Below are 214,036 nucleotides of genomic sequence, written 5' to 3' on the forward strand. Positions count from 1 at the left end.
CTACCAGGGGTTTCGCCATGTCATCAGACGAATGTCGACCTTGCGATCATGTTGTGATCAGCAGTCACCGCACGGGGATGAAAACGGCTCAGTATGAGGCAAGGAGACTCGCCCGCGAAGAAGGGCTGCGTGAACAGCACACGCGTCTGGTAGCAGAACGAAGCGGTGACCCCGGTTCGTCCAGCGCAGACAAACCGAGGACGGCCGAACCGAAACCTCGTGGAAACACCGAAACGGAATCAGGTCAGACAGGGCAAGATCGAAGTCGCCTTTCTCAAGTTGCCCACCAGCGCGCGACCGGTGGGCGTCAACGCCCGCGAACTCGCCCGGGACCGACTGATCGCTGTCGTCGCCCCTGACCACCCGCTGGCGGGCGAATCGGCCGTCGACCTCGCCCGGCTCTCGACCGAGACCTTCATCGACCTACCGCCACACTCGGCCGCGCGGGCGCAGTCGGACGAGGCGTTCGCGCCGCGGGTCTGAGCCGTGAGGTCGCCTTCGAGGTCACCACGGCAGACTTCATGATGGCCCGGCTCGTGCGGAAGGGGGTGGCGATCGCCTTGCTGCCCTCGGCCTACGTCCCGCACTTGACCGGTCTGGCCCCCATCTAAATCACCGACGCACCCATGCGTGTCGAGTACCTCATCTGGAGCGGCATCGGACGCACCCCGGCGGCGACCGCGTTCCTCGACCTGCTGAACCTGCCGGACCGCTGACCACCGGAGGATTCTGATGAGCTTGTCTGGGCGATCCCGCGCTGTTGGCCAAACGCTGCTGGTCGCAGTGGATATCGAACGTGGAGCCCGCCACGAAATTCGAAGTCCGGCTCAGGTATGACTTCTTCATAGGACGAGTGGCTGTGATGCAGATCACATCGGATGGGCGTTCGGCCAACAACGACAGTAAATAGTTGGTTGACCAGCGTGCATGAGAAAAGTCAGCCGCTTTGGCCGACGATGCGTATCGGGCAGGTGACGTTCTTGGCGGTTGACCGTTTCTGGATCTTCACGGACAGTCCGATTGATCGTCTTATTCCGGCTTTACGTGCGCATGACCTCGTTGTCCCGAGGTCTGCGTCAGCGTGCCTTGGCGGAGGTTCGGATGCGGGTTCAGCGGACTCAGGTGTGGCTGGCGGCGTTAATCGCCGGTCTGATCGGGATGCTGGTGATCTCGGGGATCGGTGTCCCGGAGATCCTGATGCAGGAGGCGGCCGCGTCTGGCCCAGACCCGGAGAAATCGGTGGATGCGCGCCCCGTGGAGGTGAAGAAGGCCGCCAAGGGGGCGGAGGTGTCGGCGCGGTGGGTTGCCCCGAAGAAGCCGGTGTGGCCGAAGGCGGGACGCGCCGAGGTGGCACTACCGTCCGGGAATGAGCTGGTCGGAGTTGGCGGGTTGCCGGTCAAGGTCGGTCACGTCGACGCTGGCCGGGACAAGGGCGGGAGCCCGGGCAAGGTTGTGGTGGAGACGCTGGCTGCGGATGCGGTGGCGTCGCTGGGCGGAGTGGGCGTCGGTGCGCGGATAGTACGAGCCGATGGCGAGTCAGCCGCCGGGAAGGTTCGGGCGGAGTTTTCCTACGCCGCCTTCCGGGACGCCTTTGGCGGAGATTTCGCCAGCCGGTTGCAGGTGGTGCGGCTACCGGTGTGCGTGTTGCAGGTGCCGCGTGCGCGCTGGTGTCTCGCCGCGCCGCAGGAGGTCGCCGCGGTCAACGATGTGAAGGCGGGCACGCTGGCGGCTGAGGTGGAGGTCGCCCCGGCGAACTCCGCTACCGCCGATTCCGCTGCTGCTGCCGCGCGGGGGAAGGACGCGGCGGCGGCGCAGTTCGCGGCTGGATCGGTGTATGTCCTGGCGGCGGGGCTGACGGGGCCGAACGGGAACTGGGGCGCCACGGATCTGAAGCCGTCGGGCACCTGGCAGGCGGGCACGTCGGGTGGCGGGTTCGACTATGACGTGCCGTTGCCGGAGCCGCCGTCGGCCGCTGGTGGCGGGCCGGATCTGTCCCTGCAGTACGACGCCTCGTCGGTGGATGGTCAGGGGCACTGGACCAACAACCAGTCCGGAATGGTGGGGGTGGGCTGGGATCTGAGCGCCGGGTTCATCGAGCGCCGGTATCGGCGCTGTTCGGTGGACTTCTACTATGACCCGAACACCGCCGAGTTGGTGTGGACGGCGAGTGAGTCGGCCACCAGCGTGTCGGGGCGGGCGTTGTGCTGGGAGTCGCCTGATGACAACGACGGCGATGGGTCGACCAGTGACAAGTCGCAGTCGGAGCTGGTGCTGAGCGCGGGTGGTCGGTCGGCGCAGATCGTCAAGGATCGTACGTCGGGCGCGTTCAAGACGGTGCCGGATTTCGGGTGGCGGATCGAGCAGGTCGCCGGCGGGGCGGACGGCCAACCCTATTGGAAGATCACTACGCAGGACGGGCAGGTGTGGCGCTTCGGCTACACCCGCGAGGCGCAGTGGCAAGTGCCCTTTGTCGGCAGCGAGACGGGGGAGCCGTGTAACAACCGGTTCACCACCGGCGCGATTCCGCCCACGTGTACCGGGGTGTGGCGGTGGAACCTCGATCAGGAGGCCGACTCCAACGAGAACGTGATCGACTACACCTATACAAGGGAGATCAACTACTTCTGCATGCCCTCGTGTACGGCCGAGACGTACAAGGTGCTGGAGTATGACCGCGGCGGGTTCCTGGACAAGGTGGCCTGGGGGCACAACAGTCAGGTCGCGGGTAGTGTGCCGACGGCGCGCACCAGCTTCGTCACCGCGACGCGGGGTGGCGATGACGTGCCGACGGATCTGCTGTGCACGCAGGTGGTGGGGTGTACGAACGCGGCGGTCGCGTTCTATTCCACGCGCAAGCTGGCCTCGATCCAGACCGAATCGCTGAACCCGACCTCGGGCGTGTGGGATCCGGTGGATCGGCTGGATTTGACGCACGCGTGGATGTACCAGCGCACCGATCAAGGCCCGGCCTCCGATTCGGTGATGTGGCTGGACACCGTGCAGCAGACCGGGTTGGCGGCCGACCCGCAGGTGACGTTGCCGCCGCTGGACTTCGACGCGGTGATGCTGGCCGGGAAGATGGACTACGTCTCCAACTCCGACTGGCCCAACCAGGTGTCGTGGCGGATGGTGCCACGTATCGCCGGCATCGCCAACGGGATGGGCGGCCGGATCGAGGTCACCTACGCGCAGAACGACCCCTGTGGCGGCGGCAAGGGGCGCGACGGGTCGAACTATCTGAGCGACAAGGTCGGCGACTGCTACGACGTGGACATGGGCAGCGATCCCGGCTCCGGCTATGAGGCGTGGACGCGCTTCTACAAGCAACTCGCCACCAAGGTCGTCGAGCGGGACATGGTCGGCGGCTCACCGGACATGGTCAACGCCTACGAGTTCCTCGGCAACCCGAACTGGACCAAGCCAACCCAGTTCGCCCAGCCGAACCAGGCACCGGACAAGTCGGAGTGGCGCGGCTACCACCAAGTGCGAACCGTCCAGGGTTCCGGCGATGACCCGTCCGGCTACACGGTCACCTCACGGTCGTTCTTCCGCGGTACCGGTGGCCAGGTCACCGACTTCGACAACACCACGATCACCGACGCGCCGCTCCTGCAGGGCGAAGTACTGCAGGAGCAGTCGTGGAAGATGACCGCGCTCAACCCGCGCGCCTACACCGAGGTGGACTCGACCCGCTACGAGTACACGATCCGCAACACCGGCAACGGCCCCCTGACGATGGACCCCGCGCTGGTGTTACGCACCCGGACCCGGGCCAGGGACAAGATCACCACCGGCGCGTGGCGCTACACCGACCAGCGCACCGACTACAACGCCGACGGCCAGCCGTCCAAGGTCAACGACTACGGCCAGGACGGCCTCACGACGGACAACACGTGCACCACCACCAGCTATGCCCGCAACACCGACCCCGGCCAGTACCTGGTCAGCCTGCCATCCGTGGTCGAGGAACGGGCGGGCGACGACTGCACGGCGGGCGCCCTGTTCGGCAGGCAAGTCACGCTGTATGACGCGGGCACGGATCCGGCCACGAACAAGCCCAGCGACGGCAACCCCACTGAGGTCCGCACCCACACCAGCGCGTCTGCGCTCTCGACGGTCAAGGCCACTTTCGACGAGTACGGCAGGCCGCTGACCTCGACCGATGCCCTCAACAAGACCACGACCACCACTTACACGCCGACGGTGGGCTGGCCCAAGGACGGCATCACCACCACCGATCCGCTCGGCTACCAGAGCACCGCCAAGCTTTCCCACCGGCTGGGAGAGCCGACCTCGGTCACCGACGCCAACGGCAAGATCACCGAGATCGAGTACGACGCGCTGGGCCGTACCACCAAACTGTGGAAACCAGGACAGCCCAGCAGCGGCCCCGCCAGCGCCACCGCCGCCTACGACATCCCCTGGAACGGCTTCGGCCAACCGACGGGCCCGACCAAAACCACCATCCGGCAGTTGCTGACCGGCAGCACCTACACCTCGACCTACAGCTACGAGGACGGCTTTGGCCGGACGCGCGAAGCGCAGACGGCCTCCCCTCAGGGCGGCCGGATCGTGGTCGCCACCGTCTACGACACGCGCGGGCTGGAAGCCGCCGTCTCCGAGCCTGCCCACAACACTGGCACGCCTGGTAGCGGTCTGGTCAACCCGGCGCTCACCTCGCTGCCGCAGTGGACCAAAACCGTCTATGACGACCAGGAACGCGAAACCGCGTCGATCGCCTACAACCTGGCCACCGAACTACGGCGCACCACCACCAGCTACCCCGGCGCCGAACGCACCGAGGTCACCCCACCCTTCGGCGGCAAGACCGCCACCATCACCGACATCGACGCACAACCGGTCAAGGTCGAAGAGTGGGCCGACGCGACGACCCACCACGACACCACCTACGTCTACGACCTGGCCGGCAACCTGACCAAGATGACGGACGCCAAGGGCAACGTCCGTACCTTCACCTTCGACTGGCAGGACCAGCGCACCGCCGCCACCGACCCCGACGCCGGCACCTCCAGCTACGGCTACGACCCGGCCGGCAACCTGCTGTGGAGCATCAACGGCAAGGGCCAGAAGGTCTCCTACACCTACGACGACCTCAGCCGCCGCCGCACCCAATGGTCAGGCGAGCCCACCACGGGTACCAAACTCGCCGAATGGACCTACGACACCGTCGCCAAGGGCCTGCCCGCCACCTCCACCCGCATCACCGGCAGCCAGCCCTACACCCAGGCCGTCACCGCCTACGACGACGACTACCAGGTCACCGGCTCCAAGGTCACCATCCCGGCCAGCGAGGGCGCTCTCGGCCGCGACTACGCCGTGACCTCCGCCTACGATGCCGCGGGCAACTTGCGTGAGCAGACTCTGCCCTCGGCCGGTGGGCTGCCGGAGGAGAAGCTGACCTACGGCTACACCGACCTCGGCTTCGCCAAGAACCTCACCTCACCCGCCGGGACCTACGTCCACGACACCGCCTTCACCCTCACCGGCAAACTCGCCTCACGCTCACACGGCACCGGCGGCAAACTCAAGCGCACCCTGGAACGCGACGGCGCCACCGACTGGCTCTCCCGCGTCCACACCCAGACCAAAGCCGACACCACCAACCCGGACACCGTCCAGGACGACCGCTACGGCTACAACGTCGCCGGCAACATCACCCGCATCCTGGACGCCGCCTCCAGCGCCACCACCCCCCAGGCCGAATGCTTCACCTACGACGGCTTGCGCCGTCTGAAGACCGCCTACACCACCACCGCCGGAACTTGCACCGGCACCGGCGACGCCCTCGGCGCCGACCCCTACAGCCAGGCCTTCACGTACGACCCGGTCGGCAATATCGCCACCCTGACCGACGCCGGGCAGGCGGCAACCTACACCTACCCCGCCTCCGGCCCCACCGCCGTCCGCCCCAACGCGGTCACCTCCATCACCCGCCCCGGTGGCACCGACACCTACGCCTACGACAACGCCGGCCAACTCGCCGCCCGCACCGTCGGCAACAAACAGGCCACCTTCGACTGGAACGAACTCGGGCAGCTCGCGGCCGCCACCGTCGACAGCCAGACCACCGGCATGATCTACGACGCCGCCGGCGAACGCCTCATCCGCCGCGACCCCGACGGCAGCACCACCCTCTACCTCGGCTCGATGGAGCTGCGCCTGGCAGGCGGCCAGGTCACCGGCAAGCGCTACTACACCACCTCCGACGGCTCCAAGATCGCCATGCGCCAATCCAGCGGCCTCACCTGGCTGCTGACCGGCCAGCACGGCAGCACCCAACTCGCCGTCAGCGACACCACCAACGCCGTCAGCCGCGAACGCTACCTCCCGTACGGCAAACGCCGCGGCGGCGACGACCTGCCCTTCACCGACCTCGGCTTCCTCGGCAAAACCGAAGACGCCAGCACCGACCTCGTCTACCTCGGCGCCCGCTACTACGACCCCGCCATCGCCAAATTCATCTCCACCGACCCCGAACTCGACCTCCGCACCCCCGAATGGGCCAACCCCTACTCCTACGCCGCAGGCAACCCCATCGACCAATCCGACCCCGACGGACGCCGCGTCGACGCAGGAGGCGGCAGCAGCGACAAGAGCTACGGCTACGCCCGCGGCAAGCAGAAGAACGCCAACCAGACCTTCGCCAAAACCCACCACGCCAGCGGCAAGAAGAAGACCAAGACCGAACAGAAAGTCCACCGGAAGCGGCACCAGCAGTACGAGCGAGCACGCAAGCGAGAAGCGGAACGAGCTCGGGTGCGCACACGGGATGCCCTCATCCGGGACAAGAAGGAGGCTGGCGAGGCGTTCCGCAACAGGGAGGAATTCGCGAAGCGTTGCCAGGGAGGTCGCTGCTCAGGACGGGCCGTCGAGACAGATGACGTTGGAATTGCCATCGATCTGGCAACTGGTATCGGCGGTGTCCTAAAGGCAGGAATCAGGGCCGCAATCAAGGCAGGCGCGAAGCAGGCTGGCAAGAAGGCATGCAGCAGCTTCGTCCCTGGTACGCGAGTCCTTATGGCGGATGGGACCGCCAAACCAATCGAGAAGGTGAAAGCCGGCGACAAGGTCCTGGCCACGGACCCGGGAACGGGACAGACCTCTTTCCGCGTCGTAACGAAACCCCTGTCCAGCCAGGCTGTGAAGAACCTCGTTCACATCAGTGTGAGCTCAGCGGGTGACAGTGGAGGAAGTTCCACGACACTCACGGCCACCGCGAGCCATCCGTTCTGGGTTCCCACACTCCGTGAGTGGGTGGACGCGGGCGACTTGCGGAGCGGTACATGGCTCCGCACCGCGACCGGCACCTACGTCCAGGTTCAAGCGGTCAAGAAGTGGACGACCACTCAGCGCGTCTTCAATCTGGCAGTCGCCGACATCCACACCTACTATGTACTGGCGGCCTCCACGCCAGTACTCGTCCACAACTCGAATGGCCTGTGTGGAACCGAGGCTCTGGAAAACGGCGACTGGCAGCACATCGTCGACCGTCACCGACCGGGTGGGGCCCTGGTGACTGGCAAGGCTGGAATCTTTACCGGCAAGACGAAGCAGGTTCGCCAGCGAATAGCCGACACAATTAACCGAGGAACACCCCAGCCTAATACGCCGGACCCCGATACGGGCGCAGCGCGCCCCGGCCAGGTGTATGAATGGGACTTCGGAACTCCCGTCGGAAGGGCGGGCCGGGAGAATGGCGGAGGTGAGCTGACTAGAGTCCGCGTCGTCGTGGACGACGGAAAAGTCGTGACGGCGTTTCCTTACTAGATGGGCAGCGACGAAGGAAAAGCATGATTAATCTCTCCTTTTATCTCCCAGATCCGGATTCGGCCTGGCGGAAGACCTGGGACACCGCCAGGCAGATCGATCCGGCTGCCGTCACGGAAATGGACCTCCGCTACAAGTACTTTGGAGTGAACTTCGAACTTACGGTTGATGGCATCGAGATCGTCTCAAGGAAGGGATTTGTTACGCTCATTGATCTGGCTTTGTCCCTTTCTCACGCGGCGCAGCGCATCGCGTCCGGTGAAGATGCCGCGTTTGGGTTCACCGAAAACGAGGAGGTTATTCATCTACGCCAGAATGGCGATCTCGTTGCGATGCGTTCTTCGAAGCGTCCCGTGCAAGCATCCATAGGACGCGAAGAGTTGGTTCGTGAGATTCTCAACTTCCTGCGAAGTGCGCATTCCAAACTGATCGCCGAGGTTCCTGCGCTGTCCACTCATGCAGTCATAGGACGAATTCCTCCAGGATAAGGGCCACCGCGCCGGTCGGCGGCGATCACCGCACAAGAGCAGGCTGTCACCATTTTCGAGGCCTTCGGTGATGTGATTCTGTGAGCGAGTTTGAGAGCCGGCTTCGCGTAAGTTCTGGTGCCGCTTGCCGATCTTCGGCCCGTTTCGTACGAACGAATTCTGGTGCCACCTGGCGTGCCCGGTTCTGGGCTTGGTGGGGTGAGGTATGCAAAGGTTGTCAGACTGTAGGCATGGCTGTGAGGTTGCAGATAGCCCGGGTGCCGTTGGCTGAGTTGGATGCCGCTCGTGTTTCATCAGCGCAGCTGGAGCGGGTCGTCAGCTTTGGCGCGGTGGCGGCGTCCGATTATCTCGATCTTGATTGGGCGAGGACGGGCTTGCTCTGGTTGAGCGAGAAGGCCGGAGAGCCGGTGGAGCCGGCGATGCGGCGGTACCGAACTTCACTCGTCAGCGGCGGCGGAGAAGACCGCGGCGCTGTTGCTGGGCGACGACGACGAGGGCCGAGGCGTTCTGCGGCAGCTTCGCGTGTAACCAGGGGGCGACTCGGCCGGGGGAGATGACGGCTTCGCTGCGCTGGCATCACGGCGGAGCGAAGCCGTTCGTCATGTGGCGGAAGGGATGAGCGGCATGATGATCATGGTGTGTACAGGGTTGGTATGGGCGAGCACGGAATGGCCGGAACTATGTTCTGTTCGGGCGGCCAAGCGCATGTTTCAGCAGGTCAACGCCATGATCTAAGCGCGCCCTGCAGGATTCGAACCTGCGACCGTCGGATTAGAAGTCCGATGCTCTATCCAGCTGAGCTAAGGGCGCTCCCGCCTTATTGTGCATGATCCGGCGAGTTGTCACGCACTCGATTTGCCCGTGTCACTCGGTCAGTCCGATCACCGCCCACATGAACAGCGTGCCCGCCAGCGTAGCCGTCAGGGTCAGGCCGGTGGATCGGCGGGGGGTGTGGGCTTCGGGGAGGATGTGGGAGGTGGCGAGGTACAGGAGGAAGCCGGCGAACAGGCCCAGGTACGCGCCCAGCAGGCCCTTGGGGATGGGGAGCAGCGTGGTCAGGGTGGCGCCGGCGATGGGGGCCATGGCGTCCAGGGTGAGGAGGATGACGGCGCGGCGGCGGGCGTTGCCGTACAGGGTGGTGAGTGTGTAGGTGTTGAAGCCGTCGGTGAAGTCGTGTGCGATGACGCCTATGGCCACCGCCACGGCGAGGGCGGCGTCGGTTTGGAAGGCGGCGCCTATCGCGGCGCCGTCCAGAAAGCTGTGGACCACCAACGCGCTGCCTGCCACCAGGCCCATGCCGGCGTGGGTGTGGCGGTGGGCGGCGTAGTCGCCTTCGTGCGTGTCGTGCATGGCGACGGCGCGTTCCACGATGTGGACGGCCAGGAAGCCGGCGGCGAAGGTGAGCATGGGCAGGGGGACGCCGTGCAGGGTTACGGTGTCGAGGGAGAGCGCCTCCGGCAGGAGGTCGAAGGCGACCACGCCGAGCATGACGCCGGCGGCCGCGCCCAGGACGAGGTTGCGGCGTTCGCGGACGCGGTGTGCGACCAGGCCGCCCAGGAGCGTCATCAGGAACGCCACTACGGACAGCAGGATCGGCATACGGGCCACGTTATGGGCAGGCGGCGCCGGGGCGGTGGTCCGACACAAAAAGCCAGGCGGGATCGGTCTAAAGGGGTCTAAGATGCCGTTGCATGGTCGCGACGCTCCTGCATGAGACACCGCTGCGGGGCGGGGACGTGACGGACGGGGTGGTTCGGGTCGGGGATACGGTCCGCCGTCCGAAAAGCTCGTCCACGCCCGCCGTGCACGCCCTTCTGCGGCACCTTGAGGCCTCGGGGTTCGCCGGGGCGCCTCGGGTGGTGGGGTTCGACGAGTTCGACCGCGAGGTCATCACCTTCATTCCGGGTAGTTGCGGCCTCACCGTGCACAACGCGGCCGAGGATGGGTTGCGGAGTCTCGCGGAGTTGTTGCGGGGGTTTCATGACGCCACCGAGGGGTTCTCCGCCCAGGGGTGGGTCGAGGGGTCCAACGATGACAGGGCTCCGGAAGTCATCGGGCACTGTGACTTACGGCCGGAGAACACGATCTTTCATCGTGGCAGCGCCGTCGCGCTGATCGACTTCGACCAGGCCAGGCCCACCACGCGGCTGTTCGACGTGGTCACCACGCTGCGCCACTGGGCGCCCATCGCCGATCCGCTGGACCGCCATCCGCTCCTGCGCGGCGCGGACGTGGGTGCCCGGCTTCGTCTTTTCTGCGACGCGTACGGCCTGCCGCCCCGGGACCGGCGCCGACTGCTCGACCTGGCCAGGCTCCGCTTCCACCGCAGCTACGACGTGATGCGGAAGCGGGCCGACCAGGGCGGCGCCTGGGCGGCGATGTGGGCCGACGGCGCCGGTGAGCGCATCCGCCGGGCGGCCGCCTGGCTCGATGTGCACGAAGATGAACTCCATGCACATCTGGTCTAGATCCGCTGGTATCGCGTTCGGTGTCGCGCTTGACACCGTGTTCGCAGACCCGCGCCGCGGGCATCCGGTCGCGTTGTTCGGCCGGGCCGCCGCCGCACTGGAGAAGCGCCTGTACGGCGACGCCCGCCCGAACGGCGTGGCCCACGTCGCCCTGTGCGTGGGCGCGGCCGCCGGCGTCGGCATCCTGGCGGAGCGCGTACGCCACCCCCTGGCCCGCACCGCGCTCACCGCGGCGGCGACCTGGGCGGTGCTCGGCGGTACGACGCTGGCCCGCGAAGGTGCCCACATGGCCGGCGCCCTGGAGGACAAGGACGTCGAGCGGGCCAGGCGCCGCCTGCCGCACCTGTGCGGGCGCGACCCGTCGGCGCTGGAGGAGCCGGAGCTGGCCAGGGCGACGGTGGAGTCGCTGGCCGAGAACACCTCGGACGCCGTGGTGGCGCCGTTGTTCTGGGGTGCGGTGGCGGGGATCCCCGGGTTGCTGGCCTATCGGGCGATCAACACCTTGGACGCGATGATCGGGCATCGTTCGCCCAGGTACGAGCGGTTCGGCTGGGCGGCGGCGCGGCTGGATGACGTGGCCAACTACGTTCCGGCGCGGGTGACCGGGCTGATCACCGTGGCGGTGGGGCCGGATCGGGCGGGGGCGCTGGCCGTACTGAGGAAGGATGGGCATCGGCACCCGAGCCCGAACGCGGGACGGTGCGAGGCGGCCTTCGCCGGCGCGCTCGGGGTGACGCTCGGCGGCACCAACGTGTACGGCGGGCGGACGGAACACCGTCCGGCCATGGGCGACGGCCGCGCGCCCGAGGTCCGGGACATCAGGCGCGCGGTCCGGCTGACCAGGGCGGTGGGCTTCACGGCCGCAGGGCTGGCGGTGCTGGCGGCTATGCGTCCCTGGCCTCGTCGAGGACCCTCTTGGCGTCCCGCTCGAAGGAGGCCCGCGCGCCCAGCGTGATCAGGCCGCCGAGGACCATGGGCACGATCAGCACGTACATGCCGCCGACCAGGGAGCCCAGCCGGTCGGAGAAGATGCCCACGATCAGCGAGCCGAACGCGCCGCCCGCGGTCGTGAACACCTGAAGGACGGCGAAGCCGAGCCCGCGCGAGCCCGCCCCGACCACGTCGGCCAGGCAGGCGGTCATGTTCGGGATGGCGATCGACATGAGCGAGCAGGCCAGCAGGGTGAGCGCGGCCATGGCGAGCAGGGAGTTCATGGAGAGGGCGGCGGCGAGGACCGCGGCGCCGATCGTGATCCCGCCGCCGCCGGCCAGCAGCCGTCCGCCCTTGACGGTGCCGTGCCACTTGCGGCCGAGCCATGAGCCGACCAGGGTGCCGACGAGCGTGCCGGCGACCGTGATCAGGCCGCTGTAGGAGCCGGCGGTGGCCGGGGTGGCGCCGAACGCGCGCACCATCAGCGTGGGCAGCCAGAAGAAGATCCCGGCCAGGCCGAGCGTGAGCAGGGCCAGGCCGACGCAGACGAACATCAGTGTCGGGTTGCGCAACACGAGGCGGAACTGCGGCCAGAACGGCTGCTTCGGCGCCTTCGCCGTCTCGGCCGGGGTGCCGCCCGCGACCAGCCGGTCGAGTTCGCCGCGTTTGGGCTCACGCAGCATCCAGCACAGGATCGCGGTGAGCACGCCCGGGATGACCATGACGAGGAAGGCGTTGCGCCAGCCCATGGCCTGGCCGAGGACGCCGCCGAGCAGGGTTCCGATGCCGCCGAGATAGGTGGTGACGCGCGTGAGCCCGTACGCCTTGGCGCGCGAGAGCGGCGGATACCAGTCGGCGAGCAGGCTGCCGGCGGCGGGGTTGTCGATGTTCTCCGCGGCGGCCAGGAAGACACGCATCAGGTAGAACATGGCGAATCCGGTCGCGAGGCCGGAGCCGAGGGTGGCGATCGCCCAGCAGAAGACGACGACGGCGAGGATGCGGGTGCGGTTGTAGCGGTCGGCGAAGTACCCGGCGGGCAGGGCCACCACCGCGGCGGCGAGGGCGGCGGCGGTGGGGATGGATCCGGCGGCGGTGTCGGAGAAGCCCCATTCCGCCTGGACCAGGGGGAGGACGCCCGACAGCAGGTTGAACTCGATGCGGTCGACCAGGCCGACGATGAACAGGACGACGAGCGGCGTCCAGCCGTACGGCGCGCGGTCCTGTGCGTTGATCACACCGGTTCGTGGTGATCCGAACGTCCCGACCATGCGGCACCTCTCTTAGAGCGACGTTCTAGGAGATTGTTCTAGAAGGGCGGTGCGCTGTAAATGGGGCAGGTGTGAAAAAATGCCGCGGTGAAGGGTGCGTTGCTGGTGGCGGGGACGACGTCGGACGCGGGAAAGAGCGTGGTGACCGCGGGCATCTGCCGGTGGCTGGTCCGCCAGGGTGTGAAGGTGGCGCCGTTCAAGGCGCAGAACATGTCCCTGAACTCCTTCGTCACCGCCGGGGGCGCCGAGATCGGACGGGCGCAGGAGGTTCAGGCGAGGGCGGCCCGGCTGGAGCCGGTCGCGGACATGAACCCCATCCTGCTCAAGCCGGGCAGCGACCGGCGCAGCCAGGTGGTCCTCATGGGCCGGCCGCTGACGGACGTGGACGCGCTGGAGTACGGGGCGCTCAAGGACATGCTGCGGGAGAAGGCCCTGGAGTCGCTGGAACGGCTGCGCGCCGCCCACGACGTGGTGATCTGCGAAGGGGCGGGCAGCCCGGCCGAGATCAACCTGCGGGCCGGTGACATCGCGAACATGGGCCTGGCCAGGGCGGCGGGGCTGCCGGTCGTGGTGGTGGGCGACATCGACCGGGGCGGGGTGTTCGCCGCCTTCTACGGGACGGTGGCGCTGCTGGACGCCGCCGACCAAGCCCATATTTCCGGATTTATCGTCAATAAGTTCCGCGGAGCGGTCGAACTCCTGCAACCCGGGCTGGACACCCTCCACACGCTGACCGGACGTCCCGTCTACGGCGTGCTGCCCTGGCTCGACGGGCTCTGGCTCGACGTCGAGGACTCCCTGGCCCTGGACAACCGCCGCGTCGTCACCCGCGGCCCGTACGGCAGGCAGACCCTGCGCGTGGCCGTGGTCCGGCTGCCCCGGATCTCCAACTTCACCGACCTGGACGCCCTGGCCGCCGAGCCCGGCGTGGTCGTCCGCTTCGTCACCGACCCCGCCGAACTGGACGACGCCGACCTCGTGGTGCTGCCCGGCTCCCGTGCCACGGTCTCCGACCTCGCCTGGCTGCGGGAGACCGGGCTGGCGCGTGCCGTACAGGAGAGAAAGGGGCCGGTGCTGGGCATCTGCGGCGGCTTCCAGATGCTCGCCCGCGACATCCACGACGGCGTGGAGTCCGGCGCCGGCCACGTCCCGGGGCTCGGGCTACTTCCGGTGACCGTCACGTTCCGGCCGGAGAAGACGCTCGCCCGCCCCACCGGCCAGGCCTACGGACAGCCCGTGAGCGCCTACGAGATCCACCACGGCGTGGCCGCCGTCGAGGGCGGCGAGCCCTTCCTGGACGGCTGCCGCGTCGGCGACGTCTGGGGCACCACCTGGCACGGCGCCCTGGAGAACGACGGCTTCCGCCGGGCCTTCCTCGCGGACGTGGCCGCGCGCGCCGGGCGCGCCTTCGCCCCGGACCCCGGCGTCAGCTTCGCCGTGCTGCGCGAGGAGCGCCTGGACGCGCTGGGCGACCTGGTCGAACACCATCTGGACGTCGGCGCGATGATGCGCCTCATCGAGCACGGTCCTGGTGACGTTCCGCTCCTGCCGCCGGGGGGAACCGGGACGCCAGGTGGAGGATGAGGGCGGCGATGTTCCACGCGTCGTCCTCGCCCCGGTGGTGACGGCCGTCTAGGGGGAGTCCCGCGATGGCCAGCGCCTGCGCCATGCCGGGGCGTTTGCGCAGGCCATGGGCCTGGGTGAAGGCCAGCTTGGCGTTGGTGTGGTCGTGGGAGAAGGGGTAGCGGACGCCGGTGGTGGCGCACTGCCGGGTGAACTGCTTGCGGTCGTAGTCGCCCCAGCTCGCCCACGGGCGCGCGTACGACAGGTGGTCGGCGCGCAGGAGGCGGCAGGCCTCGGCGAACGGCACGCCCCGGTCGACCTCCTCCTGGGTCAGGCCGGTCAGCTCCGTGCAGAACGGGCTGACGGTGGAGCGGACGGGCTTCACCACGATGCCGTGCCGGGCCACGCGCTCGCCGGCCGCCAGGTCCACGACGGTCAGGCCGATCTCGATGATCTCGCTGACCATGCCCGGCGGCGGGGAGCCCGGCCAGCAGGTCGCCTCGACGTCCACGACGTTCAGGAACTGGTCCATGGCAGGCCAGCGTACGAGTCCTCCGGCGGCTAACGCACCTGATATCCGGTGGCGCGGAAGTGGAAGGAAGCCCACGACCGGTAGGGGCGCCACGAGTCGGCGATCTTCCGGTAGGCGGTGGGCGGGGCGTCCTCCGGCAGGCCGTACGCCTCGCGCAGGATCGCGAACAACCGGGGCTCGTCACCGGGGAAGGCGTCGGGCGCGCCCGCGCCGCGGATCAGGATGAGCCCGGCGGTGAACGGCCCGACGCCGGGCAGCGTCCGCAGTTCCGCGAGCGCCTCGGACGGCGGCAGGCCGCGCAGGTGCTCGGTGGTGAGGACGCCGTCGAGCGCGGCCCTGGCCAGGTCGTGGATCCATTCCTCCTTGCGTACGGGCAGGCCGAGCCCGCCGGCCTCCACCAGGGAGATCGGGGGAGGGAAGGCCACGCAGGGATGGCCGTCGACGTCGAGCGTGGCGCCGTACCGCTCGGCGATGCGCTGCTTGATGCGCGCGGCGACGTGCATCGAGGAGCGCTGCACGATCACCGCCCAGCACGCCGCCTCCCATGGGCTCCAGAAGCACACCGGCCGCAGTCCGGGACGCAGGCGCAGGACGTCGCCGAGCACCGGGTCTGCGGCGGCCAGCGCGGCGAAGCCGGTGCCGTCGACGTCGAGGGAGAGGATGCGGGCGATCTCGGCGCGGATCGCCGGGCCGGCCGGACGGCTGGTCTCCACGGCGACGCCGCCGGGCGCCGCGCGCACGCTCACGCCGATGGGCCGCCAGTCGGACTCCGCGTTGTAGGCGAAGCGCAGGGCCGTGCCGTCGCTGGGCGCGAGCGTGCTGGTGGCGGGCCAGTCCTCGACGAAGCGCAGGGACTCGGCGAAGTCGAAGGGGCCCTCGGCGGTGAGGACGAAGCCGTGCGTGCTCATACGGACATGGTAGTAAGCTCCCTGAATTGGGATTTCACCAGCAGGGAATGAGGAATTGTTGATGGACGGTGACCGGGAATTCGTGCAAAAGGAGCTGCAGCGGCTCCGTGACAGTATCGACAATCTCGACGCCGCCCTGGTGCACCTGCTCGCGGAGCGGTTCAAATGCACGCAGGAAGTCGGGAAACTGAAGGCGGAATACAGCCTGCCGCCCGCCGATCCCGAGCGCGAGAAGCGGCAGATTACGCGGCTGCGCAGCCTGGCGGAACAATCGAAACTCGACCCGGTATTCGCGGAGCGCTTTCTTAATTTCATCATCGCCGAAGTCGTGCGCCACCACGAGCTGATCGCGAACAACCGGGCCCGCCGGTCCTAGCCGGCCACCTTCTGGGCGGCGATCCAGTCGTCGATGTTCTCCCATTGGTCGTAGAGCCAGCGGATGCGTTCCTCGCGTTCGCGCGGGATCTCCGCGGCCGGTACCCGCCACCACTGGGCGGTGATCTTCGCCTCCAGGGGGAGCCGGCGCCAGATGTCGCCGACGGTGACGAGGTCGTCAAGGCCGGTGTGGGCGACGAAGATGACGTCGGCCGACGGGCAGGCCTCGATGGCGGCGATCGCCCCGCCCGGCCGGGGCGGCAGCAGGTGGTCGAGGCCGCGCGCCCGCTCGGCCTCGGCCGCCAGGCCCTTCTCCTCCAGGCGGCGGATGGCCAGGCGCCGGCGGCGCGGGGTGAAGTTTCCGCCTTCGGGGAAGATGACCAGGGCGTCGTGGTCCTCCATCGTCGAGGACAGGCGGGTGATCTCGTCCAGGATGCCGCTCTCGGTCACCCGGCGCGGGACGAAGGCGTTGGGCAGGCGGTTGACGAGGACGTCCAGCGAGGGGTCGTACTGCAGGGCCGCCTTCATGACGATGCGCGGCTTGCGCCGGTACAACGCCAGCAGGTGGTGGACCAGCAGGAAGCTGTCGCCGGGGCCCGCGTGGCGCGAGAGCACGATGACCGGGCGGGTGAGCCGGGCGGCCTGCTCCTGTTCGGTCAGCGGGGGTTCGGCGATGGTGACGGTCAGGCGGAAGACGCGTTCGGCGGTGCCGTACACGCGGGCGAGAAACCATCTGATCAGCGCGTAGTGGCGCGTCTGGAACTCGTCCCTGCGCAGGCGCCCGCCGAAGCCCGCGGCGACCCACAGCGCGAAGCAGGCGAGCAGCGCGCCGCACTCCAGCACCAGCCACGCCGCCGCGAACCAGATGAGCCGCACCCCGCGCCGCTGCGGCGGTGGCAGGCGCAGTGAGGCCACCGTCACCACCACCAGCCAGAACGGCAGCGTGACGACGACCACGACGGTCAGCACGATGACCAGGGGTGCGAGGATGAGGCGCCGCAGGATGCGTGGGGGCACGCTTTCATCCTCCTCTTGAAGCCAAATATCGGGAAGAAGCCTTATAAGCGCGCTCGACATAAGCCGAAATAAGCGAAGCGTCCCGATAACGGAGTGGAGAGACCGGCTCCGGCGCGCCCGCCGGCAGCACGTGCACCTCCACGCCCGGCGGCAGGTTCGCCATCTCCTCGGCGAACCGGTGCCGGCGCGCGATCTCGAAGGCCACCATCCCCACCTCCCACGGCCGCGTCGGCGCGCTGAGCGGGCGCTCGATCCGCCCGACATGAAGCACGAAAACCCGATGAGCCCCCAGATGTACGGCCCGCCCGACCGGAATGCTGTGCACCAGCCCCCCGTCGAAGAAGTGCTCACCGCCCACGTCCACCGGCGGCAGCAACCCCGGCACCGCGCACGAGGCGAGCACCGCGTCCACCAGCGGCCCGCCGGTGAACCAGTGCGCCGCCGCCCGCTCCACCGAGGCCGCCACACACTGGAACGGCACCGCCAGATCCTCGATCCGATCCACCCCGAGCGTGGCCGCCAGCATCCGCCGCAGCGGCCCGGCCGGATGCAGGTGGGTGCCGGTCCTGGCCAGGGTGGACAGCCGCGAGACCCATGAGCCGGCGAAAGCCGTACGGACGACGTCGGACGACCACAGGGTGGTCAGCCGTTCGACCGCGCGATCGGGGTCGGCGGCCAGCACCGCGCCGTTGAGCGCGCCGATCGAGGTGCCGAGCACCACGTCGGGGCGCACGCCCGCCTCGTCGAGCGCCCTGAGCATGCCCACCTCGTGAGCGCCGAGCAGCCCGCCGCCGCCGAGCACGAATGCCGTCTCCACGAAGGCAACATTATTGCCGGAAGACGGAATCGAGCAGGCTCCGCGACTGCCGGACTCGTGTGATGACGCCGGGCCCCGCGGCGGAGGAGCATCCGGGACATGACAGCAGTCGTGGAAGCCGAAGGGCTGACGAAGTACTACCGGGCGCGCCGCGGCCTGGAGGACCTGACGCTGGAGATCCGTCCCGGCGAGGTCTTCGGCTACCTGGGCCCGAACGGGGCAGGGAAAACGACCACCATCCGCCTGCTCCTCGACGTGATCCGGCCGACCAGGGGCACAGTCCGGGTCCTCGGGTACGGCTCCCGCGAGCCCGCCGCCCGCGCCAGGATCGGCTACCTGCCCGGCGAACTGGTCCTGGAGGGCCGCGAGAAGGCCCGCGACTACCTGCGCTTCCTGGGCAGGATCCGCGGCGGCGTACCGCCCAAGCGGATCGAGGAACTGGCCGAGCGGCTCGACGCGGACCTGGCGGTGCCGATGCGCAAGCTCTCCAAGGGCAACAAGCAGAAGGTCGGGCTCATCCAGGCGTTCATGCACGAACCGGAGTTCCTGATCCTGGACGAGCCGACCAGCGGCCTCGACCCGCTGCTGCAGCGGGAGTTCCTGTCGATGGTGCGCGAGGTGCGCGTGTCGGGGCGGACCGTGCTCATGTCCTCGCACGTGCTGGCCGAGGTGGAGCAGGTCTCCGACCGGGTCGGCATCGTACGCGAGGGCCGCCTGGTCGCGGTGGAGGACGTCTCGGCGCTGCGGGAGAAGGCGGTGCGCCGGGTGGAGTTGCACTTCGACGCGCCGGTGCCGGCCGAGGCGTTCGACGGCCTGCCGGGTGTGCGGGAGCTCAGCATCCGCGGCGCCGCGCTGGCCTGCACGATCGACGGCCGCCCCGACGCGCTGATCAAGGCGGCGGCGCGCTTCACCGTCGTGCACCTCGTCAGCTCGGAGCCCGACCTCGAAGAGATCTTCCTGACCTACTACAGCGAGGCGTCATGATCGCCAAGGCCCTGGGTGAGTACCGCAGGTCGTTCGTCGGCTGGACGATCGGCATCAGCCTGTTCCTGACCATGTACGTCAGCATCTACGCCAGCCTGCGCGAGGACCCCGGGACCCTCAGCAAGCAGGCGCTGGCCAAGTCGCCGGGCGCGCTGCGCGACATCATGGGCGGCATGGAGGACATCGCCACCGCCTCCGGCTACCTCCAGACCGTCGTCTACCAGCTGCTCGTCCCGGTCATGTTCATCGTGTGCGCGATGATCCTCGGCAACCGGGCCGTCGCCCAGCCCGAGGAGTCCGGCACGCTGGAGCTGACGATCACACTGCCCGTCGACCGCAAACGGCTGCTGCTGGAGCGCTACGCCGCGATGGTCGTGGCTCTCCTCCTGATCGCCGTGATCACCTGCGCGGTCCTCGTGGCCGTCGCCCGGTCGATCGACCTCGGCGTCGCCGTGGACCGCATCCTCGCCGCCCACACCGGCGTCTTCCTGCTCGCCGTCTTCTTCGGCACGGTCACGGTGACCGTCGGCGCGGCGACCGGCCGCAGGGCTCCGGCCATGGCCGTCGTCGGAGCCTGGGCGGTCGCCGGCTACATGGTCGTGACCGTCGGCAGGAACGTCGAGGCGATCTCCTGGCTCAGGTGGCTCTCGCCGTTCCACTACTACGCCGAGGGCCGGCCCGTCTACCAGGGGCTGCCCACATGGGACTACGTTGTGCTGGCGGGGGCGGCGGTCGTGCTGGCGCTCACCGCGGTCCTCGCCTTCGACCGGCGCGACGTAGGAGTCTGACGGGCAGATGGACGAGCCGCTGCGGCGCCTCGTGGCCGAGCACGCCGCCGCGGGGCGGCTGCCCGGCCGCGCGGTGGTCGAGGAGTGCCGCGCGATCGGCGAGAGCGCGGCCGTGCGCGGCGTCCCGCTGCGCGTGCTGGTGGACGACGCATTGGCCGCGGCCGACGGTACGGCGGCGCCCGCGCTGCGCCGGCTGGTCGCCGCGCTGATGGACGGTTACGAGGCGGCCCAGCACGCCGCGCTGCGCAGCGAGGAAACGGCCCGCAAGGAGTTCGTGGACGACCTGCTCCAGGGCCGCGCGGAGCGCCTGGCCGAGCGGGCAGAGCACTTCGGGCTGCGCCTGGCCGAGTCGTACGTGGTGGCCGTGGCCAGCGGTATGAAGGACGGCGACCAGGACCGGATCGAACGCGACCTGGTCGCCAGGTTCGGCTCGCACAACATCCTGGTGGCGGCGCGTGAGTCCCTGCTGGTGTGCGTGTCACCGGCGACGCTGCCGGCGGCGGTGGGGGAGTTCACCCACCACGTGCGGGCCAGGTTCGCGCCCGGCTGGCGGGTGGCGGTCGGGCGGGCGCAGCGCGGTCCCGGCGGCGTCGTCACCTCCTTCAGGGAGGCCGAACGGGCGCTGGAGCTGGCGGGCCGGCTCGGCCTGGCCACCTCGGTGGTCAAGGCGGCCGACCTGCTGGTCTTCCCGGTGCTCCTGCGCGACAGGGCCGCCATCGAGGATCTGGTCAACAGTGTCCTCAGCCCGCTGCTCGGCGCGCGCGGCGGTCACGAGCCGCTGCTGGAGACGCTGGCGGCGGTCTTCGCCGTGCACGGCAACCAGGCGGCGGCCGCGCGCCGGCTCGGCGTCAGCACCAGGACCGTCACCTACCGGCTGGAGCGCGTCCGCCGCCTGACGGGCTTCTCGCCGGACGAGCCGACGCAGCGGTTCACGCTGGAGACGGCGGTGCTGGGGGCGCGGCTGCTCGGCTGGCCGCCGGCGTGATCAGCTGGGGTCCCGACCCGTCCTCGCCGACCAGATGGCAGGCCACCGACCCGCCCTCCACCCGCCGCAACACCGGCTCCTCGGTACGGCAGCGCGCCTGCGCCACCGGACACCGCGTATGGAAGCGGCACCCCGGCGGCGGATCGGCCGGCGAGGGCAGCTCGCCGGAGAGCACCACGCGGGTCCTGGCCCGTTGTGCGTCGGGGTCGGGCCAGGGCGAGGCCGACATCAGTGCCTGCGTGTAGGGATGACGGGGTGCGGCGAGCACCCGGCCGCTCTCCACGATCCGGCCCAGGTACATGACGGCCACGGTGTCGGCCAGGTACTCCACGGCCGACAGGTCGTGGGTGATGAACAGGCAGCCGAAGCCCAGATCACGCTGCAGGTCGGCGAGCAGGTTGAGCACGGCGGCCTGCACGGAGACGTCCAGCGCGCTGGTGGGCTCGTCGGCGATGAGCAGGTCGGGCCCCGAGACCAGGGCGCGGGCGATGCCGACGCGCTGGCGCTGGCCGCCGGACAGCTCGTGCGGGAAGCGGGCGGCGACGCGGGCGGGCAGGCCGACCTTCTCCAGCATCTCGTGCGCGCGGGCCGTCCGCTGCCGTCCCGGCACACGCTCGCTGCCGACGCGCAGCGGCTCGGCGACGATCTCGCCCACCCGGAACCTGGGGTCGAGCGAGCCTGCGGGGTCCTGGAAGATGATCGACACCTTGTGGCGGTGGGGGCGCAGGCGCCGCCTGTTCAGGGTGGTCACGTCCACGCCGCCGAGCAGGATCCGGCCGGAGGTGGGCTGCAGGAGCCGTACGACGCAGCGGCCCACGGTGGACTTGCCCGAGCCGCTCTCGCCGACGAGCGCGACCACCTGGCCGCGGTCGACGCGCAGGTTCACCCCGTCGACCGCGCGTACCCGGCCGAAATGCAGCACCAGATCCTCTACTTCACACAACGCACTCATATTTCGGCCCTTATGCAGGCGACTTCGTGGCCACCGCTGTTACGGAGCGAAGGGCGCTCCGTCAGGCAGCCGGGTACGGCCAGCGGACACCGGTTGGCGAACGTGCACGCGTCGGGCGAGCCGGCCAGCACGGGCACCATGCCGGGGATCTCGGTCAGCCGCCGGCCCGCTCCCGCGGGTACCGCGCCCAGCAGGCCCCTGGTGTAGGGGTGCAGGGGACGGGTGAAGATGGCGCGGGCGGTGCCCGACTCGGCGACGCGGCCCGCGTACATGACCACCACGCGGTCGGCGGAATCGGCCACCACGCCCAGGTCGTGGGTGATCAGCAGGACCGCCGTGCCGAGCCTGGAGCGCAGGTCGCGCAGCAGGTCGAGAATGGCCGCCTGGATCGTCACGTCGAGCGCCGTGGTCGGCTCGTCGGCCACGATCAGCTTGGGGCCGCAGGCCACCGCCATCGCGATCATCACCCGCTGGCGCATGCCGCCGGAGAGCTGGTGGGGGTAGTGGCCGAGGCGTTCGAGCGGACGCGGGATGCCGACCAGGTCGAGCAGTTCCGCCGCCCGGTACGCGGCGGCCCGCCTGGAGAAGGAGGTATGCGTACGGACCGCCTCGACGATCTGCCTGCCGATGGTGAAGACCGGGTTGAGCGAGGTGGCGGGCTCCTGGAAGACGTAGGCGATGTCCTTGCCGCGCACCGAGCGCAGCAGGTGGGCGGGGGCGCCGACCAGCTCCGTGCCCTCGAAGCGGACCGAGCCGGTCACGGCCGCGGTCGGCGGCAGCAGGCCGGTCAGCGCCATCGCCATGACGCTTTTGCCGCACCCCGACTCGCCCACCACCGCGAGCACCTCGCCGGGCCGCACGTCGAACGAGACGCCGTCCACGGCCCGCACCGGACCGTCCTCGGTGCGGAAGCCGACCGACAGATCGGACACCTCGATCATCGGCGGCTCTCCTTCGGGTCGAGGGCGTCGCGCAGCCCGTCGCCGACCAGGTTGAAGGCGAAGGCGACCAGCAGGATCGTGATGCCCGGCACGACCGCGGTCCAGGGCGCGGTCGAGCTGTAGGACTGGGCGTCGGAGAGCATCGTGCCGAGGCTCGGCACCGGCGGCTGCACGCCCAGTCCGAGGAAGGAGAGCACGGACTCACCGATGATCGCGATCGGGACGGCCACCGTGGCCTGCACGATGATCGCGGAGATGGCGTTCGGGAAGACGTGCCGGGTGACGATCCAGCCGTCGCGGGCACCGGCCGCCACCGCGGCGTCCACGTAGTCGAGCGCCTTGATCCGCAGGGTCTCCGAGCGGGTGACCCTGATCATGCCGGGGATCTGGGTGATGCCGATGGCGAGGGCGGCGTTGGTGAGCGACGGCCCGCGGATCGCGGCGAAGCCGACGGCCAGGATGAGGAACGGGAAGGCCAGGACCAGGTCGGTCAGGCGGGAGACCAGGCCATCGAAGGTCCTGAAATATCCGGCTATGAGGCCCAAGGGCACGCCGATGCCCACGGCCAGCAGCACGGACAACACCCCAACCTGCAGGGAGGCCCGCATGCCGTACATGATGCGGGAGAGGATGTCGCGGCCGAGGTCGTCGGTGCCGAGGACGTGTCCCGGCGAACCGGGCGGGCGGAACAGGCCGCCGAAGTCGGCGCGGTCGAAGGCGTACGGCGCCAGCCACGGCGCCAGCAGCGCGGCCCCCACGCCGATCACGAGGACGAGCAGCCCGCCGACGGTGAGCGGGTTGCGCGCGAGCCTGCGCACGGCTCTCATGCGACCCTGATCCGCGGGTCGATGACCGAGTAGAGCAGATCGACCAGGAGGTTGATGACGATGTACGCGGTGGCGGTGACCAGCACCACGCCCTGGATGATCGGGTAGTCGCGCTGGAAGACCGCGTCGACCGTCAGCTTGCCGAAGCCCGGAATCGCGAAGATCCGCTCGGTCACCACCGCGCCGGAGATCAGCACGCCCAGTTGCAGCCCGGCGATGGTGACCACCACGATCAGGCTGTTGCGCAGCGCGTGCACGCCGATCACCTGGCGTTCGGCCAGGCCCTTGGCCCGCGCCGTGCGCACGTAGTCGGCAGACAGCGCCTCCAGCATCGACGCCCTGGTCTGCCGCATGATCACCGCGGCCAGGCCGGTGCCCAGGACCACCGCGGGCATGACCATGCGGTGCAGGTTGCCCAGCGGGTCGGTGAAGAACGGGACATAGCCGGAGGCCGGGAACAGGCCGAGCGCCACCGACAGCCACAGGATGCCCATCAGGCCCAGCCAGAAGTTAGGGATCGACAGGCCGAGCAGGGCGAAGCCGTTGGCGACCCACTCGGCGGGGCGGCCGCGCCGTACCGCGGCGATGACGCCCGCGAGCACGCCGATGAGGACCGCGATCGCGAGCGAGAGCAGGGCCAGCTCCACCGTGACCGGCAGCGCCTGGGCCAGCATGTCGCGCACCGGCAGGCCGGTGCGCAGGCTCGTGCCCAGGTCGCCGGTGAGGCTGGTGGTGACGTAGCGGGTGTACTGGACGAGAAGCGGCTGGTCCAGCCCGTACTGCTCGCGGATGGCGGCGAGCAGTTCCGGCGTGGCGTCCTCACCGGCCAGCGCGCGCGCCGGATCGCCCGGCAGCGCCCGCACACCGGCGAACACCACCACGGTCGCCAGCAGAAACGTCACCGCCGACTCGGCCAGCCGCCGGAGCAGGTAGCGCCGCATGTCACGACACGAAGCCGGCGAAGGCCACGCGGACCAGCCCGTCCGCGAACCCCTGCACGCCCGTGAGCCGGGCGCTGACGCCGGTGATGTTGCGCTGCCGGTAGAGGTAGATGAGCGGGTTGTCGCGCTGGAGCAGTTCGATCACCTGCGCGTAGGTCTGCGCGCGCTCGGCGGGCTGGAGCTGTTCGCGCGCCTTGTCCAGCAGCGCGTCGACCTGCTCGTCGCTGTAGCCGGCGACGTTCTGCGCCGCCTGGGTGCGCACGAACGGTGTGACGTTGGCGTCCGCGTCCACCCGCCCCGACCAGCCGATCTGCAGCGTCTCGTAGTCGCCGGCGTCCTGCAGGTCGAGCAGCGAGGCGAACTCCGCCGCCTGGATCTCCATCTCGAACCCGCCGTCCTTCACCATGGCCTGCAGCGTCTGGGCCAGGCGCAGGTTCAGCGGCGTGTTCGTGACGGACATCTTGATCTTGTACGGCACCGCCACCCCCGCCTCGGCCAGCAACTGCCGCGCCTTGGCCGGATCGTGCGGCCGGCACCGCTGGGCCCGCTCGCTCGTATAGGGCGAGTTGGGTGAGACGGGCGAGCAGGCCGTCCGGTAGAGCCCGCGAAAGACGGTCTTGACCAGGGCGTCGCGGTCGATCGCGTGCTCCAGCGCGATCCTGACGCGCGGGTCCTTGGCGATCGGGGTGCCGAGCGTCTTGGGCGGTTTGCCCAGCCCGTCGGTGTTGCCGACATTGACGGTGAGCGACTGGTAGCCGAGCGAGTCGGACTGCAGTACCCGCAGGTTCGGGTCGGCGCTGAGCTGGGGCACGTCCTCCGGCGAGATCGTGTCGGCCACCTGGGCGTCGCCCGAGCGCAGGTTGGCCGCCCTGATGCTGCCGTCGGTGATGATCCGGTAGACGAGCTTGTCCAGCTTCACCTTGGCCGCGTCGTAGTAGTTGGGGTCCTTGACCAGTTCGATGCTGCTCTGCGGGACCCGCGAGGCGAACTTGAACGGCCCGACGCAGACCGGGTTGGCGGCGAAGTTCCCCTGGAGCGCCTTGGGCGACATCACCATGCCCGCCCGGTCGGCCAGGGCCGCGGTGAGCGGGGCGGTGGGGCGTTCGAGCGTGATGGTGACGGTCCGCGGGCCGGTGGCGCGCACGGCCGTGATCGGCCCGAGCTCGCTGCGGCGCGAGGAGGTCTCCAGCGTGAGGTGCCGGTCGAGGCTGCGCTTGACCGCCTCGGCGTCGAGCGGCGTGCCGTCGGCGAACTTCACTCCGGAGCGCAGGGGGATCGTGTAGGTCCTGCCGTCGGGGCTGATGCTCGGCAGGGCGGCGGCGAGCTGGGGGATGACCTGGACCTTCTCGTCGACGTCGTAGAGCTTCTCGCACATGGCGTGGAAGATCTGGCGGCTGACCAGCGAACGGCTGAGCGTGGGATCCAGGTGGTCGGGGTCGGCGTTGAGCGCGAAGGTGAGCGTGCCGCCGGCGCGCGCGGGGCCGGTGGAAGGGGCGGGGCTCTGGGGCTGGGCGGGCTGGATCGAGGAACAGGCGGCGACGGTCAGCATGACGGCCACCATGGGGATCACGGGTCTCATGGGGGCCTCCCGTGACCACGAGCTGATCACTCTGACTGTCACCTGTCAAGAAGTTCAGCGCCGGACTAATCACGTCATTGGACGCGTTATCGTGACTGAGACATAGATGTCTCGCTATGAGACAGAGGAGGTTGGTCGTGCGCTGGGATCACAGCTTCGACGTCGTCGTGGTCGGATCGGGCGCCGCGGGGCTCACCGCGGCACTGACCGCGCGGCTGCGCGGGCTCACCGCGGTGGTCATCGAGAAGACGGACAAGTACGGCGGGTCGAGCGCCCTGTCCGGCGGCGCCATCTGGGTGCCCGGCAACCTCTACCTCGATGGCACCGGCCTGAAGGACAGCAAGGAGGAGGCCGGGGCCTACCTCAAGGCGACGGTCGGCGACCGGGTGCCGGAGGAACGCCGGGCGGCGTACCTGGACAAAGGGCCGGAGATGGTGCGCTTCCTGCACGAGCGGACCCGCCACGTCCGCTTCGAGTACGCCCGCGGCTACCCCGACTACTTCCCCGAACTCCCCGGCGGCAAGGCGATGGGCCGCTCGGTGGAGCCGCCCGTTTTCGACCTGCGCGGGCTCGGCGCGCTGCGCAGGATCATGCGGCGCTCCGAACTGGCGACCTACGGGATGGTCATGAAGTCCTCGGAGTTCCACGAGGTCAACATGATGACGCGCACCACGCGCGGCAAGCTGATGGCGGCCAGGATCGGGCTGCGCGCGGTCAAGGGGCTGCTCACCGGTGCCCGCCACGCCGCGCTGGGCGAGGCGCTGGTCGGCCGGCTGAGCCTGTCGCTGGCCGAGGCGGGCGGCAAGATCTGGGTGAACACGCCGTTCGAGGAGTTCGTCGTCTCCGGTGACCGGGTCACCGGCGTGCGCGCGGGCGGCAGGACGATCGAGGCGCGGGGCGGAGTGGTCCTGGCGGCGGGCGGGTTCTCGCACAGCCAGGAGCTGCGGGAGAAGTACCTGCCGCTGCCCACCGACGCCCGCTGGAGCTCGGCGGCCCCGGCCCAGACCGGCGACACGATCGCCGCCGCCCTCGCGCTCGGCGCCGAACTCGACCTCATGGAGCGGGTCTGGGGCATGCCGGCCGCGGTGCCGCCGGGCGAGCCGCCGACGTTCCTCGTCACCGACCGCGGCGTGCCCGGGATGATCGTCGTGGACGGGCGGGGCGAGCGCTTCGTCAACGAGGCGGCGCCGTACCACCTGTTCGTCGACACCATGTACGCGCGCGACGCCGTCCGCTCCTGGATGGTCATCGACCAGCGCACCAAGAACCGGCACATCATGCTCGGCCACTTCCCGGGCCGGCCGTTCAAGGCCGCGTGGCTCAAGAACGGCTTCGTCAAAAGGGCCACGACCATCGAGGAACTGGGCGCCCGCATGGGACTCGACCCGCTCAAGCTGCGCGCCACCGTTGACCGCTTCAACGGCTTCGCCCGCGCCGGCTCCGACGCCGACTTCCACCGCGGTGACAGCGCCTACGACCACTACTACGGCGACCCGACCCTGCCCAACCCGAACCTGCTGCCGATCGAGAAGGGCCCCTTCTACGCGATCCCGCTGGTACCCGGCGACATCGGCACGAAGGGCGGCGTGGTCACCGACGTGGACGCCCGCGTGCTGCGCGGGGACGGCTCGCCGATCGCCGGCCTGTACGCGGCGGGCAACGTCGCGGCAGCCGTCATGGGCGAGACCTACCCCGGGCCGGGCGCCACTCTGGGCCCGGCGATGACGTTCGGCTACGCCGCCGCCCAGCACATCGCCGCCTCGCTACGCTGACCTCCATGGACATAGCAGCATCAATCGCCTCGTTCGCCGCCGTCGTCGCGCTGCTGACGCTGACACCCGGCCTGGACACGGCCTTGATCCTGCGCACGTCGCTGCTGTCGGGACGGCGTCCGGCGTGGGGCGTGGTCCTCGGCGTCCAGGCCGGCATCCTGGTCTGGGGCCTGGCGGCCGCAGCCGGCCTGTCCGCCCTGCTGGCGGCCTCGCACCTGGCCTACGAGATCCTGCGCTGGGCCGGCGTCGCCTACCTCGTCTACATGGGCGCCCGCATCCTCTGGGACGCCCGCCACCCCGCCCCGCCGGAGGCCGCCCCGGTCACCGACCAGACGTTCGCGCGGGCCTTCCGCCGCGGCCTGCTGACCAACCTCCTCAACCCCAAGGTGGGCGCGTTCTACGTGGCGATGCTGCCCCAGTTCATGCCGGACGACGTGCCGCCCGCGCTGATGGGGCTGGCGCTGGCCGGCGTACACGTGGGCGAGGGGCTGGTGTGGAGCGCCCTGCTGGTCGCCTTCGCCACGTTCATGGGCGGCGTCCTGCGCACTCCCAGGGTCCGCCGCCTGCTCGACCGCCTCACGGGCGTGGTGATCATCGGCTTCGGGGTACGGCTGGCCGTACAGGACTGACCGGAACCGGCCAGGCCCGTTGACAGGCCCCCGGGCCGGGCACACTCTGCGCTCAGGACTCTCTGCCCGGGGAGGGGGAGGCCATGAGTCCTGGAAATTCACGACTCGCCGGAAACACGCCGAAGGCGGACGACGGACGCGCCATCTTCGAGGGGTGCCTCCAACATTGGTGGGTCGAGGAGCGGCTGACGCGGAAGGGGGCGTGCCCCCAGGGGCATCCGACTGTCCAGGTGCAGGTCAGGTTGCGATGCGTCACCTGCCCGTGGGAGGACACCGCGCAGAACTGGCATAAAAAGCGTCCGAAATGTCGGGCGGACCCGAACAGTGAACATACGCTGGAAGTGCTGCAATACTCCCGTCTATGATCGATAGTCTGCTCGACCGGGCCACGTCGATCCTGGAACGGCGCTTTCTGCGCAATGCCTTCTTGCCGGTGCTCCTGTTCGCTCCGCTGGTGTCCGTCCCGGTCCTGTTGCAGAACGACATGCTGGCCCGTGCGCTGGCCGTATGGGAAGAACAGCCGATCACCGCGAAATTCGCCGCCGTGATCGGCTATTTCACGTTCTGCTGGTTCGGGGCGGCCGTGGTCGCGAGCCAATGGCGGAATATCATCCGATTATTCGAGGGCTATCCTCTCCAGCGTCTTCCCTGGCTGGAGGCCAAGGGGGTGAGCTGGCACGCGGCCAGAAGCGCCGCCCTCGTCGATATGGGCGACCGGCGGCACCACACCACGGAGGTACACGGGCTCCGCTATTGGGCCTACCCCGAAACGGAATTCCTGCCGACCCGGTTGGGAAACGTGATCCGCGCCGCGGAGTTCTATCCGATCCAGCGCTACGGGATCAGCTTGATCAACGTATGGCCGAGGCTGTACAAGATATTGCCACGGGCCGTGGCGGACGACGTCGAAGACTCCCGCGCGACCATGGAGTTCCTTCTTGTCCTGTGCTTGTGGCTGGTGGGTTTCGCAGTGGTCAGTCCCCTTCTGGCGTGGTCGTTCGGCACGTCGCCGCCGTGGGCCCTCATGGTCTTCGCGACAGCCCTCCTGTTCGCCTATTGGGCGTACTTGTCTGCGCTTCCCGCGGCGGCCGAATACGGCGAGCACCTGCGCGCGGCCTTCGAGGTGCACCGCTTCGACCTGCTCCGGCAACTGCGCCTGCCGCTACCGCCCGACGAGCGGCGGGAACACGACCAATGGCGCCTCCTGGACGACCTGATCCTGAAGGCGGAGCGGCCCGTGTGGGCCTACGAGCCCGAGCCGGCCGATGAGCTGACGGTCAGGATCGTCATCGACGAGGCCGGGCCATGACACAGGGCCCGGCCGGCGACGGCACCCCGCCGAGCGCGGGCGAGACCGTCATGGAGCGCCCGGCCGAGGCGATACCGTCCGGTCCGTCCGCCGCCGCTCCTGTGGCCCATGTGCCGGTCCCTCCGCGTCCCCGGCACGTTCGCGGGCCGTTCGGCGGATTCGTGGTCGCCGTCGTGGCGGTCGGGATGGTGGCCGCCGTGATCATGCTTCTGCTGTCCAACCAGCAGGTCCCGGTACTCGTCGCCCGCGCCGACCTCCCCGCCTACACCCAACTCGGCATGGACGACCTGGAGATGGGCACCAGGACCGCCCTGGACGCCGGCGCGTACGCGGAACTGCCGGTCGAGGGGCGGATCACGTTGCGCTCCATCCGGCAAGGTGAGGCGCTGACCAGCACTGACCTGTCGCCGGACGTGCGGGGGCGGATCAAGGGCGGGCTCAGCGTCGTCGGCCTCGACGTCTCCCGCGCTGCCGTGCTGGGTGGCGCGCTGGGCGGCGGGGACCCGGTCCAGGTGGTTCTCGTGATGGGCGGGCGGCGGACGGCCGAGATGCGCGCGGTGGTCCTGACCGCCTCCCAGGCCGACGCCTCGGGGACGCGCTGGTCACTCATGATCGCGCTCAACCGGGAACAGGCGCTCAAGTACGCGGCGCCGCTGGCCAAGGGGAGCGTTCTCATCCTGCGCGATCCCGATGCCGGGCCGGTCGGCCGTGCGGGCTGAGCTGCGGGGTCGGGTTCGGGGGCTGGTGGGGTGGCTGGAACGGCATCCGCTGGCCGCCGACGCGTCGCTGGCCGGGATCGCGTGTGCGTATCTGCTGATCGAGGTTCCCTACAGCGAGGCGACGCTGGCCCGGATCGGGAGCGTTCCGCTGACGTTCTGGGGGGATCTGGCGGCCTTCGGCTGCCTGGCCCTGCGGCGGCGGTGGCCGCTCGGGGTGCTGGCGGCGGTCTGGGTGTTGTGGCTGGCGGTGGGGCGCTGGGACGTCTGGGCCGAGGTCAACGCCTCGTGGGCCGAACTGGGGGCGTCCACCGCTCTGCAGGTCGCCTTCTACACGGTGGGCAGGTGGCGGGCCTCGCCGTACCACGGACTGCTGCTTTTGGGGGTGCTGGTGCCGGCCGGGGTGATGTCGGCGCTGGTGTGCGCGCTGCCGTGGGGCGCGGGGGTGGCGCGGCGGCGGTGGGTCGTCGCGGCGGCCGGCGCCGAGGAGGGGCGCGCGCGGGCCATGGTGGCGGAGGAGCGGGTGCGGATCGCCCGCGAACTGCACGACATCGTGGCGCACAACGTCAGCGCGATGGTGATCCAGTCGCACGTCGCGGTGTCGGCGCTGGCGGCGGAGGACCACGGGCCGGCGCGCACCTCGCTGGAGTCGATCAGGGAGTCGGGGCAGGCGGCGCTCACGGAGCTGCGGCTGCTGCTGGGCGGGCTGCGCGAGGAGCCGGGGGAGCGGCAGCCCGGCATCGAGGCCATCGACGCGCTGGTGGAGCGGCATCCGCTGGAGGTGCGGTTGCGGGTCGAGGGGCGGGTCAGGGCGGTGCCGGCTGGGCTGGGTCTCGCCGCCTACCGGATCGTTCAGGAGGCGCTGACCAACGCGCTCAAGCACGCGGGCAAGGACGCCGAGGCCGACGTGGTGCTGCGCTACGGCGAGCGGGCGCTGGACATCACGGTCGTCGACGACGGCGCCGGCCGTCCGCCCGCGCCGCCGCGCAGGTCAGGGCACGGCCTGGTGAACATCGCCGAGCGGGCCGCGCTGTTCGGCGGCGTCTCGCGGGCCGCGCCGTCGCCGCAGGGCGGGTTCAGGGTGGAGGCGACGCTTCCGTGGGTGTGAGCCGGGCGCCCTGGAGGTAGAGCCTGACGATGGTGTCCGTGGCGTCCTCCACGCCCAGCTCCGACAGCGGCGCCAGCGTCAGCGCGCCCAGGATGAGCGCGCCGTGGGCGGCGGCCAGGAGTTCGGCGGGGACGTCGGCGCGCAGCACGCCCTCGCGCTGACCCCGTTCGGCCAGGATGCGCAGCCGCTCGCCGACCTCTTCCTCCTCCGGCCACAGTTGCGGCCGGTGGGTGCTGACCACCCAGAACTCGCGGCCGGCTGTCAGCAGGGCCCTGGTCAGGCGGGTCAGGGCGGCCTCGGTCGCGACGCCGTCGATGCCGGCCGCGTCGATCACCCGGATGGACTCCTCCGCGGCGAAACGGCCGAGCTCGACCAGCAGGTCGTCGCGGGTGGCGAAGTGGCGGTAGAGGGTGGCGCGGCCGACGCCGGCCGCGGCGGCGATGTCGGCCATGCCGGCTCGCTCGTGGGTGCGCAGCGCCGTGGCGGCGGCGCGGAGGATCGCGTCCCGTGTTCTCGCCATGGAGTCGGAGGTGCTCATCAGGACATATCCTAGACGAGACATAGCTGTCTCGTAGTGAGACGTGGAGGATTCATGGAGCGTTTCGCGGGCAAGAAGGTCCTGCTGACCGGCGCGGCCACCGGGATCGGGCGGGCGACGGCCCTGCGGCTGGCGGAGGAAGGGGCGCGGGTCTTCGCCGTCGACCTCAACCCGGAGATTCCCGGCCATCCGGCTATCACCCCGCATGTCGCCGATGTGGCCGACGAGGGGCAGGTCAAGGAAGCCGTGGCCCGGGCGGCCAAGGAGTTCGGGGGAATCGACAGGTTGATCAACGTCGCGGGCATCCACAAGACGACGCCGCTGGCCACGCTCTCGCTCGCCGACTTCCGCAGGCTCCTCGACGTCAACCTGCTCGGCACGTTCCTGTTCTGCCGGGAGGCCATGCCGTACCTGGTGGAGAGCAAGGGGGTCGTGGTCAACACGGCCTCGACCTCGGCCACGCACGCGCACCCCTTCATGACCGGGTACGCGGCGTCGAAGGGCGGCGTCCTGGCGTTCTCCCTGAGCCTGGCGGCGGAGGTGGCGCCGCAGGGCGTGCGGGTGGTGGCGGTCTCGCCGGGCGGCGTAGTGACGCCGCTGATGAGCTCGGTGAGCTTCCCCGACGACGTGGACGCCTCCTTCTACGGGCGGATCATGCCGCAGGTCGGCTTCGGCGAGCCGGAGGCGATCGCGGGCACCATCGCCTACGCGGCGTCGGCCGACGGCGCCTACCTCACGGGGGTGGAGCTTCGCGTCGACGGCGGCTCCCACGTGTGAGCCGGGGGACGGCTCATCACCGGCAGCCGTCCCCGGGCCTCTGCCTCAGGGAATCAGAAGCAGCTTCCCCGTCGTACGGCGGGCCGCCAGGTCCTCGTGCGCCCGCGCCGCCTCGGCCAGCGGGTACCGGTGGGAGACGTCGATGCGCAGCTGCCCGGCGGCGATCCACCCGAAGACCTCGCGGGCCCGCCACAGCAGTTCCTCCCGCTCGGCCACGTGGTGGACGAGCGTGGGCCGGGTCAGGAACAACGAGCCCGACCGGTTGAGCAACTGTGGGTCCATGGGCGGCACGGGGCCGCTGGCCGCGCCGTACAGGGCCATGAGGCCGCGCGGGCGCAGCGCGGTCAGGCCGCCGTCGAAGGTGGTGGCGCCGACGCCGTCGTAGACCACGTCGATGCTGTTCTCGAGCGTCTGCGCGAAGTCGTCGTAGGAGTGGACCTCGTCGGCGCCGGCGGCGCGGGCCAGCTTGGCCTTCTCGTCGGTGGAGACGGTGGTGTGGACGGTGGCGCCGTAGAACTTGGCGAGCTGGATGAGCAGCTGGCCCATGCCGCCGGCGCCGGCGTGGACGAGGACCCGGTCGCCCTCCTTGACCTCGTGCGTGGAGCGTACGAGGAAGTGGGCGGTCATGCCCTGCAGGAGGGCGGCGGCGGCCAGGTCGGCGGAGACGCCGCCGGGCACGGGCACGAGGCGGTCGGCGGGTACTACGGCCTTCTCGGCGTAGCTGCCCAGGACGTTCGCCCAGCCGACGGTGTCGCCGACGGCGAAGCCGGTGACGCCGGGGCCGACGGCCGAGACGGTGCCGGCGCCCTCACAGCCGATGGGGCTCGGGAGCCGCAGCGGGTAGACGCCGGAGCGCTGGTAGATGTCGATGAAGTTGACGCCGCTCGCGGCGACGTCGACGACCACCTCTCCGGGACCCGCGACGGGATCGGGGTGCTCGGCGTACTCGAGGACCTCTGGGCCGCCCTGGGCGGCGATGACGACTGCGCGCATAGTCCTGTCTAACCCAGGCGCGCGCGTATTGCTTCCGGCCGCGCAGGGCCAGGATCGTTTAGGGCTGCTCCGAGCGCTGACCGCGCAGCTCGAAGTCGTCGAAGACGGTCTTCATGATCGACCGGTCGTCCTTGGGCACCCGGGCGAACAGGCCGACGTAGCCGGTCTTGAGGCCGTTGGGGTCCTCGGCCCGCAGCACCTGCCTGCCGTCCACCCACATGGTCAGCTTCACCGTCGAGCCCGACTGCTCGCAGAACGCCTCCAGCCGTACCTTGGCCTGGGGCTTGAGCTCCAGCTTCGCCGGCTGTGAGAGCGTGCCGCCCGCGCCGTCGATGATCTTCCTGATCCTGGCGTTGCCCGTGGTGTCGAGGCCGAACTCGTAGAAGGTGCCGTCGGTGGTGTTGTGGCAGTAGACGCCGTACTCGCCGTCGCCGACGATCTTCCTGGCCTGGACCGTCACGCTGACCAGCACGGAGTCGGGCATGAGCGGGGTCGGGGTGGCGCTCGGTGATGGCGTGGGGGAGACGTTGGCGAAAGGCGCGGGCGCCTTGACCGAGCGTTGCTCGGAGCTGGGCTCGACGTCGAGCCCGTAGGTGCCGTCGGTCTTGTAGCCGTAGCTGGCCTCGTCCTCGGCGTCGTAGGTGCCGTCCCAGCCGCCGGAGGAGGTCGTGAAGTCCTCCTGGTAGAGGCGGCCCAGGTGGGTCGGCGGCGAGCTCTGCGACAGCAGCAGCGCGGCGGCGACGCCGCCCGCCACCAGCACCGCCCCCGCCGTGACGCCGGCGATCAGCCTGGTGCGGCGGCGTCCAGGCGGGGCGGGCTCCGACGTGGTGAGCGGGGTGGTCGCCCGCTGCCAGGCCACCTGCACGGTGTGCGCGGCCTGCTCGGGCGCGGCCTGCCTGCCCACCAGGTGGTCGAGCAGTTGCTGCGCGGTCGGGCGCGACGCCGGGTCCTTCTGCAGCGCCGCCACGACCAGCGGGCGCAGCCCCGGCTCCACGCCGCCGAGGTCGGGCTCGGTGCTGAGCACCGAATAGATCATCGAAGGCAGTGAGTCGCCACCGAACGGCGCGCGCCCGCTGGCCGCGAAGGCGATCAGGCAGCCCCAGGAGAACACGTCGCAGGCGGGCGAGACCGGCTCGCCCCGCAGCACCTCGGGCGCCATGTAGCGGGGCGTGCCGATGATCTCGCCGGTGCCGGTCACGCCGCCCAGCTCGTCCAGCGCCCGCGCGATGCCGAAGTCGATCACCCTCGGGCCGACCGGCGACAGCAGCACGTTCGACGGCTTCAGGTCGCGGTGCACCACCCCGGCGCCGTGGATGGCGGTGAGCGCGGTGGCCACGCTGACCGCCAGCGCGTCGAGGCTGGAGCCGGTCAGCGGTCCCGACCGCTTGACCGCCTCCTCCAGGTTGGGCCCCGGCACGTACTCGGTGACGACGTAGAGCTGGTTGCCGTCGAGCGCGGCGTCCAGCACCGCGGCCGTGCAGAACCGCCGAACCCGCTGCGCCGCGTCCGCCTCCCGGCGAAAGCGCATGCGAAACTGCTCGTGCTGGCTGAACTCGGGGTTGATCACCTTGACCGCGACCCGCACGCCCGCGGGGTCCTCGGCCAGGTGAACCGTGCCCATCCCGCCGCGGCCCAGCACGCTGATCAGTTTGTAGCGCCCGATGTGGGAGGTTTCACCGCTCACGGCGGGTTAGCTTACCGACATGGCATGCAGTTCGGGCAGGCCGTGCGCAGGATCGACCACCACGACCCTGCATCCGGCCGAGGTGGCCGCGGCGATGCCGGCCGGACTGTCCTCCACGGCGACGCACTCCTGCGGCCGCACCCCCAGCAGCCGCGCCGCCTTCAGATAGGGATCCGGGTACGGCTTGCCCCGCGAACTGTCCTCCGCCGTGATCACCAGATCGAAGCGGTGCCCGTCGAGGCTGGGCAGCACCCGCTCGACGATGCTCCGCGGCGAGGCGGTCACCAGCGCCGTGGGCACCCCGGCGGCCGTCAGCTCGCGCAGCAGGTCAAGGGCGCCGGGGATGAGGTCGATGCCACCGGCGATGCGTTCGGCGAAGGCGTCGGTGAGGCGGACCGCCACCGGTCCGGCGTCGGCGGGCGCCAGGTGGGCGGCGGTGTCCTCGACCGAGCGGCCGAGGACGTGGGGGACGTCCTCGGGGCCGAGGCCGCCGTGGCCGAGCGACTCGGCGACGTCGGCGGTGGCCTGCCACCACAGGCCCTCGGTGTCGACCAGGGTGCCGTCCATGTCGAACAGGACGGCGGCGGGGAGATCAGACGGCATCTGCTGTTTCCGTGACGGGGGCGGGGACCGTGACCGTGCGGGCGGCCACCAGGACCGGTCGTTCGACCAGGCGTACGGTCACCCTAGTGCCGGCCGCCAGCCGTACCGCCTCGTGACCTGGTACGTCGGCGAGCACCTCACCCCCTTCCAGGGCCACCCTGAGCCGGACCGAGGCGCCGCGGAAGGAGGCGGCCAGGACCTCGGCCCTGCCGTCCGCCGCGGGCGTGACCTGGACGGCTTCCGGGCGGATGAGCACGTCCACGGACGGGTCGTCGGGGACCTCGCCGTCCACGGGCAGGAGCTGGCCGAGCACCGTCACCTGGTCACCGGACACCCGCCCGGCCAGGTGGTTCATGGTGCCGACGAACTCGGCCACGAACGGGGTGGCGGGCCGGTCGTAGACCTCCGCCGGCGCGCCGCACTGCTCCAGGCGGCCATCCCGCAGCACCGCGACCCGGTCGGCGATCGACAGCGCCTCCTCCTGGTCGTGGGTGACGAAGATGGTGGTGATGCCGAGGTCGAGCTGCAGGCGGCGGATCTCCTCGCGCAGGTTGACGCGGACCTTGGCGTCGAGTGCCGACAGCGGCTCGTCGAGCAGCAGGACGCGCGGCTCCAGGGCCAGCGCGCGGGCGAGCGCCACACGCTGCTGCTGGCCGCCGGAGAGCTGGTGCGGGTAGCGGCCGGCGTGGGAGGGCAGGCCGACCAGCTCCAGCAGTTCCAGCGCCTTCGCCCGGCGTTGCGCGGCCGGAGCCTTGCGCACCCGCAGGCCGAAGGAGACGTTGTCGGCGGCGTTGAGGTTCGGGAAGAGCGAGTAGGACTGGAAGACCATGCCCGCGTCACGCTTGTTGGCGGGTACGGCGGTGATGTCCTTGCCGTCCACGAGCACGGCTCCCGAGTCGGGATGCTCGAACCCGGCCACGCAGCGCAGCGCCGTCGTCTTGCCGCAGCCCGACGGGCCGAGCAGGGCGACGAGCTCGCCCGGCTCGATGGTCAGGTCCAGGCCGTCGAGCGCGACCGTCTTGCCGAACACCCTGCGAAGAGCACGGAACTCGACCTGGGCTGTCATTGCTTCTTCTCCTTACCGAAAACGCTGGAGACCACGAGCAGCAGCAGCCAGATGAGCAGCAGGCTGAGGATCGAGACCGCGACCGACATCTGGCCCCTTGAACCGGAGATCGTCACGATCCAGACCGCGAACGGCTGGTAACCGAGCAGCCTGGCCACGGTGAACTCGCCCAGCACCAGGGCCAGCGTGAGGAACGAGGCGCTGGCGATGGCCGAGCGCAGATTGGGGATGATCACCCGGAACATCACGTACGGCCACGAGGCACCGAGGTTGCGCGCCGCCTCGACCAGCGTGCGCACGTCCATGGTGCGCAGGCCGGCGTCGAGCGAGCGGTAGACGAACGGCAGCACCAGCACCACGTACGCGAGCACGAGCACCATGGGGAAGCCCGGGTTCTGGATCGCGATGAGGGTGGCCCAGAACGGGGTGGGCGCGAGCACCTCACCGCCCACCGCCAGCGACTTGCCGATCCCGACGACGAACGTGATCGGGGGCACGACGAGGGGCAGCGTGCACAGCACTTCCATCACGGGCCGCAGCCGCGGGGCGGCCAGCCGTACGGCCAGCATCGCCGGCAGCGTGAGCAGCAGGACCAGCACGATCGTCGCGACGGCCAGGCTCAGCGACAGCAGCAGCGACTGGGCGAAGCCCTCGGCGGTCAGCAGTTCGGCGTAGGGTGCGAGGGAGAAGCCCGTGTTGGCGTTGTAGACCGTGTACCAGAGCGAGGCGCCGAGCGGCACCAGGAAGTACAGGGCGGCCAGCAGGAACACCGGCCACCGCCAGCGGCCTCCCCGCTGCGTGGCCCGGACCTTCTCCAGGCCCGTCACTGCAGCCATCGGGTGCTCCTCTTCTGCAGCGGCAGGTAGACCGCCATCACGAGCCCGGCCACCACGATCATGTCGAGGCTGAGCGCTAGCGCGACGTTCTCCTGGCCGATCAGCACGTCGCTGGTCAGCGCGTTGGCGATCTTGAGCGTGACCAGCGGGACGACGGTCCCCGCGCCCATGGCCGCGGCCGTGGCGTAGGCGGAGAACGCCATGCCGAACAGCAGCACGACGCCGCCGAGCAGGGCCGGGGTGAGCACGGGCAGGGCGACGTAGCGCCAGTAGTGCCAGGAGGTGGCGCCGTTGTTGGCGGCCGCCTCCCGCCACTGGGGCTTCAGCCCGTCCAGCGCGGGCGCCATCACGAGCACCATCATCGGCACCGAGAAGTACAGGTAGACGATGACCAGCCCCCAGAACGTGAACAGCACGCCGGAGGGCAGCCCGAACAGGCCGCTGACGATCCCCGAGTTGCCGAGCGTGGCCACCCAGAAGAAGGCCAGCGGCACCCCGCCGAAGTTGGCCAGCACGCCGGAGGCCGTCAGCACGGCCGAGCGCAGCGCGCCCGAGCCGGAGGTGACGACGGCGTAGGCCAGGAACGTGCCCAGCACGGCCCCGGCCACCGCGACGACCGCCGACACCTGGACGCTGCCGGCGATCGCGGTCAGGTTGCCGCCCTGCAGGCTCAGCCGCATGTTGTCGAGCGTGGGCTCACCCCGAGAGGTGAACGCCCCGGCCAGCAGGGCGACGGCCGGGACGCCGAAGACGAGCGCGTAGACGGCGAACAGCGGCAGCGCGCCCAGCCAGCCCCGGGACTTCCTCATCCGGAGATCGCGGCGTCCCAGCCTTCGGCGAGCTTCGCCTTGGCCGCGTCCACCTGCTCGGGGGTGGGGAACGTGGGCGTGCCGTCGACCTGCGGCAGCTTCTCGGCGGCGGTCTTGTCGACGCTGCCGTCGGTGGTCATGACGGGCAGCAGGACCGGGCGGGCGAAGCCCTTGAGGTAGAGGTTCTGGCCCTCGGCGCTGTAGAGGTACTCCTGCCACAGGCGCGCGGCGGCCGGGTGCGGGGCGTCCTTGTTGATGGCCTGGGCGTACATCTGGAAGTACTTGCCGTCGCTCGGCACGTTGACCTTCCAGTCGAGGCCCTTGGCGACCAGTTGCGGCGCGTAGGCGGCGTTGTTGTAGTCCCAGTCGATGCTGATCTGGGTCTCGCCCTTCTCGATGGTCGCCGGCGTGGTCTCGACCGGGTTGTAGTTGCCGGCGGCCTTGAGCTGCTTGAAGAACTCGATGCCGGGCTGGATGTCGTCGAAGGAGCCGCCGTTGGAGATGGCCGCGGCGTAGACGCCGGCGAAGGCGGAACCGGACTTGGTCGGGTTGCCGTTCATCGCGACCTTGCCCTTGTACTCGGGCTTGAGCAGGTCCTTGAAGCTCGTGGGGCAGTTCGGGATCTTCTTGGCGTCGCAGCCGATGGAGACGTAGCCGCCGTAGTCGTTGGTCCAGAGGCCGGTGGCCTCCTTCTGGCCTTCGGGGATCTTGTCGAAGGACTGCACCTTGTAGGGGGCGAACAGGCCCTCCTTGGCGCCGCTGATCGCGAAGGACTGGCCGAGGTCGAGCACGTCGGGCGCGCGGTCCTGGCCCTTGCGGTTCTTGACCGCGGTGATCTCGTCCGCGCTGGCCGCGTCCGGGTCCTCACTCTCGATCTTGATGCCGTACTTGGCCTCGAAGGTCTTGATGATCTCGCCATAGTTGGCCCAGTCCGGGGGAAGCGCGATCACGTGGAGGTTGCCCTCCTTCTTGGCCGCCTCCACAAGCTTGTCGAAACCACCGAAGTCGGCGGCGGAGGTGGCCGTCTTGGCGTCCACCCCGCCCTTCGACGGCTCGGCGGTCTGCGTGCCGGGTGCCGCGCCGCAGGCGGCGGTGGCTACGGTTAGGGCTGCTATGACGCCTGCCACGCTGGCGCGAGGAGTGAACACGTCGCCTCCACTCTGGGGGTGTAGAACGAACTTAGGGGAACTTGTACAAACAAGGCCAGCCCCTAGTAAGTCGGATAAAGATTGCTCTTTCGTGAACGGGAAGGGTCGAGAATGGTCGCGCGCTATGAACGAATCGCCGCTGAGCTGCGCGATGACATTCTTCGAGGTGTGCACTCCGTCGGGTCCACGTTGCCGACCGATGCCGAGCTGGCTGCGCGCTACTCCGCCGCCCGTGGCACGGTACGGCAGGCGCTGGCCGTACTGGTGGCCGAAGGGCTGGTCGGCAGCCGTCAGGGGGCGCGCCGCATTGTCCTCGGCAACTCACGCAGTCAGAGTTTCGCGGAATTGCACAGCTTTGCCCAGTGGGCCAAATCCAACGGCTACAGCTTCGGCGGCCAGGTGCTGCAGCAGCGCCGCCGGGCCGCGGGTCCCGCGGAGGCGGCCAGGCTGGGTTCTGAGGAGGTCCTGGAGGTCCTGCGCCTGCGTACGCTCGAGACCGAGCCCGTCCTCGTCGAGCGCACCGTCTACGCGGGCTGGATCGCCGCCGCCGTCGAGGCCATCCCGCGCGACTGCGGCTCGATCACGCAGGCGCTCTACGACTCCACCGGGCTGGTCTTCGCCTATGGCGAGCACCTCATCGACGCCGTGGCCGCGGGCGCGCAGGACGCCCGCCTCCTGGGTGTACGGCGCGGCAGCCCCCTCCTGCGCCAGCGCCGGATCACCACCACGCAGGAGGGCCGGCCGGTGGAGAGCTCGGACGACCGCTACCGGGCCGGCAGCGTGACGTTCAGCATCCGCAACTCGATCGGCGCGAACCCCCTCATCCGGCAGGCGGGCGACTTGCACTTCGGGGCGTGAGAACGTATGTTCGATTATTAGCAGCGCCCGTCTTCCCCCGGGTGGCTCACCGAAGGACCAGAGCCGCGGGGAGAAGAAGCGTCTTGAGCAGACTCTATGGCGATCCGATCGAGGTGTGGACCCGAGACGGGCAGCCCACCCAGTTCGTCTGGCGTGACCGCCTCTACCTCGTCCGGCGCGTCCTCGACCACTGGGTCGTGGCCCGGGAGTGGTGGAAGACCAGCGAGGGAGATCCGGGCGAACGGCAGTTCTGGCGGGTCGAGGCCAGCCCAGGCCGTGAGACCGGCTCCTACGAGCTCCGTTTCGACACCGCCAGCGGTGGCTGGCTGCTGCTGCGGGCGTGGGATTGATGGCGCGCCCGTTCCCGCACCTCAGCGTCAGCTCCGCCTACTCGATGCGCTACGGCACCGCCTTCCCTCGGCAGCTGGCCGCCCGCGCGGCCGAGCACGGGATGGACGTCCTCGCCCTGACCGACCGCGACGGTCTCTACGGCGCGGTCAAGCACGCCCAGGCCTGCGCCGACGCCGGGCTGCGCGCGGTGTTCGGGGTGAACCTGGCGCTGCGGCCCGACATCTACGCGGGCGCTCCGGGTCCCGACCTGTCCTTCTGGGACGCGCCCCCGGGCTCCTCGCGCGGTGACCTCCCCGGTTTCGCCCGCGGTGGCTCTTCGCCGGACGGCTCCCGGGGCGGCGGATTCCCCGGTGGCGGTTTCCCCGGCGGGCCTTCAGGCAGTGGTTTTCCCGATGGCGGTTTTCCCGGTGGTGGCCTTTCCGGTGGTGCCCTTCCTGGTGGTGGCCTTTCCAGCGGTGGCTCTTCCGGCGGGCGGCCGAAGACCGGGCCGATGGCGGAGGACCGTGTCACCGTGCTGGCCCGCGAGGGCGGCTGGCCGAGGCTGGCCAGGCTGGTCACCGCCGCCCACCACATGGGCGAGCGCGGCGACCCGTGGATCACCCGCGAACTGCTGGCGGAGCTCGGCGCCGACGACCGGCTCGTCGTGCTGCTCGGCCCGCGCTCCGACGTGGGCAGGGCGGTCGCCGAGCGCCGCGACGAGCACGCCAGGGTGCTGCTCAACCTGTGGCGCTCCATGGTCTCCGGGATCGCGATCGAACTGGTCGACCAGTACGGCTACCGCGACTCCGGCACCGCCGTGCGCATGCTGGCCCTGGCCGAGTCGCTCGGCGTACCCGCGGTGCTGACCAACGCGGTGCGCTACCTCGACCCCGCCGACCACCAGGTCGGCGACGTGCTCGACGCGGCCAGGCAGCTCGTCCCGCTGCACCCACGGCACCTGGACCGGCCCACCTCGCACGCCTATCTCAAGAGCACCAAGGAGATGTGGCAGGTGGCGCTGAAGGTCACCGGCGCCGACCGCGAGCGGGCGGGGCGGCTGCTGCTGACCACGCGGCAGCTCGCCGAGGCCTGCGCGGTGGACCCGGACTCGATGCTGGCGCTGCGCGGCGAGCCGCCGAACCTGCACCTGCCGGAGATCGGCGGCGACCCGGTGCCGCTGCTGCGCCACCGGGTGGAGGACGGCCTGCACGCCCGCGGGCTGGAGGGCTCGCGTGACGCCAGGGAGCGGCTGGACGAGGAACTGGCGATCATCGAGAGCAAGCGCCTGTCCGGATATTTCGTGGCAGTGGTCGGCATCACCGACATGATTCGAAAAATGGACATCAGGTGTGCCATCCGGGGCTCCGGAGCGGGCAGCCTGGTCAACTACCTCATCGGCATCGGCGAGGTGAACCCGCTCGAACACGGCCTGCTCATGGAACGCTTCCTGTCCCACGGCCGCATCGGGCTGCCCGACATCGACATCGACGTCGAGTCCGCCCGCCGCCTCGACTGCTACAAGGCCATCTTCGAGGAGTACGGCGAGGCCCGCGTCGCCTGCGTGTCGATGATGGAGACCTACCGGGCCCGCAGCGCCATCCGCGACGTGGCCGGAGCCATGGGCCTGCCGCCCCACGAGATCGACGCCATCGCCAAGGCCTTCCCGCACATCCGCGCCCGCCAGATCACCGCCTCCCTCAGCGACCTGCCGGAACTGCGCGACAGCCGCCTCGGCGAGGCCGGGCTCGACCGGGTCTTCCGGCTGGCCGAGAAGCTCGACGGCCTGCCCAGGCACATCGCGCTGCACCCCTGCGGCGTGCTGATCGGCAACGCCGGGCTCAAGGACGTGACGCCGGTCGAGCGCAGCTTCCTGGACTTCCCCATGTCGCAGTTCGACAAGGACGACGTCGAGGAGGCGGGGCTGCTCAAGCTCGACGTCCTCGGCGTACGCATGCAGTCGGCCATGGCCTACACGCTCGGCGAGATCAAGCGGGTGGACGACGCCGACGTCGATCTCGACGCCGTGCCCCACGACGACTCGGCCACCTACGACATGATCTGCGCGAGCCGTACCCTGGGGTGCTTCCAGATCGAGTCGCCGGGGCAGCGCGAGCTCGTGGCCAAGCTCGAACCGCGCACGATGCACGACCTGATCGTGGACATCTCGCTGTTCCGGCCGGGGCCGGTCAACTCCGACATGGTCACGCCGTACCTGGAGGCCAGGCACGGGTGGCGGCAGCCGTACTATCCGCACGAGAAACTGCGGGAGGCGCTCAAGGAGACGCACGGCGTGGTCGTCTTCCACGAGCAGGTGCTCAAGATCATCTCGGTGATGACGGGGAAGGACCTGCACTTCGCCGAGAGCATGCGGCGCACGCTCGCCACCGAGGCGGGACGGTTGAAGGTGCGCGGCCACTTCGTCCCGCTGGCCAAGTCGCGGGGCTTCTCCGACGAGGAGGTGGAGAAGGCGTGGAAGGTGCTCGACGCGTTCGGCGCCTTCGGCTTCTGCAAGGCGCACGCCGCCGCCTTCGCGCTGCCCACCTACCAGTCGGCCTGGCTCAAGCGGCACCACGCGGCCGCCTTCTTCGCCGGGGTGCTCACCCACGAGCCCGGCATGTACCCGCAGCGGGTCATCATCGACGAGGCCCGCCAGTGCGGGGTGGCCATCCTGCCGCTCGACATCAACAAGTCCGGCAAGGACTGGCAGGTCGAACGCCTGAAGGTCCGGGTCAAACCGGCGGAGCTGGGCGACTACCGGCGGCGTGAGTTCAAGATCTCCGAGATCGGCAAGGGGTACGCGCTGCGCGTGCCGTTCTCCGCCGTCAAGGGGGTGAGCGAGGCCGAGGTGGAGCGGATGGTGGCGGGCCAGCCGTACACCTCGATGGCCGACTTCTGGGACCGGGCGCGGCCCGCGCGGCCGACCATGGAGCGGATCGTGCAGGTGGGCGGCCTCGACGCCCTGCACGACCTGCACCCCGGCGGCGAGCGCTGGCGCGCGGGCGAGCTGACCAGGCGTGATCTGATCGCCCAGACCGGCGTGCTGGAGCGTGCCTCCACGTCCGGCGCGACCACCGCGCCGCGGCGGCGTCGCGGTTACACCCCCAGAACAGCCCCCCGGCAGAACGGAGCCGCGACCCCACCGGGCTCACCGGGCGGCACTCGCCTGCCGGGGGGCCCACCTCCCGGCATACCTGATTCCGCGCTCCCTGACCAGCCGGAAGCCGGAAGCGCGGTGCAGTTGCCGCTGGGGTTCACCGAGCACATCGCGCCCGGTGAACTGCCCGAGATGACCGAGAGCGAGATGGTCGAGGCCGAGCTGGAGATCCTCGGCATCGACGTGAGCAGGCACGTGATCCGCTTCCACGACGAACTGCTCGACCTGATCGGCGTGGTGCGCTCCCAGGACCTGCTCGGCCAGCGCAACGGCGCCGAGGTGCTGGTGGCGGGGGTCAAGGTGGCCACCCAGACGCCGGCCGTACGCTCCGGCCAGCGGGTCATCTTCGCCACGCTCGACGACTCGACCGGGCCGGTGGACCTGACGTTCTTCGAGTCGGTGCAGGGGCGGTGCGCGGCGACGGTGTTCGGGTCATGGCTGATGGTGGCCCGGGGCGTGATCAGGCGTACCGGGCCGCGGGCGATCTCGATGCGGGCCGTGGACTGCTGGGACCTCGTCGACCTGGACCGCCTGTGGCGCGTACAGGGCATCGACGCGGTCAGGGCGCTGCTGGCCCAGACGCCGGAGGAACGCGAGAACGTGGGCGGCCGGCGGATCGAGTACGCCAACGGCTTCCTCCTGTCGCCCTACTCCGACCTGGGCCCGGCCATCACCGCCAACCCGCCCCGCAAGCTCTGGCACGCCAGCCAGGGCAGCTCGGGCCCGACCCAGATCGCCGTCTGACCCGGCTTTCGCGAGCCTTCTGAAGGCCTTCAGAAGGCTTTCAGGGAGCCACGTCTTTCAGGAGTCACGTCTTCAGGAGGCCACGTCGGAGGCGGCGTGACGGGCGGGGCGGGGACGTGCCAGCGGCAGGCGGCGTACCTGCGGGCTGTCGTGCAGGGAACGCTGGATGGCGGTGATGTCGCGCACGGTCCACGCGCACAGCACCGCGGCCAGCAGCGTCACGGCGAGCTCCGTCAGCCCCAGCCCGGTCAGCTCGCCCACGCTGGTGTCCAGCAGCCGGGCGGCCACCAGGAACACCGCGGCCAGGCACGACACCCACCAGGCCGTCAGCAGCCCCAGCCAGCGCCCGCGCCGGTCGAAGGGCGGGCGGGCGCCCCGCCACACCTCGTCGGCCAGGACGAACGGGGCGACCAGGTTGACGCCGGGCACCAGCCACGCGGCCAGTACCGGAGCCGCCGGAGCGGTGGGGACGTTGACCTGCCTGGCGCGGATCAGCCAGGTCAGGTAGGCGATGGCGGCGGCGACGGTGGTGCCGACCAGCAACATCATCAGGACGGCGAAGACGGTGACCGCGCCGACCACGGCCTGCGAGCCTCGGGCCTCGCCGCCGAGCGCGGCGATCTGCCCGGCGAGGCTGCGGCCGCGGACCTGCTCGAAGACGACCAGGGCCCCGAGGGAAAGGACCTGGATGACGAGCGTCAGGTAGACGGCGGAGGCAGCCCCTGTGGGTGGTGTCTGGACAGCCCGCACGTAGTTCTCCCCCCGGGCCATGCGCTGGGTTCTCTCCTAACTTGTATCCCGCGGGCCCCGGAATTAATCAGCTCACCACACCGGATTCCCACGCCCATGCGGCGATCTCCACCCGGTTCCTGGCACCGAGTTTCGACTGGATGCTCCCGAGATGCGTCTTTACCGTGGACAGCGAGACGAACAGCTCGCCGGCCACCTCCTGGTTCGTCCTGCCCCTGGCCACCAGGCGTACCACGTCGAGCTCGCGCTCGGTCAGCGCCTCCTCGGGCTGCGCGGCGCTCCGCCTGGGCTGGGCCAGATGCTGCAGCAACCGGACCGTCACCGAAGGCGACACCAGGGCGTCGCCCGTCGCCGCCGCCCTGATGGCCTCGATGAGCAGCGTCGGGCCGCTGTCCTTCAGCAGGAAACCGGTCGCGCCCGCGCGCAGCGCGCCATAGACGTACTCGTCCAGGTCGAACGTGGTGACGATCACCACGCGCATCGGGTTCTCCACCCCGGGGCCCGCCAGCGCCCTGGTCACCTCCAGCCCGTCCAGCTTCGGCATGCGGATGTCGAGCAGGCACACGTCAGGACGCAGCCGTCTGGCCTCGGCGACCGCGTCGGCCCCGTCGGCCACCGCCGCCACCACGTCCATGTCCGGCTGGGCGTCGAGGATCATCTTGAAGCCCGTGCGCACGAGTTCCTGGTCGTCGGCGATGAGTACGCGAATAGTCACGGGCCCAACTCTAGAATCAGCCGTTCGGCCGAGGGGCAACCGGACGCTCGGCCGATCCGCCGCAGCCCGGTTGATCGAGAAGCTTTCCTCATGAACGAGGTGCTTGCAGGAAGGGCGCTGGCCAAACGATTCGGCCAGACGGTCGCGCTGGGCGGCGTGGACATAGCGGTACGGGCCGGCGAGGCTGTGGCGATCATGGGGCCGAGCGGCTCCGGCAAGTCGACCCTGCTCCACTGCCTGGCCGGGATCATGAAACCGGACTCCGGCGAGGTGCACCTGCTCGGCCAGCGCATCGACGCCATGGGCGAGCGACAGCGCAGCGCGCTGCGCCGTACCCGCTTCGGGTTCGTCTTCCAGTTCGGGCAGCTTCTGCCAGAACTGCCGGCCGAGGAGAACGTCGCGCTCCCGCTCATGCTGGGCGGCGTCACCCGCCTCCAGGCCGTACGGCAGGCCCGCGAGTGGTTCGCCCCCCTCGGCCTGCAGGGCATGGAGACCCGGCGGCCCGGCGAGCTGTCCGGCGGCCAGGCGCAGCGCGTCGCGATCGCCCGCGCGCTGGTCACCAAGCCGGCCGTCGTCTTCGCCGACGAGCCCACCGGCGCGCTCGACCAGAACACCGGCCACGACACCATGCGCCTGCTCGTCCAGGCCACCAAGCACAACGACGCCTCGCTCATCGTCGTCACCCACGACCCCAACGTGGCCGCCGCCTGCGACCGCATGGTCGAGGTCCGCGACGGCCACATCCTGGCACTCCGGGGAGCGCACGGATGAAGACCACGCTCGCGCTCAGCTGGCGGCTGCTGCGTGGCGGAGGGCGCCGCGGCATGCTCGGCACCTGGCTGACCTTCGGTGCCGTGGCCATCTCCACCACGCTGCTGCTGTTCGCGGTCTCCGCCAACTTCGCCTTCGACGCCCGCGCCGACCGCGGCGCCTGGCGCAACCCCGTCGCCGCCCAGACCGGGGCGGTGGCGATCGAGGCCCAGCGCCACGACTTCGTCCGCGACCGCCAGATCACCGTCGTCGACCTGGCCGCGTTGACCCCCGAGAAGGCGGCCGCCGGTGTGGCACCCGCCGGTACGGCGCCCGTCAGGACAGCGCCCGCCGGTACGGCGCCCGTCAGGACAGCGCCCGCCGGTACGGCGCCCGTCAGGACAGCGCCCGCCGGTACGGCGCCCGCTGTGGTGGCACCCGTTGGGACGGCGCCCGTTGTGGTGGCGCCCGTTGGGACGGCGTCCGCGGGGGTGGCGTTCGCTGGGGTGGCATCCGCCGGGGTGGCGCCCGTGCCGCCTGTGCCGCCCGGGTTGCCGCGCTTTCCCGCGCCCGGGGAGACGTGGCTGTCGCCCGCGCTGGCCGCTCTGGCCAAGGAACTGCCCGCCGACCAGCTGGCCGGCCGCTATCCCAAGGTCGCCGGTCAGATCGGCGACGAAGGGCTCGTTTATCCCGGTGAGCTGGTCGCCGTCATCGGGCACCGTCCCGACGCCGCCGCCATGACCGCGCCGCGCAGCGACGACTGGATCGTCGGCTCGCCACCTACCAAGATCGCTTCGTTCGCGGGGGCGGCGTCGGAGGAGGCCGAGGCGTACAAGGTCCTGGCGCTGATCGCGACCGTACTCATGATCGTGCCGCTGCTCGTATTCGGGGGCGCGGCGGCCCGTCTCACGGTCGCCCGCCGGGACCAGCGCCTCGCCTCGCTCCGGCTCATCGGCGCCACCCCCGGCCAGGTCGCCGCCATGACCGTGGCCGAGGCGGTCATCGTCGCCTTCGCCGGTGCGCTGACGGGCGCCATCCTGTACGGCGTGGCCGTACCCCTGCTGTCGCGCATTCAGATCGGCGGCGGCGTCTGGTACTTGTCCGACCTGTGGCCAAGCCCCCTCGTCCTGGCGGCGACGCTGGTGGCGGTGCCGCTGCTCGTCGGCCTGTCGGCGGTGGCGGGGCTGCGCCGGGTCGTCGTCAGCCCGCTGGGGGTGGCCAAGCGGGAGACCCCGCCCGGGCTGCGGTTCTTCCGCGTGCTGGCGTTGATCGCGGTGCTGGCGGTCGTTCCCCTCCTGAGCCGGAGCACCAGTGTGAGCGTGATCGCGGTGGTGATCGGGCTGGCGTTCCTGTGCATCAACCTGGTCGGGCCATGGGTGGTGGCGCTGATCGGCCGGATCACGGCCGGATCCGCCCGCCGTCCCGCGCGGCTGCTGGCCGGGCGGCGGCTCGTGGACGACCCGCGCTCGGCCTGGCGCACGGTCAGCGGAGTGGCGCTGACCGGGTTCGTGGCGGGCTTCCTGGGGTTGCTGAGCCCGTCGGCCTTCTCGTCCGACCCCGGGCCCGCGCAGCTGCGTGTCGCGGTGTTGTCCGGGTCGGCGCAGGACGCGGTGACACAGGCGAAGGAACGGCTGTCGAAGGCGGGCGTGACCGCCACGGTGAAGGCCGAGAAGAAGGTCGTCGTAGCCGCCCTCGGCTCCACCGCGGACGCCGCGACGGTGGACCGGGCCAGGACGGCCCTGGACGGCCTGACCCCCGGCAGGACACCGACCACCGAGGCCGACGACCAGCGGTTCGGCATACAGATGCTCGCGGACGTGGGGGCCGGGACGGTGGTGGTGCTGTCGGTGTCGTTCCTGGTGGCGATCGCCAGCTCGGGCATCACGGCCGCGTCGTCGGTGCTGGACCGCCGGCAGATGTACGCGTTGCTGCGGCTGGCCGGGACACCGCTGTCGGTCCTCGACAAGGCACGGCGGGCGGAGACGTTGATCCCGCTGACCGTGATGGGTGGTGGCGCGATCGCGGTGGGCGCGTTCTGCGCGATGCCGTTCATGCTGGGCTCGGTGAGCGTGAACGGCCTGATCACGCTGGCGGTCTGTGTGGGCCTGGGCTTCGGCGGAGTGATCGGAGCGGGAGCGTTGAGCAGACCACTGCTCCGCGCGGTAACGGCCGACCCGGCCCCCCGCCCCGACTAGCTCGGGCCTCCGCTCTTCTCAGAGGGGCGCTTCGCGCTGGGGAGGCTCCGGGCTGTGACGTGTGGGGGGCTCGGCGCCCCCCACACCCCCACAAGGGCATGGTCCTCGCTCCGCTCGGGCGTCCTCCCGAGGGGCAAGCCCGGGTGGGGCCAGCTGCCTGAAGCGCGGAGACCCTAGCGCTCTTGCTCGATGCGCTCGAAGATGTCGGCGTCGGTTTCCCGCTGCCATGCGGGCAGTTCTTCCCAGTCGGCCACGTAGGACGGTTTGGGCTCGTCGATGTGCTTGTAGATCTGGGCGATCCAGCACAGGGCGACGAAGCGTCCCTTCTGCGCACGGGTCAGGCGTGACGTCATGCGGCCGCTGATCTCGATGAAGTCCCGCACCTGCCCGTACACCGCGGCGGCGGCCTGGCGCTCCCATTCCGGTGTGTCGTCCCACGGGGTGACGTAGCCGGGCTTCGGCTCACCCGGGAAGTGCCGGTGAACCCCGGCGATCCAAGCTTCGCGGAAGATCCGGCCCTGCTCTGTCGCGATCCGCACTGCGTTTCCTCTCAAGGTCGGGCCATACCGGGGAGCCGGGCGATGCGCTCGGCGAACTGCGCCACGCGGTGGTCGCTGGCGTGGGCCCCGAGTTGTTGCTGGAGGTTCTGGAGTTTCCGGCCGACGTATCCGGTCGACTGGGTCTGCTCGGCGAGCGCGATGGCGGTCTCACCATGATGCAGGACCTCATCCAGATCGTGGCGCTGCAGGCCGAGCATGGCCAGGTCGGTGAGGATGCTTGCGCGCCGCCGCAGGGACATCGTGTGCCCCATGGCTTCGGTCAGCGCATTTCCGGCCCGGTCGGTTCTGCCGAGTTCGCGGTAGCAGGTGCCACGTTCTTCGGCGAGGCGCGAGCCGTCGAAGCGGAGCCATCCGCTGCTCGCGAGAGGCCCGGTGAGCATCGTCACGTGGTCAGCGGTGTCAAGGGCACGCTCGCAGGCGGTTAGGTCTCCCATGCCGGCGAACGCCTGGGCTTGAACCGTGGCGACCCAGTGGCGGGTCGCCAACCGGCGATCCCCGCGATTGGCGACCCGGGCCGCTGCCGACAGGATCGAGGCGGCCTGGGGGAAGCGGCGTTCGGACAGGCTGATGAAGGCGTGGCGGGTCAAGGCGCAGGCCCACAGGTCGTGCGCTCCGGCTTGCTTGCCGGCGTCGGCTGCCAGGGTGTAGCAGTGGGCGGCGTCACTGTAGCGGTCGCTGTCGAAGAGGATCTCGCCTGCCAGTTGGAACAGGTCACCGGTCAGGGTGCACAGCCGCCGATGGGCAGCCAGGTTCCTGGTCTGTTCAAGGGCTGCGGTCAACACGCGAAGCTGCCGACTGACGACCGGATAGACCAGGCGCTTGGATTGCGACAGACCGAACACCTGCCACAGGTGGGCGTTCAACTGCTCGTACTGGTCGAGCTCAAGAGGCGCGGAGGCTATGGCTCGATCGGTATTGGCGCTGTCACGTGGCGGCAGGGCGACGAGGGTGCCAGCGACGCTCAGCAGGCGTAGCAGTTCACGACGGTTCATCTCATCAGATTCACCCAGATCTAGGTTCGAAGGGAGGGTGACCAGACCGGTGATCTTCTGCCGCGAGTGAGACGGCGGCTGCTCCTCGCCGGAAGGATGGAGAAGAATGTCGAGTTCGGCCGGGGTCACCTTCAGAATCTTGGCGAGTTTGGGGCGGATGAAGGGCAGCGGCTCGCATTTCCCGCATTCCCATCGCGAGACCGTAGACCGGTCGGTGCCCATCACCTCGGCGAGCGACTCCTGGTTGTAGCCCAGGGACCGTCTCAGTTCCGCGAGGTGTTGCCGTCTGGTCGTCACGAGACCTCCAGAACACGCCGTTGGCCAAGGTCAGCGTACGGGAAGGGCGCACGGTTGCGTGTGAGGATGCCGCACGCGTGCATCAGGAATGCGTTCCCGGTGCCCTGGCTGGTTCGAGGGTGTGACGGTTGGCTGGTGAGCAGCAGCCCTTCCAGCCGAATGGGAGCGATGGATGTCCCACCACGCCCAATACTCAACGGATCCGATATCCCCAGCAGAATGGCCCACGGACCAGCAGATGACCCCCGTCTGGCCTGAAGGTCCTCGGTCGGGCTGCCGACGCGTTGGTGACTTGGCGGACCTCGGCACATGACCACCCCCGCCGCCGAGATCACCCGTGAAACCGCGGAGCGCCGCGAGCAGCGCCTGTTGGAGGTGGCGGGTCTCCTCGCCGAAGGTGCGCGCGTGGGCCGTGCACGGTCGATCGGCCGCGTCTGTGTTCAGATGCGGAGCCCAATCCCGCGCCGATACCAGGAGCCGGAGCTTGAGGTCTGCGATCCGCGTGGGAGCCGGCGGGCTACGGTCATGGTCGCGCGCAGGAATCTCATGGTGACGCTGCCCGGCGGCATCGTCCATGTGCGGGAGGCGAGGCAGGCCGCGCTTCTGGCCGGCGGCTCGTGACCATCGTGCTGGGACGCGCCACCCTCACACGCGACTTCCCGCTCTGGGAGATCCACGAAAGCTGCGTCCCCGGCTTTCTGATCGCGATACGCCGTACTGCTCTGCCGGGCAAGGACAACGTCCGCTGCGGCTCTCTTCAAGAGCTCTGCCGGGCACTCGAAACTGAAGAACGCGGCAGTCAGGTTCTTCGCCTGCCGTGACGCAAGGTTGGCCAGCCCGGACATGATCAGCCTTTCGGCTCGTACCGCAGCGACACCGCCCGAGGAAACTCCTGGTCCTCGCTCCGCTCCGGCGTTCCCCCGAGGGGCGAGCCCGGGTGAGGCGGCCAGGTGTCTGGAGGGAGGAGGCCCTGGCGCGCTCCTGCTCGATGCGCTCGAAGATGTCGGCGTCGGTTTCCCGCTGCCACGCGGGCAGTTCTTCCCGGTCGGCCACATAGGACGGCCTCCCCAGATCCCCGCGTTTCAGCCGATCCGGTCCAAAGCGCTCGACACGACGAACTCCAGGGCGAAGGGCTCCATTCGTGCGGGTCACGCCACGCCGCTTCCATCGTCGCTTAGGGCAGGTGGGCGTCGGCCTGGGCGAGGATCTCGGTCGGGTGACGCTGCGGGTCTTCGCCGGGGACGATCACGCGATGGTCGCAGCGGAGCGAGGGGGCCGCATGGAGTCAGAGTAGGGGCGGATCATGGTCACAGGCGGGCGATCCACTCCTCGCCCGTGAGCACCTCGGCGCCTCTGGCCGGGAAGACGCGGTTGACCAGGAAGTCGTGCACGTCCGGTTCCCCGTCGGCGCAGCCGTCGCTGAGCACGGTGAGGCGGTAGTCGCGGTCGGCGGCGTCATAGAGCGTGGCGGCGACCATCGCCGCGGTCGCCACGCCGGTCAGCACGATCGAGTCGACGCCCTGGGCGCGCAGGATCAGATCAAGGTCGGTCGCCGCGAACGCGCTGGCGCGGTGCTTGAGTACGACGGCCTCGCCGGGCAACGGCTGGATGCGCGGGTGCACCTGCGTCTCGGGGGACTCCGCGTGGAACAGCGTCCCCGCGCCGTGCAGGCCGCTGATCACCTGGTTCCCCGCCGACACGTCGAGACCCGAGGCCCGCAGCCCGAACCGGATGAAGATCACCGGGATTCCGGCGGTCCTGGCCGCGGGAATCACCTTTTCCACGACGGGAAGCACTCCGGCGGCGAAGGGATAGTTATCCACGATGCCCGCTTGCAGATCGCCGACGATGAGCGCGGTGGTCATGCGGTCTCCTTGTCTGTGCACGGTTCGACGATAGTGGGCGGGCCGAACCGGAAGGCGGGCGCGTCCGCCAGGCCGGTGACGTCGCCTGACGAGCTCGCCCATGCCACGGCCCTCGACATGCTGATCACCGGACTGGTCGCAGCGGCGAGAAACTGGCTCACTTCTCCCAGACGGGGACCGGCGGCAGGCCCCGCTCCCGCCGGGCGCGGTCGGTCAGCTCCTGGACGAGCTCCGTCTTCGCGCGGGCGTAGTCGCCCGGATCGATCCCGGTGGCGGCGAGCGCCTGCTTGAGTTCGGCGTAGCGGGCCGCGTCCTCAGGGTGCTCGCGCAGGTAATCGCGGAAGAAGCGCTGGTTGCGCGTGGGCCAGCCGGCGAGCGTGACCACGTGCAGGTGGTAGGCGCGGACGCCGCCTCTCGCGCGCACGTACAGGAGCCGGTCGGTCATGCCGTTGAAGTGCCTCGAGTAGCCGAGGGCGGTGAGCGCGGACTCGCGCCGTTCGACCGGCGCGAGATCCTCCGCGGCCGCCATCAGGTCGATGATCGGCTTGGCCGCCAGGCCGGGAACCGCGGTCGAGCCGATGTGCTCGATCTCCGCGAACGCGCCGGGCAGCGTGTCCAGCAGTTCGCGCATCGCCGTGGCGGCGCGTGCCGGCCATGCCGGGTCGTAGGGGACGATCTGGATGCTCGGCTCAGACATGAGCGCCCTCATTCCAGCGGAGTAGGACAAAGCGCGTGGGGGATGCGGTCGAGTACCCGATGGCTGGCCAGGCCGTAGGCGTAGAAGTCGACGGCGTGGGCGCCGGCCGCCCGGGCGCCGCGCACCTTGGCGGTCAGGCGGTCGGCCGAGTCGTTGTCGGGGTAACCCGGGCGAAGCACCACGCGTACCTCCCGATGCTTGCCGACCGAGCGCAGGTACGCGCGCACGTCGTCGGCCACCCGGGCGGCGTCGCGGGCGTAGGCCAGGACGGCGAAGGAGGAGACGAGGTCGGCCAGCGCGGCCGGGTCGACGCCGAGGAGCCAGGCGTCGTGCGCGGCCAGGGCCGGTGAGGGGAGGCCGTCGCGGTAGCCCTTCACGGCGCCGGTCGGGTCGATGAAGACCAGTTCGCAGGTCACCGCCTTCGCCACCTCGGCGACCAGCGAGGTGACGGTCTGCGCGCGGGCGCGGGCGTAGGCGACGACGTCGGGGCCCGCGTAGGCGCTCAGGGCGGCCCGGGTCACCTCTCCTTCGGCGGGCGGGTCGCCGTCGAGGACGCCGCCGACGATCCGCGCGCACTCCTCGCGCGCCGCGTGGGCGTCGATGCCGAGGGCGCACGCCCGTGCCACGCAGTGGTCGCAGAAGCACAGGGCCATCAGGTACGCGTCCATCGGCCCGAGCGGCACGAACGATCGCTCGGCCCGCAACGGCCGGTAGTGCAGCCCCTCGGCGACGACGCTGTCCACCCCGAGCCTGGCGACGGCCGTGGCCAGCGCCACCGCGTACTGCCGCACGTCGGGGTGGGCCGGGCACAGGTCGGTCAGGTAGCCGCGGTCGCCGAAGCAGTTGCGCACGGTCACGTCGGGATGCTGGGCGCCGAGCGTGCCGTTGCGCAGGAACACCACCCGTCCGTGCAACTTCAGCCCGCGCGTACGGCAGGCCGCGAGCAGACCGTCGAAGGCGTCGGTGTAGCCGGTCGGCGGCACCAGGCGCAGCCCGGCGAAAAGGTCGTCCGGCAGGGCGAAGTGGGCGCCGTCGTGCCGCAGGGTCAGCTTGGACGGCCCGTGCGGGGTGACGTCGCGGGAACCGTGATGGACGGCGCCGACGGTGACCCCGGCCACGCCGTACCCCCGCACCCGGTCGAGCACCTTGCCGACGCCTTCACCACGCAGGTCCTCGACAAGGACGAAGAGCGAACTATCCACATTCTGACCTTACGCGAGTGATCTCCCGGTGATCTGGGTCTGTCAGGCTCCGTCCCCATGAAGTCGGCCGACGGGGGCAGCGTCGACCTGGTCAAGCGCAAGGGCGTTTTCGGGTTCGGCAAGAAGGGCATCGCCGCGCACGACATCACCAGCAGGATCGTCAGCTCGGCACCCTGTCGGCCCTGATCAAGCGGGCCAAGCGCGGCGGCAACGCGTACACGGGGAAGGTCACGCTCAAGGGACTGCACAAGATCTCGCCCTGGTTCGCGAGCACGATCCTGGCCCGGCGCGACGGCACCCCGGTCGAGTACACGATCAACGTCGCCCCGCCCGGCCTGGTGACCAAAAGTGACCAGCACCTTCACCGGGTGGGACAAGAAGGTGTCCATCAAGGCGCCGGACCCGGCCCTGGTCACGACCAAGCTCAAGAAGTAACGACGTCTCAGGCCGCTTGGAGAGAGCGCCGGGGAAAGGTGACTCCCGTCAGCTCTTCGGAGACCTCCCACAGGCGCCGCGCCGCCTCGGCGTCCCGCGCTCTCGCCGAGCGGCCGACGAGCTTGGGCGCGCCGCGTGACTCCAGGAAGCCGCGCGGGCCCGCGTAGCTGTTGCCCGGGATGTCGGCCACGGCCGCGTACAGCGTCGGGAGGGCGCCGTCGTCGTCGCTCTGCGCGAGCAGGCCGACCGCCGCCTTCATCACGAGATACCGCACGCGGCTCCGGCCGTCGAACCGCAGCAGGTTCGTGGCCGAGGCCCCGGGGTGCGCCGCGGTCGCGATCACCGTTGAGCCGGCCTCGCCGAGCCGTCGCTGGAGTTCCGAGGTGAACAGCAGGTTGGCGAGCTTGGACTGCGCGTAAGCCCCCATCGCCCGGTACGGCTTGCGCTCCCAGCCGAGGTCGTCGAAGTCGATCGAGCCCATCCGGTGCCCGCCGGACGAGACGGTGACGACCCGTTCCCTGACCTGGGGCAGCAGCAGGTTCGTCAGGGCGAAGTGCCCCAGGTGGTTGGTCCCGAACTGGAGCTCGAACCCGTCGGCCGTACGGGAGAGCGGCGGGATCATGACGCCCGCGTTGTTGATCAGCACGTCGACCGGCTCGGTGAAGTCCTCGGCGAACGCGCGGACCGAGGCGAGGTCGGCGAGGTCGAGCCGCCGGACCTCGACGCGGCCGCTCATCCCGGCGGCGGCCGCACGGCCCTTGGCGAGGTCGCGTACGGCGAGCACCACCCGCGCGTCCTTGGCGGCGAGCACGTGGGCGGCGGCACGGCCGATCCCGCTGTTCGCGCCGGTGACGACGACGGTACGCCCCGCCATGGACGGGACGTCAGACGCAGAGAATGTTGTCATGGACTACAAAGTAGGCACCGACAACAATGTTGTCAACAGGCACATTGTGCTAGCCTCTGCCTGTGCCAGAAGCGACCGACGAGCGCCCCTACCACCACGGAAACCTCCGCGCCGCACTGCTCGACGCGGCCGAACGTGTCCTGCGGGAACACGGCGCGGATCAGCTGGCGCTGCGCGATCTGGCCAGGGAGATCGGCGTCAGCCACGCCGCCCCGCGCCGGCACTTCCCGAACCGCCAGGCGCTGCTCGACGCGCTCGCCGTGGCCGGATTCGCCCGCCTGGACACCACGCTGCGCACCGCGATGGCGGGCGCGGGCGAGGACTTCCCGTCACGGGTTCGGGCCACGATGACGGCGTACACCCGCTTCGCCACCGACAACGCCGCCCTGCTTGAGCTGATGTACACCAGCAAGCACCGGCCGGACGCGAAGCAGATCGCCGAGGCGGCCGAGGCCCCGTTCGGGCTGATGATCGAACTGATCCTCCAAGGTCAGGCGCAGGGCATGCTCCAGGCGGGCGACACCGCGCGGATCGGGATCGTCCTGTTCGCGACCCTCCAGGGCATCGCCGCGCTCATCAACGGCAACCTCGTCGATCCGGAACTGCTCGACGGGCTCGTGGAGACCGCGGTCGAGCAGTTTCTCCGCGGCGCCCGCCCGCTTCCCTAGCCGCTGCGCGGCTACCACCTCGGGCTTTTACGCTGTGCACTTATGTGCACACGGTAAACATCTTGCGCACGTATTACTCTTGTGATTACAGTGTTCACAATGGCGCCTTCGCCATGCCCGAAGATAACCTATTTCCTGTTTGCGCATACGCATAACGGCGCTGCGTGAATGCAGCTTCGCAATGTCGATATTGACCATTCCTGTGAATTCACGATAACTTTCCAGTCAGCTTCTCAAGGGGGCCCAGAGAAGCTGATCTGGAGGGTGGCGCCACGCTGCCCTCATCGCGATTGCCCCCTTGTCGACAGGTCAAGGAAGGGAAATGCACATGAAGCGAAAAGCAGCTCTCGTCATCAGCGCCCTGGCGCTCGGCGTCGTCGGGTTCGCGGGATTCGGTCCCGCCGCCCAGGCGACTGACGACCCGATCGAACCCACTGCCAACGAGCTGACCGTCGAAGTCATCGACAGTCGCGCCGACGCCGCAGGCCGCTGTGCCAACAACCGCCTGTGCCTTTACGAACACGACGATTTCCGCGGTATCGCGCTTCGGATCATCATGCCCTCGCCCGGGGTCTGCGGGAACCTCCCACCCGAGTACAGGAACATGGCGAGCTCCCAGCAGAACGAATACAACCGGACCATCAAGTTCTACGCCAAGACAAACTGTTCCGGCTCGTCCGGCTACAAGGCCCTGGCCGAGAGTGAGGACAAGGACCTCACGAACAACGGCTTCGACAACAAGACGGATTCGCTGAGATAGCCGTTGTAATTCAGCGGCGATAATTCGCATCTAGGAGATGAGCATGCCGATCCGGCGATGGGGCATGGCCCTTGTGCTCCTCGTCGGAGCGGCATCCGGCTGCTCGCCGACCGAAACGGAAACGCCGTCGAAAGGGCCGCAGGAGATCGCCGTTCCAGAACCCGATCCGCAAGTGCGGCAACTCACCATTCCTTTTGACGCCTACAACTTCAGCCCCGCCGAGGACATGACCCTGGATGTCGCCGAGGACGTCGTCGTCCGCGACTGCATGAACGCTCGCGGCCTGGCCTGGCAGGCGCTGCCCGGTCCCGGCGAGAGCGAAATCGAGCCGCCGCATCGCCGTCGCTACGGTGTCATCGAGTCGCGGGTAGCCGACGTGTTCGGCTATCACGCGCCGCCGTACCGGCCGGCCGTGGCCGCTCGCGGGGTCAAGGCGCTCGCCCGCGTCACCGGGGCTCCGCCGGGCGTACGCGAGGCGGCGAAGGCGTGCCTCAAGCAAGCGCGCGCCAGCATGTACGGCGGTGCCCAGAAGGCCGACGCCGCGTTCTTCAACAAGGTCATCTTCGCGACGTTCGACGCCGCCCAGCGCGACAGGCGGGTCACCCGCGCCTTCCGCTCCTGGAGCGCCTGCATGGCGGAGGAGGGTTTCCGCTACGCCGACCCGCTCGCCGCGATCACCGACCGGCGCTGGTCGACGAAGGCCCCCACCACGCAGGAGATCCGCACCGCCCAGAGGGACGTGCTGTGCAAGGAGAAGACCGGCGTCGTGTCCATCTGGGCCGCGGCCGAGACCCGCGTCCAGAACGCCGCCATCCGCGCCCACCCCGGGAAGTTCCGGGAGCTGAGAGCGGTCAAGGTGCGGCAGCTCGCGGCTGCCCGGCGGGTACTCGGCTGACCCCGGCGGCCCGGATCACCTCGGCCCGCTCTGCCCGGTGAGGGTCGTGCGCAGGAGGGTGATCCACCAGTCGAGCGTGCGGTCACGGGCGGCCGTGTCCAGTCCGACGCTTCTGCGGAACTCACCGCCGAACAGCGGCTCCAGCGCGACGGCCTGGTGCAGTGCGGCCATCGTGAGCTGGATCGTCTCGCGTGACGGCGGGGTCGCTCCGGTGCTCGCGCAGTGCAGGCGGGCCTGGTCGTGCAGGCGGTCCACCACCTCGTCGAGCATTCCGCTGCCGGGGTCGCGCCACCCGGACTGGTGCAGCGCGATCGCCAGTGCCGCGTAACCGCCGGCGTAGAGCGCGTAGAGGGTGTGGACCAGCGCGGCGGGGTCGACCGGGCCGTCGGCCCACGCGCCCAGGACGGTGCGCAGTTCGGCCTTCAGCTTGGATCCGCCGAACCGCAGCAGGGACTCCAGGAGTTGTTCGCGCGTGCCGAAGTGGTGGTTGATCGCGGCGTCGGTCATCCCGACCTCGGCGGCGACGGCGCGTACCTGCACGGCGGCGGGGCCGCCGGCCATGAGCAGCCTGCTCGCCGCCTCAAGGATCATCCGTTTGGCTTCATCGGGTTTGCGTCGCACTCGGCCGGTCACACGCCCACTCTACCTTGACTGGCCAAGGTAAATTCCTTACCTTGAGATCCCAAGGTAAGGAGGCATCGTGCGAACCACGATCGAGCTGGCTGCGGCGCTCGGGGTCACGATCCACGATCCGGCGCCGCCTCGCGAGATCCGCTTCACCCGCGCGGGCTGCCGGTTGCACGGGCTCGACTGGGGCGGGACGGGGACCCCGGTGCTCCTGCTGCACGGCGGCGGGCTGACCGCGCGTACCTGGGACTTCGTCTGTCTCGGCCTGCGCGGCGACGCCCGGCTGATCGCGCTGGACCTGCGCGGACACGGCGACAGCGACTGGTCCGACGACTACCGCGTCGACACCCACGCCGCCGACGTCGCCGCCGCGGCCGAGCACCTCGGCCTCGACCGGGTACGGCTGGCCGGGATGTCACTCGGCGGCGTGGTGGCGGCCCGCCTGGCCGAGTCGCGGCCCGATCTGGTGGACCGGCTGGCGCTCGTCGACGTCGCGCCGGGCGTGGACTTCGAGAGCACCGGCGAAGTGCGGGCCTTCATGTTCGGACTGGGCCCGGTGGCGGATCTGGAGACGGTGGTGGAGGCCGCGCTGCGCGTCAACCCGCGCGCCGGCCGCGCGGGTGTCGCCCACCGGATGGGCACCATGTTCCGCCGCGGGCCCGGCGGCGACTGGGTGCCGAAGGGCGATCTGCGTCCCCCCGACTTCCCCGCCATTCTCGCGGCCATCGAAGGGCTGCCCGCCCAGCTGGCCGGCGTGCCGGTGCTCCTGGTTCGCGGCGGCCGCAGCAGGGTGCTCACCCAGGCCGTCGCCGAAGACCTGGCCGATCGCCTCCCGAACTGGGAGCTCGCGGTCGTGCCGGACGCGGGCCACCTCGTCCAGGAGGACAACCCGGCCGTCCTGATCACCGTGCTGCGCGCCTTCCTGGCCTGACGCGCGGAAGGTCAGGAAAGGACCAGGTCGCGGATCGTGCGCAGGGAGTCCTCGTCGCGCGGGCCCATCACCAGCAGGCTGGTCACGGGGGACTTGTGCCACAGCTCCAGCCGCTCCTTGATCCGGCCGGGCGGTCCGACCAGTGAGATGCCGTCGGCCAGCTCGTCGGGGATCGCCTTGAACGCCTCGTCCCTGCGGCCCGCGAGGTACAGGGCCTGGATGTGCTCGGCGGCCTCCGCGTAACCCATGCGGCCGATGATGTCGGCGTGGAAGTTGCGGTGCTTGGCGCCCATGCCTCCGATGTACAGGGTGAGCATCATCTTCACGCCGTCCAGCGCGGAGCGCACGTCGTCGGAGATGACGACCATCACCATGGCGGCGATCTCGAAGTCGGGGCCCCGGCCGGCCAGGGCGCCGCCGTACATCTCCTCGATCTTGGAGGGGAAGGCGAACAGCGGGAGCCAGCCCTGTCCGATCTCGGCGGCCAGGGCGACGTTCTTGGGGCCTTCCGCGCCGAGGTAGACGGGGATGTCGGGGCGCAGGGGGTGGGTGATGAGCTTGAGTGGTTTGCCGAGTTCGCCGGGCAGGGGGAGGGGGTAGTGCGGGCCGTCGCTGGTGACGGGGGCCTCGCGTCGCCAGACCTGGCGCATGATGTCCACGTACTCGCGGGTTCTGGCCAGGGGTTTGGCGAACGGCCGGCCGTACCAGCCCTCGACGACCTGCGGGCCGGAGGCGCCGACGCCCAGCAGCAGGCGGCCGCCCGTCAGGTGGTCCAGGGTCATCGCGGTCATCGCCGTGGCCACGGGCGTCCTGGCCGATAACTGGACCACCGAGGTGCCCAGTTTGATGCGGCTGGTGCGCGCGCCGTACCAGGCCAACGGGGTGAAGGCGTCGCTGCCGTAGGCCTCCGCCGTCCACACCGAGTCGTAGCCGAGCCGCTCGGCCGCGAGGACGGCGTCGGTCGCGTCGTCGGCGTTGCGCTGCCAGTAGCCGAGGTTCAGCCCGAGCTTCATGTGACACCTCCGAATTAAGTTCTATTAGTGCTGCGCACGCCGTTGGGTGTCAATGCACCATCTTTCGGGGAAGTCTGTTCTGTGGTTAAGGGTTTCCGTCGTCTCGCCTTGCTGTTGCTGCTCCTACCTGCGGCGATGGGTACGACGCTCGCCACGGGAGCGGTGGGGGCGCCCAAGCCGAACATCGTGCTCGTCCTGGTCGACGACCTGGAGTCCGGCACGCTGCAGTACTTCCCGAACATCACCCGGCAACTGGTGAGCCAGGGCACCTCGTTCGACCGCTTCTTCGTGACCAACTCCTGGTGCTGCCCCTCGCGCAGCTCCATCCTGAGATCCCAGTACGTCCACAGCCACGGCGTCCTGACGAACACCGCGCCGGAAGGCGGATTCGACAAGTTCTACCGCTCCGGCCTGGAACGTTCCACAATCGGCACCTGGATGCGTTCCGCCGGATATCGCACCGCCCTCATGGGCAAGTTCCTCAACCACTACCCGGGCGAGTCCGCCGCCCCCACCTACGTGCCGCCCGGCTGGGACGACTGGCGCGTGCCCGTCCGCAACCTCTACGAGGAGTACGGCTACCGCCTCAACGAGAACGGCACCCTCGTCGACTACGGCTGGGCCGAGGGCGACTACCTCTCCGACGTGCTCGCGACCAAGGTGCGCGACTTCGTCCAGTCCTCGGGCCAGCGGCCGTTCTTCCTCTACCTGGCCCCGGTCGCCCCCCACAACCCAGCCAACCCCGCGGTACGGCACGCCGGAGCCTTCCCCGACGCCCAGGCCCCCAGGACCAAGAACTTCAACCAGGAGAACGTGGACAACGAGCCGGTCTGGCTCCGCTCGCTGCCGAAACTCGGGCAGAGGGCCATCGACCGCGTCGACGAGCGCTACCGGGCCAGGCTGCGCGCCATGCTCGGCGTCGACGACCTGGTCGGCTCGCTCATGACCACGCTGCAGGAGAGCGGCAAGCTCGCCGACACCTACATCTTCTTCGCCTCCGACAACGGCTTCCACCTCGGTACCCACCGCCTCAAACAGGGCAAGACCACGCCGTTCGAAGAGGCGATCCGGGTGCCGCTCGTGGTGCGCGGGCCCGGGGTGCCGGTGGGGGCGACCGTTCAGGACCTGACCGCGACCGTGGATCTGGCCCCCACCTTCGCCCAGCTCGGCGGGGCCGTCACGCCCGCCTTCGCGGAGGGGCGGTCGCTGCTGCCGTTCCTGCGCGGGCAGACGCCGCGGCCGTGGCGGAAGAACGTGCTCGTCGAGTTCAACCGGCCGCTCAACCAGATGTCGGCCAAGCAGACGCCGGTGCCCGACTACGCGGCGCTGCGTACCAAGGACTACACCTACGTCCAGTACCAGACCGGCGAGACCCAGCTCTACGACCTCAATCAGGACCCCGACCAGCTGAACAACCTCGCCGGGACCGCGCCGCTCGGGCTGGTGCTGGCGTTGCAGGCACGGCTGACGGCCATGCGCGGCTGCGCCGGAGCCTCGTGCCGCGTCGCCGACCTACAGGAGTGACCAGGTCTAATGGAGTGACCAGGTCTACAGGAGTGACCAGGTCTACAGGCGTGACCAGGCGCATTGGGCAGGGGCAGGCAGCCGGCCGGCGCGGAAGGCGCCCGGCGGGACGCCCATGACCGCGCGGAAGTCGGCCGACAGGTGCGACTGGTCGTAGAAGCCGGTCTCGGCGGCCAGCTCCGCCCATGGCTCCTCGCGGGCCACTGCCAGGACGCTGCGGACCCGGTGGATGCGGGCGTAGCGCTTGGGGGACAGTCCGACGGCGTCGTGGAAGAGGTTGCGCAGGTGCCGTTCCGAGACGCCCAGCTCGCGGGCCACCTCGGGCACCCGGCCCGCGCCGGTGAGGAGCCCCGCGGCGGCGTCCACCAGATCGGCGCGGGCGGCGTCGGCGGCCGAGCCGGCCTGGAGCCGCTCCTCCAGCGCTCCGGCCAGGCCGCGGGCCACCTCGGTGTCGTCACGGGCGGCCAGCCGGTCCAGGAGAGTGTCGGCGGGGGCTCCCCACAGGTCTCTGAGCAGCACCGCCTGGTCCACCAGCCCGCGCATCGTCACACCGAGCGCCGCGCCGGCCGGTCCGGGGCGCAGCCGGATCGTCACGCAGCGCGGGGCGTCGCCCGGCGTGAAATAGGACGCCCGGGTTCTGGGCCCGAGCACCACCAGCCCGGTCCCGTCCTGTCCGCTGCGGAAGGCGAGCACGGCGGCGGTGTCCGGCGCGCGCACGTGCACCTCGTGATCGGTGTGCGCCGGCTGGGTCAGCACCTCGGCCGCGACGCCCGCCAGGGTTCTCATGACCATGGGCAACCCCGCAGCCGTGCCGATTCTTCCTATAGGCCGCCGGGGTGCCGCTGGCAGCGTGAACCTCATGATTCTGATCACCGGTGCCACGGGCACCATCGGCAGTGAGGTGACCCGGCTTCTGGCCGCGGCGGGCGTCCCGGCCAGGGCGATGACGCGCGACCCCGGCAGGGTGGCCGGGCCCGCCGTACGCGGGGACTTCGGGGACGTGCGGTCGCTGGAGGCGGCCGTGGACGGGGTGTCGGCGGCGCTGCTGCTGACGCCGTTCGGGGCGGAGATCGCCGCGCACGACCGCGCGTTCGTGGACGTGGCGGCCAGGGCGGGCGTGAAGAGGATCGTGAAGATCTCGGCCATCGGGGCGGGCGGCAGCGAGGACCCCGAGGACGTCGGCGGCATGCACGCGGCCGGCGAGCGCGCCCTTACCGGATCCGGGATCGAGTGGACGATCGTCCGCCCCTCGATGTTCGCCACGAACGCCCTGGGCTGGGCGGAGATGGTCAAGGCCGGGCAGCCGATCCCCAACATGACCGGCGACGGCCGCCAGGGCATCGTTGACCCGCGCGACATCGCCGCGGTGGCCGTGGCGGCGCTGACCGGCGCCGAGCACCACGGCCGGGTCTATGAGGTCACGGGACCCGACCTGCTCACCACCCGCGACCAGGCCGAACTGATCGGGCGGGCGATCGGGCGGCGCGTGGAGACGGTGGACGTGCCGATCGAGCAGGCCGTCGCCCAGATCCCCGACCCGGCCTACGCGAAGGCGGCGGCCAAGGGCTGGGCGTTCATCGCGGCGGGCGGCAACGCGGTGGTGACCACGGCGGTCCAGGACGTTCTGGGCCGCCCGGCGAACTCCTTCGCGTCGTGGGCCGGGGACAACAAGGCAGCCTTCGGCGGTTAGAACTCCGGGAAGAGGGCGGGGTAGGCGTGGGCCAGGTGGACGGTGACCGCCAGCGCCGCCTCCTCGGGCGATCCGGCGGCGATCGCGGCCAGGATGCGCCGATGGTCGGCCTGCAGCACGCGGGTGTCGCCCAGCTGCTCGACCGCCTCGATCGCGTACCGCCGTACCGACTCCCGCAGTGAGCGCATGATCGCGGCGATCAGCCGGTTCCCCGAGGCGTCGGCGATGGCGCAGTGGAAGGCCGTGTCGTGCTCCACGAACTCCTCCGCCGTCCGCGCCCGCTCCATCCCCTCCAGCGCCGCGACGAGGGCCGCGGTGTCGGCGCGGGCGGTGGCGGCGCCGGCGGCGGCCCAGCGTTCGATCATGAGCCGGGTGTCGATCACCTCGCGCAGCTCCAGGCTGGCCAGGCCGAGGTGGAGCCTGAGCAGGTCGGTCAGCGCGCTGTCGGGCCGGGAGGTGAGCACGGCCCCGGCGTCCGGGCCCCGCCCTGCCTGCGAGGAGACCACGCCCAGCGTCTCCAGCACGCGCAGCGCCTCGCGTACCGACGAGCGTCCGACCCGGAGCTGCTCGGCCAGCTGGCGTTCGCCGGGCAGCCGGTCGCCGACGGTCAGCCCGTCCTCGGCGATGCGGTGCTCGATCTGGGCCAGCACGTCCTCGAACGCGCGGGTCCGCTTCACGGGCCGCCATCCGGTGTCGGTCACGGGCACCCCTCTTGTCGCGTTGTATGGTCTGACCATACAGTGGTCAGACCATTGAGAGGAAGGAGTGCCGTGCGGGTCGCCCTGTTCATCACGTGCGTCAACGACACGCTCTTCCCCGGCACCGGCAAGGCGGTGGTGTCGCTGCTGCGCCGGCTGGGCTGCGAGGTCGACTTCCCCGCCGCCCAGACCTGCTGCGGGCAGATGCACGTCAACACCGGTTATCGCGAGGAGGGGGTACGGCTGGCGCGCCACTTCACCGAGGTCTTCGCCGGGTACGACGCGGTCGTCGCGCCGTCGGGCTCCTGCGCGGCGATGGTGCGCGAGCAGTACCCCAAGCTGGTACGGCCCGGCAGCAGGGGAGCCGCGGCCGTGGCGGACGTGGCCCCGAAGGTGCACGACCTGTCGGAGTTCCTGATCGACGTCCTCAAAGTCGACGACGTAGGCGCATATTTCCCGCACCGGGTGACATATCACCCGACGTGTCACTCGCTCCGCGGCCTGCACCTGGGCGACCGCCCTGCCCGCCTCCTGCGCAACGTGCGCGGCCTCGAACTGATCCCCCTGGGCGGCGCCGACGAGTGCTGCGGCTTCGGCGGCACGTTCGCGGTCAAGAACCCGGCCATCTCCGCCGCCATGTGCGCCGACAAGGTACGCAACGTGCTCGGCACCGGCGCCGAAGTGCTCTGCGCGGCCGACAACTCCTGCCTGATGCACATCGGCGGCACGATGAAACGCCAGCGGACCGGGGTGCGGATCATGCACCTGGCCGAGATCCTGGCCGCGACGGAGGAACGATGAGCGGCACCTTCCTCGGCATGCCCGGCGCCTTTCCGGCCAACGCGGCGGCAGCCGTACAGGACAGTCAGCTTCGCTACAACCTGCGCAAGGCCACCCACACCATCCGCGGCAAGCGCGTCAAGGCCGTCGACGAGCTGCCCGACTGGATGGAGCTGCGCGCGGCGGGGAAGGCCATCAAGGACCACACCCTGCGCCACCTCGACCGCTACCTGGTGCAATTGGAGGAGGCGGTCACCCGCAACGGCGGCACCGTCCACTGGGCGCGCGACGCCGCCGAGGCCAACCGCATCGTCACCGGCCTGGTCAAGGCCACCGGCGAGCGCGAGGTGGTCAAGGTCAAGTCGATGGCCACCCAGGAGATCGGGCTCAACGAGCACCTGGCCGCCGAGGGCATCACCGCGTACGAGACCGACCTGGCCGAACTGATCGTGCAGCTCGGCGAGGACTTCCCCTCGCACTTCCTGGTCCCGGCGATCCACCGCAACCGCTCGGAGATTCGCGAGATCTTCCTCGACAAGATGGCCGAGTGGGGCCGTCCCGCGCCGCCCGGACTGACCGACGACCCGCCGGCGCTCGCCGACGCCGCCCGGCTCCACCTGCGCGAACGCTTCCTGGCCAGCAAGGTCGCCGTCTCCGGCGGCAATTTCATGATCGCCGAGACCGGCACGCTGGTCGTGCTGGAATCCGAGGGCAACGGCCGCATGTGCCTGACCCTGCCCGAGACGCTGATCAGCGTGGTCGGCATCGAGAAGCTGCTGCCCACCTGGCGCGACCTGGAGGTCTTCCTCCAGTTGCTGCCGCGCAGTTCCACCGCCGAGCGCATGAACCCCTACACCAGCACCTGGACCGGCTCCGCCGAAGGCCAGGACTTCCACCTCGTACTCCTCGACAACGGCCGCACCGGCGTGCTCGCCGACGAGGTCGGCCGGCAGGCGCTGCGCTGCATCCGCTGCTCGGCCTGCCTCAACGTCTGTCCCGTCTACGAACGCGCCGGCGGCCACGCCTACGGCTCGGTCTACCCGGGCCCGATCGGCGCCATCCTCACCCCGCTGCTGCGCGGCTTCGACACCGAACTGGACGCCTCGCTGCCCTACGCCTCGTCGCTGTGCGGCGCCTGCTTCGACGCCTGCCCGGTCGCGATCGACATCCCGGAGGTGCTGGTCGACCTGCGCGCCAAGGTCCCGCACGGCCGGGCGGAGCGCGCGGGCATGAAGGTCGCGGGCTGGGTGCTCAACGACGAGGTACGGCTGGCCAAGGCCCAGCGCCTCGCCACGCGCTTCCGCAAGCTGGTGCCCAAGCGCCTGCCCGGCCCCCTGTCGGCCTGGACCGACACCAGAGACCTGCCGGAGATCCCGGAAGAGTCGTTCAGGGACTGGTGGGAGAGAACCCGACGCGGCGGAGGGAGTGAGGAGAGGTGAGCGACCGGATGGAAACGGGCGTGATGGGCGCGCGTGAGGAGATCCTGGGCCGGATCAGGAAGGCCGTGAAGGGCGCGCCCGAGGTGGAGATCCCGCGCGACTACCGCACGAGCGTCCCCGTGGCCGACCCGGTCGGGCTGTTCGCCGAGCGGCTGGACGACTACCGGGCCATCGTGCACGTGGTGCCCGCCGCCGACGTGGACGCCAAGGTGGCCGAGCTGACCGCGGGCAAGCGGATGGTCGTGCCCGGCGAACGCGCGTGGTCGCGGGAAGAGCTGGCGGCGGCCGACGGCGTCGTCACCGGCTGCGCGATCGCCATCGCCGAGACCGGCACCATCGTCCTGGACACCCGCCAGGGCGAGCGGGCCCAGACACTGCTGCCCGACTACCACCTGTGCCTGGTGCGCGCCGGCCAGATCGTCGGCGGCGTCCCCGACGCGATCGCCAGGCTCGACCCGTCCAGGCCGCTCACCTGGATCAGCGGACCGTCGGCGACCAGCGACATCGAGCTCAACCGCGTCGAGGGCGTACACGGTCCCAGGACCCTGGAAGTGATCATCAGCACCTGACTGGGTACCCTTCGCACGTGTTCGACGCACAGCTCACCGTCACGACAGAACGCCTGGTCCTGCGCCCGTTCGGCCCCCAGGACGCCAACCGGATCCGCGCGATCGTCGAGTCCGGGGCGATCTTCCTGCCGCCCGGCGCGCCCACGCACGTCGCCGGGATCACCCCGTGGCTCACCTCGGGCGTGCACGAACTGCAACGCTCGGGCACCGGCGCGCACCTGGCCATGACCGACGCCGAAGGGCTGGTCGTGGGCGCGATCAGCCTGTTCAAGACCTCGTGGACCGCGGGAACCACCGAGGTCGGCTACGGCGTCCATCCGCTGTACCGGGGCCGCGGCTTCGCGCCGGAGGCGGTCACCGGACTGGCCGACCACGTCTTCGCGCACACCGAGCTGCGGCGCATCGACCTGACCGCCAACCTGGACAACACCGCCTCGCTCCGGGTCGCCGAGAAGGCCGGCTTCACCAGGGAAGGCGTGCTGCGGGCCGCGGTCCTGGAGGACGACGGGCCGCACGATCTGGCCATGTTCGGGCTGCTGCGCGGCGACAGCCGTACCGGCGCGGGGGCCTCGACGTCGTCTGCTGCCCCAGAGGTCTTCCCGCACCGTGAGCTGATCACGGCGCGGCTGCGGCTGCGGCGGCCGGAGGAGCGGGACGTTCCGGGACTGGCCGCGACCGGCGGCGACGAGCGGACACAGGAATTCACCACCGTTCCGCGCGGCTACACCGAGGCGGACGCGCGCGGCTTCCTGCGCCACGCCGAGCAGGCGCGCGCCGACGGCGCGGGCGTCGCGTGGACGGTAGAGGAGCGCGAGAGCGGTCGGTACGTCGGCAGCGTCGACCTCAAGGGCACCGACTGGCGGATGCGTACCACGGAGGTCGGCTACATGACCGCGCCGTGGGCCCGCGGGCAGGGCTACATCGGCGAGGCCGTGCTCGCCGTCGCGCGCTGGATCTTCGCCGAGCACGGCTTCGTGCGGCTCCAGTTGCGGGCCGCGGCGTCGAACACCGGCTCGCAGCGGGTGGCGGAGAAGGCGGGCTTCGTCCGCGAAGGCGTGGCACGTAACGGCGGCCACGGCGAGGACCTCGTCGTGTACGGCCTTATCCCTTCCGACATCTCTTCCGGGCAGGTGGGAAAGACGTCACTCTGAAGGGGTGACAATCACGGTGATCGGCTGGGACGGTTCCGGCCTTCCGGCCACGGCGGCCGACAGGCTGCGCGCGGCCGCCCTCGTGATCGGCCCCGACGCTCTCCTCGGCGAGCTCGGGATCGACGCGCCGACCGCCTCCTCCGGCGCGCTCCTCGACGCCCTCGACGACCACCTCGAACAGGGCGAAGGACCGGCCGTCGTGCTCGCGGAAGGCGACCCCGGGCTGTTCGGCGCCGTCGCCGCGCTGCGCGCCCGCGGCATCAAGCCCGAGGTGCTTCCCGCCACCGCGGTGATCACCCGCGCGTTCGCCTGCGCGGGGCTCAACTGGGAGGACGCCCTCGTGGTGGCCCCCGCCGGCGCCTACCAGCTCGCCCGCGTCGTCAACGCCTGCCGTGCCCACCCCAAGGTCGCCGTGCTGTGCACCGACGGCGTCGGCCCCGCCGAACTGGCCCGCGAACTCGCGCCCACCACCCCGCGCTCCCTCATCGTCTGCGAGGACCTCGGCGGACCTGGCCAGCGCGTCACCCACAGCCGCATGGGCGAGGCCACCACCCGGCCGTGGAAGGACCCCGACGTCGTCCTCGTCCTCGACCCGCTGCACCGGCCCAGGGAAGCCGGCTGGGTGGCGGGGGCGCAGCCGGGGCCGCGCGAGTGGGCGCTGCCGTTCGGCACGGGTATCGCGCCAGAGGTACGCGCCTTCATCCTGGCCAAGCTCGGCCCCCGCCTCGGCGACCTGATCTGGGACGTCGGCGCCGGATCCGGAGAGATCGCGGTCGAGTGCGCCAGGTTCGGCGCGGCCGTCGTCGCCGTCGAGCGCGAGGAGGAGGCCTGCGCCCGCCTGCGCGCCAACGTCATCGAACACGGCGTCAAGGTCGCCCTCACCCGCGGCCAGGCCCCGCCCGCGCTCGAACCGCTGCCCGACCCCGACGCCGTCTTCGTCGGCGGCGGCGGAACCGACGTGATCGCCGCCTGCGCCGCCCGCGGCCCCCGCACGCTCGTGTGCTCGCTCAAGACCGTCGAGCACGTGCCCGCCGTACTCGACGTGCTGCGCGAGCAGGGCTACCAGGCCGAGGGCACCCAGATCCAGGCCTCCAGGCTGACCGCCCACTCCGACGGCTCACACGGCCTGCACGCCGCCGATCCCGTGTTCGTGGTGCACACACGGGTTCTCTGAACCGTCGCCGATCGGTTATCCTCGCGTGTCTTGTCTACGCACCGGAGAACCCCTACACATGAAGCCGCCGCTGCTGCTCATCGGGCACGGCTCGAACGATGACGGCGATTCTGCAGAGTTCGGCAGATTCGTCCATCGGCTCCGATGCCGCCTCGACGAGCAGGCCGCCGTCGTATCCGGCGGCTACCTCGAACGTGCGACCCCCCGGTTGAGCGACTCCGTCGCCTCCTTGGTGGCCCGCGGCCATCACCGCCTGGTGGCGCTGCCCCTCAGCCTCAGCCGGGTCAGCGACGACTTCCCCGCCGCCATGGCCCTGGAGCAGGAGAGGCACCCCACGCTCATGTACGACTACGGCCGCCCCCTCGGCCCCGACCCCCGCGTGCTCGCCGTCCTCGCCGAGCGGCTCAAGGACGCCGCCACCGACATCGTGGAGCCCGTCTCCGAGCGGCCCCGCCTGCGCGTCGTCGACTCCGCCGCCGTCCTTGAGGAGTCGCCCAGGATCGAGCCGGGCGAGACCGCCGTCGTGCTGGTCGGTGAGGGTTCCACGGACCCGGTCGCCAACGCCGAGGTGCACCGGGTCTCGCGGCTGTTCTGGGAGACGCACGCCTACGACTTCATGACCGTCGAGACCGCCTTCGTCTCCGTCACCCCGCCCGGTGTGCCCGGCGGCCTGGAGCGCTGCCGCAGGCTCGGCGCCAAGCGCGTCATCGTCGTCCCCTACCTGCTTTTCGCCGGGGTCATGCTGGAGAAGGTCTGGGCCCAGGCGCTCGCCTACGGCGCCGGCCACCCCGAGCTCGACATCCGCTGCGCCGAGGTGATCGGCGACTGCGAGACCCTCGCGGACGTCGTCATCGAGCGCTACGAGGAAGCGCTCCAGCTCGTCCACTAGCTAGGGTGGCGGGCGTGCTGGAAGAGACGATCGCCGCGATCCGCCCCGCCGACGCCCGCGCGCTGGCCGAAGCCCGCTCCCACCAGGACCGCCTCACCAAGCCTCCCGGCGCGCTCGGCGCGCTGGAGGAGGTCGCGGTACGCCTGGCGGGCTCGGCCGGTACCTCCCCGCCCCCGATGCCGGCACCCGCCGCCCTGGCCATCTTCGCCGCCGACCACGGCGTGCACGCCCAAGGCGTGAGCCCGTGGCCGCAGGAGGTCACGCAGCAGATGGTGGCCAACTTCCTGGCTGGGGGAGCGGTGGCCAACGCCTTCGCCGCCCAGGTCGGCGCGTCCGTGACCGTCGTCGACGTGGGCGTGGCCGCCGACCTCCCGCCCGCGTCCGGCCTCATGATCAAGAAGGTGGGGTACGGCACCGCCGACCTCTCCCTCGGCCCGGCGATGACGGAGGCGCAGGCCGTACAGGCGCTCGAAGCGGGCATCTCCGTGGCCCGCACCCTCATCGCGGACGGCGCCCGCTGCCTCATCACCGGCGACATGGGCATCGCCAACACCACCGCCTCGGCCGCCCTCATCGCCGCCTTCACCGGCACCGACGCCGCCGCGGTCACCGGCAGGGGCACCGGCGTGAACGACGAGACCCACACCCTCAAGATCGCGGTGGTCCGCCGCGCCCTCGATGCCAATGCTTCTGCCGAGTCGCCTTTGCCCGCTCTCGCCGCGCTCGGCGGGTTCGAGCACGCGGCCATCGCCGGGTTCATCCTGGGCGGGGCGGCGGCGCGGGTGCCGGTGATCCTCGACGGGGTCATCGCCGGGGCCGCCGCCCTGGCCGCCCACGCGCTGTCCCCCTCGGCCACGGACCACTGCGTGGCCGGCCACCGCTCCGCCGAACCCGGCCACGCGGTCGCCCTCGCCCACCTCGGCCTGCGCCCGCTGGTCGACCTGGAGCTCCGGTTGGGCGAGGGGACGGGTGGGCTGCTGGCACATCCGCTGGTGTGCGCGGCGGTCCGCGTCATGCACGAAGTGGCCACCTTCGACGCCGCGGGCGTAACAGAAAAGCCCAGCTGACCAGCCCCTCGCCCCCTGGATCTCCACCCGCCTCCGGCGGCTTGACCGTCCCTTGGGGCTTGACCCGCCTCCAGGGCTTGACCCGCCCTTGGGGCTTGACCCGCCCCTTGGGGCTCCACCTGTCCCTGGGTTTCACCCGTCCCTGGGCTTCACCCGCCTCGGCTGCGGCCCGCCGCCCGGGCGCGGCTTCCGCCTCCCGGAATCGCCCACCGTGTCCCGGGTCCGCGTCTCGTAACCGTGTGCACGGGCCCCGTGTGCCGGGGGGCCTTGTCACCCTGGCCGGGGTTCGTGTCCGGGGAGCTCAGATGCCGTGCCCCTCACCGGAGCGGCGGTGGGGTGGTGGGTGTGATGATGGGGTTGTGACTCGTTATGGTGCGATGTACGGACCCGACATCACCTTCCTGGGCGTCGAGCGGTGCGATGTGCTCGATCCGGCCACCTACGCGGGCGCGGACGTGGTCATCGTCGGCGCCCCCTTCGACGGCGGCACCTCGAACCGGCCGGGCGCCAGGTTCGGGCCGATGGCGCTGCGCCAGGCCTGCTACCTGCCACACGACGGCTCCAGGCCCAGCCTGGCGCTCCGGGTGGACGCCCTCCAGGACCTCCGGGTGCTGGACGCCGGGGACGTCGAGATGTACTCGGGGGACGTCGAGAGCTCGCTGGCCAACATCGAGGACGCCGTCCACCGGATCGCCGCCTCCGGTGCGATCCCGCTGATCCTCGGCGGTGACCACACCGTGGCGCTGCCCGACGCCAAGGGCACCGCGCGGGCCTTCGAGCCGGGCCGTACCTCGATGATCCATTTTGACGCGCACGCGGACACCGGTGACATCGAGTTCGGGCACCTGCACGGGCACGGTACGCCGATGCGCCGGCTGATCGAATCCGGGGCGATCAGAGGGGACCGCTTCCTCCAGATCGGCCTGCGCGGCTACTGGCCGGGGCCCGAGACGCTCGACTGGATGGCCGAGCAGAACATGCGCTCCTACGAGATGACGGAGATCGTCACGCGCGGGCTGGAGGAGTGCCTGACCGAGGCGTTCACGCTCGCGCTGGACGAGTGCGACCAGATCTTCCTCTCGGTCGACATCGACGTCTGCGATCCCGGCCATGCGCCCGGCACGGGTACGCCGGAACCCGGTGGGCTGTCGGCCAGGCAGCTTCTCGACGCGGTCCGCCGCATCTGCTACGAACTGCCGGTGGCGGGCATGGAGGTCGTGGAGGTGGCGCCGCCGTACGATCACGCGGACATCACCGCCTTCCTCGGCAACCGCGTTATCCTTGAGGCTCTGTCAGCGATGGCCAGACGCCGCAAGGACGGTGAGGGCGGGCCGCGCTGGGATCCCCGGCAGCCACTACTTGACGGCCGCTAGTTCCACATTGCCAATCTTCCGTTAGGTTTACCTCCTAACACACCAACCTTCGCGAACGGGAGATTCGCCCCATGGGCCCCTACCTCCTCGGCCTGCGGCTTTCCGGCCGCCGGGTCCTCGTCGTCGGTGGCGGCCGGGTCGCCCAGCGACGGGTTCCCGCGCTGCTGGAGGCCGGTGCGGCGGTCACGGTGGTCTCGACCTCCGTCACTCCGGCGCTCGACGACCTGATCGCCGCCGGCCGGATCACCTGGCACGCCAGGCCGTACGAAGTGGGCGACTGCGACGGCGCGTGGCTCGTGCAGGCCTGCACGAGCGACCACGCGGTCAACGCGGCCGTGGCCGCGGAGGCCGAGGCCAAGCGGATCTGGTGCGTGCGCGCCGACGACAAGGACGCCTCGGCCGCCTGGACGCCCGCCTCGGGCAAGGTCGACGAGATCAGCGTCGCGATCACGGCGGGAGGCGATCCGCGCCGGGCCGCCGGAATCCGCGACGCCGTGGTCGACGCGCTGCGCGACGGCACCGTCGACGCCCGCCGTAACCGGGCGAAACCCATCGGCGTCGCCCTCGTCGGCGGCGGGCCGGGCGATCCCGGCCTGATCACGGTGCGCGGGCGGCAGTTGCTCGCCCAGGCCGACGTGGTGGTCGCCGATCGGCTCGCGCCCCGGGCGCTGCTCGACGAACTCGCCCCCGACGTCGAGCTGATCGACGCCGCCAAGGTGCCGTACGGGCGTTCGCTGGCCCAGGAGGCCATCAACGACATGCTGATCGACCGGGCCAGGCAGGGCAAGTTCGTGGTCCGGCTGAAGGGCGGCGACCCGTTCGTGTTCGGACGCGGTGGCGAGGAGATGCTGGCCTGCGCCCACGCGGGCATCCCGGTGCTGGTCGTGCCGGGCATCACCAGCCCGGTCGCGGTACCGGCCGCCGCGGGGGTCCCGGTCACGCACCGGGGGGTCAGCCAGGAGTTCCATGTGATCTCGGTGCACGTCGCGCCCGACGATCCGCGCTCCACGGTCGACTGGCCCGGAATGGCACGCTCCGAAGGCACGCTCGTGCTCATGATGGCCGTGGAACGGCTGGCCAAGGTGGCCGAGGCCTTGCAGCGAGACGGACGTTCGCCGGAAACTCCCGTAATGGTGGTACAGGACGGTACTCTTCCCACGCAACGGGCGGTCACCGCCACGCTTGCCACCGTGGCCGACCGCGTTTCAGCGGCCGGGATACGGCCCCCGGCGATCGTCGTCGTCGGCGACGTCGTGAAGGTCGGCCAGGAGGTCGAGATGGTTCGATCGGAGCGGGTTCCGTGAACGCCATGGGTGACGGGCACCAGGAGTCGGCGGGGGAGCGGACGCTGTTCATGCCTCCCATCAGACAGCCCGCAGAGGTACGGCCGGCCGCCCCCGACCCGGCCACCGGGCACGACGGCGAGCCACCGGAGGAGACGCCGGAGGCCGAGGCGACCCAGGATCCGGGCGCCGAGGACATCGCCGCCGACGACATCGTGGACGACGACATCGTGGACGAGGACATCGCGCCCGACGACATGGTGGACGACGACATCGCGGATGAGGAGGCCGGTGACGTCGCCGAGCATGACGGCGAAGCCGGAGACGACGACGGTCCCGCCGAGGCCGGGGATGCCGCCGAGACGCCAGAGGTAGAGGATCACGCGGACGTCGAGGCCGAGGCTGACGACGAGGCCACGGGTGAAGAGGCCACGGGTGACGGGGCCGGCGAGGCCACGGAGGTGGCCGAGGACGCGGCGGAAGCCGTACCGGAAAGTGGCGAGGGCGCGCCCGCCGCGGCGGTGCGGGTGGAAGAGCTGCCCAAGGAGGCGGCTCAGCGGCTCGGACTCGCGCTCGACGCGCTGCGGCTGAGCGTGGCCGACCTGAGGTTCGGGCTTGACCTGCCCGGCGCCGAGGAGGCGCGGCAGGCGCGGGACGACCTGCTGGCGCAACTGCGGGACTACGTGCTGCCCCGGGTGCGCACCAGCACGGCCCCGGCGCTGATCGTGGTGGCCGGGTCGACCGGCGCGGGCAAGTCCACGCTCGTCAACAGCCTGGCGGAGAAGAACATCAGCCGCACCGGCGTGCGCCGGCCCACCACCGGGACACCGGTGCTGGCCTGTCACCCCGACGACCTGCCGTGGTTCGGCTCGGGTGAGCTGCTCGGCGGGCTGACGCGGATCGAGAAGCCGACCCCGGAGACCGGGCTCGACAGCCTGGTCGTGGTGTCCACCGAGAAGCTGCCCCAGGGCGTGGCGCTGCTCGACACCCCCGACATCGACTCCGTCGTCGAGGAGCACCACGACGTCGCCCACCGCATGCTCGACGCCGCGGACCTGTGGATCTTCGTCACCACCGCCGCCCGCTACGCCGACGCGCCCGCGTGGAAGCTGCTGCGGCTGGCCAAGGAGCGCGGCGCCCGGCTCGGGATCGTGCTCTCCCGGGTCCAGCCGAGGGCGCGCGACGTGGTCGTGAAGCATTTCGTCCGCATGCTCACCGAGTACGGCCTGGGCGACGCCGATCGGTTCGTGGTCAACGAGGCCACGGTCACCGACGGCAAGCTGCCCGACAGCGAGGTCACCGACCTGCGCCTCTGGCTGGCCGAACTCTCCGTCGACGAGGAGCGCAGGGCCCTGGCCGTACGCGAGACGCTGGACGGCGTGCTCGACAGCTTCCGCACCCGGGTGCCGGAGCTGGCCAGGCAGCTGGAGGAGCAGGTCGCCTTCCGCAACGAGCTGCGTACCGACGTCGAGGCCGCCTATCTGGGCGCGCTGTCCGACATCGAGCGGGCCACCAAGAACGGTTCGCTGGTCAACGGCGAGGTGCTGGCCCGCTGGCAGGACTTCACCGGCTCCGGCGAGCTCACCCGCGCCCTCCAGGTACGCCGGCGCGGCAAGGCGGCCAAGCAGACGCCCGAGCGCATCCAGGCCTTCCGCACCGCGATCCGCACCGGTCTGGAGTCGTTGATCGCGGCGGCGGCCAACCGGGCCTCCGAGGAGGTCGTGGCACGCTGGCGGCACCGCGCGGAGCTGGGCGGGCTGCTCGGGGCCGGGCTCGAACGCCCCTCCGACGAGCTCGCGCGCCGTGCCAACCGGGCCATCGCGGCCTGGCAGGAGCACGTCACCGAGCTGGTCAGGACCGAAGGCGTGGCCAAGCGGTCGATCTCCAAGATCGTTTCGTTCGACGCCGACTCGCTGGCGTTGATCTTCATGGTGGCGATGTTCAGCGGCGGCAGCGTCGAGGGCGTGCCGCACAAGCTGGTCAACGCCCTGCTCGGCGCCGAGTCGCTGCGCGGCATCGGCGCGAAGGCGCTCAGCGACCTGCGGGCCAGGATCGGTGTGCTGTTCGACGAGGAATCCATGCGTTACGTGCAGGCGCTCGACGCGGCCGGGATACCGGACGAGTCGGCCGCGACGAGGCTCTACCAGGCGACATACAACCTCGAGGTCGCTCGATGACGGCTGTCACCACCACCGGAAGGCCGGGGCTCGGCCCCCGGCTCAACGCCCTTTCCAAGATCGTGGAGCTCGGCCCGGGACGGCTCGACGAGAAGCTGCTCACCGACTCGGGCGCCCTGCTGCTGCGCGCGGGCGACCGGCTCAAGCTCTCGTCAGAGCACACCGTGGTCGCGCTGGCCGGAGGCACGGGCAGCGGCAAGTCGACGCTGTTCAACGCGGTCTCCGGGCTCGAACTGTCGCCGACGGGCGTCAGGCGGCCGACGACGGCGCGTACCCACGCCTGCGTGTGGGGGCTCGATGGCGCGGCGCCGCTCCTCGACTGGCTGCAGGTGCAGTGGCGGCACCGCTTCGCCCGCGCCAGCGCGCTCGACAAGGGCGAGAGCCGCCTGCACGGGCTGATCCTGCTCGACCTGCCCGACCACGACTCGATCAGGGCGCTCACCGACAACGAGGCCGACCGGCTGATCGGGCGGGCCGACCTGGTGGTGTGGGTGCTGGACCCGCAGAAGTACGCCGACGCCTCCACCCACCGCCGCTACGTCACCGACCTGGCCGGGCACGAGGCCGTCACCGTCTTCGCGCTCAACCAGTCCGACCGGCTCTCCCACGAGGAACTGGCCGAGCTGGTCATCGACCTCAACGACCTGCTCAAGCGCGAGGGCGTGGCGCAGCCGACCGTCGTGCCCACCTCGGCCGTCTCCGGGCGCGGCATCGACAGCCTGAAGAGCGTGATCGCCGACGCGGTCTCCCGTCGGCGGGCCGCCATCCAGCGTCTCGACGCCGACCTTGACCGGCTGACCAGACGGCTGGCCGAAACCTCGCCCGTGGGCGAGGCGCCGCCCACCGTCGACGCCGCGCGCCGGGTCGGGCTGACGGACGCCCTCTGCGACGCCGTGGGCGTGCCCGCGCTGGGCGAGGCCATGGAGAACATCTACGCCGAGCGGTCCGGGCGGTGGGTCGGCTGGCCGTACCCGCGATGGATCGCGAAGTTCCGGCCGGATCCGCTGAAGAGCCTCAAGCTGGACGAGATGCAGGTCGTCACCGGGCGGATCACCGCGCAGCCCGCCGAGGTGGTCAACGCCGTGCAGGCGCTGGCCGACGGGCTGTCGGGCGGGATGACCGACGTGTGGCGGTCGGGGCTGCACCACGCGGCGCGCTCGCGCTCCGGGCAGTTGCCGCAGGCGCTCACCGAGGAACTGGCCGAGGTCGCGCCGGAGCTCGATCGGGTGCCGGGGTGGTGGCGGGCGCTCAAGGCGTGGCAGTACACGCTGGTGGCGGCGTTCTTCCTCGGGCTGGTGTGGCTGGGGGTCGGGCTGACGGCCGGTGACTCGTTGCCGTCGGCGCTCGCGGTGCTCGGCGATACGGCGGCGCTGCCCTGGGTCGGGGTGATGATGGCCTCCGTGCTCGGATTGGGGGCGTTGTCCGCGGTCGCCTCGCGGAACTTCGTCGTTCTGGGCGCCTCGCGCGAGCGTGAGCGGCTGGAGCGGGAGATGCGCCGCCGGGTGGGCGCGGTGGCGGAGAGCATGGTCGTGGAGCCGGTCGAGCGGGAGCTGACCAGGCACAACGAGTTCTCCACCGCCATGAGGGGCCTCACCGGCTGAGTTCTCCACAGGGGCCGGTTGTCCCCAGAACGGGGTTCGGCGGGTTCTTCCGGGTGCCGTTCGCGAGAACGTGGCCTCCGTCCGCGGGCAGCCCGCCCGCCGCATGGGAGGCAACCGATGAACGACATCTACATCACGCTCACCGGCAACGTCGCATCCGAGCCGCGCCAGTACACCTTCGAGGACGGGGTCCGGGTGACCTCGCTGCGGGTGCTGACCAGTCACCGCTATTTCGACAAGAAGACCGGTCAGTGGGCAGACGGGGAGAAGGTCTGCTTCGCCGTACGGTGCTGGCGCGCGCTGGCCGACAACGTCGCCCAGTCGATCCGGGTCGGGCACCCGGTCGTGGTGTCGGGGAAGTTGCGGATCAGGGAGTTCGGGGCGGAGGACGACCGGCGGTTCATGGCCGAGGTGGAAGCCTCTTCGGTGGGCCACGACCTGCGGTGGGGGACCGGCGTGTTCAGCAAGCCGGAGCGCGGGGCCTCGATCGTGAGCAGGGAGCGGCGTGAACGGCTCGACGAGGACACCCAGGACTGGGCCATGGGCGGTGGCCGTCCCCGGTCCGGTCCGGCGGAGCTCGACCCGGCGTTCGGCGTGCTGGAGGCCCGTGAGCGCGCCCTGACCGGCGGTGACACCCTCACTGCCGCCCTTCCTGGTGGGGCGGGGGAGGTTCGTGTGCTGGGCTCGTCCGTGCGGGAGGCGGGTGACCCCGCGCTCCGGCGTGCCGGTGGTGACCCCGGTGCCTTCGGTGACTGTGGTGTCGCCGGTGGCCTCGTGCCGGAGGGTGAGGCCGGGGCAGGTGATGCCGGAGCCGCACAGGAGCTTGTGAGGGGCGACGGTGGGAGCGCTCGTGAGCTGGGGAAGGGCGAGGGCGGAAGCGCTCGGGAGCTGGTGAAGGGCGAGAGTGGAAGCGCTCGTGAGCTGGGGAAGGGCGAGGCCGGGGCTGCTCGGGAGCCGGGGAAGGGCGGTGCGGCGGTGGAGACCGCTCGTGGGCGGCGGCGGGGGCGGCGCGAGGAACCGGAGGGCGCGCTCGACGACGGTGACGCGCTGGTGAGGGTGCTCGGCGCAGCAGGCGACGGCTCAGGCGATCCCGTCGAGGAGCGGGCTGCCGCCTGAGTCCAGGCGGGCGGAGGAGGAGGGGGCACCGGCCGTGACGTGTCGGTGTCCCCGAGCCTGGCGAGCTCGGACACCGCGCGGATCAGCCGATGGTGTTGCCCGTGTCAGATGTTGAGAGCATCTGTCAGGTCCAGGTCACGCCCCGCACCATGGCTGCTCCTTTCCCGCACGGCCCGCTCGCGGAGTGAGCGGCATCCCATTCGGTGGCCGCATGACGCAAAGGCCACCGAGCCAAAGGTAGCGGTTCCCGTCGCGCAACGCACACTCCGCAACTATTGTGTTACACATCGTTAGTCTGAGAGGAGACGGGATGGCGGCGACCAGTCACACCTCGGTCAAGTCTCGCGACGGTGTGTCAACACTGGCCGGCCGCTGGCCGCTGCTGGGGCAGCGCCGCGCCCTCATGGTCTATCTCATAGGGATCGTAATCCTGGATGTCGCGGCCATTGCGGTCTTTGCGACATCTGCCGAATTTAGCTGGTCAGATCTGCTGATGTTCGGCTCGTTGATGGCCTGTGGGGCGGTCTGCATCGAGGCGACCAGGCGGCTGGGCATGCCGGCCGGTGTCTCACGCGACCTGCTGTCGGCGTGGTGGCTGCCGGTGGCGCTGCTGCTGCCGCCGGTCTACGCCCTGTTCGCGCCGATCCTGTTGCAGGTGTTGCTCCAGTTGCGGGTGCGCGCCACGGTCCTGTACCGGCGCGTGTTCAGCTCGGCCGCCATCGGCCTGGCCGGGTGCACCGCCTCGGTGGTCTTCCACCGCCTGGTCCCCGACCCGGCTGTCCTGTCCAGAGGCGGCGGCACCCCGATCCTCTACGCGGTGGCCTGCGCCACGCTCTTCGCCCTCCTCAACACCGCGTTGATCGCCGTGGCCGCCCACACCGCGGACCCCGACACCCGCTGGCGCGACGTCCTGTGGGACCGGGAGAGCGTCCTGCTGGACGTGGTCGAGCTCTGCCTGGGCGTCACGGTGGCCATAGCCTGCGGCCTGAACCTGGCCTTGCTGGTCCTGGCCCTGCCGCCGGTCGTCCTGCTGCAGCGCAGCCTCCTGCACGCCCAGTTGCAGGCGGCGGCCCGTACCGACCCGAAGACCGGCCTTCTCAACGCGGCGGCCTGGCAGCGCGAGGCCGACACCGAGATCGTCCGCGCCCGCCGTACCGGTGAGACGCTGGCCCTGCTGATCATCGACATCGACCACTTCAAACGCGTCAACGACACCCACGGCCACCTGGTCGGCGACCAGGTCCTGGTGGGCGTGGCCGCCACCCTGCGCGGTCAGCTCCGCGACTACGACGTGGTGGGCCGCTTCGGTGGCGAGGAGTTCGTGGTCCTCCTCCCGAGAGCCGACATCTCCGAAGCCCGCCGCGTCGCCGAACGCCTGCGCCACCGCATCGGCCGCATGGCCATCCCCGCCGACGACGCCATGATCACCATCACGATCTCGGCGGGGGTCGCCATCATGAGCATCCACGGCGACGACCTGATCGAACTCCTCGCCGCCGCCGACCTGGCCCTGTACCGAGCGAAGGAGCTGGGCCGCGACCGCATCTGCATCCCCGCCGTCCAGCCCACACCCCCACCCCAACCCCCGGCCGACCCACCCCTCCCTCCACCCTGACCACCCCAGGACACCTTCCTGTCACGCGGTGACCTGGGTGCGGGTCCTTCAGCACGGGCCCGTGCGGTCGCGTGCGTCGCGGCTGTGTGGTGACGTGCGGGTGTGCCGCTGCCCATAGGCCGTGGTGTTGTCGGCACCCCGCAATTGCCGTGTGGTGTCGCGCCGGGGGTGCTTCCCGGGTGCCCGGGGATCTTCTGTCCGGGTGACGGGCGGCCTTTTGGGCGTCCTTGCGGGGGGTGGGTGTGGGGCGTGTGCTGCGGGGTGAGGGACGGAGCGTGGGCTGCTGGGTGGGGGCGGGGCGGGGCGTGGGTTTGGGGCATGGGGCGCGTGGGGCTCGGGCGTGTGTTGTGCGGTTCAGGTGTGGGGCCTGGGCGTGTGGTGCGGGGCTCAGGCGTGGAGCTGGGGCGTGTGTTGCGGGGCGGGGGCGTGGGGCGCGGGGTCGGGGCGTGTGGTGCGGGGCTCATGCCTGGGGCTCATGCCTGGGCCTAGGGCTGGGGCATGGGGCTTGGGTGTGGGTTTGCGGCCCGGGGCGGTGTGGGGCTTGGGGGTGGTGGGGAGGGTGAGACCTGGCTCGCAGGGGTTGGGTATATCGCTGGGGTTATCCCCAGGTGAGATGGGACGGATGGGTGGCGTGCGCGGATAGTACTAGCACGTCATGTACCACACCCCGGAGGTCCCATTGCGCGCCACCGGCGCCTTAGCCGCCCTCTTGCTGGCCGGATCCCTTCTCGTTCACCCCCTTCCCGCCAGTGCCGCCGAGCCTGGTGCGGCGACGGTGGTTCCGGTGCAGGTCACCGGGGACCCGGCCAAGCGTTTCAATCTGGTGCTTCTCGGTGACGGGTATACCGAGAGCGAGCAGGCCGCCTTCAAGACCGACGTGGACCGGCATCTCAACGTGATGTGGTCCATCGAGCCGTTCAAGAGCTACCGGAACTACATCAACGTCTACCGCGTGGACATCGTCTCGGCCGACTCGGGGATCAGTTGCGATCCGGATCTCAGTTCGCCGCGTAAGAACACACCCCTGAGCATGGGGTTCTGGGGGCAGTGCAACGCCCAGAGCGTCCAGCGGCTGATCACGATGAACAACTCCGCCGCCAACCGCTACGCCAACATGGTCACGGGCACCACGCCGGGCAATCGGCAGATTCTGGCGCTGGGCAACAGCAAGACGTACGGCGGCGCGGGCGGCTCCTACGCCACCGCCTCCGGCAGCAACGCGATGTCGGCCCTGATCAGCCCCCACGAACTGGGCCACTCCCTGGGCGGGCTCCAGGACGAGTACGACTACTACCAGCGCGGCGTCCCCGGTGGCGCCTACACGGGGCCGGAGCCGTCCAGCGCGCACCACTCGTTGCTGACCGAGCAGCAGATGCTCGACCAGAAGCGCAAGTGGTGGCGCTGGCTGGGCGAGGAGAGCGAGTCGGGCGGGCCGATCGCGCGGTTCGAGGGCGGGCTGTACTCCTCGACGGGGGTGTGGCGGCCCTCGCGGCACTCGATGATGAAGTCGCTCGGCTACTACTTCGACCAGGTCAGCCGCGAGGTGATGGTGCAGCGCATCACCGCGAAGACGGACGTGATCCAGGGCTCGACGCCGGTGAACGCGCCCGTGGGGGCGGACCGGGTGTTGTGGGTGGAGCCGATGCGGCCGCTGGGCCACGCGTTGAAGGTGTCCTGGAGTGTGGACGGCGCCGCCGTACCCTCGACTGAGGATGCTCTTGACCTGCGCGCCCTGAACCTGTCGCCCGGGACGCACACGGTCACGGCGACGGTGGCGGACACGACGGAGTTCGTGCGGGACCCGGCGGTGCGCGCCGCGCTCACCCGCAGCAGGACCTGGACGGTCGACACCGCGCTGACCACGCCGCCCGACGGGGTGACTCCCGGCATCGCCGCGTCCGCCCCCACGACCAGGCCGGCCGGGCGCGGCGACGTCATGTACGTGGAGACCACGCATCCGGCGCGGCAGCTCGTCCCGGTGACCTGGAAGCTGGACGGGACGAAGGTGGGCGACTCGGGCAGCGACTTCGCGCTCAGCGACCTGAGCCCGGGTGTCCACACGCTCACCGCGAGCGCCGGAGCGGACACGGTGACCTGGACCGTTGACGGCACGCCGCCCACGACCGGCTACGAGCTGTCCGAGCCTGTGGTGAAAGACGGTGATCTGTACCTGTACAACGGGCCGTTCACGATGCGGCTGAACGGCCGCGACGACAAGGACGGCTACGTGGTGTCCGAGTCGCGCGTGGACGGCGACGGCTGGTTCAACTACTTCGGCTGGCCGACCTCGGCCGACCTGCCGTGGACGTTCAGTGAGAGCGGCACCGTCATCGACCATCTCGTGTACGGCAAGCTCCCGCGCGGCCGCCACACGATCGAGTACCGCTCCATCGACGCCGCGGGCAACTACGGCAGGGCCGGCAGCTTCCGGGTGGCCACGATGGCGCCGCCGCCAGCGTGCGACCGCACGGTCACGGGCACGCACCGCGGCGCGCTGGTGGTCACCTCCGGCGTCACCTGCCTGGAAGGCGCGAAGGTGTCCGGTCCCGTGTCGGTACGGCCCGGCGCCTCCCTGGTCATGCGCGGCGGAAGCATCTCGGGCGTCCTGAGCACGTCGAAGGCGGCACAGGTGCACCTGCTGAAGGGCCGCGTGAACGGCGCGGCGGAGATCAGGGGCACCACGGACGCCCTGGTCATCGCCGGTACCGAGGTGCGTGGGGCGCTCGTTCTCACCGGGAACCAGGCGCCGGCGCTGGCCGGGAGCACCGTCCGCGGTGCGCTGGTCTGCACCGGCAACAGCGCCGCCCCCGCCAACCTGGGCGCGGCGAACCGGATCACCGGTGCCGCCACCGGCCAGTGCGCGCACGCGGGCCGTCCCGACCCGGCCGCCGCCGTGTCCGGCGCGATGGCCAAGGTGGCGGCGGTGCCGTACACGGCGGTGGACAACTCCTCGGAGCCGCAGCACGGCGACGACGGCCACCGGCACTGACGCCGAAGGGGCGGGCGCTCCCCTCCCGCGCCCGCCCCTTCGCGACCCCCCGGCGGCTACTCGAGGTTGCCCAGCCGCAGCGGCTCGCCGACCTCGTGCATGTGCTGCAGGGCCTCGCGGTGCGACTGGATCAGGCTCGTCTCGTAGTAGGGCACGTCGATCTCGGCGCAGTGGTCGCGGACGAACGACTGGGCGAGGGGCAGGTGCGGGCTGGGCATGTTCGGGAACAGGTGGTGCTCGATCTGGTAGTTGAGCCCGCCCATCGCGATGTCGGTGACGACGCCGCCGCGCACGTTGCGGGTGGTCAGGACCTGACGGCGCAGGTAGTCGAGCTTCTCGCCCTTCTTGAGCGTGGGCATGCCCTTGTGGCCGGGGGCGAAGACCGAGCCCATGTACAGGCCCCAGAGCCCCTGGTGGACGGCGAGGAAGATCAGCGCCTTCACCGGCGACAGCACCATGAACAGCGCCGCCAGATACCCGACCACGTGAACGGTCAGCAGGACGCCCTCGATGGCCTTGAACTTGAGCTTCGGGTTGGTCAGCGAGCGAAAGCCGGACACGTGCAGGTTCAGGCCTTCGAGCAGGAGCAGCGGGTAGAACAGCAGCGCCTGGCGGGGGCCGATGATGCGGGCCAGGCCCTTGCTGGAGCGCGCCTGCTCCTTGGACCAGACGATGACGTCGGGGCGGACGTCCGGGTCGAGATCCTCGTGGTTCGGGTTGGCGTGGTGGCGGGTGTGCTTCTCCATCCACCAGCCGTAGCCCATGCCGACGAGCAGGTTCCCGGTCACCCAGCCGGTCATTCTGGTGGGCTTCTCGGTACGGAAGACCTGACGGTGGGCGATGTCATGGGAAACCAGCGCGACCTGGGCGAACATGACGGCGAAGAACACGGCCACGCCCACCTGCCACCAGGAGTCGCCGAGCGCGAAGAAGGCGGCCAGGCCGCCGGCGTACAGGCCGAGGATGAGGCCGATGCGCACCACGTAGTAGCCGGGGCGCCGGCGCATCAGGCCGGCATCGGTCACGCGCTGGAGTAGCCGGGCGTAGTCGCTGCCGGTACCCGGCCGCACGATCGTCTCGGTGGTCATGCTGATGAGTCTGTTGAAGATCTCACCCCGTTCTAAGCCCGTGGACACCCCGAACCATAGGGGGGCTAGCCCTACCTTTCGACGTGGACCCGGCAGCGGGCCTGGTACTTGTCCTCGCCGCCCACGTGCTCGGCGACCACATCGGTCGCGCTGCCGCCCACCCGCGCCACCCGCTCGTGGAAGATCGCGTCGTTGCCGCAGACCAGGCAGATCGCGGTGAGCTTCGTCACGTGCTCGGCCAGCGCCATCAGAGACGGCAGCGGCTCGAACGGCCGGCGGTCGAAGGTCACGTCCAGACCGGCGACGACCACGACGGCGCCGCGCACCGCCAGCCGGTCGGCGACCCCGGCCAGATCGGGGCCGAAGAACTGGGCCTCGTCGACCGCGACCAGATCGGCGGCGGGATCGGCCAGGGCCTCGATCTCGGCGGCGGCCGCGGCTGAGCGGGCCGGGTGGCCGGCGCCGGCGTGGGAGGAGATCCGGTCCGCGCCTCTGCGCACGTCCAGCCGGTGGGTGAACACCTCGACCCGGCGGCCGGCGATGACGGCCCGCCGTACCCTCCGCAGGAGCTCTTCGCTCTTGCCCGCGAACATCGGCCCCGCGATGACCTCGACCCGTCCCTGGCGCACCCGCACACGTTAACCGCAACCGTGGCCGGGGCGGGGTGACACACGCCCTAAGCTAGAGGGCATGGCCGAGTACATCTACACGATGCAGCGCGTACGCAAGGCGCATGGCGACAAGGTTGTCCTGAACGACGTCACGATTTCGTTCCTGCCCGGTGCGAAGATCGGCGTGCTCGGCCCGAACGGCACCGGCAAGTCGACTCTGCTGCGCATGATGGCGGGCCTTGACCACCCCTCCAACGGCGACGCCAAGCTGATGCCCGGCTACACCGTGGGCATGCTCCAGCAGGAGCCGCCGCTCAACGAGGAGAAGACCGTTCTCGGCAACGTCGAGGAGGCGGTGGCCGAGACCAAGGCGATGCTCGACCGCTTCAACGAGATCGCCGAGCTGATGGCCACCGACTACAGCGACGCGTTGCTGGAGGAGATGGGCAAGCTGCAGGACGAGCTCGACCACCGCAACGCGTGGGAGCTCGACTCGCAGCTTGAGCAGGCGATGGACGCGCTGCGCTGCCCGCCCCCCGACGCCGACGTGACGACGCTGTCCGGTGGTGAGCGCCGCCGCGTGGCGCTGTGCAAGCTCCTGCTTGAGGCGCCCGACCTGCTGCTGCTCGACGAGCCCACCAACCACCTGGACGCCGAGAGCGTGCAGTGGCTGGAGTCGCACCTGGAGAAGTACGCGGGCACCGTCCTGGCCGTCACCCACGACCGCTACTTCCTCGACAACGTGGCGACCTGGATCCTGGAGCTCGACCGCGGCCGCTGCTACCCCTACGAGGGCAACTACTCCACCTACCTGGAGGCCAAGGCGCAGCGTCTGAAGGTCGAGGGCCAGAAGGACGTCAAGCGCAAGAAGCGCCTGGAGGACGAGCTGGAGTGGGTCCGCTCCAACCCGAAGGCCCGCCAGACCAAGAGCAAGGCCCGGCTGCAGCGCTACGAGGAGATGGCCGCCGAGGCCGACAAGCACCGCAAGCTGGACTTCGAGGAGATCCAGATCCCGCCGGGCCCGCGCCTGGGCACCACGGTGATCAGGGCCGAGAAGCTCACCAAGGGCTTCGAGGACCGCGTCCTCATGGAGAACATCACCTTCGACCTGCCCCGCAACGGCATCGTCGGCATCATCGGCCCCAACGGCGTGGGCAAGACCACGCTGTTCCGCATGATCACCGGCCAGGAGAAGCCCGACAACGGTTCGATCATCGTCGGTGACACCGTCAAGATCTCCTACGCCGACCAGTCGCGCGGCGGCATCGACCCGAACAAGAACGTCTGGGAGGTCGTCTCCGACGGCCTCGACTTCATCAAGGTCGGACAGGTCGAGGTGCCCTCGCGCGCGTACATCGCGGCGTTCGGCTTCAAGGGCCCCGACCAGCAGAAGAAGTCCGGCGTGCTGTCGGGCGGCGAGCGCAACCGCCTCAACCTCGCACTCACCCTCAAGCAGGGCGGAAACGTCCTCCTGCTCGACGAGCCCACCAACGACCTCGACACCGAGACGCTGAGCTCGCTGGAGAACGCCCTGCTCGACTTCCCGGGCTGCGCCGTCATCACCTCCCACGACCGGTGGTTCCTCGACCGGATCGCGACGCACATCCTGGCTTGGGAGGAGGGCTCGAACTGGTTCTGGTTCGAAGGCAACTTCGCCGACTACGAGAAGAACAAGATCGAGCGCCTGGGCGCCGACGCCGCCCGCCCCCACCGCGTCACCTACCGCAAGCTCCACCGCGACTAGCGCCACCGGTTTCTGGCCGCTCGCCGTAAAGGGCCGCCGTCCGCGAGGGCGGCGGCCCTTTTGCGCTGCGGCGTCAAGCTTTCCCTCTGGCCGCGGCCGTGGGGCGCTTCAGGCTCTTCTCCTGGCTTTCGACCATTGGGCGTTTTCAAGCTCTTCATCTGGTTCGCGGCCGATCCGGGTGTTTTCCCTCCGTGCGCGGCCGGTCTGGGGTGTTGCCTCCGTGCGCGGCCCATCCGTTACGGCGGAGCCGCCCCCACGCCACCCGCCGACGTGCGCTCGCGCCGATCGGGGGGATCGCTTCTCACGTCGGACGTGGTACCCGCCGTCACGGCTGAAGCCCGCGGAGCACCTGAGACTGTGGAGCGCCTTAAAACGGCAGCACCTGAAAGCCCGCGGACCACCCGAAAGTCTCGTAACATCTGCCCGCCGCGCGGCACCCGCCCGCCCATGTCTAGAATCAAATTCTAGATGGCGCGAGAGGAGCCAAAGCGTGGGACTGGAACAAGATCTTGACGGCCTCGGCGTGACGTTCGACCACACGGCGGTGGCCGCCCCCCGTATCAGGGACCTGCTCCCGATCTACCAGGACCTTCTGGGCGGACGGCACCTGGGCGGCGGTGGCGACAGCCGGGCGGCCGGGTACCGGACCGTGCAGCTCACCTACACCGGAGGCGGCAAGGTCGAACTCATGGAACCCCTGGCCGGATCGACCTTCTTCGACAGCTTCTTCGAGCTGTCCCGGGGCAGGGGCGGGGTTCATCACCTCAACTTCCACGTCACGGACATGGACGCGGCGGTGGCCCGGCTGACCGGGAAGGGGTACCGGCTGCACGGGCTGAACGTCGGCGACCCGCGCTGGCGCGAGGTGTTCCTGCACCCGAAGGAGGCGCACGGCGTTCTGATCCAGCTCGCCCAGTCCGGCGGCGACCACGGCGGGACCCGGGTGAGCCTCGACGACGTGCTGGCCGGACGTGGGTTCGACGGCAACGGCATCCCCAGCCCATGACCACGCGATGACAGTCGATAGCGTGGAGGGGTGGTCAAGAGATCCCCGGCCAAGCGGCACATCTTCCCGAGGATGGTCAGGTTCGCCGACATCGACTCGCTCGGGCACGTCAACAACGTGCGGTTTTTCGACTATCTGGAGGACGCCCGGCTGGGGATGCTGCACATCGACCCGTACCGTGCCGGAGACGCGCCGTTCAAGGGGCTCGTGGTGTCCCGGCATGAGATCGACTACAGGCGGCCGCTCACGTTCCGGGCGGATCCGGTCAGCGTGGAGACGTGGGTGACCGAGGTGCGGCCGGTGCGGTTCACGCTGGAGTACGAGATCCGGGACGAGAAGGAGGTCTTCGTGACCGCCCGGTCGGTGCTCGTGGCCTACGACGTGGACCGTGCGGCTCCCCGCCGGCTGCTGGAGGACGAGCTCATCTATCTCAAGCGCTATCTCGCGGAGTAATACGGGCTCGCGCAAACAGCCTCATGTCATGAAATATCGGAGGTTGTGGGCGATAAGAGGCGTTGGGGGATGCTGGCACTCGGCGTCAACGCTCATACGAGTGTCACGCTCGGACTCTTCGGGCTTCCGCTGGTCATGCCGGACATCCAGCGCGACTTCCAGGTGTCGCTGCCCGTCGCGGCGGTGATCGGGAACGCTCCCGGCATCGGGGTCCTGTTCGCCCTCGTCGCCTGGGGCGCGCTGGCCGACCGGCGCGGCGAGCGGGTGGCGCTCGGCGCCGGGGTCGGGCTGGCGTCGGTGTTCTTGGCGGCGGCGGCGTTCGCCCAGGCGGCGTGGGCGGTCGTCGCGCTGCTCGCGCTCGCGGGGGCGGCCGGATCGGCGGCCATGGTGGGCGGCGGGCGCATCGTGCTGCGCTGGTTCGACCCGCCGGAGCGCGGCGTCGCGATGGGGCTGCGGCAGGTCTCCTACACACTCGGGATGGCGGTGGCGGGCTTCCTGCTGCCCGCGGTGTCCAGCGCGTACGGGCTGTCCGGCGTGCTCCTGGTCTGCTCCGCGTTCTGCCTGGTCGCGGCGGTCCTGGCCGGGTTGCTGCTGGCCGAGCCGCCGCGCGAACTGGCCGCGGCGAGCGCTCCGCAGGCGGCCTCGCCGTACGGCAAGAGCGTGTTGTGGCGGGTGCACGGCACGAGCGCGCTGCACGTCGTGCCGCAGATCGCGGTCAGCACGTACGGCGTGGCCTGCCTCGTCGGCACCTACGGGTGGGACACGGTGCACGCGGGGCAGCTTTTCGGGGCGGCGGCCATCGGGGGAGCGGTGGTGCGGATCGCGGTGGGGCGCTGGTCGGACCGGACCGGGCTGCGGATGGCGCCGTTGCGGATCCTCACGGTCACGACGGCGGCGGTGCTCGCGCTGCTGGTCGGCGCGCAGGCGAGCTCTGGAGTGGCGGCGATCGCGTGGGCGGGGCCGGTGACGCTGGCGCTGGCCGCGGTGCTCACCGTGGCAGGCAACGGCCTGGCCTACCTGGCGGCGGGGGAACTGGCAGGGCCCGGCTGGGCGGGACGGGTGCTCGGCACGCACAACGGCATCCAGAACGTCGTCGCCCTGGTCGCCGCGCCCCTGCTCGGTGTGCTGATCGCGCATGCGGGGTTCTGGGCGGGGTTCGGGGTCGGGCTGGTGCTGTGCCTGGCCTCGCTGCCGGTGATCCCGGTCGGCTCGGAGCGGGACCGGGGGGCGCCATGATCAGGCTCACCATGACGCCCGCGGACTTTCTAGGGCCGGTTGAGCCAGGCCGCCGTGTCGGGCGGGAGCAGGCCGCCGTCGAGCGGGCCGCTCGACAGAAGCACGCTCTCGTACGGCGGAAGCCGCACGGGTTCCAGGCCGCAGTTGAGCACGCAGGTCAGCGGGCCACGGGTAAAGAAAAGCGCACCTTCGGGGGAATCCAGCCACTCCAGGGTGTATGGCAGTGAACGTACAAGGTCACGGCGGGTGGTCAGGGCTTGGCGGTAGAACTCGAGGGTCGAGGTGGTCTGCCCGGTCTGGGCTTCCGCGCTCAGTTCGCCGAAGGCTTCCGGCTGGGGGAGCCAGGGCTTGACGTCGCCGGGGGAGAAGCCGAACGAGGCGCCGCCGGCGGTCCAGGGAATCGGCACGCGGCAGCCGTCGCGGCCGGGGAGCTTGCCCTCGGACTGGAAGAAGACCGGGTCCTGGCGGGCTTCCGGGGGAAGATTCTTCACCTCGGGGAGGCCTAGTTCCTCCCCCTGGTAGAGGTATGCACTACCGGGCAGGGCAAGCATGGTGAGCAATGCGGCTTTTGCCCGCTTGAGGCCGGTGCCCGGGTCTTCGGTGTCGTAGCGGGTGCGATGCCGTACCACGTCGTGGTTGGACAGCACCCATGTCGCGAACGGGACCGTCGCCATCGTCTCGTCGATCACCTTCTTGAACGCGGTCGGCGACCACGGCGCCTGCAGCCACGCGAAGTTGAAGCTCTGGTGCAACTCGTCCGGGCGCACGTACTGGGCCAGATCCTCCGCCTTGTCCGTCCACACCTCGCCGACGGCCATCCGCTCGCCGGGGTAGGAGTCCAGGACCTTGCGCCACTGCCGGTACACCTCGTGCACCTCCGGCTGCCCCCACACCGGCGAGACCGACGTGAACGACTGGTCCTCGACGTCGGGCAGCCCCTCGGCCTTGTACAGGCCCATGGCCACGTCGATGCGGAAGCCGTCCACGCCGCGATCCAGCCAGAACCGCAGGACGTCCAGGAACTCCGCGTGCACCTCGGGATCGCGCCAGTTGAAGTCCGGCTGGCCCGGCGCGAACAGATGCAGATACCACTGCCCGTCCTCCACCCGCGTCCACGCGGGCCCGCTGAACGTCGACTGCCAGTTGTTCGGCGGCAGTTCCCCGCCCTCCCGGAAGAGGTAGCGCTCGCGCCGCTCGCCCCGCAGCGCCTCCCGGAACCACGGATGCCGGTCGGAGCTGTGGTTGGGCACGATGTCCACGACCACCCTCAGCCCGAGCTCGTGCGCGTCGGAGACCAGCGACTCGAAGTCGCCCAGCGTCCCGAACAGCGGATCGACGTCACGGTAGTCGGCCACGTCGTACCCGCCGTCGGCCATCGGCGAGGTGTAGAACGGCGTCAGCCAGATCGCGTCCACACCCAGATCTCTGAGGTACGGCAGGCGCTTCCGGATCCCGGGGAGGTCGCCGACACCGTCACCCGAGGCGTCGGAGAAGCTGCGGACGTAGATCTCGTAGACGATGGCATCACGCCACCAGGGGATATCCATGTGGCGTGTCATGCCCGCTATGTCGGACTGTTCACCATGCTGTGCGCCGCGTACACCAGATAGTCCCAGAGCCGCTTCTCCAGGTCCTCGGTCAGCTCCAGATCCTCGACCGCGTCGCGCATGTGCCGCAGCCAGGCGTCGCGCGCGGCCTCGTCGACCTGGAACGGCGCGTGGCGCATGCGCAGCCGCGGATGGCCGCGCTCCTGGCTGTAGGTCGTCGGCCCGCCCCAGTACTGGATCAGGAACCCGCGCAGCCGGTCCTCGGCGCCCGCGAGATCCTCCTCCGGGTACATGGGCCGCAGCAAGGGGTCCTCCTTGACGCCCTCGTAGAAGCGGTGCACGAGGCGCCGGAACGTCTCCTCGCCTCCGACGGCGTCATAGAAGGAAATCTCAGTCACGGTATAAGCCTAAGTGTTAGGGGGCGATGGCTATTCCCGCCGCGTCCAGGGCGGCCTTGACCCGGAGCCTCAGCTCGCGGGCCACCTCCGCCTGGCGGGCCGGCAGCGTCTTGGCCGAGACCCGGAAGACCAGCGAACTGTCCGACAACTGCTCCACGCCGAAGACGCTCGGCTCCTCCACGATCACCGACTCGCGGTACTCGGGGTCCTCCCACAGCTCCGCGGTGACCCGCTGCAGGAGTTCGCGGACGGCGGCCACGTCGGAGTCGTAGGCCACCGGGACGTCCACGTAGGCGCGCGACCAGCCCTGCGACTCGTTGCCGACACGGGCGATGGTGCCGTTGCGCACGTACCAGACCCGGCCGTCGGCGTCGCGCAGCCGCGTCACCCGGAGCGTGACCGCCTCCACCGTGCCCACGGCGGCGCCCACGTCCACGACGTCGCCGACGCCGTACTGGTCCTCCAGCAGCATGAACATGCCCGCGATGAAGTCCTTGACCAGTTCCTGCGCGCCGAAGCCGATCGCCACGCCGAGGATGCCGACGCTGGTGAGCAGCGGGGCGATGGGGATGGTCAGCCGGTCCAGGACGGTCAGGATGGCGGTGCCGATGATGACGATCGAGGCGATGTGCTTGAGTACCGAGCCCATGGTCTCGGCGCGCTGCTTGCGTCGTTCGTTGAGGAGGGCGTCGATGCCGTCGGTGGCGGCGCCGTTCTTGCGGAAGCGACCGGCGATCGGGGTGGTGTTCGACGCCCGGTTGACGACCCGCGCGATCAGGCGGTGCGCCACGTTCCTGATGACGAAGGCGATGACCAGGATGAGGACGATCGTGATCGTGGTGGCCACGACGGGCGCCCAGCCGTTGTTGCCCATCAACTGAGCGAGGCCGCTACAGAACACCGTGTCCTTGCTGCAGAGGTCGGCCATGCCCGTGCCGAACTTGTCGATCGTGTCGGTCAAGCCGGTGGAGGATGGTGATGGTGATGGCTGTGGCGTGACGAGCACGAGGTGGATCCCCTCCGGATGCGGTTCGGTCGACGGTCACTAATGAGCAAATCGCCTCAAAAGATACCGCCGACCGAACCGGCCGCCGTCACATCACGCCGGGGAAGACGGGGTCGCCAGGGCCCGGGGCCGCGGAGGGCGGGCTTGGCGCTCCGGTGACGGACGGCTCGGACGAGACACACACCCGGAAGCATGTCCCGTGCCGTTCTCCGGGAGGGATCCCCCGATACACCCTCCGGTTCGACCCGGAAGGCGGTCTGCAGACTACGAAAGGGCCGGAACCGGCGAGATGCCCAAGGATTCCGCAAACGGAAACCCTCCGCACCGGGCACCCCGCCGGCTCCGAGAGGCCGCGCTGGGCGCGGTGAGCCGAGGTGGCTGCGCTCCACCCGGATCACCGCATGGTCACTCCCCCACCGCGGCGAGCACGCGTGCGACCTTGGTCGCTGCACCGGCCGGATCGTCGGCCGTATGCATCCGTTCGCCCCATGACCAGCAGTACCACCAGTCGGGGACGTCGGCGTTCGGCCGGCAGGTGACGTTTTCGGACAGGCTGGTGGCCGCTGGATTGATGACCCGTACGAAGAGCCGGCCGGACTGCGTCCGCACTACTCTGGCGAGCAGCCCGTGGCCGCAGAGTTCCGCCGCGAGCCTCTCCAAGTGTCCGACGTTGTCGCCTCCCACCTCGATGCCTCCCTTGAATCGTTGCTGGTGAGCAAAAGATGACTCAAGTCTGCCGGTGACGCAACGAGGCCCCCCCGTGCACAGGGAGCGACCTTCTCCCTAGTGGGTTGTAAGAAACAGTCCGCGGGGGGACGATCCTTAACCGTAAGCTTCAAGAGGACGTTTTCAACCTGTCATTAATGGGCCATAGTTCTTGGTAGGCGCAGTGCTATCTTCGGACTACGCTGCGTCAGCGGTAGCGGACCCGTCGGGACGTGTGTGAGAGGGGCCGGGATGTCCGGCAGACAGCACAGGGAAACGGAAATGGCACGGCGGATCCGGGCCAAGGGCCTCGCCGCCGGCCGTACCGCTGCCCAGATCGCTGAGGAGATCCACGAAGCCTGTGAGCCACAGTTCGGGACGACCAAGATCAAAGGTCATCGCCTGAGCCACGGCATCGCGCTGGCCGACGTCATCGAGCAGGTGCGCGCCCTGTTCGAGCGAGATGAGAAGCCGCCGCCGGGCATCGGTGAGACGTTGCTGTCGGCGTACGAGAGCGGGCTCAAGCGGCCCGGACCCGAATACCTCCACTACCTGTGCAGCGTCTACCGGGTCGAGCCCAAGTCGCTCGGCTACGACGGCCCCTGCATCTGCGGCCACGGGCACCGGATGCCCGGCGTGGTCCGCAGCGAGGTCGTCGACACCATCGAGATCGACCGCCCGCGCGACATCTGGGTCCCGGCCTCCTCGTCCGAGCCCACCGACGAGGCCGGCGAAGAGCACGAGAACGTCATGCGCAGGACGTTGTTAACGCTGCTGCGCGGCGACACGTCGCTCAAGCTCGACGCCCAGATCATCGGCGCCGCCGAGGGCATCAGGAGACGGATGGACGAGATGCTGGTCTCGTCCACCGTCTCCGCCGCCATGCTCGACCAGTGGGAGGACGCCACCCTCGCGTTCGGCCGGCAGTACACCACGACCGCCCCGCTGCGGCTCCTGTGTGACGTGCTGCTGGAGCTGAGCGCGGTGCGCGCCGCGATGTCGCGCAGGCAGCCGATCGACCTCCAGGAACGGCTGTGCCGCATGGCCGCCCAGCTCGCCGGGCTGAGCGGCATGATCATGATCAACCTGGGCGACCACCGGCTGGCCCGGTCCTTCTTCCGCACCGGCCGCACCGCGGCCGACGAGACGGGCGACCGGGCCCTGCGCGCGTGGGTCACCGCTCGCGAAGCGCTCGTACCCCTCTATTACGGCGACGCCCGCGAAGCGCTCAACCTCGCGAAGAAGAGCCGCGACCTGGCCGGCCAGACGTCCTGCGCGGCGCAGGCCATGGCGCCGGTCGTCGAGGCCCGCGCGCTCGCCATGATCTCCGGCACCGACAGCAAGAAGGAGATCGTCGACCAGGCCAAGCGCGCGCTGACGCGAGCCAGGACGGCCTTCGCCCACATGAAGGCGCACGAGCAGGAAGACGTCGCCTTCGGCTACACCGAGAAGCAGCTCTACTTCTACCAGGGTGACGTCCTCACCAAGCTCGGGCAGACGCTCGAGGCGGAGGTCGTCCTCGGCCAGGCGCTCGACAAGTACTCCGACCACATCCTCGACCAGACGCTCATCCGCCTGGACCAGGCGCAGTGCCGCCTGATCGAGGGCGATGTCGACGAAGCCCTCAAGATAGGCACGGCCGCTCTCACGAAACTGAGCGACGAGTACCGCACCGAACTCGTCATGCGGCCCGCTCTGCAGCTGGAGCAGTCTGTGAGAGCCAAGGAACCCAACCACCCCGACCTGCCGGGCTACCGGAGTCAGCTCTTCAAGGCACCCGTCGGGGAAGGGAGCAATGGTGCATGAACCTGAAGATCAGGCGCTACCGCTGGTCTGACCTTGACACGATCCTCGCTCTGCACCGGATCTGCCTCGCGGAGGTGGGCCTGGTGCCGGGCGACGGCGTCTACTACGACGACGACTTCCCGCGCATCCAGGAGATCTACCTGGCCTGCGGCGGTGACTTCCTCGTCGGCGAGGTCGACGGCCGGGTCGTGGCCATGGGCGGCATCAAGCCCGTCGACGCCGGCATGGCCGAGATGTGCCGTCTGCGGGTGCATCCGCAGTTCCAGCGGCGTGGGTTCGGCCGGGCCATGGTGCAGGCCCTGGAGGCGCGGGCGCTGGAGCTCGGCTTCCACAGCGTCCAGGGCGACACCACGCTCAACCAGAAGGCCGCATTGGCGCTGTACTTCGCGCTGGGGTGGCAGGAGGTCTCGCGGCGGCGCGTGGGGTCGCTGACCGTCGTGTTCATCGAGAAGCGCCTCACCTCGGCGGCCGTCGCTGACCGCTGATCCGTCCTTCTCCGGGCGCCAGTCACCACTGGCGCCCTTTCCACGTCCCGGGGCGCCTGGGAAGAGATGCCCAAGGTGGGCGAGGGAATTGTGGGGAATGGACGATTCGTCGAAGGGGCCGGGTAGGGGTGTGCGGGTCCGTGAGTGAGGCCCTTCACTCCGAGTGGTAGAGGAGCATCACCAGCTCCGGGCTGTACACCGGCGGCTGCTGATTGTAGTGCCATGCTTTTCCCATGGCAGGCGTGCCCGCTCCCCGACCCCTCCTGGGAGCCGTGCTTCTGTTGTTCGTCAGCGCCGCTTGGGGGTCGGCGTTTCCGCTGATGAAGGACCTCATTCACCGGTTACCAGTGGAGGATCTGCTCGCCGAGCGATACACCATCGCGGCGATCACTCTCGTTCTCCTCCGGCCGGGGTGTCTGCGGGGGCTTTCGCGGTCCACCTGGATCAACGCGATCGTTCTCGGGGTGATGTTCGGTGTGGGGCAGACGGCCCAGGCGGTCGCGCTGGAGAGTTTGCCCTCCTCGGTGTCCGGCTTCGCGGTGGGGTGCAGCGTGATCATCACGCCGCTCCTCGCGCTGGCGCTCTTCCGGGTCCGCGTCCCGACGCGGGTGTGGATAGGAGTGGCGCTGGCGATGGCGGGGATGACGGTGTTCACCCTGCTGAGCGGGGCCGAGGACCACGAGCTATCCATTGTCGCGCTGGTCGTCACGCTCGGGGCGGCGGCGCTCTATTCGGGGCACACGCTGCTGCTGGCGCGGGTGTCCAGGGCCGGGCAGGGCTACGACGCCTATGCCGTCACCGTCATCCAGCTGGCCACGATCGGCCTGTTCACCGGCGCCTTCGCGGCGCGGGACGGGATCGTGGTCCCGGCCACCGGGGGCGACTGGGTGATCCTGGCGCACCTGTCCGTGGTGGCGTGCGCGCTGGGCTTCCTGGCACGTTCCTACGGGCAGATCCACGTTCCGGCGGTGCCGAGCGCGGTGCTGATGTCGTCGCAACCGCTCTGGGTGGCGGCGATCGCGGTGCTGTGGTTCAGCGAGCCGGTCGGGATGAGCCTGATCATCGGCGGCGGGCTCATGGCGGGGGCGATGCTGCTCGTCGTGCCCGGCCGTGGCGGCCCGCCGATGGCGGGCGAGGCGGCGAAAACCGAGCAGTCCCCGCCGGGCTCCGACGCGGGGCTGCTGCGGGTCTCGCGCCGCGCGGCGAAGGTCCTCGCGGACCTTCGGGTCAAGCGCGACGATCCACTCAGGTTCGACCGTACGGCGCTGCCCATCGTTCCGGTCAAGGCGATGGCCTGCGCGGATCGGGAGTCGTGCCCATGGAACAACCGAGCCGTCAAGGGCAGCGGAGAGCCGAGCCTCGACCGCCTGCTCCAGCGTGCCACGGCGATCGTCCGGGCACGTTCGGCCACGGGACCGGGGTGCTGCCAGTCGGTGACCTTGCTGGGTCGCTGCCTGTGCACGCTCATCGAGGAAGCCGAACAGCAGAAGGTCACGACCGCAAGCTGGTTTCGGCCCAACTAATCAACAAATAACGGCCAATAAGCCACAGCAAGTTCTAACCTATTGGCCTCCGGCTTATTCCTTATAAATCTTGATATTCGGTGGAGTGTCCGAATAATGGTGAATTACCCCGAACTAGAGAGGTACACCATGAAGCGCATCGTCGTCCGTAAGCCGGGAACCGCGAAGCTTACCGGGACCTCCAGCGTCATTCACCAGGGGTGATAGAGAACAGGTCCCATCTCAGGGTTCAGGGTGCACCACCGGCCCGGATGGACGACATGGCGTTGCTGGTGCCGCCGATCGACGCGCACCGGTTGCCTCATGGTCCCTATACCGTCGGGGCAGCGCTTCTGCACCACCTCGTGCCGGCCGCCATGGAACGTTCCGAACGTCTCGTGGCGGCCCACGACATCGAGATCCGTGCGGCCGCGCCCGGTCTTCGCGACCGGGTGCCGGCCCGCCGGGTGACGCTCGACGCCGAGCTGCCCGACGACGAGCGGATCCTGGTCCCCGCGCCCCGCCGTACGCTGAGGATCGCCAACGGACTGGCGGAGTTCGTGCGCGCGGCCGCTCCGCCCGGCGGCGCCGTCGTGGTGTGCAACGCGGCATGGGCCGATCCCACCGACGCCGAACTGCTGGACGTGCTGATGCGCAGGGTTCCGGCGGAGGTGCTGAGCTTCACCGTCTACGAGGACGGTCCCGAACATCCCGGCGACGAGCGCGACACCGAGGAGCTGTGGCGCGTCGTCGATCGGTGCGTGCGGGAGGGGTTCCTGCACGCGGTGGTCGAACTGGGCGAGCGTGGCATGGACCGCGCCCCGGCCGCGGGCGCCCTGTGGTGGCGATTCGCCCAGCGCACCGCGACCGCGCTCGGCGGGCTCGGCCGTACCCGGGAGGCGCGGGCGCTGTGGGAGCACGTGCGGCGCGTGAGCCAGGATCCGGCCGTCCACGCCGCCGCCGCGTACGGCACCGCCATGCTGGACGCCCGCCACCCCGATCCCGCGCAACGCGACCTGGGCCGGGCCCGCGCCTGGCTCAACCAGGCGATCGCCATCTCGACCTTGCTGCCCGACCCGGTCGAGCGCGCCTTCAAGCTCGGCTTCGACCGCAACGGCCTGGCCCTGGTGGAGCTGCGCCTCGGCAATGCCGGGCGGGCGCTGGAACTGGTGGAGTCGGCGCTCCAGCTGGCCAAGGAACTGGGGGAGCGGCACCCGGTGCACCGGATGGTGCTGCTGGCCAACCGCGCGCAGTTGCTGGCCGGCGCGGGCCGTACGCGTGAGGCGCTCCAGGACTACGACGCGGCGATCGCGCTGGACCGCGCCTTCCCCGACTACTACGTCGACCGCGGGAACCTGCGCTTCCGGCTCGGCCGGTACGCCGAGGCGCTGGCCGACTACGAAGCGGCGATCGAGGCGGGCCCGCCGCTGCCCGAGGCGTACTACAACCGGGCCGAGCTACGCCTGGCCGAGGGCGACGAGGAAGGCGCCCTGGCCGACCTGGGCCACGTGATCGTGCTGGATCCCGGCTACCTCGACGCCTACATCAACCGAGCCGGGCTGCTTGCCGCCGGCGGGCGGGACGAGGAGGCCAGGACCGACGTGACGGCGGGGTTGCTGCTGGCGCCGGGCAACCCGCACCTGCTGGCGGTCCTCGGCCAGCTGGAGACGTCCGCGGGCCGGTACGACGCCGCGCACGAGGCGTTCGAGCTGGCCGTCGCGGCGGCGCCCGAACTGGCCGCGGCCTGGGCCAACCGGGGTGTGCTGCGCTACGAGACGGGAGATCTTGAGGGTGCGGTGGCCGACCTGACCCGGGCACTGGAGCTGGAACCGCAGGCCGACGTGCACGCCAACCGGGCCGTCGCGCTGCGCGAGCTGGGCCGGGCCGTTGAGGCCACCTGGGACGAGAAGCGGGCCGCCGACCTCGCGTAGATCACGATGATTGGCCATGATGGGGCCATGCGGGGGCGGTGGGCGAGGGCGGCGGCGGTCTACGCCGCGCTGGGGCTGGTGTGGTGGGCCAGCGTCGAGCTGATCTACCAGGCCGTCGGGTGTGAGGACTGGGGATGCCTGGTCACGTTGCTCGGGTCCCAGGCGGCGATCTCGGCGGCGGTGCTGGTCGGTGCCGGGTACCTGCTGCGGCTGGTGAACGTGGCGCGGGCGGCGGCGACCGGATGGCTGGCCGCGGTGCTGGTCGCGCTGGTCTTGCTGGGGCAGTGGGTGCTGCCGGTGTGGACCGACACCGTGCCGGACAGCGTGTCGGCGGTGGTGGCGTTCGGGCTGAGCGGGGCGGCCGCGGCGGTGGTGACGGAGCGGGGGCTGCCGGGGTGGCTGCGGGTGCTGGTGCTCCTGGTCGTGGGGGCGGCTGTTCCGCTCACGCTGGCGTGGGTACTGGCCACGGGAAACGGCTGACCGGGCGATCGGGATGAGCGTCGGGTCATGCTTGTGCCCGGACGTGCTTGTGCCGGGCGATCGGGTGATCGCCCGGCGGGGCCGTACCGGAAATGTCAGGCGGGAAAGACCTGGACGTGCGCGTCGGCGACGCGCACGCGGACCTCGTCGCCCGGTGTGAGGCCGGATGCCGCGCGCGAGGAGATGTCGGCGAAGACCGTGGCGGGGTTGCCGTTGACCTGGACCCGCGTGTAGACGCGGGTGGTGGCGCCGAGGAAGACGGTGACGTCCACGGTGGCGCGGGCGCCCTCGCCCTCGCGGGAGAGCTCGACGTCCTCGGGGCGGAACATGGCGAGGACGCGCTCCGACGGCGCGGGCACGTCGAACGCGCCGCCCGCGCGCACCCTGCCGTCGACCGCCGACAGTTCGAGCGTGTTGCGGTTGCCGACGAAGCCGGCGGCGAAGCGGGTGGCGGGCGCGGTGTAGATCTCGGCGGGCGGGCCGCACTGCTCGATGTCGCCGGCGTTCATGACCGCGACGCGGTCGGAGATGGCCAGCGCCTCGGCCTGGTCGTGGGTGACGAAGACGGTGGTGATGCCGACCTGGTGCTGGATGCGGCGTACCTCGTCGCGCAGCCGGGTGCGTACCTGGGCGTCGAGGGCGGACAGCGGCTCGTCGAGCAGCAGCACCTCGGGGCCGGGCGACAGGGCGCGGGCGAGCGCGACGCGCTGCTGCTGGCCGCCGGACAGCTGGTTCGGCAGCCGGTCGCCCAGCTGGTCGAGGCCGACGAGGGCGAGCATCTCGTCCACGCGCTCCCTCGTGCGCCCGCGCTCCTCCTTGCGCACGGTGAGCGGGAAGGCGACGTTGCCGCGGACGGTGAGGTTGGGGAAGAGCGCGTAGGACTGGAAGACCATCCCGATCGGCCGCTTCCTGACCGGCACGCCGGACATGTCGGCCCCGCCGATGGTCAGCCGGCCGCTGTCGAAGGCGGTCAGACCGGCGATGCAGCGCAGTAGCGTCGTCTTGCCGCAGCCGGAGGGCCCGAGCAGCGCCAGCATCTCGCCCTGTTCCACGTGGACGCTGACGCCGTTGAGCGCGGTGTGCCCGGAGAAGCGCTTGGTGATGCGGTCGAGTACGACATGGCTCATGAGATGGTGTTCCCTCCCATGCTCGCGCTCACCCGGCCGCGGCCGAGCCAGACGACCAGGGCGGACAGCGCGAACAGCAGGCCGAAGGTGAAGATGGTGACGACGGCGAGCGCGTTGGGGTCGCCGAGCGTGCGGGAGACGAACTGGCGGGCCGACCACAGCGGGAGCGTCTCGAAGCTGACGCCGGTGAGGATCTTGGCCAGCGCGAACTCGTTCATGGCGGTCGCGATGACCAGCAGCGCGCCGGAGACGACACCGCCGCGGATGGCCGGCACGATGACCTTGACCAGCGTCCGCATCGGGCTCGCCCCGCACGTCGCCGCGGCCTCGCTCAGCTGTACGGCGCCCGCCGCCAGCAGCGAGCTTTCCACCGCCCGGTACATGAACGGGAAGGCGATGGCCGCGGTCGAGGCCGCCAGCAGCCAGAACGTGCCGAACAACTGCGGCGCCACCGACTTGGTGACGAGCTGGATGCCCGCCCCCACGACCACCCACGGGATCGCGAACGGGATGACGGCGATCGTCTGGACCACCGAGCCGATGCGCGGATTGTGCACCACCGACCAGTACGCGGCGGGCACGACCAGCACGATCTCGATGACGACCACCACGGCCGACAGCAGCAGCGAACGCCCGAGCGCGCCGACCACGTCGGGTTTGGCGAAGACGTTGATCCAGTGGCTCAGCGTGTAGCCGTCGGGCAGCGGGGTGTCGGTCCACCGCGTGGCGACCGAGTAGAGCAGCGCGGCCAGCAGCGGCAGGCCGAAGTAGACGGCCAGCAGGCCGAGGAAGACGCGTCTGGTCACAACCACCTCGCGGCGCGCTTGAGGCAGAGCCGGTAGAGCACGGTGGCTCCGATGGCCAGGATCATCAGCAGCACCGACAGGACGGCGGCGCGGCCGAGGCCGAAGACCGACGTCTCCAGCGTGGTGCCGATCTGCAGAGTGATGAGCTTCTGCGAGCCCGGCGAGGCGGCCACCGCGTACGCGACGGCGTAGACCCCGATCGTCCAGGTGAAGACGAGCAGCCAGCCGGCGATCACGAACGGTGACAGCACCGGGATGCCGACGTGGCGCCAGAACTGCCACCGGGTGGCCTTGCAGACCTCGGCCGCCTCCTGCCAGTCGTTCTTGAGCACGCTCAGCGCGGGCAGCGTGAGCAGGACGAACATCGGCACGTTGAAGTACAGGTAGACCAGGTTCATGCCGTTGAAGGAACCGGTCGAGGGGAACGGGTTGCCCTCGATGCCGAGCAGCGCCTTCAGGATGAGCGTCAGCATGCCGGTGGAGCCGATCAGCGCGACGAAGCCGAAGGCCAGGCCGATGCCGGCGAAGTTCGACGCCACGTTCATGAGCGAGAGCCAGAAGGCGCGCCCGCCCAGCCGCATCCGGGTGATCAGCCAGGCGGCGGGGGCGCCGATCGCGGTGGCCAGTGTGGCCTGCACGACGCCGAGCGCCAGCGAGCCGCCGATGGCCTGGCGGTCGACGGGGTTGCTCGCGACCTTGGTGATGTGCTCGAAGCCGAGACCGCCGTCCGGCAGCGCGAAGCTCTCGTACACCAGCATGATCGCGGGCAGCACCAGCGTGGCCGCCGTGAACAGCAGCAGGGGCAGCGCGGGTCCCCACCTGGTGAGGAATCTGCGGGGGGACGAGCGGTGCGTGAGGATCGCCGGTCGTCCCTCTACGTGGGAGGTCACGCGAGAACCTTGGCCTCCCAGTCGGCGACGATCGTCTCGACGTTGACCTTGGTGATCTCGATCTCCTTCACGGGGGCGTACGCGCTTTCCGGCAGCCAGTTGGCCTTCGCCTCGGCCGGGACCTGGAGGTCGCCGTTCAGGGCGCGGATGGGGCGGGCGCCGAACTTGGCGAACAGGAGCTGGGCCTCGTCGGACAGCACGTACTCGAGGAAGCCCTTGAGGAAGTCGCCCTTGTTGGTGTTGTACCTGTTGATGATCAGGCCGGAGGGCGACCAGACGGAGCCGTCGGCCGGGATGATCACCTCGACGTTGACGTTCTTCTCCTTCAGCGCGGCCTTCTGCGCGATGCCGTTGAAGTCGTAGTTGATCTGGATGGGGGCCTCGCCCTTCTCCAGCGTCTCCTCGCTCATCTTGACGTCGCTGAGGTTGCCGGCGTCCTTGAGCTTCTTGAAGTATCCGTAGGCCGGGGCCAGGTTCTCGGCCGAGCCGCCGTTGGCGACCGCGGCGGCCACGACCATGGCCTGGCCGGTGCCGGACGAGGCCGGGTTCTTGGTGGAGATCATGCCCTTGTACTCGGGCTTGAGCAGGTCGGCCCAGCTCTTGGGCGGGTTCTTGACCTTGTCGGTGTTGACCACGAAGGCGGGCGCGCCGACGAAGGTGGCGACCCATCCGCCCTTGCCCTTCTGCCAGTCCTTGAGCTTGGCGGCCGACGGCGGCTGGTAGGCGGGCACCACGCCCTTGGCCTCGGCGACCGGGCCCCACATCAGGCCGATGTCGCTGGCCGTGGCGATGGGATTGGCCTTCTCCGCGTCGATGCGGACGATCTCCTCCGAGGAGGACATGTCGGTGTCCTTGTGGGCGCAGGTGCCGTTGTGCTTGGCGCAGAACGCCTTCACCACCTCGCCGTAGTTGGCCCAGTCGGGGGCCAGGCCGTACGTGGGCAGGTCCTTGCCCTGCTCGGCGATCTTCGCGGCGTCCGGTGCGGCGGCCCAGTCGTAGTCACTCGCGCCCGCTCCGCCACAGGCCGTCAGCGCGAACAGGGATGCGAGAGCAACCCCGATACGAATTTTCATCCTTTATCTACCCTTCTGAGGGATTTCGCACCGAATGCTGGCTTATGTCGGATATCCCTCGGGCTTCAAGGAGGTGAATTCGGGGTGAACTCGCGCCTTGCCATCGAGAGGGGTGGCTTTCGGCATGTCTAGTCCAGGTGTACGGCCCGGCCAATGTGTGATTTGCCTATGGCGGCCATAGGCAGAGGCGTATAGCCGCTGCCTATCGGGGGCATCAGGCTTATCCCCCTTGTCCGGAACATCCCTGGCAATGAGGCTTTGCCGTACCAGACCATGAGAGGAAAGGAACTCGATGGCGACGATCCCGAGTCGCTACCTGCTCAACCACATCGGAGGCGAATGGCGTGCCCCCGAGAGCGGGCAGACCCGGCCGAACATCAACCCGGGCGACGTCTCCGACCACATCGGGGACTTCGCCGAGTCCGGCGGCGCCGACGTCGAACTGGCCGTCGAGGCGGCCGGCGCGGCCATGCCGGCGTGGAAGGCGCTCGGGCCGATCAAGCGGGCCGAGTACCTGCGTGCCGCCGAGCGCCTCATCGAGGAGCGGGCCGAGGACTTCGCCCAGGCGATCACCCGCGAGCAGGGCAAGCTGCTCAAGGAGGCTCGCGGCGAGGTGAAGCGGGCCCTCGCCATCCTCGACTTCACCGCGGGGGAGGGGCGCCGGCTCAAGGGGGAGACGCTGCCGGCCGAGGAGCCGCGCACGTTCGCCTACACCTTCCGCGCGCCCATCGGCGTCGTCGGGCTGGTCACGCCATGGAACTTCCCGCTGGCCATCCCGATGTGGAAGGTCGCGCCCGCGCTGCTGGCCGGGTGCGGGGCGGTGCTCAAGCCGTCGCCGTTCACGCCGCTGACCGCGGCGCTGCTGGTGGAGGCGTTCGTGGACGCGGGCGTGCCCGCCGGGGTGCTCAACCTCGTGCAGGGCGACATCGCCGCGGGTGAGGCGCTGGTCTCCCACCCGCGGGTGGCCGGCATCAGCTTCACCGGATCGCTGCCGGTGGGCCTGGCCATCCACACCGCCGGGGCGCCCCGCCTGCTGCGCACCCAGCTGGAGCTCGGGGGCAAGAACGCCGTGCTGGTGCTGGCCGACGCGGACCTCGACAAGGCGGTGAAGGCCACGGCGTTCGGCGCCTTCGGACAGTCGGGGCAGCGGTGCAGCGCCACCTCACGGGTCGTCGTGGACAAGGCGGTCAAGGAGCAGTTCCTGGACAAGCTGGTCGCCGAAGTCGCCCAGATCAAGGTCGGCGCCGACATCGGCCCGGTGATCAACGAGGCGCGCATGCAGGCCTGCCTGGACGCGATCAGAACGGCCCAGGAGGCCGGCGCGAAGGTCGTGGCGGGTGGCGGGCGCGCTCCCGGCAACGGCTTCTACGTCGAGCCGACCGTGCTGCGCGACGTGCCGTGGGACAGCGAGATCGCCCAGGAGGAGATCTTCGGGCCGGTACTCTCCGTGGTCGACTGTGACGGCTTCGACGACGCCATGCGCATCTCCAACTCCGTCAGGTACGGCATGAGCGGCACCATCTTCACCCAGGATCCGGCCCTCATCTTCGAGGCGCTGGAACGCTTCGAGGCCGGGATGCTGCACGTCAACCGGCCGGGCGTGGGCGCGTACGCGCACCTGCCGCACATGGGCGCCAAGCTGTCGCAGTTCGGCCCGCCCGAGTGCTCGCCGCAGGTCTGGGACTTCTACACCGAGTGGCGGTCGGCGTGCGTAAGTTACTGACCGCCACCGAGGCCGTGTCCCGGTTCGTCGAACCCGGCGCGGTCGTCGGCATGGGAGGCCAGAACATCAATCGCTGCCCGATGGCGCTGGTCCACGAGGTGATCAGGCAGGGGATCGGCGGGCTCACCGTGGTGGGCTGCAACCTGTCGCTGCCGCTGGACATGCTGGTCGCGTCCGGGCTGGTCGCCCGCACGGAGCAGGGCACGGGCAACCTTGAGCGGTACGGCACGCTGTTCGCCTGGCGGCGGGCGGTGGAGCGGGGCGAGGTGTCGGTGGGCGACCACTCCCACCTGGCCATGGCCACGCGGTTCGCGGCGGGGGCGCTCGGGCTGCCGTTCCTGCCGACGCGCAGCCTGCTCGGGACGGATCTGCTGGAGGACCTGGTGACCTCCGGGGTGGCCGTCGAGTCGGTGGATCCGTGGACGAACAAGCCCGTGGTGCTGCTGAAGGCGTTGACGCCGGATGTGGCGGTGATTCACGCCAATCGCGCCGACACTTCCGGAAATATCGTGATCGAGGGGGTTACGTCGCATGAAGTGGACATGGTCCGGGCGGCGCGCGTCACCATCGTCTCGGCCGAGCAGGTACTGCCCGCCGGTGCCTTCGCCGACCGGCCCGAGCAGGTGACCATCCCCGAGGCGTACGTCACCGCCGTCGTCGAGCAGCCCTTCGGCGCCTTCCCGACCTCCGTGTACCGGGCCTACGACTTCGCCGAGGCGGAGATCAAGGAGTACCAGGCGCTGGGCCGTACCGGGGACGGGGAGTTGCGCGCGTGGATCGCGGCCAACCTCGGCGGCGGATTCGACGACTACCTCAAGAACCGCGACGCGTCCGGCGCCCTGCGCGACGGCCTCGTGGAGCAGATGCGGAGACTGGTGTGAGCGGCGTGACGCGGGGAGACGGCGGGGCGCTGCCGCGCGAACTGCTCGTGGTCGAGGGCGCCCGGCAGATCCGCGACGGCGACCTGGTCATCGTGGGCACCGGGCTGCCGCTGCTGGCCGCCACCCTGGCGCAGAAGACGCACGCCCCCGAGGCCAAACTGGTCATCGAGTCGGGGGTGGTGTTCCCGAAGGTGGTGCCCACCCCGGTCTCGGTCGTGGACCCGAGGCTGATGCGCGGCGCCGCCCGGCACGGCTCTCTGTTCGAGGCGCTTGGCGGGCTCGTGCAGCGGGGGCTGGTCAGGACCGGGTTCCTGGGCGGCGCGCAGGTGGACGAGTACGCGAACATCAACTCCACCTGGGTCCCCAGGCCGGACGGCTCGCAGGTGCGGCTGCCGGGCAGCGGCGGGGCGAACGACATCGCCAGCCATTGCTCGCAGGTCGTCATCCTGACAAATCATGAAAGGCGGCGGTTCCCGGCCCGGTGTGACTACATCACCAGCCCGGGATTCCTGGGCGGGCCGGGGGAACGCGCCAAAGCCGGGCTCGGCCCCCTGCGCGTCAAGGTCGTCACCGATCTGTGCGTGATGGAGGCCGAGGACTCCGCCCTCACCGTCACGGCGCTGATGCCGGGTGCGACGGCGGACGCCGTACTCGAGCACACCGGTTTTGTCCCGAAATTTAGTGAATCGCTGGACCTTGTGGTCCCGCCGGACCCCGAGGAGATCCGCCTCCTGCGCGAGGAGATCGACCCGGCATGTGTGTACTTCCCAGAGAGGAAACCCCGTTGACCGACAAGAAGCCTTTCGCCTGGGAAACGGCGATCGCGTGGAAGAACAAGGACCGCATCGTCGTACGCGGCTACGACGTCAACGAGCTGACCGGCAACATCTCCTTCGCCGAGCACTTCCACCTGGTGCTGAAGGGTGAGCTGCCCACGCCCGAGGTCGGCAGGATGACCGACGCGATCATGGTGAACATGGCCGAGCACGCGATGTCCCCCTCCTCGGCCACGGTCCGCTTCGCCACCAGCGGCGGCGCCGAGCTCAACTCCGCCGTGGCCGCCGGAGTCGCCGGGATCGGCCGCCTGCACGGCACCGCCGACCGCCCGGCCGAGTTGTTCCTCAAGGTCGCCGCGCGGGCCGAGGCGGAGGGCATCGCCGACACCGAGGCCGCCGCGAAGGTCGTCGCCGAGATGCGCGCGGTCAAGGAGCGCATGCCCGGCTTCCACCACGCCCAGCACATCCGCGACCCGCGCACGGTCCGCCTGATGGAGCTGTCGGACAAACTCGGCGTCACCGGCCGGTACGTCACGATCGCCCGCGCGATGGAGGACGCCACCGAGGCGGTCTTCGGCCGCCGGATCTGGATCAACGGCCCCGGTGCCATGGGCTGCATCGGCCTCGACATGGGCTACGAGCCGCCGCAGCTCAAGGCGTTGTTCATCGTGTGCAGGTCGCTGTCGCTGTGCGCGCACTCGATCGAGGAGATGACCAGGGAGAAGGGCTGGCGCGCCTCGTCGAACTCGCACATGGTCCAGCCGCTGGACCTGTCGATGCAGGGTCCGGACAACTACGACGGTCCGGCAGACCGCACGCTCGGCTAACCAGCGGTGACGCCTGGGACCAGTGGTGTCCATTAGCGGACAAAGGGCATTCTGGTCCGCCGGGTAGGCGATAGCGTGATCGCTTCGGGGTCGGGGGGCTTCGCGCTCAGGCCTGGAGGCACGCATGGCGGTGAGGTCTCCCGTGTCCGCGGCGATCTCGATGGTGATGGCGTTCGGACTCGGGACGGCGGGCGGGTGCGGCCACGCAGACCGGCCGGGCGGCCGCGTTCCCGAGACCGCCGCCCTGTCCTTCCTGCCGCGGGTCGCGGTGCCCGACCTCGTGGGGCGCCAGCTCGCGGTGGTCCAGCGTGAGGTGCAGGGCCTCGGTCTGGTCCTCGCGCCGAAGGGCATCTCGCCGCTGTCGGTCTGCCGCCCGGACGAGGTCTGCCGCATCTTCGCGGTACGGCCCGCCCCCGGCACCAAACTCGCCTGGGGCGCCAAGGTCGAGGTCTCGTTCCTGACCGCCGCCGAGTCCCGCTTCTACCGCGAGCACCCCCGCATGCCGCGCGTCGTGGGCAGAAGCGGCGCGTGGGCGGCGATCGTGTTCCAGCCGGTCATGGGCCTGGTGGACGTGGCGACCCAGCCCGAGCGCGGCCTGCCGCCCGGCACCGACCGGGTGTTGCTCCAGTCGCCCCAGCCGGGCACGCCGCTGGTGTTCGGCCAGCCGGTCAGGTTCGTCGTGGGTGAGAATCGGGGCAGCCGGCCGTGCGGTGTGCGCTGGTGGTGCTGAGGGGAGACGGCATGGGAGACGGCATGGTGGCGATCAGGCGGGCCGGGACACAGGACGGCGAGCGGCTGCTCGACCTGCGGCTGGCGCTCGACGCGGAGTCGAGCTTCATGATGCTGGAGCCGGGCGAGCGGGACAGGACGACGGACGTGGGGCCGTTCGTCGTGGTGGCCGACGACTCGGGGGTCGCCGCCGGGTATGTCGAGGTGGAGGTGCTGCCTTATGCCCGCGCCCGCCGTACCGGATATGTGGTGATGGGCGTGCGGGCCGCGTACGGGGGGCAGGGGCTCGGCAGGAGGCTGCTGGAGGCGGCCGTCGAGCAGGCGGGCGAGGAGGGACTGCGGCGGCTGGAGCTCACGGTGATGTGCCACAACCGGCGCGCACTCGGGCTCTACGCGGCCTGCGGCTTCCTCGTCGAGGGACTGCGGCGCTCGGCCCTGGACGTGGCGGGCGAGCGGGTCGACGAGTACTACATGGGGCTTGTGCTGCCGTAGAGGTGCACCCGCCGGCCGCGGTAGTCGAGGTCGCGCAGGTGGCGGTGGCCGATGCGCTCGGCCACCGAGATCGAGCGGGTGTTTCCCGGCAGGATCAGCGAGATCACCTGTTCGGCGCCGAGTTCGGTGAAGCAGTAGCTCAGGGCGGCCCTGGCCGCCTCGGTGGCGTAACCCTTGCCCCAGTGCTCGCGGGCCAGGCACCAGCCGACGCCCAGTCCGGGAAATCCGTGGGGCTGCCAGGGTCCCGCCCGGCCGACGAAGCTACCGCTCGCCTTCTCCTCCAGCGCCCAGTGCGAGTAGCCGAGGATCTCGCGATGACCGATGAACGTGGCCAGGCTGCGCCAGGCGTCGGCCGGCGAGGTGCTCACGGTCTCGGCGAGCCCGCCGGCCACGTCGGGGTCGGCGAGCATGGCGGCGTAGGCGTCGAAGTCGGATCCGGTCAGCGGACGCAGAATCAGCCGTTCAGTTTCCATGATCCCAGTATTGACAGCCGGGGCGCGCGGAGAGACCGTGTTCCATATGCGGAACAATTCCCGCTTTGCCCATGTCCAGACCTTCGACATCGACCGGGTGGCCGCGGCCGCCGGAGCCGACCCCGACGTGCTGCGCATGGAGAACCTCGACACCGACGTGCCACCGCCGCCGAACGCCGTCACCGCGACCGCGCAGGCGCTGGCCACCGGCCAGGGCAACAGCTGGCTGCCCTTCAACGGCCTTCCCGTGCTGCGTGAGGCGCTCGCCGCCGACCTGCGCGAGCGCACCGGCCACGACTACGACCCCGCCCGTCAGATCGTCGTGACCTCCAGCGGCACCGCCGCGGTCATGCCCGTCCTGCTCGCCACCACCGAGCCGGGCCAGCGCGTGGTGCTCACCGACCCGACCTACGCCGGCCTCCTGCAGCGCGTACGGCTGGCCGCCGCCCGGCCCCACCTGGTGCCGCTGCGCGTCGACGGCGGCATGTGGCGCCTCGACCGTGACGCGCTCGCCCGGGTCACCGAGGCGGCGGCGATCATCATGATGAGCCCGTCGATGCCCGCCGGCGTCGTCCTCACCCACGAGGACTGGACCGCCGTGGCCGAGGCCTGCGAACGCCTGGACGCCTACCTGATCTACGACGCGGCCATGGAGCGCATCGTCTTCGACGGCCACCCGAGGATCAACCCGTGCCGGGTGGACGGCCTGGCCGGGCGGACGATCATCATCGGCTCCATGTCGAAGGAGTACCGGATGATCGGCTGGCGGATCGGCTGGGTGGCGGGACCCGCCGACATCCTGTCCCGCGTGCTGACCGCGGTCACCTACAACACCACGGTGGCCGGCGGCTTCGCCCAGATCGGGGCGGCCGTCGCGCTCAGCGAGCCCAGCGGGGTGGCAGAGGCGGTCGCGGAGTACCAGGCCCGGCACGAGGCCGTGGTCCGCCAGCTCGACGGGCTCCCGCTGGTCCGGGCGGCGGGCGGCTGGTCGTGCCTGGTGGACGCCGAGGAGCTCGGCCTCGGCGCCAGGGAACTGTCCGACCGCCTGCTGGCACGCGGCAGGATCGCCGCCACCCCGATGACCGCCTGGGGCGATGAGGTCGCCCGCCGGTACGTCCGGCTCGTGTACAGCAACGAGCCGGTCAAGCGGCTCAGCGAACTGCGCGACCGGTTCGCCGCCGCCCTCGCCTAACCCGTCCGGGGGAGCAGCGGCGCCTGCGCCGCCGCGCCGATCACCCGGCCCCCCGCCGTCGCGGCCAGCTGCACCAGCAGGCTGCCCACCTCGCCTCAATAGCGGAGGGCAACGCTCCGGAAGGAAGCTATAACGGAGCGAAGCGCTCCGCAAGCCGCTATCCTGACCGCATGAGAGGCAGGCAGGCCGAAGCCCGGCGTAACGACCTCAAGCTGCTCGAAGCCGCCCTGGAGGTGTTCACCACCCAGGGCTTCGACGCGCCCGTCTCGGCCATCGCCAAGCGGGCCGGCGTCGGCATGGGCAGCCTCTACCGGCGCTACCGCACCAAGGAGGAGCTCCTGCAGCGGCTTGCCGTGATCTCCATGGAACGCGCGGCGGGCGCGGCCGAGGACGGGCTGCGCGAGGAGGACCCCTGGCTCGGCCTGGCCGGATACATCCGGGCCTGCGTGGACTTCGGCTCGGGCAGCCTGGCGCCGGTGGCCGGGACGATCGTGGTCACCGAGGAGATGTGGCAGGTCAGCGAGCGGGCCGGCGCCGCCATCGGCGAGCTCATCGGCCGTGCCCGCGCCGCCGGCGCGCTGCGGCCCGACGTCACCGACCTGGACATCGCGCTGCTCATCGAGCAGTTCAACCGGCCCGTGGCCGGGGTGCCGCACCTCAGGGACCGGCTGCTCACCCTCGCCCTCGACGGGCTGCGCACGCCGGAGACGACTCCGCTGCCCAGCCCCGCTCCAGATCGTCATTGGTATGAATCCCGATGGGGTGAACGGCTACCGTAAGACACGTGGCGGTTACCAGTTTCGACGACCTCTTCCGCGACCTCGCGCCGGGCGCCACCGCCCAGGCCGCCGGCATCGCGCGTGGCTACGCCGGTCCGCCGGCCAGATCCATCGCCGCCAGGGCCGGGCTCGACCGGCTGCGCTGCGCCTCCCTGCTCAAACCGCTCTACGCCTGGGCCGCCGCCGCGCACATCGGCGACACCGAGCGCTGGCGCCGCCACGCCGAGCCCGCCGTCGTCGTCTCCTCCAACGCCGACACGCTCAACCTCTGGCTGTCGGTGGGGCCCCGGGTCATCCTCGACACGATCGCCCGCCGTACCGGGGTCGCCTGGTCGCCGCCCACCTCCGACCCGTCGCGCTTCGGCTCCGTCGAGATCGCCGCCGACGAGGTCGCCACCGCCTACGCCGTACTCGCCCAGGCCGCCCTCGCCGGTGAGCCCGTCGCCGCCGCGATCCTGGGCTGGATGCGCGAGGTCGGGGCCGGGCAGACGTACGGCGCGCGCGAGGCGCTGGGCGATCCCGGCGCCGCCGTCAAATGCGGCTGGTACGGCGCCGCCGACGAGACCTGCCTGCGCACGCATGCCGTCGGCATCCTGCCCGGCCCCGGCACGCGGGTCGCTGTCGTGGTGGCGCTGACGGCGCAGCCGTACACCGACGAGATGGAGCGGGAGATCTACCAGGCCAGGGTCGCCGAGGGGCTCGCGGTCGAGGCCGAGCACGAGAAGGTCGGCGGCGAGCTGCTCCGCGGTCTGATGGCCACCACCCTGTCCGAGCTGGGCGACCGCTCCGCCTAGAGGTCCAGCACGAGCCCGGCGCGGGCGACGGAGACCTTGCCCGCGAACTCCGCTCCGGCGGCCTCCAGAGCGGGCCGGTCGGTGTGGCCGGGCCACAGATGGGTCAGCACGAGATGGGCCACTCCGGCCGTGGCGGCGACCGTCCCGGCCTGCCGTGCGCTGGACAGGTAGGGCGCGTCCTCCTCGGGAACCGTCTCCGGATAGGTGGCCTCGGCCAGGTAGACGTCGGCCTGCCCGGCCAGCTCGACCAGCGCCGGGCTCGGCCCGGTGTCACCGGTGTAGGCGAGCGTGGCGCCCCCGGCGCTCAGGCGCAGGCCGGCGTTGGGCAGGTGGTGCGGCAGGTCGAAGACCCGCAGCCGGAAGGGTCCCACCTCGCCGTCGGCCACCTCGTTCAGGCGGAAGCTGCCCGCCAGCATGCTCGCCTTGTCCAGCGCCAGCACCGCGTCGAGCGCGCCCGGCGGCGCGTACACGGGCAGCGCGGCGGGCGGCCGGTCGCCCAGGGCACGGGCGCGCAGCAGGGGATTGAGGTCGGCGCAGTGGTCGGGGTGGCCATGGGTGACCAGCACGGCGTCGATCTGCTCGGCGGTAACGATCTCCAGGAGCCTCGGCAGCGTGGCGTAACCGGGGTCGACCAGCACCCGGAAGCCCTCGTGCTCGACGAGGTAGCCGCTGCACGCCTCGCCCGCCGCGGGCCAGGCCCCACATCCCCCCAGAACGGTCAGTCGCATCAGATCATGCTCCCATGTGCGGGCACGCGCGTACCCACACATGGGATGGACATGTCTGGCGGGGGCCGGGCCTGACTACGGAATCGGCCGGATCAGATCGTCGAATTCGCCGTCCTTCATGCCGAGGCGGAAAGCCTCCCACTCGGCTTCGGTGAAGTACAGCCGCGGTCCGTCGGGGTCCTTGGAATCGCGCAGGACGAAGAGCCGGTCCTGGTCGGACTTGTGCGTGGCGGTGTCCCCGGTTGCGGCGAGGACGGCCACTTCAACGCAGTCTCCGCCGTTACTACCGCTTCGGCGGGACTTACGCCATTGGAGAGCGCTCATATCTCCTCCTCTACCTTCGAAAGCAAATCTAGGCTTGGGTGAACGGGTAAGGCGAGTGACCGGATGACGTCATACCTCCGTACGATCGACTCGACATCCGGGGGACGATCGGATACGTACCCCTCCCTGGCCGATTCCACGTAGACGAGATCAGGTTCTCCCGGGACTTTCGCGATGACGAACGCGCCGGTGAGCCCGGCCAGCGCCGGGGACTCCTTGGGGACCACCTGGACGCTGACGTTGGGCAGGTCGGCGGTCTCCAGCAGCGAGCGCACCTGCCCGCGCATGGTCGCCGACGAACCCACCTGCCGGTGCAGTACCCACTCGTCGAGCACCGCCCAGTACATGGGCGGGTCCGGCCGGTGCAGGATCGCCTTCCTGGTCATGCGCGCCGCCGCGGCCTCCTCGGCCTGCTCGGCGGTGGCGGCGGGCTCGCGCATCAGCACCTCGCGGGCGTAGTCCTCGGTCTGCAGCAGGCCGGGAACCAACAGCGGCTGCCAGGTCTGCAGGGTGCTGGCCGACTCCTCGATCTCCAGCCAGGGACGGAACCAGGCCGGGTAGGCCGCCTGCCGTACCAGCGGCCACAGCCGGATCAGCTCACCGCGGGTGTCGAGAACCTCGTCGGCCCGCTCGGCGAAGTCACGCGAGGGCGTGCGCTTGGCGAGCTCGACCGCGCACACCAGCGACAGCGAGTAGTTGAGCCGCTCGGCGAGCTGTTCCTGCGACAAACCCATACGAACGCGATGTTCGCGGAGTTCCGCGCCAAAAAAGGCAAGCGGGCTCGAACCAGGATCGAGTTCGCGGGCGGAGGGCATCGGGTGCTCCAGGGGGTTCTACACGGTTCTACAAACGAAGCCTCGAGCCATACAGTCTTGTTCTTCCTTGTACCTAGGGTAGTCATCCGAGTGCACTCTGGTATCAAGAATGCGCCAACGACAAGGACATGAGGTACCAATGTCTGCTGTCCACACAGAACGGTCGGAGGATGAACAGCTCGAGCTGCTCGGCTGGGTCCAGGAGGGCCTGGCGGCGCTGGGCGTGCGGGCCCTGCTCGTCCGCCGGCTGCGGCTCACCCTCGCGCAGAACCGCTACCACCCACCCGAATCCGACGGGCCCGTGCTCGTCGCCGGGCCCGTCACCGTCAGCGTCGACGGCTGTTACGTCGTACGCCGCGGCGACACGGTCGCCGTCCTCGGCGAGGTCGATGAGACCGTCGCCTACATCAGTTCCCTGATCACCTCGGCGAGCTCCGGCGGCTCGACCGAATCGGGTAGCGCGTCCACGGCGAACCACCCGTAACCCAGGTAGGTCTGACGCTCCTCGAGAGTCAGCGATTGGTCGGTGCACTCAGGCGACACCGACCTCAATCGCGCCAGGAAGAACGGCTCCGTCTTCACGTACCGGATCCCCAGCCAGGTGAAGTCGCGGGCCACGTCGACATAACGGTCGGTCACCACGTCCCCCGGCAGTCCGGTCTCCTCGGACAACTCCCTCCGGGCCGCGTCGATCGGCTCGTCTCCCGGGTGGAGTCCGCCACCCGGCGGCTCCCAGAGATCCAGGCCGCTGACATGGTCGCGCCAATGCATGAGCAGCACCGAGCCCTCGCCGTCCAGGCAGACGACGCGCGCGGCAGGACGGTCGCTGGTGCTCAATTGGGCCCCCTGAATCCTTGATGGAGAACATCGGAAAGATGGTCTTCACGTCTCTCCCGCCGCCGGAGATCCTCAAGCGGAGCCCCCTGGCTCGGAGCCCTCTGACTTGGAGCCCCCTAGCTCGGAGCCCCGAGTGACTTGACCGGAACCGCGAGCGAGGAGAGAAACGCCCGTGCGCAGAATCGCGTCAGCCGCCTTATTGGTCCTGGCCGCCGTGGTCGTCCCGGCACCCGCCGCTTCGGCCGATCCCGGAACCCCGGAGAACAAAGTACTCAACTCCAGCGACGCCCCTCTAGGCGCGGTCGCCGTACCGGCCGTGGCCGACGGCATCAGCTCCGACAAGGTGCTGGTCATCGGCATGGACGGCCTGCGCCACGACCGCATCGCCGCCGCCGACGCCCCCAACCTCGACAACCTCATCACCACCGGCACCTTCGGCGCCAGCCTCCTGTACACCAACCCCATGGCCGCCACCTCCAGCGGCCCCGGCTGGTCCACGATCGCCACCGGCGTCTGGCCCGACAGGCACGGCGTCAAGGACAACTCCTTCAGCGGCAAGCGCTACGACCTCCACCCCGACTTCCTGACCCGGCTGGAGAACCTCAACCCCGCCTACTCCACCTTCGCCGCCCTCGACTGGAAACCCCTCGGCGACCAGGGCACCTTCGGCACGAAGATCGACTCCAGGGTGATCCTGGACGGCGACGCCAACGGCTACCCCGCCGAGGATGCCCGCATCGCCACCGCCGCCGAAACGGTCCTGCTCCGGCAGAACCCCGACGCCGCGTTCGTCTACTTCGGCAACACCGACATCGTCGCCCACAACAGCGGCGCCGCCAGCCAGGCCTACCTGCGCGCCATCGCCACCCAGGACGCCTACGTCGGCCGCCTCCTGACCGCCATCAAGGCCCGGCCCACCTACCCGGGCGAACGCTGGACCATCGTCGTCACCACCGACCACGGCCACACCGACGGCGGCGGTCACGGCGGCTCGTCCATGGAGGAGCGGCGCACCTTCGTCCTCGCCGCCGGACCGGGCATAGCCGCCGGAGCCCGGCCACTCGACACCAGGCTCGTGGACGTGACCGCCACCGTCTTCAACGCACTCCGCCTCGGTGCTCCCGCCGGAATCGACGGCAGGCGGATCGACCAGCGGACCGGCGACCCGTTCGAGAACGTACCGCTGGCCGGACGGGTCGACGAGACCGGCATACCGGCGGGAGTGCTGGGCTTCAGCCACAGCGTGCCCGCCTCCTGGACCTTGGACACCTCGCGGATGCCCAGCGGCGGCGTGCGGGAGTGGCGCGGATGGTCGCTGACCACCGACGAGTTCTGGTCGCGGGCACAGCGGGACCAGTGGCGGGAGCTCAACGTCCGCAGCCGGGGAACGTTCGCCGTCGCCGACTCCGACGAGTGGGACGACAAGTCGCATGGTTCAGGGCCGTTCGACTCCACCCTGGTGACCGGGGGCCATCCCGTGGCCGGGAAGTCGTCCGTCCGGGTGGGATACACCACGCACTACCGGCCAGAGGGGGCGCAGAAGGCGCAGGTGCTGGTCTCCTTCGACGGCGGGGGCGACGTGCTCGTCAAGAACTACACCGCCGAGACCGTCTCCCAGGTGGAGAGCCTCGTGGTGGGGGTGCCGGCCGGCGCCTCGACGATGAGGGTGAAGTTCCGGTACTTCGACGCCTCCAACAACTGGTACTGGGCAATCGACCAGGTCACCGTCTCCTGACCACCCACTTCTGGCAGGGCTTCTGGTACGGCGGGGCGGCCTGGTGGGCGGGCTCCGCCGTACATGCTGGGCCGATCACACACCCACACCCTCACTCGCCCCGCACCCAACCCAACGCCGCGCCCGACTCACCCCGCACAGCACCCGCCCCCCGCCCCCCGCACGACCCGCACCCCGCACGACCCGCACCCCGCCCGACGCCGCACCCCGCCCAACCCCGCACCCCACCCCGACGCCGCACCCCGCCCGACGCCGCGCCCGACCCCCACACCCAACTCGACGCCGCGCCCGCACTTCGACCCGCGCCCGCATCCGACCCGCACTCACCCCTCGCGCGTCCCCGGCGCCTCTACACCGGCCCATCACGCGTCCAGCGACACCTCTCGTGCGCCGACGTGCCCTCACATGCGACCGCGCGGGTCCGCACTCACCCCACGCGCGTCCGTGACGCCCCCCACGCTTCCGCCAACTCGCCTCGACGCCCCATCTCGATGTCCTCCCGCCCCGACACGCACATGCCTTCGCAGGTTCGCCCAAGCGCTCTCCCCGGGGCGACCACGCGCTCGTCCCGGAGCGCCGGTGGAGACCCGCGCCGTTGGGATGCTTGCACGGTTGGGAGACCCGCGCCGCTGGGATGCCCGTGCCCTAAGGCTCCGGCGCGCCCTCGTCCTCGCCCAGCACGAGCGTCAGCAGCCCAGGAAACCGGGCGTCGAACTCGGGCCTGCGTAGCCGGTTGAGGCGACGGGCGCCTTCGTCGCGCTGTTCGAGCAGCCCGACGGCGCGCAGCACCGAGAAATGGTGGCTGAGCGTGGACTTGGCGATCGGCAGGTCGTGGAAGGTGCCGCAGGGCCGCGTCCAGTCGGGCACCGACGCGAGCTCGCGCACGATCCGCCGCCGCATGGGATCGGCCAGGGCATCCAGGGCAGCCTGAAGGCTCACCTCGACCGGAGAGGTGTGGCTGAGTGACCGCGTTCTGTTCGACTGCGATCGAACACTCGTATACTGTTCCATCTCAGTCGAACACTCTACCCTCAAGGAGGCCCCGACGATGGACGGTCGCATCGGCGTCTGGCACCCGCTCCTGGGCCGCGGTCCCGCACAAGCGTCACGGCAAGCCGCCGCCAAGCTGGAATCCCTGGGCTACGGCACGCTGTGGGTCAACGAGGGCCCAGGCAGCCGGGAGCCGTTCGCGGCCGCCGCCATCCTGTTGGCGGCGACGCGGCGCGTGGCAGTGGGCACCGGCATCGCCAACATCTGGGCCAGGGACGCCACGGCCATGGCCGCCGGTGCCGCCACCCTGGGCGAGGCCTTCGAGGGCAGGTTCATCCTGGGCATCGGCGTCAGCCACGGCGTCCTGGTGGAAGACAGGGGCCACACCTACGCCAAGCCGGTCAGCGCCATGCGCTCCTACCTGGACGCCATGGACCAGACGACCACCGACGTCCCCACCCCGGCGCACCCGGCCCCACGCCTCCTGGCGGCGCTACGCCCGAAGATGCTGGAGCTGTCCCGCGACCGAGCCTCCGGCGCCCACCCCTACTTCGTCCCCCCGGAGCACACCGCGAAGGCCCGCGCCATCCTGGGCAAGGACCGCCTCCTGGTGCCGGAGCAGGCCGTACTCCTGGAGCCTGACCCGTCAACGGCCCGCCAGATCGCCCGCGCTCACATGCACCACTACCTACAGCTCCCCAACTACACCAACAACCTGAAGGACCTGGGCTTCACCGAGGCCGACCTGGCGGACGGCGGCAGCAACCGCCTGGTGGACGCCATCGTCGCCTGGGGCACCGAAGAGTCGGTGGCGAAGCGCGTCCAAGCCCACTGGGACGCGGGCGCCGACCACGTGGCCCTCCAGCCCCTGTCCCCGGAACGCCCCAACCTGGACCACGCCCTGACCCAGCTCGAACACCTGGCCCCGGCCCTGGCCCTGCAGCCCTAGTTCACCGCTTCATGGCCCCGTCGGCGATGGCGTCGGCAGCGTCCCCGATCGCCATCCCGACAATCTCCAGCCGCCGTACGAGCTCCCGCTCCTTGAGCGCCAGGGAAGTAACCTCGCCAGAGAAGATCCGCGAAATCTCATACTGGTACATCCGCCGAATGGCTCCACCAGCCTTCTTCGCCTCCAGCGCGTCATGAGCGGCGGCGGAGGGCCGGGCCGCGAGATTCCGCACCGCATCCTCAAGCGCGTCAATGCCCACGATCACCTGGTCAAGCATCGGCGAAAACCGAATCTGATCCGGCACCCGATAAAGATGCGACTCCCGCACAAAGTCCCGCAAAGAATCCAGCACATCATCAATAGACCGCGACAGCCGAAACAAATCCTCGCGATCAATAGGTGTGACCAGCGCACTCTTCAACTCATCCACAAGCCTGCGCCGCTCCTCGTCCCCCAGATGCTCGATGGCCCGCATCTGCTCGTGCGCCCCCGTCCGCCCCACCTCCCCGCCGATCATCGCCATGGCCAGCCAAGCCCCGGCCTTGGTCGCCTCAAGCTGCCCCAGCAACGCCCCAGTCAGCGCCCGATCCATCCGCCCCGCAACAAGATCCCGAACCCGCCGCAACCGCCCCACCACTCCCACCCTCCGCTCCACCACCCACCCACTTACAGCCCCACTCCCACCCTCCGCTCCACCACCGCCTCACTGACGGCCCCGCCCCACCCCACCTTCCGTTCCACCGCTCACTCACCTGCGGTCTCGCCCCCGCTCCCAGCCACCGTCCGCTCCCCGACGGCCCCGCCCCACCCCTCCCTCCGCTTCACCGCTCACTCACTTGCGGTTTCGCCCCGCTCCCAATCACCGTCCGTTCACTGACCGCCCCACCCCACTCCACCTTCCGCTCCACCACTCACTCACTTGCGGCCTCGCCCCCGCTCCTGGCCACCGCCCACCAGGCCCGCCTAACACCCAGCTCCTTCTGCACCCCAGGGCGCCGTGCGACGTGCAACCGCATCTCCACCCGGCCCCCGGCGCTGCCCTGCGGACAATGCCCACCTACAGGCCGACGTGCCCCGGGCGGCGACGGGTGGTGGAGGCGATGGCCTCGGGTCACCCGGATCTCCTCGTGTGCTCGGTGCTTCGGTACGGGGAGCGGTGTCTCGACGCGGGGGTGCTCGTGGTCAAGCCAGGTCAGGGGGTCGCCCTGGGGGCCTGGATGCGCCGGCAGGCAGGCGATGTGGGCGGGTTCGGGTATGTGAGGTCATCGGGTCGGCGTGGTTCATGGGATGGCGGTCTTGGCTGTCCAGGCGGCCATTCCGGCCAGGAGGGCGCTGGCGGGGAGGGTCAGGAGCCAGGCGGTGGCGATTTTGATGGCCGCGTACCAGCGGACTCGGCCGCCGCCCCCGGACATGCCGGCGCCGATGAGGGCACCTGCCACCGCTTGGGTCATGCTGACCGGCATGCCGGCTGCGGCGCTGGCGATGACCGCGCCGCCGGCGGCCACCTCGGCGGCCACCCCGTGCAGGGGGCGCGAGACGATGATCTCGCGAGACAGAAGGCGGCCCGCCTTCGGGAGGCCGTACAGGGCGCCCAACCCGAAGAGGGCGGCGGTCCAGGTGGTCATGCCCAGGCCGAGGTCCGTGGTGCCGATGGCGATGACGAACACCGCCAGCATCTTCTGGCCGTCATTGGCGGCATAGGCCACGCACTGCACAATGAACGCCACCCGATGCCAGCTGGGCAGGCTGTGAGCGTTGGCCAGGCGGAGCAGCAGGAGCGTGACCGCCCCCGCCGCCAGTGCGCCGACCACCGGGGCCGCCAGTCCGAACCCCAGCACCAGCGCCACCGAACCCGCTGACACCGGTAATCCCCACCCGAGCCCGGCGCCGGTCAGTCCGCCGACAATGGCCAAGGTGAGGCTGGTGGGACGGCCCTTCGCACTTAACACCAGCACGACTGTCAGCGAACAGATGACGGCGATTGTCATCGCATATCTGCCGCCCGGATCGTGGAACGTGGCCAGACGATTGACGAACGTCAGCGCCACCTGATGCGTTGCCAGGGGGATCAGTGCCACCATCGCGACGAGGGTGAGGAGTCCGGTGGCGGGCCGTACCGTCGGGAGTTTGAGGCCGGTGGCCAGGATCGCGCCGCCGTCGTTCATGCCGGAAACGATCGCGAACAGGCCCGCGACCACGACCAACACGATGACGTCCAAGGGCATGCGCTCCATCCCATTCCGCCCGGACCTGCCCAGGCAAGAGGCATTCGGCTATGGCGCCCATAGCCCCCTTTCGCCCTCTCCCTCACTTGCCGCCGCCTCGTGCCAGCCACGCCCACGTCCCCTCGTGCTCTCGCCGCGCGCCGCTGTTCTTGCGGACCGCCGGTATGTGCGACTCCGCCACGGAGCTGTTGCCTTCGGCGGTGATCGGGTTGGCCTGTGTCGGGCCGCTTGTTGGGTGGGGGCGGGGGAGCGGGCGGTGGGTACGGGCGCGGGGCGGGGAAGGGGCGAGAAAACAGGACGGGGACGGGTGGGGGATGGTGCGGCAAGGGGGTGAGGGAAGGGGGCGGCAAAGGGGTGGGGCTGAGGGGTGGGGTGGGAAGGGGGCGGCAAGGGTGGGGCTGAGGGGTGGGGGGGTGGGTGGGCAAGGGAACGGGGTGGGGTGGGTGGGCAAGGGGGAAACGGTTATGGGGGGTATAGGGAAAGGCGGCTGTCACTACGGTGACCTGGCCAAGTAGCGTCCGTAATGCCCGATACCTTCCCAAGATCGAGTGGATGATGGACGAAGAGCTCATTCTGTTGAATCCCGGTCCGGCCTGTACCTCGAAGCGGGTCAAGGACGCCCTGCTCCGTGGCGACCTGTGCCACCGCGAGCCGGAGTTCACCGAGCTGCTGTTCAGGATCCGGGAGGCGCTGCCCCGTTCCCTGAACCTCGGCGGCACCCACGAGGCGCTCCTGGTCACCGGCTCCGGGACGGCGGCCATGGAGATGGCGGTCATCAGCTCCGTCCGCCGGGGCCGCGGCGTGATCATCGTGAACAACGGCGTTTACGGTGACCGGATGATCAGGATCGCCAAGGCGCACGGCATCCCGTACCACGAGGTCAGGAGCGAGTGGACGGTCCCGGCCGATCCACGGGCGGTGGAGGCGGCGCTCGCGGAGCACGCGGACGTCGATGCCGTCGTCTGCGTGCACCACGAGACCACCACCGGCCTGATCAACCCGATCAAGGAGATCGGCGAGGTCGTGGCGGCCCAGGCCCACGGGGCGTTGTTCGTGATCGACGCGATCTCCGGTACGGCGATCGAGGATCAGGACCTGTCCGAGGTCAAGGCGGACGTCGTCTGCGGCACCGCCAACAAGGGGCTCCATGGGCAGCCGGGCATGTCGTTCATCCTGTGTAGCGAGCGGTCGATCGAACGCATCCAGGAAGTCCCCGAACGCAGCCTCTACCTGAACGCGGCCAGCTACCTGAAGGGCCAGCGCAAGGGCGACGTGCCGTTCACCCCGGCGGTCCAGGTCTGCTACGCGCTGGACGAGGCGATCAAGGAGTACGAGGAGGCGGGCGGGTTCGCGGCCAGGACGAAGCTGTATCGGGAGCGGGCGGCGCTGGTGCGGGGGCAGTTCGAGCGCCTCGGGCTGCGGATTCTGGTTGATGAACGGTTCCGGTCCAACACGGTGACGATGCTTCACCTGCCGGAAAGCGTGACGTACGCATCCCTTCACGACGAGCTCAAGAAGCGCGGATACGTTATCTACGCTGGTCAAGGGCAGCTTTCGCGAGATTTCTTCCGGATCTGCACCATGGGGGAGATCCCCTGGCACCAGCTGGAGCGGCTGGAGGACGCGCTCCGGGAGTCCATCGAGGCAGCTAGGGGTTAACGCGATGCAGCTCAACCTGCACCGGCTCTGGATCTTCATGACCGTGGTCGAATGCGGCGGCTTCTCGGCGGCCGCGCAGAAGCTCTATCTGAGCCAGCCATCGGTTTCGCACCAGGTCAGGCAGCTTGAGCAGTCGCTTCGCACCACCCTGATCGACCGCAGCGGCGCGCGCATCAGGCTGACGCCCGAGGGCGAGGTCATGCTGGAGTACGCCAAGCGCGTCTTCCTCCTGGCCGACGAGGCAGTGGCGGCGATCCGCCAGGTGTCGGGCCTGCAGACCGGCACGCTGGTCGCGGGCGGTACCACCACGGTCGGCACCTACCTGCTGCCCCCGCTCCTGGCCGCCTTCCGCGACCGGCACCCCGGCATCGAGATCGGCATCCAGGTCGGCAACGCGCAGCAGGTCGAGCGCGGGCTGGTCGACGGTGAGATCGGCGTCGCGGTGCTGGCGGGCGAGCCGAGCGCCGCGCAACTGGTCAGTGAGCCGATCCTGGAGGATCGCCTCGTCCTCATCACGCAGCCGGGCCACAAGCTCGCCTCCACCGGTATCGCCGCAGGCTCCTCGGCCGCGCGTACGGCGGAGCCGCACGAGCTGGCCGGCGAGCTGTTCCTGATCCGCGAGCCGGGCTCGTCCACGAGGGAACTCCAGGAAGAGGCGCTGGAGTCGTGGGGTCTGGAAGCGGCCGGCCGTACCGAGATATGGGGGCCGGAGACGATCAAGCAGGCCGTCGCGGCCGGGCTGGGCGTCTCGCTGCTGTCGGAGCACTGCGTGGAGCAGGAGCTGGCCGACGGGCGGCTGGCGGCGGTGGCGGTCTCGCCGGTGCCGAAGCCGCGCCCGATCGTCCTGGCCCACCGCCGCGACCGCCTGCTCGGCCCCGCCGAGCAGGCCTTCATCGCCATGCTGCGGAACGTGCGCAGCTGGCCGGGGATCAACAGGTTGAGGAGCATTTCTTGAAGGCGCTGCCCTCCCGCGCGCAGGTTGTGATCATCGGTGGCGGCATCGTCGGCGCCAGCGTGGCCTACCACCTGGCCGAGCTCGGCTGGACCGACGTCGTGGTGCTGGAGCAGGGGCAACTGTCCTGCGGCACCACCTGGCACGCGGCCGGGCTCGTGGGCCAGCTGCGCAGCACCGAGAGCATGACGAGGCTGATCCAGTACAGCACCGACCTGTACGCGAGGCTTGAGGCGGAGACCGGCTTCGGCACCGGCTGGAAGCAGTGCGGCAGCGTGAGCGTCGCCCGTACCCGCGAACGCATGACGCAGCTCAGGCGCACGGCCGCCCAGGCCCGCAACTACGGTGTGAGCGCCGAGATCATCACCGCCGCGCAGGCTCGGGAGTTGTGGCCGGTCATGCGGGTGGACGACGTCGTGGGCGGTGTCTGGCTGCCGGGCGACGGCAAGGCCAACCCCTCCGACCTCACGCAGGCGCTGGCCCGCGGCGCCCAGCGGCGCGGCGTGCGGGTGATCGAGCGCGTCCGCGTCACCGGCGTCACCGTCAAGGACGGTGTGGTGAGATCGGTGCGCACGTCCGAGGGCGAGATCGAGGCCGATTACGTCGTCAACTGCGCGGGCCAGTGGGCCAAGGAGATCGGGCGCATGGCCGGGGTGACGGTGCCGCTGCACTCCGCCGAGCACTTCTACGTGGTGACCGAGCGGATCGAAGGCGTCCGCCCGGACCTGCCCGTCCTGCGCGACCCGGATGGCTATGCCTACTTCAAGGAGGAGGTCGGCGGCCTGGTCGTGGGCGGGTTCGAGCCGGACGCGAAGCCGTGGGGCATGGACGGCATCCCGTACCCGTTCGAGTTCCAGCTTCTGGAGGAGGACTGGGACCAGTTCTCGATCATCATGGAGAACGCGATCCACCGCGTCCCCGCCCTGGAGACGACCGGCGTGCGCATGTTCTACAACGGCCCGGAGTCGTTCACGCCGGACAACATGTTCCTGCTCGGCGAGGCGCCCGAGGTGCGCGGCTTCTTCGTCGGCGCCGGCTTCAACTCCGCGGGCATCGCCTCGGCGGGCGGCGCGGGCCGGGCGCTGGCCGAGTGGATCGTGAACGGCGCGCCGACCAGCGACCTGTGGCCCGCCGACCTGCGCCGTTTCGCCCGCTGGGCGGACAACGACACCTGGCTGCGCGACCGCGTCACCGAGACGCTTGGCCTGCACTACGCCATGTCGTGGCCGAACAAGGAGCTGGAGACGGCCAGGCCGCTGCGCCGCTCGCCGGTGCACCACCTGCTCGCCGCCGCGGGCGCGTGTTTCGGCTCGAAGATGGGCTGGGAGCGGGTCAACTACTTCGGCAAGCCGGCCCCCTATACCTTCGGCAGGCCCGGCTGGCAGCCGCGGGTGAACGCGGAGATCCACGCGTGCAGGACGGAGGCGGCGCTGTTCGACCAGACCTCGTTCGGAAAGTTCACGCTCAAGGGCCGGGACGCGGCGGCGGCGCTGCAGTGGCTGTGCACGGCCGACGTGGACGTCGAGGTGGGCCGGGTCGTCTACACGGGCCTGCTCAACGACCGGGGCGGCTACGAGTCGGACCTGACGGTGACGCGGGTGGCGCACGACGAGTACCTGATCGTGACGGGTTCCGCGCAGAGCACGCGGGACTTCGACGTCATCTCCAAGGGTCTCGGCGAGCACCGCGCCGTCCTGGTGGACGTCACCGGTACATACGCCGTCTTCAGCGTCATGGGCCCCAAATCACGAGAAATCCTGCAAAGCGTGTCGAAGGCGGATTTTTCGGCGTTCGCCGTCGGCTCCTCGCGGCTCGTCGACCTCGGCTACGCCACCGTACGCGCCACCCGGATGACCTACGTGGGCGAGCTGGGCTGGGAGCTGTACGTCCCGTCCGAGTTCGCCGTCACCGTCTACGAGACCCTGCTCGCGACCGGCCTCACCCAGGCCGGCTACTACGCCATCGAGGCCATGCGCATCGAGAAGGGCTACCGCGCGTGGGGCCGCGAGCTCGGCCCCGAGGTCACGCCCGCCGCGGCCGGACTCCGCTTCACCTGCAAGAAGACCGGCGGCTACCGAGGCGAGGACCGGGCCATGGACGACCGGGGCCGCCACGTCGTCTCCATCGTGCTCGACGACCCCGAGGCCCACCTGTGGGGCGGCGAGTCGTTGCTGCGCGACGGCGAGCCGGTCGGCTACGTCACCTCCGCCGCCTACAGCCCGACGCTCGGCACCTCGGTCGCGCTCGGTTTCGTGAGCGATGCCGCGATGGAGAAGGCTCAGGTGGATGTCGCCGGAGAGATGTACTCTGCCCAGATCAGCCGTAAGGCGCCCTACGATCCCACCTCTTCGAGAGTGAAGGCATGAGCACATCCGAATTCGTCCTGACTCTGTCCTGCCCCGACCGGCCCGGCGTCGTCGCCGCGGTCTCGGGTCTGCTGGCCGAGCACGGCTGCAACATCAAGGAGAGCCAGCAGTTCGGTGACGAGCGGTTCTTCATGCGGGTGCAGTTCACCGCGTCCCTTGCCGAGGACGAGCTCAGGGCGGCCTTCGCCGCCCTGGCCCCCGAATTCGCCATGGAGTTCACGCTGCGCGACGTGGCGCGCAAGATGCGGGTGCTCATCATGGTCAGCAAGTTCGACCACTGCCTGAACGACCTGCTCTACCGGGTACGCTCCGGCGCCCTGGACATCGAGATCGTCGGCGTCGCCTCCAACCACCCCGACCTGCGGCCGCTCACCCAGTCCTACGGCATCGACTACCACCACCTGCCGGTCACCCCCGAGACCAAGCAAAGGCAGGAGGCCGAGGTGCTCACGCTGGTCGAGCACTACCAGGCCGAGCTGGTCGTGCTGGCCCGCTACATGCAGGTCCTGTCGGAGGACCTGTGCGAGAAGCTCGCCGGGCGGGCGATCAACATCCACCACTCGTTCCTGCCGTCGTTCAAGGGCGCCAGGCCGTACCACCAGGCGCACGCGCGCGGCGTCAAGCTGATCGGCGCGACCGCCCACTACGTCACCTCCGACCTCGACGAGGGCCCCATCATCGAGCAGGAGGTCGCGCGGGTCAGCCACGGCCACACGCCCCAGGACCTCGTGCGGATCGGGCGGGACGTGGAGTGCGTGGCGCTGGCCAGGGCGGTGAAGTGGCACACCGAGCAGCGGGTGCTGCTCGACGGTCACAAGACCATCGTCTTCCCCTAGGGGCGGTAGGTGCCGAAGTACCAGGTGTTGCCCTCGGGGTCGGCGCAGCCGTACTCGCGGGAACCGTAGGGCTGGTCGACCAGTTCCATGGTGATCGTGGCGCCCGCCGCCTTGGCGTGGTCGTGGTGGGCGTCGGGGTCGTCGACGGCGACGTAGATGCCCGGCCCGCCCGGCTGCCCCTTGCCGATCATGATCATGTCCTCGCCGATCAGCAGTTCGGCGTGTACGACCGCGCCCGAGTCGTCCTTGCTGACCTCGTGGGCGGTGAAGCCGAAGGCGGCGGCCAGGAAGTCGATGGCCTTGGCCAGGTCCTCGTAGCGCGCGAGCGCGAAAACAGTGCGTGTCATACGGCCGAGTCTGCCGTGGCCGCCGCCGGGGGTCTTGGAAAAATCTGACCGGGTGTCTCGCCGCAGAGCAGGCGGAAGTCCCTGTTCATGTGCGCCTGGTCGTAGTAGCCGCACAAGGCCGCGGTCTGGGCGGGCGGGACGCCGGAGCGCAGCATTCGCCGCGCCCGGTCCAACCTGATCAGCCTCCCCACCGCCTTGGGCGCCAGCCCGATCTCGTCGTGGAAGCGCGCGACCAGATGCCGGTGGCTCCAGCCGAGCTCGTCCGACAGGGCCGCCGCGCTCACCGAGCCGCCGGACTCCAGCAGCCGCGCCCAGGCCCAGCCGATCTCGCCGCACGGCTCGGGGCCGCCATGGATACGCGTGGTCAGCATCGACTCGAACAGCGCCAGCCGTTCCGGCCAGCCCTCCACCTGGCCGAGCCGTTGCGTCCAGCCCGCGAGCAGATCGTCGGCCGGGAGCACCAGGTTGGTCAGCTCACGCATCGGCAGGCCGTACAGGCGACGTGCCCCGAACGGGGTGAGCAGCGCCTCCACGCCCTCGGTGGGCGCCTGGGTCGTGGTGACGGTGTAGCGGTCGGACAGGCCGCCGGTGAAGGAGGTGAACCGGCCGGCGCCGACCTGTATCGGCGCGCCGAACCCGATGATGAGCACGGCGCCCGGCAGGGCCGGTTCCAGGCGGACGTGGGGCTGCGCGTACCGCTCGCGGTAGGCGTACAGCCCCATGACGTACGGCCGCAGCACGGGCCCGGGGACCCGCTCGACCATCGTCAGGTCGTCCACACTCCGACTATAGGTGCCCGCTCTTCGGCCGCGCGCGCAGCAGTTCGAGCCCGCGGTCCACGACCTCGGAGCGCTCCAGCCCCTCCACCTCGGCCAGCGGGAACCACGCCGCCTCGTCGGTGCTTCCGCCCACCTCGAAACGCAGCTCACCGCCCACGACGCGCGCCTCCCAGAACAGCCGCACCGCCTGGAACTCCGGCCGGGGATGGAAGCTGTTGACGCCGATCAGCACCTCGGGCACGACCGTGTAGCCGGTCTCCTCCTCGACCTCGCGCACCACCGCGTCGTAGGGGTCCTCGCCGTGCTCGACGCCGCCGCCCGGCAACGTCCAGTGCCGGGTCTCCCCGTTGACGTAGTGGGCGAGCAGGATCTCCTCGCCGCGCACGATCATGCCGTACGCGGCCAGCCGCCGCCGGTTCACAGCCCCGTGTTCCGCGCCAGGAAGGTCAGGGTGTCGGCCGACAGGTCGATGGTGCGGCTCAGGGACCGCGCGCCGTGCCCGACCTCGGTCTCGTTGCGCAGCAGTACCGGCCGCGAGGCGCCGCTCGCGTGCTGCAGGGCCGCGCACATCTTCCACGCGTGCAGCGGGTGCACGCGGCTGTCGGACTGGAAGACGGTGAACAGCGTCGCGGGGTACGGCACGCCCTCCCGCACATGGTGATAGGGCGAGTAGCTCCACAACCAGCCGAACCCCTCGGGGTCCTCGGCCGAGCCGTACTCCACGTTCCACGTCGCGCCCAGGCCGAACAGCTCGTAACGCACCATGTCGAGCAGCGGCGCCGAGCAGACCACGGCCGCGTAGAGCTCCGGCCGCTGGGTGAGGGCGGCGCCGACCAGCAGGCCGCCGTTGGAGCCGCCGGAGATGCCGAGCTGCGCGGAGGTGGTGACGCCGGTGGCGATCAGGTGCTCGGCCGCGGCGTGGAAGTCGTCGAAGACGTTCTGCTTGTTGCCGAGCATCCCGGCGCGGTGCCAGTCCTCGCCCTCCTCGCCGCCGCCGCGCAGGTTCGCGATGGCGTAGACGCCGCCCGCCTCGACCCAGGTCAGGATCGAGGCCGAGTAGCCGGGCGTCATGGAGATGCCGAAGCCGCCGTAGCCGTTGAGGATCGTCGGGCGCGGGCCGTCGCGGTCGACCGGCTCGATGATCAGCATGCGGACCTCGGTGCCGTCCTTGGAGGTGTAGACGGCCTGCGAGGTCTTGACCGGCGGCACGTCGACCGCGCCGGGGGAGGCCGCCCACAGCGTGGTCTCGCCGGTGCGGGCGTCGTAGCGCTGGATGGTGGGCGGGGTGGTGTTGTCGGTGTAGCCGAACCACGCCTCGTGGCCGCCGTCGGGACGCTCGGAGATGCCGCCGATCGAGCCCAGCCCCGGCGTCGGCACCTCGCCCAGGCGCTCGCCGTCCTCCAGGCGGTGCACGCTGATCTCGCTGATCGCGTGGCGGGTCCAGCCGACCAGCATGACCGGGTCGGTGAGATCGTCCAGGATCGCGAAGTCCGACAGCACCGCCTCGGCGTCCTCCGGGATCAGGTCGCGCCAGACCTGCGGCTCGGCGGGGTCGGCCAGGCAGATCCGGCCGCGCGGGGCGTCACGGTCGGTGTGCACGTAGAGGCGGCCGTCGCGGCCGAAGTGCAGCCCGGTCTGCGCGTCCACGCCCTCCTGGACGACGACCAGGCCGGGGTCGTCGAGAGGGGAGGCGGTCAGGTCGGCCACCCAGAGGTCGTTGCGCGGAGCCGTACCCTCCGAGGCGGAGATCTGCAGCCAGCGGCCGTCGCGCGAGACCGAGACGCCGTAGTAGTTCGTCATCTTCAGCCCGGCGCCGAAGATCATCACGTCGTCCTCGGTGGAGGTGCCGACGCGATGCAGGTAGACGCGGCGGTGGAACTGCCGCTCGTTCTCCGGAACCTCCGTGCCCGGCAGGCGGCGCACGTAGTAGAAGGCCTCGCCGCCGGGCAGCCACGCGATGGGGGAGTAGCGGCAGCGGTCGATCGGCCCCTCCAGTCGCGTGCCCGTCGCCACGTCGATGATGTACAGCACCGACTCCTCGTCGCCGCCCACCGAGATCTGGTACGCCAGCAGCCGCCCTTCCTTGTCAGGCTGCACCGCGTCGAGCGTCGTCAGCCCCGAGGGGTCGATCGCCATGGGGTCGATCAGGGGGCGCTCGGCGCCGTCGGGATCCACGACGTAGTAGACCGCGTGCTCCTGGCCGGGCATGCGCCGGGAGAAGAAGTACCGCTCGCCGCGCCACACCGGGACGCCGACCGAACCCGACTGCAGAAGCTCCTCGATCCGCTCGCGGAAACGCTGCGGCTTCACCTGATCCTTGTACAGCGCTTCCTGCCCGAGCAGCCAGCCCTGGGTTTCCGGGCTGTCCGGGTCCTCAAGCCAGCGATAGGGATCGGGCACCGGGGTGCCGTGCAGGTCGTCGACGAGCTCTTCTCGGCGTGCGGTCGGATACATGCCCTTGACCCTACCGGCGGGGCGTAAAGCGCAGGTGATCCGGGCATAAAACACACCGTGCGTCCCTCTAGTTCGTTAAGAGGTGGCGGGATGCGCTCTTTTGACGACAGACTTGGGCAGAGGGCGGCGCCGTGGTGACACCATCCGTCGGGCCGTCCGGCGGAGGTCCACGTGACGGAAGCATCAGTGCCCCAGGAGGGGCCGCCAGCCGGGACATGCCACGGCATGTCCCCTTTGATACGCGCCCAGCGGGGAGAGTCCTCGTGATGCGCCAGGTCCTGCTGTTGAACGCCACCTATGAGCCACTGACCACGCTCTCGCTGCACCGCGCCATCGTGCTGGTGCTGAGGGAGAAGGCGGACGTCGTCCATCGTGACGGCAGGGGAGCGGTGCTCCGCTCGGCCAGCCGGACGCTGGAGGTGCCTTCGGTGATCAGACTCAGGAGATATGTCCGTATTCCCTATCGGTCCCGCATCCCCCTGACCAGGGCCGCACTCATGCGCCGCGACGACTTCCGTTGCGCCTACTGCGGTCAGAAGGCCGAGACGATCGACCATGTCATCCCGCGCTCACGGGGTGGCACGCACACGTGGGAGAACTGCGTCGCCTCCTGCACGCCGTGCAACCATCGCAAGGCCGACAAGTTCCTGGAGGAACTGGGGTGGTCGCTGCGCGTATCCCCGGCGGTTCCGCGCGGTGCCCATTGGCGGCTCATCGGCGCCTCCATGGTGGGCGACCCGCAGTGGGCGCCGTACCTGGAAGCCGCTGCCTGACGAAAACCGCTTTGAGGCCACATGCCGCGACCTGCGAGGATCGCGGCATGTGGTCTTTCACGGCGGACCTCGCGGACTTCCCCGACGCCGCCACCGCCTTCCTGCTCGGCGATCCCCTGCGCAACACCGTGCCGCTCACGGTCATGGCGGCCATCCGCGCCGGCATGCCCGCCGAGGGGGCCTACTACGGGTGGTGGAGCGTGGACGGGCAGGTCCGGGGGGCCGCCTTCCGTACGCCTCCGGCTCCGCTCGGGCTGGCCGCGATGCCCGCCGAAGCCGTCGAGGAACTGGCCTCGGCTCTGGCCGATCGGGAGATTCCCGAGGTGATGGGGCCGCGCGAACTGGTCTCCGTCTTCACCGGCTCGCGCGGGGCGGTGCTCGCCGGCACCGTCGAGGAGAGGCTGTACCGGCTCGGCCGCCTCACCCCTCCTGACGTCCCCGGGCAGGGGCGGCGTGCCGTACCGGGGGATCTGCCGTTGCTCGTGAGCTGGTACCACGCGTTCGGTGAGGAGGTCAGCGTCTCCGCCGACCGTGGCGACATGACCGAGCGGGTGCTGCGCAGGATCGCCGCCGGTGACGTCTTCCTCTGGGTGTCCGGCGGGGCGCCGGTGTCGTTCGCGGCGCTCTCGCCCGCACAGGGCGGGGTCAGCCGCATCGGACCGGTGTACACGCCGCCGTCCTGCCGCCGGCGCGGGTACGGCGCCGCCGTCACCGCCCACGCCAGCCGGGCCGGCCTCGACGAACGGGCCAAGGAGATCGTGCTCTTCACCGACCTCGGCAACCCGACCAGCAACGCGATCTACCAGTCGATCGGCTACGAACCGCACGCGGACTACACCCACGTGACCTACGCGCCCTAATGTAGGGGCATGCCGCGTTACGACTTCCGCTGCCGCGCATGCGGCTCCACGTTCGAGGTGTCGCGCCCGATGGCCGCCTCCGACGACCCCGCCACCTGCCCGGACGGGCACGAGGACACGGTCAAGCTGCTGTCCACGGTCGCGATGACCGGCGGCGCCGCCGCTCCGCGTGGCGGAGGGGGCGGTGGTGGTGGGTGCTGCGGAGGCGGCTGCTGCGGCTGACCCCCCGACGCCGGGCACGACCTCGCCACGCGGACCAAGGCGGCGCGCCTGGCGTTCACGAAGCGAGCGTGACCTCGGCCAGCTCCCGCCAGTCCCGCTCCCGTCCGGCCTGAACCGCCTCGGTGAACTTCGTCTCACCGAGGCGATCGCGCGTCTCCGTGCTGATCCTTGAGGCGTCCGGCTGTGACAGGTCCGCGGTGCCGCGCACCCCGTCGCTGGCCGCGAGCAACCGCGCCGCCTGCTCGTACTGGCCCCGGCGCAAAGCGAGATCCGCGATCCCGATCAGTATCTCGGCCACCAGCGGCGGGTAACTCGCCTCCTGGGCCGCGCCGAGCGCCTCGCCGCGGTAGGCGCGCGCCTCCTCCAGATCCTCGGCGAGATAGCCGAGCAGGTCCAGAGACCTGGCGCGGGTCAGGAGGCCCGCCCCTTCGTCGGCCATCAGCGCCCGCACCGCTTCCAGGTGCCTGCGGGCCTGGTCCGGCTCGCCACGCCAGCGGGCGAGTTGCGCCTTGGAAATCTCCAGGTTGGCCAGCTCCTCCGGCCAGGTGATCCCGCTCGCGTTCCGCTCCGCGTCGGACATCGCGCTCACGCTGGATCGTTCGTCGCCGAGCAGCCAGTACAGCTGCGCCTGCCGCGCCCGGAGGCTGGCCACTTCCTCCCGCACTCCCAGCTCGCGCAGCGCGGTGGCCGCCTCTTCGTAGTGCTCACACGCGCGGGCGAGCTCGCCGCGCATGGCGAGCCGGTCGGCCAGGAAGGTCAGCGCCAGCGAGGTCCCCATCCGTTCACCCAGCCCGCGGAACTCGGCCAGAGAGATCTCGATGTCGGTGTCCACGTCGGTCTCGTCGCCGCCGAGCGTGAGCCGCATCCGTCCGCGAGTGAGCCTGGCCTGCGCGCGCACCCAGGGATCATCGCCGGTGATGAGCGGCTCCAGCGAGCGCAGGAACCCTCCGGCCGGCTCCCGCAGCATCAGCTCCCACAGCTCGACGAACCCGAGCAGGGGGTGACGTGCCCCGCTGCGCCGGGTGAGCCGGTGGGCCTCGTGGATCCAGTCCTCCGCCTGATACTGGTCGCGGCCGATCCCGGAGGTCAGGAACATGGTCAAGATGGCGTACGCCAGCGCCCGCACCTCGTCGGTCGCCTCACCGGGCAGGGAGCAGGCCGCGACGCTCAGCTCGGTGCCCTCGGCCCGGTGCCCGGCCAGGAACCAGTACCAGCCCGCCGCCCCGACCAGCCGCATCGCCTCCTGGGCCCATCCTTGGGCGATCGCTCCGCGCAGGGCCGTACTGATGTTGTCGTGCTCGGGCGTGATCGTGTTCAGCCACTCCAGCTGCGCGGTCGTACGCAGGTACGGGTCGGCCGTCTCGGTCAGCTCGGTGAAGTAGGCCAGGTGTGCCCGGCGGGCCGGTTCGGTCTCCCCGGATTCGGCCAGCCGGTCGGCGGCGTACTCCCTGATGGTGTTGAGCATCCGGTAGCGCGGCGCGCCGTCGTCGTCGGTGAGCAGCAGCGACTTCTCCGCCAGCGCGGTGAGCACGTCGAAGACGAGCTCACCGTCCAGCGCCTCCTCCGGGCACACGCGTTCCGCGGCCTCCAGGCTCACTCCGCCGGAGAACACCGAGAGCCTCCGCAGCACGCCGCGCTCGGCCTCGGTCAGCAGGTCCCAGCTCCAGTCGACGACCGCGCGCAGCGTCTTGTGCCGGGGGAGCACCGTACGGCTGCCGCTGGTCAGCAGCCGGAAGCGGTCGTCGAGCCGGTGGGCCAGCTGATCGATGGACATGGTCCGCAGCCGCGCCGCGGCCAGTTCGATCGCCAGCGGTACCCCGTCGAGCGCCCGGCAGATCCGCTCCATGGCCGCCAGGGTGGCCGGGTCCGAGCCGATGTCCTTGCGGACCAGGTCCGCGCGGTCGCGCAGCAGCCGCACGGCGGGCGAGGATCCGATCTCGGCGGGCTCGGCGCCCTTCGCGGGCAGCGCGAGCGGCTCGACCTGCCAGAGCACCTCCCCGGTGATGCCGAGCGGTTCCCTGCTCGTGGCCAGGATCCGCAGCCGCCGGCACTCGCCCAGAAGCCGGTCGGCGAAGGTCGCTGCCGCCTCGATCACGTGCTCGCAGTTGTCCAGGACCAGCAGGATCGTGCGCTCGCGCAGCGCGGTGAGGAGCCGGTCCATCGGCTCACCGCCCCTGGCGCCACCGAGCAACGGCTGGTCACGCAGGCCGAGCGCGGTGAGGGCGGCCTGCGCCAGGTCACCGCCCGCCTGCACAGAGGCCAGTTCGACCAGCCACGCCCCATCGGGCAGCTCGGAGAGCATGGTCCGCGCGGTCTCCGTGGCCAGCCTCGTCTTGCCGGAGCCCCCCGCTCCCGTCAGGGTGACCAGCCGGTGCCCCATGGCCAGACCGGCGACCGCCCCGACGTCGCCGTCCTTGCCGACGAAGCTCGTCAGCTCGGCGCGCAGGTTCGTCCTGCGGTTCTCCGTCCGCTCGCCCAGCTCGCCCCGCAGCAGCGCCGTGTGCAGTGCCGACAGCTCGGCCGACGGGTCGGCGCCCAGCTCCTCGGCGAGGCGCTCGCGCGTGCGCTGGAACACGGTCAACGCCTCGTTGCCCCGCCCGGCCTCGGCCAGCGCCCGCATGAGGGCGGCCACGAACCCCTCCCGCAGCGGGTACGTGGCGACCAGATCGGTCAGTTCGGAGACCAGCTCCGAGCCACGGCCGAGCCGGATGTCGGCGTCCACCCGGTCGCCGAGCGCGGCGACGTGCAGCTCGTCCAGACGCGCGACCACGGCGTCGAACACGTCGCTGTCCTGCAGGGCGATGTCCGCCAGGGCCGCGCCGCGCCAGAGCTCCAGGGCCGAGCGCAGCAGATCCGCCCGCTCGGCGGGCTCGGCGGCACGGGCCTTGCCGACCAGTTGCTCGAACCGGGACACGTCCACGGCATCGGGCGCCACGGCCAGCCGGTAGCCGCCGGCGTCCGCCTCGATCACGCCGTCCGGCAGCACCCTGCGCAGCCTGGACACCAGCGCCTGCAGGGCGTTCACCTCGTCCGCGGGCGGTTGTTCCCCCCAGATCCAGTCCACGAGCCTCGCCCGTGTGACGATCCGGCCGGGTTCGAGGGCCAGTGCGGCAAGAAGCGCGCGCAGCCGAACGCCGGGTACCTCGACCATGGCCCCATCGTGGTTGCGGACCTCGAAGGGCCCGAGCAGTCCAACTCGCACATCGGTCATTGTGCCGAACTTGCGGACGAGCTACTAATCGTCCCCGCACGCAGGGCCGTAGACACGGCCGGCCTTCATCGGATCGTTATGGCGGTGGGAGCGGACTTCGTCATCGTCCTGACCACCAGCCGGGCCACCGCCTCGACCGTGGCCACGCCGTACCCCATGGCCGGGCTGCGCTCCGACAGCACCGCGAGCAGCAGGTCGTGACCGCCGGTCTGGAGGCGGCCCACGCTGTTGACCGTCCACAGGCCGTCGTGGGCGCTGGCAGGGAGCCAGCCGTTCTTGAGCGCGACCTGCCCGGACCCCGCCGCCGCGCTCACACCCCAGTCCTGGCCGGGCACGACGCTCGACATCAGCTCCAGGGCGAAGCGCCGGTTGGCCGCCGTCAGCGGACCCTCCGGGTCGGTCAGCCGGTCGAGCACCTTCACCTGGTCCGACGGCCGGCTGCGGGTGGTGCCCCAGGAGTGCTCCGGCCAGGTACGCCGGATCCCCAGCTCGCGCAGCACCGCGGTCAGCCCGTCGCGGCCGCCGATCGCCCGGTACAGGTCGTGGGCGCAGTCGTTGTCGCTGACCCGGATCATCCTGCCCGCCACGCTCCGCTCGCGCTTCGTCAGCCGCCGCCCTTCTTCCTGCGCCTTCAGCGCGAGGGCCAGGAGGATGTCCACCTTGGCGACACTGGCCAGCATGAACGGCTCGCGTTCCCGGTAGGCGTAGCGGGTGGCCGCGACCCTGTCGTACACGGCCACGGCCGCCCGGCCGGGCCGTGAGGCCAGATACCGCCCCAACGCCCTGTCCAGCTTCCCCCGCAGCTCGTCCGGCAACGGCCGCCCGCCATCGCCCGACACCCCAAGCACCGGCTCGCCCCGGCTCACCGATCCCATCGCGAAAGCCCAGGAAGCCAGGGCGGCGGGAGGCGCGGCCACCTGCGAGGCAGCGGAGCCGGCCGGCCACACACCACCGGGAAAGCCCGGCGACGTGTGGGCCTGAGTTCCGGACGGCACGCCGCCGGAGGGGCCGGGCGCGCTTCCCGCAGGCAGGACGGGCGAGCTTCCCGCGGGAAGGACGGGCGCGCTTCCCGCGGGCCGGATGGGCGCGCTTCTTGCGGGCCGGATGGCCGCAAGGCCCGCGAGAGGTGCGGCCGAGTCGGCAAGCCGGCCTGCCGCGCCGGTAAGAGGTGTGCCCGTCAGGCCGACCGGTGACCGCAGGGTTGTCGGCGGCCACCGGAGCGCCGGCTCGAAGGCGGCGGCGACCGTGTCACCGGGCGCCTCGGCCAGGGCCGCGGGCTGGTACGCGGCCGCCGGGGGTTCGGTCTCCACGTCGGAACAGGCGGCCATGGTGACCGTGAAGGCGGTGATGAGCGAGATCCCCCGAACGCGCATGAGCGCGAGCCTGCCAGCCACCACGCCAACGACCATGGGCGGAGTAGGTCACCCAACCCCCAAGATTCCTGGGGGTGTGCCCCGGCCGGCGGGCGGCTGGGGCACAGGGCTGGGGTCAGGCGGCCTTGCGGCGCTGGAACGGGAGGAAGCGGTCGGCCAGGTGGGGACGGGACGGGGTGAGGGTGGGTTCGACGGCCAGTACGCGGTCGAACCTGAACGCCCGGATGCCGCGCCGCATCCGGCACACTCCCACGAGGTACCAGTACTCCCGGTGGACCAGGCAGGTCACCGGCTCCACGTCGCGGATCGTCACGTGGCCGGAGGCGTCCTGGTAGTGCAGGCGGATCATGAGGCGGCTGGTGATCGCGTCGGCGATGACGCGGGCGCGGGAGGCCACGTCGGAGGGCAGGGGATCGGTGAGCGTGGCCAGGGTGGTGGCGATGACGTCGTCGTCGAGGTCGAGGTGCTCGAAGACGTTGCGCAGGCCGCGCCGGGCGGTGACGGCCTGCGGGCCGGCTCCCAGGTGCGCGAGGGAGAGGGCGAGGGCGGCGATTTCGGCGGTCGTCAGCGGGCGGGTGTGAGACTTCACATCGATACCCATACCCAAACACTAGCTCTTGCCACCGACAATTTTCGAAAGCCTGTACGGACTTCGCGCGGGTCGCGCGGTGCCTCCGGTAGGTGTCGCCTGTCCCGATCGCGTGCCACCCATCCCGGGTTCGCGTGCCACCCATCCCAGGTCCCCGTGTCACCCATCCCAGGTCCCGTGTCACCCATCCCGGGTTCGTGTGACGCCCATCCCGGGTCGCGTGTCACCCATCCCGGAAGTCGCGTGGCGCCCTCGGTGGGTGCCGCCTATCCGGTCGCGCGGTGCCTCCGGTGGGTGCAGCCTGTCCCGGTCGCGGGATGCCCTCGGTGGGTGCCGCCTGTCCGGTCGTCGAAGGGCCCGTGTCCGGACGGGGTGCGCAGGGGAGGGGCCGTGCCGTACACGGGACGTCAGATCCAGCCCTTACGGCTGGCGGCCACACCTGCGGCGAAGCGGGTTTCGGCGCCCAGGGCGCTCATGGCCACCGCGATGTGCCGCCGGACCGTGCGGACGCTGATCCCCGTCTCGTGCGCGATCTGCTCGTCCGTCTTGCCCGCCGCCAGTTGCAGCACGACCCGGCGCTGGGCCCTGGTCAGGGGGATGTCCTCGCCTTCGGCGTCCACCGAGTCCCGCCACATGAGGTCGAACCAGTCCGCCAGCATCCTCAGCAGGTCGGGCGAGGTGACGAGGAGGGCGGGCAGGCCGGTCGCGGTGGCGGCGACCAGCGCCATCGCGTCGTCGACCAGGATCATCTTGGTGGGGATGGCTCTGCGCATCCGTACCGTCTCACCGGCCACCGCGGAGTCGCTCATCAGCCGCCGGCCCCAGGGGACGTTGCTGTAGGCGGCGTCGTACAGGCCGAGGTAGCGGGCGCCGCCCTCCAGCGCGGCCGGGGGCGGGAGGAGGAGGCGGTGCGGCGTGGGCTCGGTTTCGAAGGCGATGGTGAAGGCGGCGCGGACGAGGCGGGTCCCGGCGGCGTACAGTTCCACGGCCTTGGCGGCGGCCTCCGCCATCGTCGGGATGACCTGGATGCCGCTGATCGGCGCCGAGGCGGGGTGGTCGTCGTGGGCGCCCCAGCGTGCGGCGAGCGCGCGCCAGCCGGCGGCGAGGCGGGCCTGGCGGCCGGTGAGCTCGGCGTGTTCGCGATCGAGGAGCGTGCGGAGGGCGGCGGCGAGGCCGACCGGTCTGAGCAGGGCGTCGCCCTCACCTCCGCGGAAGGCGACGCCCATCGAGAGCAGTTCGAGGGTCTCCGGGGCCTGTCCGTCGACGTCCACGTCCAGCTCCAGCGCCCCGTTGGAGGTGAGCCGGTCGTAGAGCGCCTGTGCCTGCGGGCTCACCAGCCCGGCGAGGCTGTTTTCCGCCATCGGACCCTCCTATGGATGTGGGATCAGCCCCAGCCCACGCCGTCGTCGAACCACAGCATGACTTCCTCCCCCGTATCTATGTGGAACTTCCTGACATGTCCTTTGTAGGAGAGGCCGGGAAGGCGCACAGCCTGGAGGGTTTCAGGGGAGGCCGGGGAACCGTCAGCGGCGGGCGGTCGCCTGTTCACCCAAGGCGGCGATGCCGTACAGGAGACCGCCGACCAGATCGCCCACGCTGAACGCGGTCGCCATCGACATCGCGGTCAGCCGGCAGGCCCCGTCCGACAGCCGCGGCCGGGCGCTCTCGCCGGTCACGATCTCCAGGGCCCTGCCCTCCAGGTCCACCAGGACGACCACGCCGTTGGTGGCGTCGTCGCCCAGCGCCGCGTGCAGGCGTTCGGCGAAGTGGCGGCGCCCGCCGACGGGTCTGCCGAGGAAGACGCCGAAGCGCAGCCCGCTGCGGCGCTCGGCGAGCATGAGGGCCTGGCGCAGGTCATCGGCCTGGGCCGCGGTCAGTACGCGCATCGTCTCACCATCCCGCCGTCGCCCCGCCGATGTTCCTGCCCGGTTCCGCGGTCTCGGCCGCGCTCACCCAGTCGACGTCCGGCGTCCGTGCCCAGTGGGCGGCCCGGTCGGCCAGCACCAGGTCGGAGGTGCTGACACCGGACTCACTTCTGGACGGCCCGCCGAGCCAGACCGGCCCTTCCGCCGCCCTGCGGGCGCTGCCGCGCCCCGGCGCCAGGACCAGCAGGCTGATCAGCACGAAGATGCCGAGGGATGCACCGATGAGGAAGCCGAGGATCTGCCACGCGCTGCTCACACCATGACCGTAATCCTGGTTCGGCTGCCCGGCCAGACCTCATATGAGAGAGTCATGAACCAAGATCCCCCACAAGAGGTCAAAACTGCTGTGGACACACCAGAATCGATCGGTCGTTACCCGGTTGAGCGTGCCCTCGGTGCCGGCGCCTTCGCGTCGGTGTGGCTGGCGCGTGATGACCAGTTGCAGTCTTACGTCGCCATCAAGGTGCTCGCCGAGAACTGGTCGGTGGAGCCCGCGGTGCGGGAGCGATTCGTCAAGGAGGCGCGGCTTCTGCGCCAGGCTGACTCTCCGCACATTGTCCAGGTTCATGACATCGGCGAGCTTCCGGATGGCAGGCCGTACTTTGTCATGACCTATGCGGATATGGGGACACTCGCCGGACGCCTCGCGGACGGACCTCTGCCCGTGCCGGAGACGCTGCGGCTGCTCGCCGAGATCGCCGACGGGGTCGGCGAGCTCCACCAGCTGGGCATCGTGCACCGCGACCTGAAGCCGTCCAACGTGCTGTTCCGCACGGTGACGGGTGGCGGCGAGCGGGCGATGGTGGCCGACCTCGGCGTCGCGCGGGCGCTCGCCGACGCCACGAGCCACACGATCGCCGCCGGCACGCCCGGCTACATGGCTCCCGAGCAGATGCGGCTCGACGGCGCGCCCGACGAGCGCGCCGACGTGCACGGGCTGGGGGCCCTCGCCTATCACCTGCTGACGGGCCAGGTTCCGGGCTCCGGCGCGGTACGGCTGGCGCCGCACCGCCTGCGACCCGAGGTGCCCGAGCGGATCAGCGCGGCGGTGATGAAGGCCATCGACCCGGACCCGGATCGGCGCTGGCGGAGCGTGGCCGACTTCGACGCGGCCCTGCGCGGCACCGAGCCGGACGCGGCCGCCGGCCTTCCCGGCCATGGCTCCGAGCCGGAGCCCGCTGAATCGGCCGCCAAGCCACGTAAGCCACCGGGCAAGGCGCTGCTGGCGGGCGGCACGGCCCTGGTGCTCGCGGGCGCGGTCGTGGCCGTCGTCCTGACCCGGGGCGATGGCCCCGGGCAGGTGCCCGGCCCGGGCGGCACCACTCCGAGCGCGGTGGCCCAGCCGCACAACGACCTGCGCGACGACGCCCCGGTGCCCCAGCAGTACCGCCAGATGATCATCGAGGCCGGGACCTGGTGCGCCGACATCAAGGGCCTCTCTCCGGCGCTCATCGCGGCGGTGCTGAAGGTCATGAGCGACTTCGACCCCGACCTGAGCGACAAGGAGAACGACGAGTACGGCATCGCCCGCTGGACCCCCAGAGTGCTGCGGCACTGGCAGCCGGGCGGTCTCAACCAGTCCGAGCCGCGCCCGCCCTACAGCGTGGAGCTGTCCGTGCAGGCCATGGGCCGCTTCTTCTGCGTCCTCGGGCAGCAGATCTCCCACATCAAGGGCGACCCGGCGGCGAACCTGGCCGCGCTCTTCCTGTCCGGCGTGGAGCCGATGAGGCGCTCCAAGGGCATCCCTCCGTTCACGAAGGAGCGAGTGGACCTGATCATGAAATATCGGAGCGAGTACCAGAAGAGCTAAGGCAGCAGCCGTAGATCCGTGTCGATCACCAGGTTGAAGCGGAGCGCCAGGTTGATCAGGGCTGCACGCTGCCAGTCGGCCTTGCCTCCCTCGTCGGCCTGCTTCACCCGCAGCTTCGTCCTGGCCAGGTAGTCGATGTGGAAGTTGGCTCCGCTCCTGGTGAGGCCGTGTCCCGACAGTCGCTCGATGAGCTGCGGCACCGTCGGCACCACGGTGCTGGAGGGGTCGCGCAGCCGGGGCTCGCAGAGCGCGACCAGGATGAGGAAGTACTTGGCGGTCCGGTCCAGGGGGAAGACGCCCATGGTGGTCGCCCCCGATCCGGCCACCGTGGCGGCCTTGCCGTACACGTGCTCGGGGGCGAAGACGAGGAAGCCGGTCGTGCCGTGCTCGGCGGGAAGGATCACCCGCGAGAACTCGAACGGCACCGGCATGCCCATCCGCTGCGGCGGCACCTTGACGAACTCGCCGCCGCCCTCGGGGTTCTCGACGACGTAGGTGCGGTCGGTGGTGAGGTTGGCGATCAGCCAGTAGTCGTCGACGGCGGTGATGCGCCCGGCCATGCGCGACACGGCCCGGTCGGCGATCACGATGTCCACGGGGACGTCGTCGGAGCCGCGGCCGAACGTGGCGGATTCACCGGGATTGAGCTCGGCCGCCACGGCCGTGTCGGTCTGGATGAGAACGGTGCGCATGGCCATGGTTGTAACGTCCTCGCCCTCTGTGCGGCCATCTGTAAGGTTCCAGGGTTTACCAGAGCTCGGGCCGCCGATCACCCCAGAATCCGCCGCGGTACGCCTCGACCTGGGCCGACAAGGAGATCAAAACCCCTTCCTCCCCGGTACGGCCGGCCAGCATGACCCCGATCGGCAACGCCTCCTCGGTCCAGTAGAGCGGCAGGTTCACCGCCGGCTGCCCGGAGACGTTGTAGATCGCCGGGAAGGCGGCGAAGCGCTTCATCCGCTCGAACGTCAGCTCGGGGTCGTCGCCCTCCTCGAACCAGCCGACGGGCCGGGGCGGCTGGGTGACGGTCGGGGTGAGGACGGCGTCGTAGGCGTTCGTGACCGTGAGCGCGATCCGCGTGGCGAGCTGGAGCGCCGACTGCGCCTGGAGGAAGGACGGCGCCGGGGTGGCGAAGCCGCGCTCGCGCAGCCATCTGGTCAGCGGCCTGAGCGTTTCCTGCCGGTCGTCGGCGACCGGATGCATGCAGGCGAAGGCGTACCAGAGCGTCACGAACCGCGGCACCAGCTCGGGCCCGAACGGCGGCGCGATGTCGACGACCTCGTGCCCGAGAGCGGCCAGTGTCTTCGACGCCTCCTCGTAGGCCGCCATGACCTCGGGATCCACCTCGGTGCCCGGCACCACGGGCTCGGCGTAGCGGGCGATGCGCAGCCGTCCGGGCTGCCGGGTGGCGCACTCCAGGAAGGTGCCCGCCTGCGGCGGGGCGAGGTAGAGGTCACCGGGGTTGTTGTGGGCCATCACGTCGAGCAGCGCCGCGGCGTCGGCGACATTCCGGGCGATCGGCCCGTTGGTCGACATTCCCGCGAGGTCAGGGATGATCGGGGCGAAACTGATGCGGCCGCGGGTCGGCTTGATGCCGAACAGCCCGCACACGGAGGACGGGATCCTGATCGAGCCCGCGCCGTCGCTACCCTGCGCCACGGGTGCCAGACCGGCGGCCACGGCGGCCGCGGCGCCGCCGCTCGACCCGCCCGCCGAACGCGTGAGGTCCCACGGCGTCCGGGAAGGGGGTGACAAAGATGTCTCTGTGTAGCAAGGCAGCCCGAACTCGGGCGTCGCCGTCTTGCCGAGCATGACCGTGCCGGCCTCGCGCAGCCGTTCGACCACGGTGTCGTCGACCGGCGCGACGAAGCCCTGGTAGCTGCCCGATCCGAACATGATGGGCACGTCCTTGACCAGATTCAGGTCCTTGATCGGCACCGGGACCCCGGCCAGCGGGCCGTCGGGCAGAGCCTTCTCCAGCGCCCGTGCCTGGGCGATCGCCCGCTCCGCCGTGACGGTGACGTAGGCGCCCACCTCGGCGTCGAGACGGTCGATACGATCAAGGTAATGACGGGTCAGCTCGACCGGCGACAGCTCGCCGTTCCTGATCGCTTTGCCCTGGTCAAGTGCCGAGAGATCGTGAATCGCACTCACACTACTGAACAGTAGGGATCTCTAGCAGAGAATGTAATAGATACCCGGAAATCGGACGAGGAACACGATGACCTGGGCCATAAAAGTATGGACGCCCCAACACTAGGAAACCCGACGATCAGCAAGCTACCTTGAGTTACGTGGACTCCGACCTCCAGCGAGAAGACGGTCACAATACGTCACCGATCTGGGTGAGCGACAGGCCGGAAGATGAGGCCCCCGCGGCCAAGAAGTCGCCGGCCGCGACGCCCGCGTCGACGTATGCCCCCATCGAGCGCGCCTCGGTGCGCGCGCTGCTACGGCAGCCTCGATATCGCCGCCTGCGCAATCGTGCGCTGCTGGCGATCGGCGTCGGCGTGGTCGTCGGGATCCTCGTCCGGGACTGGCGTATCGGCGTCACCGCGGCGATCGCCGCGGCCATCGCCGACACCGTCTACCGTGCCCGATCCGCCTCGACCGTGCCCGCCTGGCGCCGTTCCTCCGTGGCGGAACGCCGTACGGAAGGCCAGCTCAAGAGGCTCGAACGCAGCGGCTACCGCACACTCCACGCCCGCGCGATCCCCGGCAGCGAGGCCCAGATCGACCACCTGGTCATCGGCCCCACCGGCATCTACGCGGTCGACTCGGAGAAGTGGGACAAGCGGCTGCCGGTCCGCGTGCAGATGGGCAAGAAGCTCTTCCACGGCCCCTTCGACATGAAGCCCAGGATCACCGAGGCCAAGTTGGAGGCCTCGCAGGCCGGCGAGCTGATCAGCAAGGCCTTCGGCCGCGAGATCGCCGTCGTGCCCTCTCTGGCGATCTACGGGCCGCCCGTGCCGTGGAAGGTCATGACCATCCGCGGCGTGGACGTCTACGAGGGCACCAGGGCGCGTAAGTGGATCACGAAGCGGGAGCACGCGCTCACCGAGGAAGAGATCGACCGCCTGTACGAGATCGCCCAGAGCGTCCTTCCGCCCCGCTACGGCGACGGCTGAGGCGTTCGGCCAGTTCGTCCAGGTCCCCGGCCAGCTCGGCGCTGGCCGGGATACCCGTTTCCGGCACCCGGGACAGCATCGTGCTGCCGAAGCCCGCCACGATCACCGCCTGGTCGATCAGTTCGTCCACGTCCGGCCACGGGAATCCCGGCTGCGCCAGCAGCAACGCGACGCACCCGTGCATCGACGACCACAGCGTGAGCGCCAGCCGCCTCGGGTCGCCGCGCAGGACGCCAGACTCCACGCACCGCTCGACGACGGCCACCATGTGCCCGAAGCAGGCCGCCGCCGCCTCCGGCACCGCCGCCATCCCCTCCGGCACGGTCGCCGCCCCCTCTGGCATCGCCGCCGCCCCCTCTGGCACGGTCGCCGTTCCCTTTGGCACGGCCGCCGCGTCCGGCGCCACCGCCGCGGACTCCGGCGTTGCGGCACGATCGCGCAGGGGCGGCTTCATGAGCAGCACCCGGTACTGCACGGGATGCGCCAGCGCGAAGCGCGCGTAGGCCCGGCCGCAGCGGCCGAGGGCGCGGAACGGGTCGCCGTGGTCGTTCTCGCGGAACAGGCGGGCCAGTTCGTCCCAGACCCGCAGGCAGACCGCCTCCAGCAGGGCTTCCTTGTCGGCGAAGTGCAGGTAGACGGAGGGCGTCGAGATACCGGCGCGGGTGGCGACGGCCCGCAGGGTCAGCGCCTCCTCGGTGCCTGACCCGGCCAGCAGGTCCTCGGCTGCCCGCAGGATGTCCTCGCGCAGGAGCGCTCCCTCGCCGCGCCGGGCTCTGGTCCTGGTCATGCATCTCACATTGACGTTGTTAAGTTAACGATGTCAACCTGAGCGCATGGCGATATTTTGTGATGCGACCGCTGTGACCCCCCTGAACGGCGGATACGCCGCCAATCTCGACCCCCAGTGGGCCGTGGGCACCAAGCTGCACGGCGGCTACCTGCTAGCCGTGCTGGGCCGCGCCGCGGTCGCCGAGGCCGGCGCCGGCCACCCCCACGTGACCGCCGTCAGCGGCGCCTTCGTCGAGCCGCCCGACTTCGGCCACGCCGAGGTGAGCGTGACGAGGCTGCGCGTGGGCAAGAGCGTCGCCCAGGTGCGCGCCGACCTGTCGCAGGAGGGCAGGCCGCGCGTTTCCGCCCTGATCACGCTGGGCCGCCTCGACGACTCCGATCCCTGGTGGACGGCCTCGGAGCCGGTGGACCTGCCGCCCGAGCAGGAATGTTTCCTGTCGCCGGTCGACCCGCCCGGCGCGCCGTTCCCCGTGCCGCTGATGGGGGTGGTCGAGGAGCGCATCAACCCCGGGCACCTCGCCTTCGCCTTCGGCCGGCCGAGCAAGAAAGGCGTGATCGCCACCTGGCAGCGCCTCGGCGACGGGTCCGACTGGGACCCGCTCAGCCTTCTCGTGGCCCTCGACCCGGTGCCGCCGGTCACCTTCGACCTGGGGCTGCCCGGCTGGATGCCCACGATCCAGCTGTCGGCCTACATCCGCCGCCTGCCCGCGCCGGGGCCGGTCCGGGTCAAACTGGAGGCCACCGACGTCGGCGGTGACCGCATCGACCAGGTCGCCCACGTCTGGGATGACAAGGGGCGCCTGGTGGCCCAGTCCACGCAACTGGCCGCGGTCCGGCTGCCCGCCTGATCACCGGTACTTCTCCGCCACCTTGGAACACCAAGGGCTCGACCCGGCGGGCGGGCCGCAGGAACCCACCTGCTGGGGGCGTTCCGCGCCTTTGACGCGCAGGATCAGCACAGGCTTGTCCCGCGGGTACTGCCGGGCCGTCCCGCCGCCGAAGTCGATGCCGCCCGTCGCCCCCTGGATCGCCGGGCCGGAGGCGGTGTGCAACATGCTGAGCTGCCGCCACACCGTGTACGAGTTCACCGGCACCGCGTGCCGTACCGGGCCGCCGAGCCGCCGGATCGCGGTGATCAACGTCTCGGCGGCGTCGTAGGACAGGGCGGCGTGCCCGTCGAGCGTGCGCCCGGCGCCCGGCTCCTGGCACTCGAAGGTGAACGTGCGGAAGAGCTGGTCGTAGAAGTCGTGCGGCTGCGGCTGACCACACCGGTTGGGCGCCACGGCGAACGACTGGTAGTAGAAGGGCACCTGGCCCACCTCGCCGCGCAGCCGTACGTCGGCGGCGTACCGGGAGATGTCATCCCCGGCCAGGATGGTGGGCGGGGTGGCCGGGCAGGTCTCGTTCACGCCCTTGATGAAGGACTGGAAGTCGGGGATGCCGCGCCCGGCGAAGTACACCAGGCCCTTCGCGTCGCACGCGCTCACCCCGGCCTGGCGGGGCTCGCCGGCGTAGGGGTGCTCGTTGGGGTCCTCGGGGCCGGGCTTGGGACTGCCGATGGGGGTGAAGCGCCGGTTCTCCACCGCGAACCCGGCCTCGGCGAAGCGCGCGGACACCTGCTTGCGCAGGTTGTCGCTGTAGTAGTCGCTGACGTCGTGGGAGTAGTAGACGCGCGCCCGCGCCGGCAGGCCGAGCGTGGTGGCGAACGCGGCGGCGACGGCGGCCTGCCGCTTGTTCTGCGGCGCGACCTGGAAGTAGAACGGCGACTCCTCCACCAGCCGGTCGGCGGAGAGCGTCGAGGCGACCATGGGCAGCCCGGCCTTGCCGAGCGCGTGGATGGTGGCGACCGTCTGCCTGCGGCTCTGGTCGAGCCCGACGACTCCGACGATGGGCGCCTCGGCCTCGCTGGAGGAGACGAGCAGGCGGGCGATGGCCTCGCCGTACTGCATGCGACCGCCGCCGTTGGCGACCAGCAGCCGCACGATGGGCTCGCTGGCGCCGGAGGAGTCGTTCTGGTTCTTCTGCGCGATGGCCACGCCCGCCAGACCTTCGCGCACCGCGGCGAGCGAGTCGCGGTTGCCGGAGGTGAGCGCGGCGAGATAGACGATCGTGACGTACGGCCGGGCCGCCTGCGCCTGATCGGCATGCAGGGTCGCGGCCCGCAGGTTCTCCTCGTGGATGCGCCGGTGAACCTGGGCGATCTCCGCGGTGCTCGGCGTGAACAGGTACCCGGGCTCGGCCACGCCGACGCACTCCGCGCCCATCAGCTGCCTGCCCGACTCCGCCCACGGTGTCCACAGCCCGGTGGCGCACGAGGTCCGCTGCCAGGCCACGGTCTGCCCCGCGTACGCGCCGGCCGTCGCGGCCAGCACGCTCCAGAACAGCGCGATCGCCACCGGCGTGGACCACCAGGGCGGCTTCCTGGTGGGCGGCACCCAGAACCGGCTCGCGGTGCTGAGCACGACCGGATCCTTCGGCAGGCCGGGCGCCCGCACGTCGAGCGGCTCACGCAGCACCTGCAGCGCCGCGGCCCGCCCGGAGGCGACGAGCTCGCGCCGCCAGCGGATCAGCGCCGAGACCGGGTCCTCCTCCTCGGCGGTGGGCGGGTCCCCGCCGGGCAGGTAGGTCACCACCACGACCGGATCGAACGACTCCAGGTCGGAGCGCCGCTCCGCGATCAGCTCGACCAGTTCCCCGCCGTGCTCGTTGAGCAGGAGCAGCGGGTAGAAGACGTGCCCGGCGCCCCGTACGTGCAGCGGCGTGCGCCGGTACTGGCGGCTCAGGTCGTCGAGGAAGGCCGACAGCAGAAGCCGGTCGATCCGCCCGGAGTCGGCCGGGTCGAGGTCGGCCAGCAGCGCGGGCAGCCCGGCCTTGGCCGAGTCCTGGGCCAGCGCCGACCGCAGCACGCGCAGCCGGCCACTGAGCAGGGGTGTCTTCCCGCTGAGCCGCCAGTCGTGCAGGAACGGCGGAGCCAGCTTGAGCAGGACGTTGAACGGGAACGGCACGCTCTCGCCGCCCCGCTCGGCCGCCTCGATGCCCCAGCCCCAGGTGCGGTCGACCGCGCGCAGCGCCTCGCGGGCGGCCTCCTCGGTGTCGGGACCGGCGTCGGCGTGCCGGGCCGTCCAGGCGGCCAGGACCTTCACCGTCATCCGGTAGCGCGGGAAGCGCAGGCCGGGCATGCGCCTGAGCTTGCCGTCGGCCGACGAGCGCCGCTCGGTGCCGGCGCTCAGGTCGGCGACGATCCTGGCCAGGATGACGGGCACGGTGTCGCCGGGCGCGATCTCGGGCTTGGAGCGGCGGATGCGGGTGGAGATCACCGGACGTAACGCGACGGCGTCCCTGACCAGGAACTCGGGCCAGTCGCCGGCGTTGCGCAGGCGCATGATCGGGATGCCGCGGCGGCCGGTGTGCTGGGGGCGTTCCTGCGGCTCCTCCTCCTGCCGCTCGAAGCCGGCCGGGACGTGCGGGGAGTCCTGCACGCCCTCTCCCCGGGCCGGTCGCCGGCACAGCCGGTCTATCGTGTGAATGAAGTTGCCGACCCTGGCCGTGAGGTCGGACTCGACGCGCCCCGAAGTCATGCGAACCTCGATAGCACCGTCGGTCGATCTTGTCACCGTTATCCCGAGCGGTGGACATGCGTCTCAGCTGTCGGGCGATAGCCGTACCATGTGAAGACTTACTCACGATGGGAGAAGCTCAATGCCCGCCCTCAGGTCACGTACGGTCACCCACGGTAGGAACATGGCCGGAGCCCGGGCCCTCCTCCGGGCGACCGGCGTAGCCGGGAGCGACTTCGGCAAACCGATCATCGCGGTGGCCAACAGCTTCACCCAGTTCGTGCCGGGTCATGTGCACCTGCGCGAGGTCGGCGACGTGGTCGCCGGGGCGATCAGGGAGGCGGGCGCGATCCCGCGGGAGTTCAACACGATCGCCGTCGACGACGGCATCGCGATGGGCCACGGCGGCATGCTCTACTCGCTGCCCAGCCGCGAGCTGATCGCCGACGCCGTGGAGTACATGGTCGAGGCCCACTGCGCCGACGCCCTGATCTGCGTCTCCAACTGCGACAAGATCACGCCGGGCATGCTGCTGGCCGCCATGCGGCTGAACATCCCGACCGTCTTCGTCTCCGGCGGGCCCATGGAGGCGGGCAAGACGCCCGGCAAGAAGCTCGACCTCATCGACCCGATGATCGCCTCCGCCGACGACAGCGTCTCCGACGACGAGCTGCTGGAGATGGAGGAGAACGCCTGCCCGACCTGCGGTTCGTGCTCGGGCATGTTCACCGCCAACTCCATGAACTGCCTCGCCGAGGCGATCGGCCTGGCCCTGCCCGGCAACGGCACGATCCTGGCCACGCACAAGCGGCGCGAGCAGCTCTTCAAGGACGCCGGCCGCACGATCGTCCAGCTGGCCAAGCGCTACTACGAGGACGACGACGCCAGCGTGCTGCCGCGCGCGATTGCCACCCGCGAGGCCTTCGAGAACGCGATGGCGCTCGACGTGGCCATGGGCGGCTCCACCAACACGATCCTGCACATCCTGGCCGCGGCCCGTGAGGGCGAGGTCGACTTCGGCCTCAAGGAGATCAACGAGATCTCGCTGCGGGTGCCGTGCCTGTGCAAGGTGGCGCCGGCCACGAACAAGTACCACGTCGAGGACGTCCACCGCGCCGGCGGCATCCCGGGCATCCTGGGCGAGCTCGACCGCGCCGGGCTGCTCCACCGCGACGTCCGGACGGTCAACGGCGGCACGCTCGGCACGCTCATCGAGGAGTGGGACCCCGTCTCGCCGACGGTTTCGCCCGAGGCCACCGAGCTGTGGCACGCCGCGCCCGGCAACGTGCGCACGGTCAAGCCGTACTCCCAGGACAAGCGCTGGGACGACCTCGACCTCGACCGCGCGGAAGGCTGCATCCGCGACCGCGAGCACGCCTACAGCGCAGACGGCGGCCTGGCCGTTCTCTACGGCAACATCTCCCGCGACGGCGCGGTGGTGAAGACGGCCGGCGTGGACGAGTCGATCTGGAAGTTCTCCGGCCCAGCGGTGGTGTTCGAGTCGCAGGACCAGGCGGTCGAGGGCATCCTCGGCGGCAAGGTCAAGGCGGGCGACGTGGTGGTCATCCGCTACGAGGGCCCCAAGGGCGGACCCGGCATGCAGGAGATGCTCTACCCGACCTCGTTCCTGAAGGGCAAGGGCCTCGGCAAGGTCTGCGCGCTGGTCACCGACGGCCGCTTCTCCGGCGGCACCTCGGGGCTGTCGATCGGCCACGCCTCGCCCGAGGCGGCGGAGGGCGGCGCCATCGCGCTGGTGGAGGACGGTGACATCGTCGACATCGACATCCCCGGCCGCCTGCTGGAGCTGCGCGTGCCCGAGGCCGAGCTGGCCGCCCGCCGCGAGCGCCTGCTGGCCGAGCTGGGCGGATACCGCCCGCGCGACCGCAAGCGCGCCGTCAGCGCGGCGCTGCAGGCCTACGCGGCGATGACCACGTCGGCCTCGACGGGCGCCTCGCGCGACCTGTCGCAGCTGTCGTCACACCTCGTCCAGCGGTAGCGAGGAGAAGCCCGGCACCTGCTCGGGAATCACCAGCTTGCCCTTCGAGGTCAGCAGGGAGGTGGTCAGCGCCGTGGCCACCTCCTTCAGCGCCGCGCCGACCGGCCGGGTGTGGTCGGCGAGGAAGGCGCCGTGGGTGGCGACCTGCCGGATCGTCTCCGCGTTGCAGTCGCCCACTCCGAAGGCGATCACGTTCGGCCGGGCGGAGAAGGCGGGCGAGAGCAGATCCCGGTGGGAGGTGGTCCAGCTCTCGTCATTGGGCCGGCCGTCCGACAGGAAGAAGACCGTGGGCCGGTAGACCGTGCCGCCGGCGGCCTTGATCAGGAAGACGTCGCGCTCGATGGTCGCGCGCAGGAGCTCCATGGCGGGGCCGTAGCGGGTGCCGCCGCGGGCGCGCAGCTGGGGAAGCACGTCCAGCGCGCCCAGGTCGGCCAGCGGGAGCAGAATCTCGGCGGTGCCGGAGAAGCCGATCACGCACAGCCGGGTCGCGGCGGGGGCGCGGGCCATGTCCAGCCGCAGCGCCTCCAGCCCGGCGTTGACCGCGTCGAGCGGCTCGCCGATCATCGAGGCCGACTCGTCGCAGACGAAGTAGAACGGCAGCACGTGCTCCGGCGTGGCCGCCGGGGGATCTGATCGGCGCGGCGGCTCGCCGTACCCGACGAGGGCCTGGAAGAGCTCCATCACGGTCGGGCGGCGCGCGGACTGCTTGGCCAGGCAGCGCTCGACGAGCGTGCGCAGCGTCCCGGACAGCGGCCCGAGCTCGGGCTCGCCGTGCGCGATGCGGTTGGCCAGCGCGGCGAAATGGCCGCTCGTGCCGAACGGCGGCAGGCCCGACGCGGCGAAGACCATCGTCGCGCCCCATGCCCACACGTCCGCCTTGGGCCCGAGCGGGCCCCCGCCGAACTGCTCGGGCGCCATGTACGGCGGAGTGCCGATCTGGGTGTGGCGGGAGAAGTCGGTGGCCTCCAGCGCGCGGGCGATGCCGAAGTCCACCACGCGCGGCCCGTCGGGCCCGATGAGCACGTTGGCGGGCTTGAAGTCGCGGTGCACGATGCGGGCGCCGTGGATGGCGGCCAGCGCGGTCGAGGTGAAGATGGCCAGGCGTTCGAGCGCGGCGCCGGAGTACGGGCCGTCGCGTTTGACCGCGGTGTCCAGCGAGGGACCGTTGACGAACTCGCTGATGATGTACGGCATGTCGCCGTCGATGTCGGCGCCCAGGATGACCGCGGTGCACGCCCTCGGCACCTTCAGCGCGGCGGCCAGCTCTCCCGCGAAGCGCCTGCGCGCCTCGGGGTCGTGGGTCCAGCCGGCCCGTAACACCTTGATGGCGGCCAGCTCGCCGGTGGGCGAGCGGCCCAGGTAGACCAGGCCCTGGCCGCCCTCGCCGAGCCGGTTGAGTATCTCGTAGCCGCCGATGCGGCGGGCGTCGCCAGGACGCAGGTCAGCCGGCACGCCAGACCGCCTGCCTCGCCCAGTCGGCGCCGATCTTGCCGGCCTGCCGCAGCAGGTTCGCGGCCAGCACGCACTTGGCCGCCGCCGCGTTCAGCATCGAGGCGGTGGCCCTCGCGCCCGGGTCGGGTAACGCGCCCACCAGCGCGGCCAGGCGGGTGATTCGCCCGGCGGCCACGTAGAGCTCGGCGGCGATCCGGTCGGCCTGCCCCAGGCTCTCCACCAGGGCCCGCGCGATCCGCTCCAGCTCCGAGCCGTTCATCTCACACCCGGTTGGCGTAGTCGGTCGCGGTCTTGGCCGCGCTGTGCAGCGAGCCCGCCGCGGCCTTGACCGCCCGCGAGGCCTCCTGCAGCACCGCGATGATCTGCTTGTCCGCGGCGGTGGCCGAGCCGCCGATGAGCTCCTGCACGCGGGCGACGGCCTGGGAGAACTTCACGTCGAAGGCCTGGATGCCGCCGGCCGCCTGCCTGGACTGGTAGGCGACGTCGTGCAACTGCTGCTTGACCTGCTGGATCTGGGACATCTATCCGGCTCCGATCACGAGGACCAGCACGATGACGAGCGCGACCGCCCCGATGAGCACATAGATCCAGACCGGTCGCCGGGACGGCGGCGCCACCGGCCGCGGCGGCGGTGGAGGGGGCGGCGGCGGATTGGCCGTGACCATGGAACGGGCGGCCAGAAGCTCGGCGAGGCTCTCGTTCAGCCCCTCCTCCAGCCGCTCCAACGTGGCCAGCGCCGCCCTGGCCGTGGTGGGGACCCCCAGGTCGAAGCGGTCCGCGGGGCCCTCCCGTGGCACCTCGCCCTCGGTCATGACCTTGTGGCAGAGCCCGTCGAGCTGCCCGAGCCGCCTCTCCACCTGCTGCCTCTCCTGTACGGCCGTCGCCAGCCGCTTCTCCGCGGCCGACACCGCCCGCTTGGCGGCGGCCTCGACGGCGTCCAGCCGGCTCCGCCCCGCCTCGGCCGCGCGCGCCAGCACCCCGAGCGCCTCGGTGTACTCCTCCCACGCGCTCACCCGAAGATCACCACCGGCAGCGGCTCTCCGGACAGCCCGTCGTGCAGCAGCCCCCGGCCGGGCCGGGCCGACCAGGCGACCAGGGGCCCGCACACCTGCTGCACCGCCTCGACCGGGTGGCGCAGGAACAGGTGGGAGCTGACGTGGCAGCGGTCGAAGCCGAGGTGCTCGGTGCACACGTTCATGCGGTTCCACCAGCCGTAGAAGAAGACGCCCACGTCCGGCCCGTCCTTGACGATCTCCTTCAGCGTGTCGGCGGGCGAAGTGAAGTCGTCGCCCATCCGCATCCTGGCGCGGTGCATGCCGAAGCCGAGCACGTGCACCCACGGCTCGCCGTCGTCGCGCCCGCGCATCTCCTCGCGCAGCTCTGCCAGCTGCCCGGGGATCGCCCGCGCCTCCTCAAGCCCGTCCAGCCAGACGAACCGGTCGGCCGGGCGCGCCTTGCCGATCGAGGCGCTGAGCCCGGCCAGCACGCCGCGGGCCGCGGCCGCGTCGTCACCCAGGATGAGCAGCCCGGCGCCCGGCTCCTGGCGCACGTCGAAGGCGGTGGGACGCTCGGTGACGGCCACCGGCACGCCCACCCACGGCCGGACCAGGCCGGGTCCCGACTCCACCGGATGATGCAGCAGAGCGGCCAGGTCGGCGGGCTCGTCCTGCTTGAACACGCGCGGGCGGCGCTCGGCGCGGGCGTGGTGCCACAATTCGGCCCGCAGCGCAGACAGTTCCTCCTCGCGGGCGTGGGCGATCAGCGCGACGCGGTTGGCCTCCGGTGAGCCGTAGTCGTCGTTGAGCACGGCCTGGCCGCGAAAGCGCAGCCCGGCGGCGGCCGTGTTGTGCGAGGACAGCAGCGACTGGGAGTCGGCCGCGGTGGTCTTGAGCACGATCCGGTTGGGGACCTGGCCGAAGATGGCCTCGCGCTTGGTGGCCAGGCGCTGGATGCCCTCGATGGTCTGGGTGGCCAGCACCACGTGGACGCCGTAGGCGCGGCCGAGCCTGACGAGCTTCTCCAGCAGGGCGGTGGCCTCGTCGGCGATCGGGTCGTCCTCGGCGAGCATCACCTGAAACTCGTCGAGCACCAGCAGCAGGCGCGGCGGGCGGTCCGGGCCCGGGTCCATGCCGGCGATGTCGGTCACGCGCAGCCGCTTGAACGTCTCGCTGCGCAGCTCCATCTGCTCGTGCACGTGCCGCAGCACCGCCAGGCCGAACTCACGGTCGCTGAACACGCCCAGCACGCGGGCGTGCGGCAGCCAGCGCTCGCCGCCCAGCCGCTCGAACTCCAGGCCCTGCTTGAAGTCCAGCAGGTACATCTCCAGGTCGGCGGGGGAGTAGCGGGCCGCCAGGCCATGGATGAGCACCAGCAGCAGGTTCGACTTGCCCTGGCCGGCCGAGCCGCCGATGAGGATGTTGGGCAGCGGTGGGTTGCTGCTGCTGAGCCGTACCCAGGCGGGCTCGCGCCCCTCGGCGCCGACCGCGATCCGCAGGCCGTCGCCCTTCTCCACCCGCGCCCACCAGTCGCGGCGCGGCGGCAGCGTCCCGGCGAACGGCACCCGCGGCAACTGCGCGCCCGCCGCCGCCCCCGCCACCGCGGCGAACAGCTCCGGCCCCGGCGGCGGGTCGGGACGGCAGACCACGTTCTCCAGCCCGGCCACCGTGATCCGCTCGCGGCCCGCCTCCACGCGCCGCAACAGCGCGGCCAGCCGCTCGGGCTCCACGCCGTGCTCGGGCCGGATCGCCGCGTTGTGCTGGACGAGGAAGCAGACGCCGCGCCCGGCCGCCGACTCGGCCACCCGCAGCAGGTCCCGCTGCACGCTCTCGTCCACACCCGCCGGGTAGTCGAGCACCACCATCAGCCGGTACGGCTCCGCCAGCTCCTCGAACGCGCACCCGCCCGACTGGGCGACGCGCTGGGCCCGGGTGTGCAGGGTGCGGACCAGGTCGCCGACCCGCTCGGCGAGTTCGGCCACGCCGGACAGCGAACGAGGCAGCGCCTCGCCGAAGACCCCGAGCGCCCCGGTCAGCCTGGGGTCGTACGAGTCCACCTGGACCCGGCCGGCCGGCGTGGCCGCCACCGCCCTGAGCACCGCGCCCAGGACCAGGCCGGCGGCGCCGTCTCCCACGGCGTACCAGCCCGCGGTGGGCAGCAGCGGGACGACGACCGGCACTTCGCCGCAGACGCCGACCCGCACATGTGTGGGGGCCGCGGTGCCGAGAGACCCCCACTCGGCCCCGGAAAAGGGCAGGCCGGCGACGCCGGGCGCGAGTTCCGCGGTTGTGGCAGCCGCCGTCTCCCTCGCGCCGTCCATCGCCCGCCGCACCGCGGCCTGGATCCGGTGCCGTTCCGCCTCGGCCGTACGCTCGGCCTGCCGGACGGCTAGTTGCCGGTCGCGCTCCGCCCCGAGCTGCGCCTCGGCCGCGACCTTCCTGGCCACGGGCGCGTAGGCGCGAAAGGCCGTGACCAGTCCCCTGATCGCGGCCTCGCGATGGGCGACGCTCACAGGGCCACGACCACCCTGGCCGGCCGGAACACCCAGCCGTGCCGCGCGTAGCCGCGGTTCCACACCTCGAGGATGGTGCCCGGCTCGCTGCCCTCCTCCGGGCGGGCGGCCGCCGCCTCGTGGTTGGCGCGGTCGAAGCCGGTGTCGGTGGGTACCTCGTTGATGCCGTTGGCGGCGAGCAGTTCGAGCAGTTCGTCCCGGATCTCCAGTGCGAACTCCTTCTCGCCCTCGCGGCGGTCGATCCGGTCGATGACGGTGGCCACGCCGAGCACCAGCGGCAACTGCAGGTCGCGGAAGAGCGCGCCCTCCGCCTGCTGGATACGGCGGGCCTGCTCCTCAAGGAGCTTGCGCTTGTCCAGATCGTCGGACAGGCGTCGTTTGAACAGGTCGGTCAGGACGTCGAGTTTCTCGGACAGTTCCTCACTCATAGGATCTCCAGGTCGCGCATCGCGTTGCGCATCTGCTCGACGGCGTGGGCCCCCAGGTTGTTGTCCCGTTGCAGCTCGACGGCGCCCAGCGACTGCCCGGTCGCGCCCAGGAACACCTCGGCGTGCACGACGCCGTCGATGTCGTAGGCCATGACCACGCGGATCTCGGCCTCGTCCGGCAGGCCGGGCGGCAGCATCAGCTCCGTCGACTTCAGGACCGTCACGTAGCGCAGGTCCTCGTCGTCGCCCTCGGTCAGCTCGAAGTCCACCACCCGCTGGCCGGGCTGGACGGTGTAGAAGCTCTTCTCCCGCTTCACCGGGATCTTCGAGTTGGCCGGGATGATGATGGAGTTCTGCGCGATGTTGCGCTCGTTGAGCGCGATGGTGCCGAGGCTCTGCGAGGTCACGTCGCTGACCACGACCGGGATGCGGGCGATCGCCCCGCCGGCCGCCGCGCCCAGCGTGTCGGCGTAGACGGCCGCGCCGAGCGCCACCGCCTCGTCCGGGTTGATGCCGATGTCCGGCACCCGGCCGGACATGCGCTGCACCATCGCGCTGACCATCGGCATCCGGGTCGAGCCGCCCACGAGCAGGATCCGGTCGATCTTGTCCCAGTCGACGCCGGCCTTCTCCATGACCTCCTCGACCGTCACCTCGGTACGGCTGAGCAGGCTCGCGGTCAGCTCCTCGAACTCCGCCCTGGTGACCGGCACCTGGAAGCTCGCTCCGTCGGCGCTGACCCGCACGATCGTCTGCGGCATGCTGGTCAGGCGCCGCTTGGCCTGCTCGCACTGGCCGCGCAGCTCGGCCTCGCCCTTGTCCGACTCGCGCACCTCCGGCCCGCCCTGCTCGCGGATGCGGGTGGCGACGTGGCCCATGAGCAGGTTGTCGAAGTCGAAGCCGCCGAGGTTGCGGTCGCCGCCGGTGGCCATGATGTCGAACTCCGTGCCGGTCACCCGCATGATCGTCACGTCGAAGGTTCCGCCGCCCAGGTCGTAGACGAGGAAGACGCCGCTCTGCTGCTTGTTGAGCCCGTAGGCGATCCCGGCCGCGGTCGGCTCGTTGATCAGGCCGAGCACGTTGAGCCCGGCGATCTCGCCGGCGTCCTTGGTCGCGGTACGGCGGGCGTCGTCGAAGTAGGCGGGAACCGTGACGACCACGTCCCTGACCTCCTCCCCGAGCTGCATGGAGGCGTCGGCGGCCAGCCGCTTGAGCACCAGCGCGGAGACCTCCTCCGCCCGGTACTCCCTGCCGTCGGCGTCCACGTACGCCGCCCCCGGCTCGCCCATCTTCCGCTTGACGAACTCCACGCAGTCGTCGGGCAGCACGGCGGCCAGCCGCTTGGCCTCCACGCCGACCAGCGGCGTGCCGTTCTCGAAGACCACGACGGACGGCGTGAGCCGTTCGCCCTCGCGGTTCTCCAGGATCTCCGGGGAGGGCCCGCGCACGATGGCCGACGCCGAGTACGTGGTGCCGAGGTCGATGCCGATGACCGTCATCAGCGCACCCGGACGATCTTGGCGTTGATGCGCCACTGCGGAAGGTAGTGGTTGCGGATCTGGAGGTGGATGCGCAGCCAGGCCAGGCCGCCGCCGACGAGCAGGCCCAGGAAGAAGCCGCCGTTCCCGATCTCGCTCATGAAGGCGGTGATGACGAAGGCGATGATCACCCAGAGGATCACGGTCTTGGTGATCTTCCAGGCGGTCACGCCGAACAGGTGCTTGGTCTCCATCGCGACCAGGTACTGTTCCTGGTCGGCGAGGCGCAGCATGATCTGCTCGTCGTCGCTCAGCGTCCTGACCCGGTTCAGCACGGCACGGATCTGCGCGATCTCCTCGGCCGAGGTGATGTAGTACCCGTCGTCCTGCTTGGCCACGGGGATCGTCTCGGCGTGCGCGAGCAGCACGTCGGCCAGGTAGTAGGCGGCCATCCGCTTGTTGGAGCCGTGCAGGTGGAGCTTCTCCAGCACCGGGATCGCCTGGGCGTAGCGGCCCTGGTTCGCCAGGCAGCCGGCGATGCCCAGGTCGGCCTCCTCCGAGCCGCCGGTCAGCCGGTTGACCTGCTCGTAGCAGGACAGCGCCCGGTCCCACTGCTCCAGTTCCTCGTAGACGCCGCCGAGTTCCAGCTGCCGGTCGGGGTTGGCCGCGTCGAGCGAGGTGGCCTGCTGCGCCTCGTAGAGCGCTTCGCTGAGGTTGCCCAGGCCCGCGTTGGCACGTGCCAACAGGCTCCAGACCTCGGCGGAGGCGCCGAGCGTGTTGCGGGCCTCGCGGGCGCAGTAGGCGGCGGAGTTGTAGTCGCCGACGGCGAGGTAGTCGCGGGCCTGCTGCAACCAGTCGCCGCTCGCCGACGAGGCGGTGACCGGCGCCTGGGAGCCGCCGCCCGCGGCCAGGAACGCGTTGAGCTGGAGATCGTAGCCCTTGCGCCGGGCGTCGTCGAGCAGGATCTCCCTGGCCTTGGTCAGCAGCGCCACCTTCTGCTCGGCCTCCTGCCGCTTGCTGAGGTCGGAGCTGTTGGTGCGCTTCTGCCACTGCCGGAGCTCGTTGGTGATCTTCTTCTTGATGACGTCGGCCGGGTCGTTACGCTCCGCGCCGACGATGGCGTAGTAGTTGTCCATGCCGCGTCTCCATGGCCGGGGGATCTCCATGCTCGGAAGCCAGATCGCGGCCCGCCAGTGCTGTTGCGGCCAATGGCAAGAAGATGACGTTATGTCACGCGCGAGGGCGGCCTATGCTCCGGTCGTGGAAGTGATCACGGTTCAGCGCGACTTCCAGGGCAGCACGGCCGTCGAGACCCGGCACCTGCGGCCAGGAGAATCCATCACCTTCGGTCGCGGCACCGCCGACACCCCGGTCGACCTGCGGCTCGACGACCCGGCCGTCTCGCGCAAGGCGGGGCTGCTACGGGCGGTCAAGGACTACTGGGAGATCTCCAACCTGTCGCGCCGCTACGCCTACGTCGTGGAGAACCTGGAAGGCGGCGGATTCGTCCGGCTGTCACCGGGCACGGTCGACGCGCCGATCCCGTTCGAGACCGCCAGGGTCCGCGTGCCCGGCCGCCAGGACCAGCTGACCTTCCTCGTGCTGGCCCCGCTCAAACGCCGCCTGGCCACCGAGCACGACCCCGGCGGCGCCACCGGCACCCCGCAGCCCTACCCGCTCGACCCCGCGGCCAAGTACTTCCTCGTGCTCGCCGCACTGTGCGAGCCTCAGCTGCGCGACCCCGCCCGCGACCGCGTGCCGAGCGTCCCCGAGGTACGCCAGCGGCTGGCCGCCCTGGGACTGAGCCGCTCGGCCATCAACTACCACGTGGACTTCCTGGCCGGCACGAAGTTCCGGCTCCAGCCGCCCGGCCAGGGGGCCGGGGTCGACTGGAAGCCCCGCTCGATCGTCAAGCACGCGCTGCGCTTCGGCCTGATCACCCCCGCGCACCTGGTCCTGCTACCCCCGGACTAGCAGGCTCGCCACGTGGTCGCTGACGCCCTTCAGCAACGTCGAGGGCATGATCGGGTGGTCGGCGATCGCGGAGAACAACGAGGGCAGGCCCGGCAGCGGGAAGCCGTCGTCCTTCAGCGCCGCCGCCCCGACGTCGTTCTTGTCCAGCGCTCCCCGGCTGCGCTCCCACGCGTCCAGCACCTCCTCGGGGGAGGGCACGCCGAAGCCGTGGCCCACCGGGGCGGCGTGGCGCAGCCGTACCAGGGGGGTCTCGGCGAAGGCGAGCGCGCTGCGGGCGCGGGTGCCGAGCTCGCGGCGCGGTTCGGGAGCGATCCAGTCCATGGCCGTGCACGGCTTGCGGCAGGTGGACACGCACACCGCGAGCGCGCCGGCGACCTGGCTGTGCTGGCGGTCGAAGTAGGCCCGCCAGCCTTCGGGCGGCTCACCGGCCACCCGCAGCGTACGGTTGGTCGCCGACTGCTCGGACTTGGTGTGGTCGCAGTCGCGGTCGCCGATCACGCCGAACCTGCTGCCGTCGGCGCTCAGCCCGTGCGGCCAGCGCGCCGGGTCGCCCGCGTGGCCCAGCTGCGGTTCGAAGGCCAGCAGCGGCAGGTACTCGCTGGCGATGTGCACCGCGGCGATCATCGGGCTGAGCTCGCGCCGGTGCCACCGGATCGCGATGACCTCCAGCAGCAGGCCGTAGGCGGGGCGCAGCGACTCCAGGGCGCCGCGCGGCGTCTCACGGGGCGTCTGCGGCATGTGGCAGGCCCGCGCCCGGCGCTTCAGGTCGGCCGGCACGCTCCGCGCCTCGACGGCGAAGTCCTCGGCGTCCAGTGAGAGCAGCCGCTGCCCGAACTCGCACACGGCGGCCACCTCCTCGTCCGAGGCGAGGGCTCCGAGGTCGGCGAAGGCATAGCGGTGGGCCAGCGCGACGAGCAGATCACGAGTCGTATCCACGCGATCACTCTCTCACGGCTCGGAAACCACCCGCGTCGCCCCGGGACCCGGGTGCGCGCGGTCTGTTCTGGCGGTCACTTTGCGAGCTTGGAGATGGTTCGCGGGGTCCTGGAGCAGCGTGCGGTCTGTTCTGACGGTCACCCTGCAAGCTTAGAGATGGTCCGCAGGAGCCCGGAGCGATGCACTAGCTGTCATGGATATGCACTGGACAGATCAGAACCCGAAGTCGGGCACCACCCATCACGACGGGCAGGGCTCGCGGACGCACTGAATCTCGCCCGGCTGGCCCGTGGGCTCGACGGTCGGCTCCTCCGGTCCTGGCGTCGTGGGCTCGGCCGTGGGCGTGGGCTCCACGGTCGGGGTCGGCTCGGCGGTGGGAGTGACCGTGGGTGTCGGCCGCGTCGGCGTCGGCTCGGGCTCGTTCGTGGCCGTCGGGGTCGGCTTGGGAGTGGGGGAGGTCTTGGCGGGCGGCAGCGCCGGCTTGCCCTTGACCTGCTCGCGCTCGGTCTGCGGCGTCACCGTGGCGTTGCCGCCGGGCGGCAGGATGCTCTGCTGCTCAAGCGGCGCCACCGGGCGCAACCACAGGGAGCCCACCACGGCCGCCGTGGCCAGCACCGCGGCCGACACGGTCAGCGCGCCGACCAGCGCCCGGCGGCGGCGCGGCGCGGGCGAGGCGTGGGGGTCGGCCAGCGCCCTGCGCGCGGCCTCGCCCATGTCGGCGGCCGAGGCCCAGCGCCGGTCGGGCGTCTTCTCCAGCGCCCTGGCCACCACGGCGCGCGGGCCCGGCGGAACGTCGTCGGGCAGCGTGGGCGGCGGCTGGTGCAGGTGCTTGTAGATGATCTGCACGGGGGTGTCGCCGTCGAACGGCAGCCGCCCCGTCAGGCACTCGTAGGCCACCACGCCCAGCGCGTAGACGTCGACGGCGGGCGTGACGTCGCTGGCGGTGGCCATCTCGGGCGCGCAGTAGCCGGCCGAGCAGAGCATCGCGCCGGTGGCGGTGAGCTGCCCCGCCGAGACCGAGTGGGCGATGCCGAAGTCGGTCAGCGCCACCCGGCCGTCGGGCCGCAGCAGCAGGTTGCCCGGCTTGACGTCGCGGTGCACGATGCCCTGCGCGTGGGCCGCCGACAGCGCGTCGGCCACCTCGGCGACCAGCCGCATCGTGTGGGCGGGGGTGAGCGGCTCGCGGTCGAGCGCCCGGTCAAGCGACTCGCCCTCGACGTACTCCATCACCAGGTAGCTCAGCGTGCGCTCGCCGACCCTGGCCAGGCCGTAGTCGTAGACGTCGACGACGCCGGGGTGGCGCAGGGTGGCCATGGCGCGCGCCTCGTTCTGGAAGCGCTGGGCGAAGGTGGGGTTCTCGCTGAGGGCGGGGGTGAGCACCTTGAGCGCGACCTCGCGGCCGAGGACCGTGTCGGTGGCACGCCAGACCTCGCCCATGCCGCCACCGCCGATCCGGGTGGTCAGCTGGTAACGATCGTTGAGTGTGGTCCCCGAGCCGAGCACGCCTTCAACGCTAACACCGGTGCCTGCCTGCCACGCGGGAATCAAGAAGCGGGCGCTCCCCGGAAGAGGGGAGCGCCCGCATTGTTCAGAACGCGCCGGTCGTGGTGCCTCCGCTGCCGGTGGCGGGGGTGGTGAAGGCGCTGTTGGCGCCCGGTTGCCACTGGTCGGCGGTGTCGGGGAAACCGGCCTCCTGGCGCTTGACGCACTTCCACTCGACCGGGGTGTTCGGCGGGAGCTTGCCGATCGTGCCGGTCCAGGTCGGATACGCCGTCGGCGACAGCTTGACCGCGCTGGCCACCGACCAGTTGCCCAGCTGCGGGACGCTGCCCACGGCGTAGACGGACTGGCCGGGCGTGGTGGTGCCGTTGGCGCAGGAGAACGTCATCGACACCGGCGCCTGCCCGAGCGTGAACGCGAACGTCTTGGCCGTGGTGACGCTCACGCTCGCCGACTTGGCCACGACGAGGTTGCCGCCCGCGTTGTACCAGCCGCTCGCGGCCGCGTCGAAGGCGGCCTTGTTCGCGTGCTGGGTGAGCGGCGTGCCGTTCAGCGTGACCGCCGAGGCCTGGGTGTCGGTGACCAGCTCGACGACGTTCCGCCGCGCGGCCGGCGCGCCCGTGTACGTGCCGCTGGACGCGGCCACCGTGACGGTCGCGGTCGAGCCGCTGAGCTGCTGCCCGAGCTGCGTCGTCCGTACGGCCCCGCCCTGGTAGGCGGTGGTGGCCCCGTCGTCCTCGTAGAGGGTGAAGTTCGAGGCCGCCGGATCGGCGTACACCCGGGCGACCAGCTCGTCGCGGGTGGTGGCGTCGGTCCGCTTGCCCAGCACGTTCATGGTCTTGTCGTCCACGAACATCTTGGGGATGATCGCCCCCGCCCTGGCGAAGGCGGGCAGCCGGAACTCGCCGCCGACCCACAGCGGGCGGTCGTTGAACCATTGGCCGGTGCTGGTCAGCTTCTCGCCCGTGCGGTTGTCGAACCATGTCCCCGCGGGCAGGTACATGTTCCTCTTGCGTTCGTTCTTGCCGGCCACGACGCCGACGAGGAGGTCGCGGCCGATGAGCTTCTCGCTGCCCATCTCCCGCACGTTCGGGTCGTTCTGGTAGTGGTAGACCAGCGGCGGCACCAGCGGCTCGCCGGTCCGGTTGGCCCGGTGCGCGAGCGAGTAGTAGTAGGGCGTGAGCTCGTACCTCTGGCGGAGGTTGGCGAGGTTGCTGGGCACGTGGCCGATCTGGTCGGGGGAGGTCTGCGCGCAGTTGCACAGGTTCTCGGTGTGCGGGCGGACCGGCACCTCGAACCAGGCGCCGTTGGCCAGCCACTGGGTGTAGAGCTCGTTGAGGTCGGAGTCGAGCATCTCGCGGCGGAAGCCGCCGATGTCGGAGCCGAAGTAGTCGATGCCGGACATCGACATGTGCATCTGGACGTTCTGCTGCTGGGCCAGGGCGGTCAGCTTCGAGCCGATGTCGGCCGACCACATGGCGACGCCGTGGCGCTGCATGCCGGCGGCGCCGGAGCGGGCCAGCAGGAAGGGGCGCTTGGTGGTGCCGCCGGCGTAGCCGCGGGCGATGCTCTCGGCCCACTTGAGGTTGTAGACGTTGTGGTAGTCGGCGTGGGCGTGCTTGCCGGGCAGGACTCCGGCGGTCCAGTCGCCCGCGTCGTACATCTCGGGCTCGCCGAGGTCGAGCCAGTGGCCCTGGACGCCCTGGTCGATCAGCGGCTTGCGCTTGGTGGTGTGCCAGTAGTCGCCGGCGGCGTCCTGGGTCCAGTCGATCATGCCGCCGCGGCCCCACCAGTCGTTGGTGGTGAGGTAGGCGGGCAGGCAGGTCGCGCAGCCGGCCCGGTTGAGGTAGCCGCGGGTGGCCATGTCGGAGTGCTCCGGCCGGTTCTTCCCGATGTAGGACTCTTCTATGGTCATCAGGCCGATGCCCTTGTTCGCCTGATAATCCGAAATAGCGGCGGATGGGTTAGGAAAGGCTGATGTATCCCAGGAAAGTGAGCCCATGCGGGTGTTGTCGGAACCGGCGGTCACCCCGCCGAACCACGGCAGGTCCAGCACGAAGCCGTCCACCGGGAACTTCGCCGTCCGCAGGCCGGTGAGCCGGTTGTCGATCTCGGCCCAGTTGTCGTAGCCGAACTCCGACACCCACAGGCCCAGCGCCTTCTTCGGCGGCACCGGCGGGCGGCCGGTCAGCTCCAGGTAGTCCTTGCGCAGGTCGGGCAGGTCGGCGCCGGTCATCGTGTACCACCGGAGCTGGTCGCCCCAGGTGTCGACCGTCCAGGGGTCACCGGTCAGGTTCCACTCCTGCTTGTAGACCTGGTCGAGCAGGAGGCCGTAGTTGAGGTTGCTCGCGCCGACCGCGAACAGTACCGGGATCTGGGCGTTGCCGACCGGGCCGTTGTCGGTGTCGTAGGCCATGGCGTTGCCGTACTGGCCGCCGGGGGTGCGGGTGCGTCCCACCCAGTCGCCGTCGGCGCTGCCGCCCATGAAGAACTGCTCGCCGAGGCCGTAGGCGTTCTGGATCTGGCCCTTGGTGAGGCTCAGGCCCTTCCACGCCTGGCCCAGGTTGCGGGGGCAGGCCTCGTACAGCTGACGGGTGGGGTCGAAGACCTTCACGCACAGCGTGCCGGGGGTGACCTCGACCTTCATCGCGGCCGTGGTGAGCGTGTTGCCCGACTGGTTGAAGCTGGTGGGGCCGGTGTAGTCCTTCTTGGCGATCTGCGGCGTGGTGAACAGCGGCGCGCCGGTTCCCGGGCCGGCGCCGTTGGCCAGTTCGAAGTGCACCAGGTCGTCGTCGAGGAACTCCACGATCAGGTAGGTGGAGCCGCTGGTGAACTGGACCCGCTGCACCGCCGCCTGCGCGGGCAGGGCGATGAGCAGCGGGGCCAGCAGCGCGGCGAGGAGGATCAGGGCGCGTCTCATGGCCGGGCCACCACCAGGTTGTCGAGGTTGATCCCGTTGCTCGCGTACTCGATCTTGACGGTGTGGGCGCCCGCGGTCAGGCTGACCGGGAGCGTGGCGGTGCCCCAGGTGTCCCAGTTGGGCTGGGCGGGCAGCGACAGGGTGCCGGCGGAGACGCCGTCCACGTACACGGTCCGGGTGGCCGCGACGGTCGTGGAGTAGCGGAACTTCAGCTGGTGGCTGCCCGCCGCGTCCGCCTTCACCTGGAAGGTGACGGCGTCGCCGGCCTGGGCGAAGCCGTCCACGAAGCCGGTGCCGGTGTAGCCGGGGTGGTCGTTGTTGGTGCTCGTGCCGGTCCCGGCGGCGAACTCGGCCTCGTAGGCGGCCTTGTCCACGCCGTTGAGCACGATCGTGCGGTTGCCGGTGGCGCCGGCCAGCTTGACGTGCGTGAGCTGCTGGACCGGGTCCCACCACCAGCCCTCGGACGCCGCCTTGAGGTCGGCGAGCGTGGCGCGCGCCGTGGCGCCGGTGACCGTGCCCGGCTTGGTGGAGGCCACCTGCAGCGTGCTGGTGGTGGTCAGCGCGGGGACCGTGATCGTGGCCGTGTGCGCGCCCCAGTTCTCGGCGCTGGAGATGGTACGGCTCACGCCCGCCGAATCCTCGAAATACGAATAGGAGGTGGACCCCGCCGGATAAATCCGGAAGGCGAGATTGGTGTAGCTGGAGACGCTGTTGCCGATCTCGCCGCCCAGCTCGTAGTCCGCGTTGAGGTTCAGCGGGATGATCGCGCCCGGTTTGGCGTAGACCGGGATCGTGTCCAGCCCGGCCGTGTAGGACTTGGTGCCGGGACCGGTGAAGCGCCCGCCGTTCCACAGGTCGTACCACTCGCCCGCGGGCAGGTAGACGTTCCTGGACGAGGCGCCCTGCGCGGTGACCGGCGCCACGAGCAGCTGCGAGCCGAACATGTACTGCTGGTCCTGCGCCGCGGCCGTCGCGTCACCGGGGAAGGAGTAGCTCATCGCGCGCATCATCGGAGCGCCGGTGACCGAGCCGGCCTTGGCCTCGGTGTAGAGGTAGGGGATCAGGTTCATCCGCACGTTGGCGAACTTGCGGAACGTCGGCACGACCGTGGTGTTGCCGCTGCGCGCCTGCACGTTCCACGGCGTGCGCGCCTCGGAGACCGGCGGATTGGCCTTCTCCGAGTGGTACTGCATGACCGGCGAGAACACCGCCTGTGCCGCGCTGCGCAGATACAGCTCCGCGCTCGGGAAGTCGCCGGTGAAGCCGGCCAGGTCCCACGCCGTGTACGGCACGCCCGACTGCCCCGCCGAGATCATCGCCCGCACCGCCTCCTGGAAGGCGGGGAAGCTGGAGTTCTGGTCACCCGCCCAGAAGATCGAGTTGGCCTGCGCGCCCGCGGTGCCGGCCCGGCTGAAGATCGTGTTCTGCGCGCTCTTGCCCTTGACGTAGGCGTTGTAGGCCTGGGTGTAGCTGTTGGGGTAGGCGTTGTGCATCTCGTCGCCCTTGCGGCCGTCGGCGAACTGTACGCCCCTGCCGAAGATCGCCTCGCTGCCGTCGGTCTTGAAGCCGTCGATGCCCACCTCGTCCATGAGGTAGTCGCGCTTGCTCATCCACCAGTTGGTCGCCGCCGCGCTGGTGAAGTCCGGCACCGTGCTGTCGCCGAACCACTGCCCGGTCGGGATGCGGTACGGGCCGTTCGTCGGGTTCTTCACGACGTAGTTCTGCGCCTGCGCGTAGGCCCTGTCGTTGAGGTGCTGCTGCGGGGCGGTCGGCGGGTTGCTGTCGAAGTTCTCCTTGAGCACCGGGATCTGCCAGAGGATCACCTTGACGCCCTTGTTGTGGGCGTTGGTGACCATGGCCTTGGGGTTCTGCCAGGCGGTGCCCGCGGGGAAGGTCAGGTTGGCGTAGGAGAGCTTGCCGCTGCCGGGCGTCGGCGTGTACGTGGCGCCGTGCCAGACGTAGAACGTGGCCTCGTCACTCCACTGCTCCAGCACCAGGGCGGTGTGCGGGATCTTGTTCGTGGTGACCTTGCCGAGCTCACTCTCCACCTCGGCCTGGGTGTTCCACTCGTTGGCCGACATCCACACGCCGAACGCCCACTTGGGCGGCAGCTGCGGGCGGCCGGTGACCGCCGTGTAGTCGTCGACGATCTTCGCGGGCGTGCCGGTGAAGACGTGGTAGTCGAGGGTGGAGTTCAGGGCGCCGCCGGTGTCCACGGTGAAGGCCGCCCGGTCGCCGGGGGCGAAGCGGGCGTAGCGGCTGGTGTTCACGTAGAGGCCGTAGCCGGCCGAGTTCAGGAAGAACGGGACGCTCAGGTAGGTGCGCCGGGTGGCGCCCTGGTCGCGGTACTGGTTGTAGACGTAGTTGTGGACTTCGGTGCCGCGCTGGTCGAGGCGGTCGTAGCGCTCGCCGTAGCCCTCGAAGCGCTCGCCGGAAGGCGAGCTGTACGCGTCCTCGATCTTGGTCACGGTCGTGGCGCCGTCACTGGCCCAGCGCAGGTTCGCCGCGTCCTGGCGGGTGATCAGCGTGGTGCCGTCGGACTTGTAGACCGACAGCCGGTACGGCGACTTCTGGATCTTCAGCACCATCGCGCTGGTCGAGATCGTCAGCGTGCCCGCCGAGTCGGACACGGTGTAGCCGGAGGCGCCGGAGATGTTCAGGCCCTGGCCGTTCGGCGCGACCTGGGTACGGAAGCGCTCGGCGGCCGGGAAGGCGAAGCGGATCTTCGGCGTGAGGCCGCCCGCGCTGTCACCGGTCGTGACGTCGACCGAGGTGCCGTTGTTGGTGAAGCCGGTGACGTTGGTCGGCGAGCTCCACGAGGTGACGGTGAACGCGAACGGGCCCACGGACTTCTGCCCGCCCCCGTTCACGTCCGCGTTGACCGTGTAGCTGATCTTGTCGCCGCGGGCGAAGCTGCCGAGGTTGATCTTCCAGTAGCTGTTGTTGCCGCTGTTGTAGTCCCAGGCGGCGCCGACCGGGGTCTGGTTGACGCCGTTCTTGGTCCAGGTGGCCCAGACGGTCTGGCCGGGCTCGATCGGCCAGGTGGTCGCCTTGACCGTCACCGCCTCCCCGGCCATCGGGTCGCGCGGCGTGCGCTCGTGCGGCTCGCTGGAGTACAGGTCGTCGATGCCGGTCGGGTGGTGGAAGACGCCGTCGAGGGCGTACGCGGGGACGGTGACGAGGGAGGCAAGCAGGACGATCGCCGCGACGACGACGCCCGACCGTAAGCGGATCACGGGTGGAGCACCTCTCAGACGGAGAAGACGGCGGACAGCTCGGGCCAGCGCTCGGCGGAGCAGAGCACGGGCGGGCGGTCGAGGGGAGCGGGCAGCGTGACCTCCTGCCCGCCGTCGAGGCGCGTGCCGGTCCAGACGTCGACCCACGCGCCTTCAGGTAGATAGACCGAGATTTCCGAAATGTCAGGCTCGGTGACCGGTGCGACCAGCAACGCGTCCCCCAGCTTGTACTGCAGCGGGAAGCGCCAGATCGCCGGATCGTCCGGGTGGTCGAAGAACAGCCCCCGCATCAGCGGAGCGCCGCCGCCGACCGCCTTGCGCGCCTCCTCCACCAGGTACGGCACCAGCCGCTCGCGCAGATGGGCGAACCTGCGGAAGACCGGCAGCACCCGATCGTCACCGGTGCGCTCTGCCACGTTCCACGGCGTGCGGTCCCGGCTCGGCGTGCGGTGGTGGTTGAACTCCGAGTGGTACTGCATGATCGGCATGAAGCACGAGGCCCCCGCCGCCCGGAGATAGAGCTCCGCCCCGGGCACCTCACCCGAGAACCCGGCCAGATCCCACCCCCAGTAGACGATCCCGCAGGCGGAGGCGGTGATCCCGGCCCTGATCGAGTTGCGGAACGCCGGCCAGGTCGAGTCCTCGTCCCCGGCCCAGAACGCGCCGTGCGGCTGCGACCCGGTGAACCCGGCCCGGCTGAAGGTCACCGGCGCCTTGCCGTACGCCCGCAGCAGGTCACCGAACGCCCGCGCGTAGTGCACGGGGAACAGCCCGTTGCCCTCCGCGCCCGAGCGGCCGTCGGCGTAGCGCAGGTCGTGGCCCCACGCGTGCTCGCCGCCGTCGGTCTTGAAGCCGTCGACGCCGACCTCCTCGACCAGGTAGCGGCGCTTGGCCGTCCACCAGTCCCGCACCTCCGGCGAGGACAGGTCGGGCATCAGCGCCAGCGGGAACCACCAGCCGCGGTTGCGGTAGGGCCGCCCGCCGGCCTCCTTCACGCCGTAGCCGCGCTCGGTCAGCTGCCGCGCGTCCACCGCCGCCTGATGGCGGGGGTGCGGGCGCGTCTTCTGCAGCGGGATCTGCCACAGCAGCACCTTCACCCCGCGCTCGTGCAGCTCGTCGACCATGCCCTTGGGGTCGGGCCACGGGCCGTCGGCCGGGAAGGTGTAGTCGGCGTAGCGGTGCGGCCGCTCGGCCGGCTCGTAGACGGCGCCGCGGAAGGCGGTGAACGTGCTCTCGTCGCTCCACGCCTCGATGACCAGCGCGCCCACCGGGATGTCGTGCTCGCGGTGCCGGTCCATCTCGGCCATCACCCGCTGCTGGGTGTTCCACTCGTTGCCGCTGGCCCAGAGCCGGAACACCCACGCGGGCAGCTCCACCGGCCGCCCGGCGTCATCCAGGAAGGCGTCGAGCACCCGGGCGGGGCCGCCGTCATAGGTGCGCACGGTCAGCTCCGTCTCGGGCCCGACCTCGGCCTCGACGCGGATCGTGTCGCCGATCTCGTACCAGGTGCGGCGGCTGGTGACCACGTGGAAGCCCCAGCCGCGCCCGCCCACCACGAGGGCGAACGGCATCGGCAGGTAGGTACGGCCGTGCTCGCCCTGCGCCTTGTACTGCTCGAACACCACCGCGTCGAGCGCGCGCCCGCGCTGGTCCACGGCGTCGAAGCGCTCCCCGAACCCGACGACGTGCTCGCCGCGGTCCAGCTCCAGCTCGAACCGCACCCGCCGCACGCCGTCACCGTCGCTCAGCCACCGCACGCTGCCCGGCACGATCCTCTCGCCGTGCAGCTTCCCGCCGCCCTCCGACCACCGCCCCGCCGACGTCTCGAACCATCGGCTGGTACGGCTGCCGCCACCCTCCAGCCCGGCCACGAAGCGGTACCGGTACCGCCTGCCCGCCTCTAGCGCCGGGCTGGTGACACTCCAGGACCCCGCGGCGGCCCGCGCGGCCCGAGCCTGCGCGGCGGCCAGATGCCCGCCGTCCTGCCCGCCTTCCTCAGCGCCCTCCGCCCTGACGGGGGAGAGCGGTAGCTCCACGGCCGCCGCGCCCTCCTCGCGCCACTCGCACACCACCGAGGCGACGTTGCCCGAGGCCCGCACCCGCAGCTCCACCGCCTCGCCGTCCAGCGGCCAGGCGGGCACCCGCTGGTCCTCGGTCAGCGCGTACGGATGGCCGGAGCCGAACGGGCGATGGCGGATCATGAGGAGACTCCCAGCTCGTCGGCGAGGATCAGGTACATGCCGTGCGACCACAGCAGCGGCGTGGCCACGGTGCCCCAGCGGTCCAGCCACTCCTGCTCGTACTCGGGGGCCAGCATGAGGTCCGACACCTGCTCGGGCAGGTCGCCCTCCGGGGTCGCCTGGGCGGCCATCCAGTCCAGGTAGCGGCGGGCCTCATCCGGCCGTCCGGCGCGGGCGTGGTTCCAGCCGAGGAACCCGGCCAGCAGCACCCAGCGGCCGCCGCCGTAGAAGGTGTCCTTCAGGTAGCGGTAGACGCCGCCGTCGCGGGCCAGCTGCCGCTCCACCTCGGCGACCGTGGCCGCGCCGACCGGGTGAGCGGCCGGGTAGAGACCGAACGGCTCCACGCAGGCCAGCAGGCTGCCGTCCACCGCGTCGCTGCCCAGCCACTTGCGCAGCCGTCCGTCCACGACGCCTTCGGCCGACACGAGCGCCTCGATCCCGGCCACGGCTTCGGCGGCGGCCGTACCCTCGGAGGGGGAGAGCACGCCGAGCGCCCGCGCGGCCCGCAGACCGGCGTGGATAGAACCGAGTGTCGCGACGTGCCGCCGCTCGACGTTCTCCTCCCACCAGTCGTAACAGGGCAGCGACCAGAAGGCCGACAGATAGCGCGCGGCGGTGCGCACGCCCTTCTCGGTCTCCGGCACCGCGCCGTGGCGGCGGGTGTGCTCGGCCAGCGCCCACAGCCAGGTGCCGTAGCCGTCGAGCTGGAAGTCCCACCACCCGTCGTCGCCGTTGAGCCCGTCGAGGGTGAAGCGGGTCGGCAGCATGTCGCCGGGCGGGATCGGGCCCTCGCGGGAGACCAGCGACTCGACCTGCCCGGCGCGGTCCGCGATGACGCCCGCCGACCAGCGGTGGAAGGCGGCGGCGCCGTCGGCGTCGCCGTGCCTGCTCACCCCCTCGGCGATGAACGCGCCGTCGCGCAGCCAGGAGAAGCCCTGGTAGGCGGAGAAGGACGGCGAGGCCGGGTAGGCCCCGCTGGACGACTGGTACCTGCGGATCACGTCGAGGCTGTGGGCGACGAGGGACACGGGTGCGGAACTCCTCAGCAGATCTGTTCGGTCAGCCCAGCAGGGCGTCGACCTTGGCGGCGGCGGACTTGAGCGCTTCCCCGACGGGCTTGCGGCCGGCTGCGGCCTCGGTCAGCTCCTTGGTCACGGCGTCCTGCATCTCCTGCTGGCGCTTGATGACCGGAGGAAGCGCGATCGACTTCAGCGAGTCGAAGACGGCCTGCCGGTTGGCGGGCTTGGGGTCCTTGAGGTATCCGGCCAGCAGTTGCTGGTCGGAGACGGGCGGCAGTTCCCACGAGGAGGCGATGCGGGTGTTGGCCGCGACGTCGGAGGAGCTGAGGAACTTGGCCCAGGCGTAGGCGGCCTTGCCGTTCTTGGTGGTGGCCGAGGCGGCGACGGCGTTGTGGAAGACGGCGCTGGCCTTGGCCGAATCACCGGGCTCGACGACGACGTCCCACTCGAACGGCACGTCCTTCAGCCCGGCGAACTGCCAGATGCCGTTGTGCCACATGGCGAGCTTGCCGGACTTGAACAGGTTGGTGTCGTAGTCGGCGGTGCCGCCGATCTCGGCCTCGGTGGGCATGGTCTTGCCGACCTTGGACACCAGCCAGGTGGCGGCCTTGACGCCGGCCGGGCTGTCGAAGGTGGACTTCTTGCCGTCGGCCGACAGGAACTCGCCGCCGGCCTGCTTGAGCGTCTTGTAGAACTCGAAGAACTGGACCGGCTGGTAGTCGCCGTACACCTTGGCCTTCTTGTCCGTGAGCTTCTCGGCCGCGGCCTGCTCGTCGGCCCACGTCCAGTCGGCGGTGGGCGGCTCGATCCCGGCCTTCTCGAACAGGTCCTTGTTGTAGAAGAGCACGACGGTCGAGAAGGACGCGGGCAGCGCGTACTGCTTGCCGTCGTGCTTGAAGGAGTTGAGCGACTCGGCGGCGTAGGCGGAGCTGTCGCCCGCGACCGCGCCGAGGTCGAGCAGGGAGCCGGCGCCGGCGTAGGTGACGAAGTTCTCGTAGTTGAGCTCGAAGGTGTCGGGGGCGGTGCCGCCGGCGATGCTGGTCTGGAGCTTGGTGAAGTACTGCTCGTAGGGGGCGGTCTCCACCACGACGTCGATGGTCGGGTTGGCCTTCTCGAAGGCGGCGGTGATCGCGTCGAGGTCCTTCACGTGGTCGGGGGCGGCGGAGAAGGTGAAGTAGCGCAGCGTCGTCTTGCCGCCCTCGCCGGTGGGGGCCTTGGTGGCCGATCCTTGGGAGCACGCGGTGGCCAGCAGCGCGGTGGCGACCAAGGTCGTCATGATCTTTCGCGACATATCCGTTTTTCCTTTACTTGAGCCCTGTTTGGGCCACGCTGGCGATGACGTGCTTCTGCGCGAAGACGTAGAGGATGAGGATGGGCACCACACTGATCACCGAGCCGGCCATGACCACGTCCCACTGCGTCGTGAACTGGCCGTGGAGCGTGGCCAGGCCGAGCGGCAGCGTCATGAACTCCGGCGACTTGATGATGATCAGCGGCCACAGGTAGCTGTTCCAGCTGGCCATGAAGCCGAAGATGGCGAAGGTCGCCAGCGCCGGCCGGATCAGCGGCAGCACGATGTACAGAAAAATCCGGAAATGACCGGCGCCGTCCAGAACGGCCGCCTCGTCGAACTCCTTCGGCACCTGGTTGATCGCCTGCCGCAGCAGGAACACCCCGAACGCCGAGGCGATCGTCGGCGCCAGCAGCGCGAAGTAGGTATCGACCAGGCCCAGCGTCCGCATCTCGATGAACAGCGGCACGACCAGCACCGGCAGCGGCATCATCAGCGTCGCCAGATACACGCTGAACAGCGCCCCGCGCCCCGGGAACGGCAGCCTGGCGAAGGCGTAGGCCGCCATCGCGCTGGTCAGCAGCTGCAGCACCGTCGAGGCCACGCCGATCCACACGCTGTTGAGCAGGATCCGCCAGAACGGCAGCGTCTCCATCAGCTTGCGGTAGGCGTCGAGGCCCGCGCCGTCGGGAGTGAAGTCCGGCGGTACGGCCAGCACAGCGTCACCCGGCGTCAGCGAGGTGATGACCGCCCAGGCGAACGGGAACAGCATCACCGCCGCGCCCAGCGCCACCAGCAGATACCGGCCTATTTGGCCGAGCTTCGCCCGGCGGGCCCGGATGGGTGTCCCCGCTTCGCCGCGGATCCGTCCTCGCGCCCTATCCATAGGTCACCCACCTGCGCTGCGCCCTGATCTGGACGGCGGTCACGATCAGCACCACGGCGAACAACAGCCACGAGAGGGCCGAGGCCATGCCCGCCCTGCCGTACCGGAAGGTCAGGTCGTAGATCTGCGTGACCACCACCTGCGCGTTGCCGCCCGCCATGATCCGCACCTGGTCGAAGACCTGGAAGCCGTTGATCAGCGAGATCACCACCACGAAGAACGTCGAGGGCGACAGCAGCGGCAGCGTGATCCGCCGGAAGCGCTGCCAGGCCGACGCGCCGTCCACGAGCGCCGCCTCCTGGTACTCCTTCGGGATCGCCTGCAGGCCCGCCAGCAGGATCACCATTACGAACCCGAGGTCCTTCCAGGCCGAGGCCAGGATCACCGAGGGCATCGCCCAGCCGGGGTCGGTCCACCAGCCGGGCCCGCTGATGCCCACCAGCCCGAGCGCCCAGTTGACCAGGCCGCTGGCCGGGTTGAGCAGCCACTTCCACATCAGCGCCACGACCACCCAGCTCGTGATCACCGGCAGGAAGTAGATGCCGCGCAGCAGGCTCCTGCCGCGCATCGCCCGGTTGAGCAGCAGCGCCAGGCCCAGGCCGCCGGCGTAAACGAGGGGGAGGTAGCCGGCGATGAAGTACAGGGTGTTGCCGAACGCGGTCAGGGTCTGGGGGTCGCCCAGCAGTTCGGCGTAGTTGCCGAGGCCGACCCAGCGCATGTCGGTGATCAGGTCCCACTCGTGCAGGCTCGTCCAGAGGGAGCCCAGCATCGGGATGATCGTGTAGAGCATCAGGGGAATCGCGCTGGGCAGCAGGAAGATCGCCACGGTCCCGGCATGGCGCCATTTGCCGCCGCGCCGGGATGAGACGGGCTTCATGGGGGCGGCCCGGACCGGGGTCTTGGGCGCCGTCGTGGTCTGGGGGCCGCTCACGTCGCGGCTCCTATCAGCCGGGCGCGCACCAGGCGTCCCTGCTCGCCCGCCGCCCCCGCCGCGTCGAACGGGGTGGCCAGCACCAGTGCCGCCGCGCCCTGCGCCCAGCTCGTGTCGTCCCAGCTCTCCACCTCGACCGCGATGTCGCGCCGCCCCGGCAGCAGATGCGCGCGCAGGGTGTCGTGGAAGCTCTCGCTCCAGTGCGCCCACTGCGCCGTGCCCTCGCCCAGGACCACCACGACCTCGGGGTCCACCACGTTCACGAGCCCGGCGGTGGCGCGGCCGAGGATGGCGGCCGCGTCGGCGAACACCTCGCGCGCCGCGCCGGGATGGACCGCCGCCCGTCCCAGCTCCCTGATGGCCGCGCCCTCGGTGACCCGCGCGGGGTCACCGGTCGGCAGGCCCTTGGCGCGGGCGGCGGCGGCCAGGCCGGCGGCGCCCACGAACGCCTCCAGGCATCCGGTCGCGCCGCACCCGCACACCGGTCCGTCGGGCGCGACGGGGACGTGGCCGAACTCGCCCGCGCCGCCCCTGGCACCGCGGTACACACGCCCGTCGGCCACCACGGCGGCGCCGACGCCCCGGCCTATCGTCAGCACGAGGAAGTCGCGGTGGGTGCGGCCTCTGCCGTACAGGCGCTCGGCCGCGGCGAGGGCGTTGACGTCGTTCTCCACCAGCACCGGCAGGTCGAGGCGGCGGCGCAGCCGATCGCCGACGGGCATGGCCTGCCACCCGAGCGTGGGGGCGTTCACGGTGCCGACGGCCTGGTCCTCGACGCTGCCCGGCACGCCGACGCCGACGCCGAGCAGCGGCGGCGCGCCGTCGATCTCCTCCAGCACCGAGGCGATGGCCGCGCCGAGCTCGTCGAGACAGCCGGGGGAGACCGGGTCGAAGGGCCGCTCCCAGGAGCCGAGCACCTCGCCGTCGAGCCGGACGTCCACGAGCACCAGGTGGTCGGCGGTCACCTTCACGCCGAGCGCCCGGCCCGCGCTGCCGACGAGCCCGAGCCGCTGCGCGGGCCGGCCGCCGCGCGACGGCTTGAGGTCGAGCTCCTCCAGCATGCCCGAGCCCATCAGCTCGCGGGTGAGCTGCGTGACGCTCGCCGGGCTGAGGTCCAGCTCCCGTGCGATCTCGGTACGGCTCAGCGGTCCCACCGTGCCCAGCAGGGCGAGGATCGCCGTCCGGGTGAGGTCGCCGCGGTCTGTGCCTGCCATTCCTTCGACTGCCCTCGACTTTCTTTAGTCATAAAGTTAGTGGTGAAAATATGCGGCCGGGGCTCCTCACCTGTCAAGAGGGGAGATGTGCGGACTTTTGTGAACCTGGAAGGTTAGAGGTGGTCCGTCCGGCCGGGCGCCACCAGGGTGGAGGCAGGGGGCACGGGGGCGGTACTGGCTGTGGCGGCGGCGGTTATGTCAGCGACCACACCGCTTCGGCCAGTGCCAGCGAAACCTGGCCGGGGGGCCCGGGAACAGCGCGAAGCCCCCGCCGGACGGGACCCGGCGGGGGCTTCGCGGCGCCCGTGGTCAGGAGGCGGCGGCGTCCGTGGCCCGGTTGCGCAGCGCGCGCCGGACCCCGTCCTCGCCCTCCAGGATCATGCGGCGCAGTGCCTGCGGCACGTCGCCACCGGCCAGGTAGGCCTGGACGGCGTCCAGCGTCTCCTGCTCGACCTGCAGCGCGGGGAAGCAGCCCACCGCGAAGCCCTGCGCGACGTCGAAGCTCCACTCCTTGTAGACGCGGCCGACCTCGGCGAAGTACTTCTCCCTGAACGGCGCCAGCAGCTCGGGGTGGTGCGGGTCCTGGAACCCGCCGACCGTCGTACGGAAGACGGCGTTGGCCAGCTCCCCGCCGACGATCGCGGTCCAGGCGGCCTGCTTGGCCTCGGGCGTGGGGATCGCCGCCCGGCACAGCGCCGCCGAGCGCTCGCCGGTCGCGGTGGCGTCGCGCTCAAGCTCGGCCGCGATGTCCGCCTCGCCCAGCCGTCCGCCGGAGACCAGCGCGTGGATGAGCGTCCAGCGCAGGTCCGCGTCGACCGTCAGGCCATCCGGTACGGCGGAGCCGTCCACGATGCCCGCCAGCACGTCCAGGTCGCCCTGGCCGACCGCGACACCGGCGAAGGCCTGCACGTAGGCGAGCTGGTAGTCCGAGCCCGCCTCGGCCCCGGCGATGAGCTCACGCGCCATCGTGGCCAGCTGGGCCAGGCCCTCGGGCCGCCAGGCCGGGTCGGCGTACTGCTGGACGGCCAGGCGCGCCTGCCGCAGCACCGTCTGCAGAACCGTGAGGTCCTTGACCGTGCCGCCGCCGGAGACGACCAGCCTGACGTAGTCGCGCGTGGACATCTCGCCGTCGCGCGTCATGTCCCAGGCGGCCGACCAGCACAGGGCCCGCGGCAGCGAGTCGGCGAACTTCGTGATGCCGCCCTCGACCAGCGTGCGCAGCGACCGCTCGTCCAGGCGGATCTTGGCGTACGTCAGGTCGTCGTCGTTGACCAGCACCAGGTCCGGCTGCTGCTCGCCGACCAGGTCGGCCACCGCGGTACGGGCGCCGACGACGTCCAGCTCGACCCGCTTCGTCCGGGTGAGCACGCCGTCCACCAGCGAGTACAGGCCGATCGCGACGCGGTGCGAACGCAGCGTCGGGTAGTCGGCAGGAGCCTCCTGCAGCACCTCGAAGCTCTCGAACCGGCCGTCGGCCGACACCGTGAACGAGGGGCGCAGCGTGTTGACCCAGGAGGTCTCCAGCCACTCCTTCGACCACGACGACAGGTCACGGCCCGAGGTGCGCTCCAGGGCGCTCAGCAGGTCCTTGAGCTCGGTGTTACCCCAGGCGTGGTCCTTGAAGTAGTCGCGGACCCCGGCCAGGAAGTTGTCCAGGCCGACGTAGGCGACCAGCTGCTTGAGCACCGAGGCGCCCTTGGCGTAGGTGATGCCGTCGAAGTTGACCTCGACCGCCTGCATGTCGACGATGTCGGCGGCGATCGGGTGGGTGCTCGGCAGCTGGTCCTGGCGGTAGGCCCAGGACTTCTCCACGTTCGCGAACGTCGTCCACGCGCCCTGGCCCCAGCGGGTGGCCTCCGCCTGGCACAGCACGGACATGTAGGTGGCGAACGACTCGTTCAGCCACAGGTCATCCCACCAGCGCATGGTGACCAGGTCGCCGAACCACATGTGCGCCATCTCGTGCAGGATGGTCTCGGCGCGGCGCTCGACCACGGCGTCGGTGACGCGGGAGCGGAAGACGTAGTCCTCCAGGAACGTCACGCAGCCCGCGTTCTCCATCGCGCCGGCGTTGAACTCCGGCACGAACAGCTGGTCGTACTTGCCGAACGGGTAGCGGACCCCGAACACCTTGTGGAAGAAGTCGAAGCCCTGCCGGGTGACCTCGAGGATGTTGTCGGCGTCGAGATGCTCGGCCAGCGAGGCCCGGCAGTAGATGCCCAGGGGGATGCCGTCGTGCTCGGCGGTGACCTTGTGGTACGGCCCCGCCACCAGCGCCGTGATGTAGGTGGACATCACGGCCGTGGCCGGGAACACCCACTTGTTGTCCGCGTGGACCGCGCCGTGCTTGCCGCTCTCCTGGGGCAGCGGCTCGACGTTGTCCGCCGCGGCGTTGGAGACGACCTCCCAGTCGGCCGGCGCCAGCACGGTCAGCTGGAAGGTGGCCTTCAGATCGGGCTGGTCGAAGCAGGCGTACATCCGGTGCGCGTCGGCGGTCTCGAACTGGCTGTGCAGGTAGACCTTCTGGTCGACCGGGTCGACGAACCGGTGCAGGCCCTCGCCGGAGCGCGTGTAGGCGCAGTCGGCGTCGATGCGCAGCTCGTTGCTCTCGGCCAGGCCGTCGAGCGGGAAACGTCCCTTCTCCGCGTCGTAGGCGGCGGCGTCGAGGTCGACGCCGTTCAGCGTCACCTGGCGCACGCGCGCGTCGTGCAGGTCGATGAACGTCGAGGCGCCCGGCTGCGCGTTGAAGCGGACGGTCGTCACGCTCTCGAATCGTTCTTCGCCTTCGGTCAGGTCGAGCGCAACCTCATACGATTCGACCTTGAGCAGCCGGGCGCGCTCGCGTGCTTCGTCCCGGGTAAGGTTCCCTGCCAAGTTCCGCTCCTTCTACACCACTTCATCGGGGTTTGCCGGAATCTTCCCATGATGGGAATAGCCTTCATTCCACTCCAGGTTATGACCCTGCGTGACTGAGAAGACTCCTGTAGATCTCTGGTTCGATCCTTTCTGCCCCTACGCGTGGGTCACTTCCCGGTGGCTCATCGAGGTGGCGCAGGTCCGTCCCATCGAGATCCGCTGGCACATCATGAGCCTCAACGTGCTGAACGAGGGCAAGGATGTGTCCGAGGCCTACCGCGAGCAGATCGCGCGGGCCATCGAGCCGGTCCGCGTCGTCGCCGCGGCCGGCCAGAAGTACGGCGAGGCCGCCATCGGCCCCCTGTACACCGAACTCGGCACCCGCCTGCACAACGAGCGCGGCATCAAGCGTCTCGCCGGCCTGCGCGAGCTGGTCGAGTCCGCGCTGAGCGCCGCCGGCCTGGACCCCGAACTCGCCGCCGCCATGAACTCCGAGGAGTACGACGACGACGTGCGCGCCTCCCACAACGAGGGCATCGGGCTGGTCGGCCAGGAAGTGGGCACCCCGGTCATCCGCGTCGGATCCAACGCCTTCTTCGGCCCCGTGATCACCTCGATCCCCCGCGGGGAGGACGCCGGCCGCCTCTGGGACGGCGTGCGGCTCGTGACCGGGTTCGAGGACTTCTTCGAGCTCAAGCGCACACGTACCAAGGAGCCCGTATTCGGGTAGAACCCCTGCGTGGGACGGTTCGGGGGAATCGGCGCCTACCTCTCGCTGAAGCCGCGTGGGGAGCGCCTGCGGGACACGATCTGGTTCGTGCCGCTGCTGATGATGTCCGGCGCCTACCTCGGCGCGTACGCGGTCGAGGAACTGCAGGTGGCGCTGGAGCGCAGCACGGCCGCGCAGGCGCTCCTGGAGGAGCTGGAGCTTCACCAGTTCACGTTGCCCGCCGACGCCTCCATCCTGAGCGACCTGAAGGAGGGCGTGAAGGGCAGCCTCTCGACGCTGACCGGCGCGCTGATCAGCTCCATCACGCTGCTGATCTCGCTCACGCTGGTCGCCGTCCAGCTCGCCTCCTCCCAGCTCGGCCCGCGCCTCATCGGCGACTTCCTGCGCAACCGGGTCGTCCAGGTCACCATCGGGCTGTTCCTCGGCACCTGGATCTTCGGCAACCGCACCACCAGCTCCATGAGCCGCGACGTGGTCATCCCGTCGCTCGGCCTGTTCGCCACCCAGCTGCTCACCGGCGCCTGCCTGGTGATGCTCGTGCTGTTCGTGCAGGCGGTCGTCAGCGAGGTCCGCATCCCCGTCGTCCTGCCCCGGCTGGTACGCGAGGTCGACTGGCTGCTCCACCGCGACTTCGAAGGCGAGCCCGCCGACCCGCCCCCGGCGGAGGGCAGCGCGATCCTGGCCGCCCGCTCCGGCTACCTGGACCTCGTCCACGACCGCCCGATCGTGCGATGGGCGGTGCGCCGCGACACCGTCGTCACGCTCGTCCACCTGCCCGGCACGTTCGTCATCCAGGGAACGCCCGTCGCCGTCACCTCCACCCCCGTCACCCTCACCCGCGGAGACCTGCGGCGGATGGACCGCTGGATCACCCTGTGCCCGCTGCCCCGCACCGGCTCCACCGTCGTCGGGCCGGTCAACCGGATCGTGGAGATCGCCCTGCGCGCGCTGTCCCGCGCGATCAACGACACCAACACCGGGCTGGCCTGCGTCGAATGGCTCGGCGAGGCCTTCCGCCGGCTCATCCCGATCCCGGCCGAGCCCGAAGGCCGCACCGACCGGCGCGGACGCGTACGCCTGATCACCTGGCGCACCGACACCGCAAGGCTGGCCGAGCACGCCTTCGGGATGATCCGGGTGTCGGCCAGGGACAATCCCGTGGTGCTGGTGCGAATCCTGCGAGTTTTCCAGGATCTCGGACATCTGCCGCTTTCCATGGCGCTTCGCCGTACGCTGCTGGAAGAAGGTGACCGGGTCCTGGCCACGGCCCGCACTCACGTCCGGCCGGAATGCGACGTGCGAGCGGTGGAGCAGGCCCACCACGTGATGTGCCAAGCCCTCGCAATGTGACGGCGGGCGCGCGAGGATGGGGGCTATGCGTCAGCTCTATATCGGCGGTGCCTGGACCGCTTCCGCGTCGGGAGAGTCGATCGACGTCGTCAATCCCGCGACAGAGGAGATCATCGATCGGGTGCCGGCGGGAGCTCCCGACGACGTCGAGGCCGCCGTCAGAGCCGCACGCGCGGCCTTCCCCTCCTGGTCGGCGACCGACGGCGGTGAGCGCGGCAAGCTGCTGGCCGCCGCCGCCGACCTGCTGACCGAGCGCGCCGGGGAGATCGCCCAGACCATCGCCACCGACATGGGCGCGCCGCTCGGCTTCGCCCTGAAGGTGCAGACGCTGATGCCGGCGGGCGTACTGGCCGGTTACGCCGAACTGGCCGAAACCCACCCGCGCGAGCAACGTGTGGCCAACTCCCTGATCGTCAGGGAGCCCGTGGGGGTCGTGGCCGCCATCACCCCGTGGAACTACCCGCTCCACCAGATCATCTGCAAGGTGGCCCCTGCCCTGGCCGCGGGCTGCACGGTGGTTCTGAAGCCCAGCGAGGTGGCCCCGCTGGCCGCGTACGCGCTCGCCGACATCTTCCACGCGGTGGGCCTGCCGCCGGGCGTCTTCAACCTGGTCAGCGGCCGCGGCCCGGTCGTCGGCGAAGCCATGGCCACCCACCCCGAGGTCGACCTCGTCTCCTTCACCGGCTCCACCACCGCCGGCCGCCGAGTGGCCTCACTGGCCGCCGAAACGGTGAAGCGGGTCGCCCTCGAACTGGGCGGCAAGTCCGCCAACATCATCCTCCCGGACGCCGACCTGCGCGCCGCCGTGAAGGTCGGCGTGGCCAACTGCTTCGTCAACTCCGGCCAGACGTGCTCGGCGTGGACCCGCATGCTCGTCCACCGCGACCAGTACGACGAGGCGGTACGCCTGGCAGTCGAGGCGGCGGCCAAGTACACCGTCGGCGACCCCTTCGACGAGACCAACCGCCTGGGCCCCCTGGTCTCGGCCGCCCAGCGCGACCGCGTCGTCCACTACATCAACCGAGGCCAGGAAGAGGGCGCCCGCCTGGTATACGGCGGCACCGAGCCCCCCCACCCCAGAGGCTTCTACGTGGAGCCCACGATCTTCGCCGCGGTGTCGCCGGGGATGACGATCGAGCAGGAGGAGATCTTCGGCCCGGTCCTGTCGATCATCCCGTACCTGTCGGAGGACGAGGCCGTCCAGATAGCGGACGGCACCAAGTACGGACTGGCCGGCGCGGTATGGGCAGGCTCGGAAGACCGCGCGGTGGCCGTGGCCCGCCGCCTACGCACCGGCCAGGTAGCCATCAACGGCGGCTCCTTCAACCCCCAGGCCCCGTTCGGCGGCTACAAACAATCCGGAATCGGCCGGGAAATGGGCGAACTCGGCCTGGACGAATACCTGGAAACCAAGAGCCTCCAACTCTGACCCACCTCACCACGCCACGCCCCCCGACCCAGCAACCTGCCCCAGGGGAAACGAGCAGCCTCAGCACCGCCTCCCCGCGGGACCGTGCGCCGCATACCCCGTGCGCCGCACGACAACGTCGCAGCGCACAACAGCCGGCGCCGCGCACGACGGCGCGCCAGCGCCTCACGACGGCGCACCCCCACGCTTGTACCCGGGCGCCCCGTGCGAGGGCGTGGCAGCGCCCCTCGGCGGGCACCCCCACGCTTTTCCCGGCGCCGCGCGGCGGGACGCGGGTCGGTGGTGTTCGGCGCCGTGTTGCGGTGGGCGGGGTGGGGCATGGTGGGTGGGCAAGGGCGGAGTTGTTACGGCGGGCGACCCCGTGAGCCCTCACGACCATCGCTCGACAGACCCCGGCCCCCAACGGCGGGGCGGGCAAGCCAGGCACCGCCGTAACACAGCCAAAGGCCCGTAACACAGCGGAAGAGGGGCTCTATGCGCTGTCGGGGAGGGCTGGCAGCTGGCCGATGGTTTCGTAGGTTTCGAGCTGGGCGATGCGGCGGCTGTGGCGCTCGGCGCCGCTGAACGTGGTGGTGAGGAAGACCTCGACGAAACGCGTGGCCTCCTCCGCCGTGTGCATGCGCGCCCCCACGCTGATCACGTTGGCGTTGTTGTGTTCGCGGGCGAGCTGGGCCGTCTCCTCGCTCCACGCCAGCGCCGCGCGGATGCCGCGGACCTTGTTGGCGGCGATCTGCTCCCCGTTGCCAGAACCGCCGATGACGATGCCCAGGCTGCCCGGGTCGCCGGCGACGCCCTCGGCCGCGCGCAGGCAGAACGCCGGGTAGTCGTCCTCCGCGTCGTAGACCGCGGGGCCGCAGTCGATCACCTCGTGGCCTTTGTCCTTCAGCCAGGACACCAGGTGGTTCTTCAGCTCATAGCCGGCATGGTCGGCACCGATGTAGACACGCACCGGACCAGTCTTCCACACGGTCCGCCACGGCAGGCCGCACCTGACCGCGCGCTGGCTAAGGTAATCAGCGTTCGTCTACGGCAACCCTTACGGAGCATCCATGCGTGAGATCCGCGTGATCGGCGACCCTGTCCTGCGCACACCGGCCGAACCGATCGGCGACTTCGACAGGGAGCTGCGCAAGCTGATCGACGAGATGTTCCAGGCGATGTACGCGGTGGACGGCGTCGGCCTGGCCGGTCCGCAGATCGGAGTGTCACGGCGGCTGTTCGTGTACGACATCAGCGGACGCAAGGGCCACATGGTCAACCCGGTGCTGACCGTGGACGACCCCGCCCCGGTCATGGACGAGGAGGGTTGCCTGTCGGTGCCGGACCGTACGACCCGCAAGCCCCAATACGCCCAGACCCCCCGCGCCTCCGGGGTCACCGTGGAGGGACTCGACCGCCTCGGACGCCCGCTGCGCGTCAAGGCCCGCGGCTCCCTCGCACGCTGCTTCCAGCACGAGACGGACCATCTGGACGGCAAGCTGTACATCGACCATCTGTCCAAGGAGGCCGCCCGCAAGATCATGCTGCAGGCGTAGGTTTGTGCCCATGACTGATCTTTCGGGCAAAGGAGCATTGGTAACAGGTGGTTCGCGCGGCATCGGCCGCGCCGTCGTCGAACGCCTGGCCGCCGACGGCGCCCAGGTCGTCTTCACCTACCGCGGCGACGCGGACGCCGCCCGCGAGGTGTCGGAGTCGACCGGCGCCCACGCCGTACGGGCCGACCAGGGCTCGCGCGCCGACCTGGACCGGCTGTTCGCCGAGGCGGAGAAGATCCTGCCCGGCCTCGACATCCTCGTGAACAACGCCGCCGAAAGCACCCCAACCCTCATCGGCGACATCGACGACGAGACGTTCGACCGCGTGTTCAACGTCAACGCCAAGGCCACCTTCCTCGCCATCCAATGGGCCGGGCGCGTCATGCGCGACGGCGGCCGGATCATCAACCTCTCCACCCTCAACACCGCCATGTCCGCCCCCGGCCTGACCCTGTACGCGGGGAGCAAGGCGGCGGTGGAGCAGTTCGCCAAGGTCGCGGCAAGGGAGCTGGGCGGACGCGGCATCACCGTCAACGTCGTCTCACCGGGCGCGACGGACACCGACATGCTCCGCTCCACCAACACACCCGAGGCCCTGGCCACGATCCCCGCCTACACCGCCCTCCAACGCCTCGGCCACCCCACCGACGTCGCCTCCGTGATCGCCCTCCTATGCAGCCCCGACGCCGCCTGGCTCACCGGCCAGAACCTCCTCGCCACGGGGGGACTGTTCCTCTAGCTCTCTCTTTGCTGCGTGCGGGCCTCTTGCTGTGTTGCGGGCCTTGGGCTGTGTTACGGGCCTTTGGCTGTGTTACGGCGGTGCCTGGCTTGCCCGCCCCGCCGTTGGGGGCCGGGGTCTGTCGAGCGATGGTCGTGAGGGCTCACGGGGTCGCCCGCCGTAACAACTCCGCCCTTGCCCATCCACCATGCCCCACCCCGCCCACCGCAAGGCGGCGCCGAACACCACCGACCCGCGTCCCGCCGCGCGGCGCCGGGAAAAAGCGTGGGGGTGCCCGCCGAGGGGCGCTGCCACGCCCTCGCACGGGGCGCTCGCGTCACGTCGCTCGCCGCAAGGTGGCGCCGGTTCGGTCGGTGGTTAGTGGGGGTGGGGGGTGGGGCGTTTGGGGTCGCGGCGGGGGGTTTCGTCGCGCAGGGGGCGGCGGTCGGCTGCTTCCTGTTGGTCCTTGCTCGGCCGTGACACGTCTCGTGCGCGCATCGCGGTGATCGCGGTGATTTGCAGGCTCTGCAGTGCCATGCCCCCGACACTACGTCAGAAGACCATCCCCGCCCACGGCTTCGGGCTCCACGACATGGCCGTGGCCAGCGTACGGACCGTGCCCGCCGTGTGCTCCGTCAGCAGGCCCGCCTCCAGCAGCGTCGTCAGCTGGCCGTCGCCCAGGTACGCCGTGCCCAGCGCGGATGCCGGCAGCGTGATGTCGGCCGGCTCCTCCGTCGCCTTGCAGGAGGCGCTCGTGGTGTCGGCGGTCAGCCGCCAGCGGCGGGCGTTCCACTCGCACACGTCGTCCTCGACCTCGATGACGACGTCCACGGGAGCCGAGTAGGCACGAGCCGCCAACGCCTTCTCCACGTCCACCACGCGCACCCACAGCTCATCCGACCACCCGGCGCGCAGCTGGCGCGGGTCGGCGAGGAGCGCGGTGATCGGGTCGTCGACCGCGATGCCGGCGGTGACCTTGGTGACCAGGTCGCGGTCCAGGACGCTGCGCCACAGCGCGGCATGCGCGGCGGGGTCCTTGGCCTCGATCTCGTAGAGCTTCAGCTCGCCGTTCGGGATGCCGTCGTCGTCCCACGACGACTTGATGCGGAACAACGCATACCCTCGTACGCCGCCGGTGTCCTCGGCCAGGACGCAGCGCAGGGTGCCGTTGCCGCCCTGGTCGGCTTCCTCGTCGGCCAGGGCGCCGTTCCAGAAGTGCTCGTTCCTGGCGTAGCGGCCGGGGCGGCGGGTGATGACCTCGGCGAGCAGGTTCTCCAGCTGCTCGCGTACGTCGGCCGGCTTCGCCACCCGCAGCCGCAGCTCCGGGTCGGAAGGCGCGTCCCGCTTGAAGGCGGCGCCGGTCTTGTTGATGGACACGCCGAGTTCCGACGCGGCCTTGCCGTACCCGTAACGGCCGTAGATGGCCGACTCGGAGGCGTAGAGGGCCGCTACGGCCTCGCCCCGTTCGTGCACGTCGTTGAGCTGGCGGCGCATGAGTGAGGTGAGCAGACCGCGGCGGCGGTGCGAGGGGAGCACGCTGACGGCCGTGACGCCCGCGACCGGCAGGGTTCCGCCCGGGATGGTCATGGTCAGGCTGAAGACGGCGGTCACGCCCGCCACGGTGTCGCCGTCGAAGGCCGCGAGCGTGCGGGGGAACTCGGTCTGGGCCTTGAAGCGCTCGTTCTGCACCGGGGCGGGGGTCCAGCCGAAGCCTTCGCCGAGTACTTGTGAGTACGCGGACCATTCGGACTCATCGATGGGACGGATCGGGTACGTCATCCGTCCACCGTAAGAGCGGGCAAAGGGGTAGGGCCACCCAATATCCGTTCGTAATGATCAAGGCGTTGGTCAAGTGGGCTGCCCAAACGGGTATGAGACCGATACAGTCATCCGCATCATGAGTTCCCGTCCGGCGCCGCTGATCCCGCCACGGCTCCGCGCGCTCCTCGTGCGGGTGCCGTTTCTGGTGCCCGTTGTCCGGTTCCTCAGGCGGGGACCGCTGGCGCGTGACCGGAATCTCACGATCACCCTCAGCTTGCTGACTCTGGTCGTCGGCGGCCTGGCCGCCCGGGTGTCCACCGAGTGGTTCTCGCCCTCGCTGCTGATCCTCATCACGCTCGTGGGCGGGCTGCAACTGCGGCTGCGGAGCCTGGCCAAGCTGCTGGTCGTGGTGGCCGTGGCGCTGGGGTACATCGCGATCACGCTGGGCGTCGGCAGGGTCGGGCTCGGGCTCATGGTGACGATCGGGTTCACGACCGTGCTGGCCGTGCTCATGGCGCGTACCCGCGGCAAGCTCGGCGTGCAGGGCCTGCGCGGCGACGCGATGCTGCTGGAGCTGCGCGACCGGCTCAGAAGCCAGGGCGAGCTGCCCGCGCTGCCCAAGGACTGGGGCGGCAAGGTCGTGCTCAAGCAGGCGGGCGGCTCCTCCTTCGGCGGCGACTTCCTCGTCTCGATGCGCGACGGCGACAACCTGGAGATCGCGCTCGTGGACGTCTCCGGCAAGGGCGTCGACGCCGGCACCAGGGCGCTGCTGCTGTCCGGGACGTTCGGCGGGCTGCTCGGCTCCGTCGACGACTTCCTGCCCGCCTGCAACACCTACCTTCACCGCCAGCGCGGCGACGAGGGCTTCGTGACGGCGGTGCACGTACGCATCAACCTGGCCACCGGCGCCTACACGATCACCTCGGCCGGGCACCCGCCCGTGGTCAAGCTCGACGCGGGCACCGGCGGCTGGCAGGTGGCCACGGCCAAGGGCGTGGTCCTGGGCGTGGTGCCCGACCTGCACTGCGAGCCGGACAGCGGCGTGCTGCGCAAGGGCGACGCGCTGCTGCTCTACACCGACGGGCTGATCGAGCAGCCGGGCCGCGACATCGACGCGGGACTTGACCGCCTGCTGGGCGAGGCCGAGCGGCTGCTGCCCAACGGCTTCCGCGACGGCGCCCGCGCGCTGGTCAACTCGATGTCGTCGGGACACAACGACGACTGCGCCCTGGTGCTGATCTGGCGGCCGTGACGTTCCACACGGGTGACCCTGTGTGATCTTTCATGCGCAGATGGTGTGCGTGGTCACTGGCAGGGGCCGGTGGCAGCCTGAGATTCTCGGAGGGTCAACCCCCATGCCGCGCGGAAAGAGGCGCAACATCGTGCATTCGCCCGCCCCGCGGCTCCGCTGAGAGCAGCTCAAGATCCCCGGGTCCCGGGGGAGCGGCGCGGTTCCGCCGGGGCCCGGCCAGAAGCCAGGTGGCCCCGTGGTCGCCCGCGGGCCGCGCGCCTGTGACCGGTGTGGCCAACGTGGGGGAGGCCGCCGCCGTGCCCGGCCGCGGGCACCAGCCGGAACCTCGGCTGGTGTGCCACCTGCGGAAGGCCGGTACCACCTGTGGAGAGGCCCGTACCACCTGTGGAAAGGCCGGTGTCACCTGCGGAAAGGCCGGTGCCGGCTGCGGAGACGTTCAGAGCCAGCCGGAGTCGCTGGCGATGCGGACCGCGTCGAGCCGGTTGCGCGCGCCGGTCTTGCACATGATGCGCGACAGGTGGTTGCGCACCGTCCCCACCGAGAGGAACAGCTGATCGGCGATCTCCGTGGACCGCGCTCCACCGGCCGCGATCCGCAGCACGTCGAGCTCGCGCCTGGTCAGCGGGTTGGCCGCGGACTCCAGCGCCGCGACGGCCAGGTCGGAGTCCACCGCCCGCCGGCCGGCCGCGATCTGACGCACGCCTTCGGCCAGTTGCTCGGGACCCACGTCGAGGCTCATGAACCCGAGCGCGTGCGCCGCGAACGCCCCCCGCACCTGCCCCGCGTTGGGGTGGGCGGAGACGACGAGCACCTTGCAGCCGGGCGCCTTCTCATGCAGCCGGGTGGTGACGGCGAGCCCGCCGCCGGGCAGATCCAGATCGATGACGGCCGCCGCCGGCAGGTGCGTCAGGGCTTCCGGCACCACGTCCTCGCCGTTGCCGAGCTCGGCCACGACCGACAGGTCCGCCTCGGCTTCCAGCGCGGACACCAAGCCTCGCCGTACGAGCGGCAGATGTTCGGCAACGAGGATCCGGATCAACGTGCTCCCTTCGTCATACCCCAGGGTGATCGCGCGACTGCGCACTGTCAACGCAGTCTGTCGATTCCGCAAAGCGTGCGCAAGCCATTCAGGTGTGGAGACTTCGACTACTCTGGGGCTGTCAAGACCTTCCGTGACCCTGGAGCGCCCCTAGATGATCTGGCTCACCATCGCGGGAATCGCCTTGTTCGTCATCGGCCTGGCGGCCTCCATCGCGCTGCACGAGCTCGGCCACCTGGTTCCCGCGAAGATTTTCGGGGTGCGGGTGACGCAGTACATGGTGGGCTTCGGGTCGACCGTGTGGTCGAAGCGGAAGGGTGAGACCGAGTACGGGGTCAAGTGGATCCCGTTCGGCGGCTACATCCGGATGATCGGGATGCTCCCGCCCCGTCCCGGTGACGATCCGACGAAGCTGCGCCGTGTCTCGACCGGGCCGTTCCAGGGACTCATCGACTCCGCGCGTGATCTCGCGCAGGAGGAGGTACGGCCCGGCGACGAGGACCGGGTCTTCTACCGGAAGAAGTGGTGGCAGAAGGTCATCATCATGTCCGGCGGCCCGCTGATGAACTTCGTGCTGGCCTTCATCCTCTACGCGATCCTGCTGATGACCATCGGCACCCCCGCCTACGCGCCGGTCGTCTCGCCCCAGACCACCACCTGCGTCACCCCCGCCGTCGAGAAGCGCGTGGACTGCAAGCCCGGTGACCCGCCCACCCCCGCCGCCGAGGCCGGGATGAAGGTGGGCGACGAGATCGTCTCCTTCAACGGCGTGAAGATCACCTCGTGGGACGACGCGACCAACAAGATCCGCTCGCACGGCGCGGGCCCGGCCAAGGTCGGGATCATCAGGAACGGCCAGCCGTCCACGCTGGACGTCAACCTGATCGCCCAGGACCGGCCGAACCCGAAAGACCCCAAGAAGATCGACAAGAATGTCGGCTTCCTCGGCGTCGCCCCCACCGAGGTCTACGTGAAGCAGACCATCGGTGCCGTGGCGGGGCACATGGTCGACGTGACGGGACAGGTGGCCAAGTCGCTGCTCAACCTGCCGGAGAAGATGGTCGGCGTGTGGCACGCCGCCTTCTCCGGCGAGGAACGCGACCGGCAGGGCCCGGTCGGCGTCGTCGGCGCGGGCCGGATGGGCGGCGAGATCCTCTCCTCCGACGTGCTGTCGGGCCAGGACAAACTCGTCATGTTCCTCAGCCTGCTGGCCGGCTTCAACCTCGCGATCGGCGTCTTCAACCTGATCCCGCTGCTGCCGCTGGACGGCGGCCACATCGCCGGCGGCCTCTGGGAGGGGCTCAAGCGCGCCTACGCCCGCGTCTTCCGCCGGCCCGAGCCCCGTCACGTGGACATCGCCAAGGTGCTGCCGCTGACGTACGTGCTGGCCATGGTGATGATCATCATGGCCGGTCTGCTCGTCTACGCCGACCTGGTCAACCCGATCCGCCTGTCCGGCTGAGGTCCCTACTCGCCCGTGGCCCCGTCGATCCGCTCGCGTAGCAGGTCGGCGTGGCCGTTGTGGCGGGCGTACTCCTCGATCATGTGGAAGTAGACCCAGCGCACCGACACCGTCAGCGGCTCGCGGGTGCGGTGCACGACCCCGTCCAGCGGCACCCCCGCGGTGGCCTCACGGGCCGCGGCCACCTCGCTCTCCCAGATCTTGAACGCCCCCGCCCGATCGTCCTCGTCCACGCGGTCGAAGTCGGCGTCCGGATCCTCCGGTGTGACGTAGATGAACGGCAGATCGTTCCGCCCGCCGATGCGGCGGCGGAACCAGCCGCGCTCCACCTCCGACATGTGCCTGATCAGCCCGAGCAACGACATCGTGGACGGCGGCAGGGCCCGCGTCCGCAACTGCTCGTCGGTGAGCCCCTCGCACTTCCATGCCAGTGTCTGCCGGTGGTAGTCGAGGAAGCCTTCCAGCGTGCTTCGCTCGTCGCCGTCCACGGGTGGTTCGATGCGCATAGCCTAAGACTATGGACCAGCTGGAACGCCTGCGGAATCTCTGCCTGGACCTGCCGGAGACGACGGAACGGCTCAGCCACGGCGAGCCCACCTGGTTCGTGCGGGACAAGAAGACGTTCGTGATGTTCGCCGACCACCACCACGACGACCGGCTCGGCTTCTGGTGCGCCGCGCCGCCGGGCGTGCAGCAGGAGCTGGTGGCGGAGGACCCGGCGCACTACTTCCGCCCGCCGTACGTGGGACACCGCGGCTGGCTGGGCGTCTACCTGGACGTGGACGTCGACTGGGCCGAGATCAAGGAGATCGTCACCGACGCCTACCGGGTGATCGCCCCCAAGACCCTGGTCAAGCAGCTCGACGCGATGACCGGCCGGCCGTAGTAGGCAGAAAGGTGTAGTCCGGATTGGCCCGCGCGCAGGAGTCGGGGCGCCGGTCGCGGCGGCAGGATGGGTGACCATGACGACAACAGTCCTCCTGACGCTGGTGGGGCTCGCCCTGGTGGACAGCACGAGTTTCGGCACGCTCGGTGTGCCGCTGGTGATGATGCTGGCCTCCGACCGCCGGCAGGTCGGCCGGATGGTCATCTACCTGGCCACGATCACGCTCTTCTACTTCCTGGTGGGCGTGGCGCTCATGCTGGGCCTGTCGGCGTTGCTGGAGAACTTCGGTGACGTCTTCCAGAGCCGTACCTTCCTGTGGGTGCAGTTGGTGGTCGGTGTGGGCCTGTTCCTGCTGAGCTGGCGTTTCGACTCCAAGAAGCAGAAGAAGCAGTGGGAGCCGCGCCTGGGCGGGCCGGGCACGATGGTGTCGCTGGCGCTGACGATGGGCGTGGTCGAGGTGGCCACGATGGCGCCCTACCTGGCCGCGATCGGCATCATGACCGCCTCCGGGCTGACGCCGATGCAGTGGGGGCCGGTGCTGGCGGGTTATGTCCTGGTGATGGTGCTGCCGCCGCTGGCCCTCATGGCCGGGCGCGGCCTGGCGGGCGACCGGCTGGAGCCGAAGCTGGCCAAGCTGCGCGACTGGATCCTCAGGAACGCCGCCTCCATGGTCGGCTGGACGCTGGCCATCGTGGGCTTCCTCATCGCCCGCGACGCCGCCGCCCGCCTGTTCGGCTGGCTCCAGTAGGCGTTGTTCCCCCGTATGGGGTGGTTTGCGGGCGTACGGGGGCGATATAGAGAGATCCATGTACGAGAACATCGGCGAGATGCTGACCCAGGCCCTCCAGGCACTGGAGCAGATGGAGAAGGCGCCCGCCGACGAGGGATTCCGGGGCGACGGCGTTGCGGCCGACGGGCAGGTGCGGGCGGTCGCCGGGCCGGACGGGCGGTTGCACGAGCTGCGTCTCAACCCCCGGGTCATGCGCATGGCCTCGGAGGACCTCGCGCGGGAGATTCTCAGCGCGGTCAACGCCGCGCTGGACGACCTGCGGGCGAACGTGCCGGGGCTGGAGGCGGCCGACCCCCGGCGGCTCGCCGAGACGATGGGCGGAACGCACGACAGCGTGCTGGAGCGGCTGGAGGAGTTCGCCGACGGGGTGGAGCTGGTCGTGCGCCGGCTGGAGGAGCGGTGAACGGGTTCGACCGCGGGCCGGACGTCTCCCACGCCGACCTGCGCGGCACCGGCGCGGGGCTCGGCCAGACCGGCACGACGTGGCTGGAGGCGGTGGCGGAGCTGCGCGCCGGTCTGGAAGGAGAAGGAGACCCCTGGGGCGAGGTGCCCGCGACCATGGTCAAGGCCGCCTACCTCGAGGTCACCAAGAAGGCCCTGGAGGTCTGCGCGGCGCTGGGGGAGCGGCAGGTGACCTCGGGCGAGGACGTGCGGGTCATGGAGGCGAACTACAAGGCCGCGGAGCGGCGCGCAGAGGAGGAGGTCGCGCGCGTCAGACGGCTGCTGGAGCGGTCATGACCGGCGTAGCTCCTCGGGGCCGAGGAGCACGCCGGCCGGCCCTTCCGGGTTGACGACGACGCCCACGTCCGCGGGCAGGAGCGCGACCAGGTCGCCGCCGCGCAGACGCTGCCAGTCCATGGCCCCGTCCGGCAGGGTCTCCGGCAGGTGCGCACGGGCCGTGTAGGCGAACGCCGCCCGGCCCCCGCCCGTGTCGAACACCGGCACCCCGCCGCCCGGCCCGGCGGCCACGATCACCTCCGCCGCCAGCAGCAGCGGCACGACGTCGCCGCCGGTGGCGTAGCCGGTCGAGGCGAGCTGCAGGGCCCGGTCGAGCGGGTCGGTGGGCTCGGGGTGGCCCAGCGCCACCGGCGAGGGCCGGTATCCGCCGTTGTGCCGGAACTCGCCGGTGATCTCACCGCTCGCGTCGACCTGCCAGGCCCCGATGATGCCGTACGGCGGGACCTCTCCACCGGGGTCGAAGAACGGATCGATCGCGTACATCCAGGTCCCCGGGCTCCGCCGTGCCTGCCGCCGCAGCTCGTCGGTGATCGGCGGCGGGGGCGGTGGGACGTCGTTCACGGCGATCCTCCGGGGAAGGGGTCGTAGTGCGGGTTGCGGATGAAGTTCTGCGGCGTTTTGGGCACTCCTTGCGGCCAGGCACCGGTGATGTATCTCCGATGTACTCCGCCGGGGAAGGCGATCTCGCGCTCGTGGGCCAGATGGCGGGCGGCCTTGACGGTGTCCTGGACGTCGATCCCGCCCGGGGCGTCGACCTCGTAGACGAAGCGGCGCGGGACGGCGGTGTCGATGTCCATCCGCGTGCTGGTCCCGACGAAGGCGGACGGCTTTGACTTGAGCACGTGGTCGGACAGGTTCGTCATCGACGGGTCGCGCGGCCGCAGACCCCGCTCGAAGATCTCGTCGGGCGACCTGTCCTCGGCGCGGTAGACCGGCGGGCGGTCACGCCGCCAGATCGGGTACGGCGTGATGCTCGAGACGTCGACGCTCTTGTCGGCCGCAGACTCAAGGTGGTTGCCGGGGCCGCGCACGGGCGTCGGCGGCCGCCTGCCGGGCGGGATCGCGCCGGACCCCGCCTTGGAGGCCGGCTTGCGCAGGAGCGCGGACGCGCGTCCGAACAGGCGCAGCGCGCTGCGTTCCAGCAGTTCGACCATCCGGCGGATGATCTCCCGCGCGGCCGTCCTGGCGCCGCCCACGACGGGACCCACCGCGGCGAGCGAGGCGCCGGCGGTGGGACCCGAGGCCGCGACCAGCCGCGACAGGTGAAGGGCCAGCCGCATGAGCAGGACGATCAGCGCCACCTTCATGGCCAGCACGATCATGGCGGAGATCTGTAACGCGCCGCCGATGAGCAGCGCGGCGGTGACCGCGTCGCCGGAGCGGGCGGAGGTGTCGCGCCACTCGCCGCCGAACGCCCGGACGCCTTCGCCGTCGTTGCGCGCGGTGGTCTGGGCGGCGTGCGTGGCCGCGGCCGAGGAGACGCGCACCGCCGTCATCGCGAAGGAGACCCACTGGGTGCCGGCCGCGGCTGCGTGCAGCCGGTCCTCGTCGACGAGCGGCCACGAGACGACGACGTTGAGCAGCATGGCCAGCCCCGGTGGTGGCTGCAGCGCCACTGTGCCCCCTCTTGCCCGGTGATCACATCCGAGCCGTCACATTACTGGGGCGCACTCACTGCATGGAGATGTGCGGGTGGTCGAAGTGGTTCTCGGTGATGCTGCCGCGGTCGCTCATCGCCCGCCATCCCGATCCCATGTTGATGCGCTGCTTCCAGATCACGTACTTCACGCCGAAGCGGTCCTTGTTCTTGATCGCCCAGGCCGCGATCTGGTCGCCGAGAGCCTGGTTGGCGGCGGTGGGCATGGAGCCGCCGGTGCTCATCATGAAGTCGCAGGCCCGGCCGAGCGGGTGCTCGCCGCCGCCGCCCGAGCGGTAGCAGCCGACCTCGAAGGGCAGGTTGAAGGTCTTCTTGATCTCGTCGCGGATGATCCGCATCCGTGAGGTGATGTTGTCGGAGCCGGAGGGCAGCTCGGGGGCCCAGGATCCGTCGTTGCGCTTGCCGGTGCCGTACGGCATGAGGTCCTGGAGCTTGTCCTTGATGTCCTTGATGACGCCCTCGGCCTCGTCGCGCTCCTTGTCCACCTCCTCGGCCTGCCCGGCGATCTGGGTGGTGAGCGTGGCGGCCGCGTCGGCGGCCTTCTTCTTCTCGTCGCGGGCGGCGGCGACGCCCGCGATGATGGCCTGCTCCTCGTCGGTGAGCTGCTCCAGTACGGCCGCGCCCGGCGCGTCGGGCGTGTACAGGAAGCCGGGCAACGTGCCGCCACTGCCCTGGTAGCGCAGCTGGGCGATCTCGGCCACCCGCCGCTCGGCCTGGACCAGCGCCGCCTCGGCGGTGGCCAGGCGCGCCTGGGCGGACTTCTCCGCCTCCTTCGCCTTGGCGAGGGCCACGCGCTTGCCGTTGTAACTCTCGATGAGCTTGTCGACCTGGGTGTTGAGCTTCTTCAGCTCGGCCCGCAGCTGCTTCTCGCTCGGCTTGGGCGCGGCGTGCGCGCTCGCCGGGGTGAGCGCCACAGCCGCGGCGGTGATGAGACCGATGGCCAGAGTCGCGGGGGACGCAACCGCCACGTGGGGGATTCCTCTCCATCTGCCGGCCGGGTTAGCTGACGGGTTCGGGCTGGGAGATGCCCTACCACCGAAGTGGATTCACCCCAGGTGAGGCTGGGTCCCCGGCTCCCGGGCAACACGCCCGGGATTAGGCGGCAACGGCTGTGACAACCGGTGCGTGAGGGATATTAGTAGTAAATGGCGGGCAATGCGACTCCAAGTGGAAACCAATTAGTGATCTACCTGTGATCGAAGCAGGCGTGCGGCCTCCTCGGGCAGCACGTCGTTGACGAAGGCGCCCATCGCCGACTCCGACCCCGCCAGGTACTTGAGCTTGCCGGGCGCGCGCCTGATCGAGAACAGCTCCAGGTGCAGATGTCCCAGCTCGCGCAGGTACCGCACCGGCGCCTGGTGCCATGCCGAGATGTACGGCATGGCCACCCCGAAGATCCCGTCCAGCGCCCGCAGCACCGAGGTGTAGAGCGGCGCGAAGGCCGCCCGCTCCACCTCGGTCAGCGCCGCGAGGTCCGGCACCTGCCGATGCGGGTAGACATGCACCTCGTACGGCCAGCGCGCCGCGGCCGGCACGAAGGCGGTCCACAGCTCGTTGGATGCCACGACCCGCTCCCCGGCCCGTTCGGCGGCCAGCACGTCCGCGAACAGCCCCGGCCGCCGCTGCGCCGCCGCGAGTTGCAGCTTGGTCCGCGGCGTCACGTACGGGTAGGCGTAGATCTGCCCGTGCGGGTGGGGCAGCGTGATCCCGATCTCCTCGCCCCGGTTCTCGAAGACGAAGACCTGCTCCACGCCCTCGATCGCGGACAGCTCGGCGGTGCGGTCCGCCCACGCCTCCATGACCAGCTCAACCTGCGCGTCGGTCAGCCGCGAGAACGACGAGGAGTGCTCGGAGGTGAAGCACACCACCTCACACCGCCCCGCACCCGGCCGCACCTCACTCAAGCCCCCCACGTCGTGATAAGTCCCAAAATTTCCGCTGAAGGAGGGGAAGCGGTTCTCGAACACCACCACGTCATAGTCGTGCGCCGGGATCTCCGAGGCCCGCGTGTCGGACGACGGGCACAGCGGGCACTCGTCGGCGGGCGGCAGGAACGTCCGCGTCTGCCGGTGCCCCGCGATCGCGATCCACTCCTCGGTCAGCGGGTCGTAGCGCAGCTCCGAGGCGAGCGGCCGGGGGTCGAGCGGACGCCGGTCCACCGCACCGCGGTCGGCGTCGTCGCGCCGGTCGAAGTAGATCAGCTCTCGCCCGTCGGCCAGGTGGGTGATGGTGCGCTTCACTGCGTGCCCTCCGCGATGATCAGTTCCCCGACGCGCTCGGCCAGCTCGGCGCGCGCCTCGGCGGGCAGACCCTGGTCGCTGATGACGACGTCGGCCTCTGCCAGGTCGGCGATCGTGCTGATGCCGACGGTGTTCCACTTGGTGTGGTCGGCCGGCACGACCAGGCGGTGGGCGGCGGCCACCAGTTCCCGGTCGGTCTCCGACTCCAGCAGGTTCGGCGTGGTGAACCCGGCGCGCGCGCTCATCCCGTGCACGCCCAGGAACAGCGTGTCCACATGCAGGCGGCGGATCGCGGCGACGGCGACGGGACCGACCAGCGCGTCGGAGGGCGTGCGGACGCCGCCGGTGAGCACCACCGTGCGGTCGGCGCGCGGGGCGCGGTGGAAGACCTCCGCGACCGGGACCGAGTTCGTGATGACGGTGAGGTCGGGCACCGAGACCAGGTGGTGGGCCAGCGCCCACGTGGTGGTGCCCGCCGACAGGGCGACCGCGGTGCCCGGCCCGACCAGCTCGGCGGCGCGGCGCGCGATCGCCTCCTTCTCCTGCTGCTGACGGGCGGACTTGGCGGTGAAGCCCGGCTCCTCCGTGGAGCCGGGGCCGAGCGTGGTCGCGCCGCCGTGCACCTTCTCCAGCAGGCCGCGCTCGGCCAGGGACTCCAGGTCGCGCCGGACGGTCATGTCGGAAACGCCGAGCTCGCGCACGAGGTCGGCCACGCGGACCCCGCCGCTGGCCCGGACCCTTTCGAGGATCGTCTGTTGCCGCTGCTGTGCGAGCACGCGCCCTCCTTCCAACAAGTTCAAACAGATTATGACATGAACATGTTGAAGAATGTGAGGTCGCTTGCCGGGGGGACCGGTGTGGGATACGCATGCCGTACTGGAAAAAGGCCCCGCTCAAAGGAGGACGACGGATGGCAAGGCGCGCCCGCAAGTCCCGAGCACGCAAGAAGAAGAAGGCCAACCACGGCAAGCGCCCCGCCTCGCGCTGACGGTCACCCGGCCGCGGTGAGCTCCTTCACGGCGGCCGAAACCGCCCGGTGGAACGTCGGGTAGGCGTAGATCATCTCGTCGAGCCTGGTGAGCGGGACGCGGGCGTGCACCGCCAGCGTCAGCAGTCCCAGGACCTCGCCCCCGGGCGGCGCCGCCACGGTCGCGCCGACCAGGACGCCGTCGGCGGCCACCAGCTTGACCAGTCCCTCGGCCTGGGCGATGTATCCGCGCGTGCCCAGATCGCCCACGGCGACACGCACGTCCAGGCCCCGCTCGCGGGCCTGCGCCTCGGTCAGGCCCACCGCGCCCACCTCGGGATCGGTGAAGGTCACCCGGGGCACGGCATGGTACTCGGCCTCGTGCACCGGCTCACCGAGGATCTCCTTGACCACGATGTTCGCCTGGTACATCGACATGTGCGTGAAAGCGCCCTTGCCGACCGCGTCGCCGATCGCCCAGACGCCCTCGGCCGCGCGCATCCGCGCGTCCACCGGAACCGCCCGCGCGCTCTCGTCGAGACCGATCGCGCCGACGCCCAGCGCCCGCAGATCCACCCGGCGGCCCGTCGCCACCAGCAGCCGCTCCGCCTCGGCCAGCCGCTCCGCCTCGGCGCCGCCGACCGTGAAGCGGCCGCCGCCGTAGTCCACGCGCGCGACCTTGGCCGAGGTCCGCACGTCGATGCCGCGCCCGGCGAAGACCTTCTCCAGCAGCGCGCCGGCCTCCGGCTCTTCGAGGGCGATCAGCCGGTCGGCCGCCTCGACCACCGTCACCGCCACGCCGAACGTCCGGAACATCTGCGCCAGCTCGACCCCGATCGCGCCGCCGCCCAGCACGATGATCGACTCGGGCAGCTCGGCGTTCTCGATCGCCTGGTGGTTGGTCCAGTACGGCGTGCCCGCCAGCCCCTCGATCGGCGGCACCGCCGCCTGCGAACCGGTCGCGATCACGATGCCGCGCGCCGCGCGCAGCACCCGGTCGCCGACGGTCACCTCGCCCGGCCCGGTGACGCGCCCGTGGCCCCTGACCAGGTGGCCGCCCTTGCCGGTGAAGCGGTCGGCGGCCACCTTGTCGTCCCAGGAGTCGGTGGCCTCGCGCACCCGGCGCACCAGCGCCGCCCACTCGCGCGAGGTCTCCGCCTCGTGAATCATGATCTTCGAGGGGATGCAGCCCCAGTAGGGGCACTCGCCGCCCACCAGGTTCGACTCGACGGCGGCCACGCGCAGCCCCGCCTCCGCCAGCCGGCCGGCCACGTCCTCGCCGCCCGGACCCATCCCCAGCACGATCACATCAACGTCCATCTCAGGTACATAACCACCCCGAGCCGGGGTTCACCCGGAATGAGGCAAATTCGCCAGCGCCTCGTCGACCCGCTCCTGCGGCAGCGCGTAGTCCTCCAGCTCGCCCGCCAGGTAGCGGTCGTAGGCGCCGAGGTCGAAGTGGCCGTGTCCGCACAGCGCGGTCAGCAGTACCTTCTCCTCGCCGCTCTCCTTGCACCGCAGCGCCTCGGCGATCGTCTCGGCGAGCGCGTGCGTCGGCTCCGGCGCCGGCACGATCCCCTCCGTACGCGCGAAGCGCACACCGGCCTCGAAACACTCGCTCTGCGACCTGGTGACCGCCTCGAACAAGCCCAGCTCGTACATGTGCGACAGCAGCGGCGACATGCCGTGATAACGCAGCCCGCCCGCGTGGATCGGGTCCGGTATGAAGTCGTGGCCGAGCGTGTGCATCTTCAGCAGCGGCGTGAACCCGGCCGTGTCGCCGAAGTCGTAGGCGTAGCGGCCGCGGGTGAACGACGGGCACGCCTCCGGCTCCACCGCGCGGAAGGACGTCCGCGGGCTCTCGCGCATGAACGGGAAGGCCAGCCCGGCGAAGTTGGAGCCGCCGCCGGTGCAGCCGATGACCAGGTCCGGCATCTCCGGCATCTGCTTGAGCGCCTCCTCGCCGATGACCGTCTGGTGCAGCAGCACGTGGTTGAGCACCGAGCCCAGCGCGTACCGGGTGTCGGCCGCGGCGCCCGCCACCTCGACCGCCTCGCTGATCGCGATGCCCAGGCTGCCGGTGGACCCGGGGTGCTCGGCCAGAATCTTGCTGCCCGCGCTCGTCAGCGGTGACGGGCTGGCGTGGACGGCGGCGCCGTACACGCGCATGAGAGAGCGGCGGTACGGCTTCTGGTCGTAGGAGGCGCGCACCATCCAGATCTCGCACTCCAGCCCGAACTGCGCGCACGCGAACGCCAGCGCCGACCCCCACTGCCCCGCCCCGGTCTCGGTCGTGAGCCTGCGCACACCCTCGCGCTTGTTGTAGTACGCCTGCGGCACGGCGGTGTTCGGCTTGTGCGAGCCCGCGGGGGAGACGCCCTCGTACTTGTAGTAGATGTGCGCCGGCGTGCCCAGCGCCTTCTCCAGCCGGTGCGCCCGGATCAGCGGCGTCGGCCGCCACAGCCGGTAGACGTCCAGCACCTCCTGCGGAATCTCGACGAAACGCTCCCCGCTCACCTCCTGGCCGATCAGCTCCACCGGGAACAACGGGGCCAGGTCGTCCGGACCGACCGGCTGCCCGGTGGCAGGGTGCAGCGGCGGGGGAGGCGGGGTGGTGAGGTCGGGAACGATGTTGTACCAGTGGCTGGGGAATGCTGGTTCGTGTGGCATGTAGTCCATTGAACTGCGGCGAAGCCTGCTTGGTCAGACCCAGTCACGTTGATCGTTCCACGCGTGTTCCGACTCGCGCTCGGTTTCCGATCCATGGCCCGGCCGGGATACCAATGGAGGTATGCGGCACCTCTACTGGAATCTCGGCTCCGTCGCGTTCGGGGCCCGCTTCGCGGTGGAAGTGCGCGGCTCGGCCTGCCGGGTGTGTCTCATGGATGCCGAGGAGTACGAGGCCTACCTCGACGAGGACGCCCACGAGTACTACGGCGGCTTCTTCGACGCCGGCCCCGCCGTCGTGGAAGTGCCCTACGACGACGACTGGTACCTGGTCGTCGACAGCTACAGCGGGAGTGTCAACGTCGTGGTCAGCCAGCTCTTCGACTGAGCGCCGGCCCCCGCCTCATTTCGGATGGACCGCGTCCAAGCTATGCCGCGACAACATGGTCGGAGCCTGCGCTCAGCCCTGCCGTTCCAGGGCCACCTGCTCGCGGACCGCCGGCACCACCTGCTCGGCGAAGAGCGTGAGCTGCTCCCGCTGATCGCCCTCCGGCCAGAAGACGAACGCGTCGATGCCGTGGCCGACCGCCAGATCCGTCAGCTCCTCCACCCACTGCTCGGCCGGCCCCTTCAGGAACCCCTCCGCCGCGCCGCCGGTGATCGTGCCCCCGGCGTTGTAGATCCGCCGGATGCCGGACGGTTCACGGCCCGCCGCCCGCGCGGCCTCGTCGACGCGGGCGCTCATCTCGGGCAGCCGCTCCGGCGTCGCCCACCCCGATGACGGCACCCACCCGTCGGCCAGCCGCCCCGTCAGCGCGAGCGCCTTCGGCCCGCCCGAACCCACCCAGATGCCGATGTCGTGCGCGGGCGCCGGTCCCGTCTGGGCGCCGCGCAGGTGGTAGTGCTCGCCCTCGAAGCGCTGGTTGCGCTCGCCGCTCCAGACGGCCCTGATCACCGTGATCGCCTCCTCCAGCGCGCCGAGGGCCTGTCCGGGAGTACGGCGCGGCCCGCCGTACGCGTCGATCGCCTCCCAGAACGAACCGGCCCCAAGCCCGAGCTCCACCCGGCCGCCGCTCAGCAGGTCGAGGCTCGCCGCCGCCTTGGCCAGCACGGCGGGGTGGCGCAACGGCAGGTTCGCCACGTCGGGGAAGACCGTGATCCGCTCCGTCCTGGCCGCGATGACGCTGAGCAGAGTCCAGGTGTCCACGTACCGGCGCTGGTAGGGATGGTCCTGCACACCGATCAGGTCAAGGCCGAGCCGGTCGGCCAATTGCGCGTACTCAATGAGGGGATCGGCGCTGTTCGGCACCAGGAAATACCCGAAGTCCGTCATGACTCTGAGTATGGGACTACTCATGCGCCCGGCCGGGGGCGGGTTCACCGTGGCCTCATGGACGCCAAGTCACAGACCCGGGCAGCGGCGGCGCGGTACGCGAGCAAGCGGGATGACCGCGCGCGCATCCAGCGCCGCCGGGAGCAGACCGGGCAACACATCGTGGACGACGCCGACCAGGTGACCGCCAGGGCCGAGCGGCTCGTCCAGCGCGGAACCGTCTCCGTCGCCACCGTGGAACGCCTCTCGGAGCAGAGCCCCGACCGCCTGCTCGAACGCATCGTCGGCGTCTCCGCCGACTTCCAGCCCGCCAACTTCCTGGCCAGGGGAGCGCGGGCCATCACCTCCGTGGGCCGCATCACCCAGGGCTCCAACGGCCGTGCCATCCCCGTCGGGACGGGATTCCTGGTCGCGCCCTCGCTGCTGCTCACCAACAACCACGTGCTGCCCGACCAGGACAGCGCGGGCGAGGCCGAGGTCGAGTTCGGCGCCGAGATGAGCATCGACAACGACCCGCCCGCCTGGACCCGCTTCCGCCTCGACCCCTCGTCGGCGTTCGTCACCGACGAGGAGCTCGACTACACGCTCGTCCGCGTCGTCCCCGCCGCCGACGGCAGGACCGCGGGCGACCTGTACGGCTGGAACCGCCTGATGGCCCGCCAAGGCAAGATCGTCACCGGCGAGCCGGTCAACCTCGTCGGCCACCCCAACGGCCGGCTGAAGGAGATCACCATCCGCCGCAACGAGCTGACCATGCAGCTCGACCACTTCCTCCACTACAGCGCCGACACCGAACCGGGCAGCTCAGGCTCCCCCGTCTTCAACGACCAGTGGGAGGTCGTCGCACTCCACCACTCCGGCGTCCCCGGCGAGGACGGCGCCTGGATCGCCAACGAAGGCGTCCGCGTCAGCTCCATCCTGTCCGGCCTGCCCACCGACCTGCTGTCCGAGCTGGGCGCCGCCCCGCTCGCCGCAGAGTCCATGGCTCCGGTACGGCAGGCCGGCGCGCCCGCCCGCCCCTCGGCCTTCGGCGGCACCCGCCACCTCGTCTTCCTCCACGGCCGGGGCCAGACGGGCCGAGACCCCCAGACCATGCGCCGCGAGTGGATCGCCGGGCTCAACAAGGGCCTCACCCTCGCCGGCCTGCCGACCGTGGAACCCGCCGACGTGTGGTTCCCCTTCTACGGCGACACCCTCACCGAGCCGCGGGAGTCCCTGGTCCCCACCTCCCCGACCACCCGCGTCGTCTACGAGCAGCTCATCGGCGAGGCCGCCGCGCTCGCCGGCCGCCCCGCCGACGGCCGTCGCGAAGGCCTGCTGACCGGCGTCCAGGGCGCCCTGTCCTGGCTGGCCTCCGCCACGAACCTCGACCACCTCCTGATCGCCGCCGTCTTCCGCGACGTGGCCGCCTATCTCGACGACTCCTCGGTACGGCAGGCCGTACTGGCCAGTGTCGAACGCACCCTCCCGGCCTCCGGCCAGGTGGTCCTCGTCGCCCACAGCCTCGGCACCGTCGTCGCCATGGACCTGCTCACCCGCCTGCCCGCCGCGCTGGAGGTCCCGATCCTGGTGACCCTGGGCAGCCCGCTGGGCCTGGACGCCGTCCAGGGCCGCCTGCTGTCGGGCGGCCCGCACCGCCCCGACCGGGCCGGCCAGTGGCTCAACGTCTGGTCACCGTCGGACCCGGTGAGCATCGGCTGCCCGCTGGAGGACGACTGGAAGGGGCAGGTGGACGAACGCGCCGTCGACAACCCGCTCCAGCGCTCACACGACGTGGCCGAGTACCTGTCCCACCCGCACGTGGCCCGAGCCCTGCTACGCCACCTCACGTAGCCCTCTATTCGAGCAAGGCGGGATGCCGCAGGTCGTCCACCTTGACCGCGACGTCCGCCGCCCGCACCGGCCCGACCTCCCGCTCGTACCGCTCATAGGCGGGCAACCGCCACCGCTCCTCCCCGGCGGTACGCCGTTCCAGCGCCGCCGCGGACATCCACAGATGCACGCTCAGCTCGGCCGCCAGCCCCCGGCCGAGCAGCAGCGTCCCGTCCAGCACCACCACCCCGCCCGGGGGCACGTCCTGGTACGGCACGCGAAACGCCCGATCGGCGACGCTGTCCCAGAGCCGGGGGAGCACCTGGCCGGAGCCGTTGAAGACCTCCCTGGCGATGGCCTTCACATCAAGCCAGTCGTCGTAGAACGCGTCGGGGTCGGTCCTGCCGTATTCGAGCCGGAGCGAGGCCGGCCGCAGAAAGTCCCAGGCCGACACCCTGATCACCGGCCTCCCCAGCACGCGGAGCGGCTCCGCCAGTGCGTCCGCGTAGCCGTCCGGCCGGGCGGCGGGCGCCCCGTCCACGATCACCCGCGCGGGCGCGTCCCGGGGCAACCCCACGATGCGCTGAACCAGCTCCTCGACCAGCGATTCCGGCGAAATCGGCCGCACCCCCATGCCACGACCCTAGTGGTCGTGTCCAAGGCTCATGACGCCGGGAACGGGCGGCGCGCCCGCCTCCGCGATCGGCGATCCAGCCCGAGGTCCGGAACGCCGGAAGGCCGGGCTGGGCCCGGCCTTCCGGCTGTTGGAGCGGACGACGGGAATCGAACCCGCGTAGCTAGTTTGGAAGACTAGGGCTCTACCATTGAGCTACGTCCGCGCGAGCCGGTCCAAGTCTGGTCTAGACTTCATCCGGTCGTCAGGGCGTAAGCGTACCGGAGTCTCGGGGAGCTTGCGCACCGGGCGCAGCGGGGCGTGGCGCAGCTTGGTAGCGCGCTTGCTTTGGGAGCAAGAAGTCGCAGGTTCAAATCCTGTCGCCCCGACTTGCACGAACAGCACGAAGGCCGCTCACCGGAATCGGGAGCGGCCTTCGTGAGGGTCGTGGCGGGGAGGATCAGGGTTCGGTGCGAAACAGGGCCCAGACGGCCTTGCCGCCCCTGGCCAGCGGGTCCCAGCCCCAGCACTGGCTGTAGGTCTCGACGATGTAGAGGCCGCGGCCGTTCTCCGAGATGAAGTCGGGCTCCTTGCGGGTGGGTACCTCGTCGCTCGGGTCGGCCACCGCCAGCAGTACGTGAGGGGCGACGCGCATCAGCAGCAGGGTGAGCCCGGTGTGGCCACGGGTGTAGCGGACGGCGTTGGTGACGAGTTCGGAGACCACCAGTGCGGCGTCGTCGCTCAGTTCTGCCAGTCCCCAGTTGTGCAGGGTGTCGCGGGTGACGTCACGCGCGGTCTTGACCGAATCGGCCTGAAAGGGGAGCGGGCACGAGGTGGTGTATGGATGGGCCCGGCTGAGCAGGCTGTCGAAGCCGACCTCGCGGGTGATCTGCAGGCAGTCGGCAGTGGCCAGGGGGTCCTCCACCATCCCGCCGCTACCTCCCGCTTGCCCATCGGTTAGTGCATGTTTGGCCCAATATGCACTAGGCCATCATGGGTCACGACGCGCGTAGCTGCAAGACCCAAATGCACGTGCATGTGCAATGTGCAACCGCATGGGCGCTTCGGCCGGATATGCCGAACCGGACACCGGGTTGAGACCTTGTCATACCCGGCGGAGGGATGTCACTGTGTGTCCGGACGTATTGGAGGCAGTGTGACGCAGAACCAGCCGGGTTCCGGACCTACGGCGCTGCGCATCCTCCTCGGCTCCCAGCTCCGCAGGCTGAGGGAGGGCAAGGGCGTCACGCGCGAGGAGGCCGGCCACCTGATCAGGGGCTCGGAATCCAAGATCAGCCGGATGGAGCTCGGCCGCGTCGGCTTCAAGGAGCGCGACGTCGCCGACCTGCTGACCCTTTACGGCGTCAGCGACAACCAGGCCCGTGCCGCCGTCCTCGACCTCGTGAGCACGGCCAACGAGCCGGGCTGGTGGCACCGCTTCAACGACATCCTGCCCTCGTGGTTCCAGGCGTACGTCGGGCTGGAAGAGGCCGCCGAGCGCATCAGGACGTACGAGGTGCAGTTCGTCCCGGGGCTGCTGCAGACGAAGGAATACGCCAAGGCGGTGGTCACCGCCGGTTCGGCCGGCATCAGCGCCGAGGAGATCTCCCGCCGCGTCGACGTGCGACTCGAACGGCAGCGCGTCCTCGACCGCCCCGACGGCCCGGTCTTCTGGGCGGTGATCGACGAGGCGGCGCTGCGCCGTCCCATCGGCGGCGCCGAGGTCATGCGCGCCCAGCTGGAGCACCTCATCGAGCAGATGCGCCAGCCCAACATCACCGTCCAGGTGATGCCCTTCGACTTCGGCGGGCACAGTGCCGAGGGCGGCGCGTTCAGCATCCTGCGCTTCCCCGACCGCGAGCTGCCCGACGTGGTCTACGTGGAACAACTCGCCAGCGCGCTCTACCTCGACAAGCGAGAGGACGTCGACCGCTACACCGAGGTCATGGAGCGCCTGTGCGCCGTCAGCACCACCCCGGATGAGACGGTGGAGCTGCTGCGTACGATCGCCGACGAGTTCTGAGCGCCGTCACGTCGTTGTTGGGTACGCATCTGCCCTAGACTGGCCAACGGCGTTGGATCCCGCCGTAGCGGAGCATGCCCGGCGCCGCTCATGTGGGCGCGGCGCGTGAGCCGTACCGAATGGACGCGCCCGCGCATCACTCGAAGCTTGATCAAGGAGACCACCCCGTGAAGACCGCTGTCGAGGAGCTCAGCCCGACCAGGGTGAAGCTCACTGTCGAGGTGCCGTTCGAAGAGCTGCGCCCGAGCCTGGATGCGGCATACAAGAAGGTCGCGCAGCAGGTCCGCGTGCCCGGCTTCCGTCCTGGCAAGGTGCCGGCCCGCATCATCGAGCAGCGCTTCGGCCGCGCGGTGGTGCTGGAGGAGACCCTCAACGACGCGGTGCCCAAGCTCTACGGCCAGGCTGTCGACGAGGTCGACGTCTTCCCGGTCAGCCAGCCCGACATCGAGGTCACGAAGATCGAGGACGGCGAGCAGATCGAGTTCACCGCCGAGGTCGACATCCGCCCCAACTTCGAGGTCCCCGACTACGCGGGCACCGAGGTCACCGTCGATGCCGCCACGGTCTCCGACGAGGACATCGACGGGCAGCTCGACGGCCTGCGCCAGCGCTTCGCGACGCTGACCGGCGTCGAGCGCGCGGCCGCCGACGGCGACTTCGTCGTCATGGACCTGCGCGCCGAGATCGACGGCAACAACATCGAGGAGCAGCAGGCCAACGAGGTCTCCTACGAGGTCGGCGCCGGCTCCGTGCTCCAGGGCCTCGACGAGGCGCTCGTGGGCATGTCCGCCGGCGAGGAGAAGACCTTCGGCACCGAGCTGGTCGGCGGCGACAACGCCGGCGAGCAGGCTGACGTGATCATCACCGTCAAGTCGGTCAAGGAGAAGGTGCTGCCCGAGCTCGACGACGAGTTCGCGCAGCTCGCCAGCGAGTTCGACACGCTGGACGAGCTCAAGGACAGCATCCGCGAGACCGCCCGCCGCAACAAGCTGGTCGACCAGGTCGTCCAGGCGCGCGAGAACGCCCTCGACGCCCTGCTGGAGAAGATCGACATCCCGATCCCCGACAGCGCGCTCAAGGCCGAGGTCGACTCCCGCAAGCACAACCTCGACCACCAGATCGCCGAGTCCGGCCTCAGCCGCGACGCCTTCTTCCGTCTGTACCAGACGACGGAGGAGGAGCGCTTCGCCGAGTTCGACACCAACTCCGCGAAGGCCATCAAGACCGGCTTCGTCCTCGACAAGATCGTCAAGGCGGAGGAGCTGGGCGTCTCCGAGCAGGAGCTGACCAACTTCGTCGTCCGCCGCGCCATGCAGATGGGCGTCCAGCCCAACCAGCTGGCCCAGCACCTCGCCGACAACGACCAGCTGACGCTGGCCATGGTCGAGATCGTCCGCGACAAGGCCAAGGCCGTCGTGGGTGACGCCGCCAAGATCGTCGACTCCGAGGGTGCCGAGATCGACCTCAAGGCCATCTACACCGAGATCAACGGTGAAGAGGTCGTCGAGGAGCCGGCCGACGCGCCGGCCGAGGAGAAGGCCGACGCCTGATCCCAAGGCTCACGAAAGCCCCCGGCCGTCATGGCCGGGGGCTTTCGCCGTTCCGGGGGTCCGCGGGGCGGCCCGGAGGGGCGCAGGAGGGCGCCGGGCGGCGGGAGGGTGGACGGTGGGCTCGGCGCCCTTCTGACGGGCTCAGGGTGGGGCACGGAGACCGGCCGAGAGCGCGTCGTAACGGCGGGAACCACGTCCGACGTGAGAAGCGCCCGCAGATCGGGAGCAACTTAGCTGAAGTGGGAGGCGCTGAGCTGGCTGCGCCGTAAAGTATGGGCATCCAACCACCTGCGCCGACAGCGAACAGGTGGGGAGACGGGGCATGACCGCTAGCCGGGGCGCGTTAAGGTCACAAGCAAAGCCAATCGTTACGACGCATCGGAAGGTGAAGCTGTGACCAGCCCGCCGACCTTCAATCAGCCCGAGTCGCGAGGCCGTGAGAACGGCTCGTCCTTCCGGCTTGAGGACCAGCTTTACCAGCGCCTGCTGCGTGAGCGCATCATTGTGCTCGGGCAGGAGGTCAACGACGAGATCGCCAACCGCATTTGTGCGGAGCTCCTGTTGCTCGCGGCCGACGACCCGGACCGCGACATCTGGCTCTACATCAACTCGCCTGGCGGCTCGGTGACCGCCGGTATGGCGATATACGACATGATGGAATATGTGCCGAACGACGTCGCGACGGTGGCGATGGGCCTGGCCGCTTCCATGGGCCAGTTCCTGCTGTCGGCCGGCGCCAGGGGCAAGCGCTACGCGCTGCCGCACGCGCGCATCATGATGCACCAGCCTTCCGGTGGCATCGGCGGCACCGCCGCCGACATCGCCATCCAGGCTGAGCAGATGCTCTACGTGAAGAAGACGCTGGCCGAGCGGATCGCCGCGCACACCGGCCAGACGCTGGAGCAGATCGAGTCCGACTCCGACCGAGACCGGTGGTTCACGGCCGAGGAGGCCAAGGACTACGGCTTCATCGACCAGGTCGTGCGCAACGCACGGCAGGTGCCCTCCGCGGGCGCCGTCTCCTAGGGGGAGCTGAAGTGAACATCCAGAGCCGCTACGTTCTCCCCTCCTTCGTCGAGCGCACGTCTTACGGCGTGAAGGAGATGAACCCGTACAACAAGCTCTTCGAGGACAGGATCATCTTCCTCGGCGTGCAGATCGACGACGCGTCGGCCAATGACGTCATGGCCCAGTTGCTGACGCTGGAGTCGCTTGACCCCGACCGGGACATCAGCATCTACATCAACTCGCCGGGTGGCTCCTTCACCGCGATGACGGCGATTTACGACACGATGCAGTACGTCCGGCCGGAGATCTCGACCATCTGCCTCGGTCAGGCCGCCTCGGCCGCCGCGGTGTTGCTCGCGGGCGGCACGCCGGGCAAGCGCCTGGCGCTGCCCAACGCGCGCATCCTGATCCACCAGCCCTCCACCGAGGGCGGCGGCCAGGCCAGCGACATCGAGGTCCAGGCCCGCGAGATCCTTCGCATGCGCACTCTCCTCGAGGAGATGGTGGCGAAGCACTCCGGCAAGGAGCCCGCCGAGGTCCGCCGCGACATTGAACGCGACAAAATTCTCAACGCGGAAGAGGCAAAGGCGTATGGTCTGATCGATGACATCATCCCGACCAGGAAGAAGCGGGCACAGGCCGTAGCTTCCTGATGTGATGTGAGGCACCGGAGCGCTGCCCAATAGGGCACGTTCCGGTGCGACTCGCCGCTAGGGGGCTCACTGAGGGCCCAGAAGACGGTAACGTCGAAACCTGAGCGGTTCGGCCAAGTCCGGAGGAAGTCCGGAAACACTGCTCTTGGGAGCAGGGCGGTCCCACGCAAAGGAGTATCTGGGGTGGCACGCATCGGCGACGGGGGAGACCTGCTGAAGTGCTCTTTCTGCGGGAAGAGCCAGAAGCAAGTCAAGAAGCTCATCGCCGGTCCCGGCGTATACATCTGCGATGAGTGCATCGATCTCTGCAACGAGATCATCGAGGAGGAGCTCTCCGAGTCCTCCGAACTCAAGTGGGACAATCTGCCGAAGCCGAGGGAGATCTACGAGTTCCTCGACGCCTACGTCATCGGTCAGGACCAGGCGAAGAAGGCCCTCTCGGTGGCGGTCTACAACCACTACAAGCGGGTGCAGTCCGGCGACCGCGGCAGAGACGAGGGCATAGAGCTCTCGAAGTCCAACATCCTGCTGCTCGGGCCCACGGGCTCCGGCAAGACCCTGCTGGCGCAGACGCTGGCCAAGATGCTCAACGTGCCGTTCGCCATCGCCGACGCCACCGCGCTGACCGAGGCGGGCTACGTCGGCGAGGACGTCGAGAACATCCTGCTCAAGCTGATCCAGGCCGCTGACTACGACGTCAAGAAGGCCGAGACCGGCATCATCTACATCGACGAGGTCGACAAGATCGCCCGCAAGAGCGAGAACCCGTCGATCACCCGCGACGTCTCCGGTGAGGGCGTTCAGCAGGCGCTGCTGAAGATACTGGAGGGGACCACTGCCTCGGTTCCTCCGCAGGGCGGCCGCAAGCACCCGCACCAGGAGTTCATCCAGATCGACACCACCAACGTGCTGTTCATCTGCGGTGGTGCCTTCGCCGGCCTCGAGAAGATCATCGAGTCGCGCATCGGCAAGAAGGGCATCGGCTTCAACGCCATCATCCGCTCGAAGGAAGAGGTCGACACCGTCGACATCTTCGGCGACGTGATGCCCGAGGACCTGCTGAAGTTCGGCATGATCCCCGAGTTCGTCGGCCGCCTGCCGGTCATCACCAGCGTGCACAACCTCGACCGCGAGGCGCTCATCCAGATCCTCACCGAGCCGCGCAACGCGCTGGTGAAGCAGTACCGCAAGCTGTTCGAGATCGACGGCGTCGAGCTGGAGTTCACCGACGACGCGCTGGAGGCGATCGCCGACCAGGCGATCCTGCGGGGCACCGGTGCGCGAGGCCTGCGCGCGATCCTCGAAGAGGTCCTGCTGTCGGTCATGTACGAAGTGCCCTCCCGCCAGGACGTCGCCCGGGTGGTCATCACCCGCGAGTCCGTGCTGGAGCACGCGATCCCGACGCTGGTCCCGCGTGATCAGCTGGCCAAGCAGCAGCGTCCGCCGCGCGAGAAGTCGGCCTAGCTCCTTTTCGCACGACGAAGCGCCCCGCCGGTCGGTGGGGCGCTTCTCCATGTGGAGACGATCCCGTCAACGGCGGCACTAAACTTGGCCGCGTGACAACGCCAGAGCTGCCTACCCAGTACACCCCGGCCGACGTCGAGACCCGGAGCTACTCACGCTGGGAATCCGAAGGCTACTTCCGCGCCGATCCGGGCAGCTCCCGCGAGCCGTACTCCATCGTCCTGCCCCCGCCGAACGTGACCGGCGTGCTGCACATCGGCCACGCACTCGACCACTCCATCCAGGACGCGCTGACGCGCCGCGCGCGGATGCGCGGCAAGGAAGCGCTGTGGGTGCCCGGCATGGACCACGCGGGCATCGCCACCCAGAACGTCGTCGAGCGCAAGCTCGGCGCGGAGGGTCTGTCCCGGCACGACCTCGGCCGCCAGGCCTTCGTGGAGAAGGTCTGGCAGTGGAAGGAGGAGTCCGGCGGCGCGATCCTCGGCCAGATGCGGCGGCTCGGTGACAGCGTCGACTGGTCCCGCGAGCGCTTCACGATGGACGAGGGCCTGTCGCGCGCCGTCCAGACGATCTTCAAGCGGCTCTTCGACGACGGGCTGATCTACCGCGCCGAGCGCATCATCAACTGGTGCGTGCGCTGCCACACCGCGCTGTCCGACATCGAGGTCGAGCACAGCGAGGACGACGGCGAGCTCGTCTCCATCCGTTACTCCGACGAGGTCGTCGTCGCCACCACGCGCGCCGAGACGATGCTCGGCGACACCGCCGTCGCGGTCAATCCCGCCGACGAGCGCTACACCCACCTGGTCGGCACGTACGTGGAGCTGCCGCTGACCGGGCGGCGCATCCCGATCGTCGCCGACGAGCACGTCGATCCGGCCTTCGGCACCGGAGCGGTCAAGGTCACCCCTGCCCACGACCCCAACGACTTCGAGATCGGCCGCCGCCACTCGCTGCCGTCGCTGACCGTCATGGACGAGCACGGCGTCATCACCGCGCACGGTCCGTTCCAGGGGCTCGACCGGTTCGAGGCGCGGCCCGCCGTGGTGGCCGCCCTGCGCGCGGAAGGCCGCATCGTCGCCGAGAAGCGGCCCTACGTGCACTCGGTCGGACACTGCTCTCGGTGCAAGACCGTGGTCGAGCCGCGGCTGTCGCTGCAGTGGTTCGTCAACGTCGGGCCGCTGGCCAAGGAGGCCGGTGACGCGGTGCGCGACGGGCGTACCCGCATCCACCCGCCGGAGCTGGCCAAGCGTTACTTCGACTGGGTCGACGACATGCACGACTGGTGCATCTCCCGGCAGCTGTGGTGGGGTCACCGCATTCCGGTCTGGTACGGCCCGGCCGGCGAAGTCGTCTGCGTGGGTCCGGACGAGCAGCCACCCGCGGGTTATGTCCAGGATCCTGATGTGCTGGACACCTGGTTCTCCTCGGCGCTCTGGCCGTTCTCGACGCTGGGCTGGCCGGAGAAGACCGCGGACCTGTCCCGCTTCTACCCGACATCGGTGCTGGTGACGGGCTACGACATCCTGTTCTTCTGGGTCGCCAGGATGATGATGTTCGGCCTCTACGCCATGGACGGGCAGCCGCCGTTCCATGTGGTCGTCCTGCACGGCATGGTGCGCGACCAGTACGGCAAGAAGATGTCCAAGTCCTTCGGGAACGTGGTGGATCCGCTCGACTGGGTCGACCGCTTCGGCGCCGACGCGACCCGCTTCACGCTCTTGCGCGGCGCCAATCCCGGCGCCGACGTGGCGGTCAGCGAGGAGTGGGCGGCCGGCTCGCGCAACTTCTGTAACAAGATGTGGAACGCCACCCGGTTCGCGCTGATGAACGGTGCCACGGTCGGGGAGCTCCCGGCCGACCTCACCGCCGCCGACCGGTGGATTCTGTCCCGGCTCCAGCACACGATCGAGGCGGCCGATGCCGCGTTCGAGGAGTTCGAGTTCGCCAAGGTCTCCGACCTGCTGTACCACTTCGCGTGGGACGAGGTCTGCGACTGGTACCTGGAGCTGGCGAAGATCCAGATCGCCGAGGGCCGCACGGGCACCCGCCTGGTCCTGGGCCACGTGTTCGACGCGTTGCTGCGGCTGTTGCACCCGCTGATCCCGTTCGTCACCGAGGAGTTGTGGCGGGCGGTCACCGGTGGCACGTCGGTGATGGTGGCGCAGTGGCCGGTCGCGGACCCGAGCTATCGCGACCCGGAGGCGGAAGCCGAGATCACCGCGCTCCAGGAGCTGGTGACCGAGGTGCGCCGCTTCCGCTCCGACCAAGGACTCAAGCCGGGCCAGCGGGTCGCCGCACGTCTCGGTCTCTCCGGTACGGCTCTCGCCGCGCAGGAAGGCGCGATCCGGTCGCTGCTGCGGCTGGAGGAGCCCGATGACGGGTTCTCCGCCACCGCGAGGTTCGCGGTGACCGGGGTGAGCGTCGAGATCGACACCGCCGGCGCCATCGACGTGGTGGCCGAGCGCAAGCGCCTGGAGAAGGATCTGGCCGTGGCGCGCAAGGAGGCTGCCCAGGTGTCGGCCAAGCTGGGCAACGAGCAGTTCATGGCCAAGGCTCCCGAGGACGTGGTGGCCAAGGTCAGGGCACGTGCGACGCAGTCCGGCGAGGACATCGCGCGCCTGGAGGCACAGCTCGCGGCCCTGTCGGCTGGGTGATGTTTGGCGGTAACGCATGGAGGGAAGACTCATTCGTTACCGGGAAGTTGGACGTTGTACCTGCGTTGTGCTGCTACAGTTTTCAACGCAGGGCGAGCACGCCCCGATGAGCCTCCGGGTTCGGAGCTCATCGGAACGCTGCTAGGCTCTGAACATCCCAACGACTGATCCGGGTTTCCGGCTGTGTCCGTTTGATTGGACAAGTGCCGGATGTTGGAGTAAGTTAGCGGGGTTGCCTCAAATCCACCCAGATCGCCGGTTTGACAGGTTCATCTTGATCTGGTAAGATTGAGGTAGACGAAATGTGCGCCTCCTGCAGTACTGGGGAGTACGCGTCCGTTTCTTGAGAACTCAACAGTGTGTTAAAAGCCAGTGCATGAAGTATTTCATGCAACACCTCGTCTGGAATATGATGAGTTTTTGCT

195 protein-coding genes, 3 tRNA genes and 1 riboswitch are annotated in these 214,036 nt (G+C 70.4%); of the genes, 98 read left to right on the top strand and 100 right to left on the bottom strand.

Annotation, left to right across the window (positions count from 1 at the left end):
• Positions 1–219: 219 nt before the first annotated feature.
• From ACIBKY_RS46635 to ACIBKY_RS46645, 3 genes are all read left to right on the top strand, one after another.
• Positions 220–483 carry a LysR substrate-binding domain-containing protein gene (locus ACIBKY_RS46635; protein ID WP_397107666.1) on the top strand — a complete coding sequence of 88 codons (264 nt, stop codon included), beginning with the start codon at positions 220–222 and terminating at the stop codon, positions 481–483.
• Positions 484–1,101: 618 nt separating this feature from the next.
• A complete protein-coding gene (locus tag ACIBKY_RS46640) occupies positions 1,102–7,788 on the top strand; it encodes a polymorphic toxin-type HINT domain-containing protein (RefSeq protein ID WP_397107668.1) in 6,687 nt (2,228 codons plus the stop codon).
• Positions 7,789–7,811: 23 nt separating this feature from the next.
• Positions 7,812–8,276: a hypothetical protein gene (locus tag ACIBKY_RS46645; RefSeq protein ID WP_397107669.1), complete on the top strand. Its 465-nt coding sequence runs from the start codon at positions 7,812–7,814 to the stop codon at positions 8,274–8,276.
• A 736-nt stretch (positions 8,277–9,012) separates the two neighbouring features.
• Here ACIBKY_RS46645 and ACIBKY_RS46650 read toward each other — a convergent pair.
• Both ACIBKY_RS46650 and ACIBKY_RS46655 read right to left on the bottom strand, forming a co-directional pair.
• Positions 9,013–9,086: transfer RNA gene (locus ACIBKY_RS46650), tRNA-Arg, on the bottom strand.
• Positions 9,087–9,140: 54 nt separating this feature from the next.
• Positions 9,141–9,875: a ZIP family metal transporter gene (locus tag ACIBKY_RS46655; protein WP_397107671.1), complete on the bottom strand. Its 735-nt coding sequence runs from the start codon at positions 9,873–9,875 to the stop codon at positions 9,141–9,143.
• A gap of 92 nt (positions 9,876–9,967) precedes the next feature.
• Between ACIBKY_RS46655 and ACIBKY_RS46660 the strand changes: the two genes are divergently transcribed.
• Together ACIBKY_RS46660 and ACIBKY_RS46665 are read left to right on the top strand one after the other, a co-directional pair.
• Positions 9,968–10,744: a phosphotransferase gene (locus tag ACIBKY_RS46660; RefSeq protein ID WP_397107673.1), complete on the top strand. Its 777-nt coding sequence runs from the start codon at positions 9,968–9,970 to the stop codon at positions 10,742–10,744.
• A complete protein-coding gene (locus tag ACIBKY_RS46665) occupies positions 10,728–11,699 on the top strand; it encodes a cobalamin biosynthesis protein (RefSeq protein WP_397107675.1) in 972 nt (323 codons plus the stop codon). Before ACIBKY_RS46660 ends, ACIBKY_RS46665 begins: the two co-directional genes overlap by 17 nt.
• Here ACIBKY_RS46665 and ACIBKY_RS46670 read toward each other — a convergent pair.
• Positions 11,629–12,909: an MFS transporter gene (locus ACIBKY_RS46670; protein ID WP_397107676.1), complete on the bottom strand. Its 1,281-nt coding sequence runs from the start codon at positions 12,907–12,909 to the stop codon at positions 11,629–11,631. The two genes, ACIBKY_RS46665 and ACIBKY_RS46670, sit on opposite strands and share 71 nt — an antisense overlap.
• Before the next feature lie 120 nt (positions 12,910–13,029).
• Between ACIBKY_RS46670 and ACIBKY_RS46675 the strand changes: the two genes are divergently transcribed.
• On the top strand, positions 13,030–14,526 hold the full coding sequence (locus ACIBKY_RS46675; protein WP_397107678.1) for a cobyric acid synthase: 1,497 nt from the start codon (positions 13,030–13,032) through the stop codon (positions 14,524–14,526).
• On the opposite strand, the gene ACIBKY_RS46680 is transcribed toward ACIBKY_RS46675, so the two are convergent.
• Positions 14,456–15,037 (bottom strand): exonuclease domain-containing protein, encoded by a 582-nt coding sequence (locus tag ACIBKY_RS46680; protein WP_397107680.1) that lies wholly within the window; start codon positions 15,035–15,037, stop codon positions 14,456–14,458. The genes ACIBKY_RS46675 and ACIBKY_RS46680 overlap by 71 nt on opposite strands.
• 29 nt (positions 15,038–15,066) lie before the next feature.
• On the bottom strand, positions 15,067–15,945 hold the full coding sequence (locus ACIBKY_RS46685; RefSeq protein ID WP_397107681.1) for a DNA-3-methyladenine glycosylase family protein: 879 nt from the start codon (positions 15,943–15,945) through the stop codon (positions 15,067–15,069).
• Positions 15,946–16,006: 61 nt separating this feature from the next.
• On the opposite strand from ACIBKY_RS46685, the gene ACIBKY_RS46690 reads away from it, so the two are divergent.
• Positions 16,007–16,321, top strand: a complete 315-nt coding sequence (locus tag ACIBKY_RS46690; protein ID WP_184959739.1) for a chorismate mutase — start codon at positions 16,007–16,009, stop codon at positions 16,319–16,321.
• On the opposite strand, the gene ACIBKY_RS46695 is transcribed toward ACIBKY_RS46690, so the two are convergent.
• A complete protein-coding gene (locus tag ACIBKY_RS46695) occupies positions 16,318–17,337 on the bottom strand; it encodes a 1-acyl-sn-glycerol-3-phosphate acyltransferase (protein WP_397107683.1) in 1,020 nt (339 codons plus the stop codon). The genes ACIBKY_RS46690 and ACIBKY_RS46695 overlap by 4 nt on opposite strands.
• Before the next feature lie 4 nt (positions 17,338–17,341).
• Positions 17,342–18,154 carry a patatin-like phospholipase family protein gene (locus ACIBKY_RS46700; RefSeq protein WP_397107685.1) on the bottom strand — a complete coding sequence of 271 codons (813 nt, stop codon included), beginning with the start codon at positions 18,152–18,154 and terminating at the stop codon, positions 17,342–17,344.
• 99 nt (positions 18,155–18,253) lie between these two features.
• Here ACIBKY_RS46700 and ACIBKY_RS46705 point away from each other — a divergent pair, with 99 nt between their 5' ends.
• The 3 genes from ACIBKY_RS46705 to ACIBKY_RS46715 are packed head-to-tail and all read left to right on the top strand — an operon-like array spanning position 18,254 to position 20,911.
• Positions 18,254–19,138, top strand: a complete 885-nt coding sequence (locus tag ACIBKY_RS46705; RefSeq protein ID WP_397107686.1) for an ABC transporter ATP-binding protein — start codon at positions 18,254–18,256, stop codon at positions 19,136–19,138.
• On the top strand, positions 19,135–19,926 hold the full coding sequence (locus tag ACIBKY_RS46710) for an ABC transporter permease subunit (protein WP_397107688.1): 792 nt from the start codon (positions 19,135–19,137) through the stop codon (positions 19,924–19,926). Before ACIBKY_RS46705 ends, ACIBKY_RS46710 begins: the two co-directional genes overlap by 4 nt.
• A 7-nt stretch (positions 19,927–19,933) precedes the next feature.
• Positions 19,934–20,911 (top strand): PucR family transcriptional regulator, encoded by a 978-nt coding sequence (locus ACIBKY_RS46715; RefSeq protein ID WP_397107690.1) that lies wholly within the window; start codon positions 19,934–19,936, stop codon positions 20,909–20,911.
• Here the strand turns inward: ACIBKY_RS46715 and ACIBKY_RS46720 are convergent.
• The 5 genes from ACIBKY_RS46720 to ACIBKY_RS46740 are packed head-to-tail and all read right to left on the bottom strand — an operon-like array spanning position 20,856 to position 26,151.
• Entirely contained in the window at positions 20,856–21,863 is a 1,008-nt protein-coding gene (locus tag ACIBKY_RS46720) for an ABC transporter ATP-binding protein (protein ID WP_397107692.1), read from the bottom strand. The genes ACIBKY_RS46715 and ACIBKY_RS46720 overlap by 56 nt on opposite strands.
• Positions 21,860–22,804 (bottom strand): ABC transporter ATP-binding protein, encoded by a 945-nt coding sequence (locus tag ACIBKY_RS46725; RefSeq protein WP_397107694.1) that lies wholly within the window; start codon positions 22,802–22,804, stop codon positions 21,860–21,862. Before ACIBKY_RS46725 ends, ACIBKY_RS46720 begins: the two co-directional genes overlap by 4 nt.
• Positions 22,801–23,622, bottom strand: coding sequence for an ABC transporter permease (locus ACIBKY_RS46730; protein WP_397107696.1), 822 nt, complete (start codon positions 23,620–23,622; stop codon positions 22,801–22,803). Before ACIBKY_RS46730 ends, ACIBKY_RS46725 begins: the two co-directional genes overlap by 4 nt.
• A 5-nt stretch (positions 23,623–23,627) precedes the next feature.
• The gene (locus tag ACIBKY_RS46735; protein ID WP_397107698.1) at positions 23,628–24,572 is read right to left on the bottom strand and encodes an ABC transporter permease; all 945 of its coding nucleotides are present in this window, start codon (positions 24,570–24,572) and stop codon (positions 23,628–23,630) included.
• Position 24,573: 1 nt separating this feature from the next.
• Positions 24,574–26,151, bottom strand: a complete 1,578-nt coding sequence (locus ACIBKY_RS46740; protein WP_397107700.1) for an ABC transporter substrate-binding protein — start codon at positions 26,149–26,151, stop codon at positions 24,574–24,576.
• A 137-nt stretch (positions 26,152–26,288) separates the two neighbouring features.
• Between ACIBKY_RS46740 and ACIBKY_RS46745 the strand changes: the two genes are divergently transcribed.
• The 5 genes from ACIBKY_RS46745 (at position 26,289) to ACIBKY_RS46765 (ending at position 31,685) form a co-directional block, all read left to right on the top strand.
• Positions 26,289–27,923, top strand: a complete 1,635-nt coding sequence (locus ACIBKY_RS46745; RefSeq protein WP_397107702.1) for an FAD-dependent oxidoreductase — start codon at positions 26,289–26,291, stop codon at positions 27,921–27,923.
• Positions 27,924–27,928: 5 nt separating this feature from the next.
• Entirely contained in the window at positions 27,929–28,552 is a 624-nt protein-coding gene (locus tag ACIBKY_RS46750; RefSeq protein ID WP_397107704.1) for a LysE family translocator, read from the top strand.
• A 361-nt stretch (positions 28,553–28,913) separates the two neighbouring features.
• Positions 28,914–29,861 carry a hypothetical protein gene (locus ACIBKY_RS46755; RefSeq protein ID WP_397107706.1) on the top strand — a complete coding sequence of 316 codons (948 nt, stop codon included), beginning with the start codon at positions 28,914–28,916 and terminating at the stop codon, positions 29,859–29,861.
• Positions 29,858–30,580: an SAF domain-containing protein gene (locus ACIBKY_RS46760; protein ID WP_397107708.1), complete on the top strand. Its 723-nt coding sequence runs from the start codon at positions 29,858–29,860 to the stop codon at positions 30,578–30,580. The genes ACIBKY_RS46755 and ACIBKY_RS46760 overlap by 4 nt, the downstream gene beginning before the upstream one ends.
• A gap of 25 nt (positions 30,581–30,605) precedes the next feature.
• Positions 30,606–31,685 carry a sensor histidine kinase gene (locus tag ACIBKY_RS46765; RefSeq protein WP_397107710.1) on the top strand — a complete coding sequence of 360 codons (1,080 nt, stop codon included), beginning with the start codon at positions 30,606–30,608 and terminating at the stop codon, positions 31,683–31,685.
• On the opposite strand, the gene ACIBKY_RS46770 is transcribed toward ACIBKY_RS46765, so the two are convergent.
• Positions 31,654–32,223, bottom strand: coding sequence for a TetR/AcrR family transcriptional regulator (locus tag ACIBKY_RS46770; RefSeq protein ID WP_397107712.1), 570 nt, complete (start codon positions 32,221–32,223; stop codon positions 31,654–31,656). The two genes, ACIBKY_RS46765 and ACIBKY_RS46770, sit on opposite strands and share 32 nt — an antisense overlap.
• Before the next feature lie 54 nt (positions 32,224–32,277).
• Here ACIBKY_RS46770 and ACIBKY_RS46775 point away from each other — a divergent pair, with 54 nt between their 5' ends.
• Positions 32,278–33,000, top strand: a complete 723-nt coding sequence (locus ACIBKY_RS46775; protein WP_397107714.1) for an SDR family NAD(P)-dependent oxidoreductase — start codon at positions 32,278–32,280, stop codon at positions 32,998–33,000.
• 45 nt (positions 33,001–33,045) lie between these two features.
• On the opposite strand, the gene ACIBKY_RS46780 is transcribed toward ACIBKY_RS46775, so the two are convergent.
• Genes ACIBKY_RS46780 through ACIBKY_RS46810 form a run of 7 tightly spaced genes read right to left on the bottom strand, consistent with a single transcriptional unit; the run spans position 33,046 to position 40,139 of the window.
• Positions 33,046–33,993: a quinone oxidoreductase family protein gene (locus ACIBKY_RS46780; protein ID WP_397107716.1), complete on the bottom strand. Its 948-nt coding sequence runs from the start codon at positions 33,991–33,993 to the stop codon at positions 33,046–33,048.
• Positions 33,994–34,051: 58 nt separating this feature from the next.
• The gene (locus ACIBKY_RS46785; protein ID WP_397107718.1) at positions 34,052–35,677 is read right to left on the bottom strand and encodes a protein kinase; all 1,626 of its coding nucleotides are present in this window, start codon (positions 35,675–35,677) and stop codon (positions 34,052–34,054) included.
• A 6-nt stretch (positions 35,678–35,683) separates the two neighbouring features.
• Complete coding sequence (locus ACIBKY_RS46790; protein WP_397107720.1) at positions 35,684–36,280, bottom strand: HAD family hydrolase; 597 nt, start codon at positions 36,278–36,280, stop codon at positions 35,684–35,686.
• The gene (locus ACIBKY_RS46795; RefSeq protein WP_397107722.1) at positions 36,270–37,346 is read right to left on the bottom strand and encodes an ABC transporter ATP-binding protein; all 1,077 of its coding nucleotides are present in this window, start codon (positions 37,344–37,346) and stop codon (positions 36,270–36,272) included. The genes ACIBKY_RS46790 and ACIBKY_RS46795 overlap by 11 nt, the downstream gene beginning before the upstream one ends.
• Positions 37,343–38,182 (bottom strand): ABC transporter permease, encoded by an 840-nt coding sequence (locus ACIBKY_RS46800; protein ID WP_397107724.1) that lies wholly within the window; start codon positions 38,180–38,182, stop codon positions 37,343–37,345. The genes ACIBKY_RS46795 and ACIBKY_RS46800 overlap by 4 nt, the downstream gene beginning before the upstream one ends.
• Positions 38,170–38,991, bottom strand: coding sequence for an ABC transporter permease (locus ACIBKY_RS46805; RefSeq protein WP_379614792.1), 822 nt, complete (start codon positions 38,989–38,991; stop codon positions 38,170–38,172). Before ACIBKY_RS46805 ends, ACIBKY_RS46800 begins: the two co-directional genes overlap by 13 nt.
• Positions 38,988–40,139 carry an ABC transporter substrate-binding protein gene (locus ACIBKY_RS46810; RefSeq protein WP_397107726.1) on the bottom strand — a complete coding sequence of 384 codons (1,152 nt, stop codon included), beginning with the start codon at positions 40,137–40,139 and terminating at the stop codon, positions 38,988–38,990. Before ACIBKY_RS46810 ends, ACIBKY_RS46805 begins: the two co-directional genes overlap by 4 nt.
• Positions 40,140–40,250: 111 nt before the next feature.
• Between ACIBKY_RS46810 and ACIBKY_RS46815 the strand changes: the two genes are divergently transcribed.
• From ACIBKY_RS46815 to ACIBKY_RS46825, 3 genes are all read left to right on the top strand, one after another.
• Positions 40,251–40,997, top strand: coding sequence for a GntR family transcriptional regulator (locus ACIBKY_RS46815; RefSeq protein ID WP_397107728.1), 747 nt, complete (start codon positions 40,251–40,253; stop codon positions 40,995–40,997).
• Positions 40,998–41,080: 83 nt separating this feature from the next.
• Positions 41,081–41,347 carry a DUF6504 family protein gene (locus ACIBKY_RS46820; protein ID WP_379614799.1) on the top strand — a complete coding sequence of 89 codons (267 nt, stop codon included), beginning with the start codon at positions 41,081–41,083 and terminating at the stop codon, positions 41,345–41,347.
• Entirely contained in the window at positions 41,347–45,225 is a 3,879-nt protein-coding gene (locus tag ACIBKY_RS46825) for a DNA polymerase III subunit alpha (protein WP_397107730.1), read from the top strand. Before ACIBKY_RS46820 ends, ACIBKY_RS46825 begins: the two co-directional genes overlap by 1 nt.
• A 72-nt stretch (positions 45,226–45,297) precedes the next feature.
• Here the strand turns inward: ACIBKY_RS46825 and ACIBKY_RS46830 are convergent, their stop codons facing one another.
• Both ACIBKY_RS46830 and ACIBKY_RS46835 read right to left on the bottom strand, forming a co-directional pair.
• On the bottom strand, positions 45,298–45,975 hold the full coding sequence (locus tag ACIBKY_RS46830) for a DUF4328 domain-containing protein (RefSeq protein WP_397107732.1): 678 nt from the start codon (positions 45,973–45,975) through the stop codon (positions 45,298–45,300).
• 67 nt (positions 45,976–46,042) lie between these two features.
• Positions 46,043–46,690 (bottom strand): response regulator, encoded by a 648-nt coding sequence (locus ACIBKY_RS46835; RefSeq protein WP_397107734.1) that lies wholly within the window; start codon positions 46,688–46,690, stop codon positions 46,043–46,045.
• 90 nt (positions 46,691–46,780) lie between these two features.
• Here ACIBKY_RS46835 and ACIBKY_RS46840 point away from each other — a divergent pair, with 90 nt between their 5' ends.
• The gene (locus tag ACIBKY_RS46840; protein WP_397107736.1) at positions 46,781–47,461 is read left to right on the top strand and encodes an ABC transporter ATP-binding protein; all 681 of its coding nucleotides are present in this window, start codon (positions 46,781–46,783) and stop codon (positions 47,459–47,461) included.
• Positions 47,458–49,635 (top strand): ABC transporter permease, encoded by a 2,178-nt coding sequence (locus ACIBKY_RS46845; RefSeq protein WP_397107738.1) that lies wholly within the window; start codon positions 47,458–47,460, stop codon positions 49,633–49,635. The genes ACIBKY_RS46840 and ACIBKY_RS46845 overlap by 4 nt, the downstream gene beginning before the upstream one ends.
• 173 nt (positions 49,636–49,808) lie before the next feature.
• Here the strand turns inward: ACIBKY_RS46845 and ACIBKY_RS46850 are convergent, their stop codons facing one another.
• Together ACIBKY_RS46850 and ACIBKY_RS46855 are read right to left on the bottom strand one after the other, a co-directional pair.
• Positions 49,809–50,174 carry a hypothetical protein gene (locus ACIBKY_RS46850; protein WP_397107740.1) on the bottom strand — a complete coding sequence of 122 codons (366 nt, stop codon included), beginning with the start codon at positions 50,172–50,174 and terminating at the stop codon, positions 49,809–49,811.
• A gap of 11 nt (positions 50,175–50,185) precedes the next feature.
• On the bottom strand, positions 50,186–51,484 hold the full coding sequence (locus ACIBKY_RS46855; protein ID WP_397107742.1) for a helix-turn-helix domain-containing protein: 1,299 nt from the start codon (positions 51,482–51,484) through the stop codon (positions 50,186–50,188).
• Between the two features lie 309 nt (positions 51,485–51,793).
• Here ACIBKY_RS46855 and ACIBKY_RS46860 point away from each other — a divergent pair, with 309 nt between their 5' ends.
• Positions 51,794–52,105 carry a hypothetical protein gene (locus ACIBKY_RS46860; protein WP_397107744.1) on the top strand — a complete coding sequence of 104 codons (312 nt, stop codon included), beginning with the start codon at positions 51,794–51,796 and terminating at the stop codon, positions 52,103–52,105.
• Entirely contained in the window at positions 52,102–52,305 is a 204-nt protein-coding gene (locus ACIBKY_RS46865) for a hypothetical protein (RefSeq protein ID WP_397107745.1), read from the top strand. Before ACIBKY_RS46860 ends, ACIBKY_RS46865 begins: the two co-directional genes overlap by 4 nt.
• 486 nt (positions 52,306–52,791) lie before the next feature.
• Here ACIBKY_RS46865 and ACIBKY_RS46870 read toward each other — a convergent pair whose 3' ends face one another.
• The 3 genes from ACIBKY_RS46870 to ACIBKY_RS46880 all read right to left on the bottom strand — a co-directional run bounded on the left by ACIBKY_RS46870 (position 52,792) and on the right by ACIBKY_RS46880 (position 55,248).
• Positions 52,792–53,349: a cysteine hydrolase gene (locus tag ACIBKY_RS46870; protein WP_397107747.1), complete on the bottom strand. Its 558-nt coding sequence runs from the start codon at positions 53,347–53,349 to the stop codon at positions 52,792–52,794.
• Between the two features lie 157 nt (positions 53,350–53,506).
• On the bottom strand, positions 53,507–54,046 hold the full coding sequence (locus ACIBKY_RS46875; protein ID WP_397107749.1) for a GrpB family protein: 540 nt from the start codon (positions 54,044–54,046) through the stop codon (positions 53,507–53,509).
• 8 nt (positions 54,047–54,054) lie between these two features.
• Complete coding sequence (locus ACIBKY_RS46880) at positions 54,055–55,248, bottom strand: hypothetical protein (RefSeq protein WP_397107751.1); 1,194 nt, start codon at positions 55,246–55,248, stop codon at positions 54,055–54,057.
• A 57-nt stretch (positions 55,249–55,305) separates the two neighbouring features.
• Here ACIBKY_RS46880 and ACIBKY_RS46885 point away from each other — a divergent pair, with 57 nt between their 5' ends.
• Positions 55,306–55,434 (top strand): hypothetical protein, encoded by a 129-nt coding sequence (locus ACIBKY_RS46885; RefSeq protein WP_397107753.1) that lies wholly within the window; start codon positions 55,306–55,308, stop codon positions 55,432–55,434.
• A gap of 256 nt (positions 55,435–55,690) precedes the next feature.
• Here the strand turns inward: ACIBKY_RS46885 and ACIBKY_RS46890 are convergent, their stop codons facing one another.
• The gene (locus tag ACIBKY_RS46890; RefSeq protein ID WP_397107754.1) at positions 55,691–56,590 is read right to left on the bottom strand and encodes an oxidoreductase; all 900 of its coding nucleotides are present in this window, start codon (positions 56,588–56,590) and stop codon (positions 55,691–55,693) included.
• A 62-nt stretch (positions 56,591–56,652) separates the two neighbouring features.
• Between ACIBKY_RS46890 and ACIBKY_RS46895 the strand changes: the two genes are divergently transcribed.
• The 3 genes from ACIBKY_RS46895 to ACIBKY_RS46905 all read left to right on the top strand — a co-directional run bounded on the left by ACIBKY_RS46895 (position 56,653) and on the right by ACIBKY_RS46905 (position 58,913).
• A complete protein-coding gene (locus ACIBKY_RS46895; protein WP_397107756.1) occupies positions 56,653–57,258 on the top strand; it encodes a TetR/AcrR family transcriptional regulator in 606 nt (201 codons plus the stop codon).
• A gap of 328 nt (positions 57,259–57,586) precedes the next feature.
• Positions 57,587–58,018 (top strand): peptidase inhibitor family I36 protein, encoded by a 432-nt coding sequence (locus ACIBKY_RS46900; protein WP_397107758.1) that lies wholly within the window; start codon positions 57,587–57,589, stop codon positions 58,016–58,018.
• A 43-nt stretch (positions 58,019–58,061) separates the two neighbouring features.
• The gene (locus tag ACIBKY_RS46905) at positions 58,062–58,913 is read left to right on the top strand and encodes a hypothetical protein (RefSeq protein WP_397107760.1); all 852 of its coding nucleotides are present in this window, start codon (positions 58,062–58,064) and stop codon (positions 58,911–58,913) included.
• A gap of 15 nt (positions 58,914–58,928) precedes the next feature.
• Here ACIBKY_RS46905 and ACIBKY_RS46910 read toward each other — a convergent pair whose 3' ends face one another.
• Positions 58,929–59,504: a TetR family transcriptional regulator gene (locus tag ACIBKY_RS46910; protein WP_397107762.1), complete on the bottom strand. Its 576-nt coding sequence runs from the start codon at positions 59,502–59,504 to the stop codon at positions 58,929–58,931.
• A 109-nt stretch (positions 59,505–59,613) separates the two neighbouring features.
• Here ACIBKY_RS46910 and ACIBKY_RS46915 point away from each other — a divergent pair, with 109 nt between their 5' ends.
• The gene (locus tag ACIBKY_RS46915; protein ID WP_397107764.1) at positions 59,614–60,471 is read left to right on the top strand and encodes an alpha/beta fold hydrolase; all 858 of its coding nucleotides are present in this window, start codon (positions 59,614–59,616) and stop codon (positions 60,469–60,471) included.
• An 11-nt stretch (positions 60,472–60,482) separates the two neighbouring features.
• Here the strand turns inward: ACIBKY_RS46915 and ACIBKY_RS46920 are convergent, their stop codons facing one another.
• The gene (locus ACIBKY_RS46920) at positions 60,483–61,484 is read right to left on the bottom strand and encodes an LLM class F420-dependent oxidoreductase (RefSeq protein WP_379637684.1); all 1,002 of its coding nucleotides are present in this window, start codon (positions 61,482–61,484) and stop codon (positions 60,483–60,485) included.
• A 135-nt stretch (positions 61,485–61,619) separates the two neighbouring features.
• Between ACIBKY_RS46920 and ACIBKY_RS46925 the strand changes: the two genes are divergently transcribed.
• The gene (locus ACIBKY_RS46925; RefSeq protein WP_397107766.1) at positions 61,620–63,008 is read left to right on the top strand and encodes a sulfatase; all 1,389 of its coding nucleotides are present in this window, start codon (positions 61,620–61,622) and stop codon (positions 63,006–63,008) included.
• Positions 63,009–63,050: 42 nt separating this feature from the next.
• On the opposite strand, the gene ACIBKY_RS46930 is transcribed toward ACIBKY_RS46925, so the two are convergent.
• Positions 63,051–63,794: a helix-turn-helix domain-containing protein gene (locus ACIBKY_RS46930; protein ID WP_397107768.1), complete on the bottom strand. Its 744-nt coding sequence runs from the start codon at positions 63,792–63,794 to the stop codon at positions 63,051–63,053.
• A gap of 73 nt (positions 63,795–63,867) precedes the next feature.
• Here ACIBKY_RS46930 and ACIBKY_RS46935 point away from each other — a divergent pair, with 73 nt between their 5' ends.
• Positions 63,868–64,698 carry an NAD(P)H-binding protein gene (locus tag ACIBKY_RS46935; RefSeq protein WP_397107770.1) on the top strand — a complete coding sequence of 277 codons (831 nt, stop codon included), beginning with the start codon at positions 63,868–63,870 and terminating at the stop codon, positions 64,696–64,698.
• Here the strand turns inward: ACIBKY_RS46935 and ACIBKY_RS46940 are convergent.
• Positions 64,695–65,399: a FadR/GntR family transcriptional regulator gene (locus ACIBKY_RS46940; RefSeq protein ID WP_397107772.1), complete on the bottom strand. Its 705-nt coding sequence runs from the start codon at positions 65,397–65,399 to the stop codon at positions 64,695–64,697. The genes ACIBKY_RS46935 and ACIBKY_RS46940 overlap by 4 nt on opposite strands.
• 69 nt (positions 65,400–65,468) lie before the next feature.
• Here ACIBKY_RS46940 and ACIBKY_RS46945 point away from each other — a divergent pair, with 69 nt between their 5' ends.
• From ACIBKY_RS46945 to ACIBKY_RS47010, 14 genes are all read left to right on the top strand, one after another.
• Positions 65,469–66,197 carry a (Fe-S)-binding protein gene (locus ACIBKY_RS46945; RefSeq protein ID WP_397107774.1) on the top strand — a complete coding sequence of 243 codons (729 nt, stop codon included), beginning with the start codon at positions 65,469–65,471 and terminating at the stop codon, positions 66,195–66,197.
• Positions 66,194–67,615, top strand: a complete 1,422-nt coding sequence (locus ACIBKY_RS46950; protein ID WP_397107776.1) for a lactate utilization protein B — start codon at positions 66,194–66,196, stop codon at positions 67,613–67,615. Before ACIBKY_RS46945 ends, ACIBKY_RS46950 begins: the two co-directional genes overlap by 4 nt.
• 23 nt (positions 67,616–67,638) lie before the next feature.
• Positions 67,639–68,184, top strand: a complete 546-nt coding sequence (locus ACIBKY_RS46955) for a lactate utilization protein C (RefSeq protein WP_379637733.1) — start codon at positions 67,639–67,641, stop codon at positions 68,182–68,184.
• A gap of 17 nt (positions 68,185–68,201) precedes the next feature.
• Positions 68,202–69,335 carry a GNAT family N-acetyltransferase gene (locus ACIBKY_RS46960; protein ID WP_397107778.1) on the top strand — a complete coding sequence of 378 codons (1,134 nt, stop codon included), beginning with the start codon at positions 68,202–68,204 and terminating at the stop codon, positions 69,333–69,335.
• A 4-nt stretch (positions 69,336–69,339) separates the two neighbouring features.
• Positions 69,340–70,509, top strand: a complete 1,170-nt coding sequence (locus tag ACIBKY_RS46965) for a precorrin-6Y C5,15-methyltransferase (decarboxylating) subunit CbiT (RefSeq protein WP_397107780.1) — start codon at positions 69,340–69,342, stop codon at positions 70,507–70,509.
• A gap of 58 nt (positions 70,510–70,567) precedes the next feature.
• Positions 70,568–71,398: a sirohydrochlorin chelatase gene (locus ACIBKY_RS46970; protein WP_397107782.1), complete on the top strand. Its 831-nt coding sequence runs from the start codon at positions 70,568–70,570 to the stop codon at positions 71,396–71,398.
• Positions 71,399–71,412: 14 nt separating this feature from the next.
• Positions 71,413–72,465: a nicotinate-nucleotide--dimethylbenzimidazole phosphoribosyltransferase gene (cobT, locus tag ACIBKY_RS46975; protein WP_397107784.1), complete on the top strand. Its 1,053-nt coding sequence runs from the start codon at positions 71,413–71,415 to the stop codon at positions 72,463–72,465.
• A gap of 377 nt (positions 72,466–72,842) precedes the next feature.
• Positions 72,843–73,838: an agmatinase gene (speB, locus tag ACIBKY_RS46980; protein WP_397107786.1), complete on the top strand. Its 996-nt coding sequence runs from the start codon at positions 72,843–72,845 to the stop codon at positions 73,836–73,838.
• 71 nt (positions 73,839–73,909) lie between these two features.
• On the top strand, positions 73,910–75,142 hold the full coding sequence (gene cobA, locus ACIBKY_RS46985) for a uroporphyrinogen-III C-methyltransferase (RefSeq protein ID WP_397107788.1): 1,233 nt from the start codon (positions 73,910–73,912) through the stop codon (positions 75,140–75,142).
• 5 nt (positions 75,143–75,147) lie between these two features.
• Positions 75,148–77,298 carry an AAA family ATPase gene (locus ACIBKY_RS46990; RefSeq protein ID WP_397107790.1) on the top strand — a complete coding sequence of 717 codons (2,151 nt, stop codon included), beginning with the start codon at positions 75,148–75,150 and terminating at the stop codon, positions 77,296–77,298.
• Positions 77,295–78,899 (top strand): GTP-binding protein, encoded by a 1,605-nt coding sequence (locus ACIBKY_RS46995; protein ID WP_397107792.1) that lies wholly within the window; start codon positions 77,295–77,297, stop codon positions 78,897–78,899. The genes ACIBKY_RS46990 and ACIBKY_RS46995 overlap by 4 nt, the downstream gene beginning before the upstream one ends.
• Before the next feature lie 117 nt (positions 78,900–79,016).
• Positions 79,017–80,015 carry a single-stranded DNA-binding protein gene (locus ACIBKY_RS47000; protein ID WP_397107794.1) on the top strand — a complete coding sequence of 333 codons (999 nt, stop codon included), beginning with the start codon at positions 79,017–79,019 and terminating at the stop codon, positions 80,013–80,015.
• Between the two features lie 493 nt (positions 80,016–80,508).
• Positions 80,509–81,630 carry a GGDEF domain-containing protein gene (locus tag ACIBKY_RS47005; protein ID WP_397107796.1) on the top strand — a complete coding sequence of 374 codons (1,122 nt, stop codon included), beginning with the start codon at positions 80,509–80,511 and terminating at the stop codon, positions 81,628–81,630.
• Positions 81,631–82,414: 784 nt separating this feature from the next.
• Positions 82,415–84,619: a M64 family metallopeptidase gene (locus ACIBKY_RS47010; RefSeq protein ID WP_397107798.1), complete on the top strand. Its 2,205-nt coding sequence runs from the start codon at positions 82,415–82,417 to the stop codon at positions 84,617–84,619.
• A 56-nt stretch (positions 84,620–84,675) separates the two neighbouring features.
• On the opposite strand, the gene ACIBKY_RS47015 is transcribed toward ACIBKY_RS47010, so the two are convergent.
• Together ACIBKY_RS47015 and ACIBKY_RS47020 are read right to left on the bottom strand one after the other, a co-directional pair.
• Positions 84,676–85,707: a fatty acid desaturase family protein gene (locus ACIBKY_RS47015; protein WP_397107800.1), complete on the bottom strand. Its 1,032-nt coding sequence runs from the start codon at positions 85,705–85,707 to the stop codon at positions 84,676–84,678.
• A 71-nt stretch (positions 85,708–85,778) separates the two neighbouring features.
• A complete protein-coding gene (locus tag ACIBKY_RS47020) occupies positions 85,779–86,336 on the bottom strand; it encodes a thymidine kinase (protein ID WP_397107802.1) in 558 nt (185 codons plus the stop codon).
• 61 nt (positions 86,337–86,397) lie between these two features.
• Here ACIBKY_RS47020 and ettA point away from each other — a divergent pair, with 61 nt between their 5' ends.
• The 4 genes from ettA (at position 86,398) to ACIBKY_RS47040 (ending at position 90,757) form a co-directional block, all read left to right on the top strand.
• Positions 86,398–88,062: an energy-dependent translational throttle protein EttA gene (gene ettA / locus ACIBKY_RS47025; RefSeq protein ID WP_397107804.1), complete on the top strand. Its 1,665-nt coding sequence runs from the start codon at positions 86,398–86,400 to the stop codon at positions 88,060–88,062.
• A gap of 490 nt (positions 88,063–88,552) precedes the next feature.
• The gene (locus ACIBKY_RS47030; protein ID WP_397107806.1) at positions 88,553–89,068 is read left to right on the top strand and encodes a VOC family protein; all 516 of its coding nucleotides are present in this window, start codon (positions 88,553–88,555) and stop codon (positions 89,066–89,068) included.
• 30 nt (positions 89,069–89,098) lie between these two features.
• Complete coding sequence (locus tag ACIBKY_RS47035; protein WP_397107808.1) at positions 89,099–89,521, top strand: acyl-CoA thioesterase; 423 nt, start codon at positions 89,099–89,101, stop codon at positions 89,519–89,521.
• Positions 89,522–89,590: 69 nt separating this feature from the next.
• Entirely contained in the window at positions 89,591–90,757 is a 1,167-nt protein-coding gene (locus ACIBKY_RS47040; RefSeq protein WP_397107810.1) for an MFS transporter, read from the top strand.
• 29 nt (positions 90,758–90,786) lie between these two features.
• On the opposite strand, the gene ACIBKY_RS47045 is transcribed toward ACIBKY_RS47040, so the two are convergent.
• The 4 genes from ACIBKY_RS47045 to ACIBKY_RS47060 all read right to left on the bottom strand — a co-directional run bounded on the left by ACIBKY_RS47045 (position 90,787) and on the right by ACIBKY_RS47060 (position 94,368).
• Positions 90,787–92,304 carry a glycoside hydrolase family 13 protein gene (locus tag ACIBKY_RS47045; RefSeq protein ID WP_397107812.1) on the bottom strand — a complete coding sequence of 506 codons (1,518 nt, stop codon included), beginning with the start codon at positions 92,302–92,304 and terminating at the stop codon, positions 90,787–90,789.
• Between the two features lie 17 nt (positions 92,305–92,321).
• On the bottom strand, positions 92,322–92,702 hold the full coding sequence (locus ACIBKY_RS47050; RefSeq protein ID WP_397107814.1) for a globin: 381 nt from the start codon (positions 92,700–92,702) through the stop codon (positions 92,322–92,324).
• 16 nt (positions 92,703–92,718) lie between these two features.
• Positions 92,719–93,663 carry a mechanosensitive ion channel family protein gene (locus ACIBKY_RS47055; protein WP_397107815.1) on the bottom strand — a complete coding sequence of 315 codons (945 nt, stop codon included), beginning with the start codon at positions 93,661–93,663 and terminating at the stop codon, positions 92,719–92,721.
• A gap of 450 nt (positions 93,664–94,113) precedes the next feature.
• Positions 94,114–94,368: a hypothetical protein gene (locus tag ACIBKY_RS47060; protein ID WP_397107817.1), complete on the bottom strand. Its 255-nt coding sequence runs from the start codon at positions 94,366–94,368 to the stop codon at positions 94,114–94,116.
• 297 nt (positions 94,369–94,665) lie between these two features.
• Here ACIBKY_RS47060 and ACIBKY_RS47065 point away from each other — a divergent pair, with 297 nt between their 5' ends.
• The 5 genes from ACIBKY_RS47065 to ACIBKY_RS47085 all read left to right on the top strand — a co-directional run bounded on the left by ACIBKY_RS47065 (position 94,666) and on the right by ACIBKY_RS47085 (position 100,617).
• Positions 94,666–96,219: an XRE family transcriptional regulator gene (locus tag ACIBKY_RS47065; protein WP_397107819.1), complete on the top strand. Its 1,554-nt coding sequence runs from the start codon at positions 94,666–94,668 to the stop codon at positions 96,217–96,219.
• Positions 96,216–96,704: a GNAT family N-acetyltransferase gene (locus ACIBKY_RS47070; RefSeq protein WP_379614894.1), complete on the top strand. Its 489-nt coding sequence runs from the start codon at positions 96,216–96,218 to the stop codon at positions 96,702–96,704. The genes ACIBKY_RS47065 and ACIBKY_RS47070 overlap by 4 nt, the downstream gene beginning before the upstream one ends.
• Before the next feature lie 233 nt (positions 96,705–96,937).
• Positions 96,938–98,227 (top strand): DMT family transporter, encoded by a 1,290-nt coding sequence (locus tag ACIBKY_RS47075; RefSeq protein WP_397107821.1) that lies wholly within the window; start codon positions 96,938–96,940, stop codon positions 98,225–98,227.
• Between the two features lie 251 nt (positions 98,228–98,478).
• Positions 98,479–100,137, top strand: coding sequence for a tetratricopeptide repeat protein (locus ACIBKY_RS47080; protein WP_397107823.1), 1,659 nt, complete (start codon positions 98,479–98,481; stop codon positions 100,135–100,137).
• A 27-nt stretch (positions 100,138–100,164) separates the two neighbouring features.
• Positions 100,165–100,617, top strand: a complete 453-nt coding sequence (locus ACIBKY_RS47085; protein ID WP_397107825.1) for a hypothetical protein — start codon at positions 100,165–100,167, stop codon at positions 100,615–100,617.
• 95 nt (positions 100,618–100,712) lie between these two features.
• Here the strand turns inward: ACIBKY_RS47085 and ACIBKY_RS47090 are convergent, their stop codons facing one another.
• From ACIBKY_RS47090 to ACIBKY_RS47105, 4 genes are read right to left on the bottom strand one after another with little or no spacing between them, the layout of a single operon-like run.
• Positions 100,713–101,744, bottom strand: a complete 1,032-nt coding sequence (locus ACIBKY_RS47090) for an ABC transporter ATP-binding protein (RefSeq protein ID WP_397107827.1) — start codon at positions 101,742–101,744, stop codon at positions 100,713–100,715.
• On the bottom strand, positions 101,741–102,550 hold the full coding sequence (locus tag ACIBKY_RS47095; protein ID WP_397107829.1) for an ABC transporter permease: 810 nt from the start codon (positions 102,548–102,550) through the stop codon (positions 101,741–101,743). The genes ACIBKY_RS47090 and ACIBKY_RS47095 overlap by 4 nt, the downstream gene beginning before the upstream one ends.
• The gene (locus tag ACIBKY_RS47100) at positions 102,547–103,440 is read right to left on the bottom strand and encodes an ABC transporter permease (RefSeq protein WP_397107831.1); all 894 of its coding nucleotides are present in this window, start codon (positions 103,438–103,440) and stop codon (positions 102,547–102,549) included. The genes ACIBKY_RS47095 and ACIBKY_RS47100 overlap by 4 nt, the downstream gene beginning before the upstream one ends.
• Positions 103,437–104,513 (bottom strand): extracellular solute-binding protein, encoded by a 1,077-nt coding sequence (locus ACIBKY_RS47105; protein WP_397107833.1) that lies wholly within the window; start codon positions 104,511–104,513, stop codon positions 103,437–103,439. The genes ACIBKY_RS47100 and ACIBKY_RS47105 overlap by 4 nt, the downstream gene beginning before the upstream one ends.
• 292 nt (positions 104,514–104,805) lie before the next feature.
• Here ACIBKY_RS47105 and ACIBKY_RS47110 point away from each other — a divergent pair, with 292 nt between their 5' ends.
• From ACIBKY_RS47110 to ACIBKY_RS47135, 6 genes are all read left to right on the top strand, one after another.
• A complete protein-coding gene (locus ACIBKY_RS47110) occupies positions 104,806–106,236 on the top strand; it encodes an aldehyde dehydrogenase family protein (protein WP_397107835.1) in 1,431 nt (476 codons plus the stop codon).
• Positions 106,221–107,117 carry a CoA transferase subunit A gene (locus tag ACIBKY_RS47115; RefSeq protein WP_397107837.1) on the top strand — a complete coding sequence of 299 codons (897 nt, stop codon included), beginning with the start codon at positions 106,221–106,223 and terminating at the stop codon, positions 107,115–107,117. Before ACIBKY_RS47110 ends, ACIBKY_RS47115 begins: the two co-directional genes overlap by 16 nt.
• On the top strand, positions 107,114–107,905 hold the full coding sequence (locus ACIBKY_RS47120; RefSeq protein ID WP_397107839.1) for a CoA-transferase subunit beta: 792 nt from the start codon (positions 107,114–107,116) through the stop codon (positions 107,903–107,905). Before ACIBKY_RS47115 ends, ACIBKY_RS47120 begins: the two co-directional genes overlap by 4 nt.
• Positions 107,902–108,720 (top strand): citrate/2-methylcitrate synthase, encoded by an 819-nt coding sequence (locus tag ACIBKY_RS47125; RefSeq protein ID WP_397107841.1) that lies wholly within the window; start codon positions 107,902–107,904, stop codon positions 108,718–108,720. The genes ACIBKY_RS47120 and ACIBKY_RS47125 overlap by 4 nt, the downstream gene beginning before the upstream one ends.
• Positions 108,721–108,844: 124 nt before the next feature.
• Complete coding sequence (locus ACIBKY_RS47130; RefSeq protein WP_397107843.1) at positions 108,845–109,450, top strand: hypothetical protein; 606 nt, start codon at positions 108,845–108,847, stop codon at positions 109,448–109,450.
• 11 nt (positions 109,451–109,461) lie between these two features.
• Positions 109,462–109,941 carry a GNAT family N-acetyltransferase gene (locus ACIBKY_RS47135; RefSeq protein WP_397107845.1) on the top strand — a complete coding sequence of 160 codons (480 nt, stop codon included), beginning with the start codon at positions 109,462–109,464 and terminating at the stop codon, positions 109,939–109,941.
• Here the strand turns inward: ACIBKY_RS47135 and ACIBKY_RS47140 are convergent.
• Positions 109,917–110,414, bottom strand: a complete 498-nt coding sequence (locus ACIBKY_RS47140) for a GNAT family N-acetyltransferase (RefSeq protein WP_397107847.1) — start codon at positions 110,412–110,414, stop codon at positions 109,917–109,919. The two genes, ACIBKY_RS47135 and ACIBKY_RS47140, sit on opposite strands and share 25 nt — an antisense overlap.
• Before the next feature lie 46 nt (positions 110,415–110,460).
• On the opposite strand from ACIBKY_RS47140, the gene ACIBKY_RS47145 reads away from it, so the two are divergent.
• The 3 genes from ACIBKY_RS47145 to ACIBKY_RS47155 all read left to right on the top strand — a co-directional run bounded on the left by ACIBKY_RS47145 (position 110,461) and on the right by ACIBKY_RS47155 (position 113,179).
• A complete protein-coding gene (locus ACIBKY_RS47145; protein ID WP_397107849.1) occupies positions 110,461–111,606 on the top strand; it encodes a pyridoxal phosphate-dependent aminotransferase in 1,146 nt (381 codons plus the stop codon).
• 170 nt (positions 111,607–111,776) lie between these two features.
• Positions 111,777–112,385: a TetR/AcrR family transcriptional regulator gene (locus ACIBKY_RS47150; protein WP_397107851.1), complete on the top strand. Its 609-nt coding sequence runs from the start codon at positions 111,777–111,779 to the stop codon at positions 112,383–112,385.
• Between the two features lie 5 nt (positions 112,386–112,390).
• Positions 112,391–113,179: a hypothetical protein gene (locus tag ACIBKY_RS47155; protein WP_397107853.1), complete on the top strand. Its 789-nt coding sequence runs from the start codon at positions 112,391–112,393 to the stop codon at positions 113,177–113,179.
• On the opposite strand, the gene ACIBKY_RS47160 is transcribed toward ACIBKY_RS47155, so the two are convergent.
• The 3 genes from ACIBKY_RS47160 to ACIBKY_RS47170 all read right to left on the bottom strand — a co-directional run bounded on the left by ACIBKY_RS47160 (position 113,176) and on the right by ACIBKY_RS47170 (position 115,046).
• Complete coding sequence (locus tag ACIBKY_RS47160) at positions 113,176–113,907, bottom strand: MBL fold metallo-hydrolase (protein ID WP_397107855.1); 732 nt, start codon at positions 113,905–113,907, stop codon at positions 113,176–113,178. The genes ACIBKY_RS47155 and ACIBKY_RS47160 overlap by 4 nt on opposite strands.
• A gap of 75 nt (positions 113,908–113,982) precedes the next feature.
• The gene (locus ACIBKY_RS47165; RefSeq protein ID WP_397107857.1) at positions 113,983–114,231 is read right to left on the bottom strand and encodes a DUF397 domain-containing protein; all 249 of its coding nucleotides are present in this window, start codon (positions 114,229–114,231) and stop codon (positions 113,983–113,985) included.
• Positions 114,228–115,046, bottom strand: a complete 819-nt coding sequence (locus ACIBKY_RS47170) for a Scr1 family TA system antitoxin-like transcriptional regulator (protein WP_397107859.1) — start codon at positions 115,044–115,046, stop codon at positions 114,228–114,230. Before ACIBKY_RS47170 ends, ACIBKY_RS47165 begins: the two co-directional genes overlap by 4 nt.
• A 139-nt stretch (positions 115,047–115,185) precedes the next feature.
• Between ACIBKY_RS47170 and ACIBKY_RS47175 the strand changes: the two genes are divergently transcribed.
• On the top strand, positions 115,186–115,530 hold the full coding sequence (locus ACIBKY_RS47175) for a hypothetical protein (protein ID WP_397107861.1): 345 nt from the start codon (positions 115,186–115,188) through the stop codon (positions 115,528–115,530).
• Here the strand turns inward: ACIBKY_RS47175 and ACIBKY_RS47180 are convergent.
• Positions 115,449–115,883, bottom strand: coding sequence for an NUDIX domain-containing protein (locus tag ACIBKY_RS47180; protein WP_397107863.1), 435 nt, complete (start codon positions 115,881–115,883; stop codon positions 115,449–115,451). The genes ACIBKY_RS47175 and ACIBKY_RS47180 overlap by 82 nt on opposite strands.
• A gap of 172 nt (positions 115,884–116,055) precedes the next feature.
• On the opposite strand from ACIBKY_RS47180, the gene ACIBKY_RS47185 reads away from it, so the two are divergent.
• Positions 116,056–117,618: an alkaline phosphatase family protein gene (locus ACIBKY_RS47185; protein ID WP_397107865.1), complete on the top strand. Its 1,563-nt coding sequence runs from the start codon at positions 116,056–116,058 to the stop codon at positions 117,616–117,618.
• Positions 117,619–118,263: 645 nt separating this feature from the next.
• Here ACIBKY_RS47185 and ACIBKY_RS47190 read toward each other — a convergent pair.
• Entirely contained in the window at positions 118,264–118,557 is a 294-nt protein-coding gene (locus tag ACIBKY_RS47190; RefSeq protein ID WP_397107867.1) for an ArsR/SmtB family transcription factor, read from the bottom strand.
• A gap of 109 nt (positions 118,558–118,666) precedes the next feature.
• On the opposite strand from ACIBKY_RS47190, the gene ACIBKY_RS47195 reads away from it, so the two are divergent.
• The gene (locus ACIBKY_RS47195) at positions 118,667–119,557 is read left to right on the top strand and encodes a TIGR03620 family F420-dependent LLM class oxidoreductase (RefSeq protein ID WP_397107869.1); all 891 of its coding nucleotides are present in this window, start codon (positions 118,667–118,669) and stop codon (positions 119,555–119,557) included.
• A gap of 1 nt (position 119,558) precedes the next feature.
• Here the strand turns inward: ACIBKY_RS47195 and ACIBKY_RS47200 are convergent, their stop codons facing one another.
• Together ACIBKY_RS47200 and ACIBKY_RS47205 are read right to left on the bottom strand one after the other, a co-directional pair.
• Positions 119,559–120,191 carry a DUF47 domain-containing protein gene (locus ACIBKY_RS47200; RefSeq protein ID WP_397107871.1) on the bottom strand — a complete coding sequence of 211 codons (633 nt, stop codon included), beginning with the start codon at positions 120,189–120,191 and terminating at the stop codon, positions 119,559–119,561.
• A 646-nt stretch (positions 120,192–120,837) separates the two neighbouring features.
• The gene (locus ACIBKY_RS47205; RefSeq protein WP_397107873.1) at positions 120,838–121,776 is read right to left on the bottom strand and encodes an inorganic phosphate transporter; all 939 of its coding nucleotides are present in this window, start codon (positions 121,774–121,776) and stop codon (positions 120,838–120,840) included.
• 558 nt (positions 121,777–122,334) lie between these two features.
• Here ACIBKY_RS47205 and ACIBKY_RS47210 point away from each other — a divergent pair.
• The 4 genes from ACIBKY_RS47210 to purU are packed head-to-tail and all read left to right on the top strand — an operon-like array spanning position 122,335 to position 127,595.
• Complete coding sequence (locus tag ACIBKY_RS47210) at positions 122,335–123,441, top strand: pyridoxal-phosphate-dependent aminotransferase family protein (RefSeq protein WP_397107875.1); 1,107 nt, start codon at positions 122,335–122,337, stop codon at positions 123,439–123,441.
• 4 nt (positions 123,442–123,445) lie between these two features.
• The gene (locus ACIBKY_RS47215; protein ID WP_397107877.1) at positions 123,446–124,396 is read left to right on the top strand and encodes a LysR family transcriptional regulator; all 951 of its coding nucleotides are present in this window, start codon (positions 123,446–123,448) and stop codon (positions 124,394–124,396) included.
• Positions 124,393–126,759 carry an FAD-dependent oxidoreductase gene (locus ACIBKY_RS47220; protein ID WP_397107879.1) on the top strand — a complete coding sequence of 789 codons (2,367 nt, stop codon included), beginning with the start codon at positions 124,393–124,395 and terminating at the stop codon, positions 126,757–126,759. The genes ACIBKY_RS47215 and ACIBKY_RS47220 overlap by 4 nt, the downstream gene beginning before the upstream one ends.
• A complete protein-coding gene (gene purU / locus ACIBKY_RS47225; protein ID WP_397107881.1) occupies positions 126,756–127,595 on the top strand; it encodes a formyltetrahydrofolate deformylase in 840 nt (279 codons plus the stop codon). The genes ACIBKY_RS47220 and purU overlap by 4 nt, the downstream gene beginning before the upstream one ends.
• Here purU and ACIBKY_RS47230 read toward each other — a convergent pair.
• Genes ACIBKY_RS47230 through ACIBKY_RS47245 form a run of 4 tightly spaced genes read right to left on the bottom strand, consistent with a single transcriptional unit; the run spans position 127,592 to position 131,175 of the window.
• Complete coding sequence (locus tag ACIBKY_RS47230) at positions 127,592–127,942, bottom strand: VOC family protein (protein WP_397107883.1); 351 nt, start codon at positions 127,940–127,942, stop codon at positions 127,592–127,594. The genes purU and ACIBKY_RS47230 overlap by 4 nt on opposite strands.
• Entirely contained in the window at positions 127,939–128,721 is a 783-nt protein-coding gene (locus ACIBKY_RS47235; RefSeq protein WP_397107884.1) for a helix-turn-helix domain-containing protein, read from the bottom strand. Before ACIBKY_RS47235 ends, ACIBKY_RS47230 begins: the two co-directional genes overlap by 4 nt.
• A gap of 7 nt (positions 128,722–128,728) precedes the next feature.
• Complete coding sequence (locus tag ACIBKY_RS47240) at positions 128,729–129,142, bottom strand: NUDIX hydrolase (protein WP_397107886.1); 414 nt, start codon at positions 129,140–129,142, stop codon at positions 128,729–128,731.
• Complete coding sequence (locus ACIBKY_RS47245; RefSeq protein WP_397107888.1) at positions 129,139–131,175, bottom strand: prolyl oligopeptidase family protein; 2,037 nt, start codon at positions 131,173–131,175, stop codon at positions 129,139–129,141. Before ACIBKY_RS47245 ends, ACIBKY_RS47240 begins: the two co-directional genes overlap by 4 nt.
• A 266-nt stretch (positions 131,176–131,441) precedes the next feature.
• On the opposite strand from ACIBKY_RS47245, the gene ACIBKY_RS47250 reads away from it, so the two are divergent.
• From ACIBKY_RS47250 to ACIBKY_RS47260, 3 genes are read left to right on the top strand one after another with little or no spacing between them, the layout of a single operon-like run.
• On the top strand, positions 131,442–131,948 hold the full coding sequence (locus ACIBKY_RS47250) for an HNH endonuclease (RefSeq protein WP_184959584.1): 507 nt from the start codon (positions 131,442–131,444) through the stop codon (positions 131,946–131,948).
• A gap of 47 nt (positions 131,949–131,995) precedes the next feature.
• Positions 131,996–132,808: a GNAT family N-acetyltransferase gene (locus ACIBKY_RS47255; RefSeq protein ID WP_397107890.1), complete on the top strand. Its 813-nt coding sequence runs from the start codon at positions 131,996–131,998 to the stop codon at positions 132,806–132,808.
• Positions 132,809–132,817: 9 nt separating this feature from the next.
• Positions 132,818–133,030 (top strand): zinc ribbon domain-containing protein, encoded by a 213-nt coding sequence (locus ACIBKY_RS47260; RefSeq protein ID WP_184959578.1) that lies wholly within the window; start codon positions 132,818–132,820, stop codon positions 133,028–133,030.
• A gap of 55 nt (positions 133,031–133,085) precedes the next feature.
• On the opposite strand, the gene ACIBKY_RS47265 is transcribed toward ACIBKY_RS47260, so the two are convergent.
• The 6 genes from ACIBKY_RS47265 to ACIBKY_RS47290 form a co-directional block, all read right to left on the bottom strand.
• Positions 133,086–136,241 (bottom strand): BTAD domain-containing putative transcriptional regulator, encoded by a 3,156-nt coding sequence (locus tag ACIBKY_RS47265; protein ID WP_397107892.1) that lies wholly within the window; start codon positions 136,239–136,241, stop codon positions 133,086–133,088.
• A gap of 65 nt (positions 136,242–136,306) precedes the next feature.
• Positions 136,307–137,614, bottom strand: coding sequence for a serine hydrolase (locus ACIBKY_RS47270; RefSeq protein WP_397107893.1), 1,308 nt, complete (start codon positions 137,612–137,614; stop codon positions 136,307–136,309).
• Between the two features lie 115 nt (positions 137,615–137,729).
• Positions 137,730–138,215 (bottom strand): helix-turn-helix transcriptional regulator, encoded by a 486-nt coding sequence (locus tag ACIBKY_RS47275; RefSeq protein WP_397107895.1) that lies wholly within the window; start codon positions 138,213–138,215, stop codon positions 137,730–137,732.
• 395 nt (positions 138,216–138,610) lie between these two features.
• Positions 138,611–139,564 (bottom strand): response regulator transcription factor, encoded by a 954-nt coding sequence (locus tag ACIBKY_RS47280; RefSeq protein WP_397107897.1) that lies wholly within the window; start codon positions 139,562–139,564, stop codon positions 138,611–138,613.
• Between the two features lie 162 nt (positions 139,565–139,726).
• Positions 139,727–140,089, bottom strand: a complete 363-nt coding sequence (locus ACIBKY_RS47285) for a DUF5130 family protein (protein ID WP_397107899.1) — start codon at positions 140,087–140,089, stop codon at positions 139,727–139,729.
• Between the two features lie 4 nt (positions 140,090–140,093).
• Positions 140,094–140,384 (bottom strand): hypothetical protein, encoded by a 291-nt coding sequence (locus ACIBKY_RS47290; protein ID WP_397107900.1) that lies wholly within the window; start codon positions 140,382–140,384, stop codon positions 140,094–140,096.
• Positions 140,385–140,438: 54 nt separating this feature from the next.
• Here ACIBKY_RS47290 and ACIBKY_RS47295 point away from each other — a divergent pair, with 54 nt between their 5' ends.
• Positions 140,439–141,938 (top strand): serine/threonine-protein kinase, encoded by a 1,500-nt coding sequence (locus tag ACIBKY_RS47295; RefSeq protein WP_397107902.1) that lies wholly within the window; start codon positions 140,439–140,441, stop codon positions 141,936–141,938.
• Here the strand turns inward: ACIBKY_RS47295 and ACIBKY_RS47300 are convergent.
• Both ACIBKY_RS47300 and ACIBKY_RS47305 read right to left on the bottom strand, forming a co-directional pair.
• The gene (locus ACIBKY_RS47300; RefSeq protein WP_397107904.1) at positions 141,935–142,630 is read right to left on the bottom strand and encodes a winged helix-turn-helix domain-containing protein; all 696 of its coding nucleotides are present in this window, start codon (positions 142,628–142,630) and stop codon (positions 141,935–141,937) included. The two genes, ACIBKY_RS47295 and ACIBKY_RS47300, sit on opposite strands and share 4 nt — an antisense overlap.
• Before the next feature lie 55 nt (positions 142,631–142,685).
• Positions 142,686–144,092 (bottom strand): amidase, encoded by a 1,407-nt coding sequence (locus tag ACIBKY_RS47305; RefSeq protein ID WP_397107905.1) that lies wholly within the window; start codon positions 144,090–144,092, stop codon positions 142,686–142,688.
• A 140-nt stretch (positions 144,093–144,232) separates the two neighbouring features.
• On the opposite strand from ACIBKY_RS47305, the gene ACIBKY_RS47310 reads away from it, so the two are divergent.
• Positions 144,233–145,066 carry a nuclease-related domain-containing protein gene (locus ACIBKY_RS47310; protein ID WP_397107907.1) on the top strand — a complete coding sequence of 278 codons (834 nt, stop codon included), beginning with the start codon at positions 144,233–144,235 and terminating at the stop codon, positions 145,064–145,066.
• On the opposite strand, the gene ACIBKY_RS47315 is transcribed toward ACIBKY_RS47310, so the two are convergent.
• Positions 144,993–145,853, bottom strand: coding sequence for a TetR/AcrR family transcriptional regulator (locus ACIBKY_RS47315; protein WP_397107909.1), 861 nt, complete (start codon positions 145,851–145,853; stop codon positions 144,993–144,995). The two genes, ACIBKY_RS47310 and ACIBKY_RS47315, sit on opposite strands and share 74 nt — an antisense overlap.
• Before the next feature lie 73 nt (positions 145,854–145,926).
• Between ACIBKY_RS47315 and ACIBKY_RS47320 the strand changes: the two genes are divergently transcribed.
• Positions 145,927–146,703 carry a thioesterase family protein gene (locus ACIBKY_RS47320; RefSeq protein WP_397107910.1) on the top strand — a complete coding sequence of 259 codons (777 nt, stop codon included), beginning with the start codon at positions 145,927–145,929 and terminating at the stop codon, positions 146,701–146,703.
• Here the strand turns inward: ACIBKY_RS47320 and ACIBKY_RS47325 are convergent, their stop codons facing one another.
• A complete protein-coding gene (locus ACIBKY_RS47325) occupies positions 146,704–149,433 on the bottom strand; it encodes a hypothetical protein (protein ID WP_397107912.1) in 2,730 nt (909 codons plus the stop codon).
• A gap of 121 nt (positions 149,434–149,554) precedes the next feature.
• Here ACIBKY_RS47325 and ilvD point away from each other — a divergent pair, with 121 nt between their 5' ends.
• Positions 149,555–151,408 carry a dihydroxy-acid dehydratase gene (gene ilvD / locus ACIBKY_RS47330; protein ID WP_397107914.1) on the top strand — a complete coding sequence of 618 codons (1,854 nt, stop codon included), beginning with the start codon at positions 149,555–149,557 and terminating at the stop codon, positions 151,406–151,408.
• On the opposite strand, the gene ACIBKY_RS47335 is transcribed toward ilvD, so the two are convergent.
• From ACIBKY_RS47335 to ACIBKY_RS47370, 8 genes are read right to left on the bottom strand one after another with little or no spacing between them, the layout of a single operon-like run.
• Positions 151,388–152,860 (bottom strand): protein kinase, encoded by a 1,473-nt coding sequence (locus tag ACIBKY_RS47335; protein WP_397107916.1) that lies wholly within the window; start codon positions 152,858–152,860, stop codon positions 151,388–151,390. The genes ilvD and ACIBKY_RS47335 overlap by 21 nt on opposite strands.
• Complete coding sequence (locus ACIBKY_RS47340; RefSeq protein ID WP_397107918.1) at positions 152,850–153,119, bottom strand: hypothetical protein; 270 nt, start codon at positions 153,117–153,119, stop codon at positions 152,850–152,852. Before ACIBKY_RS47340 ends, ACIBKY_RS47335 begins: the two co-directional genes overlap by 11 nt.
• Position 153,120: 1 nt before the next feature.
• On the bottom strand, positions 153,121–153,381 hold the full coding sequence (locus ACIBKY_RS47345; protein ID WP_397107920.1) for a hypothetical protein: 261 nt from the start codon (positions 153,379–153,381) through the stop codon (positions 153,121–153,123).
• On the bottom strand, positions 153,382–153,873 hold the full coding sequence (locus ACIBKY_RS47350) for a hypothetical protein (RefSeq protein WP_397107922.1): 492 nt from the start codon (positions 153,871–153,873) through the stop codon (positions 153,382–153,384).
• Positions 153,870–156,368: an FtsK/SpoIIIE domain-containing protein gene (locus ACIBKY_RS47355; protein ID WP_397107924.1), complete on the bottom strand. Its 2,499-nt coding sequence runs from the start codon at positions 156,366–156,368 to the stop codon at positions 153,870–153,872. Before ACIBKY_RS47355 ends, ACIBKY_RS47350 begins: the two co-directional genes overlap by 4 nt.
• On the bottom strand, positions 156,365–156,796 hold the full coding sequence (locus tag ACIBKY_RS47360; protein WP_397107926.1) for a nucleotide exchange factor GrpE: 432 nt from the start codon (positions 156,794–156,796) through the stop codon (positions 156,365–156,367). The genes ACIBKY_RS47355 and ACIBKY_RS47360 overlap by 4 nt, the downstream gene beginning before the upstream one ends.
• Positions 156,793–158,295, bottom strand: coding sequence for an Hsp70 family protein (locus ACIBKY_RS47365; protein WP_397107928.1), 1,503 nt, complete (start codon positions 158,293–158,295; stop codon positions 156,793–156,795). The genes ACIBKY_RS47360 and ACIBKY_RS47365 overlap by 4 nt, the downstream gene beginning before the upstream one ends.
• Entirely contained in the window at positions 158,295–159,410 is a 1,116-nt protein-coding gene (locus tag ACIBKY_RS47370) for a hypothetical protein (protein WP_397107930.1), read from the bottom strand. Before ACIBKY_RS47370 ends, ACIBKY_RS47365 begins: the two co-directional genes overlap by 1 nt.
• A 124-nt stretch (positions 159,411–159,534) precedes the next feature.
• On the opposite strand from ACIBKY_RS47370, the gene ACIBKY_RS47375 reads away from it, so the two are divergent.
• Entirely contained in the window at positions 159,535–160,248 is a 714-nt protein-coding gene (locus ACIBKY_RS47375) for a winged helix-turn-helix domain-containing protein (protein ID WP_397107932.1), read from the top strand.
• Here ACIBKY_RS47375 and ACIBKY_RS47380 read toward each other — a convergent pair.
• The 11 genes from ACIBKY_RS47380 to pepN all read right to left on the bottom strand — a co-directional run bounded on the left by ACIBKY_RS47380 (position 160,234) and on the right by pepN (position 179,295).
• Positions 160,234–161,184, bottom strand: coding sequence for a hypothetical protein (locus ACIBKY_RS47380; protein ID WP_397107933.1), 951 nt, complete (start codon positions 161,182–161,184; stop codon positions 160,234–160,236). The two genes, ACIBKY_RS47375 and ACIBKY_RS47380, sit on opposite strands and share 15 nt — an antisense overlap.
• Before the next feature lie 240 nt (positions 161,185–161,424).
• Entirely contained in the window at positions 161,425–162,687 is a 1,263-nt protein-coding gene (locus tag ACIBKY_RS47385; protein ID WP_397107935.1) for a serine/threonine-protein kinase, read from the bottom strand.
• A gap of 85 nt (positions 162,688–162,772) precedes the next feature.
• The gene (locus ACIBKY_RS47390) at positions 162,773–165,604 is read right to left on the bottom strand and encodes a TIM-barrel domain-containing protein (RefSeq protein WP_397107936.1); all 2,832 of its coding nucleotides are present in this window, start codon (positions 165,602–165,604) and stop codon (positions 162,773–162,775) included.
• A complete protein-coding gene (locus tag ACIBKY_RS47395; protein WP_397107938.1) occupies positions 165,601–168,840 on the bottom strand; it encodes a TIM-barrel domain-containing protein in 3,240 nt (1,079 codons plus the stop codon). Before ACIBKY_RS47395 ends, ACIBKY_RS47390 begins: the two co-directional genes overlap by 4 nt.
• 14 nt (positions 168,841–168,854) lie before the next feature.
• A complete protein-coding gene (locus tag ACIBKY_RS47400) occupies positions 168,855–171,041 on the bottom strand; it encodes a TIM-barrel domain-containing protein (RefSeq protein ID WP_397107940.1) in 2,187 nt (728 codons plus the stop codon).
• Positions 171,038–172,108: a glycoside hydrolase family 15 protein gene (locus ACIBKY_RS47405; RefSeq protein WP_397107942.1), complete on the bottom strand. Its 1,071-nt coding sequence runs from the start codon at positions 172,106–172,108 to the stop codon at positions 171,038–171,040. Before ACIBKY_RS47405 ends, ACIBKY_RS47400 begins: the two co-directional genes overlap by 4 nt.
• 31 nt (positions 172,109–172,139) lie before the next feature.
• A complete protein-coding gene (locus ACIBKY_RS47410) occupies positions 172,140–173,390 on the bottom strand; it encodes an ABC transporter substrate-binding protein (RefSeq protein WP_397107944.1) in 1,251 nt (416 codons plus the stop codon).
• Between the two features lie 13 nt (positions 173,391–173,403).
• Positions 173,404–174,276: a carbohydrate ABC transporter permease gene (locus ACIBKY_RS47415; protein ID WP_397107945.1), complete on the bottom strand. Its 873-nt coding sequence runs from the start codon at positions 174,274–174,276 to the stop codon at positions 173,404–173,406.
• Positions 174,269–175,207: a carbohydrate ABC transporter permease gene (locus ACIBKY_RS47420; RefSeq protein ID WP_397107947.1), complete on the bottom strand. Its 939-nt coding sequence runs from the start codon at positions 175,205–175,207 to the stop codon at positions 174,269–174,271. The genes ACIBKY_RS47415 and ACIBKY_RS47420 overlap by 8 nt, the downstream gene beginning before the upstream one ends.
• On the bottom strand, positions 175,204–176,421 hold the full coding sequence (locus ACIBKY_RS47425; RefSeq protein WP_397107949.1) for an ROK family protein: 1,218 nt from the start codon (positions 176,419–176,421) through the stop codon (positions 175,204–175,206). The genes ACIBKY_RS47420 and ACIBKY_RS47425 overlap by 4 nt, the downstream gene beginning before the upstream one ends.
• Positions 176,422–176,730: 309 nt before the next feature.
• Positions 176,731–179,295: an aminopeptidase N gene (gene pepN / locus ACIBKY_RS47430; RefSeq protein WP_397107951.1), complete on the bottom strand. Its 2,565-nt coding sequence runs from the start codon at positions 179,293–179,295 to the stop codon at positions 176,731–176,733.
• A gap of 91 nt (positions 179,296–179,386) precedes the next feature.
• On the opposite strand from pepN, the gene ACIBKY_RS47435 reads away from it, so the two are divergent.
• Genes ACIBKY_RS47435 through ACIBKY_RS47445 form a run of 3 tightly spaced genes read left to right on the top strand, consistent with a single transcriptional unit; the run spans position 179,387 to position 182,786 of the window.
• Positions 179,387–180,007 (top strand): disulfide bond formation protein DsbA, encoded by a 621-nt coding sequence (locus ACIBKY_RS47435; protein ID WP_397107953.1) that lies wholly within the window; start codon positions 179,387–179,389, stop codon positions 180,005–180,007.
• Positions 180,008–180,016: 9 nt separating this feature from the next.
• On the top strand, positions 180,017–181,357 hold the full coding sequence (locus ACIBKY_RS47440; protein WP_397107955.1) for a DUF2254 domain-containing protein: 1,341 nt from the start codon (positions 180,017–180,019) through the stop codon (positions 181,355–181,357).
• A gap of 25 nt (positions 181,358–181,382) precedes the next feature.
• Entirely contained in the window at positions 181,383–182,786 is a 1,404-nt protein-coding gene (locus ACIBKY_RS47445; RefSeq protein WP_397107957.1) for an aldehyde dehydrogenase family protein, read from the top strand.
• A 472-nt stretch (positions 182,787–183,258) separates the two neighbouring features.
• Here ACIBKY_RS47445 and ACIBKY_RS47450 read toward each other — a convergent pair whose 3' ends face one another.
• A complete protein-coding gene (locus tag ACIBKY_RS47450) occupies positions 183,259–183,735 on the bottom strand; it encodes a ribose-5-phosphate isomerase (protein WP_397107959.1) in 477 nt (158 codons plus the stop codon).
• A 100-nt stretch (positions 183,736–183,835) separates the two neighbouring features.
• Here ACIBKY_RS47450 and def point away from each other — a divergent pair, with 100 nt between their 5' ends.
• A complete protein-coding gene (gene def, locus ACIBKY_RS47455; RefSeq protein WP_397107961.1) occupies positions 183,836–184,321 on the top strand; it encodes a peptide deformylase in 486 nt (161 codons plus the stop codon).
• A gap of 10 nt (positions 184,322–184,331) precedes the next feature.
• Positions 184,332–185,060, top strand: a complete 729-nt coding sequence (locus tag ACIBKY_RS47460; RefSeq protein ID WP_397107963.1) for an SDR family oxidoreductase — start codon at positions 184,332–184,334, stop codon at positions 185,058–185,060.
• Between the two features lie 357 nt (positions 185,061–185,417).
• Here ACIBKY_RS47460 and ACIBKY_RS47465 read toward each other — a convergent pair whose 3' ends face one another.
• On the bottom strand, positions 185,418–185,576 hold the full coding sequence (locus ACIBKY_RS47465) for a hypothetical protein (RefSeq protein WP_397107965.1): 159 nt from the start codon (positions 185,574–185,576) through the stop codon (positions 185,418–185,420).
• 15 nt (positions 185,577–185,591) lie between these two features.
• Positions 185,592–186,818, bottom strand: coding sequence for a GNAT family N-acetyltransferase (locus tag ACIBKY_RS47470; RefSeq protein ID WP_397107967.1), 1,227 nt, complete (start codon positions 186,816–186,818; stop codon positions 185,592–185,594).
• Between the two features lie 118 nt (positions 186,819–186,936).
• Here ACIBKY_RS47470 and ACIBKY_RS47475 point away from each other — a divergent pair, with 118 nt between their 5' ends.
• Positions 186,937–188,052, top strand: coding sequence for a PP2C family protein-serine/threonine phosphatase (locus ACIBKY_RS47475; RefSeq protein WP_397107969.1), 1,116 nt, complete (start codon positions 186,937–186,939; stop codon positions 188,050–188,052).
• Positions 188,053–188,488: 436 nt separating this feature from the next.
• On the opposite strand, the gene ACIBKY_RS47480 is transcribed toward ACIBKY_RS47475, so the two are convergent.
• A complete protein-coding gene (locus tag ACIBKY_RS47480; protein WP_397108016.1) occupies positions 188,489–189,136 on the bottom strand; it encodes a response regulator transcription factor in 648 nt (215 codons plus the stop codon).
• 109 nt (positions 189,137–189,245) lie between these two features.
• Here ACIBKY_RS47480 and ACIBKY_RS47485 point away from each other — a divergent pair, with 109 nt between their 5' ends.
• Positions 189,246–190,553 carry a M50 family metallopeptidase gene (locus tag ACIBKY_RS47485; protein WP_397107971.1) on the top strand — a complete coding sequence of 436 codons (1,308 nt, stop codon included), beginning with the start codon at positions 189,246–189,248 and terminating at the stop codon, positions 190,551–190,553.
• A 5-nt stretch (positions 190,554–190,558) separates the two neighbouring features.
• Here the strand turns inward: ACIBKY_RS47485 and ACIBKY_RS47490 are convergent, their stop codons facing one another.
• Entirely contained in the window at positions 190,559–191,059 is a 501-nt protein-coding gene (locus ACIBKY_RS47490) for a DinB family protein (protein WP_397107973.1), read from the bottom strand.
• 11 nt (positions 191,060–191,070) lie between these two features.
• On the opposite strand from ACIBKY_RS47490, the gene ACIBKY_RS47495 reads away from it, so the two are divergent.
• From ACIBKY_RS47495 to ACIBKY_RS47510, 4 genes are all read left to right on the top strand, one after another.
• A complete protein-coding gene (locus ACIBKY_RS47495) occupies positions 191,071–191,439 on the top strand; it encodes an MmcQ/YjbR family DNA-binding protein (protein WP_397107975.1) in 369 nt (122 codons plus the stop codon).
• A 76-nt stretch (positions 191,440–191,515) separates the two neighbouring features.
• Positions 191,516–192,187 carry a GAP family protein gene (locus ACIBKY_RS47500; protein ID WP_397107977.1) on the top strand — a complete coding sequence of 224 codons (672 nt, stop codon included), beginning with the start codon at positions 191,516–191,518 and terminating at the stop codon, positions 192,185–192,187.
• Between the two features lie 58 nt (positions 192,188–192,245).
• The gene (locus tag ACIBKY_RS47505; RefSeq protein ID WP_397107979.1) at positions 192,246–192,632 is read left to right on the top strand and encodes a YbaB/EbfC family nucleoid-associated protein; all 387 of its coding nucleotides are present in this window, start codon (positions 192,246–192,248) and stop codon (positions 192,630–192,632) included.
• A complete protein-coding gene (locus ACIBKY_RS47510) occupies positions 192,629–192,967 on the top strand; it encodes a hypothetical protein (protein WP_397107981.1) in 339 nt (112 codons plus the stop codon). The genes ACIBKY_RS47505 and ACIBKY_RS47510 overlap by 4 nt, the downstream gene beginning before the upstream one ends.
• Here the strand turns inward: ACIBKY_RS47510 and ACIBKY_RS47515 are convergent.
• The 5 genes from ACIBKY_RS47515 to ACIBKY_RS47535 all read right to left on the bottom strand — a co-directional run bounded on the left by ACIBKY_RS47515 (position 192,962) and on the right by ACIBKY_RS47535 (position 197,640).
• The gene (locus ACIBKY_RS47515) at positions 192,962–193,528 is read right to left on the bottom strand and encodes a type VII secretion system-associated protein (protein WP_397107983.1); all 567 of its coding nucleotides are present in this window, start codon (positions 193,526–193,528) and stop codon (positions 192,962–192,964) included. The two genes, ACIBKY_RS47510 and ACIBKY_RS47515, sit on opposite strands and share 6 nt — an antisense overlap.
• Positions 193,525–194,583 carry a hypothetical protein gene (locus ACIBKY_RS47520; protein ID WP_397107985.1) on the bottom strand — a complete coding sequence of 353 codons (1,059 nt, stop codon included), beginning with the start codon at positions 194,581–194,583 and terminating at the stop codon, positions 193,525–193,527. The genes ACIBKY_RS47515 and ACIBKY_RS47520 overlap by 4 nt, the downstream gene beginning before the upstream one ends.
• A gap of 55 nt (positions 194,584–194,638) precedes the next feature.
• The gene (locus ACIBKY_RS47525; RefSeq protein WP_397107987.1) at positions 194,639–195,592 is read right to left on the bottom strand and encodes a coiled-coil domain-containing protein; all 954 of its coding nucleotides are present in this window, start codon (positions 195,590–195,592) and stop codon (positions 194,639–194,641) included.
• Positions 195,593–195,598: 6 nt separating this feature from the next.
• Positions 195,599–195,736, bottom strand: a riboswitch (cyclic di-AMP (ydaO/yuaA leader).
• 66 nt (positions 195,737–195,802) lie between these two features.
• Positions 195,803–196,864 carry a galactose-1-phosphate uridylyltransferase gene (gene galT, locus ACIBKY_RS47530; RefSeq protein ID WP_397107989.1) on the bottom strand — a complete coding sequence of 354 codons (1,062 nt, stop codon included), beginning with the start codon at positions 196,862–196,864 and terminating at the stop codon, positions 195,803–195,805.
• Entirely contained in the window at positions 196,861–197,640 is a 780-nt protein-coding gene (locus ACIBKY_RS47535) for a DeoR/GlpR family DNA-binding transcription regulator (protein ID WP_397107991.1), read from the bottom strand. Before ACIBKY_RS47535 ends, galT begins: the two co-directional genes overlap by 4 nt.
• A gap of 134 nt (positions 197,641–197,774) precedes the next feature.
• On the opposite strand from ACIBKY_RS47535, the gene ACIBKY_RS47540 reads away from it, so the two are divergent.
• Complete coding sequence (locus ACIBKY_RS47540; protein WP_376773618.1) at positions 197,775–197,852, top strand: 50S ribosomal protein bL37; 78 nt, start codon at positions 197,775–197,777, stop codon at positions 197,850–197,852.
• Positions 197,853–197,855: 3 nt separating this feature from the next.
• Here ACIBKY_RS47540 and ACIBKY_RS47545 read toward each other — a convergent pair whose 3' ends face one another.
• Positions 197,856–199,151 (bottom strand): dihydrolipoyl dehydrogenase family protein, encoded by a 1,296-nt coding sequence (locus ACIBKY_RS47545; protein WP_397107993.1) that lies wholly within the window; start codon positions 199,149–199,151, stop codon positions 197,856–197,858.
• A gap of 30 nt (positions 199,152–199,181) precedes the next feature.
• Entirely contained in the window at positions 199,182–200,501 is a 1,320-nt protein-coding gene (locus ACIBKY_RS47550) for a TrpB-like pyridoxal phosphate-dependent enzyme (RefSeq protein WP_397107995.1), read from the bottom strand.
• Between the two features lie 121 nt (positions 200,502–200,622).
• Here ACIBKY_RS47550 and ACIBKY_RS47555 point away from each other — a divergent pair, with 121 nt between their 5' ends.
• Positions 200,623–200,886 carry a DUF1883 domain-containing protein gene (locus ACIBKY_RS47555; protein ID WP_397107997.1) on the top strand — a complete coding sequence of 88 codons (264 nt, stop codon included), beginning with the start codon at positions 200,623–200,625 and terminating at the stop codon, positions 200,884–200,886.
• Between the two features lie 72 nt (positions 200,887–200,958).
• Here the strand turns inward: ACIBKY_RS47555 and ACIBKY_RS47560 are convergent, their stop codons facing one another.
• The gene (locus ACIBKY_RS47560; protein ID WP_397107999.1) at positions 200,959–201,831 is read right to left on the bottom strand and encodes an LLM class flavin-dependent oxidoreductase; all 873 of its coding nucleotides are present in this window, start codon (positions 201,829–201,831) and stop codon (positions 200,959–200,961) included.
• Positions 201,832–201,888: 57 nt separating this feature from the next.
• On the opposite strand from ACIBKY_RS47560, the gene ACIBKY_RS47565 reads away from it, so the two are divergent.
• Positions 201,889–203,664: a trypsin-like peptidase domain-containing protein gene (locus tag ACIBKY_RS47565; RefSeq protein WP_397108001.1), complete on the top strand. Its 1,776-nt coding sequence runs from the start codon at positions 201,889–201,891 to the stop codon at positions 203,662–203,664.
• A gap of 4 nt (positions 203,665–203,668) precedes the next feature.
• Here ACIBKY_RS47565 and ACIBKY_RS47570 read toward each other — a convergent pair whose 3' ends face one another.
• Together ACIBKY_RS47570 and ACIBKY_RS47575 are read right to left on the bottom strand one after the other, a co-directional pair.
• Positions 203,669–204,277 carry a uridine kinase gene (locus ACIBKY_RS47570; RefSeq protein ID WP_397108003.1) on the bottom strand — a complete coding sequence of 203 codons (609 nt, stop codon included), beginning with the start codon at positions 204,275–204,277 and terminating at the stop codon, positions 203,669–203,671.
• Positions 204,278–204,408: 131 nt separating this feature from the next.
• Positions 204,409–204,482 (bottom strand) — tRNA-Gly (locus ACIBKY_RS47575).
• Positions 204,483–204,571: 89 nt separating this feature from the next.
• On the opposite strand from ACIBKY_RS47575, the gene ACIBKY_RS47580 reads away from it, so the two are divergent.
• Positions 204,572–204,645: transfer RNA gene (locus tag ACIBKY_RS47580), tRNA-Pro, on the top strand.
• Between the two features lie 71 nt (positions 204,646–204,716).
• Here the strand turns inward: ACIBKY_RS47580 and ACIBKY_RS47585 are convergent.
• On the bottom strand, positions 204,717–205,184 hold the full coding sequence (locus tag ACIBKY_RS47585; protein WP_397108005.1) for an ATP-binding protein: 468 nt from the start codon (positions 205,182–205,184) through the stop codon (positions 204,717–204,719).
• Positions 205,185–205,412: 228 nt separating this feature from the next.
• Here ACIBKY_RS47585 and ACIBKY_RS47590 point away from each other — a divergent pair, with 228 nt between their 5' ends.
• The 6 genes from ACIBKY_RS47590 to ACIBKY_RS47615 all read left to right on the top strand — a co-directional run bounded on the left by ACIBKY_RS47590 (position 205,413) and on the right by ACIBKY_RS47615 (position 213,611).
• A complete protein-coding gene (locus ACIBKY_RS47590; protein WP_379627737.1) occupies positions 205,413–206,279 on the top strand; it encodes a helix-turn-helix domain-containing protein in 867 nt (288 codons plus the stop codon).
• 167 nt (positions 206,280–206,446) lie between these two features.
• Positions 206,447–207,829: a trigger factor gene (tig, locus tag ACIBKY_RS47595; protein WP_397108008.1), complete on the top strand. Its 1,383-nt coding sequence runs from the start codon at positions 206,447–206,449 to the stop codon at positions 207,827–207,829.
• A 393-nt stretch (positions 207,830–208,222) separates the two neighbouring features.
• Positions 208,223–208,855, top strand: a complete 633-nt coding sequence (locus tag ACIBKY_RS47600) for a ClpP family protease (RefSeq protein WP_184976093.1) — start codon at positions 208,223–208,225, stop codon at positions 208,853–208,855.
• Between the two features lie 11 nt (positions 208,856–208,866).
• Complete coding sequence (locus ACIBKY_RS47605; RefSeq protein ID WP_184976096.1) at positions 208,867–209,490, top strand: ATP-dependent Clp protease proteolytic subunit; 624 nt, start codon at positions 208,867–208,869, stop codon at positions 209,488–209,490.
• Between the two features lie 183 nt (positions 209,491–209,673).
• A complete protein-coding gene (gene clpX, locus ACIBKY_RS47610; protein WP_184976099.1) occupies positions 209,674–210,954 on the top strand; it encodes an ATP-dependent Clp protease ATP-binding subunit ClpX in 1,281 nt (426 codons plus the stop codon).
• A 92-nt stretch (positions 210,955–211,046) separates the two neighbouring features.
• The gene (locus tag ACIBKY_RS47615) at positions 211,047–213,611 is read left to right on the top strand and encodes a valine--tRNA ligase (protein WP_397108011.1); all 2,565 of its coding nucleotides are present in this window, start codon (positions 211,047–211,049) and stop codon (positions 213,609–213,611) included.
• 223 nt (positions 213,612–213,834) lie between these two features.
• On the opposite strand, the gene ACIBKY_RS47620 is transcribed toward ACIBKY_RS47615, so the two are convergent.
• Positions 213,835–214,036 (bottom strand): hypothetical protein (locus ACIBKY_RS47620; protein ID WP_397108013.1); only part of this gene is annotated, 202 nt, incomplete at its 5' end.

Source organism: Nonomuraea sp. NPDC050394, from assembly GCF_044459065.1.
Classification (GTDB): Bacteria; Actinomycetota; Actinomycetes; order Streptosporangiales; family Streptosporangiaceae; genus Nonomuraea.

Bases quoted from the DNA above. Each gene is read 5' to 3' on its own strand.
- ACIBKY_RS47165 (WP_397107857.1), bottom strand. From the start codon at position 114,231: ATGAGCGCTCTCCAATGGCGTAAGTCCCGCCGAAGCGGTAGTAACGGC.
- ACIBKY_RS46720 (WP_397107692.1), bottom strand. From the start codon at position 21,863: ATGAGTGCGTTGTGTGAAGTAGAGGATCTGGTGCTGCATTTCGGCCGG.
- ACIBKY_RS47260 (WP_184959578.1), top strand. From the start codon at position 132,818: ATGCCGCGTTACGACTTCCGCTGCCGCGCATGCGGCTCCACGTTCGAG.
- ACIBKY_RS46690 (WP_184959739.1), top strand. From the start codon at position 16,007: ATGGACGGTGACCGGGAATTCGTGCAAAAGGAGCTGCAGCGGCTCCGT.
- ACIBKY_RS47325 (WP_397107912.1), bottom strand. From the start codon at position 149,433: ATGACTTCGGGGCGCGTCGAGTCCGACCTCACGGCCAGGGTCGGCAAC.
- ACIBKY_RS47110 (WP_397107835.1), top strand. From the start codon at position 104,806: ATGGCGACGATCCCGAGTCGCTACCTGCTCAACCACATCGGAGGCGAA.
- ACIBKY_RS46775 (WP_397107714.1), top strand. From the start codon at position 32,278: ATGGAGCGTTTCGCGGGCAAGAAGGTCCTGCTGACCGGCGCGGCCACC.
- ACIBKY_RS47285 (WP_397107899.1), bottom strand. From the start codon at position 140,089: ATGCGCGTACTGACCGCGGCCCAGGCCGATGACCTGCGCCAGGCCCTC.
- ACIBKY_RS47160 (WP_397107855.1), bottom strand. From the start codon at position 113,907: ATGCGACTGACCGTTCTGGGGGGATGTGGGGCCTGGCCCGCGGCGGGC.
- ACIBKY_RS47145 (WP_397107849.1), top strand. From the start codon at position 110,461: ATGCGGAACAATTCCCGCTTTGCCCATGTCCAGACCTTCGACATCGAC.
- ACIBKY_RS47505 (WP_397107979.1), top strand. From the start codon at position 192,246: ATGTACGAGAACATCGGCGAGATGCTGACCCAGGCCCTCCAGGCACTG.
- ACIBKY_RS46955 (WP_379637733.1), top strand. From the start codon at position 67,639: ATGGGCGCGCGTGAGGAGATCCTGGGCCGGATCAGGAAGGCCGTGAAG.
- ilvD (WP_397107914.1), top strand. From the start codon at position 149,555: ATGCCCGCCCTCAGGTCACGTACGGTCACCCACGGTAGGAACATGGCC.
- ACIBKY_RS47245 (WP_397107888.1), bottom strand. From the start codon at position 131,175: ATGTATCCGACCGCACGCCGAGAAGAGCTCGTCGACGACCTGCACGGC.
- ACIBKY_RS46705 (WP_397107686.1), top strand. From the start codon at position 18,254: ATGACAGCAGTCGTGGAAGCCGAAGGGCTGACGAAGTACTACCGGGCG.
- ACIBKY_RS47415 (WP_397107945.1), bottom strand. From the start codon at position 174,276: ATGGATAGGGCGCGAGGACGGATCCGCGGCGAAGCGGGGACACCCATC.
- ACIBKY_RS47210 (WP_397107875.1), top strand. From the start codon at position 122,335: ATGATGGACGAAGAGCTCATTCTGTTGAATCCCGGTCCGGCCTGTACC.
- ACIBKY_RS46665 (WP_397107675.1), top strand. From the start codon at position 10,728: ATGCACATCTGGTCTAGATCCGCTGGTATCGCGTTCGGTGTCGCGCTT.
- ACIBKY_RS47170 (WP_397107859.1), bottom strand. From the start codon at position 115,046: ATGCCCTCCGCCCGCGAACTCGATCCTGGTTCGAGCCCGCTTGCCTTT.
- ACIBKY_RS47345 (WP_397107920.1), bottom strand. From the start codon at position 153,381: ATGTCCCAGATCCAGCAGGTCAAGCAGCAGTTGCACGACGTCGCCTAC.
- ACIBKY_RS46760 (WP_397107708.1), top strand. From the start codon at position 29,858: ATGACACAGGGCCCGGCCGGCGACGGCACCCCGCCGAGCGCGGGCGAG.
- ACIBKY_RS47545 (WP_397107993.1), bottom strand. From the start codon at position 199,151: ATGGACGTTGATGTGATCGTGCTGGGGATGGGTCCGGGCGGCGAGGAC.
- ACIBKY_RS47215 (WP_397107877.1), top strand. From the start codon at position 123,446: ATGCAGCTCAACCTGCACCGGCTCTGGATCTTCATGACCGTGGTCGAA.
- ACIBKY_RS47080 (WP_397107823.1), top strand. From the start codon at position 98,479: ATGGACGACATGGCGTTGCTGGTGCCGCCGATCGACGCGCACCGGTTG.
- def (WP_397107961.1), top strand. From the start codon at position 183,836: ATGCGTGAGATCCGCGTGATCGGCGACCCTGTCCTGCGCACACCGGCC.
- ACIBKY_RS47300 (WP_397107904.1), bottom strand. From the start codon at position 142,630: ATGCGCACCGTTCTCATCCAGACCGACACGGCCGTGGCGGCCGAGCTC.
- ACIBKY_RS47445 (WP_397107957.1), top strand. From the start codon at position 181,383: ATGCGTCAGCTCTATATCGGCGGTGCCTGGACCGCTTCCGCGTCGGGA.
- cobA (WP_397107788.1), top strand. From the start codon at position 73,910: ATGGGCCCCTACCTCCTCGGCCTGCGGCTTTCCGGCCGCCGGGTCCTC.
- ACIBKY_RS46655 (WP_397107671.1), bottom strand. From the start codon at position 9,875: ATGCCGATCCTGCTGTCCGTAGTGGCGTTCCTGATGACGCTCCTGGGC.
- ACIBKY_RS47040 (WP_397107810.1), top strand. From the start codon at position 89,591: ATGCTGGCACTCGGCGTCAACGCTCATACGAGTGTCACGCTCGGACTC.
- ACIBKY_RS46935 (WP_397107770.1), top strand. From the start codon at position 63,868: ATGATTCTGATCACCGGTGCCACGGGCACCATCGGCAGTGAGGTGACC.
- purU (WP_397107881.1), top strand. From the start codon at position 126,756: ATGAGCACATCCGAATTCGTCCTGACTCTGTCCTGCCCCGACCGGCCC.
- ACIBKY_RS46755 (WP_397107706.1), top strand. From the start codon at position 28,914: ATGATCGATAGTCTGCTCGACCGGGCCACGTCGATCCTGGAACGGCGC.
- ACIBKY_RS47005 (WP_397107796.1), top strand. From the start codon at position 80,509: ATGTTCGGCTCGTTGATGGCCTGTGGGGCGGTCTGCATCGAGGCGACC.
- ACIBKY_RS46860 (WP_397107744.1), top strand. From the start codon at position 51,794: ATGACCACCCCCGCCGCCGAGATCACCCGTGAAACCGCGGAGCGCCGC.
- ACIBKY_RS46750 (WP_397107704.1), top strand. From the start codon at position 27,929: ATGGACATAGCAGCATCAATCGCCTCGTTCGCCGCCGTCGTCGCGCTG.
- ACIBKY_RS46795 (WP_397107722.1), bottom strand. From the start codon at position 37,346: ATGACAGCCCAGGTCGAGTTCCGTGCTCTTCGCAGGGTGTTCGGCAAG.
- ACIBKY_RS47360 (WP_397107926.1), bottom strand. From the start codon at position 156,796: ATGAGTGAGGAACTGTCCGAGAAACTCGACGTCCTGACCGACCTGTTC.
- ACIBKY_RS47070 (WP_379614894.1), top strand. From the start codon at position 96,216: ATGAACCTGAAGATCAGGCGCTACCGCTGGTCTGACCTTGACACGATC.
- ACIBKY_RS46815 (WP_397107728.1), top strand. From the start codon at position 40,251: ATGGTCGCGCGCTATGAACGAATCGCCGCTGAGCTGCGCGATGACATT.
- ACIBKY_RS47585 (WP_397108005.1), bottom strand. From the start codon at position 205,184: ATGGTGGAGGACCCCCTGGCCACTGCCGACTGCCTGCAGATCACCCGC.
- ACIBKY_RS46725 (WP_397107694.1), bottom strand. From the start codon at position 22,804: ATGATCGAGGTGTCCGATCTGTCGGTCGGCTTCCGCACCGAGGACGGT.
- ACIBKY_RS46685 (WP_397107681.1), bottom strand. From the start codon at position 15,945: ATGAGCACGCACGGCTTCGTCCTCACCGCCGAGGGCCCCTTCGACTTC.
- ACIBKY_RS47090 (WP_397107827.1), bottom strand. From the start codon at position 101,744: ATGAGCCATGTCGTACTCGACCGCATCACCAAGCGCTTCTCCGGGCAC.
- ACIBKY_RS46930 (WP_397107768.1), bottom strand. From the start codon at position 63,794: ATGAGAACCCTGGCGGGCGTCGCGGCCGAGGTGCTGACCCAGCCGGCG.
- ACIBKY_RS46645 (WP_397107669.1), top strand. From the start codon at position 7,812: ATGATTAATCTCTCCTTTTATCTCCCAGATCCGGATTCGGCCTGGCGG.
- ACIBKY_RS46905 (WP_397107760.1), top strand. From the start codon at position 58,062: ATGCCGATCCGGCGATGGGGCATGGCCCTTGTGCTCCTCGTCGGAGCG.
- ACIBKY_RS47410 (WP_397107944.1), bottom strand. From the start codon at position 173,390: ATGTCGCGAAAGATCATGACGACCTTGGTCGCCACCGCGCTGCTGGCC.
- ACIBKY_RS47475 (WP_397107969.1), top strand. From the start codon at position 186,937: ATGAGTTCCCGTCCGGCGCCGCTGATCCCGCCACGGCTCCGCGCGCTC.
- ACIBKY_RS46845 (WP_397107738.1), top strand. From the start codon at position 47,458: ATGAAGACCACGCTCGCGCTCAGCTGGCGGCTGCTGCGTGGCGGAGGG.
- ACIBKY_RS47195 (WP_397107869.1), top strand. From the start codon at position 118,667: ATGGACGGTCGCATCGGCGTCTGGCACCCGCTCCTGGGCCGCGGTCCC.
- ACIBKY_RS46840 (WP_397107736.1), top strand. From the start codon at position 46,781: ATGAACGAGGTGCTTGCAGGAAGGGCGCTGGCCAAACGATTCGGCCAG.
- ACIBKY_RS47490 (WP_397107973.1), bottom strand. From the start codon at position 191,059: ATGCGCATCGAACCACCCGTGGACGGCGACGAGCGAAGCACGCTGGAA.
- ACIBKY_RS47550 (WP_397107995.1), bottom strand. From the start codon at position 200,501: ATGCCACACGAACCAGCATTCCCCAGCCACTGGTACAACATCGTTCCC.
- ettA (WP_397107804.1), top strand. From the start codon at position 86,398: ATGGCCGAGTACATCTACACGATGCAGCGCGTACGCAAGGCGCATGGC.
- ACIBKY_RS47470 (WP_397107967.1), bottom strand. From the start codon at position 186,818: ATGACGTACCCGATCCGTCCCATCGATGAGTCCGAATGGTCCGCGTAC.
- ACIBKY_RS46970 (WP_397107782.1), top strand. From the start codon at position 70,568: ATGAAGCCGCCGCTGCTGCTCATCGGGCACGGCTCGAACGATGACGGC.
- ACIBKY_RS47460 (WP_397107963.1), top strand. From the start codon at position 184,332: ATGACTGATCTTTCGGGCAAAGGAGCATTGGTAACAGGTGGTTCGCGC.
- ACIBKY_RS46805 (WP_379614792.1), bottom strand. From the start codon at position 38,991: ATGAGGAAGTCCCGGGGCTGGCTGGGCGCGCTGCCGCTGTTCGCCGTC.
- ACIBKY_RS46885 (WP_397107753.1), top strand. From the start codon at position 55,306: ATGAAGTCGGCCGACGGGGGCAGCGTCGACCTGGTCAAGCGCAAGGGC.
- ACIBKY_RS46710 (WP_397107688.1), top strand. From the start codon at position 19,135: ATGATCGCCAAGGCCCTGGGTGAGTACCGCAGGTCGTTCGTCGGCTGG.
- ACIBKY_RS47065 (WP_397107819.1), top strand. From the start codon at position 94,666: ATGTCCGGCAGACAGCACAGGGAAACGGAAATGGCACGGCGGATCCGG.
- ACIBKY_RS47230 (WP_397107883.1), bottom strand. From the start codon at position 127,942: ATGACACGCACTGTTTTCGCGCTCGCGCGCTACGAGGACCTGGCCAAG.
- ACIBKY_RS47390 (WP_397107936.1), bottom strand. From the start codon at position 165,604: ATGAGACGCGCCCTGATCCTCCTCGCCGCGCTGCTGGCCCCGCTGCTC.
- ACIBKY_RS46890 (WP_397107754.1), bottom strand. From the start codon at position 56,590: ATGACAACATTCTCTGCGTCTGACGTCCCGTCCATGGCGGGGCGTACC.
- ACIBKY_RS47425 (WP_397107949.1), bottom strand. From the start codon at position 176,421: ATGGCAGGCACAGACCGCGGCGACCTCACCCGGACGGCGATCCTCGCC.
- ACIBKY_RS46660 (WP_397107673.1), top strand. From the start codon at position 9,968: ATGGTCGCGACGCTCCTGCATGAGACACCGCTGCGGGGCGGGGACGTG.
- ACIBKY_RS47105 (WP_397107833.1), bottom strand. From the start codon at position 104,513: ATGAAAATTCGTATCGGGGTTGCTCTCGCATCCCTGTTCGCGCTGACG.
- ACIBKY_RS47250 (WP_184959584.1), top strand. From the start codon at position 131,442: ATGCGCCAGGTCCTGCTGTTGAACGCCACCTATGAGCCACTGACCACG.
- ACIBKY_RS46825 (WP_397107730.1), top strand. From the start codon at position 41,347: ATGGCGCGCCCGTTCCCGCACCTCAGCGTCAGCTCCGCCTACTCGATG.
- ACIBKY_RS46735 (WP_397107698.1), bottom strand. From the start codon at position 24,572: ATGCGGCGCTACCTGCTCCGGCGGCTGGCCGAGTCGGCGGTGACGTTT.
- ACIBKY_RS46800 (WP_397107724.1), bottom strand. From the start codon at position 38,182: ATGGCTGCAGTGACGGGCCTGGAGAAGGTCCGGGCCACGCAGCGGGGA.
- ACIBKY_RS46870 (WP_397107747.1), bottom strand. From the start codon at position 53,349: ATGACCACCGCGCTCATCGTCGGCGATCTGCAAGCGGGCATCGTGGAT.
- ACIBKY_RS46680 (WP_397107680.1), bottom strand. From the start codon at position 15,037: ATGGACCAGTTCCTGAACGTCGTGGACGTCGAGGCGACCTGCTGGCCG.
- ACIBKY_RS47555 (WP_397107997.1), top strand. From the start codon at position 200,623: ATGCGGCACCTCTACTGGAATCTCGGCTCCGTCGCGTTCGGGGCCCGC.
- ACIBKY_RS47140 (WP_397107847.1), bottom strand. From the start codon at position 110,414: ATGGAAACTGAACGGCTGATTCTGCGTCCGCTGACCGGATCCGACTTC.
- ACIBKY_RS47295 (WP_397107902.1), top strand. From the start codon at position 140,439: ATGAACCAAGATCCCCCACAAGAGGTCAAAACTGCTGTGGACACACCA.
- ACIBKY_RS46715 (WP_397107690.1), top strand. From the start codon at position 19,934: ATGGACGAGCCGCTGCGGCGCCTCGTGGCCGAGCACGCCGCCGCGGGG.
- ACIBKY_RS46990 (WP_397107790.1), top strand. From the start codon at position 75,148: ATGGGTGACGGGCACCAGGAGTCGGCGGGGGAGCGGACGCTGTTCATG.
- ACIBKY_RS47000 (WP_397107794.1), top strand. From the start codon at position 79,017: ATGAACGACATCTACATCACGCTCACCGGCAACGTCGCATCCGAGCCG.
- ACIBKY_RS47130 (WP_397107843.1), top strand. From the start codon at position 108,845: ATGGCGGTGAGGTCTCCCGTGTCCGCGGCGATCTCGATGGTGATGGCG.
- ACIBKY_RS47370 (WP_397107930.1), bottom strand. From the start codon at position 159,410: ATGGACAACTACTACGCCATCGTCGGCGCGGAGCGTAACGACCCGGCC.
- ACIBKY_RS46740 (WP_397107700.1), bottom strand. From the start codon at position 26,151: ATGAGACCCGTGATCCCCATGGTGGCCGTCATGCTGACCGTCGCCGCC.
- ACIBKY_RS47565 (WP_397108001.1), top strand. From the start codon at position 201,889: ATGGACGCCAAGTCACAGACCCGGGCAGCGGCGGCGCGGTACGCGAGC.
- ACIBKY_RS47045 (WP_397107812.1), bottom strand. From the start codon at position 92,304: ATGGATATCCCCTGGTGGCGTGATGCCATCGTCTACGAGATCTACGTC.
- ACIBKY_RS47150 (WP_397107851.1), top strand. From the start codon at position 111,777: ATGAGAGGCAGGCAGGCCGAAGCCCGGCGTAACGACCTCAAGCTGCTC.
- ACIBKY_RS47315 (WP_397107909.1), bottom strand. From the start codon at position 145,853: ATGACCAGGACCAGAGCCCGGCGCGGCGAGGGAGCGCTCCTGCGCGAG.
- ACIBKY_RS47560 (WP_397107999.1), bottom strand. From the start codon at position 201,831: ATGACGGACTTCGGGTATTTCCTGGTGCCGAACAGCGCCGATCCCCTC.
- ACIBKY_RS47485 (WP_397107971.1), top strand. From the start codon at position 189,246: ATGATCTGGCTCACCATCGCGGGAATCGCCTTGTTCGTCATCGGCCTG.
- ACIBKY_RS47340 (WP_397107918.1), bottom strand. From the start codon at position 153,119: ATGAACGGCTCGGAGCTGGAGCGGATCGCGCGGGCCCTGGTGGAGAGC.
- ACIBKY_RS47265 (WP_397107892.1), bottom strand. From the start codon at position 136,241: ATGACCGATGTGCGAGTTGGACTGCTCGGGCCCTTCGAGGTCCGCAAC.
- ACIBKY_RS47540 (WP_376773618.1), top strand. From the start codon at position 197,775: ATGGCAAGGCGCGCCCGCAAGTCCCGAGCACGCAAGAAGAAGAAGGCC.
- ACIBKY_RS46640 (WP_397107668.1), top strand. From the start codon at position 1,102: ATGCGGGTTCAGCGGACTCAGGTGTGGCTGGCGGCGTTAATCGCCGGT.
- ACIBKY_RS47175 (WP_397107861.1), top strand. From the start codon at position 115,186: ATGTCTGCTGTCCACACAGAACGGTCGGAGGATGAACAGCTCGAGCTG.
- ACIBKY_RS47135 (WP_397107845.1), top strand. From the start codon at position 109,462: ATGGGAGACGGCATGGTGGCGATCAGGCGGGCCGGGACACAGGACGGC.
- ACIBKY_RS46950 (WP_397107776.1), top strand. From the start codon at position 66,194: ATGAGCGGCACCTTCCTCGGCATGCCCGGCGCCTTTCCGGCCAACGCG.
- ACIBKY_RS46925 (WP_397107766.1), top strand. From the start codon at position 61,620: ATGGGTACGACGCTCGCCACGGGAGCGGTGGGGGCGCCCAAGCCGAAC.
- ACIBKY_RS47085 (WP_397107825.1), top strand. From the start codon at position 100,165: ATGCGGGGGCGGTGGGCGAGGGCGGCGGCGGTCTACGCCGCGCTGGGG.
- ACIBKY_RS46780 (WP_397107716.1), bottom strand. From the start codon at position 33,993: ATGCGCGCAGTCGTCATCGCCGCCCAGGGCGGCCCAGAGGTCCTCGAG.
- ACIBKY_RS46770 (WP_397107712.1), bottom strand. From the start codon at position 32,223: ATGAGCACCTCCGACTCCATGGCGAGAACACGGGACGCGATCCTCCGC.
- ACIBKY_RS47280 (WP_397107897.1), bottom strand. From the start codon at position 139,564: ATGGCGGAAAACAGCCTCGCCGGGCTGGTGAGCCCGCAGGCACAGGCG.
- ACIBKY_RS46995 (WP_397107792.1), top strand. From the start codon at position 77,295: ATGACGGCTGTCACCACCACCGGAAGGCCGGGGCTCGGCCCCCGGCTC.
- ACIBKY_RS47015 (WP_397107800.1), bottom strand. From the start codon at position 85,707: ATGACCACCGAGACGATCGTGCGGCCGGGTACCGGCAGCGACTACGCC.
- ACIBKY_RS47400 (WP_397107940.1), bottom strand. From the start codon at position 171,041: ATGATCCGCCATCGCCCGTTCGGCTCCGGCCATCCGTACGCGCTGACC.
- ACIBKY_RS47075 (WP_397107821.1), top strand. From the start codon at position 96,938: ATGGCAGGCGTGCCCGCTCCCCGACCCCTCCTGGGAGCCGTGCTTCTG.
- ACIBKY_RS47495 (WP_397107975.1), top strand. From the start codon at position 191,071: ATGGACCAGCTGGAACGCCTGCGGAATCTCTGCCTGGACCTGCCGGAG.
- ACIBKY_RS47570 (WP_397108003.1), bottom strand. From the start codon at position 204,277: ATGGGGGTGCGGCCGATTTCGCCGGAATCGCTGGTCGAGGAGCTGGTT.
- ACIBKY_RS46900 (WP_397107758.1), top strand. From the start codon at position 57,587: ATGAAGCGAAAAGCAGCTCTCGTCATCAGCGCCCTGGCGCTCGGCGTC.
- ACIBKY_RS47275 (WP_397107895.1), bottom strand. From the start codon at position 138,215: ATGGGTATCGATGTGAAGTCTCACACCCGCCCGCTGACGACCGCCGAA.
- ACIBKY_RS46920 (WP_379637684.1), bottom strand. From the start codon at position 61,484: ATGAAGCTCGGGCTGAACCTCGGCTACTGGCAGCGCAACGCCGACGAC.
- ACIBKY_RS47465 (WP_397107965.1), bottom strand. From the start codon at position 185,576: ATGGCACTGCAGAGCCTGCAAATCACCGCGATCACCGCGATGCGCGCA.
- speB (WP_397107786.1), top strand. From the start codon at position 72,843: ATGTACGGACCCGACATCACCTTCCTGGGCGTCGAGCGGTGCGATGTG.
- ACIBKY_RS47255 (WP_397107890.1), top strand. From the start codon at position 131,996: ATGTGGTCTTTCACGGCGGACCTCGCGGACTTCCCCGACGCCGCCACC.
- ACIBKY_RS47270 (WP_397107893.1), bottom strand. From the start codon at position 137,614: ATGCGCGTTCGGGGGATCTCGCTCATCACCGCCTTCACGGTCACCATG.
- ACIBKY_RS47500 (WP_397107977.1), top strand. From the start codon at position 191,516: ATGACGACAACAGTCCTCCTGACGCTGGTGGGGCTCGCCCTGGTGGAC.
- ACIBKY_RS47365 (WP_397107928.1), bottom strand. From the start codon at position 158,295: ATGACGGTCATCGGCATCGACCTCGGCACCACGTACTCGGCGTCGGCC.
- ACIBKY_RS46875 (WP_397107749.1), bottom strand. From the start codon at position 54,046: ATGTCTGAGCCGAGCATCCAGATCGTCCCCTACGACCCGGCATGGCCG.
- ACIBKY_RS46910 (WP_397107762.1), bottom strand. From the start codon at position 59,504: ATGATCCTTGAGGCGGCGAGCAGGCTGCTCATGGCCGGCGGCCCCGCC.
- ACIBKY_RS46790 (WP_397107720.1), bottom strand. From the start codon at position 36,280: ATGCCGTCTGATCTCCCCGCCGCCGTCCTGTTCGACATGGACGGCACC.